This window comes from Alistipes sp. Marseille-P2263 (assembly GCF_018101075.1).
Taxonomy (GTDB): domain Bacteria; phylum Bacteroidota; class Bacteroidia; order Bacteroidales; family Rikenellaceae; genus Alistipes; species Alistipes dispar.
Window position 1 is genome coordinate 403701 of the sequence record NZ_JAGQEJ010000001.1, and the last position, 229443, is coordinate 633143.

General features: G+C 63.7%; 197 protein-coding genes, 4 tRNA genes and 1 riboswitch (2 of these 202 running past the window's edge). Of the genes, 80 read left to right on the plus strand and 121 right to left on the minus strand.

Annotated features, from left to right (window positions below; translation table 11 throughout):
* Together KB554_RS01760 and KB554_RS01765 are read right to left on the minus strand one after the other, a co-directional pair.
* A protein-coding gene (locus KB554_RS01760; RefSeq protein WP_141429602.1) for a biotin/lipoyl-containing protein crosses the window boundary here: on the minus strand, positions 1-1364 show its 5' portion. It extends 493 nt beyond the left edge of the window; 1364 of the gene's 1857 nt are visible here — the first part of the coding sequence; its start codon is at positions 1362-1364; the stop codon falls past the left edge of the window.
* Between the two features lie 154 nt (positions 1365-1518).
* Positions 1519-2571, minus strand: a complete 1053-nt coding sequence (locus KB554_RS01765) for an AI-2E family transporter (RefSeq protein ID WP_211034791.1) — start codon at positions 2569-2571, stop codon at positions 1519-1521.
* A gap of 580 nt (positions 2572-3151) precedes the next feature.
* On the opposite strand from KB554_RS01765, the gene KB554_RS01770 reads away from it, so the two are divergent.
* Positions 3152-6439 carry a carboxypeptidase regulatory-like domain-containing protein gene (locus tag KB554_RS01770; RefSeq protein WP_211034792.1) on the plus strand — a complete coding sequence of 1096 codons (3288 nt, stop codon included), beginning with the start codon at positions 3152-3154 and terminating at the stop codon, positions 6437-6439.
* A 207-nt stretch (positions 6440-6646) separates the two neighbouring features.
* On the opposite strand, the gene KB554_RS01775 is transcribed toward KB554_RS01770, so the two are convergent.
* From KB554_RS01775 to KB554_RS01810, 8 genes are all read right to left on the minus strand, one after another.
* A complete protein-coding gene (locus tag KB554_RS01775; RefSeq protein ID WP_211034793.1) occupies positions 6647-7234 on the minus strand; it encodes an HAD family phosphatase in 588 nt (195 codons plus the stop codon).
* A 121-nt stretch (positions 7235-7355) separates the two neighbouring features.
* On the minus strand, positions 7356-9572 hold the full coding sequence (locus KB554_RS01780) for a sodium-translocating pyrophosphatase (RefSeq protein ID WP_211034794.1): 2217 nt from the start codon (positions 9570-9572) through the stop codon (positions 7356-7358).
* 206 nt (positions 9573-9778) lie between these two features.
* Positions 9779-11041 (minus strand): NADH:ubiquinone reductase (Na(+)-transporting) subunit F, encoded by a 1263-nt coding sequence (nqrF, locus tag KB554_RS01785; RefSeq protein ID WP_211034795.1) that lies wholly within the window; start codon positions 11039-11041, stop codon positions 9779-9781.
* A 22-nt stretch (positions 11042-11063) separates the two neighbouring features.
* The gene (gene nqrE / locus KB554_RS01790; protein WP_211034796.1) at positions 11064-11672 is read right to left on the minus strand and encodes an NADH:ubiquinone reductase (Na(+)-transporting) subunit E; all 609 of its coding nucleotides are present in this window, start codon (positions 11670-11672) and stop codon (positions 11064-11066) included.
* A gap of 11 nt (positions 11673-11683) precedes the next feature.
* Entirely contained in the window at positions 11684-12340 is a 657-nt protein-coding gene (locus KB554_RS01795) for an NADH:ubiquinone reductase (Na(+)-transporting) subunit D (protein ID WP_141429595.1), read from the minus strand.
* Positions 12333-13190 carry a Na(+)-translocating NADH:ubiquinone reductase subunit C gene (locus KB554_RS01800; RefSeq protein ID WP_141429594.1) on the minus strand — a complete coding sequence of 286 codons (858 nt, stop codon included), beginning with the start codon at positions 13188-13190 and terminating at the stop codon, positions 12333-12335. Before KB554_RS01800 ends, KB554_RS01795 begins: the two co-directional genes overlap by 8 nt.
* A gap of 10 nt (positions 13191-13200) precedes the next feature.
* Positions 13201-14310, minus strand: a complete 1110-nt coding sequence (gene nqrB, locus KB554_RS01805; protein ID WP_141430022.1) for an NADH:ubiquinone reductase (Na(+)-transporting) subunit B — start codon at positions 14308-14310, stop codon at positions 13201-13203.
* A gap of 21 nt (positions 14311-14331) precedes the next feature.
* Positions 14332-15687: a Na(+)-translocating NADH-quinone reductase subunit A gene (locus tag KB554_RS01810; RefSeq protein ID WP_211034797.1), complete on the minus strand. Its 1356-nt coding sequence runs from the start codon at positions 15685-15687 to the stop codon at positions 14332-14334.
* A gap of 298 nt (positions 15688-15985) precedes the next feature.
* Between KB554_RS01810 and KB554_RS01815 the strand changes: the two genes are divergently transcribed.
* Together KB554_RS01815 and KB554_RS01820 are read left to right on the plus strand one after the other, a co-directional pair.
* Positions 15986-16570, plus strand: coding sequence for a TatD family hydrolase (locus KB554_RS01815; RefSeq protein ID WP_211034798.1), 585 nt, complete (start codon positions 15986-15988; stop codon positions 16568-16570).
* A 94-nt stretch (positions 16571-16664) separates the two neighbouring features.
* On the plus strand, positions 16665-17387 hold the full coding sequence (locus KB554_RS01820) for a tRNA threonylcarbamoyladenosine dehydratase (RefSeq protein WP_141429591.1): 723 nt from the start codon (positions 16665-16667) through the stop codon (positions 17385-17387).
* A 101-nt stretch (positions 17388-17488) separates the two neighbouring features.
* Here KB554_RS01820 and KB554_RS01825 read toward each other — a convergent pair whose 3' ends face one another.
* Together KB554_RS01825 and KB554_RS01830 are read right to left on the minus strand one after the other, a co-directional pair.
* On the minus strand, positions 17489-18388 hold the full coding sequence (locus KB554_RS01825; protein ID WP_162852164.1) for a radical SAM protein: 900 nt from the start codon (positions 18386-18388) through the stop codon (positions 17489-17491).
* A gap of 2 nt (positions 18389-18390) precedes the next feature.
* A complete protein-coding gene (locus KB554_RS01830; protein ID WP_242116254.1) occupies positions 18391-19392 on the minus strand; it encodes a prenyltransferase in 1002 nt (333 codons plus the stop codon).
* A gap of 269 nt (positions 19393-19661) precedes the next feature.
* On the opposite strand from KB554_RS01830, the gene KB554_RS01835 reads away from it, so the two are divergent.
* Positions 19662-20600, plus strand: a complete 939-nt coding sequence (locus tag KB554_RS01835) for an NAD(P)-dependent oxidoreductase (RefSeq protein ID WP_211034800.1) — start codon at positions 19662-19664, stop codon at positions 20598-20600.
* A 2-nt stretch (positions 20601-20602) separates the two neighbouring features.
* Complete coding sequence (locus KB554_RS01840) at positions 20603-21130, plus strand: prolyl-tRNA synthetase associated domain-containing protein (protein ID WP_141429588.1); 528 nt, start codon at positions 20603-20605, stop codon at positions 21128-21130.
* A gap of 60 nt (positions 21131-21190) precedes the next feature.
* Here the strand turns inward: KB554_RS01840 and KB554_RS01845 are convergent, their stop codons facing one another.
* From KB554_RS01845 to alaS, 3 genes are all read right to left on the minus strand, one after another.
* Entirely contained in the window at positions 21191-23794 is a 2604-nt protein-coding gene (locus KB554_RS01845) for a 4-alpha-glucanotransferase (protein ID WP_211034801.1), read from the minus strand.
* A 378-nt stretch (positions 23795-24172) separates the two neighbouring features.
* Entirely contained in the window at positions 24173-25699 is a 1527-nt protein-coding gene (gpmI, locus tag KB554_RS01850; RefSeq protein ID WP_211034802.1) for a 2,3-bisphosphoglycerate-independent phosphoglycerate mutase, read from the minus strand.
* A 208-nt stretch (positions 25700-25907) separates the two neighbouring features.
* Entirely contained in the window at positions 25908-28529 is a 2622-nt protein-coding gene (gene alaS / locus KB554_RS01855) for an alanine--tRNA ligase (protein ID WP_211034803.1), read from the minus strand.
* A 103-nt stretch (positions 28530-28632) separates the two neighbouring features.
* Here alaS and KB554_RS01860 point away from each other — a divergent pair, with 103 nt between their 5' ends.
* Genes KB554_RS01860 through KB554_RS01870 form a run of 3 tightly spaced genes read left to right on the plus strand, consistent with a single transcriptional unit; the run spans position 28633 to position 31217 of the window.
* Positions 28633-29655: a M23 family metallopeptidase gene (locus KB554_RS01860; protein ID WP_141429584.1), complete on the plus strand. Its 1023-nt coding sequence runs from the start codon at positions 28633-28635 to the stop codon at positions 29653-29655.
* A 1-nt stretch (position 29656) separates the two neighbouring features.
* Complete coding sequence (locus tag KB554_RS01865; RefSeq protein WP_211034804.1) at positions 29657-30607, plus strand: M23 family metallopeptidase; 951 nt, start codon at positions 29657-29659, stop codon at positions 30605-30607.
* 10 nt (positions 30608-30617) lie between these two features.
* A complete protein-coding gene (locus KB554_RS01870) occupies positions 30618-31217 on the plus strand; it encodes an HAD family phosphatase (RefSeq protein ID WP_211034805.1) in 600 nt (199 codons plus the stop codon).
* Between the two features lie 5 nt (positions 31218-31222).
* On the opposite strand, the gene KB554_RS01875 is transcribed toward KB554_RS01870, so the two are convergent.
* From KB554_RS01875 to KB554_RS01885, 3 genes are read right to left on the minus strand one after another with little or no spacing between them, the layout of a single operon-like run.
* Complete coding sequence (locus KB554_RS01875) at positions 31223-31792, minus strand: sugar O-acetyltransferase (RefSeq protein WP_211034806.1); 570 nt, start codon at positions 31790-31792, stop codon at positions 31223-31225.
* A gap of 8 nt (positions 31793-31800) precedes the next feature.
* Positions 31801-34644 (minus strand): PD-(D/E)XK nuclease family protein, encoded by a 2844-nt coding sequence (locus tag KB554_RS01880; RefSeq protein WP_211034807.1) that lies wholly within the window; start codon positions 34642-34644, stop codon positions 31801-31803.
* A 17-nt stretch (positions 34645-34661) separates the two neighbouring features.
* Positions 34662-35450, minus strand: a complete 789-nt coding sequence (locus tag KB554_RS01885) for a DUF2807 domain-containing protein (RefSeq protein WP_242116227.1) — start codon at positions 35448-35450, stop codon at positions 34662-34664.
* Positions 35451-35560: 110 nt separating this feature from the next.
* Here KB554_RS01885 and KB554_RS01890 point away from each other — a divergent pair, with 110 nt between their 5' ends.
* A complete protein-coding gene (locus tag KB554_RS01890; protein WP_211034808.1) occupies positions 35561-38773 on the plus strand; it encodes a UvrD-helicase domain-containing protein in 3213 nt (1070 codons plus the stop codon).
* Positions 38774-38973: 200 nt separating this feature from the next.
* On the opposite strand, the gene tsf is transcribed toward KB554_RS01890, so the two are convergent.
* The 5 genes from tsf to KB554_RS01915 form a co-directional block, all read right to left on the minus strand.
* A complete protein-coding gene (gene tsf, locus KB554_RS01895; protein ID WP_141429578.1) occupies positions 38974-39804 on the minus strand; it encodes a translation elongation factor Ts in 831 nt (276 codons plus the stop codon).
* A gap of 32 nt (positions 39805-39836) precedes the next feature.
* A complete protein-coding gene (rpsB, locus tag KB554_RS01900) occupies positions 39837-40754 on the minus strand; it encodes a 30S ribosomal protein S2 (RefSeq protein WP_141429577.1) in 918 nt (305 codons plus the stop codon).
* Positions 40755-40939: 185 nt separating this feature from the next.
* Positions 40940-41326, minus strand: a complete 387-nt coding sequence (gene rpsI / locus KB554_RS01905; protein ID WP_141429576.1) for a 30S ribosomal protein S9 — start codon at positions 41324-41326, stop codon at positions 40940-40942.
* Positions 41327-41331: 5 nt separating this feature from the next.
* Positions 41332-41787, minus strand: a complete 456-nt coding sequence (rplM, locus tag KB554_RS01910; protein WP_141429575.1) for a 50S ribosomal protein L13 — start codon at positions 41785-41787, stop codon at positions 41332-41334.
* Positions 41788-41976: 189 nt separating this feature from the next.
* Positions 41977-42822 carry a helix-turn-helix domain-containing protein gene (locus KB554_RS01915; RefSeq protein ID WP_211034809.1) on the minus strand — a complete coding sequence of 282 codons (846 nt, stop codon included), beginning with the start codon at positions 42820-42822 and terminating at the stop codon, positions 41977-41979.
* A gap of 149 nt (positions 42823-42971) precedes the next feature.
* On the opposite strand from KB554_RS01915, the gene KB554_RS01920 reads away from it, so the two are divergent.
* Positions 42972-44162 carry a multidrug effflux MFS transporter gene (locus KB554_RS01920; RefSeq protein WP_211034810.1) on the plus strand — a complete coding sequence of 397 codons (1191 nt, stop codon included), beginning with the start codon at positions 42972-42974 and terminating at the stop codon, positions 44160-44162.
* A 298-nt stretch (positions 44163-44460) separates the two neighbouring features.
* Here KB554_RS01920 and KB554_RS01925 read toward each other — a convergent pair whose 3' ends face one another.
* From KB554_RS01925 to mce, 5 genes are all read right to left on the minus strand, one after another.
* Entirely contained in the window at positions 44461-45579 is a 1119-nt protein-coding gene (locus KB554_RS01925; protein WP_162502099.1) for a sodium ion-translocating decarboxylase subunit beta, read from the minus strand.
* A gap of 95 nt (positions 45580-45674) precedes the next feature.
* Positions 45675-46136, minus strand: coding sequence for a biotin/lipoyl-containing protein (locus KB554_RS01930; protein WP_141429571.1), 462 nt, complete (start codon positions 46134-46136; stop codon positions 45675-45677).
* An 8-nt stretch (positions 46137-46144) separates the two neighbouring features.
* Positions 46145-46480: a hypothetical protein gene (locus KB554_RS01935; protein ID WP_232522873.1), complete on the minus strand. Its 336-nt coding sequence runs from the start codon at positions 46478-46480 to the stop codon at positions 46145-46147.
* 15 nt (positions 46481-46495) lie between these two features.
* Positions 46496-48061, minus strand: a complete 1566-nt coding sequence (locus KB554_RS01940) for an acyl-CoA carboxylase subunit beta (protein ID WP_141429570.1) — start codon at positions 48059-48061, stop codon at positions 46496-46498.
* Positions 48062-48074: 13 nt separating this feature from the next.
* Positions 48075-48485 (minus strand): methylmalonyl-CoA epimerase, encoded by a 411-nt coding sequence (gene mce, locus KB554_RS01945; protein ID WP_022309181.1) that lies wholly within the window; start codon positions 48483-48485, stop codon positions 48075-48077.
* 393 nt (positions 48486-48878) lie between these two features.
* Between mce and meaB the strand changes: the two genes are divergently transcribed.
* Positions 48879-49994, plus strand: a complete 1116-nt coding sequence (meaB, locus tag KB554_RS01950) for a methylmalonyl Co-A mutase-associated GTPase MeaB (RefSeq protein WP_211034811.1) — start codon at positions 48879-48881, stop codon at positions 49992-49994.
* 87 nt (positions 49995-50081) lie between these two features.
* Here the strand turns inward: meaB and KB554_RS01955 are convergent, their stop codons facing one another.
* Entirely contained in the window at positions 50082-50696 is a 615-nt protein-coding gene (locus tag KB554_RS01955; RefSeq protein WP_141429568.1) for a trimeric intracellular cation channel family protein, read from the minus strand.
* 183 nt (positions 50697-50879) lie between these two features.
* Positions 50880-51578, minus strand: coding sequence for a Sir2 family NAD-dependent protein deacetylase (locus KB554_RS01960; protein WP_141429567.1), 699 nt, complete (start codon positions 51576-51578; stop codon positions 50880-50882).
* A 187-nt stretch (positions 51579-51765) separates the two neighbouring features.
* On the opposite strand from KB554_RS01960, the gene KB554_RS01965 reads away from it, so the two are divergent.
* From KB554_RS01965 to KB554_RS01985, 5 genes are all read left to right on the plus strand, one after another.
* A complete protein-coding gene (locus tag KB554_RS01965; protein ID WP_141429566.1) occupies positions 51766-53181 on the plus strand; it encodes a glutamate decarboxylase in 1416 nt (471 codons plus the stop codon).
* 301 nt (positions 53182-53482) lie between these two features.
* A complete protein-coding gene (locus KB554_RS01970) occupies positions 53483-54244 on the plus strand; it encodes a DUF1295 domain-containing protein (RefSeq protein ID WP_211034812.1) in 762 nt (253 codons plus the stop codon).
* A gap of 3 nt (positions 54245-54247) precedes the next feature.
* Entirely contained in the window at positions 54248-55459 is a 1212-nt protein-coding gene (locus KB554_RS01975) for an NADH:flavin oxidoreductase (protein WP_211034813.1), read from the plus strand.
* Positions 55456-56298 (plus strand): SDR family NAD(P)-dependent oxidoreductase, encoded by an 843-nt coding sequence (locus tag KB554_RS01980; RefSeq protein ID WP_211034814.1) that lies wholly within the window; start codon positions 55456-55458, stop codon positions 56296-56298. The genes KB554_RS01975 and KB554_RS01980 overlap by 4 nt, the downstream gene beginning before the upstream one ends.
* A 287-nt stretch (positions 56299-56585) precedes the next feature.
* Positions 56586-57215, plus strand: a complete 630-nt coding sequence (locus KB554_RS01985; RefSeq protein ID WP_211034815.1) for an HAD family phosphatase — start codon at positions 56586-56588, stop codon at positions 57213-57215.
* A gap of 80 nt (positions 57216-57295) precedes the next feature.
* Here KB554_RS01985 and KB554_RS01990 read toward each other — a convergent pair.
* From KB554_RS01990 to KB554_RS02005, 4 genes are all read right to left on the minus strand, one after another.
* Positions 57296-57370 (minus strand) — tRNA-Pro (locus KB554_RS01990).
* A 104-nt stretch (positions 57371-57474) separates the two neighbouring features.
* A tRNA-Pro gene (locus KB554_RS01995) sits at positions 57475-57549 on the minus strand.
* A gap of 186 nt (positions 57550-57735) precedes the next feature.
* Positions 57736-58809 (minus strand): TIGR04133 family radical SAM/SPASM protein, encoded by a 1074-nt coding sequence (locus tag KB554_RS02000; RefSeq protein WP_211034958.1) that lies wholly within the window; start codon positions 58807-58809, stop codon positions 57736-57738.
* Between the two features lie 2 nt (positions 58810-58811).
* On the minus strand, positions 58812-59135 hold the full coding sequence (locus KB554_RS02005) for a hypothetical protein (RefSeq protein WP_211034816.1): 324 nt from the start codon (positions 59133-59135) through the stop codon (positions 58812-58814).
* Positions 59136-59399: 264 nt separating this feature from the next.
* On the opposite strand from KB554_RS02005, the gene KB554_RS02010 reads away from it, so the two are divergent.
* Both KB554_RS02010 and KB554_RS02015 read left to right on the plus strand, forming a co-directional pair.
* The gene (locus tag KB554_RS02010) at positions 59400-59600 is read left to right on the plus strand and encodes a cold-shock protein (RefSeq protein ID WP_141429560.1); all 201 of its coding nucleotides are present in this window, start codon (positions 59400-59402) and stop codon (positions 59598-59600) included.
* 141 nt (positions 59601-59741) lie between these two features.
* Entirely contained in the window at positions 59742-60977 is a 1236-nt protein-coding gene (locus KB554_RS02015; RefSeq protein WP_141429559.1) for a 6-phosphofructokinase, read from the plus strand.
* An 88-nt stretch (positions 60978-61065) separates the two neighbouring features.
* On the opposite strand, the gene KB554_RS02020 is transcribed toward KB554_RS02015, so the two are convergent.
* Entirely contained in the window at positions 61066-61578 is a 513-nt protein-coding gene (locus KB554_RS02020) for an SLOG family protein (RefSeq protein ID WP_211034817.1), read from the minus strand.
* A 65-nt stretch (positions 61579-61643) separates the two neighbouring features.
* Here KB554_RS02020 and KB554_RS02025 point away from each other — a divergent pair, with 65 nt between their 5' ends.
* Together KB554_RS02025 and KB554_RS02030 are read left to right on the plus strand one after the other, a co-directional pair.
* The gene (locus KB554_RS02025; protein ID WP_141429557.1) at positions 61644-61865 is read left to right on the plus strand and encodes a YtxH domain-containing protein; all 222 of its coding nucleotides are present in this window, start codon (positions 61644-61646) and stop codon (positions 61863-61865) included.
* Between the two features lie 14 nt (positions 61866-61879).
* Complete coding sequence (locus KB554_RS02030) at positions 61880-62215, plus strand: hypothetical protein (RefSeq protein ID WP_211034818.1); 336 nt, start codon at positions 61880-61882, stop codon at positions 62213-62215.
* 70 nt (positions 62216-62285) lie between these two features.
* Here KB554_RS02030 and KB554_RS02035 read toward each other — a convergent pair whose 3' ends face one another.
* The 3 genes from KB554_RS02035 to KB554_RS02045 form a co-directional block, all read right to left on the minus strand.
* Positions 62286-63011 carry a DUF5036 family protein gene (locus tag KB554_RS02035; protein WP_211034819.1) on the minus strand — a complete coding sequence of 242 codons (726 nt, stop codon included), beginning with the start codon at positions 63009-63011 and terminating at the stop codon, positions 62286-62288.
* A gap of 134 nt (positions 63012-63145) precedes the next feature.
* The gene (locus tag KB554_RS02040; RefSeq protein WP_141429554.1) at positions 63146-63700 is read right to left on the minus strand and encodes an NADH peroxidase; all 555 of its coding nucleotides are present in this window, start codon (positions 63698-63700) and stop codon (positions 63146-63148) included.
* Between the two features lie 220 nt (positions 63701-63920).
* Positions 63921-64853 carry a DUF5106 domain-containing protein gene (locus KB554_RS02045; protein WP_211034820.1) on the minus strand — a complete coding sequence of 311 codons (933 nt, stop codon included), beginning with the start codon at positions 64851-64853 and terminating at the stop codon, positions 63921-63923.
* Positions 64854-64991: 138 nt separating this feature from the next.
* On the opposite strand from KB554_RS02045, the gene gadC reads away from it, so the two are divergent.
* Both gadC and glsA read left to right on the plus strand, forming a co-directional pair.
* Positions 64992-66533, plus strand: a complete 1542-nt coding sequence (gene gadC, locus KB554_RS02050) for a putative glutamine/gamma-aminobutyrate antiporter GadC (RefSeq protein ID WP_242116228.1) — start codon at positions 64992-64994, stop codon at positions 66531-66533.
* Between the two features lie 28 nt (positions 66534-66561).
* Entirely contained in the window at positions 66562-67548 is a 987-nt protein-coding gene (gene glsA / locus KB554_RS02055; protein ID WP_211034821.1) for a glutaminase A, read from the plus strand.
* A 352-nt stretch (positions 67549-67900) separates the two neighbouring features.
* Here the strand turns inward: glsA and KB554_RS02060 are convergent, their stop codons facing one another.
* The 7 genes from KB554_RS02060 to KB554_RS02090 all read right to left on the minus strand — a co-directional run bounded on the left by KB554_RS02060 (position 67901) and on the right by KB554_RS02090 (position 74730).
* Positions 67901-68446 carry an outer membrane beta-barrel protein gene (locus tag KB554_RS02060; RefSeq protein WP_211034822.1) on the minus strand — a complete coding sequence of 182 codons (546 nt, stop codon included), beginning with the start codon at positions 68444-68446 and terminating at the stop codon, positions 67901-67903.
* A 244-nt stretch (positions 68447-68690) separates the two neighbouring features.
* The gene (locus KB554_RS02065; RefSeq protein WP_211034823.1) at positions 68691-70415 is read right to left on the minus strand and encodes an acyl-CoA dehydrogenase family protein; all 1725 of its coding nucleotides are present in this window, start codon (positions 70413-70415) and stop codon (positions 68691-68693) included.
* On the minus strand, positions 70415-71434 hold the full coding sequence (locus tag KB554_RS02070; RefSeq protein WP_211034824.1) for an electron transfer flavoprotein subunit alpha/FixB family protein: 1020 nt from the start codon (positions 71432-71434) through the stop codon (positions 70415-70417). Before KB554_RS02070 ends, KB554_RS02065 begins: the two co-directional genes overlap by 1 nt.
* A 12-nt stretch (positions 71435-71446) precedes the next feature.
* Positions 71447-72325 carry an electron transfer flavoprotein subunit beta/FixA family protein gene (locus KB554_RS02075; RefSeq protein ID WP_211034825.1) on the minus strand — a complete coding sequence of 293 codons (879 nt, stop codon included), beginning with the start codon at positions 72323-72325 and terminating at the stop codon, positions 71447-71449.
* A gap of 21 nt (positions 72326-72346) precedes the next feature.
* Complete coding sequence (locus KB554_RS02080; RefSeq protein ID WP_211034826.1) at positions 72347-73612, minus strand: adenylosuccinate synthase; 1266 nt, start codon at positions 73610-73612, stop codon at positions 72347-72349.
* Positions 73613-73765: 153 nt separating this feature from the next.
* A complete protein-coding gene (locus KB554_RS02085; RefSeq protein ID WP_211034827.1) occupies positions 73766-74386 on the minus strand; it encodes a leucine-rich repeat domain-containing protein in 621 nt (206 codons plus the stop codon).
* Between the two features lie 8 nt (positions 74387-74394).
* A complete protein-coding gene (locus KB554_RS02090) occupies positions 74395-74730 on the minus strand; it encodes a hypothetical protein (protein ID WP_141429545.1) in 336 nt (111 codons plus the stop codon).
* 251 nt (positions 74731-74981) lie between these two features.
* Between KB554_RS02090 and ligA the strand changes: the two genes are divergently transcribed.
* Genes ligA through KB554_RS02110 form a run of 4 tightly spaced genes read left to right on the plus strand, consistent with a single transcriptional unit; the run spans position 74982 to position 80110 of the window.
* Entirely contained in the window at positions 74982-77228 is a 2247-nt protein-coding gene (gene ligA / locus KB554_RS02095; RefSeq protein ID WP_242116230.1) for an NAD-dependent DNA ligase LigA, read from the plus strand.
* A 22-nt stretch (positions 77229-77250) separates the two neighbouring features.
* On the plus strand, positions 77251-78141 hold the full coding sequence (dapA, locus tag KB554_RS02100) for a 4-hydroxy-tetrahydrodipicolinate synthase (protein ID WP_141429544.1): 891 nt from the start codon (positions 77251-77253) through the stop codon (positions 78139-78141).
* A 38-nt stretch (positions 78142-78179) separates the two neighbouring features.
* Positions 78180-78917, plus strand: a complete 738-nt coding sequence (locus KB554_RS02105) for a DUF4919 domain-containing protein (protein ID WP_211034828.1) — start codon at positions 78180-78182, stop codon at positions 78915-78917.
* Complete coding sequence (locus tag KB554_RS02110) at positions 78914-80110, plus strand: clostripain-related cysteine peptidase (protein WP_211034829.1); 1197 nt, start codon at positions 78914-78916, stop codon at positions 80108-80110. Before KB554_RS02105 ends, KB554_RS02110 begins: the two co-directional genes overlap by 4 nt.
* Before the next feature lie 82 nt (positions 80111-80192).
* Here the strand turns inward: KB554_RS02110 and KB554_RS02115 are convergent, their stop codons facing one another.
* Positions 80193-81533 (minus strand): pseudouridine synthase, encoded by a 1341-nt coding sequence (locus KB554_RS02115; protein WP_211034830.1) that lies wholly within the window; start codon positions 81531-81533, stop codon positions 80193-80195.
* 221 nt (positions 81534-81754) lie between these two features.
* Between KB554_RS02115 and KB554_RS02120 the strand changes: the two genes are divergently transcribed.
* Positions 81755-83086: an MATE family efflux transporter gene (locus KB554_RS02120; RefSeq protein ID WP_141429540.1), complete on the plus strand. Its 1332-nt coding sequence runs from the start codon at positions 81755-81757 to the stop codon at positions 83084-83086.
* 118 nt (positions 83087-83204) lie between these two features.
* Here the strand turns inward: KB554_RS02120 and KB554_RS02125 are convergent, their stop codons facing one another.
* From KB554_RS02125 to KB554_RS02170, 10 genes are all read right to left on the minus strand, one after another.
* Positions 83205-84557 carry a tetratricopeptide repeat protein gene (locus KB554_RS02125; RefSeq protein WP_211034831.1) on the minus strand — a complete coding sequence of 451 codons (1353 nt, stop codon included), beginning with the start codon at positions 84555-84557 and terminating at the stop codon, positions 83205-83207.
* 112 nt (positions 84558-84669) lie between these two features.
* Complete coding sequence (gyrA, locus tag KB554_RS02130) at positions 84670-87222, minus strand: DNA gyrase subunit A (protein WP_211034832.1); 2553 nt, start codon at positions 87220-87222, stop codon at positions 84670-84672.
* Between the two features lie 316 nt (positions 87223-87538).
* Positions 87539-87979, minus strand: a complete 441-nt coding sequence (locus KB554_RS02135) for a hypothetical protein (protein ID WP_141429537.1) — start codon at positions 87977-87979, stop codon at positions 87539-87541.
* 104 nt (positions 87980-88083) lie between these two features.
* On the minus strand, positions 88084-88692 hold the full coding sequence (locus KB554_RS02140) for a hypothetical protein (protein WP_232522870.1): 609 nt from the start codon (positions 88690-88692) through the stop codon (positions 88084-88086).
* A gap of 76 nt (positions 88693-88768) precedes the next feature.
* The gene (locus tag KB554_RS02145) at positions 88769-92020 is read right to left on the minus strand and encodes a DNA translocase FtsK 4TM domain-containing protein (RefSeq protein WP_211034833.1); all 3252 of its coding nucleotides are present in this window, start codon (positions 92018-92020) and stop codon (positions 88769-88771) included.
* 266 nt (positions 92021-92286) lie between these two features.
* Positions 92287-93066 (minus strand): glutamate racemase, encoded by a 780-nt coding sequence (gene murI / locus KB554_RS02150; RefSeq protein WP_211034834.1) that lies wholly within the window; start codon positions 93064-93066, stop codon positions 92287-92289.
* Positions 93047-93580, minus strand: coding sequence for a shikimate kinase (locus KB554_RS02155; protein WP_211034835.1), 534 nt, complete (start codon positions 93578-93580; stop codon positions 93047-93049). Before KB554_RS02155 ends, murI begins: the two co-directional genes overlap by 20 nt.
* 2 nt (positions 93581-93582) lie before the next feature.
* Positions 93583-96690, minus strand: a complete 3108-nt coding sequence (locus KB554_RS02160) for a DNA gyrase/topoisomerase IV subunit A (protein WP_242116231.1) — start codon at positions 96688-96690, stop codon at positions 93583-93585.
* Positions 96691-96695: 5 nt separating this feature from the next.
* The gene (locus KB554_RS02165) at positions 96696-98570 is read right to left on the minus strand and encodes a DNA topoisomerase IV subunit B (RefSeq protein ID WP_141429533.1); all 1875 of its coding nucleotides are present in this window, start codon (positions 98568-98570) and stop codon (positions 96696-96698) included.
* 3 nt (positions 98571-98573) lie between these two features.
* Positions 98574-99302 (minus strand): lysophospholipid acyltransferase family protein, encoded by a 729-nt coding sequence (locus KB554_RS02170; RefSeq protein ID WP_211034836.1) that lies wholly within the window; start codon positions 99300-99302, stop codon positions 98574-98576.
* Positions 99303-99728: 426 nt separating this feature from the next.
* Here KB554_RS02170 and KB554_RS02175 point away from each other — a divergent pair, with 426 nt between their 5' ends.
* Positions 99729-102095: an outer membrane beta-barrel family protein gene (locus tag KB554_RS02175; protein WP_211034837.1), complete on the plus strand. Its 2367-nt coding sequence runs from the start codon at positions 99729-99731 to the stop codon at positions 102093-102095.
* A 54-nt stretch (positions 102096-102149) separates the two neighbouring features.
* Here the strand turns inward: KB554_RS02175 and KB554_RS02180 are convergent, their stop codons facing one another.
* The 5 genes from KB554_RS02180 to KB554_RS02200 form a co-directional block, all read right to left on the minus strand.
* Positions 102150-103142, minus strand: a complete 993-nt coding sequence (locus KB554_RS02180; protein ID WP_141429530.1) for a DMT family transporter — start codon at positions 103140-103142, stop codon at positions 102150-102152.
* A gap of 1 nt (position 103143) precedes the next feature.
* Complete coding sequence (locus tag KB554_RS02185) at positions 103144-103719, minus strand: LemA family protein (RefSeq protein ID WP_211034838.1); 576 nt, start codon at positions 103717-103719, stop codon at positions 103144-103146.
* 60 nt (positions 103720-103779) lie between these two features.
* Entirely contained in the window at positions 103780-104682 is a 903-nt protein-coding gene (locus tag KB554_RS02190; RefSeq protein WP_211034839.1) for a TPM domain-containing protein, read from the minus strand.
* A gap of 33 nt (positions 104683-104715) precedes the next feature.
* Positions 104716-106002, minus strand: coding sequence for an alpha-amylase family glycosyl hydrolase (locus KB554_RS02195; RefSeq protein WP_141429527.1), 1287 nt, complete (start codon positions 106000-106002; stop codon positions 104716-104718).
* A 156-nt stretch (positions 106003-106158) separates the two neighbouring features.
* A complete protein-coding gene (locus tag KB554_RS02200; RefSeq protein WP_211034840.1) occupies positions 106159-107070 on the minus strand; it encodes a nucleotidyltransferase in 912 nt (303 codons plus the stop codon).
* 169 nt (positions 107071-107239) lie between these two features.
* On the opposite strand from KB554_RS02200, the gene KB554_RS02205 reads away from it, so the two are divergent.
* From KB554_RS02205 to KB554_RS02240, 8 genes are all read left to right on the plus strand, one after another.
* On the plus strand, positions 107240-108109 hold the full coding sequence (locus KB554_RS02205; RefSeq protein WP_141429526.1) for a M23 family metallopeptidase: 870 nt from the start codon (positions 107240-107242) through the stop codon (positions 108107-108109).
* Between the two features lie 5 nt (positions 108110-108114).
* Positions 108115-109266, plus strand: a complete 1152-nt coding sequence (locus KB554_RS02210; RefSeq protein ID WP_211034841.1) for a 1-deoxy-D-xylulose-5-phosphate reductoisomerase — start codon at positions 108115-108117, stop codon at positions 109264-109266.
* 12 nt (positions 109267-109278) lie between these two features.
* Positions 109279-110601, plus strand: coding sequence for an RIP metalloprotease RseP (gene rseP / locus KB554_RS02215; RefSeq protein WP_211034842.1), 1323 nt, complete (start codon positions 109279-109281; stop codon positions 110599-110601).
* A 10-nt stretch (positions 110602-110611) separates the two neighbouring features.
* On the plus strand, positions 110612-111166 hold the full coding sequence (locus KB554_RS02220; RefSeq protein WP_211034843.1) for a sugar O-acetyltransferase: 555 nt from the start codon (positions 110612-110614) through the stop codon (positions 111164-111166).
* A 44-nt stretch (positions 111167-111210) separates the two neighbouring features.
* A complete protein-coding gene (locus tag KB554_RS02225) occupies positions 111211-111888 on the plus strand; it encodes a lactate utilization protein (protein WP_211034844.1) in 678 nt (225 codons plus the stop codon).
* A 13-nt stretch (positions 111889-111901) separates the two neighbouring features.
* Positions 111902-112633 (plus strand): hypothetical protein, encoded by a 732-nt coding sequence (locus tag KB554_RS02230; RefSeq protein ID WP_242116234.1) that lies wholly within the window; start codon positions 111902-111904, stop codon positions 112631-112633.
* 5 nt (positions 112634-112638) lie between these two features.
* Positions 112639-114006: a DNA repair protein RadA gene (radA, locus tag KB554_RS02235; RefSeq protein WP_211034845.1), complete on the plus strand. Its 1368-nt coding sequence runs from the start codon at positions 112639-112641 to the stop codon at positions 114004-114006.
* A 68-nt stretch (positions 114007-114074) separates the two neighbouring features.
* Positions 114075-114401 (plus strand): thioredoxin family protein, encoded by a 327-nt coding sequence (locus tag KB554_RS02240; RefSeq protein ID WP_211034846.1) that lies wholly within the window; start codon positions 114075-114077, stop codon positions 114399-114401.
* Here KB554_RS02240 and KB554_RS02245 read toward each other — a convergent pair.
* The 9 genes from KB554_RS02245 to secDF all read right to left on the minus strand — a co-directional run bounded on the left by KB554_RS02245 (position 114395) and on the right by secDF (position 123511).
* Positions 114395-115213, minus strand: a complete 819-nt coding sequence (locus tag KB554_RS02245; RefSeq protein ID WP_211034847.1) for a DNA alkylation repair enzyme — start codon at positions 115211-115213, stop codon at positions 114395-114397. The two genes, KB554_RS02240 and KB554_RS02245, sit on opposite strands and share 7 nt — an antisense overlap.
* Before the next feature lie 9 nt (positions 115214-115222).
* Entirely contained in the window at positions 115223-116116 is an 894-nt protein-coding gene (locus tag KB554_RS02250) for a DUF4831 family protein (RefSeq protein ID WP_211034848.1), read from the minus strand.
* A 52-nt stretch (positions 116117-116168) separates the two neighbouring features.
* The gene (locus KB554_RS02260) at positions 116169-117044 is read right to left on the minus strand and encodes a methyltransferase domain-containing protein (protein WP_242116236.1); all 876 of its coding nucleotides are present in this window, start codon (positions 117042-117044) and stop codon (positions 116169-116171) included.
* A gap of 3 nt (positions 117045-117047) precedes the next feature.
* Positions 117048-117833 carry a TIGR02757 family protein gene (locus tag KB554_RS02265; protein WP_211034849.1) on the minus strand — a complete coding sequence of 262 codons (786 nt, stop codon included), beginning with the start codon at positions 117831-117833 and terminating at the stop codon, positions 117048-117050.
* Complete coding sequence (locus KB554_RS02270; protein WP_211034850.1) at positions 117817-118467, minus strand: ABC transporter ATP-binding protein; 651 nt, start codon at positions 118465-118467, stop codon at positions 117817-117819. Before KB554_RS02270 ends, KB554_RS02265 begins: the two co-directional genes overlap by 17 nt.
* A complete protein-coding gene (gene folP, locus KB554_RS02275) occupies positions 118464-119261 on the minus strand; it encodes a dihydropteroate synthase (RefSeq protein ID WP_211034962.1) in 798 nt (265 codons plus the stop codon). Before folP ends, KB554_RS02270 begins: the two co-directional genes overlap by 4 nt.
* Positions 119262-119286: 25 nt before the next feature.
* Positions 119287-119880, minus strand: coding sequence for a dephospho-CoA kinase (coaE, locus tag KB554_RS02280; protein WP_242116237.1), 594 nt, complete (start codon positions 119878-119880; stop codon positions 119287-119289).
* A gap of 4 nt (positions 119881-119884) precedes the next feature.
* A complete protein-coding gene (locus KB554_RS02285) occupies positions 119885-120280 on the minus strand; it encodes a hypothetical protein (protein ID WP_141429515.1) in 396 nt (131 codons plus the stop codon).
* Between the two features lie 207 nt (positions 120281-120487).
* Positions 120488-123511 carry a protein translocase subunit SecDF gene (secDF, locus tag KB554_RS02290; protein ID WP_211034851.1) on the minus strand — a complete coding sequence of 1008 codons (3024 nt, stop codon included), beginning with the start codon at positions 123509-123511 and terminating at the stop codon, positions 120488-120490.
* A 124-nt stretch (positions 123512-123635) separates the two neighbouring features.
* On the opposite strand from secDF, the gene KB554_RS02295 reads away from it, so the two are divergent.
* Positions 123636-124514 (plus strand): DMT family transporter, encoded by an 879-nt coding sequence (locus tag KB554_RS02295; RefSeq protein WP_211034852.1) that lies wholly within the window; start codon positions 123636-123638, stop codon positions 124512-124514.
* A 124-nt stretch (positions 124515-124638) separates the two neighbouring features.
* Entirely contained in the window at positions 124639-125943 is a 1305-nt protein-coding gene (locus KB554_RS02300; RefSeq protein ID WP_211034853.1) for an alpha-L-fucosidase, read from the plus strand.
* Between the two features lie 392 nt (positions 125944-126335).
* Here the strand turns inward: KB554_RS02300 and dnaK are convergent, their stop codons facing one another.
* The 5 genes from dnaK to ruvA all read right to left on the minus strand — a co-directional run bounded on the left by dnaK (position 126336) and on the right by ruvA (position 132402).
* Complete coding sequence (gene dnaK, locus KB554_RS02305) at positions 126336-128255, minus strand: molecular chaperone DnaK (protein WP_141429511.1); 1920 nt, start codon at positions 128253-128255, stop codon at positions 126336-126338.
* 348 nt (positions 128256-128603) lie between these two features.
* Entirely contained in the window at positions 128604-128846 is a 243-nt protein-coding gene (locus tag KB554_RS02310) for a DNA-binding protein (protein ID WP_141429510.1), read from the minus strand.
* A 389-nt stretch (positions 128847-129235) separates the two neighbouring features.
* Positions 129236-130810: a hypothetical protein gene (locus tag KB554_RS02315; protein ID WP_211034854.1), complete on the minus strand. Its 1575-nt coding sequence runs from the start codon at positions 130808-130810 to the stop codon at positions 129236-129238.
* 47 nt (positions 130811-130857) lie between these two features.
* Complete coding sequence (locus tag KB554_RS02320; protein WP_141429506.1) at positions 130858-131448, minus strand: FKBP-type peptidyl-prolyl cis-trans isomerase; 591 nt, start codon at positions 131446-131448, stop codon at positions 130858-130860.
* Between the two features lie 366 nt (positions 131449-131814).
* The gene (gene ruvA, locus KB554_RS02325; RefSeq protein WP_141429504.1) at positions 131815-132402 is read right to left on the minus strand and encodes a Holliday junction branch migration protein RuvA; all 588 of its coding nucleotides are present in this window, start codon (positions 132400-132402) and stop codon (positions 131815-131817) included.
* A gap of 98 nt (positions 132403-132500) precedes the next feature.
* On the opposite strand from ruvA, the gene KB554_RS02330 reads away from it, so the two are divergent.
* Entirely contained in the window at positions 132501-133091 is a 591-nt protein-coding gene (locus KB554_RS02330; protein ID WP_141429503.1) for an OmpH family outer membrane protein, read from the plus strand.
* 103 nt (positions 133092-133194) lie between these two features.
* The gene (gene cdaA / locus KB554_RS02335; protein ID WP_141429501.1) at positions 133195-133995 is read left to right on the plus strand and encodes a diadenylate cyclase CdaA; all 801 of its coding nucleotides are present in this window, start codon (positions 133195-133197) and stop codon (positions 133993-133995) included.
* 439 nt (positions 133996-134434) lie between these two features.
* On the opposite strand, the gene secG is transcribed toward cdaA, so the two are convergent.
* From secG to KB554_RS02390, 11 genes are all read right to left on the minus strand, one after another.
* A complete protein-coding gene (gene secG, locus KB554_RS02340; RefSeq protein WP_141429499.1) occupies positions 134435-134806 on the minus strand; it encodes a preprotein translocase subunit SecG in 372 nt (123 codons plus the stop codon).
* 21 nt (positions 134807-134827) lie between these two features.
* Positions 134828-135313 carry a hypothetical protein gene (locus KB554_RS02345; RefSeq protein ID WP_211034855.1) on the minus strand — a complete coding sequence of 162 codons (486 nt, stop codon included), beginning with the start codon at positions 135311-135313 and terminating at the stop codon, positions 134828-134830.
* Positions 135314-135321: 8 nt separating this feature from the next.
* The gene (locus KB554_RS02350) at positions 135322-135834 is read right to left on the minus strand and encodes an LptE family protein (RefSeq protein ID WP_211034856.1); all 513 of its coding nucleotides are present in this window, start codon (positions 135832-135834) and stop codon (positions 135322-135324) included.
* 3 nt (positions 135835-135837) lie between these two features.
* On the minus strand, positions 135838-137046 hold the full coding sequence (locus KB554_RS02355; RefSeq protein WP_141429493.1) for a sigma-54 dependent transcriptional regulator: 1209 nt from the start codon (positions 137044-137046) through the stop codon (positions 135838-135840).
* 36 nt (positions 137047-137082) lie between these two features.
* A complete protein-coding gene (locus KB554_RS02360) occupies positions 137083-137904 on the minus strand; it encodes a hypothetical protein (RefSeq protein ID WP_179954809.1) in 822 nt (273 codons plus the stop codon).
* Between the two features lie 183 nt (positions 137905-138087).
* Positions 138088-138756: a response regulator transcription factor gene (locus tag KB554_RS02365; protein WP_141429491.1), complete on the minus strand. Its 669-nt coding sequence runs from the start codon at positions 138754-138756 to the stop codon at positions 138088-138090.
* Entirely contained in the window at positions 138753-140705 is a 1953-nt protein-coding gene (locus KB554_RS02370) for a tetratricopeptide repeat protein (protein WP_211034857.1), read from the minus strand. Before KB554_RS02370 ends, KB554_RS02365 begins: the two co-directional genes overlap by 4 nt.
* Positions 140706-140789: 84 nt before the next feature.
* Positions 140790-141503: a hypothetical protein gene (locus tag KB554_RS02375; protein WP_211034858.1), complete on the minus strand. Its 714-nt coding sequence runs from the start codon at positions 141501-141503 to the stop codon at positions 140790-140792.
* A gap of 12 nt (positions 141504-141515) precedes the next feature.
* On the minus strand, positions 141516-142943 hold the full coding sequence (locus KB554_RS02380) for a BACON domain-containing protein (protein WP_211034963.1): 1428 nt from the start codon (positions 142941-142943) through the stop codon (positions 141516-141518).
* A gap of 73 nt (positions 142944-143016) precedes the next feature.
* Positions 143017-144330, minus strand: a complete 1314-nt coding sequence (locus tag KB554_RS02385; protein WP_211034859.1) for a DUF4595 domain-containing protein — start codon at positions 144328-144330, stop codon at positions 143017-143019.
* 18 nt (positions 144331-144348) lie between these two features.
* Complete coding sequence (locus KB554_RS02390) at positions 144349-145539, minus strand: DUF4595 domain-containing protein (RefSeq protein WP_211034860.1); 1191 nt, start codon at positions 145537-145539, stop codon at positions 144349-144351.
* Between the two features lie 984 nt (positions 145540-146523).
* On the opposite strand from KB554_RS02390, the gene KB554_RS02395 reads away from it, so the two are divergent.
* Positions 146524-147918 carry an arginine decarboxylase gene (locus KB554_RS02395; protein ID WP_141429481.1) on the plus strand — a complete coding sequence of 465 codons (1395 nt, stop codon included), beginning with the start codon at positions 146524-146526 and terminating at the stop codon, positions 147916-147918.
* Between the two features lie 140 nt (positions 147919-148058).
* Here KB554_RS02395 and KB554_RS02400 read toward each other — a convergent pair whose 3' ends face one another.
* The 3 genes from KB554_RS02400 to KB554_RS02410 all read right to left on the minus strand — a co-directional run bounded on the left by KB554_RS02400 (position 148059) and on the right by KB554_RS02410 (position 152107).
* Complete coding sequence (locus tag KB554_RS02400) at positions 148059-149549, minus strand: DEAD/DEAH box helicase (RefSeq protein WP_141429479.1); 1491 nt, start codon at positions 149547-149549, stop codon at positions 148059-148061.
* A 101-nt stretch (positions 149550-149650) separates the two neighbouring features.
* Complete coding sequence (miaB, locus tag KB554_RS02405) at positions 149651-151012, minus strand: tRNA (N6-isopentenyl adenosine(37)-C2)-methylthiotransferase MiaB (RefSeq protein ID WP_141429477.1); 1362 nt, start codon at positions 151010-151012, stop codon at positions 149651-149653.
* A 105-nt stretch (positions 151013-151117) separates the two neighbouring features.
* Entirely contained in the window at positions 151118-152107 is a 990-nt protein-coding gene (locus KB554_RS02410; RefSeq protein WP_141429475.1) for a YitT family protein, read from the minus strand.
* A gap of 205 nt (positions 152108-152312) precedes the next feature.
* On the opposite strand from KB554_RS02410, the gene plsY reads away from it, so the two are divergent.
* Genes plsY through KB554_RS02430 form a run of 4 tightly spaced genes read left to right on the plus strand, consistent with a single transcriptional unit; the run spans position 152313 to position 156624 of the window.
* Positions 152313-153050, plus strand: a complete 738-nt coding sequence (plsY, locus tag KB554_RS02415; RefSeq protein WP_242116238.1) for a glycerol-3-phosphate 1-O-acyltransferase PlsY — start codon at positions 152313-152315, stop codon at positions 153048-153050.
* A gap of 41 nt (positions 153051-153091) precedes the next feature.
* Positions 153092-154792, plus strand: coding sequence for an AMP-binding protein (locus tag KB554_RS02420; protein ID WP_141429473.1), 1701 nt, complete (start codon positions 153092-153094; stop codon positions 154790-154792).
* A 22-nt stretch (positions 154793-154814) separates the two neighbouring features.
* Positions 154815-155888 (plus strand): histidine kinase, encoded by a 1074-nt coding sequence (locus tag KB554_RS02425; RefSeq protein ID WP_211034861.1) that lies wholly within the window; start codon positions 154815-154817, stop codon positions 155886-155888.
* Positions 155881-156624, plus strand: coding sequence for a LytTR family DNA-binding domain-containing protein (locus KB554_RS02430; RefSeq protein ID WP_141429470.1), 744 nt, complete (start codon positions 155881-155883; stop codon positions 156622-156624). Before KB554_RS02425 ends, KB554_RS02430 begins: the two co-directional genes overlap by 8 nt.
* An 8-nt stretch (positions 156625-156632) precedes the next feature.
* On the opposite strand, the gene KB554_RS02435 is transcribed toward KB554_RS02430, so the two are convergent.
* Positions 156633-157085: a type I restriction enzyme HsdR N-terminal domain-containing protein gene (locus KB554_RS02435; protein ID WP_141429469.1), complete on the minus strand. Its 453-nt coding sequence runs from the start codon at positions 157083-157085 to the stop codon at positions 156633-156635.
* A 50-nt stretch (positions 157086-157135) separates the two neighbouring features.
* Here KB554_RS02435 and KB554_RS02440 point away from each other — a divergent pair, with 50 nt between their 5' ends.
* The 8 genes from KB554_RS02440 to nagB all read left to right on the plus strand — a co-directional run bounded on the left by KB554_RS02440 (position 157136) and on the right by nagB (position 165514).
* Complete coding sequence (locus KB554_RS02440; protein WP_211034862.1) at positions 157136-158434, plus strand: glycoside hydrolase family 2 TIM barrel-domain containing protein; 1299 nt, start codon at positions 157136-157138, stop codon at positions 158432-158434.
* Positions 158435-158548: 114 nt separating this feature from the next.
* Positions 158549-158621 (plus strand) — tRNA-Lys (locus KB554_RS02445).
* Positions 158622-158697: 76 nt separating this feature from the next.
* The gene (locus tag KB554_RS02450; protein WP_211034863.1) at positions 158698-159801 is read left to right on the plus strand and encodes an ROK family protein; all 1104 of its coding nucleotides are present in this window, start codon (positions 158698-158700) and stop codon (positions 159799-159801) included.
* Positions 159802-159833: 32 nt separating this feature from the next.
* The gene (locus KB554_RS02455) at positions 159834-160805 is read left to right on the plus strand and encodes a type I phosphomannose isomerase catalytic subunit (RefSeq protein ID WP_162852163.1); all 972 of its coding nucleotides are present in this window, start codon (positions 159834-159836) and stop codon (positions 160803-160805) included.
* A gap of 140 nt (positions 160806-160945) precedes the next feature.
* Positions 160946-162043: an aminoglycoside phosphotransferase family protein gene (locus KB554_RS02460; protein ID WP_211034864.1), complete on the plus strand. Its 1098-nt coding sequence runs from the start codon at positions 160946-160948 to the stop codon at positions 162041-162043.
* 5 nt (positions 162044-162048) lie between these two features.
* Positions 162049-162687 carry a carbohydrate-binding family 9-like protein gene (locus KB554_RS02465; RefSeq protein WP_211034865.1) on the plus strand — a complete coding sequence of 213 codons (639 nt, stop codon included), beginning with the start codon at positions 162049-162051 and terminating at the stop codon, positions 162685-162687.
* 1 nt (position 162688) lies between these two features.
* On the plus strand, positions 162689-164638 hold the full coding sequence (locus KB554_RS02470) for a 6-phosphogluconolactonase (protein ID WP_141429459.1): 1950 nt from the start codon (positions 162689-162691) through the stop codon (positions 164636-164638).
* 81 nt (positions 164639-164719) lie between these two features.
* The gene (nagB, locus tag KB554_RS02475) at positions 164720-165514 is read left to right on the plus strand and encodes a glucosamine-6-phosphate deaminase (protein WP_211034866.1); all 795 of its coding nucleotides are present in this window, start codon (positions 164720-164722) and stop codon (positions 165512-165514) included.
* A 203-nt stretch (positions 165515-165717) separates the two neighbouring features.
* Here nagB and KB554_RS02480 read toward each other — a convergent pair whose 3' ends face one another.
* Positions 165718-166806, minus strand: coding sequence for a DUF5074 domain-containing protein (locus KB554_RS02480; protein WP_211034867.1), 1089 nt, complete (start codon positions 166804-166806; stop codon positions 165718-165720).
* 174 nt (positions 166807-166980) lie between these two features.
* Positions 166981-167188, minus strand: a riboswitch (cobalamin riboswitch).
* Between the two features lie 49 nt (positions 167189-167237).
* Between KB554_RS02480 and fabD the strand changes: the two genes are divergently transcribed.
* The 3 genes from fabD to KB554_RS02495 all read left to right on the plus strand — a co-directional run bounded on the left by fabD (position 167238) and on the right by KB554_RS02495 (position 170045).
* Entirely contained in the window at positions 167238-168119 is an 882-nt protein-coding gene (gene fabD, locus KB554_RS02485; protein WP_211034868.1) for an ACP S-malonyltransferase, read from the plus strand.
* 166 nt (positions 168120-168285) lie between these two features.
* On the plus strand, positions 168286-169515 hold the full coding sequence (locus tag KB554_RS02490; RefSeq protein WP_141429450.1) for an ROK family transcriptional regulator: 1230 nt from the start codon (positions 168286-168288) through the stop codon (positions 169513-169515).
* Positions 169515-170045 carry a GNAT family N-acetyltransferase gene (locus KB554_RS02495; RefSeq protein ID WP_211034869.1) on the plus strand — a complete coding sequence of 177 codons (531 nt, stop codon included), beginning with the start codon at positions 169515-169517 and terminating at the stop codon, positions 170043-170045. Before KB554_RS02490 ends, KB554_RS02495 begins: the two co-directional genes overlap by 1 nt.
* A gap of 62 nt (positions 170046-170107) precedes the next feature.
* On the opposite strand, the gene galK is transcribed toward KB554_RS02495, so the two are convergent.
* Positions 170108-171238, minus strand: a complete 1131-nt coding sequence (gene galK, locus KB554_RS02500) for a galactokinase (protein WP_141430011.1) — start codon at positions 171236-171238, stop codon at positions 170108-170110.
* A gap of 241 nt (positions 171239-171479) precedes the next feature.
* Here galK and KB554_RS02505 point away from each other — a divergent pair, with 241 nt between their 5' ends.
* Entirely contained in the window at positions 171480-172244 is a 765-nt protein-coding gene (locus tag KB554_RS02505; RefSeq protein ID WP_211034870.1) for a glycerophosphodiester phosphodiesterase family protein, read from the plus strand.
* Between the two features lie 118 nt (positions 172245-172362).
* Here the strand turns inward: KB554_RS02505 and KB554_RS02510 are convergent, their stop codons facing one another.
* Positions 172363-173157, minus strand: coding sequence for a DeoR/GlpR family DNA-binding transcription regulator (locus tag KB554_RS02510; RefSeq protein ID WP_141429444.1), 795 nt, complete (start codon positions 173155-173157; stop codon positions 172363-172365).
* A gap of 207 nt (positions 173158-173364) precedes the next feature.
* Here KB554_RS02510 and KB554_RS02515 point away from each other — a divergent pair, with 207 nt between their 5' ends.
* Complete coding sequence (locus KB554_RS02515; RefSeq protein WP_211034871.1) at positions 173365-174933, plus strand: glycerol-3-phosphate dehydrogenase/oxidase; 1569 nt, start codon at positions 173365-173367, stop codon at positions 174931-174933.
* 30 nt (positions 174934-174963) lie between these two features.
* Here KB554_RS02515 and KB554_RS02520 read toward each other — a convergent pair whose 3' ends face one another.
* From KB554_RS02520 to abc-f, 4 genes are all read right to left on the minus strand, one after another.
* Positions 174964-175527: a YgjP-like metallopeptidase domain-containing protein gene (locus tag KB554_RS02520; protein ID WP_211034872.1), complete on the minus strand. Its 564-nt coding sequence runs from the start codon at positions 175525-175527 to the stop codon at positions 174964-174966.
* The gene (locus tag KB554_RS02525) at positions 175524-177239 is read right to left on the minus strand and encodes a DUF4153 domain-containing protein (RefSeq protein WP_211034873.1); all 1716 of its coding nucleotides are present in this window, start codon (positions 177237-177239) and stop codon (positions 175524-175526) included. The genes KB554_RS02520 and KB554_RS02525 overlap by 4 nt, the downstream gene beginning before the upstream one ends.
* A 67-nt stretch (positions 177240-177306) precedes the next feature.
* Positions 177307-178041: a 23S rRNA (guanosine(2251)-2'-O)-methyltransferase RlmB gene (gene rlmB, locus KB554_RS02530; RefSeq protein ID WP_141429436.1), complete on the minus strand. Its 735-nt coding sequence runs from the start codon at positions 178039-178041 to the stop codon at positions 177307-177309.
* 42 nt (positions 178042-178083) lie between these two features.
* The gene (gene abc-f / locus KB554_RS02535; protein ID WP_141429434.1) at positions 178084-180132 is read right to left on the minus strand and encodes a ribosomal protection-like ABC-F family protein; all 2049 of its coding nucleotides are present in this window, start codon (positions 180130-180132) and stop codon (positions 178084-178086) included.
* 183 nt (positions 180133-180315) lie between these two features.
* Here abc-f and KB554_RS02540 point away from each other — a divergent pair, with 183 nt between their 5' ends.
* On the plus strand, positions 180316-180882 hold the full coding sequence (locus tag KB554_RS02540) for an HD domain-containing protein (protein WP_141429432.1): 567 nt from the start codon (positions 180316-180318) through the stop codon (positions 180880-180882).
* A 6-nt stretch (positions 180883-180888) separates the two neighbouring features.
* On the opposite strand, the gene rpe is transcribed toward KB554_RS02540, so the two are convergent.
* The 4 genes from rpe to KB554_RS02560 all read right to left on the minus strand — a co-directional run bounded on the left by rpe (position 180889) and on the right by KB554_RS02560 (position 185029).
* Positions 180889-181536: a ribulose-phosphate 3-epimerase gene (rpe, locus tag KB554_RS02545; protein ID WP_141429429.1), complete on the minus strand. Its 648-nt coding sequence runs from the start codon at positions 181534-181536 to the stop codon at positions 180889-180891.
* Between the two features lie 23 nt (positions 181537-181559).
* Positions 181560-182759, minus strand: coding sequence for an ABC transporter permease (locus tag KB554_RS02550; protein ID WP_211034874.1), 1200 nt, complete (start codon positions 182757-182759; stop codon positions 181560-181562).
* Positions 182756-183406 carry an ATP-binding cassette domain-containing protein gene (locus KB554_RS02555; protein ID WP_211034875.1) on the minus strand — a complete coding sequence of 217 codons (651 nt, stop codon included), beginning with the start codon at positions 183404-183406 and terminating at the stop codon, positions 182756-182758. The genes KB554_RS02550 and KB554_RS02555 overlap by 4 nt, the downstream gene beginning before the upstream one ends.
* Before the next feature lie 66 nt (positions 183407-183472).
* A complete protein-coding gene (locus KB554_RS02560; protein ID WP_211034876.1) occupies positions 183473-185029 on the minus strand; it encodes a DUF4836 family protein in 1557 nt (518 codons plus the stop codon).
* Positions 185030-185290: 261 nt separating this feature from the next.
* Here KB554_RS02560 and KB554_RS02565 point away from each other — a divergent pair, with 261 nt between their 5' ends.
* Together KB554_RS02565 and rmuC are read left to right on the plus strand one after the other, a co-directional pair.
* A complete protein-coding gene (locus KB554_RS02565; RefSeq protein ID WP_211034877.1) occupies positions 185291-186505 on the plus strand; it encodes a DUF418 domain-containing protein in 1215 nt (404 codons plus the stop codon).
* A gap of 34 nt (positions 186506-186539) precedes the next feature.
* The gene (gene rmuC / locus KB554_RS02570; protein ID WP_211034878.1) at positions 186540-188099 is read left to right on the plus strand and encodes a DNA recombination protein RmuC; all 1560 of its coding nucleotides are present in this window, start codon (positions 186540-186542) and stop codon (positions 188097-188099) included.
* Between the two features lie 226 nt (positions 188100-188325).
* Here the strand turns inward: rmuC and KB554_RS02575 are convergent, their stop codons facing one another.
* The 5 genes from KB554_RS02575 to dnaG all read right to left on the minus strand — a co-directional run bounded on the left by KB554_RS02575 (position 188326) and on the right by dnaG (position 193073).
* Entirely contained in the window at positions 188326-188937 is a 612-nt protein-coding gene (locus tag KB554_RS02575) for a hypothetical protein (RefSeq protein WP_211034879.1), read from the minus strand.
* Positions 188934-189641 carry a tRNA (adenosine(37)-N6)-threonylcarbamoyltransferase complex dimerization subunit type 1 TsaB gene (gene tsaB, locus KB554_RS02580; RefSeq protein WP_141429418.1) on the minus strand — a complete coding sequence of 236 codons (708 nt, stop codon included), beginning with the start codon at positions 189639-189641 and terminating at the stop codon, positions 188934-188936. Before tsaB ends, KB554_RS02575 begins: the two co-directional genes overlap by 4 nt.
* 56 nt (positions 189642-189697) lie before the next feature.
* Entirely contained in the window at positions 189698-190474 is a 777-nt protein-coding gene (locus tag KB554_RS02585) for an HAD hydrolase family protein (protein WP_141429416.1), read from the minus strand.
* Positions 190471-190935, minus strand: coding sequence for an SsrA-binding protein SmpB (gene smpB, locus KB554_RS02590; RefSeq protein WP_141429414.1), 465 nt, complete (start codon positions 190933-190935; stop codon positions 190471-190473). The genes KB554_RS02585 and smpB overlap by 4 nt, the downstream gene beginning before the upstream one ends.
* Positions 190936-191099: 164 nt before the next feature.
* Positions 191100-193073: a DNA primase gene (dnaG, locus tag KB554_RS02595; protein WP_141429413.1), complete on the minus strand. Its 1974-nt coding sequence runs from the start codon at positions 193071-193073 to the stop codon at positions 191100-191102.
* Positions 193074-193316: 243 nt separating this feature from the next.
* Here dnaG and uvrB point away from each other — a divergent pair, with 243 nt between their 5' ends.
* A complete protein-coding gene (gene uvrB, locus KB554_RS02600; RefSeq protein WP_211034880.1) occupies positions 193317-195365 on the plus strand; it encodes an excinuclease ABC subunit UvrB in 2049 nt (682 codons plus the stop codon).
* A 98-nt stretch (positions 195366-195463) separates the two neighbouring features.
* Here the strand turns inward: uvrB and KB554_RS02605 are convergent, their stop codons facing one another.
* From KB554_RS02605 to KB554_RS02630, 6 genes are all read right to left on the minus strand, one after another.
* Positions 195464-195952, minus strand: coding sequence for a GtrA family protein (locus KB554_RS02605; RefSeq protein ID WP_211034964.1), 489 nt, complete (start codon positions 195950-195952; stop codon positions 195464-195466).
* Positions 195952-197037, minus strand: a complete 1086-nt coding sequence (locus KB554_RS02610) for a hypothetical protein (protein WP_211034881.1) — start codon at positions 197035-197037, stop codon at positions 195952-195954. Before KB554_RS02610 ends, KB554_RS02605 begins: the two co-directional genes overlap by 1 nt.
* Positions 197034-197930 (minus strand): prolipoprotein diacylglyceryl transferase, encoded by an 897-nt coding sequence (gene lgt, locus KB554_RS02615; protein ID WP_211034882.1) that lies wholly within the window; start codon positions 197928-197930, stop codon positions 197034-197036. The genes KB554_RS02610 and lgt overlap by 4 nt, the downstream gene beginning before the upstream one ends.
* Before the next feature lie 241 nt (positions 197931-198171).
* Positions 198172-199221, minus strand: a complete 1050-nt coding sequence (locus KB554_RS02620; protein ID WP_141429403.1) for an ATP-binding protein — start codon at positions 199219-199221, stop codon at positions 198172-198174.
* Between the two features lie 9 nt (positions 199222-199230).
* Positions 199231-199827: a riboflavin synthase gene (locus tag KB554_RS02625; protein ID WP_141429401.1), complete on the minus strand. Its 597-nt coding sequence runs from the start codon at positions 199825-199827 to the stop codon at positions 199231-199233.
* A gap of 4 nt (positions 199828-199831) precedes the next feature.
* Positions 199832-200461, minus strand: a complete 630-nt coding sequence (locus KB554_RS02630; RefSeq protein ID WP_141429399.1) for a hypothetical protein — start codon at positions 200459-200461, stop codon at positions 199832-199834.
* Positions 200462-200503: 42 nt separating this feature from the next.
* Here KB554_RS02630 and KB554_RS02635 point away from each other — a divergent pair.
* Positions 200504-200578: transfer RNA gene (locus KB554_RS02635), tRNA-Arg, on the plus strand.
* Positions 200579-200820: 242 nt separating this feature from the next.
* Here KB554_RS02635 and KB554_RS02640 read toward each other — a convergent pair.
* Positions 200821-202242, minus strand: coding sequence for a hypothetical protein (locus tag KB554_RS02640; protein ID WP_211034883.1), 1422 nt, complete (start codon positions 202240-202242; stop codon positions 200821-200823).
* Positions 202243-202245: 3 nt separating this feature from the next.
* Positions 202246-202794 (minus strand): sigma-70 family RNA polymerase sigma factor, encoded by a 549-nt coding sequence (locus tag KB554_RS02645; RefSeq protein WP_141429395.1) that lies wholly within the window; start codon positions 202792-202794, stop codon positions 202246-202248.
* Between the two features lie 139 nt (positions 202795-202933).
* On the opposite strand from KB554_RS02645, the gene KB554_RS02650 reads away from it, so the two are divergent.
* From KB554_RS02650 to KB554_RS02660, 3 genes are all read left to right on the plus strand, one after another.
* Entirely contained in the window at positions 202934-203626 is a 693-nt protein-coding gene (locus KB554_RS02650; RefSeq protein WP_211034884.1) for a NigD-like C-terminal domain-containing protein, read from the plus strand.
* 101 nt (positions 203627-203727) lie between these two features.
* Entirely contained in the window at positions 203728-204732 is a 1005-nt protein-coding gene (ruvB, locus tag KB554_RS02655; RefSeq protein WP_141429392.1) for a Holliday junction branch migration DNA helicase RuvB, read from the plus strand.
* A gap of 144 nt (positions 204733-204876) precedes the next feature.
* On the plus strand, positions 204877-206154 hold the full coding sequence (locus tag KB554_RS02660) for a malic enzyme-like NAD(P)-binding protein (RefSeq protein WP_141429390.1): 1278 nt from the start codon (positions 204877-204879) through the stop codon (positions 206152-206154).
* 91 nt (positions 206155-206245) lie between these two features.
* On the opposite strand, the gene aroB is transcribed toward KB554_RS02660, so the two are convergent.
* On the minus strand, positions 206246-207262 hold the full coding sequence (gene aroB, locus KB554_RS02665) for a 3-dehydroquinate synthase (protein WP_211034885.1): 1017 nt from the start codon (positions 207260-207262) through the stop codon (positions 206246-206248).
* 82 nt (positions 207263-207344) lie between these two features.
* Between aroB and typA the strand changes: the two genes are divergently transcribed.
* The gene (gene typA, locus KB554_RS02670) at positions 207345-209147 is read left to right on the plus strand and encodes a translational GTPase TypA (RefSeq protein ID WP_141429386.1); all 1803 of its coding nucleotides are present in this window, start codon (positions 207345-207347) and stop codon (positions 209145-209147) included.
* 13 nt (positions 209148-209160) lie between these two features.
* Complete coding sequence (locus KB554_RS02675) at positions 209161-209478, plus strand: hypothetical protein (RefSeq protein ID WP_141429384.1); 318 nt, start codon at positions 209161-209163, stop codon at positions 209476-209478.
* Positions 209479-209645: 167 nt separating this feature from the next.
* Here KB554_RS02675 and KB554_RS02680 read toward each other — a convergent pair whose 3' ends face one another.
* Positions 209646-210011 (minus strand): YbaN family protein, encoded by a 366-nt coding sequence (locus KB554_RS02680; protein ID WP_141429382.1) that lies wholly within the window; start codon positions 210009-210011, stop codon positions 209646-209648.
* 243 nt (positions 210012-210254) lie between these two features.
* Here KB554_RS02680 and rpiB point away from each other — a divergent pair, with 243 nt between their 5' ends.
* Together rpiB and KB554_RS02690 are read left to right on the plus strand one after the other, a co-directional pair.
* Positions 210255-210698 (plus strand): ribose 5-phosphate isomerase B, encoded by a 444-nt coding sequence (rpiB, locus tag KB554_RS02685; protein WP_141429380.1) that lies wholly within the window; start codon positions 210255-210257, stop codon positions 210696-210698.
* Between the two features lie 20 nt (positions 210699-210718).
* Complete coding sequence (locus tag KB554_RS02690) at positions 210719-211747, plus strand: DUF1848 domain-containing protein (protein ID WP_211034886.1); 1029 nt, start codon at positions 210719-210721, stop codon at positions 211745-211747.
* Between the two features lie 118 nt (positions 211748-211865).
* Here the strand turns inward: KB554_RS02690 and KB554_RS02695 are convergent, their stop codons facing one another.
* Together KB554_RS02695 and ispE are read right to left on the minus strand one after the other, a co-directional pair.
* The gene (locus KB554_RS02695; protein WP_211034887.1) at positions 211866-213128 is read right to left on the minus strand and encodes an aspartyl protease family protein; all 1263 of its coding nucleotides are present in this window, start codon (positions 213126-213128) and stop codon (positions 211866-211868) included.
* 378 nt (positions 213129-213506) lie between these two features.
* Positions 213507-214319, minus strand: a complete 813-nt coding sequence (gene ispE / locus KB554_RS02700; protein WP_211034888.1) for a 4-(cytidine 5'-diphospho)-2-C-methyl-D-erythritol kinase — start codon at positions 214317-214319, stop codon at positions 213507-213509.
* Positions 214320-214353: 34 nt separating this feature from the next.
* Between ispE and KB554_RS02705 the strand changes: the two genes are divergently transcribed.
* The 8 genes from KB554_RS02705 to KB554_RS02740 all read left to right on the plus strand — a co-directional run bounded on the left by KB554_RS02705 (position 214354) and on the right by KB554_RS02740 (position 223835).
* Positions 214354-215313 carry a GSCFA domain-containing protein gene (locus KB554_RS02705; RefSeq protein ID WP_141429373.1) on the plus strand — a complete coding sequence of 320 codons (960 nt, stop codon included), beginning with the start codon at positions 214354-214356 and terminating at the stop codon, positions 215311-215313.
* A gap of 27 nt (positions 215314-215340) precedes the next feature.
* Positions 215341-216915 carry an alkaline phosphatase family protein gene (locus tag KB554_RS02710; RefSeq protein ID WP_141429371.1) on the plus strand — a complete coding sequence of 525 codons (1575 nt, stop codon included), beginning with the start codon at positions 215341-215343 and terminating at the stop codon, positions 216913-216915.
* 24 nt (positions 216916-216939) lie between these two features.
* The gene (locus KB554_RS02715; RefSeq protein ID WP_211034889.1) at positions 216940-217365 is read left to right on the plus strand and encodes a SufE family protein; all 426 of its coding nucleotides are present in this window, start codon (positions 216940-216942) and stop codon (positions 217363-217365) included.
* A gap of 3 nt (positions 217366-217368) precedes the next feature.
* Positions 217369-217689 carry an iron-sulfur cluster assembly protein gene (locus KB554_RS02720; protein WP_141429367.1) on the plus strand — a complete coding sequence of 107 codons (321 nt, stop codon included), beginning with the start codon at positions 217369-217371 and terminating at the stop codon, positions 217687-217689.
* Between the two features lies 1 nt (position 217690).
* Positions 217691-218647 carry a DUF2851 family protein gene (locus KB554_RS02725; protein WP_211034890.1) on the plus strand — a complete coding sequence of 319 codons (957 nt, stop codon included), beginning with the start codon at positions 217691-217693 and terminating at the stop codon, positions 218645-218647.
* Between the two features lie 10 nt (positions 218648-218657).
* Entirely contained in the window at positions 218658-219905 is a 1248-nt protein-coding gene (locus KB554_RS02730; RefSeq protein ID WP_211034891.1) for a pentapeptide repeat-containing protein, read from the plus strand.
* Between the two features lie 66 nt (positions 219906-219971).
* Positions 219972-223340: a preprotein translocase subunit SecA gene (secA, locus tag KB554_RS02735; protein ID WP_211034892.1), complete on the plus strand. Its 3369-nt coding sequence runs from the start codon at positions 219972-219974 to the stop codon at positions 223338-223340.
* 57 nt (positions 223341-223397) lie between these two features.
* Positions 223398-223835, plus strand: coding sequence for a dCMP deaminase family protein (locus tag KB554_RS02740; protein ID WP_141429360.1), 438 nt, complete (start codon positions 223398-223400; stop codon positions 223833-223835).
* Between the two features lie 195 nt (positions 223836-224030).
* Here KB554_RS02740 and KB554_RS02745 read toward each other — a convergent pair whose 3' ends face one another.
* Positions 224031-225125: a 6-bladed beta-propeller gene (locus tag KB554_RS02745; RefSeq protein ID WP_211034893.1), complete on the minus strand. Its 1095-nt coding sequence runs from the start codon at positions 225123-225125 to the stop codon at positions 224031-224033.
* Between the two features lie 71 nt (positions 225126-225196).
* Positions 225197-225688 (minus strand): PaaI family thioesterase, encoded by a 492-nt coding sequence (locus tag KB554_RS02750; RefSeq protein ID WP_141429351.1) that lies wholly within the window; start codon positions 225686-225688, stop codon positions 225197-225199.
* Positions 225689-225920: 232 nt separating this feature from the next.
* On the opposite strand from KB554_RS02750, the gene KB554_RS02755 reads away from it, so the two are divergent.
* Positions 225921-228428: a glycoside hydrolase family 2 TIM barrel-domain containing protein gene (locus KB554_RS02755; protein ID WP_211034894.1), complete on the plus strand. Its 2508-nt coding sequence runs from the start codon at positions 225921-225923 to the stop codon at positions 228426-228428.
* 161 nt (positions 228429-228589) lie between these two features.
* Here the strand turns inward: KB554_RS02755 and KB554_RS02760 are convergent, their stop codons facing one another.
* Complete coding sequence (locus KB554_RS02760) at positions 228590-228922, minus strand: helix-turn-helix domain-containing protein (protein ID WP_211034895.1); 333 nt, start codon at positions 228920-228922, stop codon at positions 228590-228592.
* 120 nt (positions 228923-229042) lie between these two features.
* Here KB554_RS02760 and KB554_RS02765 point away from each other — a divergent pair, with 120 nt between their 5' ends.
* Positions 229043-229443: the beginning of a radical SAM protein gene (locus KB554_RS02765; RefSeq protein ID WP_211034896.1), read on the plus strand. 496 nt of this gene lie beyond the right edge of the window; the window shows 401 of its 897 coding nt (coding positions 1-401); the start codon lies at positions 229043-229045; its stop codon lies beyond the right edge, outside the window.

The following is a 229443-nucleotide window of genomic DNA, read 5'->3' on the forward strand; positions in this document are numbered from 1 at the left end:
TTCACGGGCGTATGGCCGTACTCGCCCTTCACCAGTCCCACGAACTGCGACGACTTGTTGGTGTACATCGGTCGTCCGGCCTTCTCGTCGAGGGCGCAGTTCACGGCCTGCGCGCCGACGATCTGCGACGTCGGGGTCACCAGAGGGGGCAGACCGGCGGCCAGACGCACCGACGGAATCAGTTCCATGGCACGCGGCAGAATCTCCTCGGCCTTGAGCTGCTTGAGCTGGGCCACCATGTTCGAATACATGCCGCCAGGAATCTCGGCCTTCTGCACCAGCTCGTTGGGAGCGGGGAATCCGAAGTAGGCCTCGATCTTGCGGCAGAGGTCGATCGTAGCGGCCTCGTCGTCGCGCTGCGCGGCCTCGATGGCCTTGTCGAACAGGGCCTCGATCTCGGCGGGGAGCTCGTCCGTAAGCGGATTGAAGGGCTTCGGCTCGGGCTTCTCCGTACCGAACACGGACTGGTTCAGCTCCTTGCGGATCTCACGCAACTGAGCGTTGATCTTCGCCACGGCCTCCATGTTCACGCCCGTGTCGATGCCCAGCTTCTTGCAGAAGACATGGACCAGCTCGATGGCCGGGGCGCCCGTTCCGCCGGCGAAGTACCAGCAGTTGGTGTCCACGACATCCACGCCGGCCACGATGGCCGAAAGCACCGACGCCAGGCCGTAGCCCGGGGTGCAGTGGGTGTGGAAATCGACCGGAACCGAGAGGTTTTTCTTGAACAGCCGCACGAGCGTAGCCACGCGGCGCGGCGGAATGAGTCCCGACATGTCCTTGATGGTGATCATGTCGGCGCCGAGAGCCGCCATCTGTCTGGCCTTGTCGAGGAAATAGGCGTCCGTGAAGACCGGCGCGGGATTCTTCTTGCCCGTAAGACGGGCCCAGAAGCCCGGCTCGGGATATTTCGGGTCCACCGTATAGCAAACGGCGCAGTCGGCGATGCCGCCGTACTGCTTGACGTACTTGACCGTCGATTTCACGTTATCCACGTCATTCAGGGCGTCGAAGATACGCATGATGCCCAGACCGCTCCGGATGGCATTGCGGCAGAAACCGTCGATGATCTCGTCCGTATAGGGCGAATAGCCGAACAGATTGCGGCCGCGCGAGAGGGCCGTGAGCTTCGACACGTCGCCGACGGCCCGGTGGATCGTCTCGAGGCGGGTCCACGGGTTTTCGTTCAGGTAGCGCATGACCGAATCGGGCACGGCGCCGCCCCACACCTCCATCGCATAGAAATTCGCATCCTTGTAGAAAGGCAGGCAGCGGTCGATCTGCGCCTGATTCATACGCGTAGCGAACGACGACTGCTGGCCGTCACGCAACGTAAGGTCTCTGATTTTGAGATTTCTTGCCATTGTGATAAGAATTTAGGTTCTTATTCCGAAATTTAGTGTTATTCGAATAACAAAAGTAATAAACCGGTACGAAGATACAACTTTTCTTCCGAATATTTCCAAAAAAAACGTCATTCGAACCACTTTTCGCCAAAAACCGGTGCTGCGGCGTCCCCTACGCCCGGTCGCCGCCGCCAGGCAGGAAAAGCTCGCTGTCGGGTTTGCGGTCGAGGTATTTGCGTTTGAACAGATCGACGCAGAAAACGAACATGGCCAGCAGCAGCGGTCCGAAGATGACACCCATGAACCCGAAGAGCGAAAGGCCGACGAAAACGCCGAAGACGGTGACGAGCGGATGGGTGTCGGCCATGCGTTTCTGCATGACGAACCGCACGACGTTATCGACGTGGGTGACGACGAGCGTGCCGTAGAGCGCCAGCCCGACGGCCGGTCCCCAATTCCCTTCCAGTCCCATGTAGAGCGCCAACGGCAGCCACACGAGTGCCGTGCCGACGATCGGAATGATCGTCGCCAGGCAAGTGAGGACACCCCAGAAGAGCGGGCTCGGCGCTCCGAAGAGCAGGTAGCCCAGATAGGCGACCACGCCCTGCACGGCCGCCAGCAGCGGAATGCCGATGGCGTTCGAGCGGACGATCATGCGGATTTCGTGCAGGGCGTCGCGGCCGACGCTGCGGCTGAAGGGCAGCAGCTCCCGGCAATAGGCCTCCATGCGGAGGCCGCCGACGAGCATGAAATAGAGTACGAAGAGCAGCACGATCAGATTGACGGCGAACGAGGCCAGGCTGCCGACGAGCCGCTGCGCGAGTTTCGGGATTCCGGCCAAAAGCGATTGCAGGTTGCTCTCCTGCCAAAGGTCGTAGCCCGTACGGTCGCGGACGAGTTCGGCCACGTGGCGCACGGAGTCCACGAGCGCCTGCGGATCGAGCGCGACGCCCTGGACCTTGTTCACTACCATCCAGACCAGCAGGGCAATGGGGACGAGGAAACAGCACACGGCCTCGACGGTCAGCAATGCGGCCGCCGCACTGCGCCGCCACCGGTACCGTCCGGCCAGCACGCGCATCTGCCCGCGCAGCAGGACATAGATGGTCGCCGCCCCGAGCAGCCCGCTCAGGAAGGGCGTCAGGCAAAGGAAGACCGTTACGCCCAGCGAGGCGATCAGTACGAAGAGCGAATAACGCCGGTATTGTTCTCGGACCGACAGCATATACGTCCGACCGCGCAAGGAGCGTGCCGCAACGGCGTTCCGGCGGGAAGGGACCGGAAAAACGGAGAATCCGGAGCACAAAATCGCCCGTTCCTTTGCGACATAGGAATATTCGACGTATCTTTGCGGCATGAAAACCCGGGTCGGAAACGTCCACATATCGGTCCGCAACCGCCGCGAGCGATGCAGCGGGGGGGGGTATGACCTGCACCGAGGAGTGCAGCACGGGGAAAACAGGCTCTGAACGCGAGGGGTATTCCGGAGAAGGAATATCCCTCGCCGTTTTTACAATACGATGAAATCGCACGGAAAGCCGTACGGGCTATTCCGGAAGAATTTATATTTGCAGCGGAAAAACGGACAGACAACCTATCGGACGATGACAGGCTCATTTCGGTTCCCCTCCCCGCCGGCTGCGGCCGCCGAGATCCGCACCGCGCGGAGAGACCCGGACGGCTGAAAGCGCCGTCCGGCACACACGCAAAGGGGGCTCGCGCTGAAGCCTTCTGCGGGGAAGCCAATCACCCAATACGAACAAATACCAAACACCCTATTCATTCACTAAAATCCCAAATTGCGTATGAAGAAACTTTTCCTTCTCATGCTCTCGGTCTTCGTCACGGCGGCGGCAAGCGCGCAGGTGACGACGTCGGGAATGAACGGTACGGTGACGGACGAACAGGGGCTGCCGCTCGTCGGCGCCACGGTCATCGCCGTACACACTCCGTCGGGCACGCAGTACGGCGCCGTCACCAACAAGGACGGCCGCTACAATCTGCAGGGACTCCGCGCCGGCGGTCCCTACACGGTGACCTTCTCCTACGTGGGTTACCAGAGCGTCGAATTTCCCGGTCTGGACCTGCCGCTGGGCGAAACGGTGGCACGCAACGCCTACCTCAAGGACAGCCAGACGCTCGAAGCCGTCGTGGTGACGGCCGACGGCCGCAACTCGTCGATGAACATCAACCGTGCGGGCGCCGTAACGAGCGTTTCGTCGGAGCAGATCGAGCTGATGCCCACCGTGAGCCGCAGCATGAACGACATCATGCGCCTCACCCCGCAGGCGTCGAGCACCACGTCGGGGCTGGCCATCGGCGGCGGCAACTACCGCCAGTCGTACGTGACCGTGGACGGCGCGGCATTCAACAACGCCTTCGGCATCGGCGGCAACCTTCCCTCGGGCGGTTCGCCCATCTCGCTCGACGCCCTCGAGCAGATTTCGGTCTCGGTGACCCCCTACGACGTGCGTCAGAGCGGTTTCACGGGCGGCGCGATCAACGCCGTGACCAAGAGCGGTACGAACGACTTCAAAGTCTCGGCCTACAACTACTATAAGAGCGACGCCTTGCAGGGCGCCAAATACGACGGCGGCGAGCTGAAGTTGCAGGAGGAGATGAGCAACACGCTCGGATTCTCGATCGGAGCGCCGATCGTCAAGGACAAGCTCTTCATCTTCACCAATTTCGAGTACGAATGGACCGAGACCCCCGGCACGTCGCGGCTGGCCCGCGAGTCGGAGGACCAGGAGTACGGCGCCGGCACGCAGTACAACCGCCCCACCGTCGCTCAGATGGAGGCGATCAAGTCGTTCCTGCAGCAGAACTTCGGCTACGACCCCGGCCGCTACCAGAACTATTCGGTGAAGATTCCCAACTGGAAACTCATGGCCCGCGTGGACTGGAACATCAACCGCAACCATGCGCTCAACGTGCGCTTCAGCACCACGCGCAACAAGTATTCGTCGTCGCCCTCGAGTTCGACGAACCCCTTCAACTCGAAACTCATCTACGACCGCAACGACCACGGCCGCACCTCGTACGACGCCCTCTATTTCGAGAGCTCGCGCTACTATCAGGAGCAGAACTTCACGTCGGTGGCCGCCGAGCTCAACTCGCGCTTCCTTGACGGCAGTCTGACCAACACGCTGCGATTCACTTACTCGCACCAGTACGAGCCGCGCAGCTACGAGGGACGGCTCTTCCCGACGGTAGATATTCTCGAGAAGACGCCGGAAGGCACCGACGCCGTGCTGACGACATTCGGCCTGGATCCCTTCACCGAAGGCAACCTGCGCGAAGTGGGCACCTACGTCGTCACGGACGAAGTGGGTTACAGCACGGGCATCCACCGCCTGACGGGCGGCCTGCAGTTCGAGCACGACAACACGAAGAACGGCTACATGCAGGGCGGCGCCGGCTACTACATCTACGACTCGTGGTCGGACTTCACGAGCAACGCGGCTCCCGGCGCCTTCGTCATCACCCACGCCAACCGCACGGACCTCAAACAGAGCTATCCGTCGTTCAACTACATGCAGTACTCGATCTACGCGCAGGACGAAATCACCTTCAGCGAGCGCTTCAAGGCCACGCTGGGCCTGCGTCTCGAAATCCCGGTTTACCCCACGATCGCAGGCAACGAGAACAAGGAGTTCACCTCCCTTTTCGCAGGCAACGGCGGCTACAAGACCTCCGACATGCCCAAGGCGCGGCTGAACGTCGCTCCCCGCTTCGGCTTCAACTGGGACATGACCGGCGAGCGCAAGTACATCCTCCGCGGCGGATCGGGCATCTTCACGGGCCGCCTGCCGTTCGTGTGGATCGTCTCGGCCGTGGGCAACAGCAACTGCCTGCAAGCCCAGAGCATCCTCTACAAATCCAACGGCGACAAGATGCCGGGCTTCCACGACAACGTGGGCGACATCCTCGAGGACCTCTACGGAGGCACGTTCCAGCAGCAGGCCCTGCCTGCCCCGACCTCCGCGACGATCATGGACAAAAACCTGAAGATGCCCTCGACGTGGAAGACCTCGCTGGCGTTCGACCTGAAGCTGCCGCGCGACTTCAACCTCAACATCGAAGGAATCTACAACAAGGACATCGACGCCGTGGCTGTCAGCAAGCTCGGCCAGCGCGAAGTGGCCGGCGGCATCCAACTCCCGGGCGAGCCCCGTCCGCGCAAGCTCTGGGAATCGCAGGGCATCAAGAACTCGGACGGCAAGGACGTGACGCCCTACCTGATCCACAACACGGACATCGCAGGCTACTACTATTCGATCTCGGCACAGCTTTCGAAACGCTGGCGGTTCGGCCTCATGGCGTCGGCATCGTACACCTATTCGGAATCGAAGAGCGTGATCGACGGCATCGGCGACCAGGTGACCTCGGCCTACAACACCAACACCTTCTGCACGGACGGCTCGAACACCCCCGAACTGGGCTACTCGTCGTTCGTATCGCCCCACCGCATCCTCATCAACATCGGCTACCGCAAAGAGTACGGCAAGCACTTCGCTTCGAGCGTGGGCCTCTACTACGAGGCGCTGCGGCTGGGTTACGTGGGCAGCAGCTACTCCTATTCGCGCTACTCGTACACGATGACCAACGTAACGAACGACGGCGGCGCGCAGAACCTGCTCTACGTGCCGACGCGCGAACAGTGGGAAACGATGCCCTTCGCCGACATCGTGAACAAGGATACGGGAAAGGTCACCTACAGCGCGGAAGACCAGAAAAACGATTTCTGGGAGTTCATCAACGGGGACGACTACCTCTCCGAGCACAAGGGCGAATACACCAGGCGCGGCGGCGCGGTGATGCCGTGGATGCACATGCTCAACTTCAAGTTCGCACAGGACTTCTACGTGAACATCGGCGGCAAACGCAACACGATCACCGTGGGTATCGACATCAACAACGTCGCCAACCTGCTCAACCGCAACTGGGGCAACGCCCGGCAGATCAGCACGAGCAACCTGCTGACCTTCAAGGACGGCGCATACCAGTTCTCCAAGCCGAAATGGACGAACGTGGCAGGAACGGCCTCGACGTGGTCGGCGCTGTTCAGCGTGCGCTACACCTTCAACTGACGGTGTGAATCCCCCGTCGGCAGCCCCGCGCGGGGCCCGACGTTACGAAAGACCGGAGCCGGCATCGAGCCGGCTCCGGTCTTTTTCGGATAAGGACCATCCAGAATTCCGCAACGCATCCGGAAGAATCTCCCGTTCCGCCCGGAATCTCCCGCCCCGAAGACGGATCGGGATTCGGGGCCGATCGCCCCGACGGCGGAAACGCCGCTACAACAGCATCCGGCGCAGGGCGTCGCACGCCGCGGCGGGATCGCGGTGGTCGAAACCGAATCCGCGGATGCCGAGCGCTTCGGCGGCGGCGACATTGGCCGGACGGTCGTCGATGAAAAGCGTCTCGGCAGGGTCCAGCCCGTAGCGTCCGAGCAGGATTTCGTAGATGCGCGGCTCGGGCTTCACCGTCCCTTCCTCGCAGGAGACCACCTCGCCGTCGAAAAGGGCATAGACCGGAAAGCGGCGCAGGCAGTCGATGAACTCGCGCGACATGTTCGAAAGCACGTAGAGGCGGTATCCCGCCCGTTTGAGCTCGCCGACGAGGCGCTCGGTCGGCGCAACGGGCTCCTGCAGGTCGATCGCCTCCCGCAGCACCCGCTCGCAGACCGCGCGCGGACGGCCCGTCAGGGTGCAGAGGGTATCGGTCACCTCCCCGATCGACGAGGCGCCCCGGTCGTACTCCTCCCAGAAACGCGGCATCTGCGGTGCGCGGAGGAACCCGAAGAACTCCACGATCTCGGGACTGCACTTGCTCTTGTCGCGGGCGAAAAGCACTCCGCCCAGGTCGAAAACGATATTTTTCATGGAGACAAAGATAGCACAAAACCCGGGCAACCGCAAATCCGGCAACGAGCCGGGCCGAGAAACGTCCGGTCCGGCAGGACAATCCCGCCGGACCGGACGAATATTCTGAAAGACGCAGGCGTCAGAAGAGGTGGCACGCCACCGTAAGGCCCGCCATGACGATCGCCACCATCGACATCAGCTTGATGAGGATATTGAGCGACGGACCCGACGTGTCCTTGAAGGGATCGCCCACCGTATCGCCCACGACCGTCGCCTTGTGGCAGTCGGAGCCCTTGCCGCCGAAGTGGCCCTCCTCGATCATCTTCTTGGCGTTGTCCCACGCACCGCCGGCATTGGCCATGAAGACCGCCAGCACGAAGCCCGAACCGAGGCCGCCGACGAGCAGTCCCATCACGCCCGCCACGCCGAAAACGAGGCCCACGGCCACGGGGACGACGATCGCCAGCAGACTCGGAAAGAGCATCTCGCGCTGCGCACCGCGGGTCGAAATCTCGACGCAGCGGGCGTAGTCGGGCGTACCCTCGCCCGTGAGGATACCCCGTATCTCGCGGAACTGCCGCCGCACCTCCTGCACCATACTCTCGGCGGCGCGTCCCACGGCGTTCATCGTCAGGCCGCAGAACAGGAACGACATCATCGCGCCGATGAAGACGCCGACGAGCACCGTGGGATTCATCAGCGAAACGTTGTAGTAGGCCATGAAATCGAGCATCGAAGCCTGTTCGACGAGCCGCGTCGTGCCGTCGGAGAGCGTCAGTTCCGTCACCCCGTTGTGCAAGAGGCCGATCCGTATCTCCTCGACATAGGAGGCCAGCAGCGCCAGCGCCGTCAGCGCCGCGGAACCGATGGCGAAGCCCTTGCCCGTGGCGGCCGTCGTGTTGCCCAGCGCGTCGAGCGCATCGGTGCGTTTGCGGACCTCGGGGCCGAGGCCGCTCATCTCGGCATTGCCGCCCGCATTGTCGGCGATCGGTCCGTAGGCGTCCGTGGCGAGCGTGATGCCCAGCGTCGAAAGCATTCCGACGGCGGCGATGCCGATGCCGTAAAGGCCCTGCGAGAGATTGTGCGGCTGCATCATGTGTTCGATATCGAAGCCCGTAGCGCAGAGATACGCCAGAACGATCGCCGCGCCGATCGTCACCACGGGAATCGCCGTGGAGATCATACCCGAGCCGACGCCGGCGATGATGACCGTCGCAGGACCGGTCTTGGCACTGCCCGCGATCTTCTGCGTGGGTTTGTAGGAGTGCGAGGTGTAGTACTCGGTGGCCTGTCCGATGACGATGCCCGCCGCAAGGCCCGTGATGACCGAGAACGAAAGGCCGAGCCAGTTCTCGATGCCCAGCAGGTAGAGGATGCCGAAGGTGGCCAGCGCGATCAGCGCCGAGCTGAAATTGACGCCCACGCCGAGCGAGCGGAGCAGTTCGCGCATCGAGGCCCCCTCCTTCGTGCGGACGAGGAAGATGCCGACGATCGAGAGCAGGATGCCCACGGCGGCGATCAGCATCGGCGCCAGCACGGCCTTGAGCTGCAACGTCTCGCTGCCGGCCGAAGCGAAGGCCGCGGCTCCGAGCGCGGCGGTGGCCAGCACCGAGCCGCAGTAGCTCTCGTAGAGGTCGGCGCCCATGCCGGCCACGTCGCCCACGTTGTCGCCCACGTTGTCGGCGATCGTCGCGGGATTGCGCGGGTCGTCCTCGGGAATCCCCGCCTCGACCTTGCCCACGAGGTCGGCGCCTACGTCGGCCGCCTTGGTGTAGATGCCGCCGCCGACACGCGCGAAGAGGGCCTGCGTCGAAGCGCCCATGCCGAAGGTCAGCATCGTCGTCGTGATGACGACGAGCTTCTGCGGCCCGGCCACGTCGGTGAAACGGTCCAGAATCAGATACCAGAACGAAATGTCGAGCAGTCCGAGGCCCACGACCACGAGCCCCATGACGGCGCCGCTGCGGAAGGCGACCTTCAGGCCGCGGTCGAGCGACTGCCGCGCGGCGTTGGCCGTACGGGCCGAGGCATAGGTCGCGGTCTTCATGCCGAAGAAGCCAGCCAGGCCCGAGAAGAAGCCGCCCGTGAGGAAGGCGAAGGGAACCCACGGGTTCTGCACGCCCGCGCCGTAAGCCAGGTAGGCGAAGAAGAGCGCCAGGACGAGGAAGACGACGAGGACGACCTTGTACTGCTGGCGCAGGTAGGCCATGGCGCCCTTGCGGACATGCGCGGCGATTTCGCGCATACGCTCCGTGCCCTCGTCCTCGCGCTTCATCCGCGAGTAGAAGATCCACGCCACCGCCAGCGCGACGAGGGAAGCGGCGGGCACGAGCCAGAAAATGGAAGGAGTGTTCATTCGGCAAAAGGATTTTAGATGGTTGAAAAAACGGTCTTTCGAACAAATATAGGAAATTTTCGCAATTCCGAGTAACAAAAGAGCAACAAATAAGCGACGACGACCGAAGACCGGCGACGAATCCCCCCCCCGGAATACGTCCAAACAAAAAATAGGCAAGCAGCTATTGATAACTACTTGCCTATCGTCAGACTGATCTTCGGATCTTACGAACCGAAGTTGTCGTAGAGGATGTTTTCGGGCGGCACGCCGAGCGAGTCGAGCATCTTCACCACCGACGCGATCATCATCGGAGGTCCGCACATGAGGTAGATGCAGTCCTCGGGAGCCTGGTGGTTCTTGAGGTAGTTCTCATAGAGCACGTTGTGCACGAAGCCCACCTTGTAGTCCACGCCTGCGGCATCGGCCTCCGGATCGGGACGGTCGAGACCCAGATGGAACTTGAAGTTGGGGAAATCCTTCTCGATCTGGTGGAAATCGTCCAGATAGGGAGCCTCCTTCAGGGCGCGCGCACCGTACCAGAACGACACGGGACGCTTCGTCTTCTCGGTCTTGAACAGGTGCATGATGTGGCTGCGCATCGGAGCCATGCCCGCGCCGCCGCCGATGAAGATCAGCTCCTGCGTATCGGGCAGGTTGTCGGGCAGGAAGAATTCGCCGTAGGGACCCGAGATGGTCACCTTGTCGCCCGGCTTGCGCGAGAAGATGTACGACGAGCAGATGCCCGGATTCACCTTCATGAAGGTCCCCGCGGCACGGTCGAACGGCGGCGTGGCGATACGGATGTTGAGCATGATGATGTTGCCCTCGGCCGGGTGGTTGGCCATCGAGTAGGCGCGGAACGTCGGCTCGGGATTGGTCGTCACCAAGTCCCACATTTTCATCTTGTCCCAGTCCTCGCGGTAGCGCTCGTCGATGTCCATGTCCGAAAACCTGATGGCATCGTACTTCGGGATGTCGATCTGGATGTAGCCGCCGCTGCGGAACTTGAGGTGCTCGCCTTCGGGCAGCTTCACGACGAACTCCTTGAGGAAGGTCGAGATGTTGCGGTTCGAAACCACGGTGCACTCCCATTTCTTGACGCCCAGCACGGCTTCGGGAACCCGGATTTTGAGGTTCTCCTTCACTTTCACCTGGCAGCCCAGACGCCAGTGATCCTTGGCCAGCTTGCGCGAGATGAAGCCCGTCTCGGTGGGCAGGATGTCGCCGCCGCCCTCCAGCACCTGGCATTTGCACATGCCGCACGAACCGCCGCCGCCGCAGGCCGACGGCAGGAAGACCTTGTTGTCGGCCAGCGTCGAGAGCAGCGTCGAACCGCTCTCGGTGGTGATGACCCGCTCGCCGTTGTTGATGTCGATCGTCACCTCGCCCGACGCGACCAGTTTCGCCTTCGCATAGAGAAGCAGTGCGACCAGTACCAGCGTGATCACCAGAAAGGCTGCGATCGCAATTAAAATCGTTGTAGTCATTTTCCGAATCTCTTTTTAAAGGTTAGAACTGAATGCCCGAGAAGATCATGAAGGCGATACCCATCAGACCGGTGATGATGAAGGCGATACCGGGTCCCCTGAGCGCCGCCGGGATATGCGAATAGGTCGTCTTCTCGCGGATGGCCGCCATCATGACGATCGCCAGCCACCAGCCCAGGCCCGAACCCAGACCGTAAACGATCGTCTGCCAGAGCGACGTCAGCTCGCCGCCGTCCACCTTCTGCTGCATGAAGAGCGAACCGCCCAGGATGGCGCAGTTCACGGCGATCAGCGGCAGGAAGATACCCAACTGGCTGTAAAGCGACGGCGAGAACTTCTCGACGATCATCTCCACGAGCTGCACGAACGCGGCGATCGTGGCGATGAAGACGATGAAGGTGAGGAAGCTCAGATCGACGCCGGCGACCAGCACATCGGCTTTCAGCACGTATTCATACAAGAGGTAATTCAGAGGCACGGTCATCACCATCACGAACGTCACGGCGGCACCCAGCCCGAGGGCCGTCTTCACGCTCTTCGATACGGCGATGTAGGAGCACATGCCGAAGAAGAAGGCGAAGACCATGTTGTCGATAAAGATCGACCGGATAAAGATATTCAATGATTCCATACGTTACCCTCCTATTTTTCCTGTAAGTCCTTGTTGCGCGAGCGATGCACCCAGATGATGCAGCCCACGATGATGAGCGCCATCGGCGGGAAGAGCATCATGCCGCAGTTCGAATAGAATCCGCCCTCGGCCATGTACCAGCTCTCGGGAATGATGCGGAAGCCCAGCAGGCTGCCCGAACCGAGCAGTTCGCGGAAGAAGGCCACCGTGACGAGAATCATGCCGTAGCCCAGGCCGTTGCCGATGCCGTCGAGGAACGAAGCCCACGGCTTGTTGCCCAGAGCGAAGGCCTCGACGCGGCCCATGACGATACAGTTCGTGATGATAAGACCCACATAGACCGACAACTGCTTGGAGACTTCGTAAACGAAGGCCTTGAGCACCTGATCGACGAGAATCACCAGCGCGGCGATCACGACGAGCTGGACGATGATGCGGATCCGGGCCGGCACACCGGTACGGATCAGCGACATCACCAGATTCGAGAATCCGGTGACGACCGTCACGCTGAGCGCCATGACGATGGCCGGCTTCAACTGCACGGTGACGGCCAGCGCCGAGCAGATACCGAGGATCTGCACGATGACCGGGTTGTTCGCGGAGAACGGCCCCGTCAGATATTTCATGTTCTTGGCCGAAAACAAAGGCTCTTTTTCGTTCTTACTCATTGTTTCCTACGTTTTCTTCGTTAGACACTTCCGCTGCGGGGGCCGCCGGCTCCGACGCGGTGCGCTTGGCCTCCAGCAGGGGCAGATAGTTTCTGAGACTGTTTTCGAGCATCAGCGACACGCCGTCGGAAGTCTTCGTACCGCCCGAAATGGCATCCACCTCATGCAGCGGGTCCTTGGCACCGCCCTTGCGGAGTTTCACCGAGACGAATTTGTCGCCGTCGAAAATCTGTTTGCCGACGAACAGCGCCTGGTATTTGGGCGTCGAGATCTCGGCTCCCAGACCCGGCGTCTCGCCCTTGTGGGCCATGATGATACCGGCCACCGTGTTCATATCCTTCTCCAGGGCGAGGTATCCCCACACCGGTCCCCAGAGGCCCATGCCCGTAACGGGAATGACCACGCGGCCGTCGCGGGCCTCGAAGATCGGGAACTTGCCCGCGGCAAAAGCGCCCGGCAGGTCGTTGAGCAGGGCGAAAATATCGCCCGCATCCTCCACCTTCCGCCCCTCGGCATCGACCACATACGCGTCGATGAACTCGTCGTAGGACTCGCCCTGCGCGGCCAGCGAGCCGAGGATGGCCTGCTTCTTCTCGTTGAGCTCGTTCTCCGCCTGACGTTTCTGAAGACCCAGCGCGGCCAACGCCAGCAGCGTGGCCACGACGACGACCATCACCGTCGAATAGAGCACGATATAGGCATTGCTGTTCGTATCGCCGAACAGCCCCTTCTTACCCTTCAGCTCCGTGAATTCCGAGGCGGGAGCGCCGCAGACGGGGCAGGTGTCGGGCGCGGCCGCTCCTTCGTGGACGTAGCCGCAGACGTTGCATTTGAATTGTTTCTTAGCCATATCTCACACCCTATTTTGCAGTTTTAACACGTTTCTTGCGGCGCGAAATGCTGGACTCGACCACGAAGTAGTCCACCAGCGGCGCCAATGCGTTCATGAAGAGGATCGAAAGCATCATGCCCTCGGGATATGCGGGGTTCACGACGCGGATCATCACGGCCAGCGCGCCGGTCATCAGACCCACGATGTACTTGCCCCTGTTGGTCTGCGCCGAGGTGACGGGATCGGTCGCCATGAAGACGGCGCCGAAGGCGAAGCCGCCGACGATCAGATGCCACCAGGCCGGATACTCCGTCACGCCGAGCGCCTGGAACAGGTAGCCCATCGCAAGGCCGCCGACGAACACCGACACCATCGTGCGCCACGAAGCGATGCCCGTGAAGAGGAGAATCGCCGCACCGATAAGGATGGCCAGCGTCGAGGTCTCGCCGAACGATCCGGGGATAAAGCCCAGGAAGGCGTCCGCCGGCGAGAAAGCCATCGTACCCGTCGTCGAAAGCTGTTCGAGCGCCGTGGCGCCCGTGATGCCGTCCACCTTGGCGCCCATCATCGTCCAGTCGGAGAACCATACGGTCTCGCCCGACATGGAAGGCGTGTAGGCGAAGAAGGCGAAGGCGCGGGCCAGCAGCGCCGGGTTGAAGACGTTCATGCCCGTACCGCCGAAGACCTCCTTGCCGAAGACGACGGCGAAGGCCGTGGAGAGTGCCACCATCCAGAGCGGCGTCGAGACGGGGAAGATCATCGGGATCAGCAGACCCGTCACAAGGAAACCTTCGTTCACCTCGTGGCCGCGCGCCTGCGCGAAGCCGAACTCGATGCCCAGACCCACGACATAGGAGACGCAGACCATCGGCAGCACGCGCACCAGACCGTAGAAGAAGGCCTGGAAGCCCGTGAGGCCCACCTGCATACCCGTGTTGAAACAGCCGAACAGGAAGGCCGGCATCAGCGCCAGCACGACGACGATCATCGTACGCTTCATGTCGTTGCAGTCGCGGATGTGCGCACCCTTCGAGGTCGTCGTGTTGGGAACGAAGAGGAAGGTCTCGAACGCATCGAACGTCGATTCCAAGAAGCCCAGCTTTCCGCCCTTGGAGAAGGTGGGCTTGATATTGTCCATGAATTTACGCAATCCCATCGGTTATGCCTCCTTAATCATTAAGTTAATACCGTCGCGAATGATCTGCTGGATCTCGATCTTCGAGGGATCGACGAACTCGCAGAGCGCGAAGTCCTCCTCGGTGACCTCGTAGATGCCGAGGTTCTCCATCTTGTCGATGTCGCCCGCAAGGCAAGCCTTGAGCAGATACATGGGATAAATGTCCATCGGCAGGTACTGCTCGTAGAGCCCCGTCACGACGAACGGACGCTCGCCGCCGTTGAGGTTCGTGTCGAGGTTGTACTCCTTCTTCGGGCAGAGCCACGAGAAGTAGGCGCGCGAGACGGAGAACTTGTTCAGACGCGGCATCGCCCAGCCCAGCAGCTCGTACTTGTCGCCTTCGGGAATGGCCGTGAGCTGGTTGGCGTAGAAGCCCATGAAGCCCTCGGGCGAGGTCTTCGTGCCGGTGAGCACGTTGCCCGAAATGAAGCGGACGCGGTCGCCCTCCTTCTGCGGACGGACGTTGCCCGAGACGAGCGAATCGACGCGCGCACCCGAGACGATGCGGACGTAGTGCGGGTTTTCGATCTCCGAGCCGGTGACGGCGACGATGCGGCGCATGTCCACGCGGCCCTCATTGACCAGGCGGCCGATGATGGCCAGGTCCTGGATGTTCACCGTCCAGACGATGTCGCCCTTGTTGATCGGATCGACATGGTGGATCTGCACGCCGACGTTGCCCACGGGATGTTTGCCCGCGAAGGCGTGCAACTCGACGCCCTGGAGCGACGGCATCCGTCCCTCGGCCTTGGCGCGCACCGACAGGTGCACCTTGCCCGGCGTGAGGCGGCGCATCAGCTCGATGCCCGCCTGCAGGTTCCGCTGCTCGTCCCGCAGGACGAAGTTGTAGTCCGGAGCCAGCGGCGCGGAGTCGAAGGCGGAGATGAAGACCGCCTTCGGCGTGTCGTTCGGGTCGGCGATGACGCCGTAGGGTCGCTGCACGATCATCGGCCAGAGGCCCGAACGCAGCAGCAGTTCGACGATCTGTTCGCGCGAAGCGGTGCGGAGGTCGATCTTGCCGAACTCCTCGTAGCTCTGCCCGCCGTCGGGGGTCACCGTCACCGAGAGCACCTTGCGCTTCTCGCCGCGATTGACCGCCGCCACCGTGCCGCTGACGGGCGACGTGAAGAGGACCCGCTCGTTGTACTTGTTGAAGAACAACGGCGTACCGGCCTTCACCTTATCGCCCACCTTAACCAGCAGCTTGGGTGTCACGCCCTCGAAATCGAGGGGCGAGAGGGCGTACTCCGAAGCCTGAGGCGCATCGGAGAGCGACTCCCGGGGTTTACCCGCCAGATTGATGTCTAAACCCTTGCGTAGTGTAATGATTTTCGACATGGTTAAAGATTTTGATTGTTATGTTTGGTTTTCTTGGGTCTTTTCCGGATTCGTTTCAGGTCCCGTTCGCCATGTGTTAGCCGGCTAACAGCCTGAATCGCGTGCGAAAGTACTAATTTTTTCCCGAAAAAAACTATTTTACGGAGCATTATTTCCCGCCGGAAGCGAAAAAAAGGGGAACGGCCCGTTTTCCCGCTCCGGACGGACGGGCGGAAGCGGGATGCCGGGCGGAAAAATCGGACGAAGCCGCATCGGGAGAGGAATCCGTTTCCCGAAAAATTCCTACATTTGTCCCGTCATGGCCGAATACGTCAATATCCACACCCACCGCCCTGCGGGCCGCGGCATCGAGCTGCGTGCGAAGGGCGTGCATCCGTGGGACGCGGAGCGGGAGGACACGGCGACGCTCGGGCAACGGCTCGGCGACGCGCAGGCTGTCGGCGAGACGGGGCTGGACTTCGTGTGCGGCGTCGCGCGCGAGGCGCAGACGGCGGCGCTCAGGGCCCAGTTGCGGCTGGCCCGCGAACGGGGGCTTCCGGTCGTGCTGCACTGCGTGCGGGCCTTCGAACCGCTGATGCGCGAACTGGCGGCCTGCCCGCCTCCGGCCGCGATTTTCCACGGATTCATCGGATCGCCCGAACAGGCGCGGCAGGCCGTGGCGAAGGGATATTACCTCTCGTTCGGCGAGCGCACCTTCGCCTCGCGCAAGACGCTCGAAGCCCTGCGCGAGGTTCCGTCCGACCGTCTCTTCTTCGAGACGGACGACAGCCCCGCAGCCATCGAAACGATCTACGCCCGGGCCGCGGAGGTGCGGCGAACGACCGTGGAAGAGCTGCGGCGGGCAACGGCGGAGAACTACCGCCGGCTGTTCGGGGAGAAGTGAAGGACGGCGGCGCTGTTCCCGCGCTGCGGTCCGGAGGCCGCACGACGGACGGCGCACAGGAGGGACACGACGGAAACGAACGAAAACGAACTGCATGGACAACTGGCTGGAGAGGACCGAGCTGCTGCTCGGCGAAGAGAAACTCGGCCGCCTCAGACGGGCGCACGTGCTCGTGGTGGGGCTGGGAGGCGTGGGGGCCTACGCCGCGGAGATGATCGCCCGGGCGGGCGTGGGCCGCATGACCGTGGCCGACGCCGACACGGTGAACGGGACGAACATCAACCGCCAGCTCGTGGCGCTGCACTCGACCGTCGGGAGGCCGAAGGCCGAGGTGCTGGCCGAACGGCTGCGCGACATCAACCCGGAAATAGACCTGAGCGTGGTGAACCGCTACATCCGCGACGAGGAGACCTACGCGCTGCTCGACGCGGCGCGGTACGACTACGTGGTGGATGCCATAGACACCCTGTCGCCCAAGCTGGCGCTCATCGCCGCGGCGCTCGAACGCCGCCTGCCGCTGGTCAGTTCGATGGGCGCGGGGGCCAAGACCGACCCCACGCGCATGGAGATCGCCGACATCGCCAAAACCCACCACTGCCCGCTGGCCCACATGCTGCGCAAACGGCTGCACAAGATCGGCATCCGCAGCGGATTCCGCGCCGTCTTCTCCCCCGAGCCGATGCGCGAAGGGGCGATGATCCTCTGTGAGGAGCGGAACAAGAAATCGAACGTCGGGACGATCTCCTACATCCCGCCGCTGTTCGGCATCGGCTGCGCCTCGGTGGTGATCCGCGGCCTGATCGGCGAGCTGGACTGAGGAGCCTTTCGGCACGAAGCACGGCGCGGCCCGGGGCGGAATGCCTCCGGGCCGCGCCGCGACATGCGGCAGGAAGGATGGCGGGAATCGTCCGGCCGCCGTCAGAGCCGCAGTTTCAACCCCGCGCGGATGGTGTCGGGCCGGAAGTTGAACACGGCGTTCATCTCGCCCGCCATGCAGAGCCCGCAGTCGTCGCAGATGCCCAGCCGCTCGCCCGAGCAGTTGGCGCGCGTATGGTCGGCATAGATGAAATTCGTGACCCAGCAGCGGCGCTTGAAGCGGTTGTGCCGCATCAGCTCCAGCCCCGAGACGGAGTTCATCACCGGATAGCCCGCGCGCTTCATCCGGATCACGGTGTCGATCACCCGTTCGCGCTGTTCGCGCGTAATCATCAGGTCGTCGGCATCGGGGAAAGGTGTGTAGAAATTGATCGAAATGCTCTCGATGGCGGGATTCCGCTTCACGTATTCGATCGTCTCGGCCACATGCTCCCAGTTGTACTTGTTCACCACCATATTGACGCTCAGATGCGGATGGCCGCAGGCGGCGATGTTGCGCTCCAGACGCGCGAACGTGCCTTCGCCGCGGATCATTTCGTGGTACTTCCCGCAGCCGTCGAGGCTGACCCAGATGCTGTCGGCATGGCTCCCGGCGAAGGGCAACTGGGCGTTGGTGGTGATCGTCACGGAGAAGAAACCCACCTCGCGGGCCAGGTCGATCACGTCGTCGATCCGCTTGTCGCCGTCGCGCCAGATCATCACCTCGCCCCCCTCCAGATCGACGAAGCGCGAACCGAGGCGGTAGGAGTATTCCAGCTCGCGGCGGATCTCCTCGAAGGTCATCTCGTCGGGCGTAGCCCGCGAATAGACCGAGCAGTGCCTGCAACGGAGGTTGCATCGGTTCGAGATGAACAGCACGGTCTGCAACGGCCGTTTGCGGCCGAGAACCCGGGCTCCGAAGAACCACCAGCCGAGATAGAGCAACCGCTTTATTTTCTTCATAATCACTCCATTATTTCGAGTACGGTATAAACGACGAGCAGGATGAGCGCGAAGAACGAGACGAGGTTCCGCGCCAGCAGCCACCGCAGCATGAACCAGCCGATCCCCATGTCGCAGTATCTCTTGAAATCGCCCATGGGGCCCATCCACGGGGCCGTGCGCAGGGCGACGGGACGATCGAGAACATAGCTGCGCAGCGAACGCCACAGGAACGCGGCCATGGGCAGGAGCACGAACGTCGCAAGGGCCGCCGCGGGGAGCATCCCGCAGCCGGCGCCCGCGGCGACCAGTACGAACGGCGCGAAGCAGAAGAGGCCCGATGCGGCGATCATCGCCCGCGGCGTGCCGAGCAGGTGGGCCAGCGTGCGTTTGCCCATTCGGGAGTCGGCATGGCGGTCGAGCACGGAATGGGTGTAGAGGATGTTCGTGACGAGCAGTCCGACGGCCGCGCCGACCAGCAGGACCGGACCGTCCAGCACGCCGCACGCCGCATACTGCACGCCGGCCATCAGCAGCGGACCGAACAACAGCCCGACGACCGGTTCGCCCAGCCCGCGATAGCCCAGGCGGAGCGGCCCGCCCGAATAGGAGATGCCGAGCACCGCCCCGATACCGGCGAGGGCCAGCGGCACGACGCCCCGGCAGGCGACGACGACGGCCCCGGCTCCGGCGGCCAGTCCCAGAAACACGCAGACCGCCACGACGAGCTCCCGCACGGAGGCGGCCCCCGAACTGAGGTAAGGGTACTTCGCCACACGGGCACGGATACCGTCCGAAGCCAGCCGCGTGCGCTTCTCGGCGCTCCCCTCGCGGTAATCGAAATAGTCGTCGGCGAGGTTCATGCCCAGGTGGGCGCACCCCACGCCGAAAGCGGCGACGAGGGCCAGCCAGAGGGAAAAACCGTCGTGACGCAGCGACATGCCGACGGCCAGCAGCACGGGCAGCATGCTCTGCGGCAGGGAGACCTGCCGCGCGTTCTTCATCCAGAAACCGATTCCGTTCATCACGCCGCAAAGGTAGCGTTTCCGGCAGAGAATAGCAACTCCGGACGGCGAATTTGCGGCGGAGCGGCCGTTGGACCATGCGCCGGGCCGCCTCCGGAACGGGTCGGAGCGAGGTGCGAAGAGGGTCCGGCCATGCCCGGGATTCCGCCTTCGGCGGCGAAAACAGCGAAAAACGGCGGCACGGAAGCGCACGGAACCGAAAAAGCCGCTATCTTTGCGTGAAAGGGACGCGCCGAAAGCCGGCGTTCCGATTCATAAAAACAAGGAAGATGAAACCGAAAATCGTATTTCTCGACGAATACAGCCTCGGCGGCGCCGACCTCTCGGCGATCCGCGCGCTGGGCGACTACACGGGTTACGCGACCACGCGCCGCGAGGAGACAGCCGAACGCTGCCGCGACGCGGAGGTGGCGATCACGAACAAGGTGCCCATGCGCCGCGATACGCTCGAACGGCTGCCCCGCCTGCGGCTGATCTGCGTGGCGGCGACGGGCATGAACCACATCGACCTCGAAGCCGCCGCCGAACGGGGCATCGCCGTGCGCAACGCCGTGGGGTACTCGACCCACTCGGTGACCGAAACCACGATCGGCGCGGCGATCGCCCTGCTGCGGCAGACGGTCTATTACGACCGCTACGTGAAGAGCGAATACGCCGGATCGCCGCTGCAATACCACTTCGGACGCACGACCCGGCAACTGTACGGATCGCGCTGGGGTATCGTCGGGCTGGGAAACATCGGCCGCAACGTGGCGCGGGTAGCCCGCGCGCTGGGCTGCGAAGTGGCCTACACCTCCACTTCGGGCGTCGTGCGCGAGGAGGAGTACCCCGCCCTGCCGCTCGACGAGCTGCTCGGCTGGGCCGACGTGGTGTCGATCCATGCGCCGCTCAACGAACGCACGCGCGGGCTGATCGGCGCCCGCGAGCTGGCGCGGATGAAACCCTCGGCCATACTCATCAACGTCGCCCGCGGCGGCATCGTGGACGAGGCGGCGCTGGCCGCGGCGCTCGACCGCGGAGAGCTGGCCGGCGCGGGGCTGGACGTCTTCGCGCACGAACCGATCGAAGAGGGCAATCCCCTGCTCTCGGTCCGCGAACCGGACCGGCTGCTGCTCTCGCCCCACAATGCCTGGTCGCCCGTCGAGGCGGTCGGCGTGCTCGTGGAGTGCATCGCCCGGAACATCCGCGGATTTTACGGCATCGGATAGTCATGGAGCCGACGGCAGCAACCGCCCCGCTCACGCCCGACCGGCGGCGGCAACGGGTGTTCGACTTCCTCGACGCCCACGGCATCCGCTACACGTGGTACGAACATCCGGAGGCCCCGACCTGCGAAATCGCCCTGCGCTACTGCCGCGGCGACGGCGCGAAGCACTGCAAGAACCTCTTTTTCCGCAACCACAAGGGCGACCGGCACTACCTGGTATGCTTCGACGCCGAACAACGGCTGGCGATCCGCGACCTCGAACAGCGGCTGCACCAGGGCAAGCTCTCGTTCGCCTCGGAACAACGCATGGAACGGTGGCTCGGACTGCGCCCCGGATCGGTCTCGGCATTCGGGCTGATAAACGACACGGCGAACCACGTGCACCTGTTCCTCGACTCCCGGATGCGCGAGTGGCCCCGCTACGCCTTCCACCCGAACGACAACCGCGCCACGGTGCTGCTCGAGCACGACGAGTTCATGCGCTACCTCGCCGCCGCGGGCAACGGATACGAGTTTCTGGAACTGTACTGACGCACACCGGGGCGTCTCCGAAGGCGGATATTTTCTGAAATGGATCGAAGAAAATGAATCTCAGGCTCTTCCGGAACGTTCGACCATCGACCGGATACGGGAGTTGAAATCGGTCTGCGCCAGAAGTTCCTCGAGCGACAGCGGCATCCTGTACCGCCAATAATGGCGGGGATTCGACGGCACGTTAATCCGTTCGCCGTGCGGATCCGGAGCACGCAACGCCGGATCCGTCGCAAGCCAGTCCTGCAAGGGGAAAACGGCCAGCATCGCAGGCGACGAAAGATGCTGTTCGAGGATGCGCCGGCAGATCTGCGGCGTGCAGACATCCGGGGCGTCGCCTTCCATCCCGAGCACATCGCGGTAAAACCGCTCCGTAAGCGCCCGGTCCTCCTCCCACCAGGCCCGCAGGGGGTTCATGTCGTGCGTCGAGGTGGTGCATACCGAGAGATAGGGATAACGCGACGGATCGGCAAAAAGCTCCCCGACCGACTTGGGCATCCGCTGTATTTCGAGCGAAAGGATTCCGAGGCGGCGCATCACCTCCGGAACACAATCCGGAATCATGCCCAGATCCTCTCCGCAGGCCATCATTTCGGTAGAGGCGAGCAGCGGAGGCAGCTTGCTCATCGCCGAATCCCTCCAGCATGCGTTGTGGCGGCGGTAAAAGAATTCGTCGTACAACGCATCGAAACTCCTGCGCGAGGCATCGTCGAGCGAACGATACGCATAAGTGGCATGGGCCGCGATCCGCGGATGATAAAACCCTCTCTTGCGGGGATCCTCCACGAACAGCACCTCTTCGGTAAGCCGCATGAGACCCTCCGAGAGGATTCGGTCGTGCTCGTCGTCCGCACGGAACCGCGCCGCAATCTTTCTCTGGGTCGAGCAGGAGGCCGCCAGACGGCCCTCCCTGACATATTTCGACTGCACCTCCTGCGCATACGCCCCGAAGATCTCGTCCAGCATGCGCTCCGAAACGCAGGGCGTCACGAACCGGCCCCCGGAGAGATCGAATCCCCGGCTTTTCAGTTCTTCGGACGAGTACGGCAACGCAGGGCTGAAATGCCCCAAAAGACCGCGCACGGAATCCACGGGGATCTCCCAGATTCTGAAAAACCCCAGAATGTGGTCGATTCTGAAGGCATCGAAATACTCCGACATCTTCGCCAGGCGGGATTTCCACCATCCGAAAGAGTCCCCGGCCATCCGTTTCCAGTCGTAGGTCGGAAATCCCCAGTTCTGGCCGAAAGCCGAAAAGGCATCGGGCGGAGCGCCGGCCTGCGAATCCATGTTGAACAGCCGCGGGGCGAACCACGCGTCGGCACTCGTGGGACTCACGCCGATCGGCAGGTCCCCCTTGAGGATCACGCCCCTGGAATGGGCATAGGCACAGGCGTCGGAGAGCTGAAGATGGAGGTGATATTGGACAAAGCAATGGAAATCCACCTCCCGGCGGTGTTTCCCGCGGTACTCCTCCAGGACTTTCCTGTCGTACTTCGCATATTTTCCCCAACGGGTGAAATCCGCCGTGGCGTATTCGTCGCGCAGGGTGCAAAAGAGCGCATACGGCAGCAGCCAGTGCTCGTTAAGGCTCAGAAACTCCCTGAACGGTTTCTTCGAGAGGATTTCCGCGCCTTCGTTCTCGAAAGTCTTCCGCAAAAGACGCAGTTTCTCCCTATTGACCCGCTCATAATCGACCTGCGGAAGGGCATTCAGCTCCTGCCGAAGCCTCAGATACTCCCCGTCGGCCGGAACCCCCGCGGCCGGAAGGTTCATAAACTGGGGATGGAGAGCGAAGGAGGAGTTGGCGTTGTAGGGATAAGAATCCGTCCAGGTCCCCGTCATCGTCGTATCGTTTATCGGAAGCAGTTGGATGACATGCTGCCCCGTCGCCACCGCCCAATCGACCATCTTCTTCAGATCCGCGAACTCTCCCGTACCGAAGTCGTCTTCGCTCCGCAGGGAAAAGACCGGAACGGCGGTGCCCGCACCGCGCCAGCGCCGTCCCTGGAAATTCGGAACGTCGGATGCGAGGACCCTCGCCCTCGCTGGCGTCGCGGCACATGCGAAGACCCGGTTCTCCCCCTCCTCCCAGCGCAGCGGAGCGAGCGTTTTCCGATCGACGATCAGGTATTTATAGAGGAACGGACCGTCGATGCGCAGCGCGAGTCTCCAGTATGGAAACGCCGCGTCGTCCAGAGGAACGGGCTTCGTCCACGCCCCGAGTTCGGGAATATCGCCCGCGATGGCGAGTGTCTCATCGGGACGGACGTCGGCGAAGGCCGTGCAAACGAAGAGATTTTCATCGCCGACGGGCCGCGAAGCCGCCGTGTACCGGCCCCGGGCGAAAATGCCCTGAGAGAATGCCGAAGAGTACAAAGGCGCATCCGAAGGCGTGTCGTTCCACCGGTCGGAAACGTCCGCGGAAGCGGCCGTGCAATTTTCGGGAAGCACGACCCGGTGTCCCTTCCACTCCCGACGGACGCACTTCCCGTCCCGAACCACCTCGTAGGAATATTCCCGGCCGGGAAGGTACCGAGCGATACACCCTCTCCATCTCCCCTCTCCGCAGTACTCCATCGGCAGGCGTCTGTTTCCGGGAGAGACGACAACGAGACGCTCTCCCCAACGGGTATTGTAGGTTATTTGAAGCAGCAGTTTCATATTCGGGGCCATCGGCGCTATGGTTGGCCGTACAAATATAGGCAAGTTTTCCATTCCCCGGCAACAGCGGACAACCAAAAAACGCACGGACGGGCTCCGCATTCACCCTGCGGCAATATTTTCCGGCCCGCCCCGCCCATCGGCCGGCCGGAATACCGAGAACGCCTCCGACCGCCGTCACGCCGACAGCGTACGGAACCGGTCGCCCCCCCCTCGGCCCGGGCGGCCGGTTCTCCTTCCGAACGACACCCCGGCCTTGCACAGGCCGGGGTGTCGAATAGAACGGAACCGGAACGCACGCCCGCACCGGACATGCGCATCGGTATATCGGGTATGGCTACGTATCGGTCCGTCCAACCCTATCGCCGCACGGCGGCATCAAAACTCGACGAGTGCCTCGCCCGTCATTTCGGCGGGTTGTTCGAGCCCCATGAGTTTCAGCACCGTGGGGGCCACGTCGGCCAGAATGCCGTTGCGCACCGACTTCACGCGGTCCGACACCACCACGATGGGCACGGGGTTGAGCGAATGGGCCGTATTGGGCGTACCGTCGGCATTGAGCGCATTGTCGGCATTGCCGTGGTCGGCGATCATCACCACCTCGTAACCGTTGGCCTTGGCGGCCTCCACGACCTTCTCCACGCAGCCGTCCACGGCCTTCACGGCCTTCACGATGGCGTCGTAAACGCCCGTATGGCCCACCATGTCGCCGTTGGCGAAGTTCAGGCAGATGAAGTCGAATTTCCGCTCGCCGAGGGCGGCGACCAGCTTGTCGGCCACCTCGGGGGCCGACATCTCGGGCTGGAGGTCGTACGTGGCCACCTTGGGCGACGCCACGAGGATACGCTCCTCGCCCTCGAACTTCTCCTCGCGGCCGCCGTTGAGGAAGAACGTCACGTGGGCGTACTTCTCGGTCTCGGCGATGCGCAGTTGGCGGAGCCCCTGCTTCGAGACCCACTCGCCGATGGTGTCGGGCACGTTCTCCTTGTCGAAGAGGATGTGTAGCCCCGTGAACTTGGCGTCGTAGGGGGTCATGCAGCAGTAGTAGAGCGGCAACGTGTGCATCCCCTCGGCGGGCATATCCTCCTGCGTGAGGACGATCGTCAGCTCCTTGGCGCGGTCGTTGCGGTAGTTGAAGAAAACGACCAGATCGTTCGGACGAATCAGACCGACAGGCTGTCCCTGCGCATCGACGCGCACAACGGGCTTGATGAACTCGTCGGTGACCTCCGCATCGTAGGATTTCTGAACGGCTCCGGCCATGTCCGTCGCCGCCTCGCCGACGCCCTTGACCAGCGCATCGTAGGCGACCTTCACGCGTTCCCAGCGCTTGTCGCGGTCCATGGCGTAGTAGCGGCCGACGATCGTGGCGATCCGGCCGCCCGTCGAGGCGAGATGCCGTTCGAGCTGCTCGATGAAGCCCTTGCCGCTGCGCGGGTCGGTGTCGCGGCCGTCCATGAAGCAGTGCACGAAGGTCCGCTCCGAAACGCCGTACTCCCGGGCGATGTCGCAGAGTTTGAAAAGATGCTCGAACGAGGAGTGCACGCCGCCGTCCGAAGCGAGACCCATGAAATGCACGTTCGCGCCCTGTGCCCTGGCGTATTCGAACGCCTTGACGATCTCGGGATTCCGCAGGATCGAGTTGTCGCGGCAGGCGCGGTTGATCTTCACGAGGTCCTGATAGACCACGCGGCCGGCGCCGATATTGAGGTGACCGACCTCCGAATTGCCCATCTGACCGTCGGGCAGGCCGACGTTCTCGCCGTCGGTGCGCAGCTCGGCATGGGGATATTTTTCGGTCATGGCCGAAATGTAGGCGGGATGGACCGTAGAAATGACGTCCGCCTTGTCGTGACGGCCGTTGCCCCAGCCGTCGAGAATCATAAGAAGAACCTTGTTATTCATAATCGTATGTCTTTAATATTGTTCCACAATATTCCATTCCGCACTCCCGCTTGAAGCGGACAAAACGACGCGAGGCCGAACGCCGGGAAACGGGACGGCGCCCGCAAATCCGCGAAGCGGTCCGTTTCCGTGAAGCCGGACGTCGTTCCCGTAAAAAACGACATGCGGAGCTTTGGGCCGTACCTTCCGGCAGCGAAAGGCACTAAAACTATTTCACCTGCGCGGCAATCAGCTCCACGGCCTTGTCGATGGCGGCCTGCAACCCGTCGGGGTTCTTGCCGCCCGCCGTGGCGAAGAAGGCCTGACCGCCGCCGCCGCCCTGCATGAGCTTCGCGGCCTCGCGGACCACCGCACCGGCATTCACGCCGCGGGAGGCGATCTCGTCGCCGAGCATCACCGTCAGCGTCGGCTTGCCGTCGCAGAGCGAGCCGACGACGAAGACCAGCCGCGGCGAACGGGCCCGCAGGCTGTACGCCAGATCCTTCACGAAGTCGGGCCGGCGGTCGGTCTGCGTGGCGAAGAGATGCATTCCGTCGCGCTCGGGCGTCGAGGCGGCGATCTTCTCGGCCCACTGCGCCACCTGCTCGCGGCGCATGGCCTCGACCTCTTTCGAGAGGGTCTCGTTGCTTTCGAGCATCTTCTTCACGGCCTGCAGGACCTGCGGGTTGTTCAGGTACTCGCCCACATTGCGCAGCGTGTCCTCCGCAGCGTAGATCACCTTCTCGGCTTGCTCGCCCGTGACGGCCTCGATACGCCGTACGCCGGCCGAAATGGCGCTTTCCGAGAGAATCTTGAAGAATCCGATCGTACCCGTCGAACGGGTGTGCGTTCCGCCGCACAACTCGACCGAATCGCCGAAGCGGACCATGCGGACGCGGTCGCCGTACTTCTCGCCGAAGAGCATCATCGCACCGGCGGCAGCGGCCTCCTCCTTCGTGGCGCTGCGGTTCTCCTCGAGCGGATAATCGGCACGCACGGCGCGGTTCACCAACTGCTCCACCTCGCGCAGCTCGGCGGGCGTCACCTTCTGGAAATGCGAGAAGTCGAAACGCAGCACCTCGGGCGTCACGAGCGACCCCTTCTGCTCGACATGCGTGCCGAGCACCTGCCGCAGGGCGGCGTGCATCAGGTGCGTCGCCGTATGGTTGTTGGCCGCCGACTGCCGCTTCCCGGCATCCACGACGGCACGGAAAGAGGCCCCGGGATTCTCGGGGAGCTCGGCGGCGATATGGATGATGAGCCCGTTCTCCTTTTCGGTCGAAACGATCCCGATGCGCTCGTCGGCGCTCTCGATATACCCCACGTCGCCGATCTGGCCGCCCGAATTGCCGTAGAACGGCGTGCGGTCGAATACCAGCTGGTAGGTCGTGCGGCCCTTCGACACGACGCGGCGGTAACGCGCGATGCGGACCTCGTCGGTCAGCGTATCGTAGCCCGTAAAGACACTCTCGCGGATGGGCAGCAGCTCCACCCAGTCGTCGGTCGAGACGGCCGCGGCGTTGCGCGAACGCGCCTTCTGGGCCTGCAACTCCTCCTCGAAGGCCGCCAGGTCCACGCCGACGCCCTGCTCGCGGGCGATCAGCTCCGTGAGGTCGATCGGGAAACCGAACGTGTCGTAGAGCTCGAAGGCATCCCGGCCCGAAATCAGCCCGCGGCCCTCGCGCTTCGTGCGCTCAATGACGCCGTCGAGCAGGTTGATACCCGTAGCCAGCGTGCGCAGGAAGGAGGACTCCTCCTCCTCGATGACCTTCTCGATGAGCGTCTGCTGGGCCTTCAGCTCGGGGAACTGCCCGCCCATCTGCTCCACCAGCCCCGCGACGAGCCGGCACAGCGTGGGCTCCGTGAAGCCGAGGTAGGTGTAGCCGTAGCGCACGGCGCGGCGCAGGATGCGGCGGATGACGTAGCCCGCCTTGACGTTCGAGGGCAACTGCCCGTCGGCGATCGAGAAGGCGATGGCGCGCAGGTGGTCGGCCATGACGCGCATGGCCACGTCGCACTTCTCGTCCTGACCGTAGCGCTTGCCCGAAAGGGCCGCGATGCGGCCGATGGTGGGCTGGAAAACGTCCGTGTCGTAGTTGGACTTCTTGCCCTGCAGAATCATGCAGAGGCGCTCGAAGCCCATGCCCGTATCGACATTGCGCGCCGGCAGCTCCTCGAGCGAACCGTTGGCCTTGCGGTTGAACTGCATGAAGACCAGGTTCCATATCTCGATCACCTGCGGATGGCCCGCATTGACCATCTCGCGGCCCGGACGGGCGGCGATCTCCGCCTCGTCCCGCAGGTCGAAATGAATCTCGGAGCAGGGACCGCAGGGCCCCGTCTCGCCCATCTCCCAGAAATTGTCGTGCTTGTTCCCGCGGATGATATGGTCCTCGGGAAGGAACCGCTTCCAGAAGCCGTAGGCCTCCTCGTCGAACGGCACGCCGTCCTCCTCCGAACCCTCGAAGACCGTGGCGTACATCCGCTCGGCGGGCAGCTTGTAAACGTCGTGCAGCAGCTCCCACGCCCACTCGATCGCCTCGCGCTTGAAGTAGTCGCCGTAGGACCAGTTGCCCAGCATCTCGAACATCGTGTGGTGGTAGGTGTCGTGTCCCACCTCCTCCAGGTCGTTGTGCTTGCCCGAGACGCGCAGGCATTTCTGCGTATCGGCCGCCCGCGGATACTTGCGGGGCGCGTTGCCCAGGAAAATATCCTTGAACTGGTTCATGCCCGCATTGGTGAACATGAGCGTGGGGTCGCCCTTGACGACCATCGGAGCCGACGGCACGATCACGTGACCCTTCGAAGCGAAGAAGTCGAGAAAGGCGCGGCGAATTTCATTCGATTCCATTTGCAAGATATACTTTTTTCCGAATTTGCCCGTTTGATTTCGGGTTGCAAAATTACACAATTAAAGTTAAATTTGCACCTTGCAAAGGGCAGTTTTTTCCGCGATGAAGCAAAAAGAGGAGGGATTCGGCACGCAGCGCTTCGCCCGCGAAGCGCAGGCGCTCACGCACGAGGCGACGGCGCTCACGCGCGAAGTCGTCACGGCGCCGTTCCGTCTGAGGACCTACCGGCTGATCCGCAAAATCCTCATCGGATTCATTCTCGTCTCGATCGCCAACGTCCTCTTCTCCTACTTCTTCTACACGCCCAAGATGTACCGCATCCTGAGCGACAACCGCGAAATCGTCATCCGCTACCGCATCCTGCAGGACCGCATCCGCACGGCGCAGCGGAAAGTGGACGAAATCCGCCACCGCGACAACCACGTTTACCGTGCGCTCTTCTCGACCGACACGCTCTCGATTCCCGGGGTGTGGCAGCCCTACCCCGATTCGAAATACGCCCCGCTGGCCGGCGACGACTACGCCCCCCTGATGATTCCCGCGTGGAAGGAGCTGGACGCACTGGCCCGCACGATCTACCTCGAATCGGTCTCCTTCGACGAATTGCAGCGGCTCTCGAAGAACAAGGAGCAACTGTCGGCGGCCGTGCCGGCCATCTGGCCCATCGACCGCGCGGCGCTCCACGGCAACCACATCGGCGCTTTCTCGCCGCGCCGTTTCCACCCCGTGCTGCACCGCGTGGTGGCCCACACGGGCATCGACCTGGGATGCGACCGCGGTACGCCGGTTTACGCCACGGGCGATGCCGTGGTGGAGCTGGCCGCGGCGGCCGGCTACAACGGAGGCTACGGCAAGCAGGTGCTGCTCGACCACCAGTTCGGATACAAGACCCGCTACGCCCACCTGAGCGAGGTGCTCGTCCGGCCGGGCGACCGCGTCCGGCGCGGGCAGCTCATCGCCCGCACGGGCAACACGGGCCGTTCGACCGGTCCGCACCTCCACTACGAGGTGATCCACAAGGGCGTACCCGTCAATCCGATCAACTATTTCAACCGCAACATGACCGCCGAGGAGTACGAACGCCTCATGGAAAGTCTGCGCGAAACCAATTTCGAAACGCTCTGAGATGACCGGGAAGAAGGATCTGGCACGCCTGCGCAAGCGCCGCCGCCGCAAACAGCGCATCATCCGCACGACGGTCCACCTGTTCGTGTGGCTGGGAGCCGCCGTACTCTACTACATCGGCTTCTCGCTCTTCTTCGACACGCCGCTCGAATACGAGATGAAGCACTCGACGGACCGACTGCGCAGCGAATACGCGGCGCTCACGCAGCGTTACGACTCGCTGCAAACGGTCATGGAGAACCTCGCGGCGCGCGACCGCAGCGTGTTCCGCATTCTTTTCGAGTCGGACCCCTACGACTTCGACTCGGAGTACGAACGGCAGCAGAGCCTGACCTACGAGAAGATCGTGGACCGCTCGACACGCCGCCTCAAGCGCGAACTGCGCGACCGCGTGGCCGACATGGAGCGACAGCTCGGACAGCTCAACGACACCTATCTCGCCCTGCAGGAGCGCATCGACTCGGCCGGACGCGACTGTGACCGGATTCCCTCGATACAGCCCGTCATCAACAAGCAGCTCACGCTGCTCACGGCCTCCTACGGAATGCGCATCCACCCCTTCTACAAGACGCTGCAATCGCATCAGGGCGTCGATTACACCATTCCCGAAGGGTCCCGCGTCTTCGCCACGGCCGACGGCGTGGTACGCGACGTGGCCACGCGCAACTCGACACAGGGGCGGACCGTAGTGATCGACCACGGCAACGGCTACGAAACCTCGTACAGTCACCTTTCGCGCATCAACGTCCGCCGCGGGCAGCAAGTCCGCCGCGGCGACATCATCGCCCTTTCGGGCGACACGGGCCTCTCGCTCTCGCCGCACCTCCATTACGAAGTGCGCTACAACGGCATGCGCGTGGACCCGGTCCATTACTTCTTCATGGAGCTGTCCCCCTCGGAATACCAACGGCTCATCCGCATCGCCCAGTCGGGGATGCAGGCTTTCGACTGACCTCCGCGCCATGACCGATTCCCGGATCAGACTTCTGCTGCTCGACTTCGACGGCACGCTGGCAGACACGCGGCGCGCCAACACGCTCGCCTATGTCGAAACGCTGCACGAAGCGGGCTACGCCCTGACCGAGGAGGAGTATGCGGCCCGCTATTTCGGGATGCGCTGCGAGGAGTTCCTCACGCGGATCGGCGTCGCCGATCCCGCGGAACGCGAGCGGCTGCGGCTGCGCAAGATCGCGCTCTATCCCCGCTATTTCGACACCGTGCGGCTCAACCGGCCGCTATGGGAATTCTGCCGGCAGTTCCGCGCGCAAGGGGGCCGCGTGTGGATCGTCTCGACGGGCAGCCGCGCCAACATCGGGAACGTCATGCGTCATCTGGGCATCGGAGGTCCCGCCGCAGGACCGGACGAAGCGCCCCTGGGCCGGGTGGACGGAGTGCTTTCCGGCGCGGACGTCGCACGCAGCAAGCCCCACCCCGACTGTTTCCTGGAGGCCATGCGCCGCGAAGGATGCTCGCCGCACGAAACGCTTATCTTCGAGGATTCGGCCATCGGCATCGAGGCCGCCCGCCGCAGCGGAGCGGGCTATGTCGTCGTCAGACTCTGAACTCTTCACAAATGCCGGATGACCCGGCAGGGATTGCCGACAGCCACGACACCGGAAGGAATCGAATGCGTAACGACGCTGCCTGCACCGATCGTCGTGCCATTCCCGACGGTCACGCCCGGAAGGATCACACTCCGTCCGCCGATCCACACGTCGTCGCCGATGACTACGGGAGCCGTGGATGAATTCCAGAAAGCGGCGTTTTCGTTCCGCCGCTCCGCCGGATTCGTCGGATGGAAAACCGTGTAAATATGCACGCCGGGACCGATGCCCGAATAGTTCCCGATCGTTATCCGATTGCAGTCGAGGAAGACACAGTTCATATTGATCTCCACGTGATGACCGATATGGATGTTTTCCCCGTAATCCACAAAGAACGGAGCCGAGATCCAGACATGCTCTCCGTATGAACCCAGAAGAAGATCCAGCAAGGCCGACAAATGCCCGGTATCGGTCATCGGCGTGTTATTGTACTCGGACTGCAACCGCTTCGCCAGTTGCCAGCGTTCCCACAATTCCGGAGAGGTGGCATCGTAGTTCTCTCCGGCCAGCATTTTCTCCTTTTCGGTTCTCATACGGGCTCTTATCCTCGTTTGCAAATCACGTTGAAATCGCAGTAGCGGCAGGTGTCCGCATCCGCGCACTGACGGAACGGCACGGCGGGATCGTACATTTCGGCGAGGGTCTCGCGCACCAGCTCCTCGAAGCGTTCGGCGTAGAGCGAATAGCGCGCCCCGCGCAGCGACAGCTCCCTGTCGTCGAGCAGCGGCGAATAGTCCGGGCGGTTCATCGCCCGCACGTAGTAGAGCGCCGGCGTGGCGTCGCTCCCCTCCGAACGGTAGAGCATCATGGCGTAGAGCAGCGTCTGGACGATATTCGACAGGCGCTGTCTGCCCTCGCCGCGGAAAAGGCTTCCGATACCGGCGAACTCCAGATGCGGCGAGCCGGTCTTGTAGTCCACCACGCGCAGCGACCCGTCGTCCAGGCGGTCGATGCGGTCGGCGATTCCCGAGAACTTCATCCGCCGCGGCCCCCCGGCCGTCGCGAAGTCGAAGCCGTAGTCCACCCTCCGCTCGAGCCCTTCGACCCGGAAGCCGTCGTGCGCCGCATCGTAGGGCATCACTCCGCCGCGCAGGTAACGCACCACGATATCCTTCACCAGCACCAGATTGCCCGTATAGTCGGCCGCCGTGGCCTTCGGGTCCTTCAGGTAGTGTTCGCCGATCGCCGCCTCGACCGCCGCGGCGACCTCGCCCGTGCGGATCAGCGCCCGCAGCGTTCCGCCGGGGTGCGCCTCGCCTTCGATCGGGGCATAGAGCCGCTGTACGGCGGCGTGGAGGATCGTGCCGAACATCGGGGCGTCCACCTCCTCGGAAATCTCGTCGCCGGCGTCGAGCCGCGCCACGGAGTGAAAGTAGAACCGCAGGGGGCAGGCCACGTAGCGGAAGAAGGCCGTGGGCGAAAGCGTGGCCTTCGATCCGGGATCGGTGAAGCGCTCCAGCCGCCGCATCACGCCCTCGTCCTTCCGGACCTCGATCGGCGCGGTCTCCGCCAGATTGACGTCCACGCCCACCTCGATCCGCCGCAGCGGGGAACCGCTCTCGTAACCCAACTGGTAGATATAGCGGCTCGGCTCGCCCGTGGACTTGTCGTCGGCATGGGCGCAGTAGAGCATCCACACGCGGCGGGCGCGCTGCACGAGGCGGTAGAAATAGTAAGCATAGACGCCCTCGTGGTGCTCGGGCGTGGGCAGCGAATAGGCCGCGCGGAGGTTGTAGGGAATGAACGACGCCTGCGCCATGCGGTTGCCCGGGAAGTTGTCGTCGTTCATCGAGAGGATCACGACGTTCTCGAAGTCGAGGTTGCGCGTTTCGAGGATGCCCATGACCTGCACCCCTTCGAGCGGCTCGCCCTCGTAGGGGATGCGCAACGTCTGCAAGTGACGGCGCAACAGCGAGGCATAGACCTCCGGCGCAGGCTCTATACCGCATTCGTCCAACGAGTTGCCGAGCCGGGCGATCTCCCCGGCGATGACTGCCAGGAATTCCGTCCGCCGGCGGGCGTCGTCGTCCGGGCAGGGTATCCGCACGACCGCCGCCACGACCTCCGACAGCCAGGCCGAGAGCGCCCGCCAGCCGGCGGCCGGGGAGAAGACGAGCCGCAGCAGGTCGTTACGCCCCAGCCACGAGGCTTCGACCGAAATGCGCCGCTCGCGCATGATCTCCTCCTGCAAGCGGCGCGTCAACTCCGCGTCGCACCCGGCGACATAGGGGTGCGCGAGCAGCCCCGTGACGTCGGCGTGGTAGAAAGTGCAATCCGCACCCTTCGTCCGGCGGCGGGCCTGCAACTCCACGAGGCGCTCGACGAAGGTGTAGGCCAGACTGGCACGCAGCGGATAGCCCATCGTGACGTTGACCGGCCCGACCTCGGGCGGCATGGCGCAGAGCAACGGCAGCAGCAGGTTCTCGTCCGTCAGCACCACGGCGGTCTCCTTGCCCAGCCGGCCGCCGGCCGCCAACCCGCGGAGGATCGTCGCCACGTACTTGCACTGCACGGCGTTCGACACGGCGGCCACCGAGGTCAGCTCCTTGGGCCGCGACATGCCGTCGTGCGAGAGTTCGGCACGGGGCGGGAAGCGCACGACGTTTTCGCGCACGAACATTCCGGCCTCCTGCTCCGGATCGTCCTTATAATAGGAGTCGTAGTCCCAGTAGAAATCGGTTTCCGCGGCAGAGGAGAGAAAGCGGAACAGCTCCTTCTCGCACTCGGAGAGGGCGTTGAATCCCGCCACGACGAAGCGCCGGGGCGTCGCGAAGGCGAACTCGCCGCTGCGCAGGCGGTCGGCGGCGGCGCGCTGCACCATGCCGCCGTAGGCGATACCCAGCTCCGAAAGCCGCTCGCGGAAGCGGCGATAGACCGGTCCCAGCGTCCGCCATATCGCCAGAAAGCGCCGTTTCTCCTCCGAAAGGTCGGCCTCGGCGCCGAGCGACGACCAGAAGGCGACGATCCGCAGTTGCGCGGGGGTGAGGTAGGAAATGTCGGCCTCGATCTCCCGGATCTCCTCGATATTGCGGAAAAGCATCGCGGCGTCGATCCGGTATTTGTCGATCGTGTCGAAATCGGCGAGGAGCATGTCGCCCCAGAAGTAGAATTTGTCGAACGGTTCGGCGTGGTACTCCGAATAGATTCCGTACAGCTCCGTGATGAGCCGCAGGCGGTCGCCCGTCCGGAGGCCCGATATTTCGGACATCAGTTCGTCGATCGTGGTCCACGACGGCTGCCACATCGGCCGCCGGGCGATCCGCGCGAGGGCGTCGGTGAAGAACAGCCGTGCACGGCGCGACGGAAAGAGCACGGCGCGCTGCGACAACTCCTCGCCGTAGCGCGCATAGAGATCCGCCGCGACTTCGCCCAGGAAACTCTCCATCGTCCCTCGGCGGCCGTTTACTCCGCCTCCCCGATGCGGGCGATGCTGCCGCCCATGAACTTCTCGCTGACACGCAGCACCGCAGGCTCGCCCTTGTAGGCGATCCTGCCGCCCGTGGAGGTCTTGGCTTCGAAACGGTCGGTGACCCACAGCGTCGCGCTGCCCGAAGAGGTTACGTTCACCTGCGCCGACATCGTCTCCAGTTCCGGAGCCTCGACAGCGCCCGTGGAGACGAAGAGCGTCAGGTAGCGCACCGCCCCCGAAAGCGCGGCCGAGCTATGGCCCGAGAGCTCCATGCGGAGGTCCTTCACGTCCAGATCGGCCGTCAGCTTCGCCGCACCGCCCACCGTGAGATCGAGCAGCGTGGCCGAAAAGCGGCCTTCGAACGTCGCTGCGGCATCCGAAACCGAAATCCGCTCCAGCGTATTGTAGCACACCGTGACGGTCGTGCGCTCGGGCCGGCGGGCGTCGCGCCGCTCGGTGATCCGCAACACGCGGTCGCGTACCTCGGCGCGGAACCGGGTCGTATAGGAGCCCTTCGTATCGTAGATGATCCGCGGAGCCTCCGTATCGGGAACCTGCACGAAGCGGATATCGACCGGCGCGGCGACCTCGACGGCCGTGAACGACGGCAGCCACTCGCTGCGCTCCCCTCCGGACGTGTCGGAAGCCGCCGCGACCGGCGCGGAAACGGGAGCAGCAGGCATCGCCCCGCTCACCGTATCGGCGGCGGGAAGCCCCGGTGTGCGGGCCGGGACACCGACGGAAACCCCTGCCAGAAGGGCCGTCAGAATCAGTCGCTTCATCTGTTTTTTCATGGTCCGAAGTCGTAATTGTTCCCGCTAAAGTACTAAAAATATTGCGAAATCCGGGATTTATTCCGTACTTTTACTTTCGAAAACCGACTTTTCGAAGAGTGAGAGCGAAGATTCTGAATGCGAGCGCCGGATCGGGAAAGACCTACCAACTGGCCTACAAATTCGTCCGCGACGTCGTCGGACGGCCCGACCTCTACCGCCATATCCTCGCCGTGACCTTTACGAACAAGGCCACCGAAGAGATGAAGTCGCGCATCCTCAAGGAGATTCATGCACTGGCCTCGGGAGCCGGAAGCGCCTACCTCGACAGCCTCTGCCGCGAGCTGCGGCTCGACGAGCAGACCGTCCGCAAACGGGCCGCCGAGGCGCGTTCGAGAATCCTGCACGACTACTCGCGCTTCACGGTGCTGACCATCGACACCTTCTTCCAGCGCATCCTCAGAGCCTTCATCAAGGAGCTGGGACTGGACCTCAACTACAACGTCGAGATCGAGACGGCCTCGGTGCTCTCGAAGAGCGCCGACTCGCTCATCGACCGGATCACCGACGACCCCGCCCTCGGACGGTGGCTCACGGCATTCGTGCAGGAGCGCATCGACGAGGGGCGCAAATGGGACGTCCGCGACGGCATCCTTTCGCTGGCCGGAGAGCTTTTCAAGGAAAGGAACAAGGCGACGCTCGCCCAGGCGCGTCCGAAGGAGGAGCTGGGCGAAATCGTGGCACGCGCCACGGCGCAGGCGGCGGCCTCGCGCGAGGAGATGCGCCGGACGGCTTCCGAAGCCGTCGGGGCGATCGCGGCCGCAGGGCTCGCGGCGGCCGACTTCGCGGGCAAGAGCCGCAGCTTCGCAGGCTATTTCTACGCCGTGGCCGGAGGCGAGCTCAAAGCCCCCACGGAAACCGTCCGCAAGCGGGCGGCGGCACCGGAGGGATGGGCGGCGAAGGGTTCGCCCGCAGAGCGCCTCGTACCGCAGTTGCGACCCCTGCTGCAAAAGCTCTGCACGCTCTACGACGAGAATATCCGGCTGTGGAACACCTGCGACCTGCTGCGCGAGAATTACCGCAGCTTCGCGCTGCTGTCGGACCTCTACGCCCGCGTGCAGCAGCTCTGCGCCGAGCAGAGCACGATGCTGCTCTCCGAAACCAAATACCTCCTCTCGGAGTTCATCGGCCGCAACGACGCTCCGTTCATCTACGAAAAGGTGGGCAACCGCTACGAACGCTTCATGATCGACGAGTTCCAGGACACCTCCTCGCGCGAATGGGAGAACTTCCTGCCGCTGTTGCAGAACGCCATGGCGCAGTCGGAGGAGACCTCGGTGTTCATCGTGGGCGACATCAAACAGTCGATCTACCGCTGGCGGGGCGGCGACTGGCGGCTGCTGCACGACGAGGCGCAACGGGCGCTCGGCACGGAGAACACACGGGTCGAGGTGCTCCGGGAGAACTGGCGCAGCCTGCCGTGCGTCGTGGAATTCAACAACGCGGCGATCGACCGCATCGTCTCGGCGGACAACCTCGCGCTCAACACCCGCCTCGACGAAGCCGCCGGGCGCGGCGACATCGGCGCGGAGGAGGCCGCCGCACTGCGAGACACGCTCGCCGACGCCTACCGCGAACAGGCGCAGACGCCCCGGCGCCGGGGCGAGCACCCGGGGTATGTCTCGATCGAGACCTTCGCCGAGCGGCCGCCCGTGGTGGAGCGCATCTGCGAGCTGATCGACCGGGGATTCCGCCCGGCGGACATCATGGTGCTGGTGCGCAGTGCCACGGACGGCGCGAAGGTCGCCGCCGAGCTGCTGGAGTTCAAGCGCCGCAACGAGGAGCCGCGCTACCGGTTCGACGTGATGACGCAGGAGGCGCTCATCGTGGGCAACGCCCCCGTGAGCTCGTTCATCGCCGCCGCGCTGCGGCTGGCGCTCGACCCCGACGACACGCTCAACCGCGCCGTCTACAACCACTACCTCGGCCGCGATTTCGACCGGGAGCTCCCGGACGGGGAGCGGAGCTTCTTCCGCTCGATCCGCCTGCTGTCGCCCGAAGAGGCGTTCGAACGGATCGTCATGCGCCACGACCTGCAGGGCGACCGGCGGCAGATCGCCTACTTACAAGCCATCCACGAACAGATCATCGCCTTCTCGGCGGCGAAGATCGCCGACATCGCACTGTTTCTCCGCTGGTGGGATGAGCAGGGACGGAACCGCTCGCTGAGCGTCGAACAGAGCGCCACGACCGTCGAAATAACCACCGTCCACAAGGCCAAAGGGCTCGAAAAACGGGCCGTCATCATCCCCTACTGCTCCTGGCAGCTCGACCCCAAGTCGGGCGGCAACGTGCAGAACATCGTCTGGGCGGAGGCCCGCGACGGCGAAGCGGCTGCGATAGGCCGCTTCCCGGTGCGTTACAAACGGGCGATGGCCGAATCGGGTTTCTCGGCCGAATACTACCGCGAACTGGTATACGCCCACGTTGACAACGTGAACCTGCTGTACGTGGCCCTGACGCGCGCGGCCGAATCGCTGCACGTCTTCGTGCCGCAGAAGGGCGGCGCGCCGAACGTCGGCGGGCTGCTGCTGCAAAGCATCCGCGTCGAGGGCGACCGGGCGACGGTCGGCACGCTCGAAGGGCGCTACACGGCCGACGAGCGGGGCGAGCACTACGTCTTCGGGGAGTTCGCAGGCCCCGTGGCGGGCGGCACGAAAGACGCCGAAGCGGAGCACGTTCTGCTCGAAGAGTACCCCACGGCACAGGCCGCACTCCGGCTGCGGCTCCCCTCGCAGCGCTATTTCGAGGAGGGCGGCGAGACCGAGCTGGCGCCCCGCAACTTCGGAATCCTGATGCACAGGGCCTTCGAGCAGGCCGAGGACGAGCGGCAGATCCGCGAGGCCGTGGACGCCATGCGTGCCGACGGCACGCTGACGGACGACCAGGCCGCCCGGCTCGGAAAAGCCATCGACCGGGCGCTGGAGCTGCCCGAGGTCCGCGAATGGTTCGGCGGCGGATGGCAGGAGGTGCGCAACGAGCAGGAGATCATCCTTCCCCGCCCGGCAGACGGCGCCGGTTGTCTCCCCGGCGTCCCGAACGACACCGACGACCGCTCCGGCGCCCCGAACGGCACGACACGGAGGCCCGACCGCGTGATGATCGCCGGCGACAGGGCCGTGGTCGTGGACTACAAATTCGGCGACCGCGACGCCGAACGCTACCGCCGCCAGATCGGCGGCTACTGCACCCTGCTGCGCGGAATGGGCTACGCCCGCGTCGAAGGCTACCTGTGGTATGTCCGGCGGGGCGAGGTGGAGCGGGTGGTATAACCGTGTCCGCCGAAGACATTGACTTCTCCTCCGGAGAACGCCCCTTGTGCCTGCTACCCCGAAAATAACGAAACACCCGGCTACCACTGCGGTAACCGGGTGTTTCATTCGTATCATACGGCCGAAATTCCGGCAGGATCGTCTTCCGGCAGGCCCAAAGGCTCTCCGGATACGCTCCCTCCCCCGTCGGCCGACGGAGGTTACTCGCCCAGCGCGAAGCGCTTGTAGGCGATCACCGTGGCCTCCTTGTCGGCCTTGCGGATATACTCGGCGATGGTCTCCTTCTCGCCTACGACGAGCTGGTTGAGCAGCGTGTTCTCCTCGAAGAATTTGCGCATCTTACCCTCGGCGATCTTCTCCAGAATGGCCTCGGGCTTGTTGGCGTTCTTCGGGTCCTGCTTCATGGCCTCCACGGCGATCTTACGCTCGTGCTCGATGACCTCTGCGGGGCAGTCGGCCTCCGAGATCGAAACGGGAGCCATGGCCGTAGCCTGCATGGCGACGGTGTGGGCCACCTCGGCGGGAACCTCCTTGTTGAAACCCAGCACCGTGCCGAGTTTCTTGTTGAAGTGCACGTAAGCGGCGCAGTAGGGAGCCTCGATACGGGCATAGTATGCCAGTTCGATCTTCTCGCCCGTCTGTCCCGACTTCTCGGTGACCATCTCCTCGACGGTGCGGCCCTCATCGTTCTTCGTAGCCATCAGCGCGTCGCGGTCGGCGGCGTCGTTCTTCACGGCCACCTCCAGCATCGCGTTGGCCGAAGCCGAATACTCGGCGTTCTGAGCCACGAAGTCCGTCTCGCAGGCCAGGCAGAGGATATAGGCCTTCTGGCCCACGATCTTCGTCACGACCACACCCTCGGTAGCGGTACGGTCGGCACGCTTGGCCACGACGAGCTTGCCCTTCTCGCGGATAATGTCCTGAGCACGCGCAAAATCGCCTTCCGCCTCCATGAGGGCCTTCTTGCAGTCCATCATGCCGGCACCGGTCATCTTGCGGAGCTTCATCACATCAGCAGCTTTGATTTCCATAGTCGTATCTGTTTTTTTCGTTATTGTTCGGATTACTCGGCCTTCTGCTCCGCCTCGGCAGCGGGAGCGGTTTCAGCGGCGGCGGGAGCAGCCTCGACGGCAACCGGCTCCTCGAAGGGGGTCTCCACGGCGGCCACGACCTCGGCAACGGCAGCCTCCTCGGCGTCCACCGTAGCCTTCACGGCCTTCTTGATGCGGGGCTTGCCCTCCTTCTTCACGGCGCCTTCGGCCTCGGCCTCCTGCGCCTCCTTCTCCTTCTCGAGCTTGCGCTCCTCCGAACCTTCGGCGATAGCGGCGCACATGGCCTCTACGACCACGGCGATCGACTTGGCGGCATCGTCATTTGCAGGTATAACGTAATCAATGTCGGTCGGATCACAACAAGTGTCTACCATGGCAAATACGGGGATGCTCAGCCGCTTGGCCTCCTTCACGGCGTTGGCCTCCTTCTGCACGTCCACGACGAACAGTGCGGCGGGAAGACGCGTCAGGTCGGCGATCGAACCGAGGTTCTTCTCGAGCTTCGCGCGCTGACGGGCGATCTGAAGCTTCTCGCGCTTGGAGAAATTATCGAAAGTGCCGTCGTTGGTCATCTTGTCGATGGTGGCCATCTTCTTGACGGCTTTACGTATGGTGGGGAAGTTTGTCAGCATGCCGCCGGCCCAGCGCTCGGTGACGTAGGGCATTCCGACGGCTGCCACCTTTTCGGCAACGATCTCCTTGGCCTGCTTCTTCGTGGCGACGAACAGCACGCGGCGGCCGCTCTTGGCGATCTGCTTGATGGCGGCGGCGGCCTCGTCGATCTTCAGCACGGTCTTGTGCAGGTCGATGATGTGGATGCCGTTCTTCTCCATGAAGATATACGGAGCCATTTTGGGGTTCCATTTGCGCTTCAGATGACCGAAGTGCGCACCGGCTTCCAGTAATGTATTAAAATCTGTACGTGACATTTCAATTCGTTTCGTTGGTTAATTTTAATTCTCTTTTCCTCAACCCTCCGGGTAGCAGCTTCGCTGGTCCCGATGGGTTTTCCGCGGCGCGGCAACCGGGCGGTAATACATATAATATAAATAGGTAGTCCTTCCGATTTGGAACCGACGCCGTGCTTGCCGAAATTTCCGGTCGTGCGTGCGGATTAACGCTTGCTGAACTGGAACTTGCGACGTGCTCCGGGCTGACCGGGCTTCTTACGCTCAACCTCGCGGGGATCGCGCGTGAGGAATCCGGCCTTCTTGAGCACCGGACGCATCTCGGCGTCGATCTCGCACAGTGCGCGTGCGATACCCAGACGAGCGGCTTCGGCCTGTCCCTTGATACCGCCTCCGTCGAGGTTGATCGTGATGTCGAAATTCTCGGCGGTGTTGGTGGCCAGCAGCGGCTGCTTCACCTGGAACTGGAGAATCTCGAGCGGGAAATAGGCTGCAAGCTCCTTGCGGTTGATTGTAATCTGACCCTTACCCGGCTTCACGAATACGCGAGCCACAGCGGCCTTACGACGACCTACGGTGTTTACAACTTCCATAACTCTTACTTAATCTCGTTTAACTTAATGGGCTTCGGGTTCTGGGCGGCGTGCGGATGCTCGGCGCCGGCGTAAACCTTCAGGTTCGTGAGCAGCTTGTCGCCCAGACGGGTCTTGGGGAGCATACCCTTTACGGCTTTCTCGATGAGGAAAGTCGGTTTCTTGGCCAGATAGTCGGCGGGGGTGGCGAAACGCTGGCCGCCCGGATATCCGGTGTGACGCGTGTAAACCTTATCGGTCATTTTGTTGCCCGTGAGCTTCACCTTCTCCGCGTTGATGACGATGACGTAGTCGCCGCAGTCCACGTGGGGCGTGTAGCTGGGCTTGTTCTTGCCTCGGAGGATCTTCGCGATCTGCGATGCAAGACGTCCCAATACCTCGTTCGTAGCGTCGATGACGACCCACTCCTTGGTCACCGTCGATGCATTGGCCGAGATAGTCTTGTAGCTTAATGAATCCACTGTGTTTTACGTTTAAATTTAACTTGTTGTAATCCTATCCCGCACATTGCGGGTGCGCAAAGGTACGAAAAATATTTCACACTACAAGCCAAGTCGCAGAAAATTACGACGCAAGGCCGAAAAACGGAACCGCCGGCACGCGCCATCGGGCACGCCCTCCGTCCGACGCCGCGGGATCGGAGGCCGGGGTCACCGGATTCCGGCCCGGAACGCCTTGGGCGACATCCCCGTATGACGCCGGAAGAACCGGGTCAGATAGGACTGGTCGGCGAATCCCAACTGCTCGGCGATCTCCGTCACCGAGAGGTGGGGATCGCTCAGCAGCACCTTGACCTCGGCCAGCCGCTGCTCGTCGATGAGCTGCTTGGGTGTCCTGCCGCCCTGACACTCGACGGTCACCTCGTAGAGGTAGCGCGGGGAGATGCACATCCGGTCGGCATAGAACGACACGGCGTGCTCGCGCGTGGCATATTCGCGGAGCAGGCCGACGAACTGGTGGCTCAACGCCTGTTTGCGGGTGTACTGCTGCGTGCCCCCGATCTTCTCCTGAATGGTGTTGAACACCCACATCAGGAGGCTCCGCAGGAAGTTGAGCTCCTGCTGCCGCCGGAACTGCGTGCCGCCCTCCGCGAAGAGCATCCGCGCCACGTCCATCCAGAGGAGAATCTCCCGCCAGGTCTTCTGGCTGCGCTCGTCCTGCGTATGGCGGTAGCCGGGATGTTCGTGCGTATAGTCCAGATAGGGGGAGTCGATCGGCAGCACGGCCTCCAGGAAGAGCTCGCGCGAGAAGGTCACCATCCGCACCCGGAAGTCGCCGCTCGCCTCCACCACCTGCATCAGCGAACCCTGCAGGAAGATCAGCTCCGACTGCTCCCCGATCCGGTAGTGCTGGATGCCCGTCGAGACGACGGCGCTCCCGCGGACGCAGACCAGATAGACACCGCAGCGGAAATGCACCGGGGCCCTCCTCAGGGCGGACAGATCGCCCTCTTCGTATCGTATGGCATCCGGCGGCCGGACGAAGGGTTCTTCCATCGTTTATGCTGTTTTTACCCCGCAAAAATAGCCATAATCCGCCGATTCGGGCGCATCAGTTCCTAAAATGAAATGTTTTCCGCAAATTAATGCACGGCGGATTTCCCGCCGATGCGGTACTTTTGCACCCCGGAAAACGACTGCGAACGATGAAACGGAAACACAATTCGGAACTATTCCTGCTGCTCTACCTGGGCATACTGAGCGCTTTCGGGCCTTTCGTCATGGACATGTACCTGCCGGCGTTTCCCGTGCTCACGGAGTTTTTCGGAGCCTCCTCGTCGATGGTGCAGTTGAGCCTGACCGCGAGCACGATCGGCCTGGCCGCGGGACAACTGTTCTTCGGCACGGTCAGCGACAAATACGGCCGGCGGCCGGCGCTGCTGACGGCGCTCGGGCTGTTCATGCTGGCCACGGGGGGCTGTCTGCTGGCCGGAACCATCCTCGACTTCATCGCCTTCCGGTTCATTCAGGGGCTGGCCGCGGCCGGAGGCATCGTCCTCTCGCGGTCGATCGCCACCGACCGCTACGCCATCGGCAAACTCGCGCGGATGCTGGCCCTCATAGGCGCCGTGAACGGCGTGGCCACGGTTCTGTCGCCCGTCGGCGGCGGCATCCTGTCGGAATACGGGGACGGGTGGCACGGCATCTTCTGGTTCCTGCTGCTCTTCGGAGGCATCCTGCTGCTCGGAACGTTCCGATTCCGCGAATCGCTCCCGAAACCGCGTCGGAAAGCGACCGGGTGGCGCGACGTGGGCCGCAACTTCCGGGAGGTGCTGCACAACCGCGCCTTCCTCTGCCATACCCTGCAATACGGCTTCGCCATGAGCGTGCTGTTCGTCAATCTGGCTTCGGCGCCGTTCATCATGCAGGAACACTACGGACTCACCCCGTCGCAGTTCAGCCTCTTCTTCGGGCTCAATGCGGTCGCCATGGCCGCCGCCTCGGCCGCAGTCGTCAGGTTCCCGACGATGGAGCAGGCCGTGCGGGCCGGCAATGCGGGAATGCTGCTGTTCTCCGCCCTGCTCTGCGTCGCATTCGGCATGCACGCACCGTTCTGGGCCTACGAGGCGCTGATCTTCGGCATCTGCGGAGCCATCGGAATCGTGTTCACCGCCTCGAACACGCTGGCCATGGACAGCGAACGGCAGAACGCGGGGGTCGCCTCCGCCCTGCTGGGAGCCTCGGCCTACGTCTTCGGCGGACTGGCCTCGCCGATGGTCGGAATCGGCGACCTGCTGACCTCCACGGCCGTCCTGTTCTTCGCCGGCTCCCTCTGCTCGAATCTCTGCCTGCCGGTTCTCTTCCACGGCTCGGCCTGCCGCCCTTCCTGCCGGTAGAACCCGCTCCCGGAAGGCCGGGCGCGGAATACCTATTCCGCCGCAAGGTCCGTCAGGTCACGCCGGCCTCTTTCCGGGCCGACACGCCGGCTCTTTTCCCGCGGAAACCGCGCAAATCCTTCCCTTCCTCCCCTTCTTCGGCCGCTGCGCGAAAACAGCCGGAACCGATACGCAGGGGCTTCCCGGGCCGGAGTCCCCACCTCTTTCCGACAGCCGGTCCCTCCGCAAAAAAATACGGCGCCGCAACCCGCAGGTTACGACGCCGTATGAAAAACAGGATCTTGCGAATGCCGCAATCCTATCCGAGGAACGAAAGCAGAATGCCCGCAGCCACGGCCGAGCCGACCACACCGGCCACGTTGGGTCCCATGGCATGCATGAGCAGGTAGTTGCCCGGATCTTCCTTCTGACCCTCCACCTGCGAAACGCGGGCGGCCATAGGCACGGCCGACACGCCGGCCGAACCGATCAGCGGGTTGATCTTGTTGCCCTCCTTCGAGAAAAGATTCATCAGCTTGGCGAGCAACACGCCGCCGGCCGTACCCAGTCCGAAGGCCACGACGCCCAGCACGAGGATACCCAGCGTGCGGAAGTTCAGGAACGCCTCGGCGGTGGCCGTAGCGCCCACCGTCAGACCGAGGAAGATCACCACGATGTTCATCAGCTCGTTCTGCACGGTCTTCGACAGACGGTCCACCACGCCGCACTCCTTCATCAGGTTGCCCAGCATGAGGCAGCCGATCAGCGGTGCGGCGCTCGGCAGCAACAACGCGATGATGACGGCGATGACGATCGGGAAGAGGATGCGTTCCAACTTCGACACGGGACGCAGCGTCCGCATCCGGATGGCACGCTCTTTCCTGGTGGTCAGCGCACGCATGATGGGCGGCTGGATCACCGGCACGAGAGCCATGTAGGAGTAGGCGGCCACGGCGATCGGGCCGAGCAGCTCGGGCGAAAGCATCGACGTCAGGTAGATGGCCGTCGGGCCGTCGGCGCCGCCGATGATACCGATCGAACCGGCCTGCGCGGGTGTGAAACCGAGGGCATAGGCGCCCAGGAACGTGGCGAAAATGCCGATCTGCGCGGCAGCGCCGAGCAGGAAGCTCTTGGGATTGGCGATCAGCGGACCGAAGTCGGTCATGGCCCCCACGCCCACGAAGATCAGACAGGGATAGATGCCGAGCTTCACGCCCAGATAGAGGTAGTCGAGCAGACCCGCATTGGCGACGAAGATGTCCCAATGCACGTGTCCGCCCTCGAAGAGTTCGGTGTGGTAGAGGTTCGCATCCGGAAGATTCGTGAGCAGCATGCCGAAAGCGATGGTGAAAAGCAGCAGCGGCTCGAACTTATGCCGGATGGCCAGATAGAGCAGGAAGAACGCGACGAGGATCATCGCCACGTTGCCCCAGCCCATTTCGGCGAAGAAGCCCGCGATGCCGGTGGAACCCGCGAAGTCGCGGAGGCTGTTCCACACGAAATCGGAGCCCGAGGTCAGCAGCGTACACATGGTTATTCGATGACGATTAAGTTATCACCCTCCATGACCGTGGCGCCCTGCTGCACGAGCACCTGCTTGACGACACCGGCGCGGTCCGCGTCGATGTTGTTCTCCATCTTCATCGCCTCGAGCACCACGAGCGTCTGTCCGCGCGAAACGGTGTCGCCCACGGCGACCTTGACCGACAGCACCGTGCCGGGCAGCGGGCACTTCACCGCATATCCCGCGCTGGGAGCCACGGCTGCCAGACGGGGCGAAGGAGCCGCCGTCGCGGGCGTGATCATCGCGCTGTTCGCGCCTTTGGCCGCGGGAGCGACCTGAGGCTTCTTCGAAGCGGCGGTCTGGGCCCCTCCGATCTCCACCTCGTAGGAGACGCCGTTGACGACGACATGGGCCAGCGTCGAGGCCTCATTGACGTCGTCGATCTGCACGTCGTAATTATGTCCGTTGATTTTCAAAGAGTAATCTTTCATTGTTTTAGCTATTTTCTGTCAGGCATCTGGGTTAAACCGTGAATTTTGGAATTCCAGGGCGAATAGGCGCGCTTGATGCTCAGGATGGTCAGCACCTCCGACTCCCGGTCGTGCAGCTCGCTGCGGAACATTTTGAGCGCCGTGGCGATCGCGGCGATCTCCTCGTCGTGCAACTGAGCCTGGGCGGCTTCCGGATTCTTGGCGTTGCGGCGCGAGAAAGCGGCTCCGAAGCCCTTCATCACCCACACCAGCAACAGCAGGACGAAGAAGACCAGGCAGATGCTGATGAGCGCCACCCACAGCATCTCCGACCAGCCCCAATCCATAACCGTTAATATTCTCATAGTCGTGCGGATTTATTACAGGGGAATGTTGGAATGCTTCTTGGGCGGGTTCTGCAGACGCTTGGTAGCCAGCGACTGCAACGCGCGGATGATGCGGAAACGCGTGTTGCGCGGTTCGATCACGTCGTCGATATAGCCGTAGCGGGCGGCGTTGTAGGGGTTCGAGAACTTGTCGTTGTACTCCTTCTCCTTCTCGGCCACGAACTTGGCGCGCTCCTCGGGCTTGTCGGCCAGCTCCTTGAGCTCCTTGCCGTAGAGCACCTCCACGGCGCCGCTGGCACCCATCACGGCGATCTCGGCCGTCGGCCATGCGTAGTTGATGTCGCCGCGGATATGCTTCGACGACATGACGATGTAGGCGCCTCCGTAAGCCTTGCGCAGCGTGACGGTGATCTTCGGAACCGTGGCCTCGCAGTAGGCGAACAGCAGCTTCGCGCCGTGCGTGATGACGCCGCCGTACTCCTGGGTCGTGCCCGGCAGGAAGCCCGGAACGTCCACCAGCGTCACGATCGGAATGTTGAACGCATCGCAGAAGCGCACGAAACGCGCCGCCTTGCGGCTGGCGTTGATGTCCAGCACGCCGGCCATGAATTTGGGCTGGTTGGCGATGATGCCCACCGACTGGCCGTTGAAGCGGGCGAAGCAGGTGATGATGTTCTTCGCATAGCCCGCGGCCGACTCCAGGTACTCGCCGTTATCGACGATCGCGCGAATCACCTCCGCCATGTCATAGGGTTTGTTGGCGCTGTCGGGGATGATCTCGTTGAGCGAATCCTCCAGCCGGTCGATGCGGTCCGTGCAGATGGCCAGCGGAGCGTCCTCCATGTTGTTCTGCGGCATGTAGGAGATGAGCTTCTTGATCAGTTCGATGCCCTCCTCCTCGGTATCGACGGCGAACTGCGCCACGCCCGACTTGGTGGTGTGCATCACGGCGCCGCCCAGTTGCTCCTGCGTCACGTCCTCGCCCGTGACGGTCTTGACGACCTTCGGACCCGTGAGGAACATATTCGAGGTCTCCTTCTTCATGATGATGAAGTCGGTCAGCGCGGGCGAATAGACCGCACCGCCGGCGCAGGGGCCGAAGATGGCCGAGATCTGCGGAATGACGCCCGACGACATCACGTTGCGCTGGAAAATGTTGGCATAGCCGGCCAGCGCATTGACACCCTCCTGGATACGCGCGCCGCCCGAGTCGTTCATGCCGATGCAGGGAGCGCCGTTGCGCAGGGCCATGTCCATGACCTTGCAGATCTTGTCGGACATCGACAGCGACAGCGAACCGGCCGTCACGGTGAAATCCTGTGCGAAGACATATACCAGACGTCCGCCGATCGTGCCGTAGCCGGTCACCACGCCGTCGCCGAAGGTGTGCTTCTTCTCCATGCCGAAATCGTAGCAGCGGTGCGTCACGAACATGTCGAACTCCTCGAACGAGCCTTCGTCCAGCAGCATCTGGATACGCTCGCGCGCCGTGTACTTGCCCTTTTCGTGTTGCTTGTCGATCGCCTTCTGACCGCCGCCCATGCGCGCCGTCTCGCGGTTCTCGATCAACTTGCTGATCTTGTCCTGAATATCGCTCATAATATGTGATGGATTATTTATTCTTGTTCTCGCAAAGTTCGGTCAGAATGCCCTGGGTCGATTTCGGGTGCAGGAAGGCGATGGTCATGCCCTCGGCGCCCTTGCGCGGCGTCTTGTCGATCAGACGGATGCCCTTGGCCTCGGCGTCGGCGAGCTGCTCCTCGATATTCTCGCAGGCGAGGGCCATGTGGTGGATGCCGATGCCGCGGTTCTCGATATACTTGGCGATCGTCGAATCCTCCGACGTGGGCTCCAGCAGCTCGATCTTCGTCTGGCCCAGCATGAAGAAGGCCGTGCGCACCTTCTGGTCGGCGACCTCCTCGATCGCATAGCACTTCAGGCCCAATACGTTCTCCCAGTAGGGAATGGCTTCATCCAGGCTCTTTACAGCGATGCCGAGATGCTCGATATGAGAAACTTTCATAACAAAAATGATTTAAGTTAAAAGACTGTTATTTCCGGATCAATGCGTCGTAATTTTTTTGCGCACACAAAGATAGAAGAATTCTTCGGGATTCGCCAAAATTCGACCGACTTTTTTTGGCGATTCCTTCGCCCCGAAATTCGCGGAAAATGTCCGGAAAGGCGACACCGGGGGCGGAAGCGGCGGCACGCAGATGCCCCCTCCGGCGGCGGGTCGGGAACGCACGGAGCAAATCGGAGCGGAAATTTGCGGACGATCCCGAAAAAAATCGCTATCTTTCGGCGTCGGACGCCCCGCGGGACGGGGAGCGACCGGAGGAAGCGGACGGGAAACGGAAAGGGAACACGCAGCCGGCCGACAAGGGAAACACACGGAAAACGATATGAAAAGCCTATGTCATTCACGAAGATAAACCACTACGAAAAGGAGTATGCGGACACGCACCACGACACGGCGCTCAACGTCTCGGAAGGCGTCGGGGACCAGCCGATCGTAAGCCCCTACTTCACGCGGCGCCGCAAGCGCGCGCTCTCGACCGACGAGTACGTCGAGGGCATCCTCGCGGGCAACATCACCACCCTCTCGCAGGCCATCACGCTCGTCGAGTCGGCCAATCCGGCCCACTACGCCCAGGCGCAGGAGATCATCGAGCGCTGCCTGCCCCACGCCGGGCATTCGGTGCGCATCGGCATCACGGGCGTCCCGGGAGCCGGCAAATCGACCTTCATCGAGGCCGTGGGCAACATGGTCACCTCGCTGCGCCACAAGCTCGCGGTGCTGGCCATCGACCCCTCGTCGGAGCGCAGCGGAGGCTCGATCCTCGGCGACAAGACCCGCATGGAGAGCATCTGTCACAACCCCGACGTCTTCATCCGCCCCTCGCCCTCGGCCGGATCGCTCGGCGGCGTGGCGCGCAAGACGCGCGAGACGATCGTGCTGTGCGAAGCCGCCGGCTTCGACGTCATCTTCATCGAGACGGTGGGCGTCGGACAGTCCGAGACGGCCGTGCATTCGATGGTGGACATGTTCATGCTGCTGCAGATCTCCGGCGCCGGAGACGAATTGCAGGGCATCAAGCGCGGCATCATGGAGATGGCCGACACGATGGTCATCACGAAGGCCGACGGCGAGAACGTCCGCAAGGCCGAGCTGGCCCGCACGCAGTTCCAGGGAGCGCTGCGGCTTTTCCCGCTGCCCGAATCGGGCTGGCGGCCCAAGGTCTATACCTGTTCGGCCGTGGCCGGAACGGGTCTCGAGGAGGTCTGGAAAGGCGTGGAGGAGTTTCTCGACCACATTCACGCCAACGGTTATTTCCAGCACAACCGCAACCGGCAGAACAAGTACTGGATGTACGAGACGATCAACGAAGCGCTGCGCGGCAGTTTCTACCGCGATCCGGCCGTCGAGGCCCGTATCGGGGAGTACGAGAAACGGGTGCTCGAGGACCGCATTTCGTCGTTCGTCGCCGCCAAGGAGCTGCTGGAACTCTACTTCAAGGAGCTGAAATAAAGGCATTCGCCCGACGAGGGAAACCCCGTCCGCCGAAAGAAGCGGCAGACGGGGTTTTCCGTGCATGTCCGCACGCACGGCGGCCCGCTACGCATCCCAGTTCTGCCTGAGTGTCGGCAGGCGCAGCCCGAAGCGCACGGCGACGATCCGCACGGCGATCACGCTCAGCGCCGTGACGATCTGGAGCGTGGCCCCCGAAAGTCCCGCCGCCAGACCGCCGCCGTAAACCAGTCCGCCGAACACGCAGGCCAGCGCATAGATCTCCTTGCGGAAAATCAGCGGCTCCTCGTTGATGAGAATGTCGCGCAGCACGCCGCCCGCAGCGCCCGTAATCGTGCCCATGATGACCGCCACCCAGAGCGGGAATCCGGCGCCGAGCGTCTTCTCGACGCCGACGACCGTGAACAGCCCCAGACCGATGGCGTCGAAAATGAAGAAGGTGTTGTTGAGCCGGATCAGGTAACGGCCGTACACGACCACGATGCCCAGCGCGAAAGCCGTGACCACGAGGTAGGAGCTGTCGAGCATCCAGAACGGGGTCAGCGAAAGCATCAGATCGCGCAGCGTACCGCCCCCGATGGCCGTGGTGAACCCCACGACATAGGCCCCGAACCAGTCGAAGCGCTTGGCCGAAGCCAGCCGGATACCGCTGATGGCGAAGGCCAGCGTACCCAGGATTTCGATAAATGTGAAGAGTGTCATCGTCGGTTCCTCCGAAGCGGAAATTCCGCCCGCCCGGAGGGCTGCAAAGATAGCGCAAAATTCGACAATATCCATCCCACGGCCGCGAATCGCACCCGCGGGAGCATCCGCCGATCCGCCCCGTCCGCGGAACTGCCATCCGCAAGGTCCGCGGAGGCCTCCGCACGGCCCGGACCGCGCAGACTACCCGCGCATGCCGCGCAGCAGCTCCCCGACCAGCTCGGGAACGCCCTCGGCCGCCCGCTTGCGGATGACGGTGAGCGGATTGCGGATGCCCGCCGTGTCGGGACGGCCGGGATCGACGAGCCAGATCGGCGCCGCAGGCGGCAGGCAACGCACCAGCGAGGCCGCAGGATAGACCGCCAGCGACGTGCCGACGACGATCATCGCGTCGGCCGACGCGGCGATCCGGGCCGCACGTTCGAACATCGGGACCGCCTCGCCGAAGAAGACGATATGCGGCCGCAGCAGCGCCCCGTCCGGCGCCGTGGCGTCGAGCGGCTGCTCCCAGCCGTCGAGGGGCACGACGAGTTCGGGATCGCGCGACGAACGGAGCTTGCGCAGCTCGCCGTGCAGGTGCGTCACGCGCGTCGATCCGGCCCGCTCGTGCAGGTCATCGACGTTCTGCGTCACCACCTCGACCTCGCAGGCCCGCTCCAGCCGCGCGATGGCCTCGTGCGCGGCGTTCGGCCGGGCGGCGAGCATCTCGCGGCGGCGCTCGTTGTAAAACCCGACCACCAGCGCACGGTTGCGGGCCAGCGCCTCGGGCGTGCAGACCTCCTCGATCCGGTAATCGGCCCAGAGCCCGTCCGCATCGCGGAAGGTCGCAAGGCCGCTGTCGGCGCTCACTCCGGCGCCGGTAAAAACGACGATTTTCTTCATATCCAGCACTTTCCGCCGTCCGGCCGCGCCGCATTCCTCCGCGCCGCGGCCGGGCGGCCTGACAAAACTACCCTCTTTGCGGGAGAATCGCAAGCCTCCGGGGCAAAACTTTTCCCCGCCGGACGCGCATGGCATAGTTCGTGCAACGACGGGAACGGCAATACGAACCAAAAAAATCTTTTACGGTATGAATCAACAAAGACATCCCCGCGAGGACACCCTGACCGACATCTTCGGCACGCAGGAAATGCGCTGTCCCGCACCCACGGAATTTATTCCCAAAGGCAAGACGGCCCCCGAAGTGGCCTACCAACTGGTCAAGGACGAGACCTACCCGCAGACGCAGCCGCGCCTGAACCTGGCCACCTTCGTGACGACCTACATGGACGACTACGCCACGCGTCTGATGAACGAGGCGATCAACGTCAATTACATCGACGAGACGGAGTATCCGCGCGTGGCCGTCATGTGCGGCCGCTGCCTGAACATCATCGCCAACCTGTGGAATTCGCCCGAGAAGGCCGAATGGAAGACCGGCGCGCTGGGAATCGGCTCCTCGGAGGCGTGCATGCTGGGCGGCGTGGCCGCATGGCTGCGCTGGAGAGCCCGCCGCAAGGCCGCCGGAAAACCCTTCGACAAGCCGAACCTGGTGATGAGCTCGGCGTTCCAGGTCGTCTGGGAGAAGTTCTGCCAGCTCTGGCAGATCGAGCTGCGCACCGTGCCCCTCGACGAACAGCACCCCACGCTCGACATCGACGCCGCGCTGAAGGCGTGCGACGAGAACACCATCTGCATCGTGCCGATCGCCGGCGTGACGTGGACCGGACTCGACGACGACATCGAGGCGCTCGACAAGGCCCTCGACGCCTACAACGCCCGGACCGGCTACGAAATTCCGATCCACGTGGACGCGGCTTCGGGCGGATTCATCCTGCCGTTCCTCAAGCCCGAGAAGCGATGGGACTTCCGGCTGCGGTGGGTGCTGTCGATCTCCACGTCGGGCCACAAGTACGGGCTGGTCTATCCGGGTCTGGGCTGGGTCGTCTGGAAGGACAAGAAGTACCTGCCCGACGAAATGTCGTTCTCGGTCAATTACCTCGGCGCCAACATCACGCAGGTCGGCCTGAACTTCTCGCGTCCGGCGGCTCAGATTCTCGGCCAGTACTACAACTTCATCCGGCTGGGATTCGAGGGCTACAAGGAGATCCAGCAGAACTCGATGGACATAGCCGCCTACTGCCACCGTGCCATCGGCGAGATGACCTGCTTCCGGAATTTCGCCAAAGAGGTGGTCAATCCGCTCTTCATCTGGTCGATGGACCCGGCCTACGAGAAAACGGCCAAATGGACGCTCTTCGACTTGCAGGCCAAACTGCAACAGAGCGGCTGGATGGTCCCCGCCTACACGATGCCCGCGAACATCGAACAACTGATCGTCATGCGCATCGTGGTGCGGCAGGGCATGTCGCGCGACATGGCCGACATGCTCATGGGCGACATCCGCAACGCCGTGGAGGAGTTCGAGAAGCTCCGTTACCCCACGCAGTCGCGCCTCCTGTTCGAGAAAAACGAGAAACAGAAGGGCAAGGTTTACACGCACTGACGCGGCCCGCACAGCCCGCACGCCCCGGTGCGCGGGTGCAGCCTCCGCGCCGCCCCGGCGGGCGTCTTCCCGCGGCCGGCATCGCCGGAACGCCACGCGGCACGCGCCTCTCCCGGGCGGCAGCGCCCCGGACGGTCTTCGCTTCCTTTCGGAAACGGAGGCCGTCTCCGTTTTCCGCTCCGGACGAATCGGCCCCGTTTCCGGACGAAACAGACAAGCGGCCAGGACCGGAGGACTTGCCCGGACCGGAAAAAAACACTACCTTTACCGTGTTTATCCGCCGGGAATACCCGGGCCGCCTATGAAAGAGAGTTTCGACATTTTCCTTATCGTCATGGCCGTCGCGGCGCTCGGGGTGTTCGTGGCGCTGCACTTCTTCGAAGCCGGCTACGGCTACCTGTTCGACCGCCGCTACGGACCACCCGTCCCGAACCGCATCGGATGGGTGGTGATGGAATCCCCGGTATTCATCCTCATGTGCGTGCTCTGGGCCTGCTCCGACCGCATGTGGCAGGCCGGACCGCTCGCGCTGTTCGCCCTCTTCCAGACGCACTACCTCCAGCGGGCCTTCATCTTCCCGCTGCTCATCCGCGGGAAGTCGAAAATGCCGCTCGGCATCGTCCTCATGGGTATGGTCTTCAACACGCTCAACGCCCTGATGCAGGGCGGCTGGATCTTCTACGTCTCCCCGGCGGACTACTACGCCGGGTGGTTCTCGCAGCCCTTCATCTACGCCGGCGGCGCGCTGTTCCTCGCCGGGATGGCCGTGAACATCCATTCGGACAGCATCATCCGCCGCCTCCGCCGCCCCGGCGACACGAGGCACTACATTCCCCGCGGCGGCATGTTCCGCTACGTCTCGTCGGCCAACTACTTCGGCGAGCTGCTCGAATGGACCGGCTTCGCCGTCGCCTCGTGGTCGTGGTCCGGGGCGGTCTTCGCCTGGTGGACCTTCGCCAACCTCGCGCCCCGCGCCGCCTCGCTGCGCCGCCGCTACGAACAGGAGTTCGGCGAGGAGTTCACCTCGCTCCGCAGGAAGCGCATCATACCCTTTATCTATTAACCCATGTCCGCACTTTTCACCCCTTACCAACTGGGCCCCGTGACGCTGCGCAACCGCACGATCCGTTCGGCGGCCTTCGAGTCGATGGGCCGGGCGTTCGGTCCCACCGAACAGCTCAAGGAGTACCACGTCGCGGTGGCCCGCGGCGGCATCGGCATGACGACGCTGGCCTATGCCGCCGTCTCGCGCAGCGGCCTCTCGTTCGACAAACAGCTCTGGCTGCGCCCGGCCATCGTGCCGGGGCTGCGCGACATCACCGACGCCGTCCACCGCGAAGGAGCCGCCGCGGCCATCCAGATCGGCCACTGCGGCAACATGACCCACTACTCCACCGCCGGACAGATTCCGATCGGCGCCTCGTCGGGTTTCAACCTGTACGCCTACACCCCGGTGCGGGGCATGCGGCGGAGCGAGATCGCAGAGGTGGCGCGCGACTTCGGCCGCGCCGTCCGCACGGCCCGCGACGCCGGGTTCGACTCGGTGGAGGTGCACGCCGGGCACGGCTACCTCATTTCGCAGTTCCTCTCGCCCTACACCAACCGCCGCCGCGACGAATACGGCGGATCGCTCGAAAACCGGATGCGCTTCATGCGCATGTGTCTGGAGGAAGCCGTCGGGGCGGCCCGGTCCTGCGGCATGGCCGTCACCGTCAAACACAACATGTACGACGGATTCCGGGGCGGAATCGAAATTCCCGAGAGCCTCGAAATCGCCCGCGAGATCGAACGCTTCGGCGTGGACGGCATCGTGCTCTCAGGCGGATTCGTTTCGAAGGCCCCGATGGCCGTCATGCGGGGGCTGATCCCGATTTACACGATGAGCTATTACTCGCCGTGGTGGCTCCGCTACTTCATCCGCTGGTGCGGCCCGTGGATGATCCGGCAATACCCGTTCGAGGAGTGCTACTTCCTGGAGGACGCCAAAAAGTTCCGCGCGGCGCTCAAATGCCCGCTCATCTACGTCGGAGGGCTCGTGAGCCGCGAAGGGATCGACCGCGCGCTCGACGCCGGGTTCGAGCTGGTGCAGATGGCCCGCGCGCTGGTGAACGACCCGGCCTTCGTGGAGAAGCTCCGCACGGGCGACGCCTCGACGCGCAGCGCCTGCGACCACCGCAACTACTGCATCGCCCGCATGTATTCCGTGGACATGAAGTGCTGCAAGCACTGCCCCGACCTGCCGCGGAAGATCGTCGAAGAACTCGAACGCCTGCCATGAACGCCCGACGCAACGACACGCGCCGGCGGCGCGGAGAGGTCGCGCCCGGCAGCGCCTGGGCCCTCGTGACGGGCGCCGGATCGGGCATCGGCCGCTGCTATGCCCTGCGGCTGGCGGCGGCTGGCTACGACCTCGTGCTGGCGGGCGACCGCCGCGAACCGCTGGAGGCCGTCCGGCGGGAGATCGGAACCACCGTCCGTGCCGCCGCCGAGGTCCGCATCGCGGAGATCGACCTGGCCCGGACCGGAGCCGCCGAAGAGCTGCACGCATTCACCGAGCGGGAGGGAATCGCCGTTGACGTGCTCATCAACAACGCCGGAATCTTCTCGTTCCTCGACATCCTCCGCACGCCCGCCGAGCGCATCGAGCGGATCATCCTCCTGCACGACCTGACGAACACGCAGCTCTGCCGCCTCTACGCCGCCGACATGGCACGCCGCGGGCGGGGCGGGCACATCCTCAACATGTCCTCCTATTCGCTGTGGATGCCCTTCCCCGGGCTGTCGCTCTACAGCGCTTCGAAAGCCTACCTGCGCGCCTTCTCCGTGGCCTTCGCCAAGGAGGTCCGCGACGAAGGCATCCGCGTCACGGCGGTCTGCCCCGCAGGCGTGGCCACCGACCTCTACGGACTGACACCCCGCTGGCAGCGCATCGGGCTCCGGCTCGGAGTGCTGATCTCGGCCGACTCCTGCGCCCGGCGGGGACTGCGCGCCCTGTGGCGGGGCCGCCGCACGATCGTCCCCGACTGGTGGAACCGCATCTGGATTCCCCTCTGCAAACTCCTGCCCATGTGGGCGATCCGTCCGCTGCGGCGTTTCACGATGCGGTTCCAGAGGTAGCCCGGACCGGCACGGCCCCGCCCGAAGGCCACACCTCCGGCCTGTCCTCCACCCGTCCGGCCGACGCCCCGCAATGTCCGATCGACACCTCGCCTCCCCGTATATGCGGCAGGTGTTCCCTTCCGTATCACGACAGACGCCTCCCGCACCGCTTTCCGCATGCGCCCCCGCCGGAAAAATGCGTCCTGCGCAGGCAGAATACCGTCCGCACTGAAAGACCGGAGCGCCGGAACGCAAAATTTCGTATCTTTGTGCCGCCGGACCCGACCGCTCCGGCTCCGGAAACCATGGAAAAGATCAAAAACGTAGTATTCGACCTCGGGGGCGTCCTCGTGGACCTCGACCTGAATCGCTGCATCGCGGCGTTCCGCACGCTCGGCATGGACGCCGTGGCGGAACTCATCAACCCCTACTACCCCGCCGAGATGATCGGCCGCCTCGAACACGGCGACATCACCTTCCACGAGGCGTGCGAGGAGATGCGTCGCCTCTCGGGTACGCCCGACATCCCGGACGAACGGATCGCGTGGGCCTACGGGGAGTTTCTGGTGACGATCCCCGTCGCGAAACTCCGCCAGATCGAGGCGCTCCGCCGCCGGGGTATCCGGACCTACGTGCTCTCGAACAACAACCCGGCCTCGATGGAGTTCGTCCGGCGCATGTTCACGGCCGACGGGCACGACATGGAGTACTATTTCGACGCCGTTTACCTCTCCTACCGGATGCACGAGCTGAAGCCCTCCGAGGCGATTTTCCGGAAAATGATCGCCGCGAGCGGTCTGGAACCCGCCGAAACGCTCTTCATCGACGACGGCAGCAGGAACGTCGATACGGCACAGGCGCTCGGCTTCTCGATCTACATGCCCGCCCCGCAGGAGGACTTCGGCCACCTGCTCGAATCGGTGGGACGAAGCTGAACCGGCACGTCCCGCCGCCCGCCGCACCGCATGAAACACGGAAAAAGCCTTTCAGATTTCTGAAAGGCTTTTCCGTAAAGTCGGGGTAACAGGATTCGAACCTGTGACCCCCTGCTCCCAAAGCAGGTGCGCTAACCGGACTGCGCTACACCCCGAATCGTCCGGGCGGCATCCGCGGCGGCATACCGGAATATCCGCCCCGGGCCCGATGCCCGGCAAATAAAAAAAGCAGACCCCCTGCGGGCGGTCTGCCGATTTGTCGGGGAGACTGGATTCGAACCAGCGACCTCCAACTCCCGAAGCTGGCGCGCTAACCGGACTGCGCTACACCCCGAACAAACGCCCTTATCGTTTTAAGAGCGCACAAAGATAAGCCTAAAATCCGAAAAGACAAAATAAATTCGCAAAAAAATAGCTTTTCGTCTCTCTCCGCCGGCAAGCGGTCCGGCAAAACCGCCGCGGCGCGGCGCGCCCGGATCGGAAAGGCCGGAGGCGGATCGGACGACGGCTCAGCGGGCATTCACAACCGGTTGTAATGGCAGCAGAGCAATTCGCCGTCGTCGTCGCGCAGATGCATCCCGCCGCCCCGGCAGAAGCGGAAAACCCCGCAGCCGGCACACACGCCGCGGCGCATCCACTCCCGGTCGCGGAAGCGTTCGAAACGCGACTGCCACACCTCCCAGAAGCGGTCGCGGTAGATATTGCCCTGATGGAAATTCGCACGGATCGACGTGCAGCCCGAAATCGAGCCGTCCACCCGCACCGAAGCCACGGAGACCCCGGCGGCGCATTGGTAGAAATAGTCGCGCACCTCCGCCTCGTACCCTCCCAGAAAGCCCTCGCAGGCATAGCTGGCGTCGATGCGCCCTTCGCGGCGCGTACGGCGGATGAAGTCGAGCAGCGTGCGGAAACCGGCATCGGTCAGGCGGAGCGTTCCGTCGCCTTTGGCGCGTCCCGCAGGGAAGATCGAGAAGAGCCGCCAATGGCGCACCCCCTCGGCGACGAGCCGGTCGCGGAAGGCTTCGAGCTGCGGGACGAGCGGTTCCGTGACGCAGGTCACGACATCAAAAGCCAACTCCGGCTCGCGCACGATATGCCGCACGGCGTCCATCGCCCGGGCGAAACTCGCCGGATTGCGCCGGATGCGGTTGTGTTCCCGCTCGAATCCGTCGAGGCTCACCGAAATCGTCCGCAACCCGGCACGAATCAGACCGTGCAGCCGTTCCGGCGTCAGCGCCAGGCCGTTGGTCACCATCCCCCACGGGTAGCCGCGGCGGGCGATCTCCGAACCGATCCGTTCCAGATCGTCGCGCACGAGCACCTCGCCGCCCGAGAGGATGACGAGCACCCCGGCGGGATCGACGTGCGGCGTCACCTCCTCGTCCAGCACCCGCAGGAAATCCTCCGCCGGCATGTCCTTCACGCCGGGATCCGTGCGGCAGTCGCTCCCGCAATGCCTGCATGCGAGGTTGCACCGCAGCGTACACTCCCAGAAGAGCGTATCGAGACGGTGTTCGCGCACCTTGTCCGCATAGAGACCGGAGAAGAGTTCGAGGGCCAGCCGTTTACGCGGCCCGATACGGCGTCCGGGCATCGTCACCGTCCTCCCGCCGTGGATTCAACAGATTCGGCGGATTCCGCCGGAACAGCCGATACGGGCGCTCCGCTGCGCACGGCCGCGCTGTCCGCCGGAGCGGCACTCCCGCCGTCCTGCCGCGGAACGGACTGCACGGGATGCGGCGGCCGCACGCCGTACATGAGGACGATCCGCGGCGGAATCTTCCGTTCCACGGAATCCGGAGCCGGAGCCTCGTCGCTCCCGCACGCCTTCCCGTCCCGGCGCGGCGAATCCTTCACCGTCGAGCAGGCCGTCGAAAAGCCCAGCAGGGCCAGAATCGCCAATTTCACTCGTCTGTTCATATCGTTGTCCGAATTTTCGGTTCTTCTTAAGATTCCAGAAACAGGGGCCTCTCCGCTCCGGCCGCCTCTCCCGGGCCATCTGCCGAACCGTGCCCGGATCCCGCCCCGAGACGCATCACGCGGACCGGACGGACACGACGGACAGAACCGCCCCCACAAAGATAACTTTTTTCCCGCAGACCCGAAAAAAAACGGTAAAAAGTTTTGAAAGCCAATGTTTTTTGCGTTACTTTGTCAGACATTAACACTTTTAACACTTTTTTTATGACAGGTAAAGTAAAATGGTTCGATAGCAAGAAAGGCTACGGATTCATTACGGCGGAGAACGGCAAGGAGATTTTCGTGCACTTCTCGGGAATTGCAACGGACGGTTTCAAGTCGCTCAACGAAGGTCAGTCGGTCCAGTTCGAGGTAGGCTCGGGAGCCAAAGGCGAGCAGGCCATCAACGTAACTGTAGTTGAGTAAACTATAATTACCGATTTTCAGAGGGGGCTTTCGGCGACGGAAGCCCCCTTTTTCTTGCCCGTTTGAAAAATATGTCGTATTTTTGGGCGGCCAAAATCCGAAACGGAAGGTTCAACAAAATACCATAAACCGAACAGAATCATGAAAGAAGCAATCGCAATCCTGACCGGCGGCGGACCGGCCCCCGGCATGAATACCGTGGTGGGCAGCGTCGCCAAGACGTTCCTGCGCAAAGGTTACCGCGTAATCGGCCTGCACGAGGGCTATACGGGCCTGTTCAACCCCTCGCCCCGCACCGTGGACATCGACTACCCGATGGCCGACGGCATCTTCAACCAGGGCGGTTCGTTCCTGCAGATGAGCCGTTTCAAACCGACGGACGCCGATTTCGAAAACAACTTCAACCTCAAGTTCTTCACCGACAACAACGTGAAACTGCTCGTGACGGTCGGCGGCGACGACACGGCCTCGACGGCCAACCGCATCGCCAAGTTCCTCGAGGCGAAGAAATACCCCATCGCCAACATCCACGTGCCGAAGACCATCGACAACGACCTGCCGCTGCCGAAAGGCACGCCGACGTTCGGCTACGAGTCGGCCAAGGACAAGGGTGCGGTCATCGCCCGCGCCGTCTATGTAGATGCACGCACGAGCGGCAACTGGTTCGTGCTGGCAGCCATGGGACGTTCGGCCGGTCACCTGGCATTCGGCATCGGCGAGGCGTGCCACTACCCGATGATCGTCATTCCCGAAATGTTCGACAAGACGGAGATCACCGTCGAGAAGATCGTGAACCTGGTCATCTCGTCGATCATCAAGCGTAAGATCATGGGCATGGACTACGGCGCCGCCGTCATTTCGGAGGGCGTGTTCCACGCGCTGTCGGACGAGGAGATCCGCAAGAGCGGCGTGCACTTCACCTACGACGAGCACGGACATCCCGAGCTGGGCAAGGTGTCGAAGGCACACATCTTCAACGAGATGATCGAGAAGAAGCTCAAGGAGCTGGGCATCAAGGTCAAGAGCCGCCCCGTGGAGCTGGGCTACGAAATCCGCTGCCAGACCCCGATCGCCTACGACCTCACGTACTGCTCGGAGCTGGGTATCGGCGTGCACAAGCTCTTCGCCGAGGGCAAGACGGGCTGCATGGTTTACGTGGATTCGGAGGGCAACGTCTCGCCGCTCTACCTCAAGGACCTGCAAGACCCCGCGACGGGCAAGATTCCGCCCCGTCTGGTGGACATCAACTCGGACAAGTTCACCTCGGTGGTGGAGAACATCCTCAACGCCGTCACGCCGGCCGACTACGAGGCCGCCAAGCAGTATGTGGCCAACCCCGAGGAGTACGACTTCCACAAGATCCTCAACTGGAAATAATCCGGCGACGGATTTCACCGAACGCCCGGCGGGTCTTTCCGAGACCTGCCGGGTGTTTTTTTGCCCGCACCCGAACCGCCCCGCACGCTCAGAACAGCGCCGGCTGCACGGGGCGGATCGCAAGGCCGCCGCCCGAAGGGTGGAGATTCCACACCTCGCGGCCGCGGGCCAGGGCCCGGCGCAGGGTGTAGCGCGTGCCGCCCGGCGAACCGTCGTACCATGCCACGACGAGCGCGGCCCGATCAACCAGGAAATCGTTGCGCACGACGTAACATCCCCGGCGATATCCCCCGGCGAGCACCTCCACCTCGTCGGCCGCGGCGACCGCACGGAGGAAACGCACCCGGTCGGCCGGAGAGAAGCGCTCCTCCTGCCCGCGGAAAGGAACGACGGCGACCAGCCGCACGTCGGAATGCGCCGCACGCAGCGTCAGCACGGCCTCGGCCGCCGCAAGGTCGAACCCCACGGCCATTCCCGAAAGAAACGTGCGGAACCCGCGTCCGTACAACCGCTCCACTGCGGCGGAGAGGCTCTCCGCCGCAGTCCCGTCGTACGTACGGTGCCCCGTGAAGGCGACCGATCTGCCGGAGTCTGCGATCATATCCCAAAGATAGGGCTTTGGCCCGGACTTTGCAAGCGATAAGGGCGTATCAAAACTCAATCATCATGAAAAACACAGCCACTATCATCGCATCCATGCTAGGCGGCATGGTCATCGGAGCCACGCTGGCCATGCTGCTCACGCCTCAGTCGGGACCCGAACTGCGCCGACAGATCAAGGACTTCGCCAACGACGAACTCGACAAGGCGAAAGCCGCCGCCCGGAAAGCCCAGGGAAAGGCGGAAGAAAAGATCGAGGAGGTGCGCGGCAAGGCCGAAGGCAAATAGCCGCACATACGCTCATGGAAAACAAACCCTCCGGAGGACGGTTCCTCGTGGCGCTGCTCGCCTTCGCGCTGACGGCAGCCACGGGGATCGTGCTGCTGCTCACGACGCTGGTCGTCTGGCTCTCGGCGCTCACCGGATCGCTCGTCACGGCGACGCTGATCGTCAGCGGCCTCTGCTTCCTCCTCGCCGCCGCGATCTATGCGCTGGCGCTGCGTGCGCCGATCGACCGCATACAGGATCAGGTCGAGACGGTTTACGACGTGGCCCACGCCGCCAAAACGGGTTACGAATGGCTCTCCGGAAAGCTGCAACTCTTTCTCGCCGTGCGCGAGGAGCTGCGCAAGGAGTGATACGGAAAATCCGGATGCCAGCAGGCATCCGGATTTTCCATGCGTCCCGGTCCCGAAAGGACGGCCCGCATCAGCTCAGAAACTCCACGAACACGTTCGTATAGCTCTCGCCGATGCGCAGCGTCAGTCCGAATCTCTGCCCCGGATAGGGCCAGTCGGTCAGCGCGAAGACCAGTTTCCGGCCCCGCTTCTCGCATCCGATCTGTCCCTCCCCGTCGAGAACGAACTCGAAATCCTCGGTCGGCAACGTATAGACCACCTCCTGCCCGAGGTGGTCGTAATTTTCGATCGTCAGCACCGTATCGCCCCACTCGGGAAGCCCGTGCCGCTGCGGCTGCGCCGTGACGAACTTGACGACGGCCCCCTTGGAGCCGTTCTCCCCGTCGGGCAGGGACGAAACGACGTAGAACTTGAGCAGGTTCGCACCGCTGCCGTCCAACGGCAACGCCACGCACTGCGACGGGAACTGCATCGCGGCGGCGGAACAGACTGCCGCATAACCCTGTCCCGGCGATACGGCGGCTTCCGGAACCGGATTCCTCAGCGACGCGATCCGGACTGCCCCCAACCCCGATGCCTCGCCCAGCATGAAGAGCGAGCAATCGCCCCCGCTGACGAAGTTTCCGGCATCGTTGATATAGATGTCCGAATCGTCCAGCAGCGTCCTGCCGTTGTGCTCGTCGAGCATGTTGAGCATGACGGTTCCGGCGGGATCGCCCGGCGTATCGTCGTCGGAACAGGAGGCGACCCCGAAGGCCAGCGCCGCACAGACGAGCGGCAGAAGAAAGCGTTTCATATCGTTCGTTTTTTACGGATTCGTGTAACCGGAGCCAAAGATAGGAAAAAATCGCGCACCCATACCGTTCCGGCACGAAAAAAGAGCGGCGCCCTTGCGGGAGCCGCTCCTGCCTGAACCGGTTACGGTTCGGATTATTTGCCGAAGTAGCGCTTGTACAACCCCTCGAAACCCTTGCCGTGACGGGCCTCGTCCTTGGCCATCTCGTGCACCGTGTCGTGTACGGCGTCGAGGTTCTCCTCCTTGGCCAGACGCGCCAGACGCATCTTGTCCTCGCAGGCGCCGCACTCGGCGTTCATGCGCTTGAAGAGGTTGGTCTTCGTGTCCCATACCACTTCGCCGATCAGCTCGGCGAACTTCGAAGCGTGCTCGGCCTCCTCCCATGCGTAACGCTTGTAGGCCTCGGCGATCTCGGGATAGCCCTCGCGGTCGGCCTGACGGCTCATCGCCAGGTACATGCCCACCTCGGTGCACTCGCCCATGAAGTGATTCTGCAATCCTTCCCACAGCTCCTTGCTCGCGCCCTTGCCGTCGCCGAGCTTGTGGACGGTCACGAAGTCGAGGTCGCCCTCCTGCTCCACCACTTCGACGAATTTCTCCTTGCCGACCTTGCACATCGGGCACTGCTCGGGAGCCTCCGGACCTTCATGAATGTACCCGCATACGGTACAACGCCATTTCTTTGCCATAATTTCAGAATGTTTGTGTGTTACTATTTGTGTGTAGCGTGTGTTCGCACTGCAAAGGTAACGATTCGCCGCGAAGTGGAGGCACAAAACCGATCGGCTTTTTTTATGGCCCGATAAGGCGAACCTATACCCGCCGCTGCCCGGACCGTCCGCCCCGTCGCAGCGGCACGTATTTCCCGCCCCGGCCCGGACGCTCCGCACCCTGAATCCGCCGCAGACGCTATCCCCTGCGGTCGATCGCCTCCTCGATCGCGGGCACGTCCGTCGAATCCTTCACCAGCACGCGCTTGTCCCGATCGAAGAGGTAGAGCGCCGGGATGGCGTGGAAATCGTAAAGCCCCTGCTCGCGGATCACGCACCCGCGGTCGTAGGCATTGATCCACGAGGCCGGCATCCGCTCGCGGTACTCGCGCCACGCCGCGAGGTCCTCGTCCGGATAGAGCGCCAGCACGCGGAGCCGGCCGCGCTCGATCATCTCCGAGAGCATCGGCGACGAGGCGATCTCCTCGCGCAGCCGGCGGCACATCGGGCAGCCGGGATTATTGACGAAGAGCAGCACGTACTCGGCCTCCAGCCCGTACAGCGTTCCTCCGGCTCCCGAAGCGAGCGTATAGCGGAAATCGCTGGCACGCTGCCCGACACGGTTCTGCATCGCCATCCTCAGGTCGTACTCCGGCGCGATGCGCTCGTACTCGTCGTACCAGGGCGCAGCCAGTTGCGCCCGAAGGACGGGAATGTAGAATTCGTCGTTGCGCAGCGGCGAATTGGGATCGTGCAGCACCCCGTCGGCCAGCATCGAGAAGTAGTCGAGCATCGGGCGCGACACGGCGGCGCGGCGCATGAGCGAGTCCATCGGCGCAGGGTCCGCCGGACGGTCCGACAGCACCATGACGTACCGCGCGAAGGTCTCGAACATGCCGGACGTATCGGCCCGGGCGAGGAAGAGCGTGTCGGCGAAGTCGAAGCCGTCCCAATAGTGCAGACGGAGGTAGTCGCGCCGTCCTTCGGGCGTGAGCTGCGCCGGAGGCTCGGGCGGCAGGTAAACGCGCGGCAGGTCCGCGGCCTCCGTCCCGGCATCGACCGTCCGCGCCGGACGGGAGCCGCATGCGGCCAGACAGCACGCCGCGGCGAGAATCAACACAATGCGTCGCATAGCGAATCGGTATTCGGGTGTCGGAAACAAAGATACGAAATTCCGGCGACAAATCCTCCGTCCCGGCGCGGAAAGACGGCAGAACCGTTTTGCACGGTCCTTGCAGCCGTCGCATCGTTCAAAACCAATCAACAGATTATGGATGCAAAAAAAACTACCACAAGCACGGGGTTCAAACTGAGCGTCATGACCCTGGCGATCATGAACGTCACGGCCGTCGTCAGTCTGCGCGGTCTGCCCGCCGAGGCGGTCTATGGCCTATCCTCGGCCTTCTATTACCTGTTCGCAGCCATCGTGTTCCTCATTCCGACGGCCATGGTCGCCGCCGAGCTGGCCGCCATGTTCTCCGACAAGCAGGGCGGCGTGTTCCGCTGGGTCGGCGAGGCCTACGGAGCGCGCACGGGTTTTCTGGCCATCTGGCTGCAATGGATCGAATCGACGATCTGGTATCCCACCGTCCTGACCTTCGGAGCCGTGTCGATCGCCTTCATCGGCATGAACGAGGCGCATGACATGACGCTGGCCTCGAACAAGGCCTTCACGCTCGTCGTGGTGCTGGTCATCTACTGGGTCGCCACCTTCATTGCGCTCAAGGGACTGGACTGGGTCGGCAAGATCAGCAAATGGGGCGGCATGATCGGCACGATCATCCCCGCCGGACTGCTCATCGTACTGGGCGCGATCTACCTGGCCACCGGAGGCCACAACCACATGGACCTTTCGCAGGGTTTCTTCCCCGATCTCTCGAAATTTGACAACCTGGTGCTCGCCAGCAGCATCTTCCTCTTCTACGCCGGCATGGAGATGATGGGCATACACGTCATGGACGTCAAAAACCCGGGCCGCAACTACCCCCGGGCCATCATCATCGGCTCGCTCGTCACGGTCTGCATCTTCGTTCTGGGAACCTTCGCGCTGGGGTTCATCATCCCGGCGGGGGACATCAGCCTCACGCAATCGCTGCTTATCGGCTTCGACAACTACTTCAGCTACCTGCATCTTTCGTGGGCTTCGCCCGTGATCGCCGTGGCGCTCATGTTCGGCGTGCTGGCCGGTGTGCTGACCTGGGTCTCGGGCCCCTCGAAGGGCATCTTCACCGTCGGCAAGGCGGGCTACCTGCCTCCGTTCTTCCAAAAGACCAACCGCAACGGCGTGCAGCGCAACATTCTCCTCGTGCAGGGAGGCGTCGTGACGCTGCTCGCACTGCTCTTCGTGGTGATGCCCTCCGTGCAGTCGTTCTATCAGATTCTCTCGCAGCTCACCGTACTGCTCTACCTGATTATGTATATGCTCATGTTCTCGGCAGCGATCGTGCTGCGCTACAAGATGAAGTCCGCGCCCCGCCCCTTCCGGCTCGGCAAAGGCAACGGCCTCATGTGGCTGCTCGGCTGCCTGGGCTTCTGCGGGGCGCTGCTGGCCTTCGTTCTGAGCTTCGTGCCTCCCGGACAGATCGCCACAGGCAGCAACACGGTCTGGTATTCGGTGCTCGTCATCGGCTGTCTGGCGGTCGTGGGCGCCCCCTTCGTGATCTACGCCCTGCGCAAGCCTTCGTGGCGCGACCCGCAGGCCGCCGCCGACTTCGCCCCCTTCCATTGGGAACGGACCGAAACCGCGGCAGGTACAGCGGCGAAACCCGCGGCAGCGGCAAAATCCGCGCGAAAATCGAACGAAGGCGAATAACATCAGACATCCGCAAAACCTTACCATCATGATTCAGAAAATCGACAAACAAACGGTCCGGGCGGCCGTCGAAGCCGCCTACGACCGCTGCAAGGAGGAGCAGGGCGGCAAGAACGCCGACTACATCCCCTACCTGGCCGGCGTGCCTTCGACGCTCTTCGGCATCGCGGCCTGTCTGCCCGACGGCGACGTCGTGGCGGTCGGCGACACGGACTACGTCTTCGGCATCGAATCGGTGTCGAAGGTCCCCACGGCGATTCTCGCCATGAACCAGTACGGAGCGAAGGAGATCCTCGACCGGATCGGCGCCGACGCCACGGGGCTGCCCTTCAACTCGATCATGGCGCTGCTGCTCGAAAAAGAGCATCCCTCGACCCCGCTCGTGAACGCCGGAGCCATCTCGGCCTGCTCGATGATCCGCCCCACGGGCGACGCCGACGGCAAGTGGCGAGCCATCGTCTCGTTCGTCGCCGATCTGACGGGCTCGGAGGTCGAAGTGATAGACGAACTCTACCGGTCGGAGACGGCGACCAACTTCAACAACAAGTCGATCGCCTGGCTGCTGAAAAACTATGCCCGCATCTACGACGATCCGGAGCTGTCGCTCGACCTCTACACGCGGCAATGCTCGCTCGGCGTGACGGCCCGCCAACTGGCCGTCATGGCCGCCACGATCGCCTCCGGGGGCGTGAATCCCCTGACCCGCAAGGAGGTCTTCAAACCCGGGCTGGCGCCGAAGATCACGTCGATGATGGCCACGGTCGGATTTTACGAACACACGGGCGACTGGCTCTTCACAACGGGCCTTCCGGCCAAAACGGGGGTCGGCGGCGGCATCATGGGAGTCGTGCCCGGCGTGATGGGCCTCGCGGCCTTCGCCCCGCCGCTCGACGAAGCCGGCAATTCGGTCAAGGCGCAGCAGGCGCTGGCCTACATCGCCGGACGCCTCAACCTCGGCGTCTTCGGTACGACGCGCTGCGTCATGGCCGAACCGGAACCCGCCCCGCAGGCGTAGCTCCTCCGGACAGACGGGACACCGGAACGGCCGCCCAAAAGACGCGACTCTTTCGTGCGGACTGGACACCGAGCAGCCGTCCAAAAGACGGCGGAACGGTCGGCATGTCCCCGAAAAGCCGCCCGGCAACCCCGCTTTCTTACGACTTCACCCCTGCCGGAACAAGTTCCGACAGGGGTGATCTTATCTCCGGAGGTTCGCCGGAATCTCCCGGCATCCGCCGGGGCGATAACTCCGCGCACCGGCCTCCGGACGCGCTTCCCGGGAAAAGCCGCCGGCATGCTCCGGAACGATCCGCCCGTCCTCTCCGTAGGCGGAATCCGTCCGCCGATACCCCCGGCCGCGGCCGTCGTCAGAAACTGTAACGCAGACCGACGAGGAGCGAACCCGAGGCACCGACGCCCGCTTCGGCATAGGCCGCGAGGCGCCCGCCGACAGTGACGCCCACGGGCGACACCTGATAGGCGAAGCGGGTCGCATGCTCGCTCTCGCCGCCGGATTCCGCCTCGGAGAAGACGGCTCCGACGGCCGCCCGGGAGTAGAGCGACACGATCTTCAGGTTGAGCCACGTCCACTTCACATTGGGCATGACGGCCCAGTAGCGGTTCCTGATCTCGGTGTTCGTGACCTTGATTTTCTGCTCGTTGGTCGAGCAGACCACCTGCGCGCCGATGCTCAGCGGCCCCAGCAGGCGGAGGTTGTACCCCACGGTCACGGCTCCCCAACCCGAGATGTCGGTCTTCGCGTCCGATACCAGATCCTTGATCGCACTGAACGAATCGCTCCAGTTCGACGTGGGCGCATAGCCGTACGATACGGTGATTTCACTGCGTTGCGCCTGCACGCAAAGCGGTGCGGAAAGCAGCGCGACGGCTGCCAGAAGCAAAATTCTCTTCATACCGAATCCATTTATTGTCAATACGTTCCCCTGCAAAGGCCGTGCAGGCCCGACGCCGCGCCGGATTCGCCCGGTCCGCACGCCCGCCGCCGGCCCGGCAGGGGGTTATTCGGAGACAAATATAGCAAAAATCCATGCGGCGTCAAATCCTCCGTTCCGGCCGGGCCCCGCCGCGCGAAAAAAAGGAGCGTCCGGGAAACAACCCCCGGACGCTCCTTTCGATGCGGGACACGAGCGCTGCGCGCTACTCCTGCCGCTCCACGTCGCGGAACAGCCCGACGTCCTCCGTCGGGGAGTTCATCACATAGGTATAGGCTTCGGCGATCTTGCCCTCGGCCAGCTTCGAGAAGATGCGTGCCGACGGGGCGTACTCCTCCGACTCCCCGGCCTGACGTGCCAGCAGATAGGAGATGATGATATGTCCGGCGGTCTCCACCAGACGGCGGGCATGGAAGTCCTTGAACCCGGCGCACTCCTTGTCGCCGGCCTCGACGCGGGCCACCATCTCCGAGAATTTCACCGTCAGCTCCCTGAGCTTGGCCACGACCGGCCGCATCGTCTCCGCATACTCCCCGGCGGCGTAGCGCTCGATCTGCTCCATGAACGTCCCCTTCGTCACGGCGTTGATGGCCGCCACGACCTGCAACTGCGAGGTTCCCTCGTAGATATTCATGATGCGGGCGTCGCGGTAGAGCCGCTCGCAGGGGTAATCCTTCATGAAGCCCGAACCGCCGTGAATCTGGACGGCGTCGTAGGCCAACTGGTTGGCGTATTCCGACGAGAAGAGTTTCACGAGGGGCGTGAAACCGTCCGCCAGCCGGTTGTAGAACTTCATCTCCTGACGCTCCTCCGGCTCCAGCGAACGCTCGTGCGAAATGTGCGTGTACTGCTTGTAGATCTCCACGAAGCGCGTCGTCTCGTACAGCAGCGCACGGGCGCCCTGCAACTTGGCCTTCATGTTCGAGAGCATCTCCGAAACGGCGGCGAAACGGATGATCGGCTTGCCGAACTGCTCGCGCTCCTGCGCATACTTGAGCGCCTCGCGGTAGGCGGCCTCGCACAAGCCCACCGACTGCGCGCCGATGCCCAGACGGGCGGCGTTCATCAGCGACATCACGTATTTGATAAGCCCCATCTTGCGGTCGCCCACGAGTTGCGCGGGGGCGTTCGTGAAGACCAGCTCGCACGTCGGCGATCCCTTGATGCCCAGCTTGTTCTCAATACGGCGCACCTTCACCCCGCCGTCGCGCTTGTCGTAAACGAGCATCGACAGGCCGCGCGCGTCGGTCGTACCCTCCTCGGTGCGCGCCAGCACGAGCGACACGTCGCCGTCGCCGTTGGTGATGAAACGCTTCACGCCGTTGAGCAGCCACGTCTGCCGCTCCTCGGACCACGTGGCCTTGAGCATCACGGCCCCCAGGTCCGAACCGGCGTCCGGCTCCGTGAGGTCCATGGCGCACGTCGCGCCGGCCGACACCCACGGCAGGAACTTCTGCTTGATCTCCTCCGAGGCGAACTCGTTGAGCGTCTCGGCGCAGTCCTGCAAGCCCCAGATATTCTCGAAGCCGGCATCGGCCCGGGCCACCATCTCGTTGGCCATGACAAAGCAGACGAGCGGGAAATTCAGACCGTCGTACTTGCGCGGAAGCGTCAGACCGCTCAGTCCGGCATCGACGATCGCCTTCATGTTGCGCACCGTGCCCGAGGCGTACTCCACGTGGTCGTTCACCACGCGCGGACCCTCGTGGTCCACCTCCTCGGCATTCGGGGCGATCACGTCGCCGCACACCTCTCCGGCGATCTCCAGCACGCGGCGGTAGCTGTCCATCGCGTCGTCGAAATCCTGCGGCGCGTAGTCGTAGAGGTCCTTCTCCGCGAAGCCGCGCTCCTTCAGCTCCACGATCCTGCGCATCATCGGATGCCCCAGGTGGAACTGCAAATCCTTGTTATCTGAAAAGAAATTAGCCATTACTTCGAGTTTTGCTTGTAGTACTTGATCATCTTGGGAATCACCTCGTTCACGTCGCCCGTGATGGCGTAGTCGGCGATCCTGGCGATCGGCGCGTCGGGATCGGTGTTGATCGAAATGACCATCGACGACTGGTCCATGCCGGCCGTGTGCTGAATCTGGCCCGAAATGCCGCAGGCGATGTAGAGTTTCGGACGCACCGTGACGCCCGTCTGGCCGACCTGGCGCGCGTGCTCCGTGAAACCCGCATCGACCGCCGCACGGCTGGCGCCCACCTCGGCGCCCAGCACGTCGGCCAGTTCGTGCACGAGGCGGAAGTTCTCCTTCGACCCCATGCCGTAGCCTCCGGCCACGATGATCGGGGCGCCCTTGATGTCGATCCGGCGCTCCTCGATCTGGCGGTCGATGATCCGCACCGCCAGGTCCGTATCCTTCACGAAGCGCTGCCAGTCGATCCGCTTCACCTCCCCGGCGGCAGGCACGGCGGCGTACTCCTTGCGCATCACGCCCTCGCGGACGGTGGCCATCTGCGGCCGGTGGTCGGGATTGACGATCGTGGCGATGATGTTGCCGCCGAACGCCGGACGGATCTGGTACAGCAGGTCCTTGTACTCCCGGCCCGTCTTGGCGTCCCTGTGGTCGCCGATCTCGAGCTGCGTGCAGTCGGCCGTGAGGCCGCTATGCAGCGCCGACGAAACGCGCGGCGCGAAGTCGCGGCCCACGGGTGTCGCACCGAACAATGCGATCTGGGGCTTTTCCTGCTCGATCAGCCCGCACATCACGGCCGTGTGGGGCAGCGTGCGGAAGGGATTGAAAATCTTGTCGTCGGCCACCCACACCGTGTCGGCGCCGTAGCGGGCCAGCTCCTTTTCGATACCGTCGAGCGACTCGCCCAGCGCCACGGCTTCGGTCTTCACGCCGAGCGCGGCGGCCAGCTCGCGGCCTTTGGTCAGCAGTTCGAGACTCACGTCGGCGATCCGGCCGCCCTCCATCTCGATATATACGAATACGTTGTTCATCTCTAAAGCGCTTTAACCGAGCGTGTGGCTCGCGATAAGTTCAACCATCAGTGATTCGATCTCGGCATCGGCGGCCGTGAGGCGCTTGGCCTCCTTGGCGGCGAACACCACGTTTTCGATCTTCTTGACCTTCGTGGGCGAACCCTGCAGGCCGAGCTGCGTCTCGTCGGGATCGACGTCGGCGGCCGCCCACTCCACGATCTGCAGGTAGGGCGTCGCGGCGGCGCGCTCCGCAGCGGGCGATCCGGCGGCCGCGGCGATCTCCGATCCGGCCAGCGCATACTTGTACTTCATCACACGTTTGGCGTTGCGCGGACGGCACTCGGCGGCCGAGGCATTGACCGTCACCACGGCGGGCAGCGGACACTCGACCGTCTCGACGCCGTGCTCCAGCCGACGTTTCACGACCAGCGACCCTTCGCGGATCTCGAGCACCTCCTCGGCATAGGTCACCTGCGGCAGGCCGAGCTTCTCGGCCACCTGCGGACCCACCTGCGCCGTGTCGCCGTCGATGGCCTGACGGCCCGCAACGATCAGGTCGGGGGCGATCCGGCGCAGCGCGCACGAGAGGGCGTAGGAGGTGGCCAGCGTGTCCGAACCGGCGAACTTGCGGTCCGAGAGCAGATAGCCTCCGTCGGCGCCGCGGAACATCGCGTCGCGGATGATGTCGGCGGCGCGCTGCGGCCCCATCGTCAGAATATGTACCGTGGACCCCTCGACGGCGTCCTTGAGCCGCAGGGCGGCCTCCAGCGCATTGAGGTCCTCGGGATTGAAGATGGCCGGCAGCGCCGCGCGATTGACCGTCCCTTCGGGCGTCATCGCATCCTTGCCCACATTGCGGGTGTCGGGCACCTGCTTGGCCAATACGACAATTTTCAACGGTTTTTTCATAGCAGTTATTTAGGTATTGAACTATCTTTCGATCGTCTCGCCGCGGTCGGGACCCACGGAGATGATTTTCACGGGCACGCCCGTCTCGCGTTCGATGAACTCCACGTAGCGGCGGAACGCCTCGGGGAAATCCTCGTAACGGCGGCAGGCCCGCAGATCGCACCGCCACCCCTCGAAGTCGGTGTAGATGGGCTTCACGCCCTCCGAAATCGTATAGGGGAACTCCGTCGTGCGCCGTCCGTCGATTTCGTAGGCCGTGGCCACGCGGATCGTCTCGAAGTCGTTCATCACGTCCGACTTCATCATGATGAGCTGCGTCACGCCATCGACCATGATGGCGTACCTGAGCGCCACCAGGTCCAGCCACCCGCAGCGGCGCTTGCGTCCCGTGACGGCGCCGAACTCGTGGCCGAGCCGGCACAGCCGCTCGCCCGTCTCGTCGAAGAGCTCCGTGGGGAACGGACCGCTGCCGACGCGCGTGCAGTAGGCCTTGAAGATGCCGTACACCTCGCCGATGCGGTTCGGGGCCACGCCCAGACCGGTGCAGACGCCCGCCGTCACGGTGTTCGACGACGTGACGAAGGGATACGACCCGAAGTCCACGTCGAGCAGCGTGCCCTGCGCCCCTTCGGCCAGCACCGACTTCTCCTGCGCGAGGCAGCCGTTGATGAAATATTCGCTGTCGATGATGCGGAACCGCCTGAGGTATTCCACGGCCTCGAACCACCGGGCCTCCAGCTCCGCGATGTCGTACCGGTAATCCAGATCGCGGAGAATCCGCTCGTGGCGGGCCTTGGCCTTCGCGTAGATCTCCCGGAAATCGGGGCTCAGCAGGTCGCCGACGCGCATGCCGTTGCGGCTCACCTTGTCCGTATAGGTCGGACCGATGCCCTTGCCCGTCGTGCCGATCCGCGCGCTGCCCTTCGCGGCTTCGTAGGCCGCATCGAGCATCCGGTGCGTGGGCAGGATCAGATGGGCCTTCTTCGAGATGGCCAGTTGCCGCGTCAGGTCGTGCCCGCTGGCTGCGAGCGCCTCGGCCTCCTCGCGGAACAGGATGGCATCGATCACCACGCCGTTGCCGATGACATTGGTCTTTCCGCCCTGAAAAATGCCGGAAGGGATCGAACGCAGAACATATTTCTCACCGCCGAACTCCAACGTGTGACCGGCATTGGGACCGCCCTGGAACCGGGCCACCACCTCGTAACGGGGCGTCAGCACATCCACGACCTTTCCCTTGCCCTCGTCCCCCCATTGCAGGCCGAGGATTACGTCTACTTTTTTCATTGTAACCGGTAAAAGTTTAGTGCAAAAGACATTTTTTGCATCCAAAGGTACGAAATATTCTCCGAAAAGCCGCATCGGACACGGGGACTTTTCAACAAAATGTTAAAGCTGCGTCCTGCGGGAAAGCCGCCGTGCGCATACCGCCGCACGGCCCTACCGTTCGACCACCTTCGTCGGCCCGTCGAACCGCAGCGCGCCGAACCGCTGCCCGGACGCCACGTACAGGAGCGCGAGCGACGGACAGCCGCGCACGTCGGCCAGCTCCATCCAGCGGGCGCACTGCGAGAGGTCGAGCGTTCCGAAGCCGCAGCCGCGGCCGCCGAAACGCATGAGCGAGGCGTTGGTCGAGAGGTTCAGCTGCCGCAGCGGGTTGCCTCCGCAGTCGAGCGATACGAGCGCGCGCAGCCCCTCGACGTCGAGCGACGCGAGGCGGTTCTCCGAACAGTCGAGCCGTTCGAGCCGCGCGAGGGCGCTCACGTCCAGCCGCACGAGGTCGTTGCCGCGGCAGTCCAGCTCCCGCAGATTGGCGAATTCGGCCACGTCCGCCAGCGACGCGATGCCCCGCCCGGAGCAGTCGATCCGCACGACGCGCTGCGCCTCGTAACGCGAGATGCGCCCGTTGCCGTCGAGATCGAACTCCCCGAGGCAGTAGGCCTCGAAGGTCTTGTCGGAAAAAGTCGGATAGATGTATTTGTTCTCCTCGTCGCGCTCGTCGTCGGCCAGACCGCAGGCCGTGACCGACACCAGGACGAGTGCGGGGAGCAGGCGTTTCATGGCCGTCGTCAGATGTCCACGTCGTCGTCGGAGCGGTCGGCGCTTTCGGCCCCGTCGTCCTCGCCCTGGAGGTCGTCCGCCCCCTTGATGTCGTCGTCGTAGAAGTCCTTGTCGTCGTCGTCCTGCGAGTGGTCGTCGATCTTCACGTCGATCTTCACCAGATAGGACACCTCGTCCGTTTCGAACGGAACGGCATAAAAAAAGTCTCCGTTGGGTTTGTCCACCCGCATCATCGCGTCGGTGAATCCCAGGGGATACTTCTCCTTGACCGCATCCTGCAGTTCAGCACTCAAATTGTGAAAACTCGTTACGATATGTTTCTTCGCCGTATTCTGTTTAGCCATACTGATAGTGCTTCGAAATTTTCTGCAATTATAAGCAAAATTTGCATATCGCACCGCATCCGCAATTTTTTTATTGCATTTTTTTTGTTTTCGCCCCATCTTACGGACAAATTGCGTACCTTTACGCAGGTTATATTCGCACGATCGCAACGCCGCGCCCGTACCGGCGGCCGTTTCGGCAGGCCCGGACCTCCGGGAAAGGGAGCAGAGGGTACGTCCGGGAATGCGACCGTCCCTATACAATGATTTCGATGATACGCCAACGGATCGAGGAGCTGCGCCGGCAGCTCGACTACCACAACCATAAATACTATGTCGAAAACGCGCCCGAAATCTCCGATTTCGACTTCGACGCGATGATGCGCGAACTCCAGGAGCTCGAACGCGAACATCCCGAATACGCCGACCCCGCGTCGCCCACGCTGCGCGTGGGCAGCGACCTCGGGGCCGAGTTCCGCACCGTGCGCCACCGCTACCCCATGCTCTCGCTGGGCAACACCTACTCGCTCAACGAGCTGCACGAGTTCCTCGGACGCATCGAACGCGAGGCAGGCGCGACGGACTACGTATGCGAGCTGAAGTTCGACGGCACGGCCATTTCGCTCACCTACGAACACGGGCGGCTCGTGCAGGCCCTCACGCGCGGCGACGGCGTCGAGGGCGACGACGTGACGGCCAACGTCCGCACGGTGCGCTCCGTGCCGCTGCGGCTGCGCGGCGAAGGGTGGCCCGAACTGTTCGAGATCCGCGGCGAGGTGCTGATGCCCTACGCCTCGTTCGACCGCCTCAACGCCGAGCGCGAAGCCAACGGCGAACAGCTCTTCGCCAACCCGCGCAACGCCGCCGCCGGAACGCTCAAGCAGCAGCAGTCGGCCGTCGTGGCGCGCCGCGGGCTGGACTGCACGCTCTACCAGCTCACGGGCGACGACCTGCCCTTCGCGACCCATTGGGAGAGCCTCGAAAAGGCCCGCGAATGGGGCTTCAAGGTCTCCGGCGAGGCGCGCATCTGCCGCAGCGTCGCCGAGATCGACGCCTTCATCGCCCATTGGGACGAGGCGCGGCGGCAACTGCCCTTCCCCACCGACGGCGTGGTCGTCAAGGTGAACGACTTCGCCGTGCGGCGGCAACTGGGCTTCACGGCCAAGGCTCCGAAATGGGCCGTGGCCTACAAGTTCAAGGCCGAGCAGGCCCTGACACGCCTCGAAAGCGTCTCCTTCCAGGTGGGCCGCACGGGCGCCGTCACCCCCGTGGCGAACCTCGATCCGGTGCTGCTGGCCGGAACCACCGTGCGCCGCGCGACGCTGCACAACGCCGAACAGATGGCCCTGCTGGACATCCGCCCGGGCGACATGGTCTACGTGGAGAAGGGCGGCGAGATCATCCCCAAGATCACGGGCGTGGAGCTTTCGGAGCGTCCGGCCGACAGCCGGCCGTTCAGCTACATCGACCGTTGCCCCGAGTGCGGCACGCCGCTGGTGCGCTACGAAGGCGAGGCGAAACACTACTGCCCCAACCAGAGCGGCTGCCGCCCCCAGATCATCGGACGCATCCTCCACTTCATACGCCGCAAGGCCATGGACATCGAGGGCTTGGGCGAGGAGACCGTCGAACTGCTGTACGACAACGCCCTGCTGCACGACATCGCCGACCTGTACGACCTGCGTGCCGAGCAGCTCGCGCCGCTGCCGCGGCTGGGCGAGAAGTCGGCCGACAACATCATCCGGTCGATCCGCCGCTCGGCCGAAGTCCCGTTCCGGCGCGTGCTGTTCGGACTGGGCATCCGCTTCGTGGGCGAAACCACGGCCAAATACCTCGCCGAGCACTTCCGCTCGCTGGAGGCCGTGATGCACGCCTCGCGCGAGGAGCTGGTCGAGGCGGACGAGGTGGGCGGGAAGATCGCCGACGCCATTCTCGAATACTTCGCCGACGCCGGGAACCTGCGGATCATCGACCGCCTGCGCCGTGCCGGCGTGCAGTTCGAGGCCGCGGCGCGCGAGCTGGCCTCGGAGTCGCTCGCCGGGAAGAGCCTCGTGGTCTCGGGACGCTTCTCGCGCAGCCGCGACGAGATGAAGGAGCTGATCGAACGGCACGGCGGGCGCAATCTCGCGGCCGTGTCGGGCAGCGTCGATTACCTCGTCGCCGGGGAGAAGACGGGCCCCGCGAAGCTCAAGAAGGCCGAGAAGCTGGGCATCCGCATCCTCTCCGAGGAGGAGTTTCTGCGCCTCGTCGCCGAAGGCCCCTCGGCCGCGGACGACGGCATGCCCCGCCCGGCGGACGGCAATGCAGCCGGCTCCGCGCCGGAAGACGGCGGAGGAACGGCCCCGGACACGAGCGGCGAATCCGCACCCGGAAGTTCTCCGGCAGCCGACCCCGCACCGGAGGACGGGAAGGACGCGACCCGCCCCGGAACCGTCCCGACGGATAGCGGCGAAGCCGCCGCTACGGAGGACAATGCCGGAAAGACTCCGGCCGCGACCCGGCAGGGCGAACTGTTTTAGAAACCGAAAAAACGAGAATACCATGCAAGAATCCAAACTCTCCGGCGTGGGGGCCGCAATGATCACCCCCTTCACCCCCGACGGCCGCGTGGACTACGAAGCGCTGGCCCGCATGATCGACTACGTGATCGACGGCGGCGTGGACTACATCGTGGCGCTGGGCACGACGGCCGAAACCCCCACCCTCTACATGCCCGAACGGGCCGTGATCGCCATGTTCATCACCAACCAGATCGCCGGCCGCGTGCCGCTGGTGATGGGTTGCGGCGGCAACTCCACCTCCGAAGTGCTCGACCAACTGCGCGAGTTCGACCTGCGGGGAGCCGATGCCATCCTCAGCGTCACGCCCTACTATAACAAGCCCTCGCAGGAGGGGCTGTACCAGCACTTCCGCACCGTCTCGGAGCACTCGCCGCTGCCCGTGATCCTCTACAACATCCCGGGCCGCTCGGGGGTGAACATGACCGCCGGAACGACGCTGCGCATCGCCCGCGACTTTCCGAACGTCATCGGCATCAAGGAGGCGTCGGGGCGGATCGACCAGATCGAGCAGATCCTCCGCGAACGCCCCGAGGGGTTCCTCGTGCTCTCGGGCGACGACGGCATGACCCTCGACGTGATGCAGCGCGGCGGCGACGGCGTGATTTCGGTGGCGGCCAACGCCTTCCCGCACCGGTTCATGCGGTGCGTGAACCTGGCCAAGACGGGCGATTTCGACGCGGCCCGCAGCGAATACGCTGCGCTGGACGAGGCGGTGAAGGCCCTCTTCGAGGAGGGCAACCCCGTGGGGGTGAAATGCGCTTTGGCCGAAATGGGGAAAATCGGCCCCACGATGCGCCTGCCGCTGGTCGAAGGCTCCCCCGCGCTGCGCGAAAAATTCCGGAATCTGATCCGCAGGTACGATTTGTGCTGAAAAATACGTTCGTACCGGGAACCAATACGACGCATACGATGAAACGACTCCTGTCATTCGCCCTGCTGCTGCCGGCACTGGCCGTGGCCAAAGTCCCCGTCGAGGAGGACATCCTCGACCGGATCACGGACACCTCGTCCCCGTACTACTACACGGGGCTGATGATGCGCTACAACGCGGGCGACGAGACCCTCACCGACGAGGACTACCATTACCTCTACTACGGCTACGCCTATCAGGACGCCTACAAGCCGCTCAACACCAATCCCGATCTGGACCGGGTGCTGCTCCTGGCCTCGGGGCTGGACCCCGACGCGCCCGACGTCGGGACGCTCGAGGCGATCATCTCGGCCGGGACCGACGCCCTCGCGCGCGACCCGTTCAGCCCCAAGCTGCTCAACCTGATGTCCTACGCCTACGGCGCGCTGGGCGACAAGGAGCGCGAACGGGCCTACTCGAACCGCATGAACGGCATCGTCCGCACGATACTCTCGTCGGGCGACGGTTTCACGCAGAAGACCCCGCGCCACATCCTCATGTTCGACCACGCGCTCGACGTGCTGACCGTCGAAGGGTTCTCCTACGACAAGTCGCGCGTCATCAGCCGCACGGTGGAGTTCGTGCCCCTCACGTCGCCCTACGTCGTGGAGGGCAAAAAGCGCCGCGGCTTCTACTTCGACTTCAGCCGCATCTACCGCAACAAACCCGAGGGCTACACCTACAAGCGCGACCGCACGTGGCAGTTCAACAACCTCAAACCCCGCACCTACAAATGACCCGCACGCTCCGCCGGTTCTGCGTTCTGCTCGCTGCCGCGGCCCTGACGCCCGCCTGCTCCGACAAGGAGGAACCGGGCTACACGCCGCCCGAGACGGCCGCGCAGACCCACCTGATGTATATGCCCTGGTCGGGCAACCTCACCTCCTACTTCCGCACCAACATCGAGGACATGGCACGTGTCGTGGCCGAAGGCATTCCCGCCGACGTGCGTGTGCTGGTTTACTTCATGGAGTCTCCCGACGAAGCGTCGCTGTTCGAACTCTACCGCAGGGGCGGCCGGTGCGAACGCCTCACGCTCCGCACCTACGACCCCGCGCCCGACTTCACCGCGGCCGAGGGCATCGCCTCGGTCCTCGGCGACGTGAAACGCGAGGCCCCCGCCCTCCGCTACTCCATGAGCATCGGATCGCACGGCATGGCATGGCTTCCGGCCGTCTCCTCCGTCCCGGGGCGCGCCGCCGCCCCGGCCCGCCGGGAATACTGGGAGCACGCCGCTCCGGACCGCCCGCTGACCCGCTGGTTCGGCGGAACCTCCCCCGATCACCGGACCGAAATCGCCACGCTGGCCGAAGCCCTCGCCCGGACGGGGCTGCACATGGAGTACATCCTCTTCGACGACTGCTACATGTCGTCGGTCGAGGTGGCCTACGAGCTGCGCGGGGTCACGGACTACCTCATCGGTTCCACGTCGGAGATCATGGCCTACGGATTCCCCTACGCCTCGGCGGGCCGCCACATGCTCGGCGAGGTGGACTACGAGGGCATCTGCGACGCCTTCCACGCCTTTTACAGCACCTATACCTATCCCTACGGCACGATCGGCGTCACGCGCTGCGCCGGGCTGGAGAAGCTCGCCGACATCATGCGGCGCATCAACGCCGCGCACGCATTCGATCCCGGCAGGCTCGGCGACCTCCAGCGGCTCGACGGCTACACCCCGACGCTCTTCTTCGATCTGGAGGACTACGTGCGCCGCCTCTGCTCCGACGACGACGCCCTGCTCGCGGAGTTCGAGAAGCAACTGGACGCGACCGTCCCCTGGCACCGCCATACGGAGGAGTACTACTCGATGGCCAACGGCGTCAATCCGATCCGGACCTTCTCGGGCATCACGACCTCCGATCCGAGCGCAGATCCCGAAGCGGCGATCGACCGGCAGCAGACCGCCTGGTGGCGCGCCACGCACTGAGGCGGCGGCGCCCGGATGCACGACGAGCGGCCCTTCCCGACGGAAAGGCCGCTCGTTATCGTAACATGCACGCACGTGCGCGCTATTCGTACTGTCCGGACTTGAGGCGCTCGACCTCCTCGCGCGTCAGGAAACGCCATGCGCCGCGCTTGAGGTTCTTCTTCGTCAGACCCGCATAATAGACGCGGTCGAGTTTGGTGACCGTATAGCCCAGCGACTCGAAGATACGGCGCACGATGCGGTTGCGGCCCGAGTGAATCTCGATTCCCACCTCCTGCTTGTTCTCCTTCACATAGGAGATTTCGTCGGCGTGGATCTCGCCGTCCTCGAGCGTCACGCCCTCGGCGATCCGGTCCATGTCGGCGCGCGTCAGGGGCTTGTCGAGCGACACCTGATAGATCTTCTTCTTGCGGTACGACGGGTGCGTGAGCTGCTTGGTCATGTCGCCGTCGTTGGTGAAGAGCAGCAGCCCGAGGCTGTTCTTGTCCAGACGCCCCACAGGGTAGATCCGCTCCGTGCAGGCTCCGCGGACCAGGTCCATCACCGTCTTCGCGGCATGGGGGTCGTCGAGCGAGGTGACATAGCCCTTGGGCTTGTTCAGCACCAGATAGACCTTCTTCTCGCCCTGCACGCGGCTGTCGTTGAAACGCACCTCGTCCGTGGGCATCACCTTCGTACCCAGCTCCGTGACGATTTTGCCGTTCACCGAGACGAGCCCCGCCGTGATGAAGTCGTCGGCCTCGCGGCGCGAGCAGATGCCCGACTGGGCGAGGAAACGGTTCAGGCGCATCTCGCCCGTCTGTTTCGCAGGGTCGTATTTCGGATAGGAGGCAGGCGCCCCTTCCCGGCGGGCGGCCGGTTTGCCGAAACCCGGCCTGCGATCGCCGGCGGACTTCCGGTCGCCGGATTTCCCGCGGAACCGGTCACCGGACGGATGCTCCCCGTGCGGTCTGTCGCCGAAGGTGCGATCGCCGGGCTTCCCGCCGAAACGCTTCGCACCGAATGCGGGTTTCCCGCCCGGCGTGCGCGGCTTGTCGCCGAACGAACGGTGCGGGTGCTCCCCGTCCTGCCGGGAACGCTCGCCGAAGGCATGCGGCTTCGCGCCGAACGCACGGCGCGGACGCTCCTCTCCCGAACGGGCCCGGTCGTCGTCGAATGCCCGGCGGGGCCGTTCGCCGGAATCGCGCTGCGGACGCCCGTCACGCGGCCTGTCGAACGCCGGACGGTTGTCCGCCGTGAAGTGGGGGTTGTAGGAGGCCCGTCCGGCGGGCTGCTCCCGGTACGGCTGCTCCGAATCGGCAGCGTCACGCTGCGAACGCGGGCGACGCTCGACGCGTTCCGCCGTAGCCTTCACCGTGCGCACGCGCTTGTCGCGTCCGAAGCGCGCGAGCACCGGGGTCGAGTCGTTTTTCTGATCTTTCATCTTTCCATTCGATTAGTTGGAACCTCCGGCCTGCGAAACCGCACCCCGGCCGTCCCGGGCCCAGCCCGGACGACCGGAGCGGCCTCCGCCGCGACCTTCGGTCTGTCAGGAGGCAAAGGTAATCCATTTTTCCGGATTGCGGCACATCGCGTGCCTCATTTAAGATAAAAACCCCGCAAGGCCGCAATATCCGCTCTTTTGCCTTATCTTTGCATCCGGATATGAACATGAACCGCGAAATACTGCGCATCGCGCTGCCGAACATCGTCTCGAACATCACCGTGCCGCTCATGGGCATCGTCTCGACAGCCATCGCGGGACACTGGGGCGACGACTCGGCGGCGGCCATCGGCGCGCTGGCCATCGGGGTTTCGATCTTCAACTTCATCTACTGGAACTGTTCGTTCGTGCGGATGGGCACGAGCGGCCTCACGGCGCAGGCGTTCGGTGCGGGCCGTTTCGGCGAGTGCGCCAACATGCTGGCCCGCGCGCTGGCCGCGGCGGGCGCGATGGGACTGCTGATGGTCGCGCTCCAGTACCCCGTGGGCGAGCTGGCGCTCTGGGCCATGCACGGCGGCGAGATGACCCGCGACTACTTCTATGCGCGTATCTGGGCCGTGCCGGCGGGCATCCTGCTCTTCGGCTTCAACGGCTGGTACACGGGAATGCAGAACGCCGTGTTCCCCATGTGCACGGCCATCACCGTGAACGTCGTCCACACCCTTTGCAGCCTCTGGTTCGCCTTCGGCATGGATCTGGGCATCGTGGGCATCGCCTACGCCTCGGTCGTCGCCCAATGGACGGGCGTGGCGCTCGCCTCGGTATTGCTCGTGGCGAAATACCGCCCCGTTCTCCGGCTGATCGACTGGTCGCAGGTGCTCGATCTGCGGCCGCTGAAGACCTATTTCTCGATCAACCGCGACATCATCCTGCGCACGTTCTGCATCGTGGCGGTCTATACCTTCTTCACCGGCTCGTCGGCACGGCTGGGCAACCAGGAACTGCTGGCCGTGAACGCCCTGCTGCTCGAACTCTTCACGCTGTTCTCCTACATGAACGACGGCTTCGCCTACGCCGCCGAAGCGCTCACGGGCCGCTTCATCGGCGCCCGCGACGGAGGGGCGCTGCGCCGCTGCCTGAAAGGCTGTCTCGCGTGGGGGACACTCATCTCGGCGCTGTTCGTCGTCATCTACATCATCTGGTGGCGCGATCTGGTGGGGCTGTTCGTCAGCTCCACGGCCGCCAATGCCGAGGCGCTCGTCGCAACGGCCGGGGAGTACATCGTCTGGATCATCATCATCCCGATCGCCAGCGCCATGCCCTTCATCATGGACGGCATCATGGTCGGCGCCACCGAGACACGCGTCATGCGCAACTCCATGTTCTTCGCCACGGCCGCCTATTTCGGCATCTACTACGCACTCCATCCGCTGATCGGCAACAACGCCCTCTGGCTCGCCTTCACGCTCTACATGTTCCTGCGCGGCGTGCTGCAATACTTCATGACCCGCCGTCTGAGCGCCATCCTCGCCAAAGCGACGGACCGCGCCTGAGAAATGCCCGGCCCTCCCGCCGGGTTCCCCGCCTCATCCGTTCCCGCCGCTCCGGAAACGACGACCCCCGAAGGCCGGGAGCCTCCGGGGGTCGGTCGCCCGATGCGGGAGCAGGGGATCACTCCCCGCCCTGCACCTGCTTGTAAAGCTCGTTGTACTTGTTGTACTTGTCCATCATGCCCTCCTCGTCGCGCAGACGGAAGCAGATCGACTTGAGCAGCTCCAGCGAGCTGGGATCGTTCTCCTTCAGCTCGAGCGCCTTCTCCAGATAGGGAATGGCCTCCATGTAGATCACGTTCACCTTCTCCAGATCGGCGTCGTAGGCAGCCTGGCTGCTGTACTGTTTCGCATTGATCTCCTTGTTCACCTCGTCGCCCTTGATCGTGTAGAATACGCCGAGATAGTAGTTGCCCTCGTAGAGGTCGGGCTTGAGCTCCACGACCTTCTTGAACGAGTCGATGCTCTGGTCGTAATCCTTCAGCGCATAGAAGATACGGCCGCGACCGAACCACAGGTCCACGCTCGAAGGATTGTTCTCGATAGCCTTGTCGATCAGACCGATCAGGTCGGCCGGGTCGCCCACGTTATCCTCGGGCGAAGTATAGAGCTGCACCAGACCGTCGATGATGCGGTCGTTCTTCGGGAACTTCTCGATACCCGTCAGCAGGGCCTGCTTGGCCTTCTCGAGGAAAGCCTTGTCCTGCGCCTTCTGTCCGTAGTAGCAGTGGAAGAGGTAGTAGTAGATATTGCCCTCCTCGTCGGCATAGCCCATGTCGAGCGCCTTCGAGAGGTACTCGCCGCCCTGCACGAACGATGCGGGATTGTTCGAACCGTCCACCGTGCGCAGATAACCGGCATAGTAGAGCAGCGCGGGATCGGGCTTGCCCTCGTAGGCGGGCTTGGACTGTGCGGCGAAAGCCAGTACATAGGCATCGGCGGCGCCGATGAAGTCGCCCGTGTCGAGGCCCGCATTACCCACCTGCGAGCAGAAGTCGCTGATCTGCTGCAACCCGTCCTTCACCTTCGAGGCGCTCTTGGGGTCGATCTCGCAGGCTTTGTCATAGGACTCCAGCGCCTTCTCGATCGCGCCGTCGTAAACCGTCTGCGTCTGCTTCCAAGTCTTCACCTTGTCGTCCAGCAGATAGGCCGTGTAGTAGGGATACACCCAGGCGTCGTACTCCACGCCGTTCACCGTCTCCTTGCCCACGGAGGTAGGATCGCCGTCCGCCAGCTTGAGCATCATCGACTCCAGGCCGACGAAGAGGCTCTTCGTCGGAGCCACGGCAGCGTCGTAGTAGGCCTTGCCGCGGCTGATCCACGTGGCGGCCTTGGCGCCCTTCTTGGCGTCGGCCACGGCCTCGTCGCTCTTCTCGATCTTCGACAGGAGCGCGTCCTTGTTCACTTTCTGGGCCTGCACCGCCGGAATCGCCAGAAGCAGCGCGGCGGCAGCCGTCAAAATCGTTCTTTTCATACGTGTTTGAAATTTAGTTTTTCAGTTTGTCCGAATTCGTTTCACATTTCCTCCGCACCTCCGGAAACCGCGCCCCGCATCCCGGGACGCCGCCTCTTCGCCGGCCGCAGCGCTACTGTTCCGCCGGAGCGGTCCCCGCCTCCGGGTTTTCGCCCCCGGCGGTCGTCCCCTCCGCGCTCTCCGCATCTTCCTCGACCCCGGCGGCCGGCACGGCCATCACCGAAGCAATGGCATCGCCTTCGCGGAGGTTGATGATACGCACGCCCTGCGTGGCGCGGCCCGCCAGACGGATCTGCGACACGGCCGTGCGTATGGTGAGTCCCGAACGGTTGATGATCATCAGGTCGTTCTCGTCCGTCACGGCCTGTATCGAAATGAGTTTGCCTGTCTTTTCCGTAATGTTGATGGTCTTCACGCCCTTTCCGCCGCGGTTGGTGATGCGGTACTCGTCCAGGTCGGTGCGCTTGCCGTAGCCGTTCTCGCTCAGCACGAGCACGTCCTGCTTCGACGAGGGTTCCACACAGATCATGCCGATCACCTCGTCCTCCTCCTCGATCGAGATGCCGCGCACACCGGCGCCGACGCGCCCGATCGGACGCACCGTGTTCTCGTTGAAGCGGATGGCCTTGCCTTCGCGCGCGGCGATCATCACCTCGGCCTCGCCGCTGGTGAGCTTGGCCTCGATGAGCTGGTCGCCCTCGCGGATCACGATGGCGTTCACGCCGTTCTGACGCGGCCGCGAGTAGGCTTCGAGCTTCGTCTTCTTGATCGTGCCGTCCTTCGTGCACATGATGATGTAGTTGCTGTTCACGTACTCGGCATCGTTCAGGTTCTTCACGTTGATATAGGCGCGCACCTTGTCGTCCGGCTCGATCTGGATGACGTTCTGGATGGCACGGCCCTTCGACGAGCGGGCGCCCTCCGGAATTTCATAGACCTTGAGCCAGTAGCAGCGGCCCTTCTCGGTGAAGAAGAGCATCGTGTTATGCATCGACGCCACGTAGATATGCTCGATGAAGTCCTCGTCGCGCGTGGCGCTGCCCTTGGCCCCCACGCCGCCGCGGTTCTGCGTGCGGTATTCGGCCAGCGGCGTGCGCTTGATGTAGCCCATGTGCGAAATGGTTATCACCATGTCGTCGTCGGCGTAGAAATCCTCGGGATTGAACTCCTCCGAGGCATAGACGATCTCCGAGCGGCGTTCGTCGCCGTACTTCTCCTTCATCTCGAGCAGTTCGTCCTTGATGATCTGCATCTGCATCGGAACGTTCTCGAGCACCTCCGTGAGGTGGGCGATGAGCTTCATCAGCTCGTCCCGCTCGGCCACGAGCTTGCCGTGCTCCAGTCCCGTGAGGGCGCGCAGACGCATCTCGATAATGGCCGAAGCCTGGATGTCGTCCAGTTCGAAACGCGCCATCATCGTCTGCTTTGCCTCGTCGGGCGTCTTCGACGAGCGGATGATCCGCACGATCTCGTCGATATTGTCCTGCGCGATGAGCAGACCCAGCACGATGTGCAGCCGCTCCTCGGCCTTGCGCTTGTCGAAACGCGTGCGGCGCACCACCACGTCGTGGCGGTGTTCGATGAAATACCGGATCAGGTCGCGCATCGACAGCAACTGCGGCCGCCCGTTCACCAGCGCGATGTTGTTCACGGCGAACGACGTCTGCAGGGGCGTATTCTTAAACAGCGTGTTGAGCACTACGCTCGCCACGGCATCGTGCTTGAGGATGATGATGATCCGCAGGCCGTTGCGGTCCGACTCGTCGTTGATGTAGGAGATGCCGTCGATCTTCTTGTCGTTGATCATGTCGGCGATCTTCCGGATCATTTCGGCCTTGTTGATCATGTAGGGAATCTCCGTTATCACGATGCACTCGCGGCCCGACGGAGTGTGCTCGATTTCGGTCTTGGCACGCATGACCACGCGGCCGCGGCCGGTGAGCATCGCCTCCCTGACGCCCTCGTAGCCGTAGATGATGCCGCCCGTGGGGAAGTCGGGGCCCTTGACGTAGTGCAGCAGCTCCTCGCCCGTGATCTCCGGGTTATCGACATAGGCACAGCAGGCGTCCACCACCTCCGAGAGGTTGTGCGGGGCCATGTTCGTCGCCATGCCGACGGCGATGCCGCTCGCGCCGTTCACGATCAGCAGCGGAATCTTCGTCGGCAGCACCGTGGGTTCGGGGATCGTATCGTCGAAGTTGAGCGTCCAGTCCACCGTCTCCTTGTCGATGTCGGCCATCACCTCGTCGGTGATCTTCTTCATGCGCGCCTCGGTGTAACGCATCGCGGCCGGCGAGTCGCCGTCCATCGAGCCGAAGTTACCCTGCCCGTCCACGAGCGGGTAGCGCATCGACCACTCCTGCGCCAGACGCACCATCGCGTCGTAAACCGACAAGTCGCCGTGGGGATGGAACTTACCCAGCACGTCGCCGACGATACGCGCCGACTTACGGGTGGGCTTGTCCGAATAGAGGTTGAGCTCCGCGCTCATATCGTAGAGGATGCGTCGGTGCACGGGTTTCAGGCCGTCGCGCACGTCGGGCAGCGCACGCGAGACGATGACCGACATCGAGTAGTCGATATAGGCCGACTTCATCTGCTCTTCGATATTGATGGGGATGATCCGCCCCATCAGACCGGCATTCTTTTCTTCTTCTGTTAGCATCTATAATCTCTTAAAACCAAATTCCTTATTTCCGGCCGTCTCCGACGCCGCGCCTTCGTCCGGCCGAAGGGAGCGTCCGGACGTACTTTTTAACGAACAAAAATAGTAATTTCTTGCGATCTGAGCAACTTTGCGCACGAAAATAGCGCGCGCCCGCACGATATTTCCCCCGGGGAGGCCGTTTTCGGCCCTTTTCCGCCGATCTGACGGCACAAAAAAATTCTCCCGCCTTCCTGTCGGGAGAAACGCCGCATCCGGGGCGCGGGTCCGGAGGTCCTGCGCCCCGTGCCGACGGAAATTCCGTCTCATGCACCGGTCATCTGCCGCGCTGCGCCGCGTCCGCGAGCGCATCGAGGCGCGCGCTGACCCAGATCGTGGAAATCATGCTGAGGAACACGCACGAAAGCCCGCAGCAGGCCGCCAGCTCTTCGGAGAACGCCGCATCCACGACCGCATTGCAGAAAAAGCCGCAAAGCCACAGTCCCGCGGCGGCCAGCACCGGCACGAACCATGCGATCGCCAGCTTCAGCCGGACGATCCGGGCATCGACCCCGCGCGCCCGCAGACGGGGCCGCACCAGATGCGCCACGACCGGAAAGATCAAAGGCGCGAAGACGATCAGCACGACCGCCGGCGGAACCGTCCGCGCGGCAGCGTTCCACCTCCGGCCCTCGAGCACGGCAAACAGAATCCCTGCCGCATAGGTCAGCAGGTAGCAGACGACGAATCCCCGCAGCGAAAAATCCAATCCATCCATAATCACGAATCTTGAAGGTTTCCACTCTTTTCCGCACTCAGCTCATAAGCGGACTCCCGGGACCGCACCAGGGCGGAATGTCCCGGCGATCCGCATCCGGACCCTTACCGGAAGTCGATGAACTCGTAGCCGCCGTAGGCCTGCCGGTCGAAGGTCCTGAAATGTCCGGCCTGCGGCTCGATTCCCGTCACTCGGATCCCGACCCGCTCCCCGTCGTAATCGTAGGCCAGCGACACGGGCCGCATCGAGGAGGTATCGACCACGAGCGTCACCACGCCCGCCGAAGTGTCGTTCTCCGCCGTCGGCACAAGCCGCACCGTGGCGCGGCCGCCGCTCTCCCCTTCGAGCGAAAAATCGTACTCGCTGCCGAGGAAGTCGAACGCCCGCACGGGGTTGTCGAGGATATTGCGGCTCGCACGGTTCACCTCCGTCACGGTCACCTCGCGGCGGCGGTTGTCCACCTCGTAGCGGAGCCGTCCGTCGGAATAGACCTCGGCATCGTCGCCCAGACGGAGGTAATAGCTTCCGCCGCGCACGGCATAGCTTCCCGGGGTCCGGTATTCGTCCGCCGCGACCTCGAAGCGCACCGTGTAGTCCTTCATCGCGCGAAACCCCTCGGCCACACGGCCCAGAATCTCCTCCGCGCGTCCTGCGGCCGAAGCCTCGCACACCCCCGCGAGGAGGGCCGCCACATACAATATCCGTCGTATCATCGTTTGTCTCCGTTTTTTCAGTTCCCTTATTTCCGCGCCGCGCCGACCTGCCGGCCCGCCGAGGCATCCCGCCCCGTCAGAACAGCCCGAGCTCCTGCAGTCTGGCCTCGAGCGACGGCAGGTCGTGATAGAGGATGTCGCGCGGCTTGGCGCCCTGCTGACGGCCCACGATGCCCGCCCGCTCGAGCTGCATCATGATGCGTCCCGCGCGGTTGAAGCCCACCTCGTAGTTGCGCTGGATCATCGAGGTCGAAATCTGCCCGCCCGACACGGCGTCGCGGGCGATCTCGGCGAAGAGCGAGTCGTACTTCACCGGCGCCGAGGACTCCTCGCTGCCCAGACCGCCCCCTTCGCCGCTCTCGGGCGTGTAGTCGGGCAGCGTGTAGGCCGACGTATAGCCCTGCTGCTTCGAAATGTAGTCCACGATGCGCTCCACCTCCTTGGTCTCGACCAGCGCGCACTGGATACGGGTCAGCTCGCCGTCCTTCGAGATGAGCATGTCGCCGCGGCCGATCAACTGGTCGGCACCCGGACGGTCCAGAATCGTGCGCGAGTCGATCATCTGCATCACGCGGAACGCGATGCGGGCCGGGAAGTTGGCCTTGATCTTGCCGGTGATGACATCGACCGAGGGACGCTGCGTGGCGATGATGAGGTGAATGCCGATCGCGCGGGCCTTCTGCGCCAGCCGCGTCACGGGCGTCTCGACCTCCTTGGCCGTCATGATCAGGTCGGCGAACTCGTCGATCACCACGACGATGTAGGGCATGTAGCGGTGGCCGTTCATCGGGTTGAGCCGCCGCGCGGTGAACTTCTCGTTGTACTCGGCGATATTGCGCGCTCCGGCCTTCTTGCACAGCTCCAGCCGGTTGTCCATCTCCGTGCAGAGCGAGTTGAGCGTATAGACCGCCTTCTTGGGATCGGTGATGATCGCCTCCTCCTCGGATTCCATCTTGGCCAGGAAGTGCCGCTCGACCTTGGCGTAGAGCGAGAATTCGACCATCTTGGGGTCGATCATCACGAACTTGAGCTGCGCGGGATGCTTGCGGTAGAGCAGCGACGTGATGATGGCGTTCAGTCCGACGGACTTGCCCTGTCCCGTGGCTCCGGCCACGAGCAGGTGGGGCATCTTCGCCAGGTCGAAGACGAAATTCTCGTTCTGGATCGTGCGGCCGATCACCACCGGCAGCTCGGCCTTCGACTCCTGGAAGCGCAGCGACCGGACGGCCGAGTACATCGACACGACCTGCTTGCTGCGGTTCGGGACCTCGATGCCGATCGTTCCGCGGCCCGGAATCGGCGCGATGATGCGGATGCCCGATTCGGCCTTGAGGCTCTGGGCTATGTCGTTCTGGAGGCCCTGTATCTTGGCGATCTTGACCCCCTGTTTCTGCACGATCTCGTACAGCGTCACCGTCGGGCCGACCGTGGCCTTGATACGCTGGATCGGGATGCCGAAATTCCGGAGCGTCTCCTCGATCCGGGTCTTGTTCTCGAAAATCTCCTCGTCCGAAACCTCCGAATCGGAAACGTAGTCCTCGAGCAGCGTCACGGGCGGCCTGCGGTAGTTCACCAGGTCCTTCAGCGGATCGTAGGCCTCCGTCGGAATCCGCCGTTCATCGACCAGCCGCGCCTCGCGGGCCTCGACCGTCACCACGACCCCTTCCGTCCGCTGCGCACCGCCCGGAACCGTTTGGCCCGATGCCGGAGCTCCCGGCACAACACTTCCGGCCGCCGCCGTTTCCGGCCTCGTCCCCGGCATTCCGCCCTCCGGCGCCGCACCGGACGGGACGGTCCCGTCCGCGCTTCCCGCGCCGCCTTCCGGACGGGCCGCCGCGTATCCCCCGGCTTCCGGCTCCGCAATGTCCGGGCCTCCGGCTCCGGGGGCCCCCGCACGGTGCGGTTCCTCCCCTCCGGCGGGCATGCCGGCATCTTCGGTCCCCGCCACGGACAGCTCCTCGAACACGGGCCGCGCGGCGTCGCGCCGCGCTCCGGCACGTTCGGCCACGATCCGCTCCGCAAGGGTGCGCAGATCTTCCGCAGGAGCCTCTCCGCCGCCTACGGTGATCTCGGTGAAAGGTCCGTCCGACACGGTCTCCCGCCGCACGGCCGGGCGCTCCAGCTCCACGAGCCCTCCGCGGCCCATCACCAAGCGCCCATCGGGACGCGACAGGTCCACCTCGGTAAACTCCTCCTCCGCAGCAGGAGGAACGGCCGGAGCCGCCTTTTCCGGCACGAGCGGCTCGCCGTCGGGCGTCAGCTCGACGAACGGACTCTCCTCCTCCCCGGCAGGACGCAAAATCCGCACTTCGGAGGCCCCTTCCGGCCCGGCAGTCCGCCGGACCGCCTCCGGTTCCGCCGCGGCACGCTCCACAGCGAACGGCTCCGACGGACGATGCTCCGCCGCCGTTCCGCCGCTATGGGACTGCGGCGTCGTGCGCGCCGCTCCGGCCGCACTCCACGCCCGCCGCTCCGCTTCGGCGATCTCCTCTTCGCCGGCATCCGGCGACTCATTCTCCCGGAGAGCGGACGCACCGCGCTCCCGCACCGCCTTTTCCGCCCCCGACGAATGCGCTCCGGACGGTTCCGAAGGCTCCGCGGCCGCAGGTTCCGTCCCGCGGAACTCCTCGCCTCCGAGCGGCTCGTCGAGCGGCATGCGTCCCGCCACCCTGCGGCGCACGGTCTCCACGATGCGCCCGCTCCGGTCCACCATCGCGTTGCCCGCCCGATTGACTTTATTGATGAAGTTGCGGTTGATGAACACGCCGGTCAGAATCCAGCCGCCGAACAGCAGGATCAACGTTCCGAAGACCCCGATACGGGCATGCAGCACCGCCGCGACCTCGATGCCGAACGCCCCGCCCCAACCCGTCGAGCAGCAGATGCTCCAGTTGTCACCGAAGGCGAATCCCAAGGTCAGCGACCCGAGAATCAGGATGAGGAACAGCGAGAGGAGCGAATGGTTCACCAGCAGCGGACGCTGACGGATGATCCGCAGCCCCACGAGCGCCACCATCACGGGAATCAGTATGCCGAACACCCCGAACGAATCGTCCACCAGCAGACGCCCCAGCCGAGCCCCCGTCTCGCCGCAGAGGTTCTCCACCTCGTTGCCGAGCAGCTCGCGCTCCTCGGCCGGCTTCTGCAAGATGCTCTGGTCCACATCCCAACTGACGAACGAGAAGAGGACCGACGCGACGGCGAATAGTCCCGCGAAGAGGAGCAGCAAGCCTCCGATCCAGCGGATGCTGTCGCCGTTGGTCCGTTCGGCAGTCGGCCTCCGGCCGGAGGCCGGCGACGTATTATTCGTGCTGTTTTTGGATGCCATGTCGTCTAACGCTTGATAATATCAAGCGAAGATACGGAATAATTTGCGGAATTAAAAACGCAGCGGAAAAAATCGCACCGACCCGAACACGCAACGCAATAGACGACAGCGCAGTAGGTCCGGTCATATCTCATTTCGCATCATATACGGGGCGAAACATCCCGGGAACCCGGACATTCAACCGTATCCACACGGCAGAGCATCCCGGGAAACCGGACATTCATCCGTATCCCGGCCATGCGACCCGGCCCGGCTCCCCCCCCCGGTCAGCCGAGGGCTTTCCGCACGAGCCGCAGACGATAGGCTTCGTCGGCGAAGGTGATGAATTCGTAGCGGGGAAGGTGGTCCGGCGCGGCGCGCAGTCCGCCGCGGTCGAGCAGCTCCGCCACCCGACGCGCGACGGCGGGCGACGGATCGACGATCCGCACGTCGCGTCCCGCCACGATGCGGTCGAGCACGGGCCGCAGAAAGGGATAGTGCGTGCAGCCGAGCACGATCTGATCGGCGCCCCGCTCCAGCATCGGCTCCACGACGGCACGCACGCAGACTTCGGCCTCGGGCGTATCCTCCCGGTCGCCCTCCACCAGTTCCACGAAGCCCCGTCCCGGAACGGTCAGCACCTCGATGCCACCGCCGTATTTCGCGGCGGTGCGGCGGAACAGCTCGCCGTCGAGGCTCCGCTCGGTGGCCAGCACCCCCACCACCCCGCTGCGGGTGGCCAGGCAGGCGGGTTTCACGGCCGGCTCCATCCCCACGATCGGCAGCGGGGCATATCCGGAGCGCAGGCTATCGATCGCGGCGGCCGTGGCCGTGTTGCAGGCCACGACGACCAGCTTGCACCCCGCCTCCGCGAGCCGTCCGACGGCCGCATCGGCCAGCCGCCGCACCTCCTCGCGCGGCCGCGACCCGTAGGGACAGTTCGCGCCGTCGCCCAGATAGACGAGCGACTCGGCGGGCAGCGCACGGCGGATCTCGCGCCAGACGGTCAGCCCGCCCAGCCCGGAATCGTACACCCCGACGGGGGCGTTATCGTACTTCGCATTCACGCAGGAAAGTCAGAATCCGTTCCACGATTTCGTCGTCCGTGCAGGCGCCGCACTCGACGGTCAGCGCAGCCTGCGCATAGAAAGGTTCGCGGGAGGCCATGTCGCGCGTCATGAAGTCCACCAGCTCCCCGTCGCCGAGACCCCGCAGGCGGGGCCGCTTCTGCCGTCCGTAGGGGCTGAGCCGCCGGGCGATCTGCTCTGCCGTCCGGCGCAGATAGACCGTCCGCCCCGCGCGGTTCATATACGCCATGTTGTCGCCCCAGACGGGCAGGCCGCCGCCCGTGGAGACGACGGCGGCTTCGCCCGCCCCGACCGTCTCCTCCAGCACCTCGCGCTCGATCCGGCGGAAACACGCCTCGCCCTCGTAACGGAAGACGTCGGCCACGGAAGCGCCTTCGCGCCGCTCGACGAGCGCATCCGTATCGGCGAAGGGGACGCCGAGCCGCCGGGCCAGCTTGCGGCCGAGCGTGCTCTTGCCGCAACCCATGTATCCCACCAGAAACAACGGCTTCATCTTCAGAAAAGGTTTAACTGCTCGGGGTCAATCACCTCGTCCGCATCGCCTTTCGCCCGTTCGATCTCGAACTCCACGCCCCCTGCGACCGTGCCCGACTGAGGCAGTCCGTGCGTCGCCGCCACCGGCTTCGCGGCGGCGGGTTTCCCGGTCCGGCTTACGGCATCCCGGCCGGCCGCTCCGGGGACATTCCCGGCAGGGTCTTCCGGATTCCCGGGAACCGCGCCGTTTCCCGCATGTCCGTCACACCCGGCATGTTCGCCGTTTCCGGAGGCGTTCCCGGCATTGCCGGCGTCCTCGCCCCCGACCGCGGCGCCGTTAGCGGCGGCCGCCGGATTTCCTTCGCCGAAGGCTCCGTCCGGATCCCCGTCCGAGGGGACTTCCTCCCCGTCCGGCTCGGGCGGCAGTTCGGGTTCGACGAAGCGAAGCGCGGCCACGTCGTAAGTCGTCAGGCGCTTGCCCTTGGCCCGGTGGCTCTTCACGCCCACGAACTCGTCCACATCCACCAGATCGGCCGGACGCGTGGCATGCGCCCCCTTGTAGGTGATCTCGAGCTGCGCGCCACGGCAATCGGTGACGCAGACGAAATCGGCATCCTCGTCGAGGAACGCTTGCAGGCGGTCGCTCGTCTCGGCCGTGAAACGCTTCATGTAGTAGTACCGCTGTCCCCGGTCGTAGTAGCAGAGGCTGTAAATCCGGTCGGGATCGTAGCGGTCCACGCGCACCGTCTCGTCGGGGAAGTGCTGCCCGAGGTCGTATCCCGTGATATAGTATTGATTCTTAGAGGTCCACACGATCAGCTTGTCGTCCCCCTTGAACTCGCCGAGCCACTTGCCGCGGCCGTCCGAATTGAGACGCCGCACGTCCTCGTCGAACCAGACGTTCAGCCCGCCGAGCGTCGAGGCGCCGCGCTCCTTGAGCACGATCTTGTGGATGCCGTACCGCGAAAAGAGGTTGCCCTGGCTCTGGCGGCCCTTGATGGCGAGCGTCGAGAAGTCGAGGTCCACGATCACCTTCTTCAGGCGCGGACGCGGCTTGAAGTAAACCTTCAGCACTTCGGCCTCACCGTTCGGATTGACAGACATATAGAGAATCTCGCTCTTGGGCGTGCCTTTCGTGATGTCGTACTCCTTGTCGCGCGTGACGCCCTTGATGGCGCACCGCTTCATCATCAGTGGACCGTTCTTGCCGTCGCGGTAGAGGACATTGTAGATCGTACGCTCGTCGTTGCGCTTGAAGACACCGATGTAGTAGATGCCCTTCTGGAAAAAGGCTTTGTCCGAAACCTTCGTAATGACATAGCGCCCCTCCTTCGTGAAGACGATCACGTCGTCGATGTCCGAGCAGTCGCAGACCGGTTCGGCGTCCTTCATCGACTTGCCGATGCCGAAGAAACCCTCGGCGCGGTCCACGTAGAGCCGGGCGTTGGTGACGGCCACCTTCGTCGCCTCGATCGAGTCGAACTCGCGCAGTTCGGTGCGGCGTTCGCGCCCCTTGCCGTACTTGTCGCGGATGCGCTCGTACCAGGCGACGGCGTACTCCGTCAGGTGCGCCAGATGGTACTGCGTCGAGCGGATATCCTCCTCGATCTGGCGGATTTCGTTGTCGGCCTTCTCCGTGTCGTAGCGCGAAATACGGATGAACTTCAGCTCGGTGAGCTTCTGCACGTCCTCCGTCGTCACTTCGCGCCGCAACTGTTTCTTGAAGGGCTCCAGCCCCTTATCGACAGCCGCATAGGCCTCTTCGCGCGTCTTGCAGCCCTCGATGAGCTGATAGAGCCTGTGCTCGATGAAGATGCGCTCGAGCGACGCGGCGTGCCACGCCTCCTGCAACTCGCCGAGGCGGATCTCCAGCTCGCGGCCCAGCAGGTATTTCGTATGTTCGGCCGAACGCCGCAGAATCTCCTTCACGCCCAGGAAATGCGGCTTCTCGTCCCAGATGACGCAGGCGTTCGGAGCGATCGACACCTCGCAGTCGGTGAAGGCGTAGAGGGCGTCGATGGTCTTGTCCGACGACTCGTCGGGGGCGACCTGGATCACGATCTCGACCTTGTCGGCCGTGTTGTCGTCCACCTTGCGGATCTTGATCTTGCCCTTGTCGTTGGCCTTGATGATCGACTCCTTGATCGACTCGGTGGTGGTGGTATAGGGAATTTCGGTGATGGCCAGCGTGCGCTTGTCGATCTTCGAAATCTTCGCGCGCACCTTCACCGTGCCGCCGCGCAGACCGTCGTTGTAACGGCTCACGTCGGCCATGCCGCCCGTCGGGAAGTCGGGATAGAGCTGGAAATCGCGCCCTTCGAGGTGGGCGATGGCGGCGTTGATGAGCTCCACGAAGTTGTGGGGCAGAATCTTCGACGCCAGTCCCACGGCGATGCCGTCCGATCCCTGGGCCAGCAGCAGCGGGAATTTGATCGGAAGGGTCACCGGCTCGTCGTTGCGGCCGTCGTAGGAGCGCATCCACTCGGTAGTCTTCCGGTTGAAAACCACGTCGAGCGCGAATTTCGACAGACGCGCCTCGATGTACCGGCCTGCGGCGGCCTCGTCGCCCGTCAGGATATTGCCCCAGTTGCCCTGGCAGTCGATCAGCAGGTCCTTCTGCCCGAGCTGCACCAGCGCGTCCTTGATCGAGGCGTCGCCGTGCGGGTGGTATTTCATCGTTTCGCCGACGATGCCCGCCACCTTGTTGTAGCGGCCGTCGTCCACGGTCTTCATGGCGTGGAGGATACGCCGCTGCACGGGTTTCAGGCCGTCCTCGACGTGCGGCACGGCACGCTCCAGAATCACGTAGGAGGCATAGTCGAGGAACCAGTTGCGGTACATGCCCGTCAGTTTGCGCACCCCTTCGTCCTGCGTCAGGCGGCCGAACCGGCCCGGACGGGCCGGAGTCGCCTCCTCCCCTGCGGCCTCCGCCGGGGCGGCGGCGCTGCCGGAAGCTCCGGAAGATGCCGGTGCGGCGGAATCGCCGGAAAGCTCCGAACCCTTCCCCGGAGCGGCGGGTGTTCCGGAAGCGGCGGATGTTCCGGCGGGCATGTCGGCGCCGGGCGTGCCGGGCATGTCGGGCGCATCGCCGGAGAGCGGACTGCGTGTATCTTTGTCGTTTTCTGCCATAGTCGTCAGCTGATTTTCAGATCCTGCTCGACGAGGTCCTCCTCGATGCGCAGGTTGTCGATGATGAAGCCCTGCCGCTCGAAGGTGTTCTTGCCCATGTAGAACTCCAGCAGGTCGTGGATCGGGTCGTCCTTCGTCAGACGCACCCGGTCGAGGCGCATGTTCTCGCCGATGAACTCCTTGAACTCCACGGAGGAGATCTCGCCCAAACCTTTGAAACGGGTGATCTCCACGCCGGCGCCGCACTCGGCGATGGCCCGCTGACGTTCCTCGTCGGAGTAGCAGTAGAAGGTCTTCTTCCGGTTGCGGACGCGGAACAGCGGCGTCTGGAGAATGTAGAGGTGGCCCGTGCGGATCACGTCGGGGAAGAACTGCAGGAAAAACGAGGTAAGCAACAGGCGGATGTGCATGCCGTCCACGTCGGCGTCGGTGGCGATGATGACCTTGTTGTAACGCAGGTTCTCCATATCCTCCTCGATGTTGAGCGCCGCCTGCAGGAGGTTGAACTCCTCGTTCTCGTAAACCACCTTCTTCGTGAGCCCGTAGCAGTTGAGCGGCTTGCCGCGCAGCGAGAAGACGGCCTGCGTGCGCACGTCGCGCGAGGCGGTGATCGACCCCGAAGCCGAGTCGCCCTCCGTGATGAAGATCATCGACTGTTCGGCCAGCTCGCTGCGGTCGGTGAAGTGAATCTTGCAGTCGCGCAGCTTGCGGTTGTTGAGCGACACCTTCTTGGCCGTCTCGCGGGCCTTTTTCTGAATGCCCGAGATGGCCTTGCGCTCCTTCTCGTTCTCGACGATCTTCTTCTGCAACGTCTGGGCCGTTTCGGGATGCTTGTGCAGGTAGTCGTCGAGGTGCTTGCCGAGGAAGTCCATGACGAAGTTGCGCATCGAGACGCCCGGTTCGATCTCCTTCGAGCCGAGCTTGATCTTGGTCTGCGACTCGAAGACCGGGTCGGTGACCTTGACCGAAATGGCGGCGATGACCGACGTGCGGATGTCCGACGGGTCGTAGTCCTTGTGGAAGAACTCCTTGACGGTCTTGGCGATGGCCTCGCGGAAGGCCGCCTGGTGCGTGCCGCCCTGCGAGGTGTACTGCCCGTTCACGAACGAGAAATAACTCTCGCCGTAGCCCGTGCCGTGGGTGATCGCCACCTCGATGTCGTCGCCCGAGAGGTGGATCGGCGCATAGAGCGGCTCCTCGGTCAGATTCTCGCCCAGCAGGTCCAGCAGGCCGTTCTTCGAGACATAGTTCCGCCCGTTGAGACAGAACGTCAGCCCGAGGTTCAGGTAGGTGTAGTTCTTCACCATCTGCTCGACGTATTCGAGGTTGTAGGCATACTGCCCGAAAACCTCCTCGTCCACACGGAACGAAATCAGCGTGCCGTTCTTCTCCGCGACGCCCGACTCCCAGCGGTCGCTCTGCTCCAGTCCCTTGGCGAAGGTCACCGTGCGGGCCTCGCCGTCGCGGACCGAGCGGGCCGTAAACTCGCTCGAGAGCATATTGACGGCCTTGACGCCCACGCCGTTCAGGCCCACGGTCTTCTTGAAGGCCGAGCCGCCGTACTTGCCGCCGGTGTTCATCTCCGAGACGGCCGCCGCGAGCGACTTGAGGGGAATGCCGCGGCCGTAGTCGCGCACCGTCACGACGTTCTGCTCGACGGTGATCTCGACCCGGTGGCCGGCTCCCATGATAAATTCGTCCACCGAGTTATCGACCACCTCCTTGATGAGCACGTAGATGCCGTCGTCGGCCTGCGAGCCGTCGCCCAGCTTGCCGATATACATGCCCGGACGCAGCCGGATATGCTCCCGCGGCGAGAGGGTCACGATGGCGTCGTCGCCGTAGGTGTCGTTGGGATTCGTATTGAGTAAATCTGCCATAGTCTAACGGTTGTTGCGGATGTCGGCCAGCGCGGCACACATGTCGTCGTGCACGCGCCGCATCAGCTCGTGCGTATCCGCCGAGGCCACCTCGCCGGCCGGCACGGGCGGCAGCACGCGGATCGTGATGCGGTTGCGCCAGTCGAAGAGGCCCTTCGGACCGATCAGGCTCTTCGTGCCGTCGAGCACCACGGGAAGGATGTCCGCGCCGGCCTCCTTCGCCAGCGTGAAGGCCCCGGCCTTGAAGCGGTGGATCTCGCCGTCCTTCGAACGCGTGCCCTCGGGGAAGACGGCCACGGAGGCTCCGCGGGCGATCCACATGCGGCCCTCGCGGAGCAACTGCTCCATCGCCTCCGCGGCACGGCCGCGGTCGATGCAGATGTCGCCGTGCAGGAAGAGGAACTGCCCGAAGAAGGGGACCTTATAGACCTCGCGCTTGGAGACCCAGCGGAAATTGAGCGGCAGGTAGTAGAGCGCCGGGATGTCGATCACCGTGTTGTGGTTCACGACGATGACGTAGGGCCGGCGGCGGTCGATCCGCCCGAGCCCCTCGACCCGCTGCCGCCAGAAGGGAGGCACGGCGAAGAAAATCCGCACCAGCACGCGCGAGAGGAAATGCACGACACGGCGCGCGCGGTCGAACGGCCAACAGACCACCAGCGCGACGGCCGAAAGCAACATGAAAAAGGTGCACAACAGCACCAAAAACAGGTAATAGAGGGCACTCAGCATAATCTCGGTTCGGAAAGGAACGCTCCGCACGGCGCGGCTTTCGGAGGCGCCGGGAGCCGATACACCATATTAATCAATCCAAGCAGCAAAGATAGCGATTTTTTCCGGGATTCCTAACTCCGCCGCCCTGCCGTTTCATAAATCGGCAACGGTCGGCGTCCGCAATCCGGGAACGCACCTGCGGATCCGCCCCATCGCGCACCGGGCGGAGGTCCGGCAGGGATTCGGCAGGGTTCCCGGAATGCCGGGGCGGACAAGAAGGAACCAACCGCCCATGACACAGCGAAATATGCGGTCCGGACCGGAAGAAGGAATATTTTTTCCGATATTTTCTTAGTACTATGTATTGCAAACTATTATTATTTTTACATATATTTGTAGAGCAATATAGAAATCGAGGCACACTACAATTAAACACATAATATTATGAAAAAACTGATTACCCTGATCGTCATGCTGGTTTTCGTCGCCGGAGAGCTCTCCGCGGCACGTCTATGCCCCTCGAAAGGGCGCGTGGTGGACGAACGGGGCGGAGCCGTGGAATACGCCACGGTCGTCCTGCTCCGGGATTCGGCGCAGGTGACGGGAACAGCCACCGACGCCGAGGGGCGCTTCACGCTGAAAGCCCCTGCGGGAGACTACACGCTCCGGATTCAATACCTGGGCTACGACCCGCTGACGCGGCAGGTGCATGTGGCGGCGGAGAGCGACCTGGGGGACTTCGTACTGCGCAGCTCGGCCACGCAGATCGAAGGGGTCGTGGTGAAGGCCCGGATCGTCCGGCGCGAGGCCGACCGCTTCGTGGTGGACGTGGCCGATGCGCCGGCGGCGGCAGGGCGCGACGGCGCGGAGCTGCTCGAACGCGCTCCCGGCGTATGGATGGACGGCGAGAAAATCTTGATCAACGGCAAAGGCGGCACGAAGGTGTTCGTGAACGACCGCGAGCTGCGCATGGAACCCGCGCAGCTCATGGCCTACCTCCGATCGCTGCGCGCCGAGGAAATCCAGCGGATCGAGATCGTCCCCACGGCCGGCGCGGACCACGACGCCGATGCGGCGGGCGGCATCGTCCTCATCACGCTCCGCAAACGGCGCGAGGACGGCTTGCAGGGCTCGCTCTCGCTGCGCACGGAACAGAGCGGACTGATACATCGCTACGGCCCCGGAGGCAACGTCTCGATCCACAGCGGACGGCTCGACCTCAACGTCTCGGCCTGGGGACAGCTCGGCTCATCGGAAATGGACAGCCAGGAGGAGACCTCCTACACCGCAGGGCGGAAACGGCTGAGCGCCGCATCATCGATGAACGACGACGACTACAACGGCGGCGCGACATTGGGGGCCGTTTACGAGTTCGACGGAAGAAACAGCCTCGGAGCCGAATTCTCGTACCTGCACCTCAACACGCAGACGACGACCGGAACCTCGACGGACATGACGTCCGGAAGCGTGACGAACACCGCGAGCCGCTATGCGGGCGGGAACGCCGCAAACGGCTACGAGGGGACGTTCAACTACGTCCGGAAGATCGACACGCTGGGTTCGACCTTCAAGGTGCTGGGCGACTACGCACACCGCAACACGTCGCTCCGCAACGATAACCGCAGCCGTATCGCCCCGCCCGCGCCCGCTCCGGCCGTCGATTCGCTCTACCGCGACCGCACGCGCAGCAGCTACGACGTGGCGGCGCTGACGCTCGCACTCGACAAGCGTTTCTCGGAGCGCTGGAGACTCAGGACCGGGATCAAATACACGCGTAACGAAATGCGCAACGACGCCCGTTACGAATACCTCCGCGGAGAGGCATGGACGCGCAACGAGGCGCAGAGCTTCGAAATCAACTACACGGAACATATCGCAGCGGCGTACGGCGTCGTGACGGCTTCACTGGGCCGCTGGAGCGCGGTGGCCGGCCTACGCGGAGAATATACCCACACCTACGGACGCGGCGACGTCGGGCAAGATTACTTCTCGCTCTTCCCGAACGCGAACCTCTCCTGCCGTCTCTCGGAGGACGGCGCCTATTCGCTCGTCGCCCAATACGCCCGCACGATCGAACGGCCGCGGTTCTGGACGCTCACACCCCAGCGGATGCAGATTTCGGACTACACCTACCAGACCGGAAACCCGCTGCTCGACCCCGCCTACAAGCAGGACGTGAGCCTGACGCTGGTGCTGGCGCACAAATACACGCTCACGGGCGGCGTCATCCTCCAGCGGGACGAAATCAACCAGACCACCGCGGCCGATGCGGACAATCCGGACATGCTCGGCATCCTCTGGGTCAATTACGACGACACGAAGACGTGGTATGCGGCGGCAAACCTGCCCATACAACCGACCGAATGGTTACAGATCAACATGGGAGCCAACTATATGCGGCGCGGCCAGCGTGTCGAACAGCATGCCCCCGAGACCTTCCAGCATATCCTGCTGGCCAATGTCTCGGCGACGATCGAACTGCCGGCGAACTTCTATGTGGACCTCTCCTACCGCTACCAAAGCCGCATGACATTCGGCAATGCGACAGTCGAACCGATGCAGTTCCTCAACGCAGAGGTAAAGAAGCGTTTCGGCAGGCGGTTCACGCTCTCGTTCTCGGCGCGCAGCCTGCTCGACGAGGGGCAGGAGATCACGGCACAGGGCGACGGATTCGTGCGCCGGGTCATCACGCGGCAGCCGTGGTGCGCCCGCAGCTATCAGATCGGAATCACCTGCAACTTCAAGTCAGGCAAGGCCTTCCGAAAAAAATCCGTGGAGGCGGGAGCCTCCGAGGACAAAGGACGCATGTAACGGCGCGCGGCCCGAAACGGAAAGCGGTCCGGCTCCGGAGAGCGGACCGCTTTTTCATTTCGCCCCGTGCCGCAGGCGCGGCAGCGGCAGACGGCGCAGCCAGGCGAGGGTCCAGTGCGGCAGGCGGGGCCGCGAAAGCCAGTGCGCGAGGTGCGTCGCGGCGGTCGGGATGCGGAGCGACTTGCCGGCGATGATGAGCGTCACGGCGGCAAGAATCAGCGCTACACCCGTGAGAATGCGCGGCGTGAGCCGTTCGCCGAAGACCAGCACGCCGAAAAAGAGCGCCGTGACGGGTTCCAGCGCCCCGAGAATCGCCGTGGGCGTGGAGCCGATGCGGCGGATGGCGCCGGCCATCGTGACGAGCGAGACGATCGTGGGAAACAGCGCCAGCGAGACGGCATTGATCCAAAGCAGCGGCGAAGGGATCATCTGCAAACCGGCGACGCCCCGCAGACGGACCAGATAGACGCTCAGGCCGAAGAGCAGCGAATAGAAAGTCAGCTTCTCGGTCGAAAGGTCGCGCAGCGAAGAGCGATTGACCCCCACGATATAAACGGCGTAGCAGAGCGACGAGAGGAAGACCAGCGCAACGCCCGCAAGGCTCAGCGTGGCTCCGTCGCCGCCCTTGTAGAGCAGCGCGATGCCGCCCAAAGCCAGCAGAATCGAAAGCACGGTGGAGGCGGTGACCCGCTCGCCGAAGCAGGCCGACATGATGACGGCCACCATCACGGGATAGAGGAACAGGATCGTCGAGGCGATGCCCGCGTCCATGTAGTTGTAGCTGGCGAACAGGCACAGCGACGAGAAGGAAAAAAGCAGTCCCATGACCGCCAGCGGCAGGATGTCGCGCCGTGTGAGCGCGAAGGACTGCCGCCGGAAGATCATCAGCGAACCGAGCATGACGACAGCCAGCAGATAGCGGTAGAAAAGGACCGAATCCGGACCCAGCCCCGCCCCGTAGAGGGGCAGCGCGAAGAGCGGATTGAGTCCGTAACTGGCGGCGGCCACGGCGCCCAGTACGTAGCCGCGGGTCTTTTCGCCGGGCATCTCAGAACTTCACCTCGGGAGCCGCGTCGGTCCCTTCGGCCGACTCGAAATAGGGCTTCTGCGCGAAGCCGAACAGCCCGGCGACCAGATTGGCCGGGAAGCGGCGCACGGCGACGTTGTAATGCCGCGCGGCATCGTTGAACTCCTTGCGCGCCACGGCGATGCGGTTCTCCGTACCTTCGATCTGGGCTTGCAGCTCCAGGAAATTCTGATTGGCCTTCAGGTCGGGATAACTCTCCGCCACGGCGATAAGCCGCCCCAGGGCCGAACGCACCCCGGCCTGCGCCTCCTGGAACTCAGCCAGCTTCGCGGGTGTCAGCTCGCCGGCCGAAAGGCTGATCGAGGCGGCGCGGGCACGCGCATCGGTCACGGCGCCGAGCGTCTCCGACTCGTGGGCGGCATAGCCCTTTACCGTATTGACCAGATTGGGAATGAGGTCGGAACGGCGCTGGTACTGCGTCTCCACGTTCGACCATGCGCTGTTGAGCCCCTCCTCCTTCGTGACGAAGCCGTTGTAGGTGGCGTAAAAGAAAATCGCGACGACGGCGACGAGGCCGATCCAAATCCACTTTTTCATATTGTCTTGCTTTTTACCTTATTATACATTTGCCGATTCCGAAAACTCCCCGCACGGCCGTCACCACTTCGATCCGGCGCCGCCGCCCCCGAACGATCCGCCGCCGAAACCGCCGCCGAGGCTCCCGCCTCCGCCCAGTCCGCCGAAGCCGCCTCCGCCGATAATCATACCGCCGCCCGAACCGCCGCCGAAGCCGTTGCCGCGCGACTGGCGGGAACGCCGCGTCACCACGGCGCCGCAATGACGGCAAACGTAGGTGTACTCCACCTCGCGGTAGGAGGGCGTCGTCCCGAGCACCCGCTGCGAGTCGCACTGCAACGCGAACCTGCGGCAGCGGGGACAACGGCGCGAAAGGTAGAGGACGGCCAGTCCCGCAGCCAGCGGCAGAAAGACGAAGCCGGCGACGATCAGCAGAATCGCCCCGAGCGAAAGCCCTTCCTCCTCCCCCAGGTCGGGATCGCCTCCTTCGAGCAGTTGCGCCGCGGCCTCCACGCCTGCGACCATGCCCGCGTCGTAATTCCCCTCCCGGAAAGCAGGAAGCATGTATCTGAGCTGGATGCGCTTGCAGAGGGCGTCGGGCAGCACGCCCTCGACCCCGCCGCCCGTGACGAAGCGGATCTCGCGCAGGTCTTTCACCAGCAGGATGCCCAGCCCGTTGTCGCTCTCCGCGCCGCCCACGCCCCAGCGGCCGAACAGCTCGACGGCGAAGGAGAACGTGTCGCCGCCGGCAATGTCGTCCACGGCGACGACGGCCACCTGGGCCAGCCCCCGCTCGCGGAGCGAGGCGCACACGGCGTCGATGCGCGCCACGGCCTCCGGGGAGAGAATCCCGTCGGGATTCGAGACGTAGCGGCGGCGGTCGGCGCGCTGGACATGGGGAATCTCCTCCACGCGGTAGGTCCCGGCGGCGGCAGGAAGCGCGGCCGCCAGAAAAAGCAGGCAGAAAAGCAGCGATCGTTTCATCGGGGGCAAAGATACGAAAAATCCGCAGAACCGCTACCGGGTCAGAATCCGGTAGCTCCACGGTCCCATCGGCTCCACGACGTGCCCCCGCAGTTCGCTGGGGCGGCCCGTCAGGGCGTCGGTGTACATGCCGGCGTAGATGCCCGTATAGTAATCGGTCTCGATCGCGTAGGGCGAAAGGTTCATCACGGCGACGACCTGGTTGCCGGGAACCTCGCGCACGAAGGTCATCAGGCAATCCTCGGCGTTGTTGCTGATCTCGACCATGTCGCCGCCCCGCCCGCCCGCCGCGAGGGCCGGATTGGCATGGCGCAGCTCCGTCAGGCGGCGGTAGAACTCCGTGTAGGCGTTGGCCCGGTAGGATTCCGCAGGAATCGGGTCGCGGTCGAAGAAGGCGAACGAATGGTCGTAGCCCACCTCCTGCCCGGTATAGATCAGCGGCAGGCCGCCCGGAACGACGAAGGTGAACGCCGCCATGATGCCCCGCGCGGCCCCCATGCGGGCGAACTCCGAACCGTTCCACGAATTCTCGTCGTGGTTCGAGGTGAAGGCCAGCCGCATGGCCGAGCGGGGATAGCGGCCGCGGTCGGCGCGGAGCCAGTCGCGCAGCGCCGTGACCCGCACGCGCTGCTGCGCCACGTCGTTGAGCAGGTGATGCATCTCCCACCCGTAGCAGGCGTCGAACACGCCGTCGTCGAAGAGGTTCCGCTGTTCGGCCTCGGCCAGCAGGAACAGGTCGGGCTTCACGCGGCGCAGACGCGCGGCGGCGTACTGCCAAAACCCGATCGGCACGAGCATCGCCATATCGCAGCGGAAGCCGTCCACGGCGTGCCGCGCGATCCAGAACTCCATGGCCGCGGCCTGGGCCTCCCATACGTCGCGGTTCGCATAGTCGAGCTTGGCCGTATCGGTCCAGTCCCACGGCACGGCGGGCTCGCCCGAGGCGTCGCGCTCGTACCACGAGGCGGGCTTCCCGGCGATCCACCGCGCATCGCGCGAAGTGTGGTTGGCCACCCAGTCCATGAGCACCTTCATGCCGAGGCGGTGCGCTTCGGCCACGAAGTCGTCGAAATCGTCCATCGTGCCCAGCTCGGGATTGACGGCGCAGTAGTCGCGGATCGAATAGTAGGAGCCGAGCGTGCCCTTGCGGTTCTTCTCCCCGATCGGGTAGATGGGCATGAGCCACACGGCATCGACGCCCAGATCGCGCAGGAATTCCAGCCGCGCGGCGGCGGCGCGCAACGTGCCTTCGGGCGTGAGCTGGCGCACGTTCATTTCATAGAGCACGGCCCCGTAGCTCCATTCGGGATGCTGATTCATCGGCATTGCGTTTTGGGGGAATCCCGGTTCGGGTCCGGATTCCGGAGGCCAAAGATACGATTTTTTCCGAAAAAAATCCGGACCGCTCCGCGCAGGAGACGGTCCGGAGATTTCGCGCGCCGCGGCAGGAACCCTCCGGCACGACGGCGCGGGAAGTCACTTCCACAGATCGCGCGGGTAACGGCCCTCGGCGATCATCCGCTCGATGGCGGCCATGAGCGCCGGCTTGTCCTCCTTGTAGGTGACGCCGTGCCACTGGGCCGCGGAGCGCAGCACGCGCAGCGAAGCCGTACCGTCGCCGATGAGCCTGTTCACCACCGTGGGGATGTAGAACTCGGCCTTCGGATTGGACCGGTTGGCCTCGAACCACACCGGGAAATACTCCTGCGAATAGGCGAAATAGTCGGGCGTGAACCCGAAGAGGTTCATCGACACGGGGGTGTTCTCCGCCAGCGGCTCGTCGGCTCCGCCGTCGTGAAAGACGATGCGGCCGTCGGGCATCCGCTCGATCTGCGTACGCTCGACCATCGAAACGAGGTTGCCCTCGGCATCGACGCCGCAGACGCCGCGCGAGACGGTTCCGTTGTCCGAAAGCGTCCGGTCGAGATCGTAGGCCACCATGCAGTAGCGGTTGCGGCTGTCGCCCAGCTGCGAGAGGTAGTCGCCGATGGTGCGGTAGGCTTCGGCGCCGTAGAAGTCGTCGGCGTTGATGACGGCGAACGGTTCGCGGATGACCCCGGAGGCCATCATCACGGCGTGGTTCGTGCCCCACGGCTTCACGCGGCCTTCGGGGACCGTCAGCCCTTCGGGCAGGCTGTCCAGCTCCTGAAAGACATACTCCACGGCGATGCGGCCGCCGAAGCGGTCGGCCGAGAAGACCTCGCGGAACTCGTCGGCGAAGGAGTGGCGGATGACGAAGACTACCTTGCCGAAGCCGGCGCGGATGGCGTCATAGACCGAATAGTCGATGATGGCCTCGCGGTTGGGGCCCACGCCGTCCATCTGTTTGAGCGACCCGTAGCGGGAACCCATGCCCGCGGCGAGTACGAGAAGTGCAGGTTTTACCATACTTTTATCGTTAGTTTCGACGTTGATTCGAAGTCGGATCATGCAAAGATAGGAAAAATAGCGGGACCTGCAAACGAATCCGTCCGCAGGAGCGGCGGGAAGAAATAAATTTGGCAGTCCGCACGGCTTATACTATATTTGTGGGATTGAACGCAAAGGTTTCCGAACGATGAAAACGATAAAATCCGTCCGGGCATGGTGGCGCGGACTGTTCCGCAAACGCCGCTTCAACATGCTCAACGCCACGGACAACAGCGAGGAGTGGCACGTGCACGTCTCCCCGGCCAGCCTGCTGGCCGGACTGGTGGCCTTCGTGCTGGTGCTCTTCATCCTCACGCTCTCGCTGGTGGCCTATTCGCCCGTGCTGGAGTTCCTGCCCGGCTACCGGACCGAGGCGGACCGTTCGCGCGAGAGCCTCATCCAGAACATCATCCGTCTGGACTCGATGGAGCGCATGATGAACGACATGATGACCTACAACGAGAATATCGCCATGATTCTGGAGGGCAACACCCCCGTAGCGCGGACCCTGCCGGGAAGCGACAGCACGCGCGCGAGCAAGGTGCTCGTGATGCCGTCGGCCGAGGATTCGCTCCTGCGCGCCCAGATGGAGGGCGACGGCCCCTACTCGCTCGCGGGGCGGGGCAGCGACTCGCGGCGCAGGATACGCGAAGCGATCGAGCTGGCGAAACCCGTCGAGGGGATCATCACCGAGCGTTTCGACATCTCGCAGGGCCGTTTCGGGGTGAAGATCGCCGCGGCGGCCTCCGACCGCATCGCGGCCGTGGACGGCGGGACGGTGGTGCAGAGCCTCTGGACCCCCGAGCGGGGCTACACGGTCATCATGCAGCACCGCGGCGGCCTGCTGTCGGTCTATCGCAACCTTTCGCAGTCGCTCGCGGCTCCGGGGCAGACGCTCCGCCCGGGCGAGCTGGTGGGTTACAACTCCGAAGCCGAGAACGGCGAGGTGCGCATGTTCGAATTCGAATTGTGGAGCGACGGGAAACCGGTCGATCCGGAGAGTTATATCGTATTCTGAAGACCATGAGACAACGACTTGCCATTCTGGGTTCGACCGGCTCGATCGGCGAACAGACGCTCGACATCGTGCGGGAGAATCCCGAACGGTTCGAAGCCCGCGTACTGACGGCCCGCAGCCGCTGGGAGCGGCTCGCCGAGCAGGCCCGGGAGTTCGACGCCGACGCCGTGGCGATAGCCGACGAGCGGCACTATGCGCCGCTGCGCGACGCGCTCGCCGGCACCGACACGAAGGTGTATGCCGGCGAGGAGGCCGTGGCGCAGCTGGCCGCCGCGGGGGACACGGAGGTCGTGGTGAACGCGCTGGTGGGATACGCCGGACTGGCGCCCACGGTGGCCGCCATCGGAGCGGGCAAGAAGCTGGCGCTGGCCAACAAGGAGTCGCTCGTGGTGGGCGGCGCCTGCGTGATGCCGCTGGCACGGAAACACCGCGCGCCGATCGTCCCGATCGACTCGGAGCACTCGGCCATATTCCAGTGTCTCGCGGGCGAACGCGCCCCGGTGCGGCGGCTGATCGTCACGTGCAGCGGCGGGGCGTTCCGCGACCTCAGACGCGAGGAGCTGGCCGGCGTCACCGTGGAACAGGCGCTGCGCCATCCCCAATGGCGGATGGGCGCGAAGATCACGATCGACTCCTCGACGCTCGTGAACAAGGGCTTCGAGGTGATCGAGGCCCACTGGCTCTTCGGCACGCCCGCCGAGCGGATCGACGTGGTGCTGCACCCGCAGTCGATCGTCCACTCGATGGTCGAGTTCGAGGACGGTGCGATCAAGGCGCAGCTCGGAACGCCCGACATGCGCATGCCCATCAGCTACGCCCTCATGTACCCCGACCGGGCCGCACGGCCGGGCGAGCGCTTCGACTTCCTGGCCCACCCGCAGCTCACCTTCGCGGCGGTGGACCGCGAGAAGTACCCGGCGCTGGAGATCGCCTACGACTGCCTGCGCCGCGGCGGCACGGCGGCGTGCACGATGAACGGCGCGAACGAAACGGCCGTGGGAGCCTTCCTCGCGCGGCGGTGCGCCTGGCTCGACATCGTGCGGGCGATCCGCCATGCGCTCGAACACGCCTCGTTCGTCGCCTCCCCCACGCTCGACGACTACGCCGCGGCCGATGCCGAAGCCCGCGCGCTGGCCGCCGAATTTCTCGAACTGTAACCGATACGCACAATGGACATAGCAATCAAGATTCTTCAGTTTTTCCTCTGTTTCACCATCCTCGTGGGCATTCACGAGCTGGGGCATTTCATCATGGCGCGCGTGTTCCGGATCCGCGTCGAAAAGTTCTACATCTTCTTCGACCCGTGGTTCTCGCTCTTCAAATTCAAACGCGGAAACACCGAATACGGACTGGGCTGGCTGCCGCTGGGCGGCTACGTCAAGATCGCCGGCATGATCGACGAGTCGATGGACAAGGAGCAGATGAAACGCCCCGTGCAGCAGGACGAGTTCCGCGCCAAACCCGCATGGCAGCGCTTCCTGGTGATGATCGCCGGCGTGGTGATGAACGTCGTGCTGGCCGTGGCGATCTACTGCGGCATCTGCTACACGTGGGGCGACACCTACTTCTCGAACAAAGACGCCCGCTGGGGCTACGACTTCAACGAGGCGGGGCACGAGCTGGGATTCCGCGACGGAGACCGCATCCTCTCGATCGACGGGAGGCCGGTGGACAACGTGCAGGAGATCATCTCCTCGCTGCTCATCACCGAGGGCGACCGCCGCGTGGAGGTGGAGCGCGACGGCCGGGCGGTGACGCTGAACCTGCCGCTCGACGACCTGATCGCCATGCGGCAGAAAAAGGGTTACGAGGGATTCCTCGCCCTGCGCTTCCCGTTCATCGTGGACAGCACGGTGTCGGCGGCGGCCTCCGCGGTCCTGAAGAAGGGCGACGAAATCCTGGCCGTGGACGACCTCCGCGGAGTGGAGTTTCCCGACTACCAGCGGTATATCCGCTCGCGCGCCGGGGACTCGGTGCGGATCGAGGCGCTGCGCGAAGGGGACATGGTGCTGACCATGACGCTGCCCGTATCGGAGGAGGGGCTGATCGGCGTCGCGCCGCGGCAGGACCTCTACACCCCGCGCACGCAGGAGTACACCCTCCGGGAGTCCATCCCGGCGGGCATCCGCAAAACGGGAGAGGTGATCTCCTCCTACTGGGAACAACTGAAACTGATCGTGCAGCCCAAAACGAAGATGTACGAGGAGCTGGGCGGATTCATCGCCATCGGGAGCATCTTCCCCGCGGCGTGGGACTGGCAGGATTTCTGGATGAAGACCGCGTTCCTGTCGATCATCCTCGCGGTGATGAACATTCTGCCCATCCCGGGGCTGGACGGCGGACACGCCCTGTTCACCTTCTGGGAAATGATCTCCGGACGCAAGGTGAGCGACAAGGTGCTCGAAGCGGCGCAGTACGTCGGCATGATCGTCCTGCTCATGCTGCTGCTCTACGCCAACGGCAACGACATATACCGGTTCTTCATCAAATAGGAACGACATCATGACCGAAATGGAAAAGATGCTCGCAGGCGAGCCGTTCGATTTCACAGCACCCGATGTGGCAGAAAGCCTTCGCCGAAGGCGGGTGAACCAGGCACATTTCAACGCCGTGTCATTCGACGACGGCAAAGCCTACGACGAAGCGCTCTCAGCGCTAATCCCCCATCGCCATCCCACTGCCCGGATCATGCCGCCGTTCTACTGCGACCACGGTCATCGGATTCAATTGGGCGAAGGCGTCTTTATCAACGCCGGCTGCACGTTTCTCGACTGCGGCGGCATCACGATCGGCGACCACACGCTCATCGGCCCCGGCTGCCGTATCTGCACGCCGCAGCATCCGATAGACTTCGAAGAGCGCCGCAAACCCGTCGAAACGGGCCTCCCGATCACGATCGGCGAGGATTGCTGGCTGGGAGCCGGCGTCACGGTCTGCCCGGGCGTCCGGATCGGCGCCCGCTCGATCATCGGCGCAGGGAGCGTCGTCGTGCACGACATTCCCGAGGACTCGCTGGCCGCGGGAAATCCGGCGGTCGTGAAGCGGAAACTGCGCTGAAGACAAACGGAAGGTTCACACGACGACACACAAAGCAAAACACGATGCAGACGAACCAGACGACAAAGACGGAACGAAACGATACGGCGGACCGGACGGCACGGCTCGCACGCTGCGCCGAAGCGCTGCGCCGCCACGGCTTCGAAGCGGTCGTGACGAAGGACGCGCAGGAGGCGTTCGAAAGGCTGCGCGCAGCGGTCGAGGCCGAGATGCCGGAACTCGTATCGTTCGGCGATTCGATGACGATGCGCGACACGGGAATCGTAGAATGGCTGCGCCGGGACGGGCGGTGGAGGCTGCTCGACGGATTCGACGCCTCGATGCCCCGGCCCGAAAGACTCGAAATCCGGCGGCAGGCCCTGCTGTCGGACCTTTTCGTGACGGGAATCAACGCCGTGACCGAAGAGGGCACGCTCCATTGGCTCGACATGGTGGGCAACCGCATCGCCCCGGTGGCGTTCGGCCCCCGCAAGGTGCTCCTCGTGGCGGGACGCAACAAAATCGTGGCCGACCGCAGAGAGGCCGAAGAACGCATCCGGCGCATCGCCGCGCCGCAAAACATAGCCCGCCACCCCGGATTCCGCACACCGTGCGCCAAAACCGGGGTCTGCATGGACTGCAACTCCCCCGACCGCATCTGCAATACCCGGATGGAGATGCTGCGCTGCCACCCGGCAGGGCGCGTGCTGGTGGTGCTGATCGACGAAGACCGGGGATTATGAAAAACAGAAACGCATGAAACGGCAGTTCTATCTATTGTGCGCCCTGTGCGCGGCGCTGCTCACGGCAGCGTGCGGAGAATCCCGGACCGGCGTATTCTACACGGCCCGCTACCCCGTCACCCGGATCGAAGCCGACGTCGCCCTGACCGAAAACTCCGATCCCGGCACGGGAGAGGAGGGAGACGGCTCCGGGGATAACTCCGGCGGCGGAGAGACCGGAGACGGCAACGAAGACGAAACCGGAGACAATACCGGGACCGGCGATGATACCGGGACGGGGGACAGCGACGGAACCGGAGCGGCCGGAGGCGGGAATCCGGACGACGGCGGCGACGAAGGCGGCGAAGGGACCGGCGAAGGCGACAGCGAAGAAGACGGCGGCAGCGGGGAGAATCCGCTGGTCGTGCAGATCGAGACCGAGATCGTGTCGGCGGCCCCCGTGCAGGCGGGAGGCGGCTACACGCTGCACTTCTCGCAATACAACGGCGGACGGGCCGAAATCAGGACCGCGCCCGACACGGAACCCGTGACGGGACTGTTCGGCAAGGAGCCGGGCAAGGAGCAGTTCGAGGTTCTCTTCGGCGAGGAGGACTACGTATGTTCGCCCGCATCGTACACCGACGAGGAGGGCGAGCGGAAAATCGTGCTGGAGGTGGACCTCACGGAACAGTACCAGGCCCTCTACCCCGCGGCCGGCATCACGCGGGCCGTGCGCAAGGAGTACACCTCGGCTAACGCATACTGAACAGGATGGCAAAGGTAAAAAAAGCCTTCTTCTGCAAAAACTGCGGATTCGAAGCCCCCAAATGGCTGGGGAAATGTCCCTCGTGCGGGGAATGGAACACCTTCGCGGAAGAGATCGTGGCGCGCGAGAGCGGCTCCGTACCGGCCGTCGCCGCAGGGTCGCTGCCGGCGGCGAAACCCCAGCGGGTGCGTGACATCCGCGAGAGCGAACACCGGCGGCTCGATCTGGGCAACGCCGAGGTGAACCGCGTGCTGGGCGGCGGCATGGTCCCCGGATCGCTCGTGCTGCTGGGCGGCGAGCCGGGCATCGGCAAATCGACCCTTTCGCTCCAGATCGCCCTGGCCGCGAACGGGCTGAAGACCCTCTACGTCTCGGGCGAGGAGTCGGCCGAGCAGATCAAGATGCGCGCCATGCGGCTCGGGATCGGCAACGAGGAGTGCATGATCTACCCCGAGACGCTGCTGGAGAACATCGTGGCGCAAATCGCCGAGCAGAAGCCCGACCTGGTCGTCATCGACTCGATACAGACCATCTACACCGAGCTGATGGATTCGTCGGCCGGAAGCGTGTCGCAGATCCGCGAATGCGCCGCGACGCTGCTCAAATACGCCAAATCGACCGCCACGTCGATCGTCATCATCGGCCACATCACCAAGGACGGGACCATCGCCGGACCGAAGATCCTCGAACACATCGTGGACGTCGTCCTGCAATTCGAGGGCGACAGCAACAACATATACCGCATCCTGCGCGGCATCAAGAACCGCTTCGGCGCGACGTTCGAAATCGGCGTGTTCGAAATGCTGGACACCGGACTGCGGGGCGTGGACAATCCGTCGGAGATCCTGCTCACGCACTACGAGGAGCCGCTGAGCGGCATCGCCGTGGGCGCTGCGGCCGACGGCGTGAGACCCTACCTGATCGAAGTGCAGGCGCTGGTGAGCGGCGCGGCCTACGGCACGCCCCAGCGCACGGCCACGGGATTCGACACGCGGCGGATGAACATGCTGCTGGCGGTGCTCGAAAAGCGCGTCGGGATGAAGATGTTCCAGAAGGACGTCTTCCTGAACTTCGCCGGAGGGTTCAAGGTCGCCGACCCGGGGCTGGACCTGGCCGTCGTGGCGGCGGTGATCTCCTCCTACTACGACCGTCCCGTGGGAGAGGGCGTCTGCTGCGCGGGCGAAATCGGGCTGTCGGGCGAGGTGCGCCCTGCCCCGCGCACCGAACAGCGCATCAGCGAAGCCGCCCGGCTGGGATTCCGGCGGATCGTCGTCTCGGGATACCTCGCCAAAGGAGCCAAACATCCCAAAGGCATCGAAATCGTGCGGATAAACAGCATCGACCAGCTGCCCCGGGCGCTCTTTCTGGAATAGAATTTGCTGCTCCCCCGGAAAAACGCGGAGGACGCGGCGAACGGCCGCCTCTTCCGAAAGGAGCGACTATGAAAGACTTCGACAAAATCATCTGGAGGGACGCGGTGACGCTCGCGGACTTCTTCGCCACCTGGTGCGGACCGTGCCAGGCAATGGTTTCCGTAATCGACAGATTCCAAACGGAAATGAACGGCCGTGCGGACGTTTACCGGATCGACGTGGACGACCCCGACATGCTGGAGATCGTGCGGCGTTACAACATCTCCTCGGTTCCGACTCTGGTGATCTTCCGCCGCGGCGAAGTGCTCTGGCGCCGAAGCGGTCTCATAGGCTACACGGAACTCAGGGAGGCTTTCGACACGATCGAACAGCGCGAACACGCCGTACATCACTGAACTTCCAACCGCCAGGCCAGCTCCTCGTGGACGTAGTCTTCGGCACGGAGCCGGCCCAGAGAGCCGGCTTTGCGGAGCACCGCCTGCCGGCTCTCCCCGTTTCGGGACCCGACAGCCGCGAGCAGCGCCACCGCCCCCTGTGCGACAAGGAGCGCAGCGGCGGGAGTGCACACGGAGCAGGCGGCGGAAGAGGTCGCGGATACGGAAAAACCGCTTCCCGGGGAGGCGGACGCTGCGGGACCGGTCCCGGCAACGACGGCAGCAACGGGTGCGGCAGAAACAAGGCCTCCTTCGGAAGCTGCAACGTCCGGAGGCGCGGTTTCGGCGGCCACGGCAGCCCTGCGGACCGCTTCGACGGCGGAATCGACCCACCCGGAGTCGGGCGGCACGACGCGGGAAGCGGCCATCAGCGCCGCATACTGCAACGGCCACGGCATACCGGCCGCCGTCCACGTCCGGAACAAGGCGGGAAAGTCCCCGATACGCGGCAACAGGGCGAAGGCGGCCTCCTCGGCCAGCTCGTGATTGACGATGCCGGAGGCCCAGAACGGAAATTCGCCGGGCGTAAGGCCGGCCGGATCGGCAATGTGGTAGGCCGCAAGGCGCAGTTCGCGCACATCCTGCAACGAGAGGAACTTCGCAAATGCATAATCGGGCTTTTCGGCACGCGCCAGACGGCGCAACGTCGGGAGGCTCACGCCGTAATTCAGCCCGTAGGGCGCGCCGACGAGGCGCATGGCATCGGCCACGGCCCCGTTGCGCTCACGGCGCAGCTCGCCGAGCAGCGCCGTCATGCGGGAGGTATGGTTCATATACGTCTGCTATCTGCGACGCGGAAGAGCCACCTGGACCGTGCGGCCGAATTCGAACAGCGGCACGACGGCACGGGCGTATTCGCGGCCGGAGGCGATCACCGTGCAGGTCGAAGGATCGGCCATGCGGCACTTCACCGTACCTTGCTCTTTCGGACCGGCCTCGATCGGACACTCCGTGTCGCCCGACGGCTCGATCTGCAACACCACCATATCGCCCGAGAGATCGCTCTCGGGAAGCAGCCCGGCGGCCGGGCTGAAGCGGCAGAAGACATACTGTTTCCGGTCGGCGGAGGGATAGACCAGGTAGCGCTGCGTCCGGGTCGAAACGATCTGCTTGCCGAGGAACAGCTCCAGGTAGCTCTGCTCGAGCCGTTCGATCTCGGCCAGCGCGGCTTTCAGCCCCTCGCCGAAGACATTCTCGCCGGCTTCGCCCGTAATCAGTTCCAGGCGGTGACGGCGCAGGGAGAAAATCTGCTCGGCGGCCATGCGCGCGGCATCCTCGAGCGAATAGACCGTCGCCGAGGTCTTGTCGGGTTGCAGAGCCGCGAAAGCCTCGTCCGAAGCCGCATGGGAAACGACGCGGGAGGCATCGGCCGCGGGTGCGGCTGCCCCGAACGCGTCATCGCCGGCCAGCGCGATCCGCGCCCCCGCGATGCTCCATGTCGTCTTGTCGGTCAGCGGAGCGCGCACACCGAGGTATTTCTGCGCATAGCGGGCATAAGGTCCGCAGAGGACGGTGCTGCACTCGACCGAAAAATCGACGGCCAGCACCGAACGGGGCATGCTGACGGCGATCCCCGCAGCGCTTTCGGCGGCGCCTTCGAAGGCGATATAGGGATTTTGGGCCGTGGCGGCAGCGCCGCAACACAACAGGGCCAGGGTCAAAAGACGGAATTTCATAGTGCACGAAGTTTGGATACCATCTACAAATGTAACTTTTTTTCGCGTGCCATCAAAATTTCAGGTAAAAATCGCGCGTAAGGGCCCGGTATTCGGGAGTATAGGATTCGTGTCCGCCCGTGCCGACCACCAGTTCGTCGCGCAGCGGGACGACGGGCCGCCCGGTCTCCTCCGGCAGGGCTGCGGAAACGGACGGGACGGCGACGGCAGCACCGGGAACGTTCAAGGGAGAAGCGACAAGACCGGAAGGGGCGGAAGCGGAAGCCCCGGCCGAAACGGCGGGACCGGCCAAAGCGGAAGCTCCGGCCGTCAGTTGCCGGAGAAGAAGCGGAGCCCCGGCCGGGCGGGTCAGGCAGAGCAGGGCGCGCTTCGCTTCGCGGCGCGGCGTGGTGCGCACGTCGGTACGGCGCACGAGGGTCAGGGCGTCCCGGCAAACGGCGAGGAAGCGTTCGGCCTCGGATGAGGGAAGGATCAGCGCGAAACGGCCTCCGGGTGCGAGCAGCCGCAGCACGGCGTCGCGCAGCGCCTCGAAAGGCAGATGGACGGCATGGCGCGCGGCGGTGCGGCCCGCATCGGGGCAGGTGAGCGAACCGACGAAATAGGGCGGATTGGAGACGATGAGATCGAACGCTCCGCCGGCGGCGAACTCCTGCACGGGGCAGCGGTGAAATTCGAGGCGTGCGCCCCACGGCGAGGCGTCGGCATTCTCGCGGGCCTGCGAAACGTCGTCGATGTCCACCCCCGCGATCCGTGCCTGCGGCATGCGCTGGGCCATCATCAGGGCGATCAGTCCCGTGCCCGTGCCGATGTCGAGCACCCGGCGGTCGGAAGGCAGCACCGGGGCCCAGGCCCCGAGGAGCACGCCGTCCGTGCCGACCTTCATCGGGCAGCGGTCCTGCCGCACGGCAAACTGCTTGAAACGGAACATGGATCAATCCTTCAGATAACCGCCGATGCCGGCGCCGAACAACGAAAAATCGTACCGCACGGGATCGTCGGCATCGAAGGTGCGGAGCGCGGCGGTGACCTCCTCGACGGCTCGCCAGTCGTTCTGACGGCGCGAGAGCAACCCCAATGCGCGGGCCATGTCGCCGGCATGGACGTCGAGCGGCAGCCGCAGGGCCGAAGCGGGAATGGTGCGCCACTCCCCGAAGTCCACGCCCCGGTCGTCGCGGCGGACCATCCACCGCAGGTACATGCACAGGCGTTTGCACGCCGCGCCGCGCTCGACGGAAGAGAGGTGTTTCTCGCAGCGCGGCGCATGGTCGGCGGCGAAAAATTCGCGGCGGAAATCGGCGAAGACCGCCGGAAGGTCGCCCACGGCGGCGTAGCGGCTCTCGAAAAAGGCCCCGATGCCGCCGTAGAGCGTTTCGATGCGGCGCAGGGCCAGCACGAAATCGCGGGCGTCGCCCCCGTTGAAGGTGCGGTGGACGAAGGCGCCGAGTCCCGCCAGCTCGCGCTCCGAGGCGTTGCGCACGAAATCGGCCGGAGCATCGTCCATGTAGCGCATCAGGCGGTGGCCGTTACGGACGATCGTGGGACGGCTGCCCCAGGCGATGGTGGCGGCGAAGAAGCCGGCGATCTCCCGGTCGGCACGGCCCGTGTAGCGGTGCGGCACGGCGACGGGGTCGTCCGGAATGAACTCCGGGCGGTTGTACCGGTCGTGGAGCCGCTCGAGCAGCTCGCGCAACGCCCCGCGATCAGAGAATCCGGCCATCGGACATGGTGATTTTCCGGTCGGCCATCGCGGCGAGGCGCTCGTCGTGGGTGACGATCACCACGGTCTGCCCCAGTTCGTCGCGCAGGTCGAAGAACAGACGGTGGATCTCTTCGCGATTGCGGGTGTCGAGGTTACCCGAAGGCTCGTCGGCCAGCAGCACGGCAGGCGCATTGACGATGGCCCGGGCGATGGCCACGCGCTGCTGCTCGCCGCCCGACAACTGGCCGGGCTTGTGGTCGCGGCGGGCGGTGAGACCCACCAGCGCGAGCAGCTCCGCAGCACGGCGCTCGACCTCGGCGCGGGGCCGCCGGCCGATCAGCCCCGGAATGCAGACATTCTCGAAGGCCGAGAACTCGGGCAGCAGGTGGTGGAACTGGAAAACGAAGCCGATGCGGTCGTTGCGGAAACGCGACAGCGCCTTGTCGCCCAGCGCGAAGGGGTCTTCGCCGCCGATCTCCACCCGGCCCGCGTCGGGACGCGAAAGCGTGCCCATGATTTGCAGGAGCGTCGTCTTGCCGGCGCCGCTGGCCCCGACGACGGAGACCACCTCGCCCTGCCGGACCCCGAGCGAGACGCCCTTGAGCACCTCCAGCTCGCCGAAGCGTTTGCGTATGTCTGTAAGTCGTATCATAGCGAAACCTGTCGTTCGTACATTCCGAAAAGCCGCACCGTATCGACGGCCTCGCGCACGTCGTGCACGCGGAGAATCGCCGCACCCTGGCGCAGGCACTCCCATCCCAGCGCGACCGACCCGGCGAGCGAACAGGAGGGCGTCGTGCCGAGCACCTTATAGATCATCGACTTGCGCGAAAGCCCCGCGAGTACCGGGTAGCCCAGCGCACAGAGCTCGTGCAGCCCGGCGAGCAGGCGGTAGTTCTGCTCCGCGGTCTTGGCGAATCCGAAACCGGGATCGAGGACGATCCGTTCGCGGCGGATACCGGCGGCGAGCATCCGTTCGACACGGCGGCGGAAATAGGCGACCACCTCGGAAACGATGTCCCGGCGGTAGTCGGTGAGCGACTGCATCGTCTGCGGGTCGCCCTTCATGTGCATGGCGACATAGGGCACGTCGTAACGGGCGGCGACGGCGAACATGGCAGGGTCCAGCTCGCCGGCCGAAATGTCGTTTATCATCAGCGGACCGAAGGTCTCGATGGCCCGGGCGGCGATGCCGCTGCGGAACGTATCGACCGAAACGGCCGTATCGGGAGCCAGCCGCCGCACGGCCTCCACGCCCAGCGCCACGCGCCGCCACTCCTCGTCGGGCGGAACCTCGTCGGCCCCGGGACGCGAGGAATAGCCCCCGACGTCGATGATCGAGGCGCCCTCCCCCACGGCTTCGAGGACACGGCGTTCGACCTCTCCGGCCGAAGGGGTCCGGCTCCCGGCGTAGAACGAGTCGGGAGTGACATTCAGAATGGCCATCACGCACGGGGCGGACGGAAACGGATCAACGGTGCTGTGCTTCATAACGGAAACGGCGGTCGAGGGCCGCCACGGCGGGTTCGAGCTCCTCTTCGAGGATATTGACAAGGGTGAAATCGGCTGCGGCGCAGAGCGTGTCGTCGTCGGCCTGGGCCGCGATCCGGCGGCGGACGGCTTCGACGTCGCAACCGTCGCGGCGGCAGGTGCGTTCGATACGGAGTTCCAGCGGGGCCAGCACGGCGACCGTGCGATCGACCGCCCCGCGCAGTCCGGCCTCGAAGAGGATGGCGCTCTCCAGAATCACGTAATCACCCGCCTGCCGTTCGGTCCAGGCGGCGAAATCGGCCACGACGGCGGGATGCACCAGCGCATTGAGATCGGCCAGCGCCGCCCCGTCGGAGAAGACCATCCCGGCCAGACGGGCGCGGTCGAGCGCACCGCCGCGGTAGATGTCGGCGCCGAAGCGCGCCGCGATCGCCTGCCGCAACTCCGCGGAACCGGTCATCAGCCGCCGGGCCTCGGTATCGGAGTCATAGACCGCGACACCCCGCGCCGCGAACAAACGGCAGACGGTGCTTTTGCCGCTGCCGATGCCGCCCGTGATTCCGACTTTCATCATGGCGTCACTCCTTTACGGGGTCGTCGATCTCGGGGATCGCACCGATAGAGATGATCTTGATGTCGCTGAAGCGTACCGAAATCGCGTGCTGCAACGACTGCGGGTCGATGACGAGCTTGCCCTCGTGGCCCTCCCCGGTCGCCCGGCGCGTCTTGAGCTCGGCGAGGGGAATGCGCAGCGTCTTGTTCATATAGACCCTGTAACCGAACAGGTTGGTCCCCACCCCTTCGACCACGCAGGTAATTTCGACGGGCTGGCCGTCGATGCTCAGCCGGATGGTCTGTTCGGTGGTATACATATAAGTCAGTTTGGCCAGATACCACAAGATGAACGAGGCGACGAGCAGCGCCAGAAAGACCGGCGAGACGTAGCGGCGCATCCACTTCAGCAGATTTTCCATGTGTCCTACAAAAAAATAGCCACTCCGGCATCGAAGGCGCCGCAACCCGTGGCGGGATGCGGCCCTACGGCCGAAAAGCGATCCGATATGCAAAGATAAGGCAAGATGCGCGCAACGCCAAATTTATTTGCCGCCGCCCGACGAAAAAGGACCGTATCGCGGAGATACGGTCCTTTCGCTATTTATAAAATCAGATATACGCGGGGATTATTTCTCCTCGCCGGCCTTCGCGGCGCGCCGGATCATCAGATCGTAGGCGATCGGCGTGGCGATGAAGATCGTGGCGGCCGTACCGACCACGACGCCGATGATGAGCGCGAAGATGAAGCCGCGGATCGTCTCGCCGCCGAAGAAGAAGATCGCCAGCAGCGTCACGAGCGTCGTGCCCGAAGTGTTGATCGTACGCGACAGCGTCGAGTTGATGGCGCCGTTCACCAGCTCCTTGAGATTGCGCTTCGGGTAGAGGCCCAGATACTCACGGATTCGGTCGAAGACCACCACCGTGTCGTTGATGGCGTAACCGATGATGGTCAGAATGGCGGCGATGAAGGCCTGGTTCACCTCGAGGTTGAAGGGCAGCAGCCCGTAGAACATCGAGAAGATACCGATGATGAGCAGGGCGTTGAACGCCAGTGCGGCCGTGGCTCCCGTAGCCCACTGCCAGCGCTTGAAGCGGAAGGTGATGTAGAGACCGATGGCGATGAGCGAGAAGAGCACCGAGTAGATGGCGTTCCACGTCATGTCCTGAGCGATCGAAGGACCGATCTTGTCGGCGGTGAGAATACCGTTCAGGTCGGTCTGCGTGTTGCGGAACTGTTCGAAGGTGATGGCATAGGAGTAGAGCGGGCTCAACGCGTCATAGACGATCTTCTCGACCTCGGCCGTAGCCTCGTCCGACGTGTCGTCGTAACGGTACTGCGTCACGATGCGCATCTGGTTCTCGTTGCCGTACTGCTTCACCTCGAAGCTCACGGACGAAGCGTCGGCGTCAGCGATCCGGGAGAAGGCCTTGTCGAGGTTCTCGCGGACATCCTCGGCCGATACGGGCTTGTCGAAGCGGACCACGTAGGCGCGGCCGCCGGTGAACTCGGCTCCGAGGTTCAGTCCGCGGACGGCGAACGAAACGCACGAGAGCGCCATCAGCGCCACGGCCAGTACGTAGGCGACCTTGCGCTTGCCGATGAAATCGACGTGCGTGTTGCTGAGGAACGCCTCGGACCACTTGTAGGAGAACGAAATGGAACCCCATTTCGCAACGATCCACTCGATCATCAGGCGCGTGATGAAGATGGCGCAGAAGACCGAGGTGACGATACCGATGATGAGCGTCGTAGCGAAGCCCTGCACGGGACCCGTACCGAAGACGAAGAGGACGATACCCGTGATGATGGTGGTCAGCTGACCGTCGATGATGGCCGAGTAGGCCTTCGAGAAACCGTCCTTGATGGCCAGCGAAATGCCCTTGCCGCCGCGGAGCTCCTCCTTGATGCGTTCGTAGATGATGACGTTGGCATCGACGGCCATACCCATCGTCAGCACGATACCGGCGATACCCGGAAGGGTCAGCACGGCGCCGAACGACACGAGCACGCCCATCAGCAGGAAGACGTTGGTCAGCAGCGCGATGTCGGCCATCCAGCCCGCCGTCTTATAGAAGAGGCCCATGTAGAGGAGTACGAGGATGAAGGCGATCACGAACGAAAGCATACCGGCGTTGATCGACTCCTGGCCCAGCGAAGGACCGACGACCGTATCCTGAATGATCTTCGCGGGAGCGGGGACCTTGCCCGAGTTGAGCACGTTGGCCAGGTCCTTGGCCTCCTGAATCGTGAAATCGCCCGTGATCGAGGACTGGCCCTTGTCGATCTTGCCGTTCACACGGGGCGCCGAATAGACGTAGCCGTCGAGCACGATGGCGATGCACTTGCCGATGTTCTCGCCCGTCATGCGCGCCCACTCCTGCGTACCCTCGGCGTTCATCGTCATCGAGACTTCGGCCGTGGCGCCGCGCTGGGCGTACTGCTCGGTGGCCTCCGTGACGACCGAACCGTCGAGCGGAGCCTTGCCGTCGGGAGTGGAGACGCGGATGGCGTAGAGGTAGTAGCGGCCGTCGATATGGTCGTCGCCCTTGACGCCCCACTTGAAAAGGATGTCGGCCGGGAAGAGCTCGCGCACGGCAGGCTGGGCCAGGTAGGCGTTCACGGCGGCCATGTCGGCCTTGTAGGCGGCGCCGATGGCGGCTCCGCCGGCGAACGACGGGTCGAGCACGGCGAAGAGCGGATTCTCCTCACGGTCGTAGTTGCCCGTGCGGGCCGACTCGGCCACCGACGCGGAATCGGCGCCCACCTCGGCGATCAGGCCCGAAGTCTCACCGGCGGCGGGAGCCGTCGAAGCGGCCTCCGCCGAAACCTCCGCCTCCCCGGCAGCAGGCTGAGCGGACTGCTCGGAACGGATGAACTTGTCGGCCGAAACCAGAATCGGCAGCACTTCGCGGGCGTCGTAGGTGGTCCAGAACTCGAGCGAGGCGGTTCCCTGCAACAGGTCGCGGACGCGCTGCGGCTCCTTCACGCCCGGCAGCTCGACCAGAATGCGGTGCGAGTTGGGCAGACGCATGATGTTGGGCTGCGTCACGCCGAAGTGGTCGATACGGCTGCGGAGCACGTTGAACGAAGCGGCGATGGCGGCTTCGGTCTCGCGCTTGAGGATCTTCTCCACATCGGCGTCGGAGCTCTCGAGCGTGATGTCCTTGCGGTCGGGGCTGACGAAGATCCCGGCGATCGGCCGGCCGCCCGAGAGGCGCTCGTAGGCCTTGACGAAATCGGCGATATAGTCGTTCGAGGAGCCCCGCTTCATGGCCTCGTTGGCCTCGGCGATGGCCTCGACGAAGGCCGGATCGTTCTGGCTGTCACCGGCGAGGGCCTTCACGACGTCCTCGACCTGCACCTCCAGCATGACGTTCATGCCGCCCTTCAGGTCCAGACCCAGATTCAGCTCCTTCTCCTTGCACTCCTTGTAGGTGAACTTGCGCAGCCCCATGTTATAGACCGGCAGGTTCTGCACCGAGTCGAGATAGTGCTGCTCGGCCCCGGGCTGTTCCTCGAGCGGGAACTGCGCGGCGTACTCGGCCGCTTTCTTCTCCACGCTACGTGTCTTGAACGTAAACGAGAGTTGATAAACGCACGCGAGCGCCAGCAGCACCGCGATGAGTTTAATAAAACCTTTACTTTGCATCTGCTTGAAAAAAATTTGTTATTATTTGTTGTTATTCAGTCATTACGCACAATAGCACGCAAAGATAAAAAAAAAGAATGGAAAATATGTATCCCGGCTGAAAAATCTCTATTTTTGGAGCCGTATGGCACGTTTGTCCGAATACAGATACCATTTGGCGGCGCTCTTCACCGTCTCGGTATGGGGCGCAACGTTCGTTTCGACCAAGGCGCTGATCGCCGCGGGACTCACCCCGGCGGAGATTTTCCTCATGCGTTTCGCGTTGGGATACCTCTGCATCCTGCCGCTGGCGCCCCGCCGGCTCCGGGCGGAAAACCGGCGCGACGAGGCGGCGTTCGCCGCGGCGGGCGTCTGCGGCGGATCGCTCTATTTCCTGCTGGAGAACGTCGCGCTGGAGTACGCCCCGGCGTCGAACGTTTCGCTGCTGGTCTGCACGGCGCCCGTCTGGACGGCCCTCGCGGCCGGACGCGCCGACCGCAGCGAACGCATGACGCGGCGTCAGGCCGCCGGAGCCGCGCTGGCGGCGGCTGGCATGGCGCTGGTGGTGCTCAACGGACGTTTCGTGCTGCACATCTCGCCGGCGGGCGACCTGCTGGCACTGGCCGCCGCGCTGTCGTGGATGGGCTATTCGCTGGTCATCAAACGGCTGGGGGCGCGTTATCCGGCGTCATTCATCGCCCGGAAGGTCTTCTTCTACGGCATGGCGACGATCCTGCCGGTCTTCGCATTCCGCCCGTTCGCCGCGACCGGGGAGCTGCTCGCGCGCCCCGTCGTATGGGCCAACCTGCTGTTCCTGGGCGTCGTGGCCTCGGGATTCTGCTACGCCCTCTGGAACGCCGTGATGCGCCGGCTGGGAGCCGTCCGGGCGACCAACTACATCTTCTTCAACCCGCTGGTGACGATGCTCACGGCGGCGCTCTGCATCGGCGAGCGCATCACGGCGCCGGCTCTCGCGGGTGCGGCGATGATCCTCTGCGGCATGTGGCACGCGGAGCGACGGTGAGCCGATCGCGGGACTTTCCGGTCCGCAGCAAACGACGGACCGGTTAGCAAGAAGCCGCCGGAGGCGGCATGCGGAAATTCCGGAAATTTTCACTATATTTGGAAATCTCAACCCGAAAAACGCCATGAAAAAACTGCTGCTTTGCTGCTGCGCCGCGCTGTTCGCCGCGAACGCGTCCGCACAACCCGCCTACGAGCCGTCGCCCGAGAACCTCGCCGCACGGCAACGATTCGCCGATGGAAGGTTCGGCATCTTCCTCCACTGGGGTCTCTACGCCCTGCTCGGACAGGGCGAATGGGTGATGACCAACCAGGACATCGACTACCGCGAATACGAGAAGCTCGCCGGGGCGTTCTGTCCGGCGGCATTCGACGCAAAGGCGTGGGTGACGGCCTTCCGCGAGGCAGGAGCCCGCTACGTCTGCTTCACGACGCGCCACCACGACGGATTCTCGATGTTCCGCACGGCGCAGTCGCCCTACAACGTCGCGGACGCCACGCCGTTCGGACGCGACGTGGTGAAGGAGCTGGCCGAAGAGTGCCGCCGGCAGGGTCTGGGCATCCACTTCTACTATTCGCTCATCGACTGGTGGCGGGAGGATGCACCGCGCGGCCGCACGGGGCGCGGCACGGGACGTCCGGCCGAAAAGGAGGATGCGGAGGCCTATTTCGACTTCATGAAGGCGCAGCTCACCGAGCTGCTCACGCAATACGGCCCGGTGGGGGCGATCTGGTTCGACGGCGTGTGGGACCAGGACGAAAATCCCGGGTTTGACTGGCGCCTGGACGAACTGTACGGACTGATCCACACGCTGCAACCGGCCTGTCTGGTAGTGAACAACCACCACCTCACGCCGTTCGAGGGCGAGGACGTGCAGACCTTCGAACGCGACCTGCCGGGCGAGAACACGGCGGGACTCTCGGGGCAGGCCGTGAGCCGCCTGCCGCTCGAAACGTGCCAGACGATGAACGGCTCGTGGGGATACCGGATCACGGACCTGAGCTACAAACCGACGGACGAACTCGTCCGCTACCTCGCGGGGGCTGCGGGACGCGGAGGGAATCTGCTGCTCAATATCGGCCCGCAGCCCGACGGGGCGCTGCCCGCGGCGGCTTTGGAACGCCTCGCGGGAATCGGCGCCTGGCTGCGGGAGAACGGCGAGACGATCTACGGCACGCAGGCCGGGCCCGTGACGCCGCGCGCATGGGGCGTCACGACCCGCCGGGGCGACAAGATCTACGTCCACGTGCTCGACTGGCCCGACGCGGAGCTGTTCGTGCCCATCCGCGGAGAACGGGTGCGCGAAGCGAAAGCCTTCGCAGACGGCCGCAGGCTGGAGTTCCGGCAGGACGAGGAGGGCGTGACGCTCCGTCTGGGCGAACGTCCGGCAGGACCGGATCACATCGTCGAACTGACGATGGGGAAATAGGCCGGGAACCCGCCCGCACGGCGGAGCGGTCCGCCGTTCAGGCCGGACAAGACCCGACAAGGCCTGATAGCCCCGACAGGACAGGACAAGGCCCGGCAGGACCCGACCGAACATGCGATGCTGCGAGCCTGCAAGCTCTCGCCGGGAATACGGGACAGTCCGGAAAGGATCGGACAATCCGAAAACGGCCGGAAAATCCGGGGGTGCACGGTGTCCGGGATACCCTCGCCGGGCATACGATACCGGACATACGATATATTCCGCGTCCGAAAAGCCGGGCCAGCAAATCGAGAGAAGACGAAAAAAGCGGGGAAGTGGATGTCCACTTCCCCGCTTTCGTTTTCGGATACCGGCCCGTTCCGCGATCGCCGCCCGGGCCGGAAGCCGGTGCATTATTTCACCTCCTCGAATTCGACGTCCTCGGGCTGCGAGCCGCCCTCGGACCGGGCGCCGCCCGCATCGGCCTGCGACTGCTGGCCGGCTCCGGCGTTCTGCTGCGCCCCCTGGGCCTGCTGCTGCGCGTAGATGTCCTGCGAAGCGGCCTGCCATGCGGCGTTCAGCTCGGCGATGGCCGTGTCGATGGCGGCCACGTCGGCGTTCTTGTGCGCCTCCTTCAGCTTGCCGAGCGCCGTCTCGATGGCGGTCTTCTTGTCGGCCGGCAGCTTGTCGCCGTACTCCTTGAGCTGCTTCTCGGTGGCGAAGATGTTCGAATCGGCGGCGTTGATCTTGTCGATACGCTCCTTCTCGGCCTTGTCCTTCGCCTCGTTGGCCTTCGCCTCGTCGCGCATGCGCTGGATCTCCTGCTCGGTCAGACCCGACGAAGCCTCGATACGGATCTTCTGCTCCTTGCCCGTGCCCTTGTCCTTGGCCGAGACGTTCAGGATGCCGTTGGCGTCGATATCGAACGTCACCTCGATCTGCGGCACGCCGCGCGGCGCGGCCGGAATGCCGTCGAGGTGGAAGCGGCCGATCGACTTGTTGTCGCGCGCCAGCGGACGTTCGCCCTGGCAGACGTTGATCTCCACCGAAGGCTGGTTGTCGGCGGCCGTCGAGAAGACCTCCGACTTGCGCGTCGGGATCGTCGTGTTGGCGTCGATGAGCTTGGTCATCACGCCGCCCAGCGTCTCGATGCCCAGCGACAGCGGCGTGACGTCGAGCAGCAGCACGTCCTTCACCTCGCCCGTCAGCACGCCGCCCTGGATGGCCGCACCGATGGCAACGACCTCGTCGGGGTTCACCGACTTGTTGGGAGCCTTGCCGAAGAACTCCTGCACGATCTTCTGGATGGCGGGAATACGCGTCGAACCGCCCACGAGAATCACCTCGTCGATCTGCGAAGCCTCGAGACCCGCGTCGCGCAGCGCCAGCTTGCACGGCTCGACGGTCTTGCGGATCAGATGGTCGCACAGTTGCTCGAACTTGGCGCGCGTCAGCGTCATCACGAGGTGCTGCGGAATGCCGTTCACCGGCATGATGTAGGGCAGGTTGATCTCCGTCGTGGTCGAGGACGAAAGCTCGATCTTCGCCTTCTCGGCAGCCTCCTTCAGACGCTGCAGGGCCATCGCATCCTCACGCAGGTCGATGCCGTGCTCGGCTTTGAAGGCCTCGGCCATGTAGTCGATCAGCACGTGGTCGAAGTCGTCGCCTCCCAGGTGCGTGTCGCCGTTGGTGGACTTCACCTCGAAGACACCGTCGCCCAGCTCCAGAATCGAAATATCGAACGTACCGCCGCCCAGGTCGTACACGGCGATCTTCATGTCGTTCTGCTTCTTGTCCAGACCGTAGGCCAGCGCGGCGGCCGTAGGCTCGTTGATGATACGGCGCACCTTGAGGCCCGCGATCTCGCCCGCCTCCTTCGTGGCCTGGCGCTGCGAATCGGAGAAATAGGCCGGAACGGTGATGACGGCCTCCGTGACCTCCTGGCCCAGATAGTCCTCGGCCGTCTTCTTCATCTTCTGCAAAATGATGGCCGAGATCTCCTGCGGCGTATAGAGGCGTCCGTCGATATCGACGCGCGGCGTGTTGTTGTCGCCCCGGACGATCGAATAGGGAGCGCGCGCGATGTCGGCGGTCACCTTGTCGTAGGTCTCGCCCATGAAACGCTTGATCGAGAAGACCGTGCGCTTGGGATTCGTAATGGCCTGACGCTTCGCCGGATCGCCGACCTTGCGCTCGCCGTCGGCGGTGAACGCCACGACCGAAGGGGTCGTGCGGTGTCCCTCCGAGTTGGGGATGACCACGGGCTCGTTGCCCTCCATCACTGCCACGCAGGAGTTCGTAGTTCCTAAATCAATACCAATAATCTTTGCCATAATCGTAAATATGTTTTAATTGTTTTTCCGTCTTTTCCGTGCCTGCGGTTTCCGGCCTTCGGGCATCCGCCGCAGGACACGTCCGTTTTCCGAACAAAGGTTGTACCAAACGGCAATCCCTGCCAAATTGTCAGACGAATGGCAGGAAGAGCGGTTCCGGAGCGCCCCGCGCACGGCATTTTGGCAGGAACGGTCAAAAGGCGCCCCGGCGGAACGGAGCGAAAAGGGACGGACGGCGCAGGGCGACGGCGCAAACGGACCGGGACGGAACCCGGCATGCGAAAGGCCGGATCCGCACGGAATCCGGCCTTCGGCCCGGCACACGGCCGGACAAAATATCGTAAGCTCTTACTGCTGTTCGCTCAGGATACGCATCGCCACGTCGAGAATCGTCGTGTCGTCCAGCGTCACGACACCGCCGTCGGGACCCGGTTCGAAGTGCACGCCGACACACTCCTTGGCCTCGTGTTTGCCTCCGAAATAGTTGCGGACGGTTTCTACGTCTATTCCCAGTTCATCTGCGATACGTTGCGAACTGCCGCTCGGCAGCCGGTCCTTGATACGACGCAACTCGTTAAATGTGATAATCATATCTGTTGAATTTTAGGTGTTGCACTTCTGCACAACTAAATTAATACATTTTTACGGAATTACAAAATTTCTGCCTGAAAAAGTAGCGGGAAACAGGAAAAACGGATTGCGGGACGAGAAAAACGAAAGCGGAGCGAAATGATCCGGAATCTTCGGCCGCAGTCCGGCAGGCATTCCGGACGAACCGCTCCCGGAAAAACGGGATGCGGGGCGCCCGCGGAAACCGGGAAGGCCGGGTCGGGAGAGCCGTGAAACCCGGAAAAAACGCATCAAGACCGGGAGTCTCTGACAAAGAGGGTTCCGAAAGAGCGGGACGTGCGAAAACGAACCGCTCCCGCGAAAGCAATTTTTCGCGGGAGCGACGGTCGCAGACGACGCCCCGGGGGAGGCTACTCTTCTTCCTCGGGTTCGATGTAGAGTTCGTAAATCAGCGGCGAGAAGGGCGGAATCTCCGTGCTGACGGTCGTCACGCTCTCCGAATCGTCGGAATCGCTGCCGTAACCGTAGCCGTAGCCATAGCCGTAATAGGGATTGTAATAACCGCCGTAATAGCCGCCGTAGCCGTAGTAGCCGCCGTAATAGGGATTATAATAGCCGTTGTTGCCGTAATAGCTGTTGTAATAGTTCAGATAATTGAGATAATCGTAATAATCCGAGGAGGAATATCCCTCCGAAGAGGTGGTTCCGCCCGAACGGCCCGTCGAACCGTAACCGTTGGTCGAGGTGGCGACGACGGCCGCCCACTGCCCGTACTTGAGATTGGGAATCGAATAGTACCACATGGTAACGGCTCCGCCCTCCTTGGGAGTGTATTCGTAGGCTTCGCCCTCCGAAACCACCTCGCCGTAAATCAGCTCCTTCACCTCGTCGATATTCGTATCGAAAATGAAACCGTCGAGGAAACGGCCGATATACCACACCTTAGCCGTGCCGTCGAGCTTCACCGAGTCGGCTTCCAGTTTCTTGATATCGGTCGGATAAGGATTGTCCTCGTCGGGATGGAAGCGTTTGACGAGCGCTTCGTTGATCTTCGTCTCGAGCGTCTCCATCGACGACGCCTCGGCATAGGGCAGGAAGCCCGAAAAATAGGGATCGGGGAATTTCAGTCCCTTCTTCGCCGGGTTGAACCGGTAGTTGATATAGACCTGCGGAATGGTGTCGTTGGCGCTCACCCACTCCTCGGTGACATTGTAGGGGTGGTTCTCGTCCTCGGGATCGGAAGGCAGCGGCCCGATGTCGGCCGTATCGTCGTCCTTGTCGTACATTTTCAGGCCGCCGTTATGCGTCTTGCAGAACTCGTCAACCTCGCGGCCTTCGTGCTCGAGCGGATTCTTGACCGTGTCGCAGATCGTCATCGTGACGATGAACGGCCGCCGCGCATCGAGCGTATAGCCGCTCTGCCCTTCGTAGCCGCCGTCGCCCGAAACGCCGCCGGACCCCACGACGCGCGAAGGCATGTAGAGCACCACCTGCGACCCCTCGCGGAGCCGGAGCTCGGTAGGAAGGTTCCGCTCGGGATGCGCCGCCACGTAGTCGGGATCGAGATGCAGCGTGTTGCGCATGGCCAGGTAGGTCCCCTCGATCAACGATCCCGAGAAGCGCTCGCCGCAATAGCGGTAATAGGGCACGTAACGGGTGTATTTGGTGAACGACCCTACCTGATGGGCCTCGTCCGCACGGCGCGTGAGGATGATGTTGCCGCTCAGGTCGCGGCCCGAAAAGTCGAACGACACCCAGCAGACCGTGTCGCTGATCGGAGCCGCCTTCATATCGCCGGCATCGAGGACGTCCACGTAATAGCCGCCGTCGGACTGGTAGTTTTTCAGCAGCTCGGGGCGATGCTGCTGCATCCACGCTTCGAGCGCCATATCCTCGAACTTGTCGAACGATTCGGCCTCCTCCTTCGCGCAGGAACCGAGCAGCAGCAGACCGGCCGCCGCAAGGCACAGGGTACGCAATTTCATATTTCGTCGCATTCTCATTCTTTTTCAATCGGTTGCCGGCTCCGGACCTATTCGACGCTCTCGACCGTGAAGAACCACGCAATAGGACTCTCCCGGGGGATCGTGCCGAAATTCCGGTCGCCGAAGGCCATGTTGTAGGTCATATACGCCTCCACCTCGTCGCCCGCGCGACAACCCAACAACGCGAGACGAAGCCCTTTTAGTATGTCGCCGCGCATGTCGAGCGTCAGCGGTTCGAACGACCAGGCCCCGGGGGTCAGCCCCGCCTCGAGGTAGGCCTGCTCCAGCAGCGGATCGTTCGAATAGAACGGAAAGGTGCTGTCGGTGATGTTCGAATAGGTGAACTCGTAGGCCCGGAAGGTGATCGTCACCTTCGACGAGGAGGTTACCTCCGCACGGCTCTCCCGCCCGGGAGCATAGTAGGTCTCGATATAGCGGTAAACCGTGCTGCCCGAAAGGGAATAGAACGGCTGCCGGGCCTCCTTGTCGGCCTCCGACTCCTCGACGAGCGCCGGGGCGTGGGACGATTCGAGATAGGAGACCAGCTTCTCCCGCTGCTGGGGCAGCACCTCCTCCTCGTTCGAGCAGGCACAGCACAGCGCGACGAGCGCGGCAAGGGCGTATATCACTCTTTTCATCGGCATATAATCGTGCAAATTTACAAAAACAATCCGATTTCCGCACAACAAACGCAAAAAAACGCCTCCGCAGCATGCCGCCGAAGAAAAAAAGAGAACGGAAAGGCGAAGACCGGAAGGCGCAGCCGCGCTTCCGGAGGAGAGGGAAGGCCGGAAAGGAAACGGACCGGGAAAGCGGGGGGGGGTAACCCAAAGGGCGAAGCCCCCGAAGGCCGGTTACGGAAAATGCAGCGGCGGACCGCAGTGCGGAAGCAGCCGGAAAATGCGGAGACGGTCCGGGAGAACACGGGAAACAGGACGGGGAAACACAGGGAACGGAACGGCTGCGGGAGCGGCCGCCGGCGCCGGAGGCGTAAGGGCCGGCCGTCAAAGACGTTTGAGAGCCATGCGCACCAGCTCCTCGACCGAGGCCGACGGAGATTCGCGGACGACGGCGCGCAGCACCTTTTCGGCCGCCGAGCGGGCGAAGCCGAGCATGACCAGCGCCGAGAGGGCCTCGTCGATCTCCCCGCCGCCGGCAGCGGCGGCCAACGGCGCACCCTCCCCGGCGCCCAGCGCGGTGAGCTTGCCCGTAAGCTCCACGATGATCTTCTGAGCCGTCTTGAGCCCCAGCCCCTTCACGTTCTTCAGCAGCACGGCGTTGCCCGACGAGATGATCCCCTGCAATTCGCGCGGCGAATAGGTCGAGAGAATCATCCGCGCCGTATTGCCGCCCACGCCCGAAACGCCGATCAGAAGCCGGAACAGCTCGCGCTCCACGCGCGTCGAGAAGCCGTAGAGCAACTGCGCATCCTCGCGCACGACGTAGTGCACGAAGAGCTTCGCGCGCTCGGCGTGTTCGATCGCCGAATAGGTTTCGAGCGAGATATTGAGGTAGTACCCTACCCCGCCGACGTCGATGACGGCATAGGCGGGAGCCGCCTCGGCCACGACGCCGCTGATATATTCGTACATAAAAGACAAAATTTAGACGCGGACGGGCAAAAATAAAGAAATTTTCCTACCTTTGTGTCTCAAATACGGAATAATTACCAAAAACCGAAAAAAACGATATGAAAAAAACTCTCTTTCCGGTGCTGGCTGCAGCGCTCGTAATGACCGCCTGCGGCACGAAAACGACGGAACAGACCGCTCAGACGGCCCAGACCGAAACGACGGCCCGGGTCGGCGCGAGCGATATCGCCTACGTGCAGGTCGAAGCCGTGCTGGCGCAGTGCGACCTCTTCCTGACCGAAGGCAAGGCCCTGCAGGAGAAGACCGAGAAGGCGCAGAAGAGCTGGGCGCAGCGCGAGCAGAACCTCCAGGCCGAGGTGGCGCAGTTGCAGGAGAAGTTCCAGAAGGGGCTCATCACCTCGCGCGACGCGCAGGCACAGCAGGAGAGCCTCCAGAAACGGGCGGCATCCTATCAGAACAACGCCCAGAAGGAGGCCCAGTCGCTCGACGAGGAGAACTACGTCTTCACGAACCGGGCGCAGGACCTGCTCAACCGCGCCGTGCAGCAGATCAACGCCGACAGGAAGTACAAGCTCATCATCAACGCCTCGGCGCTCATCGACGCCGATACGACGCTCAACATCACGCCCGCCGTGTTGCAGAAGGTCAATGAGCTGTACGCCGCCGACAAAAAGGCCGAGAAGAAGTAAAACGGCCGGACAAAAGGCAAAAAAGCGGTTTCCACGACAGCGGGGAAGCCGTTTTTTTCATACATTTGCAGGAAAACTGACAACGGATTAATTTTTCGAAGCAATGGGATTCGTTCCGTTCACATTCATCGACTTCATGGACATCATCCTGGTCGCCGCGATCATGTACTGGATCTACCGCATGACCAAGGGAACCAACGCCCCCTACATCCTTTCGGGGATCATCGCCATCTACCTGCTGTGGGTGATCGTGCGGGCGCTGAACATGGAGTTGCTCTCGACCATTCTCGGACAGTTGATCTCGGTGGGCGCCATCGCCCTGATTATCGTCTTCCAGCCCGAGCTGCGGAGGTTCCTGCAGATGATCGGGATGCGTCAGAAACAGTTCAACTTCATCACCCGCATCTTTTCCTCGGGCGAAGACCGCGTGCAGACGAACGTCGTGCCGATCGTCACGGCCTGCCGCGAAATGGCCGAGACGAAGACCGGAGCGCTGATCGTCATCGGACAGCGGAGCGACCTGCGGCTCATCGCCGAAGGCGGCATCGCCCTCGACGCCAAGGTTTCGACGCCGCTGCTGAAGAACATCTTCTTCAAGAACGCCCCGCTGCACGACGGCGCCGCACTGATCGAAGGCGACCGCATCGTGGCGGCCAAGTGCATCCTCCCGGTGACGCAGAGCGCCGTGCCCAAGTCCTACGGCACGCGCCACCGTGCGGCGATCGGCATGAGCGAAATCTCGGATGCCATCATCGTCGTCGTGTCGGAGGAGACGGGCGGCATCTCGATCGCCCAGAACGGCGAAATCCGCCGCAACATAGACCCCGTGCATTTGCAACAGACCCTCCAACGCTACCTGACGATCAATTCGCGCAAGCAGTCGAAAGGCGAGGTGGCGGAGTGAGCGGACCGCCGCACGGAGAGAAGCGGACGGAGAAGCTGCCCGACGAGTTCGGGCCTTACGATTTCACCCCTGTCGGAGATCGCGCCGACAGGGGCGATTCTTATTTGCAGAGACGTGCCGGACAGCAGGCTCCGGACGAAACGGCGAACGCGAAGGCCCCGAAAGCCAGCGGAGACCGGACGGCACAGCCGCCGAAGTCTCCCCTAACCCGGAGACAACGGGAACCGGACACGGATGCGGGAGAAAAACAGAAGCCGGAGGGGCAAATGCCAGGCCCCAAAAGGACGGGAAACGGCAAAGGGCAGAAAGCCCCGAGAAAGCCTCGGAGAGCCAAGCGGAAGAGACCGGGAACGGCGGGAAACCCGGCGAGGTATAAACCGAAATTCCGCGAGGAGTGAATCCCCGCGGAACGAAAAGGTTATTTCCCCCGGTCGCCGGATTACTCGGCGGGAGTCTCGGCAGGCTGTGCGGGCTGCTCGGCCGGAATCTCGGCCTGCGGCATCGCGGGAGCGGCCTCGGTGTCGAGCAGTTGCTCCTGCAACGCCTTGGCGTCCTTCGAAATCTCCGAATTGCTCTGGGCGACGAGGCCCTTGTCCATGGCCAGCGTGGCCACGAGGCTCAGCACCACGATGGCGATGGCCATCGTCCAGGTGAACTTCTCCAGGAAGTTCGTCGTTTCACGCACACCCATCACCTGGTTCGACGCGCCGAAATTGGCGGCCATGCCGCTCTTGGGGTTCTGCACCAGTACCGCGAGAATGACCAGAACGCTCGCAATGAGAATCAGGGCAATGCAAATCGTGTATAACATATCCTCAATTATTAATTATTTTTATTGTTCTTCAATTTTGCCGATAAGTTCGGCAAAGTAAACACTTTTTTCGGGATTTAGCAAACTTAATTTGCGATAAATCGCTATGGCTTCGCGGCGAAGCCCCTGCGAAAGGTAGATCGCCGCCAGCTCCTCGCTCACGATCTCGTCCTCGTCGTCCAGCTCGGGAGCGGTGCGCACCTCGCAGTCGGGCGCCCCGTCGTCGGCCACGATACGCAGATCCTCCTCGCGCAGGAACCGGTCGATGACCTCCTCCGAAGAGAGCCGCGTGAGGGCCTCCGCATCCACCGCCGCACGACGCAGGGAACTCTCCCCGCGCCACGGAGCGAAGAGCGCCAACTGCGGATCGGCATCGCCCGTTTGCAGTTCGCGCATCACGCGAACCGGCGCGAACCATCCGTAACGTCCGACGGCGGCGGCGATCTCCCCGGCCGGAGGGAGCGACGCTCCGGCGGGCGATGCGAAAAACGCTTTCAGAGAGTCCATATCGCCGTTTACCAGTTGGAGGCCGAAGCCTGGAAGATGTCCGTGACGAGCTTATCGACGATCAGCGGAATGAGCGTTCCCTCGACCTCGGTGAGCAACTGCGTCGATTCGTAGTCCTCGAAGGCCGTGAAGGTGCGGTTGAACGACATGCTCTCGTCGAGCGCGTTCGTGAAACGCACCTTGACGGTGATCGTCAGGCGGTTCAACAGCGCGTATTCGTCGCTCGACACCGAGGAGGTCGTCGAGGTGTAGTTCGTGATCTCGCCCTCGAAGGCGAAATCGCCCCCCTCGTCCACCTGCGTCAGGCGCGTCCGGCGCGTGAAGATATCGACCAGCGCCTCGGTGAGCGTCGAACTCAGAATGGGCGACACCATCGTGGCGTTGTTGGGGAAATAGGCCACCGAGAAGGTCTTGGCGTCGGGCGGGATCGACGCGCCCGAGAGCGAATACTTGATGGCCACGCCGCAGCCGGTCAAAAGCACGGCGCAAAGCGAGAACAGGAGAATGCGTGTCTTCTTCATAAGCTAATTTTCCGCTATACCCAGCTCCTTGATCTTCCGGTAGAGGGTGCGTTCGGACATGAAAAGTTCGGCGGCGGCCTCGCGGCGGCGGCCGTTGTTGCGGCGCAGGGCGCGGATGATCTGCTCGCGCTGCATGTCGGCCTTGGTCCGCTCGCGCGGCGGGTCGTCGGTCACCTCCTCGCTCTCGGCATAGACCGGAGCGGGCTGCACGGGAGCGAGGCTGCTCTGCGCGGCGGACGGCAGCAGCCCCCGAATGTCGCGCACCGGCTCCTGGCAGCGGCCCGAAGCCTGCATCAGTTCGGCCATCATGCGCTTGAGGTCGTTGATGTCGGCACGCATGTCGAAGAGCACCTTGTAGAGCAGCTCCCGCTCGGTGGACATGTCGTCGTCCATACGGACCGAACCGGCGGCCACGGGGGCTCCGGCCTCCTGCCGGGGCAGGTACTTCGACAGCACCTCCGCGGTGATGACCCGCGCCTGCTCGATGGCCGAAATCTGCTCGGCGACGTTTTTCAACTGGCGGATGTTGCCCCGCCAATAGTAGTGCATGAGCATCTGCCGCGCCCCCTCGTCGAGCGTCACGGCCGGCATGCGGTACTGCACGGCCACGTCGGCGGCGAATTTGCGGAACAGCAGCGGGATGTCCTCCGGGCGTTCGCGCAGCGACGGCACGACGATGGGAACCGTGCTCAGGCGGTAGAAGAGGTCTTCGCGGAAACGCCCCTGGGCAATGGCCTCCTGCAGGTTCATGTTCGTCGCGGCGACGACGCGGACGTTCGTCTTCTGCACCTTCGACGACCCGACACGGATGAATTCGCCCGTCTGCAACACGCGCAACAGGCGCGCCTGCGTCGGATGCGGCAGCTCGGCCACCTCGTCCAGGAAGATCGTGCCGCCGTCGGCCTCTTCGAAATAGCCCTTCCGGGCCTCCGTGGCTCCGGTGAAGGCCCCCTTTTCATGGCCGAAAAGTTCCGAGTCGATGGTTCCTTCGGGAATCGCCGCGCAGTTCACGGCGATGTATTTGTTGTGCTTGCGCGCGGAATAGGCATGGATGACCTGCGGGAAGAACTCCTTGCCCACGCCGCTTTCGCCCGTGACGAGTACCGTCAGGTCGGTGGGAGCCACGCGCAGGGCCACCTCCAGCGCCCGGTCCAGAAGTTCCGAAGTGCCGATGATGCCGAAGCGTTGTTTTACGGTTGCGATCTCTGTCATTGGGTTCGTATGATATGTTCGGGTTCGGTGCGGCGGTCACACGGCGGAAGCGGATGCCGGAACCGGCACGGCATCGGAAACGCCCGTCTCCCCCGCCGCGGCAGCATCGGGCTGCGGTTCGTCCGGCACGGCGGGAGCAGCCCACTCCGCTTCGATCTGCCGCTCGCGGTAGTCGCGGTAATAACCGTATCCGATCGCGGCGAGCGCCAGCACGGCGGCGATCACGGCGATCCAGATGAAACGGTCCGTACGGCGGCGCGGGACGCGGCCGACATAGGTGTAGGCATCGGTATTCTTCGGCGGACGGCCGTAACGCAGGCCGCGCACCGAGGGATCGGGATTCAGTTTGGCCGAAGGCGACACGTGCGGTTCGTCGAAAGCCTGCTTCACGGCCTCGGTCAGCCGTCCGGGATGCACGCGCGGCGTGCGGACCGGGGCAGCGGGCGCCTCTCCGGAACCGTCGGCCGCTGCGGCCGCACCAACCGGCGTCTCCTTTCCTACGGTCTCCGCAGCCGGGGATTCCGGGGAGGCCGTCCCGGACACGGGAGCGGGGTCGTAGCGGAAGGCGACGGTCCCGTTCGGACCGGCGGCGAGAACGCCGAAACCGGGCAGCGGATACTCCCCGCCGTGTTCCGCGGCATGGCGCACCTCGAAAACGAACCGGTCGATCTCGCCCGCGGCCTCCAGTTCGTTCATTCCCCGCTCCGAAAGCAGACGGCGCAGCACGCCGTCGTCGCGTTTGAGCAGTTCCGAAAAGAGCACGGCATGTCCCGGCTCCTTGACGATGAAAGCCCCCAGTTGGGGAACGACGAGCCGCTTGTGCGACTCCAGGTATTGCGATATGACAAGACTCAGCACGATTCCGAAAGCAGGTTTAATCCGGCTTCAAAATTACCTTTTTTCCGAGAAAAGACCAAATATTCGCTTCCCAATTCGCAGGAAGGGCTGAACGGCAGCGGGAAACGGCCGGACGGAAGGCCGAGTCCCCCGCCGGCAAAAGCGGCCGACAGACGACAGGCAGCCGGCAGCCGCCGCGGGCCTTCAGTTTTCCCGGCCGGAGAGGTCGGCGCGGATCAGACCTCGGGCGACGGCCCGCATCGTGAGATCGACCGAGTTGCGGGCTCCGAGTTTGGCGAAGAGATGCTTGCGGTAGGTTTCGACCGTATTCTGCGAAAGCGACATGCGGCGGGCGATCTCCGCCGTGCTGTGCCCCTCGGCGATCCGTTCGAGCACCTCCTGCTCGCGGCGCGTGAGCGGATCGGGTCCGGAACCGCACAGCAAACGCCGGCGGAGCTGTTCGAAGCGGGGACAGAAATAACGGCCCCCGAATGCCACGGCACGGACGGCGCGGGCGAGCTCCCCGGCATCGGAATCCTTCATCACGACGCCCTGCACGCCGCTTTGCAGCAGGCGATTGACGGTCCATATCTCGTTGTGCATGGTATTGACGACGATCCGGGCCGCAGGGTCCTGCCGCCGGATGGCGTCGATCAGTTCGAATCCCGGCAGATCGGGCAGTTCGAGATCGACGACGCAAAGGTCGAAGCGCCTGCTGCGGAGCGCCTGCAAAGCCTCTGCGGCGCTGCGGACCGCGACCAGATCGCCCGCCGTCCCTTCGCGTTCGAGGCTCTGGCGGATGCCGAGCAGAATCAGCTCGTGGTCGTCCACGAGCAGCAGGGCGAGTTTTTCGGCGTGTCCGGCGGCGGTCATAGCGCGATCTCCAAAGTAAGCGTCGTGCCCGTATCGGTGCGTTCGAGGCGCATTCCTCCGCCGATGGTCCGCAACCGGTCGGCCACGGTGCGCAGGCCGATTCCCTGCGTGCGCTGCTGCCGACGGTCGGGCGCACGGCCGTCGTCGCGGACCGTGCAGACGATCCGGCGCGCCTCGCGGCGCAGCTCGACGTCGATCAGCGTCGCGCCGCTGTGACGGACCAGGTTGCTCATCACCTCCTGCAGGATGCGGTAGAGCTCGTAGGAGACCTTCGGCGGAATGTCGCCCCAGCCGTCCGGCGACGAGGAGCGGTAGCGCAGATCGACCGCCGGAGGCAGTTCGAGATGGGATGTGTAGTCGCCTATCATCTCGTCGAGCGTGGCGTATTGCAGCGCGGGCGGCATCAGTTCGTGCGAAATGTTGCGCACGCTCTCGCGCATCGAGGCCAGCAGCTCCACCGCCTCGCGCTGCGCCCCGGGAGTCGGATCGGCATGGCGCATGCGCATCTCCAGCCCCAGCAGGTCGCTGCAGATGCCGTCGTGCAGCTCCCGGGCCAGCCGCGTACGCTCGGCCTCCAGTCCGTCGATGTACTTGCGGGCCAGCCGCAGGTCGGTCTGCCGACGGAACGCCTCGAACTCCCGTTCGCGGGCCCGCCCGCGGGCGATCTGACGCCTGCGCAGGAAGAGCAGCAGCGACACGGCCGCGGCGAGCAGTACGATCAGCACCACCGACCAGACGACGTAGCGCATCGTCGAGACCCGTTGCAGGGCCCGTTCCTCGCGCAGCGTGGCGATCTCCAGCTCCTTCTGCTGCGCATCGTAACGGGCCGAGAAATCCGACAACTGTTCCTGGAAACGCGCCCCGGAGACCGAATCCTGCACGGCATAGCATTCGGCCATGGTCCGGTAGGCCTCGGCGTAGCGGCCCAGTCCGGCTTCGGCCCGCGCGATGCGGTTGAGCAGCAGCGGCCGGGGAGTCGCCAGGTTGCCCTCCTCGGCCAGCAGCTCGCGGTACAGCCGCAGGCTTTCGCCGTAACGGCCCGTATTGAGGTAGAACTGCGCGATGACCTCCTTGTAGCCCAGCCCCTCGACGCTGCCGGGAGCCACCCGCCCGAGGTAGGGCTCCGTCAGGGAGATGTAGCGGCGCACGGAATCGGGCCGGCCGAGAAGCGTGAAGTTGCTGATGAGCGGCGCGGCGCATTTGACCACGAACGTAGGCATGTCCGCCCGCACGGCGAGCGCATAGGCGTCGCGCAGCGTGGCGGCGGCCTCCTCACGGCGTTCGAGCAGGACCTGGATGCTGCCCAGCGTCTGGTAGGCGTAGAGCTGCTGCCCCATCTCGTCGCTCCGGAGCGAGCGTTCCAGTCCCTTCCGGGCATAGACCAGCGCCTCGTCGAGCCGCCGCGTATTGGCATAGAGCACGGCGATGTTGATGTAGAGATTCGCCACCGACGACTCCTCGCCGCTCGCCTCGGCCAGTTCGGCGGCGCGGGAGTAGCAGACGAAGGCCGAGTCGGGCATCTCGCACCGCCGGTAAACCACGCCCAGCGCCGAAAGCGCGTCGATGCGCAGCGACCCGATGCCGAGCGCTTCGGCCTCGCGGAGCGTCCGGAACAGCCACTCCTTGGCCCGGGGCATGTCGCCGGCCGAAAAGAAAGCGTTGGCGCAGTTGTTCAGCAGCGTGGCGTGGAGCTCCGACGGCGTGTCCGGCAGCAGAGCCAGCCCGCGCTCGGCGTAGAGGCGCGACGAGTCGGCCGAGATATAGTTGTAGTAGCCGCTCAGATCGGCGCAGACCGAAGCCACGGAGTCGTTTTTCACGGCTCCGCCGGCCATAGCCTCGGCACGGCGCAGGCGGCCGAGCAACCCTTCCAGTTCGTCGGCGGGTGCGGCCGCCGCAGCCGCGAAGGAACAGGCAGCGGCAAGACAGCCCGTCATCAGGATTCGTTTCATCGGATTTTCGTCGGGTTTGTTGCGTCTTCTTCGACAAAGATAGCAAAAAAGAGCCGCCGAAGCGTTTCGGCGGCTCTTTTTTATTCAGAACAGGCGGACCTTGCCGTTCTGGGTCTTCTCCCAGCGGCGTCCGTACTGGTCCTCGAAAGCCGTTTCGCTGACCTTGTTCAGATTGCAGATGCCGCACGAAGGGTCTTCCACCTTGGCGTCGCACGTCTCGTCGCCCTGCATGAGGGGCCAACTCCCGTCCGTATCCGCACCGCCGCCCGAGCCGCCTCCGAAGCCGCCCAGCGACAGACCGCCGCCCCCGCCGGAACCGCCGAAGGCCATCGAAAGGACGTCCAGCTTGATGAACAGCAGCCAGAAGAGCAGGACGATGCACGCCGCGACGATCACGTAGCTCACCAGACTCACCACCGTGACGACGGCCACCCCGGCTGCGGTCAGCAGGTAAACGGCGAACGGGAATTTCCCCGTACCGGGATTGCGGAACAGCCCCCTGAAGCCCTCGCCGGCCTTCATCTTCCACACGGCGATCAGCGTCAGCAGTCCGAAGACGATGTAGAGCAGATCGTAACCTACGCCGTCGGGCCGGACATCACGCAGGTTGAAAAAGAAGAACGACACGAACCACGACAGAATGAAAGCGAGGTCGATGCGCGCCACCCAGCGGACCGGACGGGCGAAATTCGCATCGCGGCGGTGGAGGAACCAGAGGACGGGCGGAGCGAGCAGCACCGCCAGGCAGAGCAGGCCGAGAAGCCAGCTTAGCGCGACAATCAGATAAACGTAAGCCATGACCGCCGGGGTTTAACGGTAAGTGAAGGTATAAATATAAGTATTCGTACCCTTTCCGACCGGAGTCCGGGTTTCATTGGCGATGGTACACTTGTATCCGCCCTCCGGATAGTCGGGATTCACCAGTTCGTCGCCCACCACGATGTCGTATTCATAGCGAATCCTCGTGCAGAGCTCCTCCTGGGAAACGGTCGCAATCGAACCGTCGTCGTTGAAGGCATAGCGGAGCGTCTCGTCCCACTCGTATTCGCAATATTCGGAACTCTGATGAACCGTGACGTTCGGTTCCGGCCACGATCCCATCTCATCCCCGGACACCGATTCGTCTCCTCCGTCGTAACGCACGACATACCGGTCGGATCCCCGTCCCGCGAGCCGCAGCAACGCCAGCCGGTCGAGCGGACCGAGGATATCGGAGTAGTTCTCCGTACCGTCGTAGAGCAGTCCGCCCATGAAAAGCGCGTTGGGGTCGATGTTCAGCAGATCGTTCTTCACGTCGCCGAAATAGCGTTCGAACCCGTCGGCCGAGTTCTCACCCTCGTCGTCGCAGACCGTACCGCCCGAAACGACGCCGTCCGTATAGTCGAAGGTCGTCCACCCCGACGAATAGCCGGCGGACCATTCCTGACGTATCAGCCGTCCCGCGTCGTCGTATCCGAAATCGCAGACAAAGGGGGTGCTTATCGCGGTGGGCAGTTCGACGTGCCGGACATACCCCGCATCGTTCAGGGAGACGGTATAGCGTTCCGGCATGCCGCCGTCCGAAAAATCATAGGCCTCCTCGATGCGGATTTCGTCCGCGACCGAGTAGTCGAGCCGGCAGACGCGCCGGTCGGAAACGCTGCCGTCACGATCCACTTCGATCGAATATTCGACGATACGGTCGCGGTCGTCGTACTTGAAAACATAGGTATCGGTATCGAACCGGTCCTCGCAGCCCGACCAGTAGTCGATCGTCTGGTCGATCCGGCTGACGAGCTTCCGCACCGAAGGTTCGGGCACGGCGGGGTCGTCGTCATCCTCGTCGGGAACCTCGCCCTCCTCGGTCGTGCCCTTCTGCTCGACGGTGATCGTGATCTTCGTCGAGCCGCACTCGATCGTGATCGTAGCACGACGGTCCTTGCCCGTGGCGTTCACCCCGAGCCCGATCGTAATCGTGTAATCGCCCGCCGCATCGCCGTGGTCCGGGGAGACGGTCACCCACGACGGCGACCCGCCGGATACCTCGGCGCGGGTCTCGGCCACCGTGGCGCGCCACGGACCCGCCGTCGTGAACGAAATGCCCTCGGAGGGAGTGCCCGAGGTCTCGTCGGCGAAAATCGTGTAGTCTTTCGGCGTGCCGGGAGCCAACTGAATGTCCTTGCCTCCGTCGCCGCCGTTGTCGTCCGAGCAGCCAGCCAAAGCGGCCGCCGCGAACAGGAACGCGAAAATACGTTTCATAATCAATCGTTTGTCGTTCGGATCGGACCGCTGCCGCCGGAAGCTTCGGCGCAACCGGCGGCAACGGCACGAATCATTCGGTGTAGGTGATTACGGTTTCGAAGCTCTTGTACGGCTGTTCGACGTACGAGCTGTGCCTCTTCTGCGTGATCTTGGTCAGCAGGCCGTCGGCGTCGGTCTGGTAAACGTACTCGTAAGAGTCTCCGTCGGAATATCCGGCAAACTTATATCCAGTGACCGTTTCGGCCATATACGCCGACCGTTTGCCCGTAAGGCCGATGAGCGGGAAGATGTTGTCGGCATCTCCCGAAGCGAAGGCCCAGCCTTCGGTCTTCAGTACGCAGAACCAGTTCAGGTCGAGGTTGGTCTTGTTGGGAACCGTTCCGTAGCTCGCCTTGTCGATCACATCCTGCCCGTCGATCGTTCCCCACCACACTTCGGTCGGGTTGCCGCCCGTCCACGTGATACGCTCCTCGCCGTCCTCGGAGGAGACCGATTTCACCAGATACCCTTCGGCATCGTAAAACAGTTCGTACGTGGCGGAAGTCGGGGTACCACCGTCTTCGTCGTAGTACGAGGTCCATTTGCCCGACACGGCGCGCCCGGCCTCGTCCAGTTCGACCGAACCGGTATCCTTTCGGGAATCCGCCACGCCGTTCTCCTCGCGCGTTATCTCGTAGGAAACGCTCCGGTCGCCGTAGGTAAAAGCGGCCGTGAACGTGACGGGAACGCGCGTACGGGTGGCAGCGGACGCAGCGGGAATCCGCCTGCGGATAAAGGCCGGGGAGGGCTCATTCGTCTCGGAATAGGTCTCCACGACAATCTTCGTCAGGCGGGACTTCTCGTCGTAGAAATAATTCACGATTTCTCCGCCATCTTCCTCGATCCCCGAACCGAAATCGTACCAATAGGTATTCTCCATACGGGAAATCAGCTTCTTGCCGGCCGGCACGACGGGTTCGTCGCCCTCGTCGGGAACCTCGCCCTCCTCGGTCGTGCCCTTCTGTTCGACGGTGATCGTGATCTTCGTCGAGCCGCACTCGATCGTGATCGTAGCACGACGGTCCTTGCCCGTGGCGTTCACCCCGAGCCCGATCGTAATCGTGTAGTCGCCCGCCGCATCGCCGTGGTCCGGGGAGACGGTCACCCATGACGGCGACCCGCCGGATACGTCGGCGCGGGTCTCGGCAACCGTGGCGCGCCACGGACCCGTCGTCGTGAACGAAATGCCCTCGGAAGGAGTGCCCGAGGTCTCGTCGGCGAAGATCGTGTAGTCTTTCGGCGTGCCGGGAGCCAACTGGATGTCCTTGCCTCCGTCACCGCCGTTGTCGTCCGAGCAGGCGCAGAAAGCGGCCGCTGCGAACAGGAATGCGAAAATGCGTTTCATGATTCGTCGTTTTTCAGGTTATTTACGGGATGCAATGTGTTTGACTTCGTATGTGCGGGGATTCGAACGGTCCGTCTCTCCTTCGGAGGTCAGCCCGTACTCGACGGCCTCGGTGACATAGCCTTCGGCATCCACCTCGTATTCCATGCAGAAATCATCCTTGTAGGACCATTCGCCGTCGCCTTTCGTCCCTCGCATGAGGTTGCGGTTCCGGACGCCCAGCAGTCCGGCCCACGCCAGCTCCTCGTACCACGAAGGAAGCTCGTTCCATGCGCCGATGAAATCCGGCCGTTCGCGGTTCTCCAGATCGGTATAGGTAAACCGCGTCACGTCGCTCTCGCCGTCCGAACTGCCGTAGCGGCTCTCCACGAGGTTGCCGTTTTCCCACACGTAATCCTCCCACTCGTCCTCCTGCTCGGTGCGGATCAGACGGTTTTCGGAATCGTATTCATAGGTGGTGATGTCCGCCGACTCTCCGGAACGGCTCCGCTCGACCCGTTCGGCATACCCCGCGGCGTTGAGCCAGACCGTAAAGTGCGTATCCTCCTCGGGGTTGGCGATCCGCACGACGCCGTCGCCGTACTCGTATTCGTACGTTTGGGTAACCGTCTCGACCGTTCCGGGAGATACGACCTCGTTCGTCGTCTCCTTCCAGCGGACCAGCCGGTTCCGCTCGTCGTAGGTCAGCTCGATGCGTCTGTCCTCCACGCCGGGAGAGTCGTTGAAGTAGCAATACACCTCCGAAACCAGTTGCACGCCGGCCGGCACGACAGGCTCGTCGCCCTCGTCGGGAACCTCGCCCTCCTCGGTCGTGCCCTTCTGTTCGACGGTGATCGTGATCTTCGTCGAGCCGCACTCGATCGTGACCGTAGCACGGCGGTCCTTGCCCGTGGCGTTCACCCCGAGCCCGATCGTAATCGTGTAGTCGCCCGCCGCATCGCCGTGGTCCGGGGAGACGGTCACCCACGACGGCGACCCGCCGGATACGTCGGCGCGGGTCTCGGCCACCGTGGCGCGCCACGGACCCGTCGTCGTGAACGAAATGCCCTCGGAAGGAGTGCCCGAGGTCTCGTCGGCGAAAATCGTGTAGTCTTTCGGCGTGCCGGGAGCCAACTGGATGTCCTTGCCTCCGTCGCCGCCGTTGTCGTCCGAGCAGGCGCAGAAAGCGGCCGCCGCAGCGGCCAGCAACAAAGTGCGGAATCTTCTCATAATATAGTATTGAAGTCGATCGTTCCTCCGCCCGCTCCCCGGCGAAGGATTGTTAAAAATACAGAAAGCGTGGAGCCGAAGCCTATTTCACTTAAGCAGGTTCTGGAAAACCCCGGAGATGAAACGAGCGACAGCCCCACGCCTGTATCCACGATGGGATAAGACGCGGGAATGTTTGCTTACTCTCTCTCCTTTGAATTTTCCAGATTCGCTTAACGAGAATAAACTTACACTTTCCGTGTTGGTCAATATGTTACCGCAAAAATAGGAAACATATCCGGAATTTGCAACGGTATGCCGGCCGAAGCCGCTCTCCGGCCACGGCCGGACGGCAGAAACCGCCTTGCGGCGCACGGCCGAACGTCGCATTCCGGCTCTCCGGACCGCAATGCGGCGGCACGGACGGACCCCCGACGGAAAAAACTGCTGTCGTTTCATGGCGAATCGTTCGAAATCTGTCGCGGTCATCCGCTGCGGTCCCGGGCATCCCGGATGGCGCGGCGGCGGACCGCCGGCCGAAAGACGCCCGGACGAAACGGATTCGGGAGCAAAGATCGGAGAATGTCTTCATATAAACATCACCGTTTTCCGGGATACGGGCGTTTTTTAATCCGTTCGGGGCTTTTTCCGACAACCGTTCCGGCCTCCTGTCCGGCCGCCTGCGACGCATTCCGGCATCCTGCGTCCTCCTTCCGGACCGGCCGGAGAGAACACCGCACGACGCTTTCCGCTCTTCGGACCGCCATCCGGAAACGGCCCCGCCCGTTCCCCCGGAACGTCCGGGACGCACGCCGCACGGAAGCGGAGGACGGCAAATCGTCGCAATCACCCTGTTTTTCGGAAAATAATCGACCGAACAGTTGGTTATCCGAAAAATATTCACCTACTTTGCATCCCGAAAATTACGGGAATCCGGACGAGCCACTTCGGCCGAAATCGAAGCATGTAGCGAAGCCGGATTCCGAAAACCGCCGCAAACGAGACATGAAAGACAAGTACATCGATCTGATCGAACAGTCGTTCGATTTTCCGCAGGACGAGTTTTCCGTCGAGGACAGCGAGCTGCTCTTCCACGACATTCCGCTCATGGAGCTAATAAAACAGTACGGGACACCGCTGAAAATCACCTATCTGCCGAAAATTTCGCAACAGATCAACCGCGCCAAGCGCATGTTCAACGTGGCGATGGCCAAGGTCGATTACAAGGGTTCGTACAACTACTGCTACTGCACCAAGTCGAGCCATTTCTCGTTCGTGCTGGAGGAGGCGATGAAGAACGACATCCACCTCGAAACCTCGTCGGCATACGACATCCACATCATCAACGCCCTCTACGACGGCGGCATCATAGACAAGGACCGCTACATCATCTGCAACGGATTCAAGCGTCCGCAGTATGTGGAGAACATCGCCCAGTTGGTGAACGACGGATTCACCAACACGATTCCCGTCCTGGACAACAAGGAGGAACTGGACCTGTTCGAGGACGCCTTCACCAAGAAGTGCAAGGTCGGCATCCGCATCGCCTGCGAGGAGGAACCCAAATTCGAGTTCTACACTTCGCGGCTGGGAATCCGCTACAACGACATCGTGGAGTTCTACAAGGCCAAGCTCAAGAACAGCAAGAAGTTCCAGCTCAAGATGCTGCACTTCTTCATCAATACGGGCATCAAGGACACGGCCTACTACTGGAACGAGCTGTCGAAGTGCATGAACGTCTATTGCGAGCTGAAGACCGTATGCCCCGACCTGGACAGCCTCAACATCGGCGGCGGATTCCCGATCAAGAACTCGCTCAACTTCGAATACGACTACGAATACCTCACCGAGGAGATCGTGGCCCAGATCAAGAACATCTGCCAGCGCAACGGCGTCGAGGAGCCGAACATCTTCACCGAATTCGGCTCGTTCACCGTGGGCGAAAGCGGCGCGGCGCTCTACTCGATCGTCAATCAGAAACAGCAGAACGACCGCGAGAACTGGTACATGATCGACTCGTCGTTCATCACCACCCTGCCCGACACGTGGGGCATCAACCAGCGCTACATCATGCTGGCGATCAACAACTGGGACAAGGAGTACCAGCGCGTGCTGCTGGGCGGACTGACGTGCGACAGCGAGGACTTCTACAACTCGGAGTGCCACACGAACGCCATCTTCCTGCCCAAGCTCGAAAAGGGCAACACGCAGTATATCGGGTTCTTCCACACGGGAGCCTACCAGGAGTCGCTGGGCGGATTCGGCGGCATCCAGCACTGCCTGATTCCCGCGCCGAAGCACGTGATCATCGACCGCGACAAGTCGGACAACGAATATTACACGCGCCTGTTCGCCAAGGAGCAGTCCTACCGCTCGATGCTGCGCATCCTCGGCTACTGACCCCCGCAGAAACGCGGGCGACTGCTTGCGGACGAGACGATACAATCAAGCCCTCCTTGCAAGGAGGGCTTTTTTCTCCGGAAGCCTATCCGAATCCGCGTCAGGCGGAAGCCTGCCGCCGGGATTCCGGTCCCGGCCTTCTATTCCGCCGATTGCGTCGGGGCCGAAACCGCAGAGGCGTCGCCTCCCCGTCCGTTGCCGCCGCGCCGACGGTTGCGGCCGCCGCGGTGGCGCCGGCGCCTCTTCGCTCCGTCCTGCCCGGCGGCCTGCTGTCCGGCGCCGTCCGATGCCCCGGGCTGCGGAGCCGCTCCCGATACGGCCGCCGCCGCAGATGCGGCGGGCTGCGCATCCCGCGCAGAGGACGAGCCGCCGCGCCCCTTGTTGTCGCGCAGCCGGTCCCGGCGTCCCCGGCCGTGCCCGCGTCCGTCGCCGCCCTTGCTGCGCCCGCCCCGGCCGCGTCCCCGGCCCGAAAAGGCCTCGGGATTGTAGGCGGGGCCTTCGCCCACGACGGCGGGCAGTTCGGCCTTGCGGATGTCCTTCTCGATGAACTTCTCGATCGCACGGAACTTCCCCTGCTCCTCCTCGCAGACGAACGTCACGGCGCTGCCCGTCGCCGCGGCGCGCGCCGTACGGCCGATGCGGTGGATGTAATCCTCCGGGTCGTGCGGCACGTCGTAGTTGATCACCAGTCCGATGTCCTCGATGTCGATGCCGCGCGCCACGATGTCGGTGGCCACCAGGATATTCACCTTGTTGTTCTTGAAATTGAGCATCACCTCCTCGCGCTGCGCCTGCTCCAGGTCGGAGTGCATGGCCGCGACGTTGAGCTTCATGCGCTTGAGCGTATGGGCCAGCTCCTTGACCTTGAGTTTCGACGAGGAGAAGATGATCGTCTTCGACTCGGTGGGTTCGGCGAACATTTCGCGGATGATGCCCAGTTTCTGACTTTCGTAGCAGATATAGGCCGACTGGTCGATGGCCTCGTTGGGTTTCGAAATGGCGATGTTCACCTCCGCGGGGTTGCGCAGGATGGTCTTGGCCAGCTCGCGGATCTTCGGAGGCAGCGTCGCCGAGAACATGATCGTCTGCCGCTCCTTGGGCATGTAGGAGACGATTTTCATGATGTCGTCGCTGAAACCCATATCGAGCATCCGATCCGCCTCGTCGAGAATCAGGTACTCCACGTGCGAAAGGTCCACGCCGCTGTTCTGCAGGTGGGCGATCATGCGGCCCGGCGTGGCGATCACGACGTCCGAACCCATCAGCATCCCGCGTTTCTGGGCGTCCCAGCCCTTGCCGTCGCCGCCGCCATAGACCACCGTCGTCGAGACGGGCAGATAATACGAGAAACCCTGGAACTGCTGGTCGATCTGCTGCGCCAGCTCGCGCGTGGGCACGATGATGACCGATTTCACCACATTGTCGGGATTGCCCCCGACGAGCAGCTTGTTCAGCAGCGGCAGCGTATAGGCCGCCGTCTTACCCGTTCCGGTCTGGGCGCAGCCGATGATGTCGCGGCCCTCCAGAATCACGGGAATCGTATGCTCCTGCACGGGAGTCATTTCATGGAAATTCATATCCTCGAGACCGTCGAGGATCTCATCCTCCAGGTCGAGTTCGTCAAAACGCATAAGTCCGTTATTTTAATTGTAAAAAATTCATTGTCTCCCCTCTCCTTTCCGGCGGACGATCCGGGATCGTCCGGCCGCGGAGACGGACGGTCCGCCGCAGTTCACCCGGCCGCCGGGACCTCCTCGCCGAGCAGCGTCGCGGGCGTGCAGCCCGTGATCCGCACCCGGACGTAGTCCCCCACGCCGTGCGTGCCGCGGTCGAAAACCACCACCTTGTTCTGCGACGTGCGGCCCGAGAGCTGCCCCGGGTCGCGCCTCGATTCGCCCTCCACGAGCACCTCGAACTCCCGGCCCACGTCGCGCCGGTTGCTGGCGAGCCCCAGCTCGTTCTGCAAAGCGATGATCTCCTGCAGACGGCGCGACTTGACCTCGTCGGGCACGTCGTCCGGCAGATGCTTCTGGGCGAAGGTCCCGGGACGCTCCGAATATTTGAACATGTAGGCGAATTCGTAGCCCACCTCGCGCATGAGCGACAGGGTCTGGAGGTGCTCCTCCTCGGTCTCCCCCGAGAATCCGGCGATGAGGTCCGTCGTCACGGCGCAGTCGGGCAGGTAGCGGCGGATGGCGGCGACCCGGTCCAGATACCATTCGCGCGTGTATTTGCGGTTCATGCGCCCGAGCATCGACGTCGCGCCCGACTGGGCCGGGAGGTGGATCGCCCGGCAGATGTTGGGCATCGAGGCCATCGTCTCCAGCAGCCGGTCGCTCATGTCCTTCGGGTGCGACGTGGCGAAGCGCACGCGCAGCAGCGGCGAGACCGACGCCACGCGCCGCAGCAGCTCCGGAAACCCGACCTCCCCGGCGCGGTACGAATTGACGTTCTGTCCGAGCAGCGTCACCTCGCGGTACCCGTTCTCGAAGAGCGAGCGGGCCTCCGCCACGATCGTCTCCGGATCGCGGCTCCGCTCACGGCCGCGCGTGTAGGGAACCACGCAGTAGGAGCAGAAGTTGTTGCAGCCGCGCATGATCGCCACGAAGGCGCTCACGCCGTTGCGGTCAAGCCGCACGGGAGCGATCTCGGCGTAGGTCTCCTCGGCCGAGAGGCGCACGTTCACCCCTTTCGACCCCGCCTCGGCGGCGCGCACCAGCCGCGGCAGGTCGCGGTAGGCATCGGGCCCCGCGACGACATCCACGCCGCCGGGGCCCTCCGTGAGCCGCTCGCGCAACCGCTCGGCCATGCAGCCGATGACGCCCACCACCAGCCCCGGACGCTCGCGCCGGTAACGCTTCATCTCGGCCAGCCGGCCCCAGATGCGCTGCTCGGCGTTGTCGCGGATCGAGCAGGTGTTTATCAGGATGACGTCCGCCTCGGCGATCCGCTCCGTATAGACATACCCTTCGCGCTGCATGAGGGCGACGACGATCTCCGTGTCGCCGACGTTCATCTGGCAGCCGTAGGTTTCGACGAAAAGCTTGCGGCCCGCCCCTTCGAGCGGACGCAGCGTATTGAAATTCATTGCCATCGTTTCAAATCATTCTAAACCGCCGCATGAGGCGTCCCGCCCCTGCGGGAACGCCCGGGCGGAAGTGCGGCCGGAAGGCCCCGGCGCATCCCGTCCCGCCACGCGCTACTCGGCCTGGATCGTGTTCTTGTCGGGGAACTGCTTGAACCCCTCGCCGAAGGTCTCGTAGGCATCGGTCACGACGACGAACGCCGTGGGGTCGATCTCCCGGATCTGATGCTGCACCAGGTGCACCTCCTTGCGGCTCACCACCAGGAAAATCATGTCGCGCGGAGCGTCGGTGTACATGCCCTTGGCCTTGATATAGGTGGCGCTGCGGTCCAGATCGTCGATGATGAAGCGCTTGAGCTCCTCGTGGTGGTCGCTGATGATGAACAGCAGCTTGTCGTACGAGGCGCCGTCGAGCAGATAGGCGATCACCCGCGAGGTGGTGTAGATCGTGATGAGCGAATAGAGCGTCAGCATCCATCCGTTCGGGTCGGCCTCGCCCGTTCCCAGTCCGAAGCCGATGACGACCAGTCCCGACAGGACCACGAAACCGTCGGCCAGGAAGATGCCCGTCGAGAACTTGATTCCGGCGAACTTCTGCAACAGCATGGCCACGATATCCGTGCCGCCCGTGGTGGCCTGCTGGCGCACGACGATGCCCTGCCCCACGCCGATCACCACCGCTCCGAACAGGCAGGTCAGCAGCAGGTCGTTCGACAGGTCGAGCCGACCGCCCAGCAGCAGCGCCGGATCGAGCGACTCGACGGCCGCCGCATCGGGATAGACCAGCCGTGTGAGGACGTTCATGAAACCCGGCGTGAAGAGCGCCGCGACGACCGTCCGCGTGCCGAACTGCCCGCCGAAGACCAACAGCGCGGTGAGCATCAGCGGAATGTCGAACATGTAGCCGAACGTACCGACCTGCACCGACGGGAAAATGTTGTGCAGCACGATACCCATGCCGTAAACGCCGCCCGGCACGAAGTTGTAGGGATTCACGAAGAGCACGAAACCCGTGCCCATGAGCACGCAACCCAGAAAAATCAGCATCCACGAGCGCCACCACGCCCACGATCCCATCGGTTCGAGAAAAGCTTTCGTATTCATAGTCGTCCGTTCAAATCGGCCGGCCCGGGGAGCGCGCGGCCGCAGCCGGAGGTTTCCGTCGGGACGGTAGTTTTCGAAATTGATCCGCACAAAGGTAACAATATTCTCCGGAAAAGCCTTCCCCGCACGGGCGATTTTTCCCGCCGGACGTCCGGTTCCGGAATTTTTTCGTATATTTGCATGTAAAACCCTGCGCAAACAAGAGATGATACTGACATACTACACCGCTACCACCATGATTGTCATAGCCTATCTGCTGGGCTCGATTCCGAGCGCCGTGTGGATCGGCAAGAAATACTACGGCATCGACATCCGCGAGCACGGCTCGAAGAACGCCGGCACGACCAACATGCTCCGCGTGCTGGGCCGCCGGGCCGCGCTGCCCGTCTTCGCGCTCGACTTCCTGAAGGGATTCGTCGCGGTGACGATCATCGAAATGCTCAAATACGACGTCCACATCGGCGACAACGACCTGATAAACCTCAAGATCGCCGCCGTGTTCGCCGCCGTGCTGGGCCATATCTTCCCCGTCTTCGCGGGATTCCGCGGCGGAAAGGGCGTCGCGACGCTCGTGGGCGCCGTGACGGGCATCTACCCGCCGGTGGCGCTGCTCTGCTTCGGCGTCTGGTTCGTGGTGCTGATGGTTTCGCACTACGTCTCGCTCGCCTCGATGGCCGCCGGATGCTGCTTCCCGCTCTTCACGCTCATCTCGCCCAAGGTCAATCAGTCGGTGTCGTTCGTGGTCTTCTCGTTCGTCATCGCCATCCTGCTGATCTACACCCACCGCAAGAACATCGAGCGGCTGAAGGCCGGAACCGAGTCGAAGACCTACATCTGGAAACCGCGGCGCATCCACCCCGCGGGAGCGGCGCCCGGAAAGGACGCGGCCCCGGAAGACGCACCCTCCGGAGCGGGGCAGGCCCCCGACAAGCGGGAGAAGTAACCGCGGGACACATTCCGTAACACAAAAAACAGCTGTTCGCCATGCTGGAGGAAAACCTCATCAAAATCTACGAGCGGAGTTTCCGGGAGAACCGCGAAATGTCGGCCCTGACCGACTATTTCAAGGGCGAAACCTTCTCGTACTACGAAATGGCCAAGGAGATCGCCAAACTGCACCTGCTCTACAAGAAGGCCGGCATCAGACAGGGCGACAAAATCGCGCTGATCGGCCGCAACAACCCCCGCTGGTGCATCACCTATATCGGAACGGTCACCTACGGCGCGGTGATCGTCCCCATCCTGCAGGACTTCACCCCGGCCGACATCATCCACATCATCAACCACTCCGAAAGCCGGCTGCTGTTCCTGGGCGACAACTTCTGGGACGTGATCGAGGAGGACCAGATCAAACAGATCGAGGCGGTCTTCTCGCTCACGGACTTCCACGTGATCTACGAACGCGACGGCAAGGCGCTCACCAAGTTCCAGCGCGACATCGTGAAGAACTACCGCTCGAAATACCCGCGCGGATTCAGCGTCGGCGACATCAAATACCCCGACATTCCGAACGACCGGGTGGTGCTGCTCAACTACACGTCGGGCACGACGGGCTATTCGAAGGGCGTGATGCTCACGGTGAACAACCTCACGGGCAACGTCACCTTCGCCATGTCGGCGCTCAACACCCAGACGGGAACCTACTATTTCCAGAAAGGGGGCCGCACGCTCTCGTTCCTGCCGCTGGCCCACGCCTACGGCTGCGCCTTCGACTTCCTCGCACCGCTGGCCGTCGGCGGCCACATCACGCTGCTGGGGCGGATTCCCTCGCCGAAAATTCTCGTCGAAGCCATGGCCGTGGTCAGGCCCACGATCATCTGCTGCGTGCCGATGATCCTCGAGAAGGTCTATCGCAAACAGGTGCTTCCGCTGCTGGAGAAGGGCCCCATGTCGATCGCCGTGAAGATTCCGCTGCTCAATGCGGCCATCTATTCGGTGATCCGCAAGAAACTCATGGACGCCTTCGGCGGCAACGTCTCGATCTTCATCGTGGGCGGCGCGCCGATGAACCAGGAGACCGAGGCGTTCCTGATGAAGATCCGCTTCCCGATCACCATCGGCTACGGCATGACCGAATGCGCCCCGCTCATCAGCTTCACGCCCGACAACGAGTTCAAGGCCGGATCGTGCGGCCGCTACCTGAAGAACCTGCTCGAGGTGCGGATCGACTCCCCGGACCCGGAACACGAAGCCGGCGAAATCGTAGTCCGCGGCGAAAACGTCATGGCCGGATACTACAAGAACGAGAAGGACACGCAGAAGGTGCTCGACGCCGACGGGTGGCTTCACACGGGCGACATGGGCACGATGGACCCCGACGGCACGCTCTACATCCGCGGCCGTTCGAAGACGATGATCCTCTCGGGCAACGGGCAGAACATCTACCCCGAGGAGATCGAGGACAAGCTCAACAATATGTATATGGTGCTCGAATCGCTGGTGCTCGACGCCGGCAACGGGCGCCTGCGGGCGCTGGTCGTCCCCGATTACGAGCAGGCCGACGCCGAAGGGGTGGACAAGTCGGAACTGCCGCAGATCATGCAGAACAATCTGCAGGAGCTGAACGCCCAACTGGCCGCCTACGAGCGCGTCTCGGACATCACGATCTACCCCACCGAATTCGAGAAGACCCCCAAACGGAGCATCAAACGGTTCCTTTACAGCGCGTCGCTGCTCGACAGTTGACCGGCGCGCCCCGCACCCCGGCATGAAGATCCAGAGAAAGCAAACCATAGGCGAAAACCTGCTCTACGTGATGGTCTGGTCGGCCATCATCCTGGTTCCGGTGCTCAACTCGCAGATGATGTCCGAAATGCACATCAATCTGGAGAACGTGCTCATCGCCTGGCGGCAGATCGCCCCCTATCTGATCATCTTCCTGATCCACAACAGCCTGCTGGCGCCGCGCTACATGCTGCGGCACAAGTACGGCAAGTACCTCGTACTCAATATCGCACTCATCGTCACCGTGTTCTGGCTGGTGGACTTCTACGAGGAGCGCCTGCTGCGGGACATGACGCCGCAGAGTGACCCCGCGACGATCGACGCCTACCGCAAGGCTTCGTTCTCCAACCTCGAAATCTACTGGAACGTCGTGCTGGGTTTCTTCATGACCGGAGCCAACACCGGCATCAAGCTTATCTACCAGTCGATGCGCGACGAGCAGCAGATGGAGGCCCTCAAGCGGCAGAACCTGCAAGCCGAGATGGACTACCTGAAGTACCAGATCAACCCGCACTTCTTCATGAACACGCTCAACAACATCCACGCGCTGATCGACATCGACGCCGACTCGGCGAAGAACGCCGTGATCGAGCTTTCGAAGATGATGCGTTACGTGCTGTACGACTCCGGGCGGGAGATCATCTCGCTCAACCGCGACATCCAGTTCCTGAAAAACTACATCGAGCTGATGCGCATCCGCTACACCGACGACGTGGAAATCCGCGTGGAGTACCCCGAGAATCTGCCCGAACAGGTTTCGATTCCCCCGTTGCTGCTCATCGTCTTCGTCGAGAACGCCTTCAAGCACGGCGTGAGCTACAACCGCCCGTCGTTCATCCACCTGCGGATCGACTACGCCGACGGCCGGGTGACCAGTACGCTCGCGAACAGCCGCCACGCGGCGCCCGCCGACCGAAAGGCCGACTCCGGCATCGGACTGGAGAACGTCCGCAAACGCCTCGCGCTGATCTACGGCGAGAAGAACTACACGCTCGACATCCGCGAGGAGGAGAACTTCTATACCGTGAAACTCGTAATACCGACGCTCAATGCTTAAATGTATCGCCATCGACGACGAGCCGCTTGCCCTGCGCCAGATCACCGGCTACATCTCGAAAATCCCCTACCTGGAGCTCTCGGCGACCTTCAACAACGCCATCGACGCCCAGCAGCGGCTCACCGAGGAGCCGGCGGACCTGATCTTCGCGGACATCAACATGCCCGACCTGAACGGCGTGGACTTCGTGCGCGCGCTGCCCGACCGGCCGATGGTGATCTTCACGACGGCCTATTCGGAATACGCCGTCGAGGGATTCAAGCTCGACGCCGTGGACTACCTGCTCAAACCCTTCTCGTTCGCCGACTTTAGCCGCTCGGCAGCCAAGGCCAATTCGCTCTACGAACTGCGTCAGAACCGGCGGTCGGAGCCGCAGGAGACCGCTTCGGAGGCTACGCCCCGGGACAAGGAGTACATTTCGGTGAAAGCCGATTACAAGGTGTCGCTCGTACGCATCGCCGAGATCATCTACCTCGAAAGCGAGGGCGAATACGTCCGCATGCACCTCGCCGACGGTTCGACCATCACCACCCTTTTCCGGCTCAAGAACATGGAGACGGCCCTGCCCGCCGAATCGTTCATGCGCGTACACCGCTCCTATATCGTCAATCTGCGGGCGATCAAAGCCTACGTCAAAGGGCGCATCTTCCTCAGCGACAACGAATACATCCCCATCGGAGAGAATTACAAGGAGGCTTTCCAGGCCTATATCGACAAGAATTTCAGGAATCTGTGACCCGGCGGCTACCTTGCGCCGAAACGGGGAAAGGCCCCGAGCTGCACGTACTCTCCGTCGCGCAGCTCGCAACAGTAGTGCTTCAGTCCGTTGGTCAGCACCACGTAGCGGGCCTTCAGCACGGAGTTGTAGCGCACGGCCTGCGCCAGCGTCTGCCGACCGACCGGAATCCCCGGCGCCTTGCACTCGGCCACGAGCAGCGGCTCCGCGGCATCGTCCACCACCACCACGTCGGCCCGCTGGGCCTGCCCGTTGAGCGCCACGGCGTACTCCTCGACGATCCGCTTGGGCGGCACGCCGCAATGCGTCACCAGATAGGCCACCAGATGCTGCCGGACCCACTCCTCGGGAGTCAGCACGAGATAGGTCTCCCGCAGGGAGTCCCACACCTCCACCGCATCGCCGCGGCGGCGGGCGCGCAGGCGGATGGCGGGAAAGTTGAGTTTAGGCAGTCCGGACATCGCAACTATCGAAAATTTTCGTATCTTTACGCTGACAAATATACGAATATATGCGGATCATCCTTTCGATCATAGCCCTTTTTTCCGCCGGCGGACTGCTCGCCCAGGAGTACGTCCCCACCTGCGGCCGGGAGTTGCCGCGCAGCCGTGTGACGGTCTATCCCACGGCACAGGAGGCCGCGGCGGCGGCCGGCGGCAAAAATCGCTACGTCACGCCCCTGGACGGGTGGACGCGGCAGGGCAACACGCTCTCCGCCCCCTTCACCGTGCCTTTCGCATGGATCAACCGGCAGGTGATCCTCCGCATCGACTGGGTTTCGGGCCCCTACACGGTGCGGATCAACGGCCGGGAGGCGGCCTGCGACGCCGACGGCAACGCACCCGCCGAATACAACGTCACGCGGCTCGCGCGGGAAGGGCGCAACGAACTCGAAATCGTCGTCGCGGAACCTTCGCCGACGGCCGTGCTCGAAAGCTGGAAGGAGTCCCCTGTCCCGGCCGCAGGCCCGGCGCTGGTGATAAGCCAGCCGACGCTGCGCGTCCGCGACGTCGAGACCCGCACGCGCATCGGCGAGGACGGAGACGCCACGGCCGAGGTGGGCGTCGTACTCAAGACCCATTCGCTCAACCCGCGCACCTCGCGGCTCCGCTACACGCTGCTCTCCCCCTCGGGCCGCACCGTCACCACCGGTTCGAAGGAGCTGACGCTCGACATGCGGCGCGAGGACACCGTGCGTTTCCTGGCGCGCATCCCTTACGACTCGCTCTGGTGCGACACGCTTCCCACGCAATACCGCCTGCAACTCGCAACGCAACACGACGGACGTTACGAGGAGTACCTCGAGCTGCCGCTCGGCTTCCGCACCGCAGAGGTGCGCGACGGCCGCATGACGATCAACGGTCGGGAGGTCGCCCTGCGCTGCCGCGAGGTGCCGGGCTCGTTCCCCGCCTCGGAGGTCGCGTCGCTGCGCGCCGAAGGGTACAACACGCTGCGCCTGCTGCCCGGCCCGGTTTCGGAAGCGCTGCTCGACAGTTGCGACGCCCGGGGGCTCTACGTCGTCGTACAGGCTCCGGTGGACACCCGGCGGAGCGGCGATTCGCGCCGCGTGGGCGGCAACCCGTCCAACGACCCCGCTTGGCGTGAAGCCTACGCCGAACGCGCCGCGAACAGTTACCACACGACCAAGCTGCACCCGTCGGTCATCGCCTTCTCGGTGGCGACGCACTCGGCCAACGGCATCAACCTCTACGAAAGCTACCTCGCGATGAAGCGGCTGCACGAGACGCGCCCGTTCGTCTATCCCGAGGCCGGAGGCGAATGGAACAGCGACCCGCTCCCGCTGGAATAGCTCCGCGGGAGGCCCGGAAGACGGGCATGAAAAATATTTTGGAATTTTTTTGACGTTTTTTTTGGAGAAACGAAAATTATAGTTACCTTTGCACTCGAAATCGAAAAGATTGATGCCTCTCTAGCTCAGTTGGTAGAGCACGACACTCTTAATGTTGGGGTCCAGGGTTCGAGCCCCTGGGGGGGTACAGAAGAAACGGGCTGACAAAGGACATTTGTCGGTCCGTTTTTTCATTGCGACTAACCGAAAAATTGTGAATCAATATGTACAGCTACGACAACCGGGTGGTCATCACCCTCGATGCCGGCGGAACGAATCTGGTGTTCGGCGCCATGCAGGCCAACAAATTCATCGTGGACCCCATCACGCTCCCCTCGCACGCCGAGGACCTGGATAAATGCCTCGCCACGATGGTGGAGGGATTCCGTCAGGTCATCGACAAGCTGGAAACCAAGCCCGTGGCCATCAGTTTCGCATTCCCCGGCCCGGCCGACTACCCCAACGGCATCATCGGCGGCTACCTCCCGAACTTCCCGTCGTTCCGCGAAGGCGTCGCCCTCGGGCCCTTCCTCGAGGCGAAGTTCGGCATTCCGGTCTTCATCAACAACGACGGCGACCTGTTCGCCTACGGCGAGGCGCTGGGCGGCGCACTGCCCGAGGTGAACGCCCGGCTCGAAGAGCTCGGCTGTCCCAAGAAATACAAGAACCTCATCGGATACACCTTCGGTACGGGACTGGGAATCGGCGTGGTCGTGAACGGCCGGCTCAACCGCGGCGACAACTCGTGCGTCGAGACCTTCTGCCTCAAGCACAAGAAGATGCCCGACATCATCGTGGAAGACGGCGCCGCCATCCGCGCCGTCAAGCGTGTCTACGGCGAACTGACGGGCAATCCGGATCACGGTCTCGAGCCCAAGGACATCTGCGACATCGCCGACGGCAAGCGCGACGGCGACCGGGAGGCCGCGCGGAAGGCTTTCGCCGAAATGGGCGAAATCGCCGGCGACGCGATGGCCACGGCCGTCACGCTCATCGACGGGCTGATCGTCATCGGCGGCGGCGTCACGGGCGCCCGCCGCTGGATCATGCCCACCCTGTTCGAAGAGCTGCGCTCGAAGATACACACGATCTCGGGCGACGAGCTGAACCGCGTGCAGATGAAGGTTTACGATCTGGACAACGAAGAGGAGTTCCGCGAATTCGCCAAAGGTTCGCAGCGGCCGCTGAAGGTTTACGGCACAGACCGCTACGTGGCCTACGACCCGCAGAAGCGCATCGGCGTCATGATCTCGAAGCTGGGAGCCAGCAAGGCGATCTCGGTGGGCGCCTACGCCTTCGCGCTGAGCCAGCTCGACAGCCGCCAGTGAAAACAGCAAAACAAAAAAACAGTTGATTCGATATGTATATGTATAAGTTCAAACCCATTCTCAAGACGATGCTCTGGGGCGGCGAGAAGATCGTCCCCTACAAGCGGATCGTCTCCGACCAGAAACAGGTAGGCGAAAGCTGGGAACTGTCGGGCGTCAAGGGCAACGAGTCGGTCGTGGCCGAAGGTCCCGAGGCCGGCACGACGCTGCCCGGGCTGATAGCCCGCCACGGCGCCGCGCTGCTGGGAAAAGCCAACTTCGAGCGCTTCGGCGAAGAGTTTCCGCTGCTCATCAAGTTCATCGACGCACGGCAGGACCTCTCGATCCAGGTGCACCCGGACGACGAGCTGGCCTGGAAACGCCACCGGTCGAAAGGCAAGACCGAAATGTGGTACGTCGTGGCGACGGACGAGGGGGCGCACCTCCGCTCGGGATTCGCCAAGCGGGTGACGCCGGCCGAATACGCCGCCAGCGTCGAGGACAACACGATCACCGACCTGCTGGCCGACTACGCCATCCGTCCGGGCGACGTCTTCTTCCTGCCCGCGGGCCGCGTGCACTCGATCGGCGCCGGCGCCTTCATCGCCGAAATCCAGCAGACGTCGGACATCACCTACCGCATCTACGACTTCAACCGCCGCGATGCCAACGGCAACACGCGGGAGCTGCACACCGAACTGGCCAAAGACGCCATCGACTACACCGTGCTGCCCGACTACCGCACGCACTACACCCCGGCCCCGGACAGCGAGGTCGAACTGGTGTCGTGTCCCTACTTCACCACGTCGCTCTACGACCTCACGCACGAGCGGACGCTCGACCTCGCCGGGCTCGACTCGTTCCTGGTCGTCATCTGCATCGGCGGCAGCGGCACGCTCACCGACGACGCAGGCAATGCCGTTCCGGTGCATCAGGGCGAAACGGTGCTCGTCCCGGCTTCCGTCCGAAACCTGCGCATCGCGCCCGACGGCGCGGTTAAAGTGCTGACCAGTTGCATCCGCTGACGCGGAAACCCCGGTACGACGAATCCCCGAAGCCCGTCTTTCCCCGAGAAAGGCGGGCTTTTTTACAAAAGCGGGTTGCAACTATACGTTTTTTTCCGTAACTTTGGGATTCCGAAAGGCAATTCAACCGAACCAAAACCATGAAGACCGAATTACAGGCCATAGCGGCCCGCTTTGCATTGGAAGGGCCTGTCGTCGCCATCGACACGCTGGGCGAAGGTTTCATCAACGACACGTTCATCGTCCGCACCGGCGGCGACGCCCCCGACTACATTCTACAACGCAAGAACAAGGCGGTTTTCCCCGACATACCGGCCATGATGGAGAACATCCGCAAGGTCTCGGAACACATCCGCCGCCGCGTCGCGGCCGAAGGCGGCGACCCGAAGCGCGAGGCGATGACCGTCGTCCCGACGCTCGACGGACGGCTCTGCCACCTCGATCCGCAGGGCGAATACTGGGCCGTCACGGTCTTCATCGACGACACGGTGACCTACAACAAGGCCGATTCGCCGGAGCTGGCCCGCAAAGGCGGCGAAGGGATCGGCCGTTTTCAATCCCAGCTCGCGGACTTCACCGAACCGCTGGCCGAGACGATCCCGGGTTTCCACAACATCCGCCACCGCTTCGCGCAGTGGGACGAGGCGCTCGCCCGCGACGCCGCAGGCCGCAAAAAGGACCTCGCGGCCGAAATCGGCTGGATCGAGGCGCGCCGCGACGAGATGCTCGCTTTCTGGGAGAAGGTCGAACAGGGCGTGATTCCCACGCGCGTAACGCACAACGACACGAAGATCAACAACATCCTCTTCGACAGGACGGGCCGCGTATTGTGCGCCATCGACCTCGACACGGTGATGAACTCCCCCTCGCTCAACGACTTCGGCGACGCGATCCGCTCCTACTGCAACACGGGAGACGAAGACGACCGCGACCCGGGGCGCGTGGGGCTCTCGCCCGACATGTTCGCCGCCTACACCGACGGCTACCTTTCGCAGCGCGCCCGCGAACTTTGTGCCGCGGAGACAGACCATCTGGCCTTCTCGGCCCGTTATATCACCTACGAACAGGTCCTGCGCTTCCTGATGGACTACATCGACGGGGACATCTACTACAAGACCAAATACGCGGACCACAACCTCGTGCGCACACGGGCCCAGTACCGGCTGCTGCAAAGCATGGAAGAGCAATACCCCGCCATGTGCCGCATCGTGGAGGAGACGGCCGCCAAATACAGATAACGGATATGGATATCGCCAAAATATCGGGGATAAGGCCCGGCGACTGGGAGGTGGTGGACCGGGCCTTCGCATCGGTCGAGGCGCAGCCGATCGCCTGCTGCAACTGGGCCGAAACGTATCCCTACGCCCCCGACGTGCAGTTCCGCATGTTCCACACGGGCGACTACCTCATGCTGCGCTTCGACGTAGCCGAGCGTTACACCGCCGCACGGGTCGCCGAGGACAACGGACGGGTCTGGACCGACTCGTGCGTGGAGTTCTTCATCGCCCCCGACACCGAAAGTTACTACAATTTCGAAACCTCGTGCATCGGACGCCTGCTCCTGGGGTACCACAGGCAGGGCGAAAAGACCGTCAGCGCCCCGGCCGAAGCGCTCGGAAGCGTGATACGCCACACCTCGCTGCCCGGCACGCCGTTCGAGGAGCGCGAAGGCGACAACCGCTGGTCGGTCGTGCTGGCCATTCCTCCGCAGGCGCTGTTCCGCCACGCCCTGACCGACTGGAGCGGCGCGGAGGCGCGCGCCAACCTCTTCAAGTGCGGCGACGACCTTTCGCACCCCCACTTCCTCTCGTGGCGCCCCATACGGACGGAAAAACCGAATTTCCACCGTCCGGAATTTTTCGATCATATCAAATTCAAATAATATGAACAACAAGTATTCACTTCCGAAAGACGGCGGCCTGATCGCGAAATCGGCCCCGCGCGACATCATCCATCGCTACGAGAAGATCCGCACGAACGTATATGAAAACGAATACCGCGCCGTGCAGTACGTCGCCGACAACATCGTCAGGGCGATCCGCAACTACAACGAGGCGCACTGTTCGAACGGCGTGTACGACGAGACGCGCCCCTTCGTGCTCGGCCTGACCACGGGCCGCACGCCGCTGGGGCTTTACAGCGAGCTGGTGAAACGCCACAAGGAGGGCCAGATCAGCTTCCGCAATGTGGCCGTATTCAGCCTCGACGAATTCTACCCGATTCGCTCGACCGAGCAGCAGAGCCGCAACTACCGCATCCACGAGGAGTTCATCAACCACATCGACATCCTGCCCGAGAACGTGCACATTCCCGACGGCACGATCCCCGAGGAGAGAATCTCGGAGTACTGCGACTCCTACGAGCGCGCCGCCTCGCGGATCGACCTCATGATCATCGGCGTCGGCGAGGACGGCCAGATCGGCTTCAACGAGCCGGGCTCCTACTCGCGTTCGCGCACGCGTCTCGTGCAGCTCACCTACAATACCCGCAAGGTGCAGTCGGGCGCCTTCTTCGGACTGGAGAACACCCCCAAGATGGCGATCACGATGGGTATCGAGACGATCATGCGCGCCGACCGCATCATCCTGATGGCCTGGGGCGAGAACAAGACGCAGATCGTGCAGAAGGTCGTCGAGGGCGAGATCACGGGACAGGTTCCCGCCTCGTACCTGCAGGCGCACCCCAATATCGAGGTGGTGATCGACGAGAACGCCGCGCAGATGCTCACCCGCGAGCAGACGCCGTGGCTGGTGGGTCCCTGCGACTGGACGCCGAAGTTCGTGCGCAAGGCCGTGGTATGGCTCTGCGGCGTCGTGCACAAACCGATCCTGAAACTCACCTACAAGGACTACATCGAGAACTCGCTGGGCGAACTGCTCGAACAGGGCCGCAGCTACGACCAGATCAACATCGACGTCTTCAACGACCTGCAACACACCATCACGGGCTGGCCGGGCGGCAAACCCAACGCCGACGACTCGACGCGCCCCGTGGCATCGAAGCCCTTCCCCAAGCGCGTGGTGATCTTCTCGCCCCACCCCGACGACGACGTGATCTCGATGGGCGGCACGTTCATCCGCCTCGTGCAGCAGGGCCACGACGTGCACGTGGCCTACGAAACGTCGGGCAACGTGGCCGTACACGACGACGTCGTGTTGCAGAACATCGACACCTCGCGCGAACTGGGCTACGGCGACCACTACGCCGAAGTCGGGCGGATCATCGCCGGCAAGAAGAAGGGCGAACCCGAACCGCGCGCGCTGCTCGACCTCAAAGGCTCGATCCGCCGCGCCGAGGCCCGCGCCGCCGTACGCTCGTTCGGTCTGAATCCCGACACCAACGCCCACTTCCTCAACCTGCCATTCTACGAAACGGGCGGCATCAAGAAGGGCCAGCTCACGGAGAAGGACATCGAGATCATCGTCAAACTGCTGCGCGAGATCAAGCCTCACCAGATCTACGCCGCCGGCGACCTGGCCGACCCCCACGGCACGCACCGCACCTGCATGGAGGCCGTGCTCGCCGCGCTCGAGGTCGTCCGCGACGACGAGTGGATGAAGGATTGCCACCTGTGGCTCTACCGCGGCGCCTGGATGGAATGGGAGCTGGGCATGGTGGACATGGCCGTGCCCCTGTCGCCCGACGAGCTGATCATGAAGCGCCACGCCATCTACCGCCACCTGTCGCAGAAGGACATCATGCCCTTCCCGGGCGACGACCCCCGCGAGTTCTGGCAGCGCGCCGAAGAGCGCACGCAGAACACCGCGAAACTCTACGACCAGCTCGGCATGGCCGAATACCAGGCCATCGAGGTATTCGTCAAAATGTTCTGATCCGACAAAGCAACCGATAACGGACGGATGCCGCACATCCCCTCCGGGGCCGCGGCATCCGCCGTTCCTAAAAATTCCGTTATGCGACTTATCATCGAAAACACCCCGCAGCAGGTGGCGCAATGGGCCGCCAACTACATCATCGAGCAGATCCGCAACAAGGCGCAGCACACCTCGTCGCCCTTCGTGCTGGGACTGCCCACCGGCTCGACGCCGCTGGAGACCTACAAGGAGCTCATCCGCCGCCACAAGGCCGGCGACGTGTCGTTCAGGAACGTCATCACGTTCAACATGGACGAGTACGTCGGACTTCCGGAGGAGCACCCCGAGAGCTACCACTCGTTCATGTGGAACAACTTCTTCAAACACATCGACATCCTGCCCGAGAACGTCAATATCCTCAACGGCAACGCCGAGGATCTGGTCAAGGAGTGCGCCGACTACGAGGCGCGCATCGTAGAGGCCGGCGGCATCGACCTGTTCATGGGCGGCGTCGGCGAAGACGGGCACATCGCCTTCAACGAACCCTTCTCGTCGCTCAACTCGCGCACGCGCGTCAAGACCCTGACGCAGGACACGATCCAGGTGAACTCGCGCTTCTTCGGCGGCGACGTGAACCTCGTGCCCAAAACGGCGCTGACGGTCGGCGTGGGCACGGTGCTCGCGGCCAAGAAGGTGCTCATCCTCGCCACGGGGCCCAAGAAGGCCCGCGCGGTGCGTCACGGCGTGGAGGGATCGTACAACCACCAGTGGACCATCTCGGCCCTGCAAGTGCATCCCAACGGCATCCTGATCTGCGACGAACCGGCCGCCGGGGAGCTGCGCGTGGCGACTTACCGCTACTTCAAGGACATCGAGAAGGAGAACCTGATCTGACGGGGCGCCGCCGCTCCCGGCGAAGAAGAGCGCTCCGGTCCCGGAGACGGTCGCCGGCCTCCGGAAATGCAGAACGCCCCTGCCGCGAATCGTTGCGGCAGGGGCGTTCTCTTTTTCTTATCGGATGCGGACCCCGGAAAACGGCTCCGCAGGTCCGGGACAGGCGTCCCTCCGGGGAACGGCTCCCGGAACGGCCCGCCCGGCTACCGGAAGAGGATCATCGAGGGGAACCAGTATTCGGCATCCGTGTAGGGGAACGACTTCTTCTGCTCGCCCGTCGTCCCGTCCACGACATAGATGGTCGCATGACCGCCCCAGTCGGCGGTATAGAACAGGTAGAGATCGTCGCTTTCGGGATCGGCATTCAGCCCCGCACCGTAAACGGAATAGCGAGTCCCGTCCACCTCCGGAGCCGGGAAGAGCTTCTCCGCAGCGCCCGTGGCGATCGTGAACCGATAGACGTCGTAACCCGAAGAACTGCCCTCGACGAAATAGAGCGCATCACCCTTCTTCGAAGCATGCAATCCGGTCGGCGTATAGGCCCACTGGTTGTAGTAAACCGAGAGGTCGTCGCCGAGCGTCACCTCCTCCGAAGTCAGAGCCGTCGTGTTGATCTTGAAGAGTTTGTTCCCGGCAGCGGCCCACAGCATGCCTCCTGCCTCGGCGAAACCCGTCTTCGCGGCGGCAGGAAGGTCCTTCACGAAGGCGAGGGTCGAGGCGTCGTAAACCTTCACGACATCCCCCTCGCCGGCCGAAGCGGTGAGGAAAACACGCCCGTCCTTCACGACGACGTCGCCCCCCAAACCGCGCCCCTCGAAGAAGGCGTCGCCCAGCTCCAGCGGATCGAGCGATACGGAATAGGCGCCCTCGGAGGTGGTCAGCACGCCGTGCTTGCCGTCGATCAGCGCAAATCCGTAGGCCTGGCCGGTCAGCGCGCCGTCGGGCAGCGCCGATTTCTTCAGGAAGTCCTCGAGCCCCACCTCGACCAGCCAGGGCGTCTCCTTCGACACGAAGTAAACGTTGTCGTCGCTGCACACGGCCACCGTGCCGGTGTTGCCCAGCTTCTCGCCCTCGTTGTTCTCCTGGTAGAGATTGAGCGACCACTCGCCCGTCGTCTTATCGTAGTAGTTCACCGACGCCGGGGTCCGGCCGAAAGAGCCTTCGTTATAGACGTAGAATCCGCCCTGATACTTGTCGGAAGCGCCGGGGGGGGGCGGTGTCGTCGAGCCGTTGTCGTCGGAGCAGGCCGCGAAAACCGTCGCGGCGAGTGCGAAAAGCAATGATTTTTTCATCTTTCGGATCAATTATTAAAATAAGTACATAAAAAAAGTAAATCCGGTCTCCTTTCCCGGAGCCGAATCCCGCTTCGCACATACGCCCGACAAACCGATAGACAATCGCACCGACGCCCCGCAGGGCCGAAGTTCGACGCACCGTTCTCCGCAGCAACCGTTCGAATGAGGATTCTCCCTCGGGAGACGCAAGGCAGGTCTTCTGGCTCGTCCCAGCCGCGACGCCTTCCCGATTCATCCCGGAATCAGTGGCTTCAAGCGTGTCGCGGCAACTCTTGCGGAACTTACAGCAGCGGGAACTGCTGCCGATTCACACGGCATTCCCATTTAATCACGCGGGGCCTCGCCGGACCCTTTGTGAACCATTGCGGCGCAAAAATACGAAATAAATTCGTATCTTTGCCCCAGCTAACAAAAAATTCGCTGAAATCATGAAGCACGCATACGTTTTCCCCGGTCAGGGGGCTCAGGCCGTCGGCATGGGCAAAGATCTCTACGACAACGTTCCCGCTGCCCGAGAGCTGTTCGAGAAGGCCAATGAAATCCTCGGATTCCGCATCACGGACATCATGTTCGCCGGCACGGACGAGGAGCTCAGGCAGACCCGCGTGACGCAGCCCGCCGTATTCCTCCACTCGGTCATCATGGCCAAGGCGCTCGGCGTCGAACCCGATGCCGTGGCCGGTCACTCGCTCGGCGAGTTCTCGGCGCTGGTGGTGGCCGGGGCCCTCTCGTTCGAAGACGGTCTGAAACTCGTTTCGAAACGAGCGATGGCCATGCAGGCCGCCTGCGAGGCGCAGTCCGGCACGATGGCCGCCATCCTCGGACTGGACGACAAGACCGTGGAGGAGATCTGCGCGTCGATCGACGGCGTGGTGGTCGCCGCCAACTACAACTGCCCGGGGCAGCTCGTCATTTCGGGCGCCGTGGAGGCCGTGGATGCGGCCTGCGAAAAGGCCAAGGCCGCAGGCGCGCGCCGTGCGCTGCGTCTGCCCGTGGGCGGTGCGTTCCACTCGCCGCTGATGGAGCCGGCCAAGCAGGAGCTGGAGAAGGCGATTGACGACGCTCCCTTCCGGACTCCGACATGCCCGATCTACCAGAACGTGGATGCCAAACCCTATACCGACCCGGCAGCCATCAAGGCGAACCTCATCGCCCAACTGACGGCTCCCGTCCGCTGGACCTACATCGTGAAGAACATGCTCGCGGACGGCGTCGGAGAGTTCACCGAACTCGGCCCCGGCACGGTGCTCCAGGGCCTGATCCGCAAGGTGGACGCCCAGGCGACGGTCGAGTCGAAATCGACGTTGTAACCGATCCGTCCGCATTCCGCGGAAGGAGAGGGAACAGATTGAAAAACAATCTGTTCCCTCTTTTATTGTTCATTTTTGCAAATAATTTATTAAATTTATTAAGAATTTTTGCAGTCTATTGAAATAATTATTATATTTGTGCCGCCAGTTAAAAAAAGCGAAGAAAATGACATCATTGACCGAGTTCTTCAACAAACACGAAGACGACACCCTCAAGGGCATTTCGCATAAGAACAGCATCATCAAGCGCAACATCATCGCGCACATGGCCGTAAACGGCGAGTGCACGCTCTCGGAGCTGACCAAGGAGCTGCACATCAGCGTTCCGACGATCACCAAACTCGTGCAGGAGCTCGTGGACGAAAACATCGTCACGGACCTGGGCAAGGTCGAGACTCCGGGCGGACGCCGTCCCAACATCTTCGGCCTGGCCAACTCGGCGATCTACTTCGTCGGCGTGAACGTCGGCCGCGACAACATGCGCTTCATGGTCACCGACCTGCAAAACAACATCATCAAGGAGGAGAACGACTTCACCTTCGAGCTACAGGACCGTCCGCAGTGCCTCGAGCGCATCTGCACGAACATCGAGAACTTTATCGCCTCGTGCGGCGTGGAGCGGAGCAAGATGCTCGGCCTGGGCGTCTGCATGACGGGGCGCGTGAACCCCGACACGGGCCGCAGCTACAAATACTTCACCTCCAACGAGCAGTCGCTGCGCGACATCCTCGAGGAGCGGATCGGCCTGCGCGTGCTGATCGAGAACGACACCCGCGCCCGCTGCTACGCGGAGTACACGTGCGGCAAATCGAAGGAGGAGAGCAACGTGCTGTACCTCCACATGGGCCGCGGCGTAGCCATCGGAATCGTCGTGGACGGCAAGCTCTACTACGGCAAGAGCGGCTTCGCCGGCGAGTTCGGCCACATCCCCTTCTTCGACAACGAAATCATCTGCTCGTGCGGCAAGAAGGGCTGCCTCGAAACCGAGGTGTCGGGTATCGCCATCGAGGACAAGATGCGCCACATGATCGAAAAGGGCGTGAACACCATCCTCAAGAAACAGTACGACGAACAGCGGACCGTGCACATCGACGACATCATCAACGCGGCGATGAACGACGACAACCTCTCGATCGAACTGATCGAAGAGGCGGGCGAAAAGGTCGGCAAGGCCATCGCGTTCCTCATCAACACGTTCAACCCCGAGACGGTCATCGTCGGCGGCAACCTCGCGGCGGCGGGCGACTACCTGATGCTCCCGCTCAAGTCGGCGACGAACAAATACTCGCTCAACCTGGTTTACAAGGACACCAAGTTCCGCGTTTCGAAGATGACCGAGAGCGCGAACGCGTGGGGCGTGGCCATGCTTATCCGCAACAAGGTAATCGGCATCTGATGAACCTCGAAGGCCGCATCGTCCGGCTCCGGGCCGTGGAACCGGAGGACGCGGAGCTGCTCTACGCATGGGAGAACGACACCTCCGTGTGGAGCGTGAGCGGCACGACCGAGCCCTTCTCGCGGGCCCAGATGGAGCGGTTCATCGCGGCGCAGTTGCAGGGCGGCGACCTCTTCCGCACGGGTCAGCTGCGGCTGATCGTCGAGACGCGCGCCGAAGCGCGCCCCGTAGGCATTGCGGACCTCTTCGAGTTCGATCCCCTCAACCGGCGCGCCGGTCTCGGAATCCTGATCCACGACGAGGACGACCGCGGCCGCGGGTATGCCTCCGACACGGTGGAGACGCTCTGCGGATACGCCCGCGAACGGCTGCGGCTGCACCAGTTGTGGTGCAACGTGGGAACGGACAATGCGGCCAGTCTCGGGCTGTTCCGCCGCACGGGATTCGTCCCCGCAGGCATCAAACGCCAATGGCTGTGGACACCGGAAGGCTACCGCGACGAAATGCTGATGCAAAAGATTCTGGAATAGAAAAAAGAGGCTGACTAACGGTTGAAGTTAGTCAGCCTCTTTTTCCATGCAGCCGCTGCGGATCACTCCAGCCGCCGCGAACCGTCGGAGATCACCACGTCGTAAATCTTCGGCTCGTGGCCGTATCTGGCGTTGAACTTCTCCTTCGCCGTGGCGATGAAACGATCGTACAGCTCGTCCCTGACCAGATTGATCGTGCAGCCGCCGAAACCGCCGCCCATGATGCGCGCCCCGGTCACGCCGCACTCCCCGGCGAGCGTCGCCAGAAAATCCAGCTCCTCGCACGACACCTCGTAATCCTTCGACATGCCCCAGTGCGTCTCGTACATGCGCGCGCCGACCGTCTCGTAGTCGCCCTTCTCCAAAGCCTCGCAGACGTCGAGCACCCGTTTCTCCTCGCCGATGACATAACGGGCCCGTTTGTAGTCCTCCTCCGAGATCCGGTCCCTGACGGCATCGAGCTGCTCCATCGTAGCTCCGCGCAGGAACTCCTGCCCGAGCACCTTCGCCACACGCTCGCACGAGGCGCGGCGGTCGTTGTAGGGCGAACCCACCAGCTCGTGCTTCACGCGCGAATCGACGAGCACCAGCCGGTAGCCCTTCGGATCGAACGGGAAGTAGGCGTACTCCAGCGAGCGGCAGTCCAGCCGGATCAGGTTGCCCTTCTTGCCGAACACCGAGGCGAACTGGTCCATGATGCCGCAGTTCACGCCGCAGTAGTTGTGCTCGGTGGCCTGGCCGATCTTCGCCAGTTCGAACTTGTCGATGCCGCAGCCGCAGAGGTCGTTCAGCGCGAAGGCGTAGGTCGATTCCAGCGCCGCCGACGAGGACATGCCCGCTCCCAGCGGCACGTCGCCCGCGAAAACCGTGTCGAAACCGCCGATCGTCCCGCCGCGCTTGCGGATCTCGCGGCAGACGCCGAAAATATACCGTGCCCAGCTCTCGGCAGGCTTGTCCGCCTCCTCGAGGCCGAACTCCGACGATTCGCCCAGATCGAACGCATAGGCGCGCACACGATCCGTACCGTTGAGCCGGATGGCCGCCACGATGCCCTTGTCCACGGCTCCGGGGAAGACGAAACCTCCGTTGTAGTCGGTGTGTTCGCCGATCAGGTTGATACGCCCCGGCGAGGCGAACAGCACGGCGCCCGCACCGTAAAGCTCTTCGAATTTCTTGCTGACTTTCTCTTTCATCTCTTTCATAGCAGGTTTGTAGGTTATGGATCGCAACCGATCATACGAAGATAGGAAAAAATCCGGGCTTTTCCGAATTTTTCCTCCAAAAACGGCATCGTTCCGGTTCAAAACCGCGAAACGTGCGGAAAGACCGTCCGCAAGTACGGCAATTCACCGACAACCGATTGCCGGTCCGGGATTTTTCCCTATCTTTGCGACAGTTTCGTTTCACAAGCGCACAACCCGAAAACCGAACGATATGATCCGAAAGATTCTGCTCTCCGTCGCCCTGCTGTCGGCCGGAGGAGCCCTGCACGCACAACCCAAAGTAATCGCCCACCGCGGCTACTGGACCGCTCCCGGATCGGCCCAGAACTCCCTCGCCTCGTTCGCCAAGGCCGACTCGATCGGCGTTTACGGCTCGGAAATGGACGTCTGGCTGACGGGAGACGACAAACTGGTGGTCAATCACGACCAGGTTTACAAGGGAACCGACATAGACATGGCACGCGCCCGGGCCCGGGACATCACGCGGATCGTGCTGCCCAACGGCGAGAACCTGCCCACGCTCGACGAGTACCTCGAGGCGGTGGCGGCCCGTCCCGCCACCCGGCTCGTCCTGGAGACGAAGACGCTCGTCCCCTACCGACGGGAGGACATCGCGGTGGAAAAGATCGTCCGCGCGCTGGAAAGACACGGCCTTACGGAGCGGACGGACTTCATCTCCTTCTCGCTGAACGCCTGTCTGGAGTACCGGAAGCGGCTGCCCGAAGCCAATGTTTACTACCTGGCCGGCGATCTCTCGCCCGAAAGCCTCCGCCGCGTGGCCCTGACGGGTCTCGACTACTCGGCGGGCGTGCTGCGCCAGCACCCCGAATGGATCGAGCAGGCTCACCGGGCGGGACTCGAAGTCAATGTCTGGACGGTGAATTCGGAGGAGGAGATGCGCTATTTCATCGCGCAGGGCGTGGACTACATCACCACCGACTATCCCGAACGCCTGCAAGCCCTGCTGAGGGAGTAGGATTCCCGGAATGACGACACGGAACGGGCGGCAGAGTTTCTGCCGCCCGTTCCGCATTCCCGCCCGCCCGGAGGTGCGTATCCCCGCGAGCGGAACCGCGACGTCCCGCGCCGGGACCTCAGACCTCCACCACCGTCACCTCGATCCCCCGCTCGCGCAGCCGGTCGAGGTAGAGCGGCTGCACCCGGTTGTCGGTGATGATCCGGTCCACGGACTCCAGGTCGCAGATCTTGCTGAAGCCCCGGCGGCCGAACTTCGAACTGTCGGCCAGCACCACCACCTTCTGCGCCGCGTCGATCATCGCCCGGTTGAGCGAAGCCTCGAGCATGTTGGTCGTCGTCAGTCCGAAATCGGGGTCGATGCCGTCCACGCCGATGAAGAGCTTGCTGCAGTTGAAGCTGCGCAGCATCTGTTCGGCGAAGGGTCCCACGACCGAAACCGAGCTGCTGCGGGTGATGCCGCCCAGTTGGATGACGTCCACGTCGGGATCCTGCGAAAGGATCTGCGTCACGGGAACCGACGCCGTGATGACCGTCAGCCGTCCCTGGGGCTTGATCTCACGGGCCAGAAAGGCCATCGTCGTTCCCGACGCGATGATGATCGAGTCGTCCTGCGCGAGGAGCGCCGCGGCCGCGGCCCCGAGCGCCTGCTTCTCCGCCACGTTCTTCTTCTCTTTCTCGTTCACGTGCCGGTCGCTGATATAGGGACTGATCAGGATGGCGCTTCCGTGCGTCCGGTAGAGTTTCTTCTGCTGCTCGAGGAAGGAAAGGTCCTTGCGGATGGTCACCTCCGAAACCCGGAAACGCTCGGAAAGCTGCGTGACCGAGATCGAACCGTATTGCTGCAACAGGGCGAGTATCCTGCCGTGCCGTTCCGGCAGGCTCAAATTGTTTTCTTCACCTGATTTGTTCATATTCCGATAACCCGTTTTGTTGTTTATAGAATGCAATATACGAAAAATAATCCGGAATCGGCAGATTTTTTCGGAATAAAAATCCGCTTCAAGACGATCCGCAACCGAATTCGCAATAATTCAAAATATATTCGATTTCATTTTGAAATACAACAAAACATTCATACCTTTGCACCGAAACAAAATCGAATCACTTCAGACTGACGTATGGAAAGAGCTTCGCAAATCGGAAAATTCTCCGACAGAGACAAGATATGGGACATGGTCGTCGTAGGCGGCGGCGCGACGGGACTGGGCGTGGCGGTGGACGCCGCGACACGCGGCCTGAGCGTCGCATGCCTCGAAAAGAGCGACTTCGCCAAGTGCACTTCGAGCCGTTCGACCAAACTCGTGCACGGCGGCGTGCGCTACCTCCAGAAGGGCGACGTGCTGCTCGTGCTCGAGGCGTTGCGCGAGCGCGGCCGCATGAAGGCCAACGCACCGCATCTGGTCAAGGACCAGGCATTCGTCATCTCGAATTACAGCCATTGGGACAACGTGCTCTACTTCTGCGGGCTCGCGTTCTACGACCTGCTTTCGTTCGGTTTCGGTTACGGACGTTCGAAATTCATCTCGGCGAAGAAGGTGCGGAAATACCTTCCCACGTCGGTGGAGAAGGGGCTGAAGGGCGGCGTGGTCTACCACGACGGGCAGTTCGACGACTCGCGCATGGCCGTAAACCTCGCACAAACCTGCGTCGAACATGGCGGCACGGTCCTCAACCAGGCCACCGTGACGGGGATTCTGCACGATGACGCAGGCCGCGTGGCGGGTGTCCGCTTCACCGACAACCTCACGGGCGAGAGCCGCGAGGTGAAGGCCCGCAGCGTGGTGAATGCCGCCGGGTGCTTCGTGGACGACATAATGCACATGGACTGCCCCGACCACAGCCCGATGGTGACGCCGAGCCAGGGCGTGCACCTCGTGCTGGACCGGAAATTCCTCCGGAGCGATTACGCCATCATGGTCCCCAAGACCTCCGACGGGCGCGTGCTGTTCGCCGTGCCGTGGCACGACAAGGTCGTCGTCGGCACGACCGACATCGTCCGCCCGAAAGCCGAGGAGGAGCCCCGGCCGCTCCGGGAGGAGATCGACTTCATCCTCTCCACGGCGGGACTCTACATGAACCCCGCCCCGACCTACCGCGACATACTCTCCGTCTTCGCGGGCCAGCGGCCGCTGGCAGCACCCAAAAAGGAGGGCAAGAGCACCAAGGAGCTGTCGCGCAGCCACAAGGTCATCGTATCGGACAACGGGCTGGTGACGATCACCGGCGGCAAGTGGACCTCCTACCGCCTCATGGCCGAAGACACCGTGGACCGGGCCATCGCGGAGGCCGGGCTGCCCCGCCGCAAATGCGTCACCCGGAAACTCCGGATTCACGGCTACCGCCCCGATCCCGACCTGAGCAACCACCTCTACGTTTACGGCTCGGACGAGGAGCGCATCCGCGCCCTCATCGCCTCCGACCCGGCATTGGGCGAACGGCTCTCGCCGAAATTCGGCTACACGCTGGCCGAGGTCGTCTGGGCCGTGCGCGAGGAGATGGCCCTCACGGTCGAGGACGTGCTGGCGCGCCGCGTGCGGCTGCTGTTCGTGGACGCCCGCGAAGCGACGGCCGCCGCCCCGAAGGTGGCGGAGACGATGGCCCGCGAGCTGGGCCGCGACCGGGCGTGGATCGACCGCCAGGTGGCGGACTTCACCGCGCTGGCCCAAAACTATATCTTCGAAGAATAACGGCGCCGGAATCGGACGCCGCCCCGCCGCCTACCGGATCGCATAGGCCCTCAGCTCCCGGCTGAGGGCCTTTTCGCGTCCCCCGACCAACCGGTCCACAAGGGCGTGGAACCGCGGCGAATGGTCGTGATGCACCGTATGGCAGAGCTCGTGCACGATCACATAGTCGCGCAGGTGTTCGGGCAGGGTCATAAGGAACAGGCTGAGCGATATGTGGTTCCGCCCCGAACAACTTCCCCACTTCGTCCGCGAGGCGCGGATCGAGAGCTTCGCATACCGTAGTCCCGTCTCGGCGGCGATCCGCCCGATGCGGACCGGAAGATCGGCCTTCGCGGCGCGGCGCAGCATCTCGACACGGACCTTCTCCTCCGCAGGGGGCAGCTGCGGAGGCAAAGCGGCCCGGCGGTGCGAAAGCCGTTCGCGGGCCGCTTCGACCCACGGGATCTTCTCCTCGAGGAACGCCAGCGCCCGCATCTCCGACACGCCGCAGGGATAGACGAGCCGCACGTCTCCCGAAGCACGTACGCGGATCGAGACGCGCCGGGCGCGCGGCGACCGCACGCACTCGATTTCGCCCAGCACCGGATGGGTCATCGCAGCATGACGGCCCGCAGTTGCGCACCGGCGATCCGCCAGCCGAGCGAATCGGTGCGTTCCAGCGAAAGGTCGCTGAAAATGATCCTACACCGCGCATCGCGGTAATCCATCAGCGGCTCGATGTGCTCCCGGCTGTCGCGCAGCTCCTCGCACGAGGCGACGCCGACCCGCGCGAGCTGGCGCGCGAGCAGCTCCGCCCCGGCGATCCGGATCCGTTCGCCGCCGACATCCACCCGCAGCGTGTCGTTCCCGAACTCGGCCCAGGAGGAGTAGCAGGGCAGCCAGAGACGCGAATAGCCGTCGCCGAGCGCGTACTCCGCGTCGTCCGGAAGGTAAAAGAAGCGCGTCGCGCCGCCGTCGGTATCGGCCGCCGGCACACGATCCGTCCATCCCCGCACGTAATCGGCGAAGTCCGAGGGAAAAAGTTCGGCATACCGCTCCGTCGAGCTCAGGCCGAACGCCGCAAGGCGAAGCGTATCCCGCAAATACAGATAGGCAAGCGCCTCGTACAACTCCCGGTAGCGCGCACCGCGCACCGTGTCGGCCAGCGGAACGGGCGTCAGCACGAGACGTCCCGCAGAGTCGAGCCGGTCGAGCGACCGGGCGATACGTTCGGCGCGTGCCTGCTGCGAGCGGACGGCGACCCGTCCGGGCTCCAGCGCAGGGACGTAGGCGACGGCCGCGAAGAGGAACATGGCGAAAAGCACGACCCAGAGGTAGCGTCCCGTGCGGCGCGAAAGGAAGATCGCGAGGCAGAAGGTCATCACGGCGCCGCAAACCACGAGATAGACGCGCGGTTCCGTCAGACCGTATTCGCCCACACGGCGCAGCGTCCCGATCCAGAACAACACCGCCGCGGGCAGGGCGAAGAGGCTCAGCCGGTCGTAGAACCAGCCGTAAATCCGCCGCCCGAGCAACTCCTGCAAAGCCTTGACGGCCAGCGCCACCGACGTGAATCCGAAGACCAGATAGGCCACTCCGCCCTCGGGCAGCGACCACGTGACGAGAATTTTGAACGCATAAAGGTAGAGGATCGCCGCATAGATCAGCACCGCCGGCGAGACGATCCAGTCGAGCAGCACTTCGAGAATGCGCGTTCCGTGTACCTCGGAGCGCTCCCAGCGGTCGAGCATCATCATGAAGAGCAGCGGCACGACGAACGTCGAGGTCACGATCCACGTGTCCACCGCCGCATGCTCGACCCATGCGGCGCCGCCGAATCCGAAGATATAGGCCGCCGACCAGAGAATCGCCTGGAAAAGGCCGAGCGCGACGTAGGCGAAAAGCAGCGCCAGCAGCGCGGCGCGCAGCAGAATCACCGTGTCGAAGACAAAACGGCGGTTCGCCACGGCCCGGCGGCAGGCCAGCAGCGCCAACGGGGTGAGCAACCCGACGGTGATCGCCCCGCGCGCCGAATCCAGCCACGCGCCGAATCCCGGCCACAGGGCCAGCGGCACGAGCGGCGCCCACGCCACCCAGTAGAGCCTCCGCCAGGGCGTCCGTCCGGTCAGCAGATTGACCGCGAGCAGCAGAACGGCTCCCCACCCCACGGCCGCGAGCCGCACGTCCGGCTCCCAATCGCATTCGTAGCAGAGTACGAGTGCCGCGGAAAGCCCCGCCGCAAGCAACAGTTCGACGGGATGACGCCGCAGCACGCCGTGCGCCCCCGTCCGGAACGACGTCCATAAAGATTTGAAATCGAATACCATACCCAGGTCATTTGAGATTAACGATCGTCCCCGCTTTCCCGCACCGCCCGGCTCCGCGGCCCCGGCGTCACTCCCCGATCCGCTGGCGCACCGCCTCGAAGAGCATCACCGCGGCGGCGGCCGAGACGTTCAGCGACTCGATTCGCCCGATCATCGGAATGGCCAGTTGCTCGTCGCAGAGCTTGAGCACCTCGCGCGATACGCCCGTGTCCTCGGCCCCCATGACGATCGCCGTCGGGCGGCGGAAATCGGCGTCGTATAGCAGCTTGCGGCTCTTCTCCGTGGCCGCTGCGACCTGGAAACCCTCCGTCTGCAACTGCCGGAGCGTGTTGCGGACCGACCCCACGCGGCAGACGGGAATCGTCGTCAGCGCCCCGGCCGACGAACGGATCGCCTCGGCATTCACCGGGGCGGAGTTCTTGAGCGGCACGATGAGCCCGTGCGCCCCGGCGCACTCGGCCGAACGGGCGATGGCTCCGAAGTTGCGCACGTCGGTCACGCCGTCGAAGACCACCACCAGCGGCGTCTCGTCCTCCGGAACCCGTTCGAGGATGTCGGCCAGCTCCACATAGGCGATGGCCGCCGTCTGCGCAACGACCCCCTGGTGGTTGCCGCGCGTCAGGCGGTTGAGTTTCTCGACCGGAACCTCCTGCCAGCGCAGGCGATGGCGCATGCAGAGGTCCTTCAGCTCCTGCATCAACGGTCCCTCGGCCCCCTTGCGGATATAGAGTTTTTCGATCTGCCGCCCGGCCTCGACGGCCTCGGCCACGGGACGAATCCCGAATATGAGGTTATTGTCCATAATTGTCCTGTGGTTTTATCGCTTCCGCCGCCGTTTGCCGAATCACTCGCCCTCGGTGATCTCCAGTTCGTAGGAGGCCTTCTCCCACTCGTGCATCTGTCGGTCGTAACGGGTTTTCAGTTCGTTGTAAGCCTTGTAGTCGGCCTCGTCGTAGGCCGTCGCGGCGGCGAACCGCGCGTCGTACTCCGCGATCCGCTTCTCGATGTCGGCCAGTTCCGCCTCGATGGTCTCCACGTTCCGGCGCAGTTTGCGGAGCAGCTTCTCCTGCTCCTTGCGCTGTTCGTAGGAGGCCTTGCCGGCGGAAACCGCCTTCGCGGGCTCCTCCGCAGCGGAGGATTTCACCGGGCCGGATTTCGCGGCGGCCTTCGTCCCGGCCGCACCCCGTCCCGCAGCGCTTCCCGCTCCGGAATCGTTCCCTGCGGCGCCCTTCGCGGCAGCGCCTTTCGGCGACGGGTCGCGCCGCTCGATCTCCCGCAGCGACTCGATCTTGCGCTTTTCGAGGAAGTAGTAGATGCCGCCGAGGTACTCCTTCACCCCGCCGTCGCGGAACTCATAGACCTTCTCCACCATGCCGTCGAGAAATTCGCGGTCGTGCGACACGACGACCACCGTGCCGTCGTATTTCATGATGGCGTTCTTGAGGATGTCTTTCGAGCGCATGTCCATGTGGTTCGTCGGCTCGTCCAGCACCAGCAGGTTGCGCGGTTCGAGCATCATGCGGGCCATCGCCAGCCGCGCCCGCTCGCCGCCCGAGAGGACCTTCACCTTCTTGTCGATGTCCTCGCCGCGGAAAAGGAACGCCCCGAGGATGTCGCGCAGCCGTGTGCGGATGTCGCCCACGGCCACGCGGTCCAGCGTGTCGTACACCGTGAACTCGCCGTCCATCAGATCGTCCTGGTTCTGCGCATAGTAGCCGATATTGACATTGGCCCCGAGGCGGACCGACCCTTCGGTGGGCGTCAGCTGCCCCACGAGCATCCGCGCCAGCGTGGTCTTGCCCTCGCCGTTGCGGCCCACCAGCGCGATCCGGTCGCCCTTTCCGATCGTGAAGTTCGCGCCGCTGAAAACGTGCTTTTCGCCGAACGACATGCCCGCATCGCGGATCTCGGCGACGATCTGCCCCGACCGGGGCGCCGGCGGGAACTTGATGTTGAGCGTGGCGAGGTCCTCCTCCTCGACCTCCAGCCGTTCGAGGCGTTCGAGCTGCTTGATGCGCGACTGCACCTGGTTCGACTTCGTGGGCTTGTAGCGGAACTTCTCGATGAACTCCTCGGTCTTCTCGATCATCCGCTGCTGGTTCTCGTAGGCGGCCAACTGCTGCGCACGGCGTTCGGCGCGCAGCACGACGTACTTGGAATAGGAGACCTTGTAGTCGTAAATCTTCCCGAGCGACAGCTCCACCGTGCGGTTGGTCACGTTGTCCAGAAACGCCCGGTCGTGCGAAATGAGCAGCACAGCGCCGTTGTAGCCGCGCAGGTACTCCTCGAGCCACTGGATCGACTCGATGTCGAGGTGGTTCGTGGGCTCGTCGAGCAGGAAGATCGAAGGCCGGCGCAGCAGCAGCTTCGCCAGCTCGATACGCATGCGCCAGCCCCCCGAGAACTCGCTCGTGGCGCGGCCGAAATCCGAACGCTTGAATCCCAGGCCGAGCAGCGTCTTCTCGATGTCGGCGTCGCGCGTCTCGCCGCCGAGGATGTGATAATGGTCCTGGGCGTCGTTGAGCCGGTGCAGCAACTGCTCGTAAGCGGCGCTTTCGTAGTCGGTGCGCTCGGCGATCTCGCGTGTCAGCGCGTCGATCTCCGCCTCGAGCCGCAGCACCTCTCCGAAGGCTTTGGCCGTCTCCTCGACGAGCGTCGTGGTGTCGGCCACGCGCATCGTCTGCGGCAGGTAACCGATCGTACAGTCGCCGTTGAGCGTCACGGCTCCCGAGGTGGGCTGCTGCTCGCCCGTGATGATACGCAGCAGCGTCGTCTTGCCCGCGCCGTTCTTCCCCACCAGGCCGATGCGGTCCTTGGGGTTTATCAGGAACGAAATATTGTCGAAGAGGGTCCAGCCCCCGTAGCTCACCGTGAGATTGTCGAGAGAAATCATAAATTCGTGAAACTCGTATGCCATAATCCGGAGGGCCCGTGCGGCGAATCCGCTATCCGCCCCGGCATCTCCTCCAAACCTCTTTCCGGCACGCCGCCGTCGTACAGGCCGCCGAAATTCAGCGCAAAGGTAGCGATTTAATCCGATATATCGTATCTTTGCCTCCCGAAACGAACTCCTGTCATGGAAAACCCGGAACGATACCTGCGCTTCGTACGCGAAGCGGAACGCCTGAAAGACACCCTGCGCTCGGCGCATACCTCGCAGGGACGGCACGAAAGCACGGCCGAACACTCGTGGCGGCTGGCGCTGCTGGCCCTCGCGCTGGCCGGCGAAAGACCCGGGCTGGATTCGGAGCGCGTGCTGGGCATGTGTCTGATTCACGACCTGGGAGAGGCTTACGAGGGGGATATTCCGGCCGTCGAGCAGACCGATCCCGCCGCCAAGGCCGCGACGGAGCGGTCGGCGGTCGATCGGCTCACGGCACTGCTGCCCGAAGCCGCCGCACGGCGCATCCGTTCGCTTTGGGAGGAGTACGAGGAGTGCCGCACGCCCGAAGCCCGCTGGGTCAAGGCGCTCGACAAGGCCGAAACGATTCTCCAGCACAACCAGGGCGCCAATCCCGAGGGGTTCGACTACGCCTTCAACCTCGGCTACGGCGCCGCGTGGTTCGGCGGGGATGCGCTGCTGAGCGAACTGCGCCGCCTGCTCGACGAAGAGACCGCACGGCACATTCCTCCCGCCCGCTGATCCCGGTCAGACCGCGAGAATCCGCGCGATCTCCGCCTCGGGGTCTTCGGCCCCGAACACGGCGCTGCCGGCCACCAGCGCATCGGCCCCCGCATCGAAAACCTCGCGGGCGTTGCGTGCCGAGATGCCGCCGTCCACTTCGACGATCGTCCCGAGCCCCTGTTCGCGGATCATCGCCCGCAGCGCCCGGATCTTGTCGAGCGATCCGGGGATGAACGACTGCCCGCCGAAACCCGGCTCGACGCTCATCACCAGCACCAGGTCCACCAGTGGCAGCACCTCGCGCAGCGCCTCGGCCGGCGTGGCGGGTTTGATCGAGACGCCCGCCCGGGCTCCGGCCCCGCGGATCAGCCCGATGCACGCACGCACGTCGGAGACCGCCTCGTAATGGAAGGTGACGATGTCGGCCCCCGCCTCGGCGAAACGGGCGACGTAACGTTCCGGCTCGACGATCATCAGGTGCACGTCGAGACACTTGGCCGTCGCCCGGCGGATCGCCTTCAGCACGGGGAACCCGAACGAGATATTGGGCACGAACACGCCGTCCATCACGTCGATATGGACCCACTCGGCCGCGCTGCGGTCCACCATACGCGTATCGCGGTCCAGATGGCCGAAATCGGCCGAAAGCATCGAAGGAGCTACTATTCTCATCGCATCCGAAATTTATCCGTTTTTCACTTCCGCATCCGCTCCAGCGCGCCGATCTTCCGGCGTATCGCCGCCCCGTTCAGCGCCGTGAGCAGCAGCGCCAGTCCGACGCCGCACAACACCGTAAGGCCCGCACCGGCCGGCACGTACCCCTCCTGCATGGTCTCCAACAGCGGCAGGTAGCGCATCCGGATCGCCCACACGGCGACCAGCGCACCGCACAGCACCGAAAAATTCAGACCGAGCGTCAGCAGCCCGTACGGCAGTGCCACCCGCGCGGGACGGTAACCGATGAGCAGGAGCGTCTCGAGCTTGCGGCCGTTCTTCTGCAACAGCAGGAAGATACTCAGCATCAGGATATAGAACGACATGACGCTGAATACCAGCCCCACGCCCGCCACGCCTGCGGCGGCCAGCCGCACGAAGCGCGCCGCACGGCCGTCGTCGGGTCCTCCGCCCTCGGCTTCGTACCCCTTCCGGCCGAGGTAGGCCGCCACCGCCTCGTCGGCAGGACCTTCGGTCTCCACAATGACGCGCGAAGGCCCCTTCGCCGCCGCGCCGCTGCCGAAACGCTCGTTCGACCAGCGGATGAAACTCTCCGGCACGAGAATCGTATTGAGCCGGTTCGACAGCCCGACGATCCGCCCCCGGAAGTGTTCCGAACGCCCGCGGCCCGAAATCTCCACGCCGAGCGTCACCCGGCGGAACAGCCCCTCGGAAATCTGGGGAAGGCCCTGCGAGCGGGCGAATCCGAAATTATAGAGGTTCAGGTAGTTGCGCGGAATGACAATGGGTATTTCGCGGTCGCCCTCCGCGAAGCGCCACGCGTCGGTCTCGACGTCGAGAAATCCGTCGGGAACCGACTCGAAGAACAGGTAGGTCGAAAACCCGACGCCGCCCGCGCTGACCGAACCCTTCACCCGGTAGTCGGCCGGCGTGAAGACACCGACCTCCCGCACGAAGGGCTGCGCGCGCAGCTCCTCCAACTCTTCGGGAGTGAAGTCGCTGTTTCCGATCCCGATGGCCTGCAGGGTCCCGACCCGTTTCGAGAGCACCAGATAGTCGCCTTCAGCGAACGAATCCGGCCCTTCGAAGACCGGCAGCACGTCGCGGTAGGCTTGCAGGGCGGTCAGCACGACGGTCATTCCCACCAGTCCGGCCAGGGCGAACCCGAGGGTCTGCGCCACGCTCAGGTGGCTGCGCAGGAGTTTCCAGAGCAACGTCATAGGGCGAAGATTTTATCGTAAGGCAGTCCGAGACGGTTGCCGACCGAGGTAACGATGACGCCCGCCCCCTGCCGCCGGGCCTCGGACACGAGCAACTCCGCGAGCACCTCGCCGTTCGCGGCGTCGAGGTGGCTCACCGGCTCGTCGAGCAGCATGAAATCGAAAGGCTGGCACAGGGCGCGGACGAAGGCCACGCGCTGCCGCTGGCCGAACGAAAGCAGTCCGACGGGCGTATCGCGCTTGTCGGCGATTCCGGCCGCCTCGAGCAGCCCGTCGATCCGCTCCGCGGTCTGGAAACGCGTCAGGTCGTTTTTCAGCGCAATGTTCTCCGCCACGGTCAGCTCCCCGAAGAGCCGCAGGTCCTGGAACAACAGGCCCAGCGACGTGCGGCGCACGTCGCCCCACGCCGCGCGGGAAAGCGTGCGGCAATCCACCCCGTCGAAAAGGATGCGACCCGCATAATCCCCCCGGATGCCGTACAGGAAGCTGCACAGCGAGGATTTCCCCGCTCCCGAGACCGCCTCCACCAGGCAGAACTCACCCCGGCGGAAGGTCACCTCGCGCCGCCATATTTCGGAGCGCAGCACCGCCGGCCCGCCGGCTGCGAACGCCGCAGGCAGCACCCCCTTCAATTCGATCTTCTCCATCGCACTCCGTCCATAATGCCGGGAAGCGGCCTTCCGTCGCCGGAGGCCGCTTCCGCATGCCGTTCGCTACTCCTGTGGCAGGGCCTCGCGGATCAATCCGTCCGCCGTCGAACAGATCGTCTCCAGCGCATTGCGCTCCTTGTCCGCCATCTCGACCACGACCTTGCCGCCGTCCTTCGCACCCCATGCCTCCATCCGGTCGAACATGCCCAGCAGGGTCATTCCTACGGCCGCCTGGGGAGCCCGCACGTCGGTCAGGGTCCCGAGCAGGGCGTTCAGCCCCTTGAAATCGAAACAGAAACTCGACCACTGTCCGGCGAACACCTCATCGCATCCGGCCATCGCGTCGATCTTCGTCCCGTCGAGCGCCGTCTTCACCGCCGCGTCGGTAGTGAAATAGAGCACCCCGTCCTTCACGCCGAAGAACGCCGAAAGGGTTCCCAGCGACACCGTATAGGCCCCTTCGCCGGTCTTCACGAGCGGCATTCCGGGCAGGTTGGCCACCAACTGGTCCACGACCGACGGATCACCGACCTCGGCCAAAAGCGACGCCACCGGATAGCTGCCGCCGGGAAGCATTCCCGAGAAGAGCAGCAGCAGGTCGCCGTCGAAAGCGTCCATCACCTGCTTGACCATCGGATTGGCGAGCAGCATTCCGTAACCGGGCATCTGCGAAAGCATGGCATAGAGTTCCGAACCGTTCAGTCCGCAGCCCAGCGCCGCGACGGTCGATGCGGGCGCATACTTCAGCAGCGAGCCTTTCTGGGGCTTCACATAGGTGTAGAACGACGCCAGCTCCTCCTCGGCCTCCTTCGAATCGAAGGCCATCGAACCGTCGGCGACGATGCGGCCCTTCTCGAAATTGACCGACCCGAGCGCCTTCACGCCTTCGAGCGCCCCGGCCATCGGCAGCGACGCCAGCATCGGATTTTCCTGCACCAACACCCCGTAGGAGACAGCCACGTTGATATCGTTCTTCTCGCTGAAAAGCCGCTCCACGGCGGCGTTCCCCACGAGACTCTCTTCGCGCTTCTGGGCGAACAGCCCCTTGACGCGGGACAGCGTCTCCTCGTAGGCATCCTGCGCGAAATAGAGCATGCAGGCCGCCCCGTCGTAGGCGCACAGGCCGCTCACACCCTCCTGCTCGCCGATGCGGACCACCGAAAGCTCCCCTTCGCGCACGGTCTCCGAACCGCTGCGGGTATTGATCCGGTCGATCAGCGTCTCGAACTTCGTCAGATCGCCGATCGGCAGCAACATACCGCCCCGCACCACGGGATTCGCGGCGCTCAGATTCTCCGGCGAGAGGAACAGGTAGGCGTCGCGCGAGCCGTCGATTCCCGTCTCCTCCGGATTCTTCAGCAGGGCCAGGCAATACGCCTTCTCCTCGGCCGAAAGGCCCTCCATGCCGTTCAGCTCCTTCTCGATGCGGAGACAGAGCGGATGCTGCGACATGTCGCCCATGCCGCTCTTGGCCGCCAGTTGCGCGGGGTTGAACGACATCGTCACGAACGCATCGGCCGGCAGGGCCGTGCGGTAATCGGCTTCGCTGCCGCAGGCCGCCGTCAGAGCCGCGACCGCCGCGAGGCAGGCCGCCTTACAGGTTGTGAAAAAATGTTTCATAGTTTTCGAATTAAAATGGTTTTCTCCAATGCGGTACACGGCACGGCGATCCGTTTCCGGCCGAAACCCCGCGGGTTTCCGCCGCGTGTCTGTCCTTTTAATAGTGTCAAAGATAGAAAAAAGCGCGGACATTCGCAAACAATTCGTGCGGCGCGCCGGCCGGAATGCCGCGGGAAAGGGAAAAGAGCCGTCCGCGAAGGCTCGGGGAACCGGACTTTTCCGTATATTTGCACCGTCCCGCACAACGAAGCCACGCGATTCATGGAACTGCACACCGACGCCAAATCCCGTATCGAAGCGGTGGACGCCCTGCGGGGGTTCGCCGTAATGGCCATTCTTCTGGTACACAACCTGGAACACTTCATCTTTCCGGTCTATCCCGCCGACTCCGCAGGCTGGCTCGGCACGCTGGACCAGGGTGTATCCGACGTCGTGTTCAGTCTGTTCGCCGGCAAGGCCTACGCCATTTTCGCCCTGCTGTTCGGCTTCACGTTCCACATCCAGGCCGACCGCCGGAAGAGAGAGGGACGGGATTTCGGCTACCGTTTCCTCTGGCGGCTGGTGCTGCTGGCCGGATTCGCCGCGCTGAACGCCGCCTTTTTCCCCGCGGGCGACGTACTGCTTCTGTTCGTCGCGGTCGGTCCGGTGCTCTTCCTCACGCGGCGCTGGAGCGACGGAGCGCTCCTCGCCGCAGCCGTGGTGCTCCTGTCGCAGCCCGTCGAGTGGTATCATTACTTCGCCTCGCTGGCGGACCCGGCGCACCGGCTGCCCGACTTCGGAGTGGACGCCCTGTATGCGGAAGCGGCCGAATATACGAAAGCCGGGGATTTCGGACGCTTCCTCGCGGGCAACCTCACCCTGGGCCAGAAAGCCAGCCTGCTGTGGGCCGTGAACGCCGGGCGGTTCGTCCAGACCGCCGGACTGTTCCTTCTGGGCTGCTACATCGGCCGGAAGCGGCTTTTCGAGCCCTCCGGGGAGCACTTCCGCGTTTGGGTGCGGATACTGATCTGCGCATCCGTCGCCTTCGCTCCGCTGTACACGCTCCGCCAGACGGCCATGGAAGGAGACGCGATCGTGCGGCAAACCGTCGGAACGGTCTTCGACATGTGGCAGAAACTGGCCTTCACGCTGGTCCTCGTCGCCTCGTTCGTCCTGTCGTACCGGAACGGGAAATTCGCCGAAGCCGTCGGCGGCCTGCGGTTCTACGGACGGATGAGCCTGACGAACTACATCGCGCAGTCCGTCCTGGGAGCCTTCGTCTATTTTCCCTTCGGACTGTACCTCGCACCGCATTGCGGCTATACGGCCAGTCTGGCGATCGGCCTTCTCATCTTCCTGTTGCAGATGCGGTTCTGCAAACGGTGGCTGTCCGGGCACCGGCAGGGTCCGCTGGAATACGTCTGGCACCGCTGGACCTGGCTCGGAGCGAAACAAACACCCCGCAACCCGGCCGGAAGTGGTTTTTCCGGGAATTAATCGTTACATTTGCCGAAAAGATCACCCGAAGAACATGTCCCCGACACTCCTGCTTTCGTTTCTCGCCTGCGGTCTCGCGGCGCTTTCAATCCTGCTGCTGCGGCTGTGGCGCAGGGACTCGCAACGTCATGCGGCCTACCGCAGCGAATCCGAGGCGCGCGAACGCGACGCCGCGGCGCGCCTGGCGGCGGCGGAGGCCCGTCTGACCGCCGCCGCCGAGGCGGCCGGAACGGCCGGAGAGACGCAGCGGCAGCAGGAGGAACGCATACGCCGCCTCACGGAGGAGCGGATGCGGTCGGAAGCCGAGCTGGCGGCGCTGCGCGCCTCGTCGGAGGCCGAAATCACGGCCCTGCAGGAAAAAATAGCCGAACAGCACGCCGCACAAAAAGCCGAACGGGAGACGACCGAGGAGCGGTTCCGCGCGCAGTTCAGGAACCTCGCCACGGAGATCCTGGGCGAGCAGTCGCAGCATTTCCGGCAGACGAGCCGGGAGTCGATCGACCTGCTGCTCAAACCCTTCCGGGACAACATCACCGACTTCCGGCGGCGTGTCGAGGAGATCTACACCACGCAGACCTCGCAGCGCGGCGAACTGCGGGCCGAGCTCAAACGGCTCATGGAACTCAACCAGCACATTTCGACCGAGGCGCAGAACCTCACGCAGGCACTCAAAGGCAACTCGAAGGTGCAGGGCGACTGGGGCGAGATGCTGCTCGAAACGATCCTCGACAACTCGGCCCTGACCAAAGGCATCCACTACGAGACGCAGTACAACGTCAAGGACGAGGAGGGACGCAACCTGCGGCCCGACGTGGTGCTGCACCTGCCCGAGAAGAAGGACATCGTCATCGACTCGAAGGTGTCGCTCACGGCTTTCGTGGCCTACACCGCGGCCGCGACCGACGAGGAGCGGCGGCGCGCGCTGGCGGCGCATGTCGCCTCGGTGCGCCAGCACGTCGCCGAACTGGGGCGCAAGGAGTACCAGCGGCGGTTCAACTCGCCAGACTTCGTTATCCTGTTCGTCCCCAACGAACCGGCCTTCCTCGCGGCCTTGCAGAGCGACCCGGCCATCTGGTCGGATGCCTACGAACGGAAGGTGATCGTCTCGTCGCCGACGAACCTCTTCGCCCTGCTCAAACTCGTGGCCGACCTCTGGAAATACAACGACCAGGACAAGAACACGAAGGAAATCGCCGCCTGCGGGCTGAAGCTCTACGAGCAACTGGTGGCCTTCACCTCGTCGCTCGAAGGGGTCGGCACGGCCCTCGGCAAGGCCCGCGACGCCTACGAGGACGCCTACAAACGCCTCTGCACGGGCAACGACAACATCGTCCGCGTCGGCGAACGGCTGCGCCGCACGGCCCGGCTCCAGACCAAGCGCCGTCATTCGGCCCGCACGCTCGAACTCTCCGGCGACGACGCGGCGGAAGCGCTCTCCGAAGCGGACGCCGCACCGCAGGCCGGCATCCCGCAATCCGGCGCCGATGCGACCGACACCGGCATCGCCGGAACATCCGAAACAGCCGTTCCCGGCAAGTCCGAAACCCCGGCTGCCGCCGATCCGTCCGAGGCGTCCGCTTCCGAGGCGCTGTAACCCGGAATCCGCCGTCCTCCGGCAGGGTCCGGACCGGACCGCGAAAACCGGGCCCGGGCAACGGGCAAGAAGCCATCCGGTCCCGCAAAGCACATCCGGCCGCACAAAAAAGCGGTCCGGAGCCAACGCTCCGAACCGCTTCATCCGATCCTCCGACGGGAACGGCCCCTTCATTCCGGCTGCTGTTCGTCCCGGTCGTTCACCGGCCGCTCTCCGCCGCCCGTCGTCACTTCCCTCCGTTCCGGGAGCGCAGCGCAACCCCCGTCCCGGCCGCTTCACCGGCCGTACACCCGCGCAAGCGACAGGCGAGCCCCGGCGCGGCATCGCGCCCGAGCGTCTCCGTCAGGTCGTCCCATGCGTCGGCGACCCATCCGACCCGGCCGCGGCACGTCCGCAACAAACCGAGCGTCCAGACCTTCACCGACACCGGCATCGCCGGATCGACCGCCCACTGCATCGCGGCTTCGGCTATGCGCCCCAGCTCCTCCCCGCCGCAAAGCCTCTCCTCCCTCACGAGCAGGTCGGCCATGATCTTCGCGAAGAGCCGCCGCCGGCCCGGATCGGACGCCGCGGCGAAATCCCTCCGGCAGAAACTCCCGGCATGGGGCATGAAACGGTCGCGGGCCCCGAAATAGATGCGTTCCAGCACCCACGCCCCGCGGAAGAGCACCCTGCGCCGCAACGGCCGGGGCAATCCCTCGTCCGGCTGCGTGGCCAGCCGGTACAACTCCCCGACAACCCCGTCTCCGTCCTCGGCACAGACCCTCCGGGCCGTCCGGTCGGCCGTATCCGCCCCGAAAGGTCCCATGAGCAGCCCGGCCAGCTCCCCGCGCGTCACAACAGTTTCTTCTTCGGAGTCGTGACGACAAAATCCTTGAGATAGAAGGGCTCGAAATAGGCCACGTCCTCCGTGCGCCCCTCGTCGAAGACCCGCTGCGCCAGCCGCGCCAGTCCGCGGGCCGAGGGGGTCACCTCGACGAAAACGGCGTCCGGCAGCACCCCGGCGCACTTGCGGGCGCCGCTTCCGAAAATGACGAACGGCCGGCCCTGCGACCGGAACGAGGCGAAACTCCCGCCGTCGATCACCTCGGCCGACACGCCGCTCTGCGGCCGGCCTTCGGCGTCGAACACCTGCGCATAGACCTCCATGCGCCGGGCGTCCACCATCGGGCAGAGAAACGCCCGTTCCCACTCCCCGACCGAGACGATCCCCGCCTCGTAATCCTCGCGGGCCACCTCGGCCAGCGCATCGAGCGACCCGACCGAGAGCAGCGGCTTGCGCAGCCCGTAACAAAGCCCCTTGGCGAACGAGACGCCGATGCGCAGTCCCGTATAGGAACCGGGCCCCTTGCCGACGGCCACAGCGTCCAGGTCGTCGGGTGCGATGCCCGTCTCCCGCAGCAACTCATCGACGAAAACGCCCACCTTGCGGGCATGGTCGCGCCCCTCGTCGCTCTCGCGCAGCGAAAGCAGTTCGCCGTCCCGGGCGATTCCGACCGAACAGATATCCGTGCCGGTCTCGATGCAAAGAATCAATGCCATATCTTTCCGTTTCGTTTTCAGTCCGTTACACTCGGCGGAAACATGCCCGCCGCATCTTAAATCACCCCGAAATGCTCCAGCGCCTTCCGGATGCCGTCGTCATCGACCGAGGCGGTCACGAAATCCGCCGCCGAGACCGCCTCCCCGCAGGCATTGCCCATGGCGACGCCCGCCCCTGCGGCCCGCAGCATCGGAACGTCGTTGCCCCCGTCGCCCACGGCCATCAGCTCGTCGGCCCGCAGGCCGTACTCCCGGGCGAAGGACAGCATGCCCGTCGCCTTGTCCACGCCGCGCACGTTTATGTCCGTGAAGATCGGACACCAGCGGTTCGCCGCCAGCGAAGGCAACTCGGGCATCACCCGCCGCTCGGTCTCCGCATCGAGGTAGAAACACATCTGACAGCATCCGCCGCGGTCGAAGAGCGCCCGCAGGTCGGCCACTTCGGGAACCGGATGCGCCACCATGCGCGCCAGCTCCGGCACGGACGGGGTCATGCGATTGACGAAGACGCCTTCATCCAGTTCGAGCGCGAGGGCGAAGCCCAGCTCGTCGGACAGGCGCAGGGCCCGTTCGAAATCGGCGCGGGGAATCAGGCTGCGGCTCACCACACGGCCGTCGGAAGCCACACAACAGGAGCCGTTGAGCGCCGCCACACCGTCGTAGGGAATCCCGGCGAGCGGCTCCAGATCGCCGGCCGTGCGCCCCGTGGCGATGAAGAGCCGCACCCCGCGCGCATGAGCCGCGCGGAGCGCCCCGACCGCCGAACGAGGCACCTCGTGTGTCCGGAAGCTGACGAGCGTCCCGTCCACGTCCAGGAAAACCGCCTTTATCATCGTCTGTAATTTTTCATCGCCTTGTCCATCTCCCGCTTCGCGTCGTTCTCCTTCAGGTACTCGCGCTTGTCGTACGACTTGCGGCCGCGCGCCAGCCCGACGACGACCTTGGCCAATCCCCGGTCGTTCAGGAACAGGCGCAGCCCCACGATCGTCAGTCCGCGGTCCTGCGAAGCGCGCCGCAGCTTCTCCAGTTCGCGCGCCGTGAGCAGCAGCTTCCGGTCGCGGCGCGGCGCGTGGTTGTTGCACGTGCCCCAGGCATACTCGGCGATATTGATGCCCCGCACCCAAAGTTCGCCCTTGTCGAAATAACAGAACGTATCGACCATCGACACCTTGCCCGCACGGATCGACTTGATCTCGGTCCCGGCCAGCACGATGCCCGCCGTGTACTCCTCGAGAATCTCGTAGTCGAACGTGGCGCGCTTGTTCCGGACGTTTATCTTCTTTTGTTCATTCATCGTTCAAAACGGTACGTTAATTGCATTTTTCCCTGCCGGGCGGGGATCGGGTCAGATAACTGATTCATTTATCTTCGATATGTTTTTACACATCTTTCTGTTTATTTTCTGTTTGCACACGGTATGCGCAGGGATGCGCGTACGCCCCGGCTCCCGCCCTTTTTTCACAAAATGAGCCGCTGGAGCCTGCGGGCGATCGACACCTTCACCTTGTTCAGTCCCGACAGCCGCTGCAACAACGCCACCTGCTCCTCCTCGGGCAGGCTCTCGTCGCCCAGCTTCGCCTGCAACTCCTTGATCATCTCCTCCACCACCTTCGACTTGTAGAGCGTCACGGCCTTCGGCACTCCGACGGCCAGCATCTCGGCGTCGCTCTCCACGTGAATCTCCTTGCGCCGCCACAACTGGCTGGGCACGTAGTTGTCGTCCGAGGTGAGAATGTCCACCGAGGCGTTGCACACCTCCGGGTCGATGTGGTTCAGGAAACAGTGCGCCGGGACCTCCGTCCCCGTACCCAGCCGCTCCCACTGTCCGCGGTAGGTCTCCATGATTTTGGCGTACACCGGGTTGCGGAAAACGATATTGTCCCGCCCCAGCTCGTCGAAGACCACCTCCGCGACGTTGCACGCCACCATCGTCCGGCCCTCCTTGAAGTCGAACGAACAGTGCCCGTACTTGAGCAGGTATTTCACGATCTCGCGCTCCAGCGCCTCGAAACCGCTCCCCGCCTCGACCTTCCGCACATACTCCACCTCGGGCTGCGCCGCCTCCCGCTGCCGCTGTGCGGCCTGCCGGCGCAGGAACTCGTCCGCCTCGCGGTCGCCCGACGTGGTGAGCCGCTTGCGGGCCACCTCCGAGATGAGGATATTCTCGTCGATGTCCATGATCCGCGCGCACTCCTTGACATAGACCGACCGCTGGATCGGGTCGGGAATCTGCGCGATCGACTGCACCATGTCGCCGATCAGCGCCGCCTTGCGGATCGGGTCGCCCTCGGCGTCCTGCAACAGCAGGTTGGCCTTGAATTCGAGAAAATCCCGTTCGTGGTCGCGGATATACGCCTGCACCTCGGAGGCCGTATGGCTGCGGGCGAACGAATCGGGGTCTTCGGGCTCGGGCAGCAGCACCACGCGCACGTTCATCCCCTCCTTGAGAATCATGTCGATACCGCGCAACGAGGCGTGGATACCCGCCGAGTCGCCGTCGTAGATCACCGTGATGTTCTTCGTGAAGCGTCCCAGCAGCCGGATCTGCTCCGTCGTGAGCGACGTTCCGGACGACGCCACGACGTTCTCGATCCCGGCCTGGTGCATCGAGATCACGTCGAGGTAGCCCTCCACCATGATCGCAAAATCCTGCTGCTGGATGGCCCGCTTGGCGAAGTACAGTCCGTACAGCTCGCGTTTCTTACTGTATATTTCGCTCTCGGGCGAATTCTGGTACTTGGCAACCGTCTTGTCGGTGCGGAGCGTGCGGCCGCCGAAGGCCACGACGCGGCCCGAGATGTTGTGCACGGGAAAAATCACCCGGTCGCGGAAACGGTCGTAGAGCGACCCGTCGCGCTCGCGCGCCAGCGAAAGGCCCGTCGAGAGCAGGAACTCCTTCTTATAGCCCGCCGCCAGCGCATCCTTCGACATGCGGTCGCCCTTCGCCGGGCAGAACCCGAGGCCGAACTTGCGGATCGTGGCGTCGGTCAGTCCGCGCGCCTGCCGGAAATAGGCCAGTCCGACACTCTGCCCCTCGGTCTCGCGGTGCAGGTAATTGGCGAAATACTCCGCGGCCCAGCCGTTCAGGACGAACATGGATTCGCGGTCGTCGTTGCGGCGGATCTCCTCCTCCGAAAGCTCCTTCTCCCGGACCTCGATGCCGTAGCGTTTGGCCACCATCTTCAGCGCCTCGGGATAGGTGATGTTCTCGTGCTCCATCAGGAAAGTCACGGCATTGCCGCCCTTCCCGCAGCCGAAGCACTTATAGACGCCCTTCGAGGGCGAGACGACGAACGACGGGGTCTTCTCGTTGTGGAACGGGCAGCACGCCTGATAGTTCACGCCCTTGCGTTTGAGCGTGACATAATCGCCGATAATGTCCACGATATTCGCGGCGGCGTAGATGCGATCTACCGTTTCCCTGTCGATCATAGCCTACAAAGGTACGAATCGCCGCGAAATATTGAAAACGAAAAGCGAAAAAATCCCCTTCGCCCCGCCGGCCGGCCCCTGAGAGCGGTCCCGCCGCCGGATCGGGTCCGCCGGACGACACCTGCCGGCAACCCGCATCCCGGCCGGGACGGAACCCGTCCCGCCGTTGCGCAAGACCCGGGAAGGAGTCAAAAACGCGGTACGGAATTGGCAACTGTTTCATTTTATCACTACCTTTGCCTTATGGACTTCAAACTCGTATCCGATTACGCCCCGACGGGCGACCAGCCGGAGGCCATCGCACAACTGGTCGGCTCGATCGAGCACGGTTCGAAGCACAACACGCTGCTGGGCGTGACCGGCTCGGGAAAAACCTTCACCGTAGCCAACGTCATCGCCGACCTGAACCGTCCGACGCTCGTGCTGAGCCACAACAAGACCCTCGCGGCGCAACTCTACGGCGAATTCAGGAACTTCTTCCCGGAGAACGCCGTGGAGTATTTCGTGTCGTACTACGACTACTACCAGCCGGAGGCCTATCTTCCGGCGACGGACACCTATATAGAGAAAGACCTCTCGATCAACGCCGAGATCGAGAAGATGCGGCTCAACACCGTGGCCACGCTGCTCTCGGGGCGGCGCGACGTGGTGGTGGTGTCGAGCGTCTCGTGTCTCTACGGCTGCGGCAACCCCGCGGATTTCCACGCCACGGCCATCACGCTGAAGGTCGGGCAGGTCGTCAGCTACAAGCACTTCCTATACAAGCTCGTCGAGGCGCTCTACACCCGCACCGAACGCGAGCTGGAGCCGGCGACGTTCCGCGTGAACGGCGACACGGTGGACATCATGGCCGCCTTCGGCGAGTTCGGCAACCAGTGCTTCCGCGTGATGTTCTTCGACAACGAGGTGGAGGCCATCCAGTCGATCGACCCCGTGACGGGGCAGCGCATCCACTCGCTCGACACCCTGACGCTCTACCCCACGAATCTTTTCGTCACCACGAAGGAACGCATCCATGCGGCCGTGCAGCAGATCTACCTCGACCTGGGCAAACAGATCGAGTACTTCGAGCGTTCGGACCGCCCGATGGAGGCCCAGCGCATCAAGCAGCGCGTGGAGTACGACCTCGAAATGATCAAGGAGCTGGGCTACTGCCCCGGCATCGAGAACTATTCGCGCTATCTGGACGGCCGGGCCGCCGGGACACGCCCCTTCTGTCTCATCGACTACTTCCCGAAGGACTACCTGCTGGTCGTGGACGAGAGCCACGTCACGCTGCCGCAGGTCCACGCCATGTTCGGCGGCGACCGCGCCCGCAAGGAGAACCTCGTGGAGTACGGATTCCGGCTTCCGGCGGCCAAGGACAACCGCCCGGTGACCTTCGCCGAGTTCGAACAGTTGCAGGGCACGTCGATCTACGTGAGCGCCACGCCCGCCGACTGGGAACTGATGAAGAGCGAAGGGGTGATCGTCGAACAGCTCATCCGCCCCACGGGACTGGTGGACCCGCCGCTGGAGGTGCGCGTCACGACGAACCAGATCGACGACCTGCTCGAAGAGATCGACAAGCGGGTGAAAAACGACGACAAGGTGCTCGTGACGACCATCACCAAGCGCATGGCCGAGGAGCTGTCGAAATACTTCGACCGCGTGGGGGTGCGCAACCGCTACATCCACTCGGATGTCGATACGCTGGAGCGCATCCAGATCCTCGAAGACCTGCGGGCCGGCCTGTTCGACGTGCTGGTGGGCGTGAACCTGCTGCGCGAGGGGCTGGACCTCCCGGAGGTGGCCCTCGTGGCGATTCTCGACGCCGACAAGGAGGGATTCCTGCGCAACGTCCGCTCGCTCACCCAGATCGCCGGACGCGCCGCACGCCACTCGCAGGGCAACGTGATCCTCTACGCCGACACCTGCACCGAGTCGATGCGCTATGCCATCGAGCAGAGCAACCGCCGCCGCGAGAAGCAGGTGCGCTACAACATGGAGCACGGCGTGCTGCCGCGCCGTGCACAGAAGAGCGGCACGGGCCAGAGCACGCTGCTGGCGGGCCGGACCGACGAGAATGCCGGCAACACACCCGTCGCCTATCCCATCGCGGAGGACCACTACGCCCCGGCCGCGGCCGACGTCGCCCGCGCCTATACGGCCGGCGGCGACCTCGACACGCTCATCGACAAGGCGCGCGAGGACATGGAACGGGCTGCCAAATCGCTGGATTTCCTCGCCGCGGCGAAATTCCGCGACCGCATGTACGAATTGCAGAAGTTACGCGAGGAGAACCGGAAATAGCCTGCCGGCGCCTTTCCCGGCGGATCCGCTCCGAAAGTCGGACCGTACCTCGGACCGGGAATCGAGTTCTCCGGGTCCGTCCGTTGCCGCCCCTGTCCCTACTCCGCGGCGGCGTGGCGGAAGGTGAAGTACTTGGCCGCGAGAAAACTATATACGGTGGTGATGCAGGAGGCCAGCATCTGCGAAGGCGTGGCCCAGATCGCGCAGACCTCGACGAAGAATTTCAGAAAGACGTAGTTCACGCCGACCGACCCGGCGACCGAAAGGGCGTAGCGGAAGAGCTGCGTCCCCTGCGGAATCGGCGAGCGGCGGAACGCCACGTGGCGGTTCAGCCAGAACCCGGCGAAGAAGGTGATCGGAAAGGTGCAGAGCATCGCCGCGACATGGGGCGAAACGGCCACGAATCCCAGGTCGAGCAGCTCCTTATCGAGCAGAAAATTGTATATCAGAAAGTAACACCCCCATCCGAAGAGGACGTTCCCGCCGCCGCAGACGGCATAGCGAAACACCTGCCGGGGCAGGAGCGACGATACGGGCGCGATGTAGAACAGGTCGATCGCCCGGATGATCCACTCCGCGACGCGCATCAACGGGCTGTATAGGTCCACATGCCGGGGAAACGCTCCGCATGCGCACGGATGAAGAGCGCGCACGCCTCCGGATCGTCCGACTCAAAGGGCGACACCATGAATTTGGCTCCGAAACGATAGACGCCGCAGGTCACCGCCACGTCACCCGACGCAGCGTTCCGCGCGGCGCGGGCCGCATTTTCGGGCGTACTGAACACCCCCAGCACCACATAGGAGCGCTTCGAAGTCATCGAAGCGGGTTCGGTCCCCGCAGGCCGGGACGCCGGACGCGATTCCGTCCGCACGGTCTGCCGTGCCGTGACGGCCGCACCCGCTGCTCCCGAATCCGTGCCGGCCGTCTTTCCGGCCGTCGCCGCACCGGTGTCCGATGCGGAAGCGCCCGAAGCGTTTCCGGCGGGCTCCGACGCCGCGGCGGACGATCCCGCACCATCCGCAGCCGGTCCTCCGACGGCATCCGCCGCACCGGCAGCGCTTCCGGCCGTTCCCGCCGCAACGGTTTCCTGACCGACGGCCGCATCCCCGGCAACGCCCGCCGACGGGTTTCGGTCCGCGGAGACTGCGACGGAACGCTCCGGACGGGTCGTCAGATAGGAGTATCCGCCGATTCCGACCGCGGCCGCGACAGCCGCCGCTCCGATCCAGATCACCCAGTCGGATCGGCCTGCGGAACGCACTTTCACGGGCGCATGTCCCTGCGGATTGAGCCGCCGGTCGAAAGCCTCGTCCAGGGTGAAACGGTCCTGTTTCAGCACGCCGACGCCGCATACGGTCAGGGTCTCCCCCTCCCGGACGCGTTCCAGCCAGCGGCCGTACACCTCCTGTGCGGCCTGCGGGGCTTCCGCCTCCGACATGCCGCTCGCCGTCAGCACGCGGGCGATCTCCTCCACCAGCGACACCCCCCGACGTTGCGGGGTGAACGTCACCGCCCGGTAGGGCGGCCGCACGCTCCGGCGCGACAACCGCTGCGCCCGGCGGCGCTCCACGCAGAGCGATCCCACCTCCGGCAGGAAAATCTCCCCGCCTGCGGCCAGGACGTTTCCCACGACCCGGCCGACCTGTTCCTCCATCGGATTGCTGCTCATCGTTTCCGTTTTTTATGCGAATTTCCCGAAGCGGACCCCGGCCCCGGAACCGCCTTCGGCCCCGGAGCGGCCGCGGACACGACGGGCCGCGTCATTCCGCGCCAGATCATATAAACTCCCAGCAGGATGAACGGAATGCTCAGCCACTGTCCCATGTCGAGCGCCCAACCCACTTCGAAGGACTCCTGCTCGGTCTTGATGAATTCGATGAAAAAGCGCGTCAGGAACACTCCGATCAGGCCGATGCCGAACAGCACCCCCGGACGGCGGCGCGCCATGTCGCGGCCATAGTAGAGCCAGCAGAGGATGCCGAATGTGGCCAGGTAGCACAGCGCCTCGTAGATCTGCGTGGGATGCACCGCCGCCGGGGCGAACTCGTACACCCACTTGGCCGAACGGACGAACTCGAAGCCCCACGGCAGGGCGGTCGCCGTACCGAAAATCTCCGAATTGAAAAGGTTGCCCATCCGCACGACCGCCCCGCCGATGCCCACGGCGATCATGATGCGGTCGAGCGACCAGACGTACGGCAGCCGGTTCTTGCGCGAAAAGAGCCACAACCCGATGAGCAGGCCGACGGCCGCGCCGTGGCTTGCCATGCCGCCGTCGCGGAACCCCGTGATGATGGTCCACGGCTTCGAAAGGTACTCCACCGGATCGTAGAAGAGGCAGTGGCCGAGCCGCGCGCCGAGGATCGTCGCCAGCGTGCCGTAAATGAAAATCGAACCGGAAACCTCCTGCGAAAGCCCTTCGCGCTTGCAGAAGTTGTCGAAAAACCAGGCTCCGATCAGAATGGCCAGCGCCCACATCAATCCGTAGTAACGAATGTCGAACGATCCGAAACTGATGAAAACCGGATCGAAATTCCAGACAATGCTCAAAGGTTGTATCATCTATTCAAATTTGTTTCTCCGTTTCCGGGCTCCGTCCCGTGCCGTGCGAACCGCCCGGCGGCCGGAACCATCGTTTCCCGCAGCCTTCGCGCTATTCGCGAACACCGCAGAACTGGTTCCCTCCATGTCGGGAAGCGTCTGCCGGATCCGGGACGGCGAAAATTCGTCCCCGCCGCCGCTGCACCCCGCGAAGAACAGCGGGGATACCTCCGGCAAACGGCCGAATCTCATATTCCGGACGCTATTTTATATCCTGCAGGCCGACCTTCTTCAACGTGAACGAGAAGGTGCTGCCCGCACCGAGTTCACTGCGCACGGTGATCCGCTCGCCGTGGGCCTCGACGATGTGCTTGACGATCGCCAGACCCAGTCCCGTGCCGCCCTGTTCGCGCGAACGCCCCTTGTCCGTGCGGTAGAAGCGTTCGAACACGCGCGGCAGGTCCTCCTTGCCGATGCCCTGCCCGTTGTCCTCGACCTCGACCAGAATGCGGTCCAGCATGTCGCGGAAGCGGATGCGCGTCGCGCCGCCCTCCCGGCCGTAGTGGATCGAGTTGATGATGAGATTGACCAGCACCTGCCCGATATAGTGCTTGTCGGCCAGCACCCAGAAGGGCGACGGAAGATTCTCGGCCCCCTTGACCGAAATCCGGATGCCCTTCCTGTCCGCCTCCATCTCGGCCTGCTCGGCGATCTCCCGGGCCAGCGCCACGATGTCGAACCGCTCCATTTTCAACTGGTTCATGTTGCTCTCGAGCTTCGAAATCGTGTCGAGGTCGTTCACGATATTTATCAGCCGGTCGATGCTTTTCTCGGCCCGCTCGAGGTATTTGCGGTTGATCAGCTCGTCCTCCAGCCCGCCGTCCAGCAGGGTCGAAATATAGCCCTGGATATTGAAGATCGGGGTTTTCAGCTCGTGCGCTACGTTGCCCAGATACTGCTTGCGGAATCGTTCGGCCTCTTTCAGGCGGGCGATCTCCCGGTCGTTGGTGTCGGCCCAGGCCGTCAGCTCCTCGCCGATGTTCTCCACACGCTTGTCCTTGAGTTCGGAGAAAATCTCGTTGGTGTGCACGTCGCGCGAAAGCACGATCGAATAGATCGGCTTGAGCTTGTAGGCCACATACTTGCGGATGATGAACAGCGCCGCGAAAAAGACGACGCAGAAAGAGGCCGACACGGCGACGAGCGCATAGCCCCACCGCACGTGCACGGCTCCGAGCACAATCCCCACGATCGCCGCCGCCAGCAGCGCGATCCACAGCGAGGAGGCCTCCTTGGTCTTGATTCGCAACATGGCTCCGGTCTATTTCAGGTAACTGCCCATCAGGCGGGCGATGTATTTGCCCACGATGTCGAACTCGAGGTTCACGACCGATCCCACGTCGATCCGGCAGAAATTCGTATGTTCGAACGTATAGGGGATGATCGCCACGCGGAACGACGCCTCCTTCGAGTCGCAGACCGTCAGGCTCACGCCATTGACCGTCACCGACCCTTTCTCCACCGTGCAGAGCCCCCCGCCCTGCGGCTCGTATTCGAAAGTGAAATACCAACTGCCGTCGGCATCCTCCTTGGCCGTGCAGACGGCCGTCTGATCGACGTGTCCCTGCACGATATGGCCGTCGAGCAGCGCATCGGGCTTCATCGACCGCTCGAGGTTCACCAGATCGCCCGTGCGGAGCAGCCCGAGGTTGCTCCGGTCGAGCGTCTCCTTCATGGCCGTGACGGTGTAGGTATCGCCTTCGATGCCCACAACCGTCAAACATACGCCGTTATGTGCTATGCTCTGGTCGATTTTCAACTCGCCGCAGAAATCCGCGCGCAGCGTGAAATCCCTGTTCTGACGGTCCGTGCGGATGGCCACCACCTCCGCCGTACGCTCCACGATACCTGAAAACATACGCTCAACTGTTTACGATCAATTTTCCCTTTACCTTGTACACCGAGACTATATCGCTGGCATTCACCACGATATCGTCGAAATCGTCCCGGTTTCCGGCCACCAGGCGGAATTTTTCCTCCGCGTCGGCGGCCCGAACTATCCGCAAAGTTACAATTTTTCGGCAGACTACCACATATTCTTCCCCGGGAATAATCGCATCCCGGTCCACGGCCTTCAGCAGCACGACCGTTCCCGGCGGCACGAGCGCCCCCATGGCACGCCCGGCGTAGATCATGGCCAGATCGCAGTCGCCCGCCGGAGCCGCCACCAGGTAGCTCTCCGCCTTCAACCGCCCGACGTCGGCAATGTGCCGCTCGACATCGACGTCGTAATAAGGTATCTGCGCCCCGCGCACGCGGCCCTCGGCGAACATCTGCCCCTCGCCGGTCAGCAGCCACAGCTTGTCCACCTGCGGAAACTTCGTCACGATCCGGTCGGCGACGTCGAGCGAAATGCCGTTGTTGCCGCGTTTGATCTGGTAGAGATTCTCCCCCCGCGCCAGACCGATATGACGGGCGAAGTAGTTGGTGGACATGTTCGCCCACTTGATGACGGCCTCGATTCGCTGCCAATTATTCTGTTTTTCCCGCATTTTTTTGTATAATTTAAATTTTTTTCACACCTTTGCAGTCCCGGTCCCGTAGTTCAATGGATAGAATATAAGATTCCGGTTCTTACGATAAAGGTTCGATTCCTTTCGGGACTACCAGGCACAAGTGCGGAAATCTCCGTGCTTGTGCTTTTTTTATCGCATTCCGAACGGCCCGACGACCCGATTCGAAAATCGTTTTTCCCGACAAAAGTAATAACAAAATCCTTCCGGGCAAGGAAAAACAACACTTTTGATCGTTTTGATAGCACATTCGGACACACACGGACAAAAAAAGCCTGCGCCGTGCGCGCAGACTTTCTTCCATGCAACAAACATGCAAGTATGTGAAAAGGGCCGCGTCAGAACGTGAGGCGCACGCCCAGCCGGAGTGTCAGCGTCAGCGGCGAATCGGTGCGCACGGTGCGCAGGTTCGTTTCGGTAAGGTAATACGACCCTTCCGGCTCGAAGTAGAGTCCGACGATCCCGCCCAGCCGGTACTGCGCGCCGGCGGCCGCGAGCAGCGACCACTGCACGCCCGGCTCGGACACGCTCTTCGAGCCGAATTTCGCGGAGACGCACTTTTCGGCCATTCCTCCGGCCCCTATATATAAGGAGAAGCGTCCGCGTTCGAGGAACTGCCACTTCACCCTGAGGGGAATGCCGAGAAAATGCAGGGTCTGCCCGGTCTCCTCCGAGGCGTACATCGCCCGCACGTCCGACCGCAGCAGCGTGTAGTTGAGCCCGCTTTCGAGCGACAGCCCGTGGGAAAACTCCTTCCCGACGGTGAACGCGACGCTCAGCGGCTGATGATGGCGGAACGAACTCTCCCCGTAATCGTAATTCTTCAGCAGCACGATTTCGGCTCCGTTGCCGATCACCGAGGACATGCCGCCCGGGGCATCGCTCATCATGGGAAAATGCGGCGTCCGTCCTGCCGAACCACCGTCCCCGGAGACGCCGCCTCCCGCCGACAGCGAGAACGACATCCGCTTCCGTGCGGAGGGCCGGGATGCCGGACGCGCATCGCCGCGGACCGCATAGAGGCTGCCTCCCGCTGCCGCGGACCGGGCGGCAACTCCTCCCGTCCGTCCGCCGTTGTCCGCCGCACGACTTCCGACGTTTGTCGCCCGCCCGTCGGACGCACGCTTCCGGCCGGTCTCCGACTCCCCGCCGGAAACGGCCGCCGCGGCTTCCGCCGGCACTCCGCCGGACTCGACTTCCGCGACATGCCCGCCGCTTTCCGCCGAATCCGGCGCCCCCGCATCTTCCGACGTCGCGTCCAGAGCCGCAGTCCGCAGCAACAGCGACGCGGCATTCCCGGCCGTCTCCGCAGCCGTTCCGCCCTCCGATCCCGGCCGCCCGGTCGTCTTCCGCAGCCTTGCGGACGCTTCGGAGCCGGTCTCCCGTGCCGCGCCTCGTGCGGGCGGCACGGCCTGCGCCAGGACGGGCCCAGCCGCTTCGCCGCCGGAACCGGGCAGCAAAGGTTCCGCGGTCTTGCCGCCGTCCGCCGTCGTGATAACAACCCCTTCTTGTTTCAACACCGTATCCGGCCGCAGCAGAAGATCCCCTGCGACGATCCCGATCAACACGACGGCGGCTGCGGCGGCAATCCGCGGCCAATAGATCCGCCATGCGGGCCTCTGCGAAGGGGCGGGCGAAGCCCCCTCCTGTGCAACTGCCAACTCCCGCTCCAGCCGTTCCCAGCCCCCTGCGGGAGGCGTGGCCTCGGCATCCCGGAGCGAGCTCCGCACGGCATCCGTCCACTCTCTATTTCGTTCCATACTTCAATGCGACTCCAAATAAGCCCGGATCTTGCGGGCCAGCAGCGCCCGGGCGCGAAACAATTGCGACGAGGAGCTCTTCTCGTTGATTCCCAGCATCCGGGCGATTTCGCGGTGGGAATACTCCTCGATGCAATACAGGTTGAACACGGCCCGGTAGCCTTCGGGCAGCTCGGAAACGAAGCGCAGCAGCACCTCGCGCGGGACCTGCTCCACATCCGACACGGCGGGTTCGGCGACGGTCGCCGCGACCCTTCCTTCGTCGAGTTCGGTCATACCCAGCCGGTTGCGGCCTCGCAACCATTCAAGCGCCACATTGACCGTGACGCGCTCCATCCAGGCCCTCAGCGATCCCGGACCCCGGTAGGAGAACTTCCCGAACGCACCGTAAATCTTCAGGAACGCATCGTGGAGCAGGTCTTCGGCCGTGGCCCGGTCCCCGGCATAGCGCATGCAGACTGCCATCAGACGCCCGGCGAAACGGTCGTACAGCTCCCGCCGGGCCGCACCGTCCCCCTCTCTGCACCCTTCGGCCAGTATCCGTTCATCCATCTGCATCGCTGAATTCACCTATATAAATTGTCCGGACGGCGAAATACTGCATCCGGACGGAAAAAATTTCCGCACCGTGCAGTATTCCGGCTTTCCGCGCGTTTTCAGAAGCGAAAGGTAACAATAAAATACGGAAATCATGAAAAAAATCGGTTTGCTCTTTCTGACGGCGCTCCTCTCCCTGACGCTCCCCGCCTGCAACGACGACGACGGAGATTATCCGTATGTTTACGGACTGATAACCACCGTGCATACGCTCGGCGACAAGGAGTATTACTTCAAACGCGACAACGGCCAGACGCTCTACCCGAGCGAGAAATCCGCCACCTTCGAGGCCGAGGAGGGGAAACGGGCCGTCATCTATTTCGACCTGCTCGAAGGGATTCCCGACTACGACTACAACATCCGCCTCTACCGCGCCGAGGAGATCTACACCGGCCCCTCCGCGATCGTCACGACGCAGGAGGAGCTGGACCGGCAGGGCGGCGACTGCGCCGGCTTCCCGGCGGCCTACTGGCAGTATTTCAACCTCACGCCGAAATGGCTGACCCTTTATCTGCTCTACCCCGTGACGGACAACTCGAAACACACCTTTTCGGTGATCGTCAACAAGGTCGAGACTCCCGAACAGACCGGGGAGGGCTACCTCAACCTCGAACTGCACCACAGTGCCGGCGGCGACGTCCCGGGCTACACGCAGGGATACTACGTCTCGTTCGACCTGACCCCGATCGCCGCGGAACTGGAGGGAAAAAAGGGCGTGATTCTCGGGATCGAGACCTGCGAGAACGGCACGAAACACATCAAGCTGGACCTGCCGCAGGAGCAGTAGCCGCTCCGAACGCGCAAGTCCCCGTCCGGCCCGCCTTCCCGCGGGCCGGATTTTTTCGCGGGGCGCCGCGGCGTCTCGTGAAAATTCGCTATCTTTGCCGCATGTCTATCGTACGCAATACAGAGAGCGACCTCGAATTCGAGAACAGGATCCGCCCGCAGGAGCTCGAAAACTTCTCGGGACAGGACAAGATCGTCGAGAACCTCCGCATCTTCATCAAGGCGGCGCTCATGCGCGGCGACTCGCTGGACCACGTGCTGCTGCACGGACCTCCGGGACTGGGCAAGACGACGCTGGCGAACATCATCGCCAACGAGATGGGGGCGCAGCTGCGCGTCACGTCGGGTCCCGTGCTGGACAAGCCGGGCGACCTGGCCGGCCTGCTGACCAACCTCAACCCGGGCGATGTGCTCTTCATCGACGAAATCCACCGCCTCAGCCCGATCGTCGAGGAGTATCTCTATTCGGCGATGGAGGACTACAAGATCGACATCGTACTCGACAAGGGTCCTTCGGCGCGTTCGATCCAGATCGAGCTGGCCCCCTTCACGCTCATCGGAGCCACGACGCGCAGCGGTCTGCTGACCTCGCCCCTACGGGCGCGGTTCGGCATCCAGTGCCACCTGGAGTATTACGACGCTCCGGTCCTGGCCGGCATCGTGCGGCGGTCGGCGCGGATTCTCGACGTCTCGATCGACGACGACGCGGCGCACGAGGTGGCCCTGCGCTCGCGCGGCACGCCGCGCATCGCCAACGCCCTGCTGCGGCGCGTGCGCGACTTCGCGATGGTCAAGGGCGAGGGGCACATCGACCTGGCCATCACCCGCATCGCCCTCGCGGCGCTCAACATCGACTCGCGCGGACTGGACCGCATGGACAACCGCATCCTCTCGACGATCATCGAGAAGTTCAACGGCGGACCCGTCGGGCTGAACACCGTCGCCACGGCCGTCGGCGAGGAGGCCGGCACGATCGAGGAGGTTTACGAACCGTTTCTCATCAAGGAGGGGTTCCTCAAACGCACGCCCCGCGGCCGCGAAGCCACGGCGCTGGCCTACGAGCACATGGGCTTCACCCCGCCCCGCAGCGAAGGCACGCTTTTCTGACCGCCCGGCAGCCCGGAGCGAGGCTTCCGGCCGCAAAGGAGCCGCATGCCGGACGGTCGTCCCCCCATTCTCCGGGCCGGGCGCAATATTTGCAACGAAAGCCCGTTGGTATTCGACGGGTCTAACCGAAAAAAGAGAAAAACAATGACAACCGACAATAAACTCGCCGAGGAGGCGCTGCGCTACCACAGCGAAGAGCGCCCCGGAAAAATCGGCATCGTTCCCACGAAGCCCCACCGCACGCAATACGACCTTTCGCTGGCCTATTCGCCCGGCGTGGCCGTTCCCTCGCGCATCATCGCCCAAACGCCGGAGAAGATCTACGACTACACGGGCAAGGGCAACCTCGTGGCCGTCGTGTCGAACGGCACGGCCGTACTCGGACTGGGCAATATCGGCCCGCTGGCCGCCAAACCCGTGATGGAGGGGAAGTGTATGCTGTTCAAGACCTTCGCCGGCATCGACGCCTTCGACATCGAGGTGGCCGAGACCGACCCCGACGCCTTCGTGCGCGCCGTGCGGGCCATCGCCCCCACCTTCGGCGGCATCAACCTCGAGGACATCAAGGCCCCCGAATGCTTCGAGATCGAGGCGCGGCTGCGCGACGAGCTGGACATTCCCGTCATGCACGACGACCAGCACGGCACGGCCATCATCACCTCGGCGGCACTGCTCAACGGCGCGAAGATCGCCGGCAAGGAGATCGCCCGCCTGCGCGTGGTGGTCAACGGCGCGGGAGCCGCCGCCATCGCCTGCGCACGGCTGTTCCTTTCGCTGGGCGTCCGGCGCGAGAACATGGTGCTGTGCGACAGCCGCGGCGTGGTCTCGGCCCACCGCGAGGACCTCAACCCGCTCAAACGCGAGTTCGCCACCCCGCGGCGCATTTCGACGCTGGCCGAGGCGCTGCACGACGCCGACGTCTTCCTCGGCGTGTCGAAGGCCGACACGCTGACGCCCGAGATGCTGCGCACGATGGCATCGAACCCGATCGTCATGGCTTTGGCCAATCCCGATCCCGAAATCGCCTACGACACGGCCGTCGTCTCGCGCCCCGACATCATCTTCGCCACGGGCCGCTCGGACTACCCCAACCAGGTCAATAACGTACTGGGATTCCCCTACATCTTCCGCGGCGCGCTCGACGTGCGGGCCTCGAAGATCAACGAGGAGATGAAGCTCGCCGCGGCGCACGCCATCGCCGCGCTGGCCCGGGAGCCGATCCCGGCCTCCGTGCTGCGGGCCTACAACCTCGAAAAGCTGGAGTTCGGGCGTTCGTACCTCATCCCCAAGCCGCTCGATCCGCGGCTGCTCTGCACCGTGGCGACCGCCGTAGCCCGCGCTGCCGTCGAATCGGGCGTCGCCCGCCGGCCCGTCGCCGACTGGGATGCCTATGCCGAGCGCCTGCGGACGCTGGCCGAATAGCCGGAAATCACGGAAACACGAACGGCGCGCTTCGATACGGATTCGAAACGCGCCGTTAAATATTCGGAACGGAACCGTCGCCCGACGTCCCTTATGCGAACAACGCCGCGAACCCGTCGCGCGTCATGGGACGCACCTCGCAGCCGCCGATCCCCGTCGGGAACACGACCCGCAACACGCCCTCCTCGCTCTTCTTGTCCTTGCCGACCTCCTGCAACAGCCGCGCCACCGGAACCGGAGGCGTGAGGTCGAACCCCAGCCGTGCGAGCAATCCCCGGATACGGTCGCGGTCGGCCGGAGCCAGCACGCCGAGCCGCACGGCCGCATCGGCCGCGAGCGCCGTCCCCACGGCCACGGCCTCGCCGTGGTTCATGGCGTCCGAGCACTTCTCGATGGCGTGCCCCAGCGTATGTCCGAGGTTGAGCTTGCGCCGGTCCCCGGCCTCGTACTCGTCGCGTTCGACGATCTCCGCCTTGACGCGCACGGCCGCCGACACCACCGCCGACAGCTCCGCCGTATCCCCGCGCAACGCGTCGAAGCCGAGGCGCTCCAGCCGTGCGAACAGCTCCGCGTCGGCGATGACCGCCGCCTTGACCGCCTCGGCCAGCCCGGCCCGGAACTCCCTTTCGGGCAGCGTCCGCAGCAACGCCGGATCGCAGACGACGAACCGCGGCTGGGTAAACGTCCCGGCCATGTTCTTGTACCCGTCCACGTTCACCCCGTTCTTGCCGCCCACCGAGGCATCGACCTGCCCCAGCAGCGTCGTCGAGACGAACCCGAACGGAAGTCCCCGCATGTAGATCGAGGCGGCGAACCCCGCCACGTCGGTCACGATGCCGCCGCCGACGCCCAGAATGAAGGTCTTGCGGTCCGCACCCATCCCGATCAGACGCCGGCAGAGGGTCTCGACCGTGCGGAGCGTCTTGTGCTCCTCGCCGCGGCCGACGAGCAGCGTCTCGTAGGGGGCCAGCAGCCGGCCGTGCAGCTCCGCCACCGCGGCGTCGGAGACCGCTACCACGCGCCCCGCGGGCAGCACGTCCGGAAGAATCTCCGCGGCCGGGCCGATGAAAACGTCGCTCCGGCCGCGCACGCTGAAAGCAGGTTTCATTTATTCAACTTTTTTAACAATCGAACAAATATAGCACAATTTCCGGAGAAATTCTTACCTTTGCACGACAAAACGAACTTCTATGCAGAAACTGCGCAACATCGCGATCATCGCCCACGTCGATCACGGCAAGACGACCCTCGTGGACAAGATGATTCTGGCGGGGCATATCCTGCGCGACAACGCCAAACAGAGCGGCGAACTCATTCTGGACAACAACGACCTGGAGCGCGAGCGGGGCATCACGATCCTCTCGAAAAACGTCTCGGTCATCTATAAGGACTACAAGATCAACATCATCGACACCCCGGGCCACGCCGACTTCGGCGGCGAGGTGGAGCGCGTGCTGAACATGTGCGACGGCGTGCTGCTGCTCGTGGATGCCTTCGAGGGCACGATGCCCCAGACGCGCTTCGTGTTGCAGAAGGCGCTGGCGCTGGGCAAGAAGCCGATCGTGGTGGTCAATAAGGTGGACAAGCCCAACTGCCGCCCGGAGGTGGTGAACGAACAGGTCTTCGACCTCATGTTCTCGCTCGACGCCACCGAGGAGCAGCTCGACTACAAGACGATCTACGGCTCGGCCAAACAGGGCTGGATGTCGCACAAGTGGAACGAGCCGACCGATTCGATCGTCCCGCTGCTCGACGCCATCATCGACGAGATTCCCGAACCGGCCGTGGTCGAGGGTACGCCGCAGATGCTCATCACGTCGCTCGAATACTCCTCCTACACGGGCCGTATCGCCGTGGGCAAGGTCACGCGCGGGTCGCTCCGCGCCGGGCAGAACGTCACGCTGGCCAAGCGCGACGGCGTGACGATGCAGAAGTGCAGAATCAAGGACCTGATGGTCTTCGAGGGACTGGGCAAGAAGAAGGTCGAGGAGGTTCCGTGCGGCGAGATCTGCGCCGTCATGGGCATCGACGGCTTCGAGATCGGCGACACGATCTGCGACTACGAGAATCCCGAACCGCTGCCGCCCATCGCCATCGACGAACCCACGATGTCGATGCTCTTCACGATCAACAACTCGCCCTTCTTCGGCAAGGACGGAAAATACGTCACCTCGCGCCATATCAAGGAGCGGCTGGACCGCGAACTGGAGAAGAACCTCGCGCTGCGCGTGACGCCCGGCCCGTCGGCCGATTCGTTCAACGTCTTCGGCCGCGGCGTGCTGCACCTCTCGGTGCTCATCGAGACGATGCGCCGCGAAGGGTACGAGCTGCAGGTGGGACAGCCCCGCGTGATCGTCAAGGAGATCGACGGCCGCAAGTGCGAACCCGTCGAGGAGATGACGGTCGATTGTCCCGAGGAATGCTCGGGCACGGTGATCGAGCTGACCACCAAGCGCAAGGGCACGCTGAAGAACATGACCTCGAACGGCGACCGCGTGCGTCTGGAGTTCGACATTCCCTCGCGCGGCATCATCGGCCTGCGGTCGAACATGCTCACCGCCACGGCGGGCGAGGCGATCATGACACACCGTCTGAAGGACTTCGAACCGTGGGTCGGCGAGATCGAGATGCGCACCAACGGTTCGATCATCTCGGGCGAGACGGGCACGGCCTATGCCTACTCGATCGACAAGCTCCAGGACCGCGGACGCTTCTTCATCTCGCCGATGGACTCCGTTTACGAAGGACAGGTAATCGGCGAGCACACGCGCCAGAACGACATCACGGTGAACGTCACCAAATCCAAGCAACTGACGAACATGCGCGCTTCGGGTTCGGACGACAAGGCCGTGATCACCCCGCCGAAGGTCTTCACGCTCGAGGAGGCGCTCGAATACATCAAGGAGGACGAATACGTCGAAGTCACGCCCCACGCCATGCGTCTGAGAAAGATTCTGCTGCACGAGGTGGACCGCAAACGGGCCTCGAAATAACGGCTGCGACACGATGGATCACTTCACCCTGTCGCTCTGCGTGGGCGCGGCGGCCGGCGCGCTGGACGTCCTTCCGAAGGTTTTCCAGGGGGCGTCGGCCCGTTCGTGTTTCTCGGCCTTCTTCATTTTCCTCTTCTCGGCCGTGATCGTCTTCCACGCCGACCTGCCCTACCTGCCGTGGTGGGCCGACGGCATGGGAACGACCCTGATGCTGTCGATCCCGGTGTTTTTCACCCTCGCGGGCAAGGAACGGAAAACGATCCCCGTCTTCGTGTTCGACGCCCTGCTCTTCGGCCTGCTCATCAGCCTCGCGGAACGCTACCTGTCGTAAGGACGTCACGACCGGCGGCTTCGAAGACACGACGGACCGCACGATGCGGCGGACCTTCCTCCCGAAGGTCCGTTTTTTTCGGCCCCACACCCTGCAGTATCGCCGCCCGGCTCCGTATTCAAGGGAAACGGCCTGCCGCCGGAGGAGAGGCGGAACCCCGATGCCTACTACCGCCGCAGCGTGGCGAACGACAGAATGTGCCAGGTGATGCCGGCGGCCACGGCCAGCAGCGACGCCTGCGCCCATGGCCACGCATCGACCACGGCGAAGACGCAGTAGAGCATCGAAGCCCACATCAGCCCCAGCGAGAGGACCTTGGCACGCAGCGGAATGGCCCGTTTCTCCCGGAAATCGCGGATATAGCCGCCCAGCCTGCGGTGGGAAAGCAGCCACCCGTAAAGCCGCGGGGAGGAGCGGACCCACAAGGCCGCCGCCAGCAGCAGAAAGGGCGTGGTGGGCAGCAGCGGCACGAAGATACCGATGACGCCCAAAGCGAGTGCGAACGCACCCAAAGCGGCCAGAAGGGTTTTCATACGGCAAAGATAGCGCAAGCCGCGCACGGAACCAAATGCGGCGGGGCGCACGGTCGCCGGACGGGCGGAACGAAAGGCCCTGCCGTGCCGAAGGAGACAAATTCTTCCCCCGGCCGGTGTTTTCCCGCCGGATAAATTTGGCATTGGCCGGGCGTTGCACTATCTTTGCCTGCGGGCCTTTTCCGGAGACTCCGCCCCGGCCCCGCACGATCCTTGCAACACGAACGACAAATCGCATACGGAATGAAAAAAATCGGCATCGCCTGCGACCACGCGGGCTACGAAATGAAAGAGTTTCTGGTGGGTTACCTCGACGCCATGGGTTACGAGGTGCTCGACTTCGGGACCCACTCGCCCGAGAGCGTCGATTACCCCGACTACGCGCATCCGCTGGCCGAGGCCATCGAGGCGGGCGAACTGGAACAGGGCATCGCCCTCTGCGGTTCGGGCGAGGGGATGACCATGACGCTCAACAAGCACCGGGGCATCCGGGCCGGACTGTGCTGGGACGCGGAGGTGGCCTCGCTGATCCGCCGCCACAACGACGCCAACGTGATCGTCTTCCCGGCGCGCTTCATCACCAACGACGAGGCGGTGCAGATGCTCGAAGCCTTCTTCTCGGCCTCGTTCGAAGGCGGCCGCCACGAAGGGCGTATCGCCAAGATGCCCGTCGGGGGCTGCAAATAGCCGCCCGCACGGCGAAGAAGATGCTCCGGCCGACGCAGACCGAGATTACGACCGATGCGGGCGAGCGGGTCGCGGCCCGGACGCCCGTGATCGTCTCGGCGAGCCGTGCCACGGACATTCCGGCCTGCTACGCCGACTGGTTTTTCGAGCGGCTGCGGCGGGGCTACGTCGCGCGGATCAACCCCTTCGACGGCCGTCGGTCCTACATCTCCTTCGCCCGGACGCGCGCCGTGGTCTTCTGGTCGAAAAATCCCCGTCCCCTGCTGCCCCGCCTCGCGGAGCTTCGGGAACGGGGTATTCACTGTTACGTGCAATACACCCTCAACGACTACGAAGACGAAGGACTGGAGCCGCACCTCCCGCCGCTGGAGGAGCGGATCGACACCTTCCGCCGGCTGGCGGAGCACCTGGGCCGGGGGCTGGTCGTCTGGCGCTTCGATCCGCTGCTGCTCACCGACCGCCTCGGAACGGAAGAGCTGCTCCGCCGGGCGGAGCGCATCGGCGACAGCCTGCGGGATGCGGCCGAAAAACTCGTGTTCAGCTTCGCGGACATCGGCATCTACCGCCATGTCGCCCGGAACCTCGACCGCCGCGGCATCCGCTGGCGGGAGTTCACCGACGGGGAGATGCTGCAAACCGCCGCGGGACTGGCCGCCCTGAACGAACGGTGGGGCTACACGCTCGCCGCATGCGGCGAACGGACCGACTTCGCGCATCTGGGCATCGTCCGCAACCGCTGCATCGACGACGAGCTGCTCCTCCGCCACTTTCCGCACGACCGCGCGCTGACGGACTACCTCGGCGCCACCCCTCCGTCCCCCGCCCTGTTCGGGGAGACCGCCCGGCCGGAACGCACCGCCGCGCACCCGCCCAAAGACCGGGGACAGCGCGCCTTCTGCGGCTGCATCGCCTCGGCCGACATCGGCCAGTACGCCACCTGTCCGCACCTGTGCGCCTACTGCTATGCCAACCGTTCGGAGCGGAGCGTGGCCGAAAACCTCCGGCTGCACCGCCTGCATCCCTTCGCCGAAACGATCACCGGCAGGTGACGGCGCAAAAAGCCGGCCGCCGTCGCAGCCGGACTTCACCGGACACCCGGAAAGGGCGCACGCCGCCTTCGCCGGGCGACGCAACGTCCTCCAAAAACCGGCGCCGCCCTTCCCGGCTTCAGGGGAGGAAAATCAGCCGTCCGCTCCGATAACTCAGCACCGTCCGCTGAGCGGAAAGCACCGGAAAGCCGATCAGCCCGTCCAACCCGTGCCCGAGCGAGAGGTTCAGGTGGCTCATGTCGTTGAACACCGTGGGAACCCTCCGGAACTCCCGGTCGCCGATCGTCAGCCGTTTCACCCGGCCGGAACGCACCCGGCGTACCTCCGCGTCGGCTCCCGTGAGCGTCGTCTCCCGGCGCCGGGCCAGATCGGAGCGCAGCGAATCCCACAACCCGTCGTCCAGCAAATCGGTCCCCGCACCGCAGTCGATGCCGAGGCGCAGCGTGTGCGTCCCGATCCGCGCCTCCACGCAGGCGACATGCCCTTCCATCCGCACCGGAACCTCCGTCACGGGCCGTCCGCACGCCAGGCGCCGCACGCAGGAGTCCGTCACCGCCGGATCGAGCAGCGTCAGCATCCCCGCCCCGTAGTCGAACAGCAGATCGTAATCCTTATAGACCTCGTAGCCGAGCAGTCCGAAAACCTCCGTCCCGTCCTCCAGATGCGACATGTCGAAACAAAGGAACTCCCCGCCGCCGGCACGGATTCCGTGGAAATCGAATCCGGAGATCGTCATGATGTCCATCCCCGCGATGGAGGCGTTCACCCCCTTCGAAGAGGAGATCCGAAGCGCGGCCGTATCGCGCACCGGGGCGCAGCGACGGCTGTTGAGCATCAGTCTCGGCGCACCGTTGTCGAGGATGAACGTGCGCTCCCGGCCGTCCAGCAGCGCCGTCGCGGTCAGCAGATTCCCGAGCCGGCGGACCGGAATATCGAGCTGCCGGGCAGCCGGTCTTGCGAACGTCCCGCCCTTGTCGCCCAGCGTCCTGACCCGGATCGGAAGCAACTCCAGCCGTTTCAGGCGGCCCTCCCCGTCGAAGAGAAAGGTCGCCTCCTTCCGGCCCAGCCGCCCCGCATAGGTGAAGGCGCAGACCAGCTCCAGTCCCTCCTCTGTCCGTTCCTGCCGGACCGTCTCGATCCGCTCCACCCGCTCGCCCAACTGCGCCACGAGCAGTTTCATCACCGCCCGGGCCCGGTCGCCCTCCTGTCCCGAGAAGATGAACCCGGGAGCCAGGAAAGGTTCGATCTCCCCGATCGACCCGGCTCCGACGGCCTCCGCCACGAGGCGCACGATCCGCTCGCACGCGGCTCGGTCCTGAGCCTGCGACGCCGTACACACGCTCCACAGCAACGCCACGGCCAACAACGCTCTTTTCATCATAACACCAAGCTCTTTTTCCGGCACCCCGGGCACCCCGGGCAACGGGGAGCGCGGGAAACCGCCTTTTGTTTCCGCAAATATAACTAAATTTTCTTCACATACAACTATTTTTAATAGTTACAAACTGCACAACGTCCCGAAACGGCTGCGAACACCGCATCGGACGCCGGACCGAAGATCAAAACGACACCCGTCCGGGATCGCCGGACGGCGAACGGAGGCACGAAAAACAGGAGCGACCGCCCGGCCGCGACGGACGATCCGACCGAAACGGCGCGGACCGCATCGCCGGAAAGGCCGGACACGGCCGAGCCATGCGTTCGAAGCGCGACGGGATGCCCCGTCGCGGACAAACCCAGGATTACGAGATTAAAAACGCTATAACGCGAAGACGAAGGGAGTCCGCTCCCGCAGCCGGGCGGCGCGGGCCGGATCGTCGAAAAGGCCGAACACGGCCGAACCCGAGCCGGACATGGAGGCATAGAGAGCCCCGGCGGCGAGCAGCTCCTCCTTCGCCGTGCGGATCGCGGGATGCGCGGCGAAGACCGACTCCTCGAAATCGTTGGTCACCGTCCCCTGCCACTCGGCGACGGGACGCCGCAGCCGCCCGGCGAGCGGAACCTCCGGCATGCGGGGCCGCACGCCGGCATAGGCCTCGCGGGTCGAGACCCCCTCGGCGGGTTTCACGATGACGAGCGTCATACCCCCGAGGTCCAGCGGAAAAGGCGTCATCACCTCTCCGCGGCCGGTGCACAACTGGGGCGTGTCGCGCACGAAAAAGGCCGTGTCGCTGCCCAGCTCCGCGGCACGGGCGACGAGCTCCTCCTCGGCAAGACGCAGCCCGAAGAGCGTGTCGAGGGCCTTCAGCACCGCCGTCCCGTCCGACGAACCGCCGCCCAGCCCCGCGCCGAACGGCACGCGCTTCACGAGCCGGATCACGACGCCGTCCACGCCGTAGCGGTCACGCATCAGACGGAACGCCTTCATGCAGATATTCTCCTCCGGGGCGCAGTCCACGGCGATCCCCTCCGTGCGGAGCTCCGCCCCGGAGCCTCCCGTGCGCAGCACCTCCACCTCGTCGAAGAGTCCCCGCACGGGAAACATCGCCGTCTCCAGGTCGTGATATCCGTCCGCCCGGCGGCGCAGCACGTCGAGGCCCAGGTTTATTTTGCAGTTCGCTCGCAGAATCATATCCGCAAAGGTAAGAATTTTCTATTTTTGCCGTATGAAATTCCGCACCGAAATCGAAACCGCGCCCCTCCGCATGCGTTTCGGCTACGAAAACCGCACGCTCGCGCTCGGTTCGTGCTTCGCCGCGCACATCGCCGCCCGGCTCTCCCGGGCGAAATTCCGCGTCGAGGCCAACCCCACGGGCATCCTCTTCAACCCGCTCTCCGTCGCTGCGGCCGTCCGCGGCTTCGGCCGCCCCGTCGTGCGCGACGAGCTGCACACCGACGGCCAGCGGTGGTTCCATTTCGGATTCCACGGCGACTTCTCGGCCCCCACGCCCGACGAGGCGCTCCGCCGCATGAACGCCGCCCGGCAGGCGGGCTCCGAGGCGCTCCGCACGGCCGACCGCGTGATCCTCACCTTCGGCACGGCCTGGGTCTATGAACGGCAGGGCGAGGTCGTGGCCAACTGCCACCGCCGCCCGGCGGCGGAGTTCGCACGGCGGAGGCTCTCCGTGGACGAGATCGCCGACGCGATCTCGGAACTGGCCGAAGGCCCGCTGGCCGGGCGAAGCATCCTGCTCACGGTCAGCCCCGTGCGCCACACGGGCGACGGGCTTGCGGGAAACGCCGTGAGCAAAGCCGCGCTGCGGCTGGCGGCCGAGGAGCTCACGCAGCGCTTCAGACGGATCGAATATTTCCCCGCCTACGAAATCCTTACGGACGACCTGCGGGACTACCGCTTCTATGCCGACGATCTGGTGCACCCCGCACCGCAGGCCGTGGAGTACATCTGGGAGCGGTTCACGGAGGCGGCCCTCACCGACGAGGCCCGGCGCCTGCTTCCCGAGGCCGAAGCCATCGCAGCCGCCGCGGCACACCGTCCCCGTGACCCGCGGAGCGCCGCCCACCGGGCGTTCTGTCTTGCGCAACTGGAGCGGATCGCCGCATTGCACGGTCCCGATTTTCGGGCCGAGGCGGAATATTTCCGCCGATGTATCGAAATAAATTCGTAAATTTGCGGCCGATCTTCCACATTCGCCATGAACAGAAAAATTCTCCTGCTCGCCATAGCCGCCCTCGCCTCGTTCCGGGGCATCGCCGCCGAAACGCCGCGCCTGATCGTCCAGATCGTCGTGGGGTCGATGCGCGCCGAGGACCTCGCGCGCTACGCCGAAAACTTCGGCGAAGGCGGGTTCCGCCGCCTCACGCAGGGCGGCACGGTCTATACGGACAGCCGCTACGACTACCAGCAGACCACCACGCCCGTCTCGCTGGCCACGCTCGCGACCGGGGCCATGCCCTCGACGCACGGCGTGATCGGCTCGCAGTGGGTGGACTACACGTCGAACGCCGTCGTGGGGCTGACCGACGGCCGCAAAGGCCCCGGAGCCTACCACCTGATCGCCCCGACGCTGGCCGAAACCCTCCGCCAGCACGCTCCCGGCAGCCATACGGTCACGGTGGCCGCCGAAGCCGTGTCGGCCGTGGTGACGGCGGGCCGCGGCGGCGAGGTCTTCTGGCTCGACCCCGGACGCTGCGACTGGGTCACCTCGCCCTACTACGCCCCGGCGGTGCCCGAGTGGATCGACCGCAGCAACGACGAGCGGTACAACCTCTCCTACATCGCCTCCGAGTGGCGGCCGCTGCTCGACCGCGACCGCTATGTCAATACGCGCAACATCCGGATCGGATTCCCCGAGAAGCGCGGAAAACGCGGGGAGGGGCGGCAGCCCGAAGGGGGCGGCCCGGAACTTGCGGACGACTACGAACGGCTGCTCTACACCCCCGCGGGCAATACGGCGGTGCTGGGACTGGCCAAGCAGCTCATCGCCCAGTACAAGCTCGGCGCCGACGCGACGCCCGACCTGCTCTGCGTCTGCCTCGACGCCTCGCGCCGCATCAGCGAAGCCTACGGACCCGAATCGGTCGAGGTCGAGGACATGTACTACCGGCTGGACCGCGACCTGGCCGACTTCCTGACCTTCGTCTTCGCGCAGGTCAGGGACGGCAACGCGACGGTGGTCCTCACCTCGGACCACGGAACCAGCCCCTCCTACGACGCGACGACCGAAGAGCCGGACCGGTTCAACGCCCGGCAGTTCGAGGTGATCGTGAACGGATTCCTCAACGTCCGCTACGGCACGGGCGACTGGGTGGTGACCTACGGAGACAAGTGCATCTGGCTCAACCATAACCTGATCTACGAACGGGGGCTGGATCTGGCCGACGTGCAGAACGAGGTGGCGATCTTCGCCATGCAGTTCCGCGGCGTCTCGCACGCCCTCTCGGCCACGGCCATGCGGTCGAGCTACTTCGGCAGCGGCTATGCGCGGCGGATGCAGAACAGCTTCTACCCGCGTCGCTCGGGCGACGTCATCCTGAACCTGATGCCCGGGTGGATCGAAGAGCGCGACCGCTGCCGTTCGATGTCGGGGTCGATGTACGGCTACGACACCGAAGTGCCGCTCGTATTCTACGGCACGGGCGCCGGACAGCAGCACGTGCAGCGGCGCGTGGACATGACCTCCGTGGCTCCGACGCTGGCGCGGCTGGCGGGCGTCACGGAACCCGCGGCCTCGGAGGGCGACGTCCTGCCCGAGATCGTGGACCTGTAACCGCAAAAACGCAAGGAAAAGGAAATGGACAAGAAAGATCAGATTCAGGAGGAGATCATCGAGGAGTTCTCCGTTTTCGACGACTGGCTCGACAAATACGACTACCTGATCGGCCTGAGCGACTCGCTCCCGGCCATCGCTCCGGAACACCGCACCGGACAGTATCTCATCGAGGGATGCCAGTCGCGCGTGTGGATCGACGCACGGACGGACGGCGGGCGGATTTTCTTCACGGCCGACAGCGACGCCATAATAACCAAGGGCATCATCGCGTTGCTTATCCGCGTACTGAACGGACGCACGCCGCAGGAGGTGCTCGACACGGACCTTTATTTCATCGACGCCATCGGCCTGGCGGCCAACCTCTCGCCCACGCGGGCCAACGGGCTGGCCGCGATGGTCAGACAGATGCGGCTCTACGCACTGGCGTACGCGAACAAAAACGACTGAACGATGACACCCGAAGAGATACTCCAGGTCGAGAAAGAGATCGTCCTGACGCTGAAAAACATATACGACCCCGAGATTCCGGTGAACATATACGATCTGGGGCTCGTTTACGAAATCGACTACACGCCCGACGGAACGGCCACGATCCGCATGACGCTCACGGCCCCCAACTGCCCGATGGCCGACATGCTCGTCGAAGACGTCAATCAGCAGGTCGCCAAGGTCAAGGGGGTGAAATCGGTGAACGTCATCCTGACGTTCGACCCGGTGTGGGACAAAAGCATGATGTCCGAAGAGGCGCTGCTCGAACTCAACCTGTTGTGACATGGCGGACGGCGGCGGGGAGCGGACGATCGAACGGCTGAAGGCCGGAGCCGGGACATACGCCTGCGGCGGTTACCTGGCGGGGCTCGGCGCGCTGCAACGCACCGAGCTTCTCACGGCGCTGCTCTTCGACCGGCTCGGCCGCAAGATCCGACGCGTCGGGGCGCTGCTCTCCGAAACGTCCGACAACTGGAACGAGACCTTCTACCGGCTCTATTTCCGCACGCTGGGCGACAGCCGGAACCAGGAGGCCTACCTCTCGCTGGCCCGGAGAGTGCCTTACAGGACCGTGCTGCGGGAGCGGCTCGCCCCGCAGGCCGTCGAAGCGATGCTCTTCGGCGCATCGGGGCTGCTGGCGCTCTACCGCCACGATGCGTACACGCTCGACCTCGGGCGCCACTTCGAATACCTCTCGGCCAAATACGGCATCGAAGCGATGGACGCCTCGGAGTGGACGCTCGCGGACATCCGCCCGGCCAACCACCCCGCACTGCGGATCGCGCAGGCGGCGCGGTTCTTCGCGCAGGACGAGTTCGTGATGGCGCGCGCCATGGCCTGCCGCACGGAGGAGGACATCCGGCGCCTGTTCTGCATCGAGGCGTCGCCCTACTGGCGGACGCACTACGTCCCCGGCGCTGCGGGCGACGAATTTCCCAAACGCCTCGGGGCATTCAAGGCCCGCATCATCGGAATCAACCTGGTGGCCGTACTGCAATTCGCCTACGGCAGCCGCACGGGCGACGAACGGCTGCGCGACAGCGCGCTGTCGCTCCTCGAGCGCCTTCCCTCCGAGGACAACCGTTTCATGCGGGCGTGGAGCGGGGAGGGCGTCCCGATCCGCAACGCATTCGAATCGCAGGCGCTGCTGCAACTGGCCACGGAGTACTGCGCCCGAACCCGGTGCGCGGAATGTCCCGTCGGGCGGCGGATCGCGGCGCATACGGACAACTCGAAATAACCACCCGTCCATGAATGCCTTCAGTTACATCCTGGAACACATCGAGGGAACCGTCCTCTTCGTTTCGCTGCTTATCGCCGGAGTTGCGGTCGTGCTCCGATTCTTCGATATCCAGAGCAAGTCCTCCCGCCGCAGAATCCTCAAGGAGGAGTTCGATGCGGCGATCCGACAGCTCTCCTCGGAAAGCGAGACCAACCGGCTCGCCGCGGCAATTCTCATCCGAAGGTTCTTCACGGCGGAAAGAGGCTGCTACCGCAACGAAACGATCTACGTCCTCTCGTCGCTGCTGCGGGTGGTTCCGACGGGAGTTTTCCAGAAGACGCTGGCCGACGGGCTCGCCTACGGGCACGACCTCTCCAAGGCCGACCTCCAGAAAACCAACCTGCAAGATGCCTATATCGGATCCAAGGAGCAGGTCACGACCGACATGCGCGAGACGGACCTTTTCCAGGCCGATCTGTCGAATGCCCTGATCGAGCGGATCGACGGCCGGAAAGCCGTGTTCTATCAGAGCAACCTGCAACACGCGAGAATCAAATACAGCGACCTCTCCGAGGCGAACTTCTCGATGGCCGACCTCAACCACATCGGACTGCGCGAAGTGAAACTCGGGAACGCCTGCTTCGCGGGCTGCACGAATCTCCCGCGGGAGATCGCCCGGCATCTCGACGCAGAGGGCCGCTACACCCGCCCCGAACCGGTCACGGTGCATGCCGCCGCGGGAAAGCACCGCATTTTCTTCAGCATGCCGGGGAAGCTCCGCATCGAGGATTCGCTCATGATACGCTCCGTACGCGACCACCTGCGACAGGAAGGCTACGAGGTCTGTTTCTACGAACGGGGCGAATACCGCATGTTCGGCCAACTGGGCAACATCCGGACACTCGTCCAGCAATGCGACGGGATGATCGTCTTCGGACTCAAGCAACTCCACATCGAAAAAGCGACGTTCCGCCCGGCGACGGACGAATGCGAGACGTGGAGCGACCGCTGGCTGCCGACGCCGTGGAACGAAATAGAAACCGGCATGGGGCTCATGGCCGGAATGCCGATCCTGCTGATCCAGGACGCGGAGATCGACTTCGGCGTCTTCGACAGCCACATCAGCGAGACATCGCTCCATGTCATCCGTACCGATTCGACCGACTTCAAGAAATTCCCGGAACACAGGGAGTTCATCTCCTGGAAGTCGCGCATCGGAAATCCCGCGGTTCCGCAGCCGCAGGACGGGAGCGCAAAAAGCCCCTCCGGGAGTTGATAAATCGCAAAAAATAAGTATCTTTGCAAGATTTAGAATCCGAACCGAAAAAACAACGACTGAAATATGGATATTCTTGCAAGCGTAATCAAAGCCGTTTTCGGCTCCAAGGCCGAAAAAGACCGCAAACAGATCCAGCCTTACGTCGAGAAGATCAAGGCTGTTTACCCCTCGATCGAGGCCCTCTCGAACGACGAGCTGCGCGCCCGCAGCCAGGGGCTCAAACAACAGATCGCTGACTACATCGCCGCGGACGAGGCCCGCATCGTCGAGCTGAAAGCACGGCTCGAACTGCCCGAGACGTCGCTCGAGGAGAAGGAGAAGATCTCGAAGGAGATCGACGAGACGACCAAGCGCATCGACGACAGGATCGAGGACAAGCTCGACGAAATCCTGCCCGAAGCCTTCGCCATCATGAAGGACACGGCGCGCCGCTTCGCGCAGAACGACACGATCGCAGTGACGGCCAACGACTTCGACCGCGAGCTGGCCGCGACGAAAGACTTCGTTACCATCGAGGGCGACAAGGCCGTGTACGCCAATCACTGGATGGCAGGCGGCAACGACATGAAGTGGGACATGATCCACTACGACTGCCAGCTCTTCGGCGGCGTGGTGCTGACGCGCAGCAAGAAGAGCCCCGCCAAGAAGCTCGGCGAACGCGAACGCGAAGGCAACATCGCCGAAATGGCGACGGGCGAGGGCAAGACGCTCGTGGCGACGCTCCCCGTATTCCTCAATGCGCTGGCCGGAAAGGGCGTGCACCTGGTCACGGTGAACGACTACCTGGCCAAACGCGACTCCGAGTGGATGGGACCGCTCTACCAGTTCCACGGACTGTCGGTGGACTGCATCGACCGCCACCAGCCCAATTCGGAGGCGCGCCGCAAGGCCTACATGGCCGACATCACGTTCGGTACGAACAACGAGTTCGGCTTCGACTACCTGCGCGACAACATGGCCTCGTCGCCCAAGGACCTCGTGCAGCGCAAGCACCACTACGCCATCGTGGACGAGGCCGACTCGGTGCTGATCGACGACGCCCGCACGCCGCTCATCATCTCGGGCCCCGTGCCCAAGGGCGACGACCAGCTCTTCGAGCAGTACCAGCCCTCGATCGAACACCTCTACAACCTCCAGCGCAACTTCGTCACGGCGCTGCTGGCCGAGGCGCGGCAGCTCATCGCGGAGGGCAAGACCGAGGAGGGCGGCATCAAGCTCTACCGCGTGCACAAGGGACTGCCCAAATACAAGCCGCTGATAAAATACCTCTCCGAGCCGGGAATCAAGGCCCTGATGCAGAAGACCGAAAACATCTACATGCAGGACAACAACCGCCGGATGCCCGAAATCACCGATCCGCTCTACTTCGTCATCGACGAGAAACTCAATTCGGTGGAGCTGACGGACAAAGGCCACGAGGAGTTGTCGAAATACTTCAAGGAGGACGGCTTCTTCGTGCTGCCCGACATCGGCGCGGCGGTGGCCGAGCTCGAAAAGAGCGACCTGCCCGCAGAGGAGAAGGCGCAGAAACGCGACGAGGTGATAAACGACTACTCGATCAAGTCGGAGCGCGTGCACACGGTGAACCAGCTGCTGAAGGCCTACGCCATGTTCGAGAAGGACGTGGAGTACGTCGTGATGGACAACAAGGTGAAGATCGTGGACGAGCAGACGGGACGTATCCTCGACGGCCGCCGCTATTCGGACGGCTTGCACCAGGCCATCGAGGCCAAGGAGCACGTGAAGGTCGAGGCCGCGACGCAGACCTTCGCCACGATCACGTTGCAGAACTACTTCCGCATGTACCACAAGCTGGCCGGCATGACCGGTACGGCCGAGACGGAGGCGTCGGAGTTCTGGAGCATCTACAAACTCGACGTGGTGGTCATCCCGACGAACCGGCCGGTGATCCGCGACGACCGCCAGGACTTGATCTACAAAACCAAGCGCGAGAAATACAACGCCGTGATCGAAGAGATCGTGCGCCTCGTGGGCGAAGGGCGCCCCGTGCTGGTGGGTACGACGTCGGTCGAGATCTCGGAGCTGCTGAGCCGCATGCTCAAGTTGCGCGGCATCAAGCACAACGTGCTGAACGCCAAACAGCACGCACTGGAGGCGCAGGTGGTGGCCGAGGCCGGGCGCGCCGGGCAGGTGACCATCGCCACCAACATGGCGGGCCGCGGTACGGACATCAAGCTGACGCCCGAAGTGAAGGCCGCCGGAGGTCTGGCGATCATCGGCACGGAACGGCACGAAAGCCGCCGTGTGGACCGTCAGCTGCGCGGACGTGCGGGACGTCAGGGCGACCCCGGATCGTCGCAGTTCTTCGTCTCGCTCGAGGACGACCTGATGCGTCTGTTCGGCTCGGGCCGCATCGCCGCGATGATGGACCGCATGGGCCTCAAGGAGGGCGAGGTGATCCAGGCCGGAATGATGACCCGGGCCATCGAACGCGCCCAGAAGAAGGTCGAGGAGAACAACTTCGGCATCCGCAAGCGGCTGCTCGAATACGACGACGTGATGAACTCGCAGCGCGAGGTGATCTACACGCGCCGCCGCCACGCCCTCTACGGCGAACGGATCGAGATCGACCTGAACAACATCATGTACGACTTCGCCGAGAACTTCGTCGAGGAGAACCGCGGCATCGAATACGAGGATTTCCGCATGGAGCTCATCCGCCAGGTGGCCGTGGAGCTGCCGGTGGACGAGGCGGCCTACGGCGACGCCAAGCCCGAGGAGCTGGTCGATGCCATCGTCAAGGCGCTCAAGGAGACCTACGCCCGCCGGGCGAAGGCCGTGGCCGACACGGTGCGTCCGGTGATGCAGCGCATCTACGAAGACCGCAAGGAACAGATGGATTCGAACATCTACTTCCCGCTGACGGACGGACACCTCGGCTACAATATCCCGGTGAACTTGCAGAAGTGCAAGGATACGGACGGCGCGGAGATCTACAAGGTCTTCTCGAAGGTGGTCATGTTCACCACGATCGACGACGCCTGGCGCGAGCATCTGCGCGAAATGGACGACCTGCGCCAGAGCGTGCAGAACGCCACCTACGAGCAGAAGGACCCGCTGCTGATCTACAAGTTCGAGTCGTTCGGACTGTTCTCGAAGATGCTCGTCAAGGTGAACCGCGAGGTGCTGGCGATCCTCGACAAGGCATACATCCCCGTGCGCGAGCAGAGCGCCGAAGAGGTGCGGCGCCAGCAGCAGGAGCGCGAACGGATGCAGATCGAGCGGGAGCGGCGCGCCAAGGTGGACGTCAATAAGTTGCAGGCGTCGCGGATGCAGGCCGCCGCGCAGGCCGGACAGCAGGATCGGTCGAAACCGATGCCGGTGCACGTCGAAAAGAAGGTGGGCCGCAACGATCCCTGCCCCTGCGGATCGGGCAAGAAGTACAAGAACTGCCACGGAAAGGGGTTGTAGCCCCGTCCGCAGAGCGGCCGGAGAGTACGGAAGTGCAACGCGATCGAAAACAAGAGTATGGGTTATCAAGAGGAGAAACAACGCCAGCTGGACCTGCGCTACCTGCGAATGGCGGCGATCTGGGCCGAAAATTCCTACTGCGTGCGCCGCAAGGTCGGAGCGCTGATCGTCAAGGACCGCATGATTATCTCGGACGGGTACAACGGCACGCCGGCCGGATTCGAGAACGTCTGCGAGGATGAACAGGGACTGACCAAATCCTACGTCCTGCACGCCGAGGCCAACGCCATCACGAAGGTCGCCAAGTCGGCCAACAACTGCGACGGCTCGACGCTCTACATCACGGCCGCCCCGTGCATCGAATGCTCGAAACTCATTATCCAGGCGGGCATCAAACGGGTGGTTTACGCGGACGACTACCGTTCGGAGGAGGGGCTGGACCTGCTGCGCCGCGTCGGCATCGAGTGCGTGCAGTACCGGATCGACCGGACGTGACCCGGAACGGCAGACGAAAAACAGGGAAAAGGGAGACGCAGAGGTCTCCCTTTTTCATTCCGGACCTGCTCCCGGCACGGAAGCGACCCGGCTCCGAACGCCAGCGGACGACCGGAAACGGAAAGAAGCACCGTCCGCGGGGGAGGGCGAAAACGCATATAAAGCGAAGGTTATGCGGAACGCCGGGCCCGGCCGTCACATACCGTAAAACAGCAGCAGGTTGCCGTCCTCGTTCAGATTCCGTTCGACGGCATCCGGAGCGCGCGGAAACCCCTCCTCAACGAGATCCGCATACGAACTGCCCGGCAGAAGAGCCACGAAACGCCCCTCGAACACGGCGACGGGCGGAAAGAGATACGCACCCGTCTCCGAATTGCCGATAAAGGCGTCGGCCGCAGGATCGAACAGGTAGGTGTCCAGGTATTCGCCGCAGCGGACATCGACCGCCACGTAATCGCCGCAAAGTACGGGAACGGCAACCGGATACCGATACGGCCCGTCGAGCACGGCATCCCGATCCTGGCGGTACTTCCCGGGAATCCCGCGAGCGAAGTCGATGGCCACATGGCGGAACCCGACGGCATCGCGGCGGTCGAACACCGTGAATCCGTCGAACCAGAACGAGCTGAAAACGAGGCTGTCGCCGGATACCGAAAAATAGGTCGGCCGGCCGAGCGGTTCGCTGTAACCGGAATCGAACGCGAACAGGCGGCGTTTGACGGCAAAATCCGAATCGGTGACGAAAAGCCTGTAATTCGGCTGGGATTCGGACAGCATGCCCCCGGTCAGAGGGCTGAACGCCAGAATGAAATCCCCGTTATGCAACGCCTCGATGTCCCAGGCGACGACCGGCAGCGGCTTCGACTCCCGGAACACTCCGGTACGGCAGTCGTAGAGCAGCACCCGGCGGGAGGCGTTATCGACGACATAGACATTCCGGTCGTCGGCCGTGAAACTCTTCATCTCCAGATACTCTCCGGGCCCCCGGCCGTGCCGGTGAATGACGAACGACACGCGGCCCGCCATGTCGTAGGCCACGATCTTGCGGCTTCCGAAGTCGCCGACATAGATCAGCCCGTTCCGGAACAGCAATTTATCGGCGCGCCGGAACGCCGCAGCCTCGGAAAACTCCAGCGGCAAGAAATCCACCCGACGGATCCGATCCGGAATCGACGGCGAAGGCTCCTCCCCGAAAGTCAGCACACGGTCGCAGACGATCCGCTCCTCCCGTCCGGAAACGCAGGCGGCAAGAGCGCACAACGACAAACACGCAACAATACGTTCAATCATAAGATCGCCGAACAAAAAAAGCGGTCAAGCGGAACGGGAAGGCGGAAGAGCCGGGACGACGGACACGGAGGCTATTGCAGCGGGTCCGTCTCCTCGTCTGCGACGCCGCAATCGCAGAAATGGAACTCCGTGCGCGCCCGTTCCTTCGGAAAAAGGAAGTAGAGACAGGTCGCCTCGGTGCAGAGCGTCCCGGCGCCGTCGAAGATCCGCACGCCGATTTCGACCAGGTTGCGCCGCTGCTGCCGCACGGCGGCACGCAGCACGACACGCTCGTCGGAGGTCCGGATCGGCTTGTGGTAACGCACCTCCATCCGCGAGGTGACGCCGCTGGTCCGGAACTTGCGGAAGACGACCCAACTGCTGATCTCGTCGGCCAGCGTCGCCTGGACGCCTCCGTGAAGCGTATCCACCCATCCCTGAAACTCCGGACGGGGATGCCAGACGCTCACGATCTCCTCGCCGTCCTCGTAGAACTCCATGCGGAGTCCCTGTTCGCTGTGCGGATCGCAGCCGTAGCAGCGATACCCTTCCATTCCCCGCCAGGGATTCGTAATGCGTTTCATATCGGTCCGAATCATTGTCCCGTTCCGCCCTGCCGGAGCGGAACCGTCTGCCGAATATACGGAAAATTCACGGAACCGGCAACTCTTCCGCGAAATTCCGGATTTGTTTTTTCCGCGGAAAACGCCTATATTGGAGCGGCCGGAAAAGCCCGGACGCCCCTACGGCACGGAACGGAGCCCCCGAATCCGGCGGAACGGGCGGAAAAGACTCACCCACATATCACACGAAACGATGAAAAGATTCGTATGGATGCTCCTGCTGCTCCCGATAGGGTTGCAGGCGCAGGTACGCACCGAACGGTTGCTCGAAAAAGGATGGCGCTTCACACGCGACGACGCCCCGGCATTCGCCGAACCGTCGTACGACGACTCCCGGTGGCAGGAGGTGACCGTACCGCACGACTGGGCCATCTACGGTCCGTTCAGCGCAGGAAACGATCTCCAGCACACGGCCATCGCGCAGGACGGCCAGACGCAGGCCGTGGAACACGCCGGACGGACCGGAGGGCTGCCCTTCGTCGGCACGGGCTGGTACAGGCTCCGCTTCGAAGTACCGGAACGGAACGAAGGCCGCCGGTGCACGCTCCTCTTCGACGGCGCGATGAGCCATGCGCGCGTGTACGTGAACGGCCGGGAGGCGATCCGCTGGCCCAACGGCTACAACTCCTTCCACACGGACATCACGCCCCTGCTGAACCCCGGCGGGGAGAATCTGCTGGCCGTCCGGCTCGAAAACCTCCCCGAATCGTCGCGCTGGTATCCCGGCGCCGGAATTTACCGCAACGTGCACCTCATCGTAACGGACAAGGCGCACGTCCCGGTGTGGGGAACGCAGATCATCACGCGGCGGGCCGACGAAGCGTCCGCCCGCGTCCGGCAGTGCACCGCCCTCGCCGTTCCGCAGGGAAAGTCGCCCGCCGACTATGCGATCGAAACGGCGGTGACGGACCCCGCCGGACGCGTCGTGGCACGGCACAGGCAGTCCGCCGGAGCCGACTTCGGCGACCACTGCTTCGAGCAGGAGTTCACGATCGACCGCCCCGCGCTCTGGTCGCCCGACACTCCGGCGCTCTACACCTCGACTTCGGAGATCTACGAAGGCGGCGAGCTGAAGGACCGCTACGTCACCGTGTTCGGCATCCGCACGGTCGAAGCCGTGCAGGGCGAAGGATTCCGGCTGAACGGCAAGCCGCTGAAATTCCGGGGCGTCTGTCTCCACCACGACCTCGGACCGCTGGGCGGCATCGTGAACGAGTCGGCGATCCGGCACCGGATCCGGCTGCTGAAGGAGATGGGCTGCAACGCCATACGCACCTCGCACAACAAGCCGGCACCGGAGCTGATCGAAATATGCGACGAAACGGGCATGATGGTCATGGCCGAATCGTTCGACGAGTGGGAGACGAAGAAGGTCGAAAACGGCTACCACAAGGAGTTCGGCCAATGGGCCGAGCGCGATCTGGTGAACCTCGTCCGCCGGTTCCGCAACAACCCGAGCGTCGTGATGTGGTGCATAGGCAACGAAGTGCCCGACCAATGGAACGGAGACCGGGGCCCGAAACTCTCCCTCCGGCTCCAGAATATCTGCCACCGCGAAGACCCCACGCGCCCCGTGACGCAGGGCATGGACGCCCCCGACGCCGTGACGGCGAACAACATGGCCGCGGTGATGGACATTCCGGGATTCAATTACCGGCCGCATCTGTACGCACGGAACTACCTGAGACTCCCGCAGGAGATGATCCTCGGCAGCGAAACCGCCTCGACGATCAGCTCGCGCGGCATCTACAAATTCCCGGTCGTGCGCCGTTCGATGCCCCGCTACGACGACCACCAGGCGTCGTCGTACGACGTGGAGCACTGCGGATGGTCGAATCTGCCCGAGGACGACTTCATCCAGCACGACGACCGCCCCTACTGCATGGGCGAATTCGTCTGGACCGGATTCGACTACCTGGGCGAACCCACCCCCTACTACTCCGACTGGCCGAGCCACTCGTCGCTCTTCGGCATCATCGACTTGGCGGGCATACCCAAGGACCGCTACTGGCTCTACCGCAGCAAGTGGAACCCCGAAGCCGAAACGCTCCACATACTGCCCCACTGGAACTGGAAGGGACGCGAAGGCGAAGTCACCCCCGTATTCATCTACACGAACTACCCCGAAGCCGAACTGTTCATCAACGGCAGGAGCCAGGGCCGGAGACGGAAAGACACCGGCGTGACGATAGACAACAGCGCCGATTCGGTTTCGGCGGCGGACCTCAAACGGCAGCAGCGCTACCGGCTCATGTGGATGGACACGCGCTACGAACCCGGCACGGTGAAGGCCGTGGCCTACGACGAAGAGGGCAACGCCGTGGCGGAGCGGGAGATTCGCACGGCGGGCGAGCCGTACCGCATCGTGCTCGAAGCCGACCGGACGGTCATCGCGGCCGACGGCAAGGACTATGCGTTCGTGACGGTCCGCGTCGAAGACCGTCAGGGCACGCCCTGCCCGCTGGCCGACAACGAAATCCGGTTCGAGGTCACCGGAGCGGGGTACTACCGCGCGGGAGCCAACGGCAACCCCGCCTCGCTCGAACCGTTCCAGCGGCCCCGCATGAAACTCTTCTCGGGGATGATGACCGCCGTGATCGCCCCGACCGAACGGCCCGGAACGATAACGGTGAAGGCGACGTCGCCCGGACTGAAGAAGGCGACGGTCGAAATCCGGAGCGAAGCCGCAACGCAGCGGTAAACGGCCGCCGGAACGGCCGGGACGGTGCGCCGTGCCGCACCGCACGGAACGCCGCCGGACGGACCGCGCGGCAGAGTTTCCGCCGCCCTTACGGATTTTCCGCCCCTGCCGGATAAATTTCCGGCAGGGGCTTTCTCATCTCCGGAGTGCGGTGCGGACCGCTACGCATTCTCGCGCGCCCAGTCGAGCAACTGCCGCAGAATCGGCATCAGCGACTCCGTTTTCGGGGTCGTCGCATACTCCACCCGCGGCGGGACTTCGGGATAGACCCTCCGTGCGACCAGTCCGGCCCCTTCCAGATCACGAAGAGCGGCGGAGAGCATCCGTTCGGAGATGCCGCCGGGAACCGCCCGGACCAGCTCTCCGAAGCGCAGCACGCCGCCTTCGTGAAGCGTCAGCAGCACGAGCAGCGCCCAACGGCTGCCGAAGCGGCCGATCAGGGCACAGGCCGGCGAAAGCGTCGGACGGGGCGGATTTTTTTCGTTTTTTTTCATCGTCTCAACCGGTTCGTTTCCACAAAAACTAACACGCGCGTAAGCCGCTAACGGCCGGATAAGCTCTTGTGCGGAAGCGGAATCCGGACTATCTTGCGGCCTGCAAAAATAGGAAAAACGATGAAAGAATCCGAATCCCTCCACTTCACGGGGATAATCTGGCGGCCGCCCTTCGAGGCCCGCTCGGTACTGCTGCAAGTCACGGTCGGCTGCACGCACCACGCCTGCAAATTCTGTTCGCTCTACGGCGACCTCCGCTTCCGGATCTCCCCGGCGGAGGAGGTCGAGGCCGATCTGCGGATCGTCGCCCGCTATCAGCCGCGGGCCCGGCGGGTCTTCCTCGTCGGCGCCAACCCCTTCGTGCTAAGCGCCGGAAGACTCATCCGGCTCGCCGACCGCATCCGCGACTTTCTGCCGAAGGTACGGACGATCGGCATGTTCGCCCGCGTAAGCGACATTCTGCAAAAGAGCGCCGCGGAGCTGCGCGAACTGCGGGCGCGCGGCATCACGGGCATCAGCAT

Excerpts from the sequence above, each read along its gene's own strand:
- KB554_RS02160 (WP_242116231.1), bottom strand. The coding sequence starts at position 96,690 with ATGGCAGAAAACGACAAAGATACACGCAGTCCGCTCTCCGGCGATGCG.
- KB554_RS02480 (WP_211034867.1), bottom strand. The coding sequence starts at position 166,806 with ATGAAAAAATCATTGCTTTTCGCACTCGCCGCGACGGTTTTCGCGGCC.
- KB554_RS02435 (WP_141429469.1), bottom strand. The coding sequence starts at position 157,085 with ATGTCCGGACTGCCTAAACTCAACTTTCCCGCCATCCGCCTGCGCGCC.
- KB554_RS02565 (WP_211034877.1), top strand. The coding sequence starts at position 185,291 with ATGGAACTGCACACCGACGCCAAATCCCGTATCGAAGCGGTGGACGCC.
- KB554_RS01955 (WP_141429568.1), bottom strand. The coding sequence starts at position 50,696 with ATGACACTCTTCACATTTATCGAAATCCTGGGTACGCTGGCCTTCGCC.
- uvrB (WP_211034880.1), top strand. The coding sequence starts at position 193,317 with ATGGACTTCAAACTCGTATCCGATTACGCCCCGACGGGCGACCAGCCG.
- KB554_RS02420 (WP_141429473.1), top strand. The coding sequence starts at position 153,092 with ATGCTGGAGGAAAACCTCATCAAAATCTACGAGCGGAGTTTCCGGGAG.
- KB554_RS01940 (WP_141429570.1), bottom strand. The coding sequence starts at position 48,061 with ATGAGCGATATTCAGGACAAGATCAGCAAGTTGATCGAGAACCGCGAG.
- KB554_RS02200 (WP_211034840.1), bottom strand. The coding sequence starts at position 107,070 with ATGGTAAAACCTGCACTTCTCGTACTCGCCGCGGGCATGGGTTCCCGC.
- nqrF (WP_211034795.1), bottom strand. The coding sequence starts at position 11,041 with ATGACTACAACGATTTTAATTGCGATCGCAGCCTTTCTGGTGATCACG.
- KB554_RS02490 (WP_141429450.1), top strand. The coding sequence starts at position 168,286 with ATGACATCATTGACCGAGTTCTTCAACAAACACGAAGACGACACCCTC.
- KB554_RS02115 (WP_211034830.1), bottom strand. The coding sequence starts at position 81,533 with ATGAAAGATCAGAAAAACGACTCGACCCCGGTGCTCGCGCGCTTCGGA.
- KB554_RS02720 (WP_141429367.1), top strand. The coding sequence starts at position 217,369 with ATGACACCCGAAGAGATACTCCAGGTCGAGAAAGAGATCGTCCTGACG.
- KB554_RS01915 (WP_211034809.1), bottom strand. The coding sequence starts at position 42,822 with ATGGAAGAACCCTTCGTCCGGCCGCCGGATGCCATACGATACGAAGAG.
- KB554_RS01885 (WP_242116227.1), bottom strand. The coding sequence starts at position 35,450 with ATGAAGCGACTGATTCTGACGGCCCTTCTGGCAGGGGTTTCCGTCGGT.
- KB554_RS01815 (WP_211034798.1), top strand. The coding sequence starts at position 15,986 with ATGGCCGAATACGTCAATATCCACACCCACCGCCCTGCGGGCCGCGGC.
- KB554_RS02220 (WP_211034843.1), top strand. The coding sequence starts at position 110,612 with ATGACCGAAATGGAAAAGATGCTCGCAGGCGAGCCGTTCGATTTCACA.
- KB554_RS02440 (WP_211034862.1), top strand. The coding sequence starts at position 157,136 with ATGCGGATCATCCTTTCGATCATAGCCCTTTTTTCCGCCGGCGGACTG.
- smpB (WP_141429414.1), bottom strand. The coding sequence starts at position 190,935 with ATGAATGAACAAAAGAAGATAAACGTCCGGAACAAGCGCGCCACGTTC.
- KB554_RS02285 (WP_141429515.1), bottom strand. The coding sequence starts at position 120,280 with ATGGAAAATCTGCTGAAGTGGATGCGCCGCTACGTCTCGCCGGTCTTT.
- KB554_RS01925 (WP_162502099.1), bottom strand. The coding sequence starts at position 45,579 with ATGGGCTGGGGCAACGTGGCGATGATCCTCGTCGCGTTCTTCCTGCTC.
- KB554_RS02105 (WP_211034828.1), top strand. The coding sequence starts at position 78,180 with ATGAAACGACTCCTGTCATTCGCCCTGCTGCTGCCGGCACTGGCCGTG.
- KB554_RS02745 (WP_211034893.1), bottom strand. The coding sequence starts at position 225,125 with ATGATTGAACGTATTGTTGCGTGTTTGTCGTTGTGCGCTCTTGCCGCC.
- KB554_RS02210 (WP_211034841.1), top strand. The coding sequence starts at position 108,115 with ATGAGACAACGACTTGCCATTCTGGGTTCGACCGGCTCGATCGGCGAA.
- nqrE (WP_211034796.1), bottom strand. The coding sequence starts at position 11,672 with ATGGAATCATTGAATATCTTTATCCGGTCGATCTTTATCGACAACATG.
- dnaG (WP_141429413.1), bottom strand. The coding sequence starts at position 193,073 with ATGATCGACAGGGAAACGGTAGATCGCATCTACGCCGCCGCGAATATC.
- KB554_RS02180 (WP_141429530.1), bottom strand. The coding sequence starts at position 103,142 with ATGCCCGGCGAAAAGACCCGCGGCTACGTACTGGGCGCCGTGGCCGCC.
- KB554_RS02355 (WP_141429493.1), bottom strand. The coding sequence starts at position 137,046 with ATGACAGAGATCGCAACCGTAAAACAACGCTTCGGCATCATCGGCACT.
- KB554_RS01825 (WP_162852164.1), bottom strand. The coding sequence starts at position 18,388 with ATGAAGAAAATAAAGCGGTTGCTCTATCTCGGCTGGTGGTTCTTCGGA.
- KB554_RS01835 (WP_211034800.1), top strand. The coding sequence starts at position 19,662 with ATGAAACCGAAAATCGTATTTCTCGACGAATACAGCCTCGGCGGCGCC.
- KB554_RS01985 (WP_211034815.1), top strand. The coding sequence starts at position 56,586 with ATGGAAAAGATCAAAAACGTAGTATTCGACCTCGGGGGCGTCCTCGTG.
- mce (WP_022309181.1), bottom strand. The coding sequence starts at position 48,485 with ATGAAAGTTTCTCATATCGAGCATCTCGGCATCGCTGTAAAGAGCCTG.
- KB554_RS02250 (WP_211034848.1), bottom strand. The coding sequence starts at position 116,116 with ATGAAATTCCGTCTTTTGACCCTGGCCCTGTTGTGTTGCGGCGCTGCC.
- KB554_RS02695 (WP_211034887.1), bottom strand. The coding sequence starts at position 213,128 with ATGATGAAAAGAGCGTTGTTGGCCGTGGCGTTGCTGTGGAGCGTGTGT.
- typA (WP_141429386.1), top strand. The coding sequence starts at position 207,345 with ATGCAGAAACTGCGCAACATCGCGATCATCGCCCACGTCGATCACGGC.
- KB554_RS02330 (WP_141429503.1), top strand. The coding sequence starts at position 132,501 with ATGAAAAAAACTCTCTTTCCGGTGCTGGCTGCAGCGCTCGTAATGACC.
- KB554_RS02605 (WP_211034964.1), bottom strand. The coding sequence starts at position 195,952 with ATGCGCGTCGCGGAGTGGATCATCCGGGCGATCGACCTGTTCTACATC.
- tsaB (WP_141429418.1), bottom strand. The coding sequence starts at position 189,641 with ATGGCATTGATTCTTTGCATCGAGACCGGCACGGATATCTGTTCGGTC.
- rpsB (WP_141429577.1), bottom strand. The coding sequence starts at position 40,754 with ATGTCACGTACAGATTTTAATACATTACTGGAAGCCGGTGCGCACTTC.
- KB554_RS02085 (WP_211034827.1), bottom strand. The coding sequence starts at position 74,386 with ATGAAACGCCTGCTCCCCGCACTCGTCCTGGTGTCGGTCACGGCCTGC.
- KB554_RS02035 (WP_211034819.1), bottom strand. The coding sequence starts at position 63,011 with ATGAAACGCTTTCTTCTGCCGCTCGTCTGTGCGGCGCTGGCCTTCGGG.
- KB554_RS01870 (WP_211034805.1), top strand. The coding sequence starts at position 30,618 with ATGACCGATTCCCGGATCAGACTTCTGCTGCTCGACTTCGACGGCACG.
- nqrB (WP_141430022.1), bottom strand. The coding sequence starts at position 14,310 with ATGGACAATATCAAGCCCACCTTCTCCAAGGGCGGAAAGCTGGGCTTC.
- cdaA (WP_141429501.1), top strand. The coding sequence starts at position 133,195 with ATGGGATTCGTTCCGTTCACATTCATCGACTTCATGGACATCATCCTG.
- KB554_RS02020 (WP_211034817.1), bottom strand. The coding sequence starts at position 61,578 with ATGATCGCAGACTCCGGCAGATCGGTCGCCTTCACGGGGCACCGTACG.
- dapA (WP_141429544.1), top strand. The coding sequence starts at position 77,251 with ATGCAAGAATCCAAACTCTCCGGCGTGGGGGCCGCAATGATCACCCCC.
- KB554_RS02585 (WP_141429416.1), bottom strand. The coding sequence starts at position 190,474 with ATGATAAAGGCGGTTTTCCTGGACGTGGACGGGACGCTCGTCAGCTTC.
- KB554_RS02630 (WP_141429399.1), bottom strand. The coding sequence starts at position 200,461 with ATGCGGGAAAAACAGAATAATTGGCAGCGAATCGAGGCCGTCATCAAG.
- KB554_RS02110 (WP_211034829.1), top strand. The coding sequence starts at position 78,914 with ATGACCCGCACGCTCCGCCGGTTCTGCGTTCTGCTCGCTGCCGCGGCC.
- KB554_RS02760 (WP_211034895.1), bottom strand. The coding sequence starts at position 228,922 with ATGAAAAAAAACGAAAAAAATCCGCCCCGTCCGACGCTTTCGCCGGCC.
- KB554_RS02660 (WP_141429390.1), top strand. The coding sequence starts at position 204,877 with ATGACAACCGACAATAAACTCGCCGAGGAGGCGCTGCGCTACCACAGC.
- KB554_RS02540 (WP_141429432.1), top strand. The coding sequence starts at position 180,316 with ATGGAAAACCCGGAACGATACCTGCGCTTCGTACGCGAAGCGGAACGC.
- KB554_RS02425 (WP_211034861.1), top strand. The coding sequence starts at position 154,815 with ATGAAGATCCAGAGAAAGCAAACCATAGGCGAAAACCTGCTCTACGTG.
- KB554_RS02675 (WP_141429384.1), top strand. The coding sequence starts at position 209,161 with ATGGATCACTTCACCCTGTCGCTCTGCGTGGGCGCGGCGGCCGGCGCG.
- KB554_RS02650 (WP_211034884.1), top strand. The coding sequence starts at position 202,934 with ATGAAAAAAATCGGTTTGCTCTTTCTGACGGCGCTCCTCTCCCTGACG.
- KB554_RS02365 (WP_141429491.1), bottom strand. The coding sequence starts at position 138,756 with ATGACCGCCGCCGGACACGCCGAAAAACTCGCCCTGCTGCTCGTGGAC.
- KB554_RS02370 (WP_211034857.1), bottom strand. The coding sequence starts at position 140,705 with ATGAAACGAATCCTGATGACGGGCTGTCTTGCCGCTGCCTGTTCCTTC.
- rmuC (WP_211034878.1), top strand. The coding sequence starts at position 186,540 with ATGTCCCCGACACTCCTGCTTTCGTTTCTCGCCTGCGGTCTCGCGGCG.
- KB554_RS02025 (WP_141429557.1), top strand. The coding sequence starts at position 61,644 with ATGAAAAACACAGCCACTATCATCGCATCCATGCTAGGCGGCATGGTC.
- KB554_RS02645 (WP_141429395.1), bottom strand. The coding sequence starts at position 202,794 with ATGGATGAACGGATACTGGCCGAAGGGTGCAGAGAGGGGGACGGTGCG.
- ruvA (WP_141429504.1), bottom strand. The coding sequence starts at position 132,402 with ATGTACGAATATATCAGCGGCGTCGTGGCCGAGGCGGCTCCCGCCTAT.
- KB554_RS01810 (WP_211034797.1), bottom strand. The coding sequence starts at position 15,687 with ATGTCGAAAATCATTACACTACGCAAGGGTTTAGACATCAATCTGGCG.
- KB554_RS02495 (WP_211034869.1), top strand. The coding sequence starts at position 169,515 with ATGAACCTCGAAGGCCGCATCGTCCGGCTCCGGGCCGTGGAACCGGAG.
- miaB (WP_141429477.1), bottom strand. The coding sequence starts at position 151,012 with ATGGCAATGAATTTCAATACGCTGCGTCCGCTCGAAGGGGCGGGCCGC.
- KB554_RS01830 (WP_242116254.1), bottom strand. The coding sequence starts at position 19,392 with ATGAACGGAATCGGTTTCTGGATGAAGAACGCGCGGCAGGTCTCCCTG.
- rpsI (WP_141429576.1), bottom strand. The coding sequence starts at position 41,326 with ATGGAAGTTGTAAACACCGTAGGTCGTCGTAAGGCCGCTGTGGCTCGC.
- KB554_RS02030 (WP_211034818.1), top strand. The coding sequence starts at position 61,880 with ATGGAAAACAAACCCTCCGGAGGACGGTTCCTCGTGGCGCTGCTCGCC.
- KB554_RS02295 (WP_211034852.1), top strand. The coding sequence starts at position 123,636 with ATGGCACGTTTGTCCGAATACAGATACCATTTGGCGGCGCTCTTCACC.
- KB554_RS02145 (WP_211034833.1), bottom strand. The coding sequence starts at position 92,020 with ATGGCATCCAAAAACAGCACGAATAATACGTCGCCGGCCTCCGGCCGG.
- KB554_RS02750 (WP_141429351.1), bottom strand. The coding sequence starts at position 225,688 with ATGAAACGCATTACGAATCCCTGGCGGGGAATGGAAGGGTATCGCTGC.
- KB554_RS02680 (WP_141429382.1), bottom strand. The coding sequence starts at position 210,011 with ATGAAAACCCTTCTGGCCGCTTTGGGTGCGTTCGCACTCGCTTTGGGC.
- KB554_RS02225 (WP_211034844.1), top strand. The coding sequence starts at position 111,211 with ATGCAGACGAACCAGACGACAAAGACGGAACGAAACGATACGGCGGAC.
- KB554_RS02345 (WP_211034855.1), bottom strand. The coding sequence starts at position 135,313 with ATGGACTCTCTGAAAGCGTTTTTCGCATCGCCCGCCGGAGCGTCGCTC.
- KB554_RS01960 (WP_141429567.1), bottom strand. The coding sequence starts at position 51,578 with ATGAAGAAAATCGTCGTTTTTACCGGCGCCGGAGTGAGCGCCGACAGC.
- galK (WP_141430011.1), bottom strand. The coding sequence starts at position 171,238 with ATGAAAGAGAAAGTCAGCAAGAAATTCGAAGAGCTTTACGGTGCGGGC.
- ruvB (WP_141429392.1), top strand. The coding sequence starts at position 203,728 with ATGTCTATCGTACGCAATACAGAGAGCGACCTCGAATTCGAGAACAGG.
- gpmI (WP_211034802.1), bottom strand. The coding sequence starts at position 25,699 with ATGAATAACAAGGTTCTTCTTATGATTCTCGACGGCTGGGGCAACGGC.
- KB554_RS02510 (WP_141429444.1), bottom strand. The coding sequence starts at position 173,157 with ATGAACAAATCAGGTGAAGAAAACAATTTGAGCCTGCCGGAACGGCAC.
- rseP (WP_211034842.1), top strand. The coding sequence starts at position 109,279 with ATGGACATAGCAATCAAGATTCTTCAGTTTTTCCTCTGTTTCACCATC.
- KB554_RS02270 (WP_211034850.1), bottom strand. The coding sequence starts at position 118,467 with ATGATACGACTTACAGACATACGCAAACGCTTCGGCGAGCTGGAGGTG.
- KB554_RS01980 (WP_211034814.1), top strand. The coding sequence starts at position 55,456 with ATGAACGCCCGACGCAACGACACGCGCCGGCGGCGCGGAGAGGTCGCG.
- KB554_RS02045 (WP_211034820.1), bottom strand. The coding sequence starts at position 64,853 with ATGCGACGCATTGTGTTGATTCTCGCCGCGGCGTGCTGTCTGGCCGCA.
- KB554_RS02155 (WP_211034835.1), bottom strand. The coding sequence starts at position 93,580 with ATGAAGCCGTTGTTTCTGGTGGGATACATGGGTTGCGGCAAGAGCACG.
- KB554_RS02625 (WP_141429401.1), bottom strand. The coding sequence starts at position 199,827 with ATGTTTTCAGGTATCGTGGAGCGTACGGCGGAGGTGGTGGCCATCCGC.
- KB554_RS01800 (WP_141429594.1), bottom strand. The coding sequence starts at position 13,190 with ATGGCTAAGAAACAATTCAAATGCAACGTCTGCGGCTACGTCCACGAA.
- KB554_RS02015 (WP_141429559.1), top strand. The coding sequence starts at position 59,742 with ATGAAAGAAGCAATCGCAATCCTGACCGGCGGCGGACCGGCCCCCGGC.
- KB554_RS02265 (WP_211034849.1), bottom strand. The coding sequence starts at position 117,833 with ATGGCCGGATTCTCTGATCGCGGGGCGTTGCGCGAGCTGCTCGAGCGG.
- KB554_RS02400 (WP_141429479.1), bottom strand. The coding sequence starts at position 149,549 with ATGCGTTTTGACGAACTCGACCTGGAGGATGAGATCCTCGACGGTCTC.
- KB554_RS01935 (WP_232522873.1), bottom strand. The coding sequence starts at position 46,480 with ATGAGAATATTAACGGTTATGGATTGGGGCTGGTCGGAGATGCTGTGG.
- KB554_RS02260 (WP_242116236.1), bottom strand. The coding sequence starts at position 117,044 with ATGTTCCGTTTCAAGCAGTTTGCCGTGCGGCAGGACCGCTGCCCGATG.
- KB554_RS02010 (WP_141429560.1), top strand. The coding sequence starts at position 59,400 with ATGACAGGTAAAGTAAAATGGTTCGATAGCAAGAAAGGCTACGGATTC.
- KB554_RS02375 (WP_211034858.1), bottom strand. The coding sequence starts at position 141,503 with ATGGCTTACGTTTATCTGATTGTCGCGCTAAGCTGGCTTCTCGGCCTG.
- KB554_RS02320 (WP_141429506.1), bottom strand. The coding sequence starts at position 131,448 with ATGAAAAGAGTGATATACGCCCTTGCCGCGCTCGTCGCGCTGTGCTGT.
- secDF (WP_211034851.1), bottom strand. The coding sequence starts at position 123,511 with ATGCAAAGTAAAGGTTTTATTAAACTCATCGCGGTGCTGCTGGCGCTC.
- KB554_RS02470 (WP_141429459.1), top strand. The coding sequence starts at position 162,689 with ATGAACAACAAGTATTCACTTCCGAAAGACGGCGGCCTGATCGCGAAA.
- KB554_RS01775 (WP_211034793.1), bottom strand. The coding sequence starts at position 7,234 with ATGAAAAATATCGTTTTCGACCTGGGCGGAGTGCTTTTCGCCCGCGAC.
- KB554_RS02455 (WP_162852163.1), top strand. The coding sequence starts at position 159,834 with ATGTATATGTATAAGTTCAAACCCATTCTCAAGACGATGCTCTGGGGC.
- fabD (WP_211034868.1), top strand. The coding sequence starts at position 167,238 with ATGAAGCACGCATACGTTTTCCCCGGTCAGGGGGCTCAGGCCGTCGGC.
- KB554_RS02165 (WP_141429533.1), bottom strand. The coding sequence starts at position 98,570 with ATGGCAGATTTACTCAATACGAATCCCAACGACACCTACGGCGACGAC.
- KB554_RS02000 (WP_211034958.1), bottom strand. The coding sequence starts at position 58,809 with ATGCCCGGACGCCGTATCGGGCCGCGTAAACGGCTGGCCCTCGAACTC.
- KB554_RS02230 (WP_242116234.1), top strand. The coding sequence starts at position 111,902 with ATGAAACGGCAGTTCTATCTATTGTGCGCCCTGTGCGCGGCGCTGCTC.
- KB554_RS01780 (WP_211034794.1), bottom strand. The coding sequence starts at position 9,572 with ATGAACACTCCTTCCATTTTCTGGCTCGTGCCCGCCGCTTCCCTCGTC.
- KB554_RS02125 (WP_211034831.1), bottom strand. The coding sequence starts at position 84,557 with ATGAAAAGAACGATTTTGACGGCTGCCGCCGCGCTGCTTCTGGCGATT.
- KB554_RS02135 (WP_141429537.1), bottom strand. The coding sequence starts at position 87,979 with ATGGATGGATTGGATTTTTCGCTGCGGGGATTCGTCGTCTGCTACCTG.
- KB554_RS02090 (WP_141429545.1), bottom strand. The coding sequence starts at position 74,730 with ATGGCTAAACAGAATACGGCGAAGAAACATATCGTAACGAGTTTTCAC.
- secG (WP_141429499.1), bottom strand. The coding sequence starts at position 134,806 with ATGTTATACACGATTTGCATTGCCCTGATTCTCATTGCGAGCGTTCTG.
- KB554_RS02040 (WP_141429554.1), bottom strand. The coding sequence starts at position 63,700 with ATGGCAAAGAAATGGCGTTGTACCGTATGCGGGTACATTCATGAAGGT.
- rpe (WP_141429429.1), bottom strand. The coding sequence starts at position 181,536 with ATGAGAATAGTAGCTCCTTCGATGCTTTCGGCCGATTTCGGCCATCTG.
- KB554_RS02385 (WP_211034859.1), bottom strand. The coding sequence starts at position 144,330 with ATGAAACGCATTTTCGCATTCCTGTTCGCAGCGGCCGCTTTCTGCGCC.
- glsA (WP_211034821.1), top strand. The coding sequence starts at position 66,562 with ATGATTCAGAAAATCGACAAACAAACGGTCCGGGCGGCCGTCGAAGCC.
- KB554_RS01795 (WP_141429595.1), bottom strand. The coding sequence starts at position 12,340 with ATGAGTAAGAACGAAAAAGAGCCTTTGTTTTCGGCCAAGAACATGAAA.
- KB554_RS02505 (WP_211034870.1), top strand. The coding sequence starts at position 171,480 with ATGATCCGAAAGATTCTGCTCTCCGTCGCCCTGCTGTCGGCCGGAGGA.
- KB554_RS02240 (WP_211034846.1), top strand. The coding sequence starts at position 114,075 with ATGAAAGACTTCGACAAAATCATCTGGAGGGACGCGGTGACGCTCGCG.
- KB554_RS02390 (WP_211034860.1), bottom strand. The coding sequence starts at position 145,539 with ATGAGAAGATTCCGCACTTTGTTGCTGGCCGCTGCGGCGGCCGCTTTC.
- dnaK (WP_141429511.1), bottom strand. The coding sequence starts at position 128,255 with ATGGCAAAGATTATTGGTATTGATTTAGGAACTACGAACTCCTGCGTG.
- KB554_RS02075 (WP_211034825.1), bottom strand. The coding sequence starts at position 72,325 with ATGAAAAAACCGTTGAAAATTGTCGTATTGGCCAAGCAGGTGCCCGAC.
- KB554_RS01920 (WP_211034810.1), top strand. The coding sequence starts at position 42,972 with ATGAAACGGAAACACAATTCGGAACTATTCCTGCTGCTCTACCTGGGC.
- KB554_RS02205 (WP_141429526.1), top strand. The coding sequence starts at position 107,240 with ATGAAAACGATAAAATCCGTCCGGGCATGGTGGCGCGGACTGTTCCGC.
- KB554_RS02705 (WP_141429373.1), top strand. The coding sequence starts at position 214,354 with ATGAAATTCCGCACCGAAATCGAAACCGCGCCCCTCCGCATGCGTTTC.
- KB554_RS02715 (WP_211034889.1), top strand. The coding sequence starts at position 216,940 with ATGGACAAGAAAGATCAGATTCAGGAGGAGATCATCGAGGAGTTCTCC.
- abc-f (WP_141429434.1), bottom strand. The coding sequence starts at position 180,132 with ATGATTTCTCTCGACAATCTCACGGTGAGCTACGGGGGCTGGACCCTC.
- KB554_RS02740 (WP_141429360.1), top strand. The coding sequence starts at position 223,398 with ATGGGTTATCAAGAGGAGAAACAACGCCAGCTGGACCTGCGCTACCTG.
- KB554_RS02395 (WP_141429481.1), top strand. The coding sequence starts at position 146,524 with ATGAAAGACAAGTACATCGATCTGATCGAACAGTCGTTCGATTTTCCG.
- KB554_RS02465 (WP_211034865.1), top strand. The coding sequence starts at position 162,049 with ATGGATATCGCCAAAATATCGGGGATAAGGCCCGGCGACTGGGAGGTG.
- KB554_RS02690 (WP_211034886.1), top strand. The coding sequence starts at position 210,719 with ATGCTCCGGCCGACGCAGACCGAGATTACGACCGATGCGGGCGAGCGG.
- KB554_RS02710 (WP_141429371.1), top strand. The coding sequence starts at position 215,341 with ATGAACAGAAAAATTCTCCTGCTCGCCATAGCCGCCCTCGCCTCGTTC.
- aroB (WP_211034885.1), bottom strand. The coding sequence starts at position 207,262 with ATGAAACCTGCTTTCAGCGTGCGCGGCCGGAGCGACGTTTTCATCGGC.
- KB554_RS02525 (WP_211034873.1), bottom strand. The coding sequence starts at position 177,239 with ATGGTATTCGATTTCAAATCTTTATGGACGTCGTTCCGGACGGGGGCG.
- KB554_RS02060 (WP_211034822.1), bottom strand. The coding sequence starts at position 68,446 with ATGAAGAGAATTTTGCTTCTGGCAGCCGTCGCGCTGCTTTCCGCACCG.
- KB554_RS02310 (WP_141429510.1), bottom strand. The coding sequence starts at position 128,846 with ATGATTATCACATTTAACGAGTTGCGTCGTATCAAGGACCGGCTGCCG.
- secA (WP_211034892.1), top strand. The coding sequence starts at position 219,972 with ATGGATATTCTTGCAAGCGTAATCAAAGCCGTTTTCGGCTCCAAGGCC.
- folP (WP_211034962.1), bottom strand. The coding sequence starts at position 119,261 with ATGGCCATTCTGAATGTCACTCCCGACTCGTTCTACGCCGGGAGCCGG.
- KB554_RS01880 (WP_211034807.1), bottom strand. The coding sequence starts at position 34,644 with ATGGAGAGTTTCCTGGGCGAAGTCGCGGCGGATCTCTATGCGCGCTAC.
- gyrA (WP_211034832.1), bottom strand. The coding sequence starts at position 87,222 with ATGCTAACAGAAGAAGAAAAGAATGCCGGTCTGATGGGGCGGATCATC.
- KB554_RS01965 (WP_141429566.1), top strand. The coding sequence starts at position 51,766 with ATGAATCAACAAAGACATCCCCGCGAGGACACCCTGACCGACATCTTC.
- KB554_RS02520 (WP_211034872.1), bottom strand. The coding sequence starts at position 175,527 with ATGACCCATCCGGTGCTGGGCGAAATCGAGTGCGTGCGGTCGCCGCGC.
- meaB (WP_211034811.1), top strand. The coding sequence starts at position 48,879 with ATGTCATTCACGAAGATAAACCACTACGAAAAGGAGTATGCGGACACG.
- KB554_RS01970 (WP_211034812.1), top strand. The coding sequence starts at position 53,483 with ATGAAAGAGAGTTTCGACATTTTCCTTATCGTCATGGCCGTCGCGGCG.
- KB554_RS01765 (WP_211034791.1), bottom strand. The coding sequence starts at position 2,571 with ATGCTGTCGGTCCGAGAACAATACCGGCGTTATTCGCTCTTCGTACTG.
- coaE (WP_242116237.1), bottom strand. The coding sequence starts at position 119,880 with ATGATGAAAGTCGGAATCACGGGCGGCATCGGCAGCGGCAAAAGCACC.
- KB554_RS02065 (WP_211034823.1), bottom strand. The coding sequence starts at position 70,415 with ATGGCTAATTTCTTTTCAGATAACAAGGATTTGCAGTTCCACCTGGGG.
- alaS (WP_211034803.1), bottom strand. The coding sequence starts at position 28,529 with ATGGAATCGAATGAAATTCGCCGCGCCTTTCTCGACTTCTTCGCTTCG.
- KB554_RS02380 (WP_211034963.1), bottom strand. The coding sequence starts at position 142,943 with ATGAAACGTATTTTCGCGTTCCTGTTCGCGGCGGCCGCTTTGGCTGGC.
- KB554_RS02610 (WP_211034881.1), bottom strand. The coding sequence starts at position 197,037 with ATGAGCAGCAATCCGATGGAGGAACAGGTCGGCCGGGTCGTGGGAAAC.
- KB554_RS02175 (WP_211034837.1), top strand. The coding sequence starts at position 99,729 with ATGAAAAAACTGATTACCCTGATCGTCATGCTGGTTTTCGTCGCCGGA.
- KB554_RS02725 (WP_211034890.1), top strand. The coding sequence starts at position 217,691 with ATGGCGGACGGCGGCGGGGAGCGGACGATCGAACGGCTGAAGGCCGGA.
- KB554_RS02515 (WP_211034871.1), top strand. The coding sequence starts at position 173,365 with ATGGAAAGAGCTTCGCAAATCGGAAAATTCTCCGACAGAGACAAGATA.
- KB554_RS02350 (WP_211034856.1), bottom strand. The coding sequence starts at position 135,834 with ATGAAGAAGACACGCATTCTCCTGTTCTCGCTTTGCGCCGTGCTTTTG.
- KB554_RS02070 (WP_211034824.1), bottom strand. The coding sequence starts at position 71,434 with ATGAACAACGTATTCGTATATATCGAGATGGAGGGCGGCCGGATCGCC.
- rpiB (WP_141429380.1), top strand. The coding sequence starts at position 210,255 with ATGAAAAAAATCGGCATCGCCTGCGACCACGCGGGCTACGAAATGAAA.
- KB554_RS02005 (WP_211034816.1), bottom strand. The coding sequence starts at position 59,135 with ATGAACAGACGAGTGAAATTGGCGATTCTGGCCCTGCTGGGCTTTTCG.
- KB554_RS01845 (WP_211034801.1), bottom strand. The coding sequence starts at position 23,794 with ATGAAACTGCTGCTTCAAATAACCTACAATACCCGTTGGGGAGAGCGT.
- KB554_RS02555 (WP_211034875.1), bottom strand. The coding sequence starts at position 183,406 with ATGGAGAAGATCGAATTGAAGGGGGTGCTGCCTGCGGCGTTCGCAGCC.
- KB554_RS02170 (WP_211034836.1), bottom strand. The coding sequence starts at position 99,302 with ATGCTGAGTGCCCTCTATTACCTGTTTTTGGTGCTGTTGTGCACCTTT.
- KB554_RS02550 (WP_211034874.1), bottom strand. The coding sequence starts at position 182,759 with ATGACGTTGCTCTGGAAACTCCTGCGCAGCCACCTGAGCGTGGCGCAG.
- ligA (WP_242116230.1), top strand. The coding sequence starts at position 74,982 with ATGATACGCCAACGGATCGAGGAGCTGCGCCGGCAGCTCGACTACCAC.
- KB554_RS02245 (WP_211034847.1), bottom strand. The coding sequence starts at position 115,213 with ATGAACCATACCTCCCGCATGACGGCGCTGCTCGGCGAGCTGCGCCGT.
- KB554_RS02460 (WP_211034864.1), top strand. The coding sequence starts at position 160,946 with ATGAAGACCGAATTACAGGCCATAGCGGCCCGCTTTGCATTGGAAGGG.
- KB554_RS01865 (WP_211034804.1), top strand. The coding sequence starts at position 29,657 with ATGACCGGGAAGAAGGATCTGGCACGCCTGCGCAAGCGCCGCCGCCGC.
- KB554_RS02640 (WP_211034883.1), bottom strand. The coding sequence starts at position 202,242 with ATGGAACGAAATAGAGAGTGGACGGATGCCGTGCGGAGCTCGCTCCGG.
- KB554_RS02430 (WP_141429470.1), top strand. The coding sequence starts at position 155,881 with ATGCTTAAATGTATCGCCATCGACGACGAGCCGCTTGCCCTGCGCCAG.
- tsf (WP_141429578.1), bottom strand. The coding sequence starts at position 39,804 with ATGGAAATCAAAGCTGCTGATGTGATGAAGCTCCGCAAGATGACCGGT.
- KB554_RS02450 (WP_211034863.1), top strand. The coding sequence starts at position 158,698 with ATGTACAGCTACGACAACCGGGTGGTCATCACCCTCGATGCCGGCGGA.
- KB554_RS01875 (WP_211034806.1), bottom strand. The coding sequence starts at position 31,792 with ATGAGAACCGAAAAGGAGAAAATGCTGGCCGGAGAGAACTACGATGCC.
- KB554_RS02140 (WP_232522870.1), bottom strand. The coding sequence starts at position 88,692 with ATGATACGACGGATATTGTATGTGGCGGCCCTCCTCGCGGGGGTGTGC.
- KB554_RS01770 (WP_211034792.1), top strand. The coding sequence starts at position 3,152 with ATGAAGAAACTTTTCCTTCTCATGCTCTCGGTCTTCGTCACGGCGGCG.
- gadC (WP_242116228.1), top strand. The coding sequence starts at position 64,992 with ATGGATGCAAAAAAAACTACCACAAGCACGGGGTTCAAACTGAGCGTC.
- KB554_RS02730 (WP_211034891.1), top strand. The coding sequence starts at position 218,658 with ATGAATGCCTTCAGTTACATCCTGGAACACATCGAGGGAACCGTCCTC.
- KB554_RS01860 (WP_141429584.1), top strand. The coding sequence starts at position 28,633 with ATGAAGCAAAAAGAGGAGGGATTCGGCACGCAGCGCTTCGCCCGCGAA.
- KB554_RS02755 (WP_211034894.1), top strand. The coding sequence starts at position 225,921 with ATGAAAAGATTCGTATGGATGCTCCTGCTGCTCCCGATAGGGTTGCAG.
- KB554_RS02195 (WP_141429527.1), bottom strand. The coding sequence starts at position 106,002 with ATGAATCAGCATCCCGAATGGAGCTACGGGGCCGTGCTCTATGAAATG.
- plsY (WP_242116238.1), top strand. The coding sequence starts at position 152,313 with ATGATACTGACATACTACACCGCTACCACCATGATTGTCATAGCCTAT.
- KB554_RS02315 (WP_211034854.1), bottom strand. The coding sequence starts at position 130,810 with ATGAAATTGCGTACCCTGTGCCTTGCGGCGGCCGGTCTGCTGCTGCTC.
- KB554_RS01975 (WP_211034813.1), top strand. The coding sequence starts at position 54,248 with ATGTCCGCACTTTTCACCCCTTACCAACTGGGCCCCGTGACGCTGCGC.
- KB554_RS02620 (WP_141429403.1), bottom strand. The coding sequence starts at position 199,221 with ATGTTGCGAATCAAGACCAAGGAGGCCTCCTCGCTGTGGATCGCGCTG.
- KB554_RS02185 (WP_211034838.1), bottom strand. The coding sequence starts at position 103,719 with ATGAAAAAGTGGATTTGGATCGGCCTCGTCGCCGTCGTCGCGATTTTC.
- KB554_RS02300 (WP_211034853.1), top strand. The coding sequence starts at position 124,639 with ATGAAAAAACTGCTGCTTTGCTGCTGCGCCGCGCTGTTCGCCGCGAAC.
- KB554_RS01930 (WP_141429571.1), bottom strand. The coding sequence starts at position 46,136 with ATGAAAGATTACTCTTTGAAAATCAACGGACATAATTACGACGTGCAG.
- lgt (WP_211034882.1), bottom strand. The coding sequence starts at position 197,930 with ATGATACAACCTTTGAGCATTGTCTGGAATTTCGATCCGGTTTTCATC.
- nagB (WP_211034866.1), top strand. The coding sequence starts at position 164,720 with ATGCGACTTATCATCGAAAACACCCCGCAGCAGGTGGCGCAATGGGCC.
- KB554_RS02560 (WP_211034876.1), bottom strand. The coding sequence starts at position 185,029 with ATGAAACATTTTTTCACAACCTGTAAGGCGGCCTGCCTCGCGGCGGTC.
- KB554_RS02410 (WP_141429475.1), bottom strand. The coding sequence starts at position 152,107 with ATGAATACGAAAGCTTTTCTCGAACCGATGGGATCGTGGGCGTGGTGG.
- KB554_RS02120 (WP_141429540.1), top strand. The coding sequence starts at position 81,755 with ATGAACATGAACCGCGAAATACTGCGCATCGCGCTGCCGAACATCGTC.
- KB554_RS01840 (WP_141429588.1), top strand. The coding sequence starts at position 20,603 with ATGGAGCCGACGGCAGCAACCGCCCCGCTCACGCCCGACCGGCGGCGG.
- rlmB (WP_141429436.1), bottom strand. The coding sequence starts at position 178,041 with ATGGACAATAACCTCATATTCGGGATTCGTCCCGTGGCCGAGGCCGTC.
- KB554_RS02190 (WP_211034839.1), bottom strand. The coding sequence starts at position 104,682 with ATGAAACGATCGCTGCTTTTCTGCCTGCTTTTTCTGGCGGCCGCGCTT.
- KB554_RS02080 (WP_211034826.1), bottom strand. The coding sequence starts at position 73,612 with ATGAAAAAAGTAGACGTAATCCTCGGCCTGCAATGGGGGGACGAGGGC.
- ispE (WP_211034888.1), bottom strand. The coding sequence starts at position 214,319 with ATGATTCTGCGAGCGAACTGCAAAATAAACCTGGGCCTCGACGTGCTG.
- radA (WP_211034845.1), top strand. The coding sequence starts at position 112,639 with ATGGCAAAGGTAAAAAAAGCCTTCTTCTGCAAAAACTGCGGATTCGAA.
- KB554_RS01820 (WP_141429591.1), top strand. The coding sequence starts at position 16,665 with ATGGACAACTGGCTGGAGAGGACCGAGCTGCTGCTCGGCGAAGAGAAA.